Genomic DNA, 230,686 nt, shown 5'->3' on the forward strand with positions numbered 1-230,686 from the left:
ATGCTAGAATGGGCCGAAAAAGCCTTCAAAACACCATTTCAATTAACAGAAACCTCTCTCGCCGAATTTGCGGTACTAAAAATCGGTGAACAACAATCCGGTTATTTCATCAAATGCCATCATACAGTAGCAGATGGATGGTCGATGAAAGTAATCATCGATAAAATTAGCCAGCTTTACACTGCTCTTACCCAAAGCTCCTCTATCGAACAAGAAGCAGACAATCATTCTGTATTTATTGATAAAGAATCAAAATATAGGAACTCCCCAAGAATTAAAAAAGATCAGCAATTTTGGAAAGAAGCATTATCTGATGTGTCTAATAGTTATTTGGTACAGGGAACGGACCAAATCAAAGGCCATCGGCAAAGCCATTACCTTGATCGCCAACTCTCAGAACGAATCTATGAATTTATAGATACCCATCATTGTTCAATCAACTCTTTATTTACTTTAGGACTTTTCATTTACTTGCATAAAAGATACCAGCAAAAAGATTTTATTATTGGGACGCCAGTTCTCAATCGTTCCGGACAAAAGGAAAAAGCCACGTCCGGTATGACCGTGAGTACAATGCCATACCGAATGAAGATGGATCCTCATCTATCTTTGTTAGAAAGTTTAACAGACGTTCAAAAAAGCTATAAGGCTTACTTCCTGCATCAGCGTTATCCCTATGATGCACTTGTCAAAGATTTAGAGCTTGCAAAAGCAGGGTATGATCAGCTTTTTCAAATCTATATCAACTCCTACAGCACAAATATGGTGCAGGAGATGGAAGGATACAAAGTTGAATACATAGAGCTTTACAATGGCTTCCAGCCCTATGGCTTACAAGTTGCTGTGAAAGAATGGGATGAAAAAGGGCAAATCGAGCTTCAATATGACTACAAGATCTCAGATTACAGCAATGAAGACATCGACTTTCTACACGAAAGAATGCTTCTCTTTGTCGAAAACATACTCGCTCAGCCAAAGCAGCTGTTAAAAGACGTACTTCTCATGACAGAAGACGAGGAACATCGGGAGCTATATCAATGGAACGATACAGGCGTGCAATTTCCACAGAAACAAAAAATCCATGAATTGATCACAAACATGTCAACGTCTTCTCCTGATCGGATTGCACTTCAGGACGGATCTCATAGCATGACATACGGTGAACTTGAGAGAAAAACCAATCAAATGGCGCATTTTCTTCAAACACATGGCTTACAAAGACATGACTTTGTTGCCGTATGTATGAATCATTCACCAGAACTGATTGTGCTGCTGCTGGGGATTTTAAAGGCTGGAGGCGCGTATGTACCGATTGATCCTGAGTATCCAGAGGAACGCATTCAGTTTATTTTGGATGACAGCCAGGCAAAGCTGTTTTTCACAAATGACGCATCTGCATACCAATTTAATGGCGATACGTACAATATCAACAGCGTGTGGAATCAGCTGGATCAGTATAATCCGGAACATCCATTCACTGGGAATGATGAAGACGTCGCATATATGATTTATACGTCTGGCTCTACAGGACAGCCAAAGGGAGTCATGATTGAGCACGGAAGCTTAGTGAACTATATCATGTCTGCTAAAACACACTATACTGATTCACCAGATGATCATTTTGCCTTGTATTCATCCATTGCATTTGATTTAACTGTGACATCCATTTATACGCCATTGGTCATTGGCAGTACAGTGGTGATCTATCGTCAAGAGGATCAGCCAGGCTTTTTATTAGAACATATTTTGTTTGATCAAAAAGCAAAAGTCATCAAGCTGACACCAGCTCATATGGCACTGTTAACTGATGCTGCACTTTCTCAATCAGTTGTGAAACGGATGATTGTGGGCGGAGAACAATTATCGACCGCTTTGGCAAAAAGAATCACAGAGGCAAGTGATGGAAGGATATCCATCTTTAATGAATATGGACCAACTGAAGCAACCGTTGGCTGTATGATTCATCAATTCCATCAAGATGATGGAGGGACATCAGTGTCAATTGGGGTGCCAATGCCCAATACAGAGATCTACCTTTTAGATGAGAATCAGCAAGCTGTGCTGCCTGGGACAGTGGGAGAAATCTATATTTCAGGCGCAGGGGTTGGCAGAGGGTATTGGCAAAGACCTGATTTGCAGGAATCACGCTTTCTGCCCAATCCATTTGTAAACGGCCGCCGCATGTATCGAACAGGTGATATCGCCAAACGAGCAAATGATGGAAAGATTGATTACATTGGCCGGATTGATCATCAAATCAAGCTGCGAGGCTACCGGATTGAGCTCGGTGAAATTGAACTTGCATTGATGGCACTTGAAGAAGTTGATAAAGCAGCTGTTATTGATCTAACCGATGAATCAGGAGAAAAACAGCTTGCTGCCTATATTGAATTAAAAGAAAAAAAGACGACGTCCTTTTTACTGAGAAAGAAATTATCAGATCAGCTTCCAGCTTATATGGTACCTGCCTATTTTGTTGTACTAGACGAGCTCCCGCTCACTCAAAACGGAAAAATCAATCGGACGGCACTGCCTGATCCATTGCTGTCTCAAGAAACAGCTGTTGAGTGGTCCAAGGAAACAGCGGACATTGAAGAGATCATCGTAAATACAGCAAAAGACATCTTAGGGAATGAAACAATCGAACCGGCTGATCATTTTTATCAGCTTGGCGGAGATTCCATTAAGGCGATTCAATTTATTGCGAAGTTAAAAGACAAAGGACTTTATTTAAAAACCAAGGATCTTTTTACTTATCCCATTTTTAGAGAAATGGCACAAGTGGTTCAGCAGGAACCTGTCATACATATCTCACAAGAGCAAGCTATGGGTGATGTGAAATCGATCCCAATTATCGAATGGTTCTGGTCCCAGCGGTTAAAAGATGAACATTTCTGGCATCAATCTATCATTGTCCATTCAAAGAAAAAGATGGATGAAACTATTGTGCAGAAAGCTCTCAAAGAGCTCGTCATTCACCACGACGGACTAAGGTTAAAAGTACATGAGGCAACAAACACACTCTATTATGATGAACACATTCAAGAGATTCCGCTGATGATACACGATTTCACAGCACTGTCAGAAGAGAATGTGGAAGAAGCGTTACAAGAAGTAGGATATCAGGTCAAGCAACGGACTCATCTTTATCAAGGACCATTGATTCAGGCAGCGCTATGTCAAACTGATTCTCAATCACATCTCATCTTTGCCGCCCATCATCTATTAGCTGACGGTATGTCTTGGCAAATTCTTGTGGAGGACTTGATTCAATTATTGCATGCAGAGAAGGTTACAGCAGAAGTACTTCCGTCTAAAACCCATTCCTATCAAACATTTGCCGAGCGGGTGAATCAGTATGCAGGATCAGAGGGTGTAAAAGAGTCGGTCAGCTATTGGCAAAAAGCGGTGCAAAATATTCAGCCTCTGTATCCAGTTTCCTCAAATGAGGGATATGTCAGAGACGAAATCAAATTAACCAACGCATTATCAGTGGAACTCACGAATCAATTGCTCAATCAAGCGAATCAAGCGTATCAAACGCAGCCGCATGAACTGTTAATTTCAGCCTTGACGCAAGCCTGTTATCAGCAAACGAATCAAGAGCGGATTTCTTTGGAATTAGAAGGTCATGGCAGGGATGCTGTAGAGGATGAGATCGATGTATCTAGAACGTTCGGCTGGTTCACCACCATGTATCCTGTGAATGTTCATGTGTCTGAATCTCTTTCAGATCACATACGTGTTGTCAAAGAAACGATACGAGAAGTGCCAAATAAGGGTGCAGACTATGGGCTGTTGTCACTCATCAATCAGCAGCTTCCTCCTCATTCAGCACCACAATTACGTTTTAACTATCTAGGCGAAATTGATCAAGTGCTTAAACAATCATCTGATTATGAGATGTCTTACTTTACATCTGGGATTGACTCGTCATTGGATAATCCATTAACAACCGTCATTGATATGGTCGCTACCATCAAGGGTGGTCAGCTGATTTTCCATCTTTCTTTCAGCGAAAAACAGCTGTGTGAAACAGACATGACGCAGCTATTGCAAGCGGTAGAACAGCAAATTGAGCGTCTTGTACAGCATTGCTTAGAGAAAGAAGGAATCGAATTTACACCGTCTGATTTTGAAACAGTGGATATGTCCCTTGAAGAAATGGATTCATTATTTACATGAGGAAAAATCAGTATGTTATGTATCTGTCATTTTTATTAGCGATCTTATGGGTAAGCAGCTTTGCCGGAGGGATACATGCAAAAGCAGTGATTTCATCTAAAGCCATTGATCAAGTGATAGAGCAACAAATGGAGCTTGGACGCATTCCAGGCATGTCCGTTGTGGTTGTAAAAAAGGACGAAGTGGTGTACCAAAAAGGCTTTGGATATGCGGATCGAAAGAAAAAGAAGCAAGTGACAGCCAGCACTTTCTTTGAAATTGGATCTACATCAAAAGCGTTTACCGCTCTTGCGATTGTGGAGTTAGAGAAGCAAGGAAAACTTCATTTAAAAGACCCGGTGAGCAGCTATATTCCAGGTTTTTTTCCAACATACAATGGAAAGCCTCAGCGTTTAACGGTGGAGCAATTAATTCATCACACAAGCGGCATTCCCTTTCAATCTATTGCGCTGATCCAGCCTGATACTACGAAGGATGCATTGAAAAAAACAGTTGATCAGCTAAAATCAATCGAGCTTAATCGTAAGCCAGGCAGTTCCTTTGAATATGCGACCATCAACTATGATGTCCTTGGTCTCATCATTGAAAATGTAACAGGAACATCGTATGAGGCTTATATGAAAGAGCTGTTTAAAAGGCATCATCTTGACCAAACGGAGGCTGGGCTAAAACGGATGAAATCCGGTGCTGTCTCAGAAGGATTTAAACTTCAATTCCTTGCTCCGCATGCTTTTAAAGCACCAGAATATCGAGGTAACACCCCTGCAGGCTATATTGTGATGAATAGTCAGGATGTGGGGACTTGGCTGCAATATCAATTGACCGATTCAACTTGGTCTCGCTTTGTAAAAAATCCTGATCACTTAACTGTGAATGTCCCAGAAGAAGGGAAGCATGTCTATTACAATGCCGGCTGGTATATAGAAAAGGCGCATGAGCAGGTGGACTCGCTTTTTCATGCAGGCTCTAACCCAAACTATTCATCATTTTTTCTGATCCAGCCAAAAGAAGGGATTGCGATCGGAGTGTTAGCAAATATGAATAGCAGCTACACAGAGCAAACGGCACGTCTAATTGCCAAAACGATCACAGGTACAAATGAAGAAGCAGAGTCATCAATGGATCCTTTTCAGCTCATTGATCAATTGAGCCTTGGTGCCACATGTCTGTTCATTTTGCTGCAAATAGTGTCTATCGTTCGTTTTATCAAGTGGAAAAAGCGTGTAAGAAACGGCGCTTTAGTTCGCAGGGACATGTCACTGCGCGTCTGGCTGAAAAGTAGCGGCTGGGTGCTGCTATTAATTGGGATATTGCTCCTGCCAATGATTGTTGCGCAGCTAGCCTTTAATGGGCTGCCTTGGAAAATGACTTTTGTATGGGGACCTTCCTCTCTCATTGAATTAGCGATTTCTTATTATTTGTTTTTCATTTGGTTTTGTACGATTGGTTTCATCAAAGGATTTATGGTGACATCTCCTGCTGGAAAGAGAGGAAAAAAAGATGACCGTCAAACAGATTTCGGGCATTCATCCATATAATGATTTGTTTTATCGCAGCTGTTTCTTCAATTGCTTTTTTCCAATTGTGAAGCTGCATAATCAAGAAGTTGCTCCATACTTACTAAATGATCAATTTGCCTACGTGCTTACAGAGAATGGCTTGCTACAGATTGACTGGATGTCGGCACACGATCCAGAAAAAATTATGAATGCACAAGGCATTCAAGTCGAAAAAATGGCGTATTGTCCCAACCTCATTGAAAAGGTCAAGCAAGATGTGACATGTGACCGCCCGGTAATCGTTTGGGTAGACCCTTACGTTCAGCGAGGCAGAAAAGAGTATTTGACAACCCATAGCCGTCATTCCATTTTAATCACTGGATTCGATGAAAATCAGCAAATCTTTCACGTATTAGAGAATCGGCATTTAGATAATTTGTCTTACGAGCATCAAGTGCTGTCATTTAAAGATGTACAGAAAGGGTATGACACCTTTCATGATCATTTTCAGCCGAATGATCAATTTCATTCCTATGCGGCTTTCTACTTTGATCCAGACAAGCTCTCGACTGAGTTATTTAATCAAAAAACGACTTATTTCCTGAGAAATATGCATGGTCAGATAGACGCAATAGAAAAAGGAATCACAGCTCTTGAAACATTTTATGAGCAGTTTTCGCAATGGGATGATATTGAGAGGCTCGTGGCGTCTTTCAATCAGATCATCAATACGAAGAAAGTGGAGCTGTATCGACTGAATCTCATCAAAGACGATCTACCTGAGCTGGTGGGATGGATGGAACGTATTTTAGCAGAATGGGAGAAAGCGAGGCATCAGGCAGCGAAACTCCTTTTTTCAGGTGAGATGTCTAGTAGGTACCAAGCCAATATCAAAGCTTCTTTAGAACAAATCATTCATGATGAAAAACACTGGCTGGAGGAATTGGAAATGAAATGCAAAAGGGAGTGTGGCGTATCGTGAAATTATTTTGCTTACCGTACGCAGGTGGAGCAAGTACCGTATTCAGTACGTGGAAATCTTATATAGACCGGTCGATAGAAATTCATGCCCTTGAACTCCCTGGGCACGGGACAAGAATGACAGAGTCTGTTCTAACCGATTTACAGCAGGTCGCAGATGATCTCTATGACCAGGCATCATCTTCCTTAAAAGAAGGAGAGCCCTATGCCATTTTCGGTCATAGCATGGGAGCCGTCCTTGCATATGAATTACAAAAAAGAATGAAAACAAGGTTAAACAGAGAGCCTGTCCATGTCTTTTATTCTGGGCGCTTCCCGCCACATATTCCAGAAAAGAAAGTCTATCATCAGCTGTCAGATTCCAAATTAAAAGAGGCGATCATTGCGATGGGAGGCGTTCCTGAGGAACTTGCTGATAACCATGCAGTGCTTGATTTCTTTCTGCCGATTTTAAGAGCAGACTTTCAGCTTTTGGAGACCTATTTGTGTGATGAAGTCGTTCCAGCTGCTTGTCCAATTTCTATTTTTTATGGTACGCGTGATTTGCCTTCTGTGCTGTTTGATTTAGAGGATTGGGATCAATATACAAGCGAAGATTGTGCGTTTTTCGAATTCGATGGAGATCACTTTTTTATTCATTCATTAACAAATGAAGTCGTAGAAAAAATCAATGTCATTTTAAAGCGAATTGGAGTGTTGGAGAAATGAACACGAAGCACGTAGGCGTGATTGGAGCAGGTGTCATGGGGGCTGATATGGCATTAGACCTTTCAGCAAATGGCTATCAAGTCACATTAGTTGATGTCACAGAAGAAAAGTTAAACGAAGCGCTGGAAAAAATCAAGAAGACCTATCAACTGGTTCAATTTGTGCGAAAGAAGAAAATCTCATTGTCTTTAGAGGATGTTCTGTCTCAAATCCAGCTGTCAACTTCACTTGAAGGCTTACATGATGCGCATATCGTCATTGAAAATGTGACGGAAGATTGGGAGATAAAAAAACCTATTTATGAAGAGCTGCGAGATATTTGTGCGAAAGAAACCATCTATTTTGTAAACACAAGCTGTATCTCGATCACAAAGGTAGGGTCCCTTATGCATCATCCTGAGAATGTCATTGGGGCGCACTTTATGAACCCTGTTCCTCTTAAAGTGTTAGTTGAAGTGATTAGAGGAAAAGCCACTTCTGATGACACAGTGGAAACGGCAAAAGGTTTCTTGAAATCGTTTGATAAAACACCAGTTGTGGTGCATGATTTTCCTGGATTTGTTTCCAACCGTGTGCTGATGCTGACAATCAATGAAGCGATTTGGGCGGTGCAAGATCAAGTCGCCACGCCAGCGGATGTCGATAAAATTTTCCGCGGAGGTTTCGGTCATAAAATGGGACCACTTGCGACAGGAGACTTAATTGGGCTTGATACGATTTTGAATTCATTGCTTGTTTTATACGAGAGCTACAAAGATCCGAAGTTCCGCCCATGTCCTCTGCTTGTCAAAATGGTTGATGCAGGCGAGTACGGCAAAAAATCAGGCAAGGGCTTTTTCCAATATGACATGTGAGAGGAGAATAACCAATGGCTAAGCAAATCAAGTGTGTTGTCTGGGATTTAGATCATACATTATGGGATGGAATTTTACTTGAGTCAGATGAAGTGACGTTAAAACCATCGATGAAGGAAGTACTAACAGAGTTAGATAAGCGTGGCATCCTTCTTTCTATAGCAAGCCGGAATGATGAAGCAGCCGTGAAGGAAAAGCTTTCTGCCTTCGGAATTGAACATTTCTTTCTCTATCCAGAGATTCATTGGAATGCCAAATCTAGTTCATTAGAGAGAATTAGTGAGCGCCTAAATATTCATAAAGATACCATTCTCTTTATTGATGATCAGCCATTTGAGCGGGAAGAAGTGAAGGCTGTTCATCCAGAGATTACGTGCTGGGATGCAGTGGATTATCTGTCATTACTCACTGATGATCGCCTGCGTCCAGTCTTTATCACAGAAGATGCTAGACGACGCAGAAGAATGTACTTAGAAGCGGACAAAAGGCAGCAGGAAGAAGAGAAATATGAAGGGCCGCCTGAGAAATTCTTGGCGTCTTTACAAATGAAATTCGTGATATCAGAAGCAGGAGAACAAGACCTCCAACGCGCTGAAGAATTGACCGTCCGTACCAATCAATTAAATGCGAGCGGGAAAACCTACGATTATGAAGAGCTTGATTTCTTCCGTCAATCAGATTCCCACTTGCTGCTTGTCTGTGAACTTGAAGATAAATTCGGTTCCTATGGAAAAATCGGACTCTCATTAATAGAAGAAACAGGTGACACATGGCATGTCAAACTGCTGCTTATGTCTTGCCGCGTCATGTCTCGTGGTGTCGGGACCATCTTACTCACAACGATTTTGCAAGAAGCGAAAAAGCGAGGAAAGAGGCTTGTCGCTGATTTTAAACAAACCGATCGAAACCGTATGATGTACATCACATATAAGTTTGCCAATTTCAAAGAAATTGAGAAGGGGGAGGATGGCTATATCTTGTTTGAAAATGATTTAAGCATGATTCAGCCTTTCCCAGAATACGTAGATGTCAATATTGAATTAAATCAGAAAGACCCAGCCAAACAATAAAAAAGCGAAAAGCGAGGAGATTAAATCATGAACCTACACGAACAAGTAAGAGCCTATATCGAGCAAAACCTAGTGGTATTTGATGAGGAAATTGAGCTTGGAAATGATGATCATATTTTTGAACAAGGCTTTGTGAATTCTCTATTTGCGATGAAACTAGTGAACTATATCGAACATGACTTTCAATTCCAATTAGATAACGAAGACCTCGACATTGCTCATTTTAGTACGGTCAATCGCATTGTCGCCTTAATTGAGAGAAAACAACAGGGGGCAGCTCTTCATGAAAACAGCTGAACAAACGATCAATGCCGTTGAAGACATTCGCCAGTATTGCGATGAACATATCCGTCCGTTTGCCAATGAATTTGATGAGACGGAACATTTGCCAGAGTCACTGATTCGAGATATGGCGAAACGAGGCTACTTGGCAGCAGGTATCCCTTCTTCCTATCAAGGGCTGGGGCTTGATCCGATCGCATATGGACAGTTCACAGAACAAGTGGGAAAAGCTTGCTGTAATGTACGCACATTATTGACAGTAAATTCACTTGTAGGAGAAGCCATTCTTCGTTATGGAACAGAAGATCAAAAACAAGGCTGGCTTGTTGAATTAGCTAAAGGAGAAAAAATCGGAGCCTTTGCTTTGTCAGAGCCGAATATTGGTTCAGATGCCAATCATGTTGAAACAAGCTATCAAAAGGAAGGACAATCCTATGTATTAAATGGGACGAAAAAATGGATTTCCTTTGGAGCGATTGCCGATTTCTTTATTGTGATTGCAAGAGACGGTGAACAAGTCACGGCATTCCTTGTCGATCGAGATCAGCCGGGTGTAGAGATTGAGAGAATTACAGGAATGATGGCCAACCGAGCGTCATATTTAGCGGAAATGACCTTTGATCATGTCCGGGTGCATGAAGACTGTGTCTTAGGACCAGTTGGGGGCGGATTTAACCATGTGGTGTCACTTGCATTAGACCATGGAAGATACAGTGTCGCTTGGGCAGGGCTTGCCATCGCACAAGAAGCTGTTGATTCTCTTGTCACGTATTCGCGTAAAAGAACACAGTTTAATGAAAAATTGTACAAGCATCAAATGATCAAAGGCATGATCGGGGATGCAGTGACCCAGCTCCATGCAGCGAGAGCTTTATGCCTAAAGGCTGGGGAAATGAGAGAAGCGAATCATCCTGATGCGATCACAGAAACATCCATTGCAAAATATTTCACTTCTAAAATCGCTGTTGACATTACAAATACAAATGTCCAAATTCATGGCGGAAGTGGATTTAGCCGGGAAAACTCAGCTTCAAGACTATATCGTGAAGCGAAGGTGCTTGAAATTATTGAAGGAACTTCGCAAATTCAGCAACAGGTTATTGCTAACTATGGTTTACGCCATTATTTCGTGAAACATTCTTAGAGAGAAAGGAGATGAGCCCATGGCCTTACAGCCGCAGAAGCTGGATAAACAGAACATTGAAAATATGTTAGGTATCACTACGATCCAAGAAGGACTGCTGTTTCATCATTTAATGGAACCGAACGGAACAGCTTATTTTGAACAACTGCTGATCGAAATAGACGGACCAATAGATCGAGACATTTTTGAACAATCATGGACGAATGTCACCAAACAGCATGAAATGCTTAGAACATTGTTCAGATGGCAGGAACTCGCAAGACCAGTACAAATTGTACTGAAGCAGCATCAGCCAGACATTCGTTATCGTGATTTGACACAAGCGAAGGAGCCTCTTCATGTGCTGAAAGAAGAGGTAACGGCACAGAACCGAGAAGAACGCTTTGATCTGCAGGAAGTCCCATTTCGCCTGACGTTATGTGAAGTGAATGATGAAGTCAGCTGGGTTCTCATTAGCTTCCATCACATTTTATTGGACGGCTGGAGCCTTGGGATTGTATTAAGCGATTGGATGAGTGCATATGAGCGCTTATCGAATGGGGACAAACCTCTTCTGGAACAAAGACCATCCTACCAATCCTTTGTCAAATGGCAGCAGAAAAACCTTCAACAGACTGAAGAACAAGCCGCCTATTGGAAAAATGTTTTCAACGGCTGGAGTTATGCAGAACTGCTTCCGAAATCAAGCGGCGCATATGAACATTCAGAAGTGTTTCATCAATATGAACATCAAGTGGATACGTCCATTGCCGAGAGTCTGAGCAAATTCACGAATCAATATGACGTGACGCTGGCATCTGTGATGTATACGCTGTGGGGAGTTTTGCTATCTAAGTATGCCAACCAAGATGATATTGTGTTTGGGACAACAGTATCGGGGAGAAATGCAGATGTCCCTCATATTGAAAAGATGACTGGGCTGTTCATTAACACATTACCGCTGCGGGTCTCATTCGAACAGGAACGGCCAATTCTTGAACAGATGCAGGAAGTGAGCCGTGAGATCGCTGTAAGAAATGAATATGAACATACCCCGCTATCTGCCTTAAAGAATTATGCAGGAATGACTGCAGAGCAATCATTATTTGATTCAATCGTCGTCATTGAAAACTATCCATTAGATCAAATGCTCACGAAAAACGATCAGCCAATTCGTATTCGTGGATTTGAGATGACTGAGCAGACAGAATTCGATCTCACGCTTAGTGTCCAGGCATTTGATGATCAGCTGCACTTTTCATTGGTGTATAACCCCGTCAGCTTTTCAGCTGAGCAAATCGAAAAGTGGTGTCAGCATTTTCTTCATCTCCTGTCTGATGCCTGTGCTCATCCGCACAAAACTGCTGCTCAACTACAGCTGCTATCAGAAGAAGAGAAAGAAAAGCAGTTGGCGGTCTTCCGGCAATATGGCGGAGCAACATCTAGCAATGAGCCAACGGTGATTGACCTATTTGAAGCACAAGTAGAGCGAACGCCAGCGGCAGCTGCAGTTGAGTTTGGCGATACGACGGTTACATATGAACAACTCAATAAGAGAGTGAACCAGCTCGCACGTTATTTACAAAACAAAGGGGTCAAACAGGAGCAGCGTGTCGGCATTTTAGCAGAGCATTCCATTGAAATGGTAATAGCATGCTTAGCGATCTTAAAAGCTGGCGGTGCATATGTGCCGATTGATCCTGAATATCCGCAGGAACGAATAGAATATCTATTAGAAGACAGCGGAGTGGAATGGCTCTTAACTCACCCAATAAAAGGGCTCACCTACGCCTATCATGGAGAAAAAATCGATATCACGCAGCCGGATCTATACACCGGACCATCAGACAACTTGGCAGAAGCCATCACCTCAGACCAAACAGCCTACTGCATTTATACATCAGGAACGACCGGAAGACCAAAAGGTGTACTCATTCATCATCTTGGCTTAGCCAACTATATTGAATGGGCGAAGCAAGTATATGTTCGAGGAGAAACAAGGCATTTTGCTTTGTACACTTCACTGTCCTTTGACCTGACGGTTACTTCTATTTTCACGCCGCTCATTTCAGGAAATACCATCATGATTTATCACCATGAAAACCGGCAGCTGCTTGTCGAAGACATCATAAAAGACAATCGCGTGCATGTGATGAAACTGACACCATCTCATTTACAGTTTATTAAGCATTTGTCTTTCCCAGACAGCCAAATGAAATGTTTCATTTTAGGCGGAGAGCAGCTGGAAACATCTTTAGCGAAAACCATTCAGCAGTCCTTCCCGCAGCCAATTGAAATTGTGAATGAATATGGACCAACTGAAACGGTCGTTGGCTGCATGATTCATCAATATGATCAGGATCTTGATCAAGACGTGTATGTACCGATCGGAAAGCCTGCACAGCATACAGATATTCTTCTGTTTGACAGACATATGAATCTCATGCCGGAAGGAGCCGTCGGTGAATTATATATTGGCGGAAAAGGTGTCGCAAAAGGCTATTTGAATCGCCCAGAACTAACCGAAGAAAGATTTGTCGACCACCCTTTCCAGCCAGGTGAAAAAATTTATAAAACAGGTGATGCAGCGCGTATTCTCCCTAATGGGCTCATTCAATTTTTAGGTCGAAATGATGATCAAGTGAAGCTGAGAGGCTACCGGATTGAAACTGGTGAAATAGAATTTTGGCTGAATGAACAGCCAGGAATAAAAGCAGCAGCAGTTGTTGTAAAGCCAGATGCTTCTGGTACACCATGTTTGGCCGCATATGTTGTCACGACAGCCATACTTGATCAAGCGGCAATAAAACAAGCGTTGGCTGATCAACTGCCGGATTATATGATTCCAACTCATTTTGTTCAATTGGACGATATGCCACTGACTGCAAATGGCAAACTAGATAAACGAGCTTTACCTGCTTTGAAACAGGCGCAGCAAACAAAAAAACAGGCGGGATCTACCAATCTTTCTGATACGGAGAAAGTTATTCAAGACATTTGGAAAAAAGTCCTCGGATTAGATGAGGTAAGTGTCCATGACAAATTCTTTGACATTGGCGGGCATTCACTCAATTTGATCCACGTCAATCAACAGCTCGCTAAGCAATTGAATCAAAGCATTCCAATGGTCGAAATGTTCCGCCGCCCAACGATTAGAGAGCTTGCCGCATATTTAAGCGGCGATTCAGAGCAAGTAGCGGCAGACCCGCAGCCTGTAAAACAAAAGACAAGAAAAGCCAATGAGCCGATTGCCATTATTGGAATGGCTGGTAAATTCCCAGGTGCGAAAAATGTTGAGGCATTTTGGCGAAATTTGAAGAACGGAGAAGAATCAATTTCCTTCTTTTCCGATGAAGAACTGCTCGAAGCCGGTATTGACCGTCAAACTTTCGAACGTTCCGATTATGTGAGGGCAAAAGGTGTCATTGATGGACCTGATTTATTTGATGCATCCTTCTTCGGCTATTCGCCAGGTCAGGCAGAAATGATGGATCCTCAAATACGTCTTCTGCATGAGTACGCCTATAAGGCGTTGGAAGATGCGGGGTATGTGCAAGAAGATTATACGGGTAAGGTCGGGTTGTTTACTGGGTCCACATCGAATTTCCAATGGATTCAGCGTTTTGCCGCTTCCCTTGATAGCGGTATGTCAGAGCTGTTTGAAGTGGGTTCACTCAATGATACGTACACCGTAAGTACAAGAATTGCCCATAAATTGAATTTGAAAGGACCGGCGCTTACGCTGCAAACCGCTTGTTCAACTTCTTTGGTCGCCTTGCATTTGGCCTGTCAATCCATTGCGAATGGTGATTCAGATGTAGCTCTTGCGGGAGGTGTGTCGATCCTGCACCCAGTGAAATCAGGCTACGTTTATCAACAGAACATGGTGAAATCAAGTGATGGCCACTGCCGCGCCTTTGACGATCAAGCGGATGGAACTGTTGGCGGAGATGGTGTTGGTCTTGTTGCTTTAAAAGCACTCAGTGAAGCCATAGAAGATGGCGACCATATTTATGCAGTCATTAAGGGCTCTGCCATCAACAATGATGGTGATCAAAAGGTTGGTTTCAATGCTCCGAGCGTCGAAGGACAGACACGTGTCATTCAGGATGCCCTGCATCAAGCAGATGTTTCACCAGATACGATTGAATATGTGGAAACACATGGAACTGGCACATCACTTGGTGATCCGATTGAAATAGAGGCGCTCACAAAGGCTTTCGACACAGAGAAAAAACAATTTTGCCGCATTGGGTCTGTGAAAACCAATATTGGACATTTGGATGCAGCGGCAGGAGCAGCTGGCTTGATCAAAGCTGTGCTTTCGCTTCAGCATCACACATTTGTACCTAGTCTTCACTTCAAAAAAGCCAATGAAAACATTGCATTTGATCATAGTCCTTTCTTTGTCAATACTGAGCTGACCGACTGGAAGCAGCCAGCTTCCCATTTGCGGCGGGCTGGGGTGAGCTCATTTGGAATGGGTGGAACGAATGCACATGTCATATTAGAAGAAGCGCCACAAAGAGACCGTCAGCAAATGCTTCGTTCTGCTGAGCTGCTTGTTCTTTCAGCAAAGAGCAAAACGAGCTTGGAACGAATGAAAGCCAAACTCGCAAGCCAAATAGACAACACGCCTTCTATCAATTTGGCAGACGCAGCTTATACGCTGCAAACAGGAAGACAATCCTTTGGTTTCCGTCAGACATTTGTTGCGGCAAGCAGAGAAGATGCTTTGCGCGTATTAACAGAAAAGCAAGGCAAGGGCATTGGAAAGCTCATGCATTCGCATGTGGAGAAACAAAAGATTATTTTTATGTTTTCTGGACAAGGCAATCAATATCTCAATATGGGATTAGATCTGTACCGGGAAGAGCCTTACTTTAAGAAGCAAATGGATGCTTGTTTTCAAGCATATGAAGAAGCAACGGGGCGAAGTCTTGCACGTATTCTGTACCCATTAGCGGCTGAAACAGAAAAGGCGCGTGAACAATTGGCAAGTACTCAATATGCACAGCCAGCCATTTTTGCCATTGAATATGCCTTATCCATGCTTTTCATTGAATGGGGCGTTCGTCCTGATGCAATGATCGGCTATAGCTTTGGCGAATTAACGGCAGCCGCCATATCAGGGGTATTCAGCTTAAAGGACGCAATGTCCATGGTCGCCTATCGTGCGAATGCGATGCAGTCGTCACCAGCTGGCGTCATGATGAGTGTTCCATTACCTGAGGCAGAGCTCAAACCGATGCTTCCAAAAGATATTTCTCTCGCGGTTGTCAATGATTCATCATGTATTGTGTCAGGTCTAGAAGAGGCGATCAGTGAATTTGAACAAGAGCTGAAAAGCAACAGATTGATGTGTATGCGATTAGGTGGAACCATTGCCGCCCACTCACATGTCATGAAGGAGGCAGCTGAGCAATTCGGAGAAAAATTAACACATATGAAAGCCGAGTCTCTTCGCATTCCATTCATTTCGAATTTGTCAGGAGATTGGATGACAGATACGAGAGCGAAGGATATGTCTTATTGGAAAAGGCATATGACCGATACAGTTCGTTTTGCTGAAGGGATCACAAATATTTTACAAGAGGACAATATTCAATTAATTGAGATTGGACCAGGACAAGATTTAAGCGTGATGGTCAATCGGTCGCTGAACGGCCTGAACCAGCATGTATGTCATGTGTTAAGGCATGCAAAACAAGATGTGACGGATACTGAATTTTTACTTGGTCAAATTGGACGTCTATGGACAAACGGATTATCTATTGATTGGGATAGGTTCCATTTAAACCGTCAGCCGCGGAAAATGCCGCTGCCAACGTATGCATTTGATCAAACCTCCTATTGGTATGATGCAGCAGATCGTGTGAAACAAGACAAACCAAAGCAGTCTGGACGAAAGCAGCAAATGGATGAATGGTTCTATACCCCTCATTGGGAAGCGGATCTTTTACCTTGCGTGCCATTAGAAGATACGTCTGACGGAGCCTTGCTTTTGTTTGCAGATCCATCTGCTTTTGGAGAGAAGGTTACGGCTGAGCTCCTGACGAAACGGAACGAGTCCGTCATGGTTCGTAAAGGAAATGAATTTACGAAGCATGACGAAAAAAGCTATACCATTCGGTCACAAGAGCCATCTGATTATGAAAGGCTCATATCAAATCTGGCAGATGACGAAATCAACGTGTCAAAAGTTTGCCATCTATGGGGGCTTTCAGAAAGACAGCCATCTCAAACGGAAGAAGAATGGGTGAAGCAAACGCAGCAAGAAGCTTATTACTCCTTGCTTTACATCGGCCAGGCACTGAAAAAATATGTGTTGGACCAAAAGGTATCGATTACAGTTCTTTCCTCATTGACGTATGCCGTTGGCGGTGAGCCTGTACTTTATCCTGAAAAAGCGATCCATCTAGGGCCTGCCATGGTGATTTCACAAGAAACACCGAACTTACGTTACCGCATTCTTGATATTGATCGTCCAGTGGAAAATGGGGTTCAAGAAAAGAGATTGCTAAAGCAAATAAGCGATGAGCTAGATCGAGCGTCTGGACCGCTTCTCACGGTCTATCGACGAAATAAACGATATGTGAAAAAGTATGCGAAAGGTTCAGTTCCCGAAACGGGACATGCTCATTTGGCTAAAAAAGATGGTGTGTACATTTTAATTGGCGGACTTGGGTTTATTGGATTGAATATCGCCCAGACTTTGGCCGAGCAAACGCAGGGAACATTGATCTTAACGAGCAGATCTGGGCTCCCTGATAGGAGCAAGTGGCAAGAATGGCTGTCTACGCATGATGATCAGGATCCAACAAAGAAAAAAATACAAAGGGTCATGGCACTGGAAGAGGCAGGCGCAGACGTTCTTATTCAGAAAGTAGACGTTCGTCACAAGGAAGATATCCAGCAATTGATCAACACAGTGGATGCGTCATATGGACAGATCAATGGCGTGATCTATGCAGCTGGAGTGACAGGCGACCAATCTTTCCAGGTGATGGAGCAAACAGATGTCACTTTTTCGGAGCCGCATTTTGAAGCGAAGATGAATGGTGTACTTCATCTTGATGATGCCTTAGGTGATCGATCCCTTGATTTCTGTTTTGTCCTGTCATCTTTGTCACCGATCTTGGGCGGACTCGGCTTTACAGCTTATACAGCTGTGAATCATTTCATCGATGCGTACGTGTATGAACGCAATCTACGTTCAGAAACACAATGGTCTGTCATTAGCTTTGACGGCTGGGAATTTGAGCAAGGGAAGCAGCTTGATCTTCCAATCGGAGATGATGTTACCGAAACGTTAATTACAGAAAAAGAAGGAAGAATGATCTTTGAACGATTGCTTTCACTGGATCAAGTGGAACAAATGGTTATTTCAACAACATCTTTACATGATCGTATTCACCGATATGTAGACCGTTTATCCCTTGAGGAAGAGAGCGGCGGTGAGCATGAACAAGATGGCAATTTGTATTCTCGTCCAGCGCTTTCCACGAATTATGCGGCACCAGAAACGGAGCTGGAGAAAGCATTAAGTCAACATTGGCAAGCTTTCTTTAAGATTGATGAAATTGGCATAGATGATCATTTCTTTGAAATGGGTGGAGATTCTCTAAAGGCGATTACTTTCATTGGTATCATTCATCGTGCATTTAGTGTAGAGCTGACGCTGCCACAATTTTTCCAAATACCTACGATACGATTAATGGCAGCATATATCGATCAAGCAGATACTGCTGCTTATCATGCGATTGAAAAAGCCGAAGTGAAGGAGCATTATCCTTTGTCGTCTGCGCAAAAACGGTTGTATCTCATGCAGCAAATGGATGTAAACAGCACAGGATACAACGAGTTTAAAGCGGGACGAATCAAAGGGAAACTCGATATTAGCAGGTTGGAATGGGCATTTCAGCAGCTTATTAAGAGACACGAAAGTTTGCGGACTGCGTTTGTACTAGAGAATGGTGTCCCTTATCAAAAGATTGAAGAAGAGGTACCATTTGCAGTCACATTATTTGACCTCACTAAGGGATCGACACAAGGATCTGAGGAAGAGCAAAAACAAGTGATTGAACAATTTTTGACTGCCTTTACGTTAAGTGAGGCTCCATTGATGAGAGTCGGTGTGATGAAGCTGGCAGAAGAGGAATTCGTGCTCATGCTGGACATGCACCACATTATTTCAGACGGTCTTTCTCAAGATATTTTGGTCAATGACTTTATGCAGTTATATGACGGCAGGACGCTTGAGCCTCTCGCTCTGCAATATAAAGATTTTTCAGAATGGCAAAATGACCTGCTAGCATCAGAAGCACTGAAAGAATCGAGTGATTACTGGAAAGATCGGTTAGAGGGTGCCCCCCTCCTTGATCTGCCAACAGATTTCGATCGGCCAGAGGTGAGACAATTCCGCGGCGGGCATTATACGTTCCGTATAGAAGAAGCGGAGCTAAACGCATTTAAACAGGTGATTTTAAAGGAAGACGCCACACTGTTTATGGGCTTGTTAAGTGTATATCAGATTTTGCTTCACAAATTAAGCGGACAATCAGATATCACGGTCGGGGTTCCTGTAGCAGGGAGAAAACAAGAGGAGCTGCAGCAAGTGATCGGTATTTTTGTCAATATGCTGCCACTTCGTTTGTATCCTAAAGCAGAGCTGACGTACCAGCAATTCCTAGAGGATGTGAAAGCACACGTCATCGATGATTTCGGACATCAAGACTATCAATATGAACAAATGGTTCAAGACCTCCAGTTAAGCCGGAGTGTCAGCCGGAATCTATTGTTTGATGCTGTGTTCGCCTTGCAAAACATGAATCAGCCAGAACTGAAGGTAGGCGGTTTAACCTTTAGTGATTATCCGTATGAGACAGGAACGTCACGCTTTGATTTACTCTGGATTGCGTATGAGCAGGAAGACGGTCTTTCTTCAACGATCGAATATAATACTGAGCTTTTCACAGAGGAAACCATAGAGCGGATTGCGGGCTTGCTGAAAGACATCATGCGGGCTGTTTCAGTAGATGCTGTAAGAATAGAGGAGATCGAACTGACTTCTTCGTTCCAGCAATTAGATGACGTATCTCTTTTCGAATTAGATGACTTGAAAATATAAGTAAAGAGGTGAATGGAAGAGTGATTGAACATGATGATTTTCAACTGAAAGCAGCGGCGAAGGAAAGGGTGAGGGAAAGAGCCTACTGGACATCGATCTTATCAGGTGTCCAGCTTGATGGCCGCATTCCTCATACGGTTTCAAAGGCCGAGCCTGCTGCAATGAACCGATCGCTTCATTCGTCCTTCCCTGTGGCTATGAATCATTCGTTAAAACAATTATGCGGAGATTCTGATTTGCGGCTGTTTATCGTGCTAACCACAGCAGCTTTTGGCTTGCTTCAACGTTATAGCGGAAAAACTGAGTTGATGGTGACTGTTCCTACAATGGAACAGTCTGCCAATCAATCCGCCATCAATCATATGCTGCCGCTTAAGGCAGAGATTGAGCCTCATATGAGCTTTAGCGCAGGGCTAGAGGCAGTGAAACAATCGTTTCAGGAGGCAGTGCGTCATCAAAACTATCCTGTTCAAATATTAATGGATGAGCTTTGGCGTTCAGTAGGAGAAGACAAGAAGCGTGTCAATCTGGCATGTGCATTTGAACCATTGCATGGGCATGCTGACCGAGAGCAGCTGCATGCGGATGTGCTTATTGTTTGGAAGAAAGAACAAGATCACCTTCATGCTGAAGTTCACTGGGATGCTTCCATTTATGATGACCACATGATGGAGCAGTTCTCCAATCATTTCATGGGATTCACAGAGCAATGTCTCGAAACGCCTGAGCAAATGATGAGCACACACTCATTTTTATCTGATGTAGAGAAAAGTCAGCTGTTTGATTCGTTTCAAGGGGAGTCGCTCGCTTATCCAGTGGACCGTGATATTGTGTCGTTATTTCAACAACAAGTTCGATTGCATCCAGCACGAACGGCTGTTGTGTTTGGCACTACCTCCTATACATATGAAGAGGTTGATCATTTATCTGATCGCATTGCGCTTAGACTGTCTCAAAGTCAGATAACACGTGAGACTCCTGTTGGACTCAAAATGTATCGATCTGCTGAACTAGTCATTGCCATTCTTGGCATCTTAAAGGCGGGCTATGCTTATTTACCGATTGATGTCCATCTGCCGATCGAAAGAATTCGGTATATGCTCAAAAACAGCGGCGCTGCAGCTATTGTCTCGGATGCAGAAGGACACGAAGGATTGGATGTCGAGGTTCATGTGATTCAAGACATGCTTCAAGAATCATCAATAAAAGAGAATCTGACTTGGTCTATCTCGCCTTCCGATATGGCGTATGTCCTGTATACATCAGGTACAACAGGGCATCCGAAAGGTGTCGTTATCGAACATCGTCATGTCATTAATTTGGTATATGGAATGAAAACGCGCTTTTTTGATCTGCTCCCTGATCCTTTGCAAGTAGGGATGCTAGCTTCACACATTTTTGATGCGTCTGTTCAAACATTGTTCCCAGCATTGCTCCTCGGACATACGCTGCATATTGCCAAAGATGAAGTCCGTATGGATGGGCATGCGTTATGGTCGTTTTACCAAGAACATCACATTCAGCTGTCTGATGTGACCCCCTCCCACTTGAAGCTGATGAACAAAGCAGCAGCGCAATCAAGACAAGACCTGCCTGCGTTGAACATGTTGCTGGTTGGCGGAGAGGTGTTCACAAAAGAGCTGATGGATCAATTTTTACAGCATATATCAGGTGAAAAACCGATCATGATTAATGCGTATGGGCCGACTGAATGTACGGTTCAGTCATCATCCTTTTTGATTCCCCAAGACTGGGATGAGCAAGTCATTCCTATTGGGCAGCCGATGCCGAATGAACATATTTTCATATGTGACGCGCAAGGAGAGCCAGTTCCGATTGGGGTCTTTGGAGAGTTATATATAACAGGCGATGGTGTAGGTCGTGGGTACATCAATCACCCTGATCTGAGCAAGGAGAAATTTATTAAAAAACCAGAGCTCAGCAGCGGGATGTTATACCGTACGGGAGACCTTGCAAGATGGCGGTTTGATGGTTTATTAGAATTTGCAAAGAGAAACGACGGTCAAGTGAAAATTAGGGGATATCGAATTGAGCTAGAGGAAATCCGCAGAGCGATTCTTGATGACCCGCATATGCAAGGATTGATTCAAGATGTCATTGTCATTCCTAAGGAAACGCAGGATCAGGACCAATACATTTGCGCATACATGATGGCAAAACAAGTGATAGATCAGCGCGCGCTTCGTCAGTCTTTAAGTGATAGATTACCAGGTTATATGGTGCCGAGACATGTCATCCAAATAGAGCAATTTCCTTTAAATCTATCAGGGAAATTGGATATCCAAGCACTGCCGAATCCAGAAGATCAGCTGGTAGACAATCAAGAGCCTGTGACCATTCAAGCACATAATGAAACAGAGCAGAAGCTTGTTCGCATTTTCGCCGCTATTTTACAAGTCCCTGCTTCGCAGATTCGTATAGATGAACCGTTTTTTGACTTAGGCGGGAACTCTTTTAATATCGTTGAGTTGTCCAATAAAGTGAAAGAGGAATTTCAGCAGGAGCTGACAGTGATGGAGCTGTTCCAATTTACAACTGTTTCACAAATAGCTGCTCAATTAAAAAACAAAGCATCAGGGCAAGAGAAACAAATCGAAGATGATGGAGAAAATGAAGCGGATGACTTAGAAAGTGCCGCTCAACTGTTAGGCGGGATGATAGATGAGTAAGTTTACAGGATTAGAGGTTGCAGTGGTTGGGATGGCCTGCCGTTTTCCAGGAGCAAAGAATATTCATCATTTTTGGGACAACCTTGCAAATGGAAGAGAGTCTATTACGTTCTTTTCGAAGGAAGAGCTTCTTGAGGCAGGGGTTGAGAAAGAAGCATTGGATCATGAGCAATATGTATGTGCCAAAGGAGCAGTTGATCAGCATGATCATTTTGATGCAGATTTCTTTGGTTATTCACAGCGTGAAGCAGAAGTAATGGACCCGCAGATCCGCATGTTTCATGAGGTGGCGTGGGAATCTCTTGAAGATGCAGGCTATAACCCTGAAACCTATCAGGAACCAATTGGTTTATTTGGAGCCGCCTCTGCTAATTTATATTGGCAAGCTGCTTCCATGCTGATGAGAACGAATCACTCTTCCGAACAATTTGCGGCTGTTCAGTTAACAGATAAAGACTTCATGAACACAAAGGTATCTTATAAATTGAATTTGAAGGGGCCGAGCGTAGCTGTTGATACAGCTTGTTCTTCCTCTTTGACTGCCATTCATATGGCGGCGCGCGCCTTAATTACCGGAGAATGTAAAATGGCTCTCGCAGGCGGCGTCACCATTACGACCCCTCACAAAAAAGGATACATGTATCAAGAGGGGATGATCATGTCGCCAGATGGGCACTGCCGGGCTTTTGATGAACAGGCAGAAGGTACCGTAGGCGGTGAGGGCTGCGGCGTTGTTGTGCTCAAATCATTAAAGCAGGCACTAAAAGATAAGGACCATATCTATGGCGTGATTAAAGGTTCAGCCTATAACAATGACGGCGGGCGGAAGGTTGGCTACACAGCACCAAGTATAGAAGGACAAAGCGAAGTGATTAAAAAGGCACTCAACATCAGTCGTGTAGAAGCTGAGAGTATTTCTTATATTGAAGCACATGGCACAGGTACAACTCTTGGAGATCCGGTTGAAATTGAGTCACTAAAGAAAGCCTTTCAAACGGATAAAAAACAGTTTTGTGCGATTGGGTCTGTGAAAACCAATATTGGTCATCTTGATTCAGCCGCAGGGGTTGCAGGTTTTATCAAGACAACGCTTAGTCTGTACCATCAGATGCTGCCGCCTAGCCTTCATTATAAAAAGCCGAATCCGAAAATTGATTTTGAATCAAGTCCATTTTATGTCAATACAACACCCGTACCATGGACGAAAACAGAGCAGCCGCTGCGTGCCGGAGTTAGTTCATTTGGAGTCGGTGGAACGAATGTACATCTGATCATGGAAGAGGCACCCGCTGCAGACAAACCGTCAGTAGAAAGAGATCATGAACTAATGGTGATTTCTGCAAGATCGAAGCAGGCGGTTCAAAAATCTGCTGAACAAATGACATCTTATTTAAAAGATCAAAAGCGTGTCACACTATCCGACGCTGCCTTTACACTGCAAGAGGGCAGAAAGCATTTTCCTTATCGACAAGCTTTTCTTGCAGGTCCTGACCGCACATTCCAGTCAGCGGGACAGCCGCAAAAGGCCTTTCAACAGCCTGCAGTCGTCTGGATGTTTTCTGGACAAGGTGCTCAGTATGTGAATATGGGCAAAGATTTATATGAGAAAGATCCTGAATTTAAACAAATGCTTCAGAAATGTTTTGCCATCATTTTATCTTTATCAGGTGTTGAGATCGAGAACGTGTTATACCCAACAACCGAAGAAGAGTTCATAAAAGCAGAACAGCTCATGCAGCAAACATCATATACACAAATCATCTTGTTTAGTTTTGAGTATGCGCTCGCATCGAAGCTGATGGGACTAGGCATACGTCCGCATTATTTCATTGGTCATAGCATTGGAGAAATAACAGCTGCCTGCGTGGCCGGTATTATTCACCTTGAAGATGCAATCCGTATCGTTTTAAAAAGAGGCAGTTTGATGCAAAAAATGCCTCGGGGTGAAATGGCCGGAGTGTCACTCTCTGCCGAAGAGATTGAACATGATCTTCCTGAAGGTGTCGAGCTTTCTGCGGTGAATAGCTCGCAATTATCTGTTGTTTCCGGTCCTTCAGAACGATTACAGATCTATCTCGAACAAGCTGAAAAAAGAGGAGCTTCTGTCCAAACATTGAAAACCTCTCACGCCTTTCATACGAGTATGATGGCTGAAGCGTCCGAACAGTTTAAGCATGTTCTCTTGGAAATCACCTATCAACAGGGCGAGATTCCGATTCTTTCGAATGTGACAGGGAACTGGTTAACAAATGAGCAAGCATCATCGCCTGATTACTGGGCATCTCATATCAGGCAGCCTGTTTTATTTAGTCAAGGATTAGAGACGTTACTTGGACTTGGAGAAGTGGTTTTCATTGAAGTGGGGCCAGGTCATACGTTGACTCAATTTGTGAAACGACATGAGGACTATGATGTGAACAAAGCAGCAGCTGTTTCATTGGTGAGACACCCAAAAGAACAAGCTGCTGATGATGAATATATGAAAAAAGCTATAGGGAAGCTGTGGAGTTTTGGAGTGGAACCGAACTGGAGCGCTGTCAGAAAAGAAAAGGCCCCATATCGAGTGTCACTGCCAACATATCCATTCGAGCATCAAATATTCCCCTCTCCGCAGTTTAAAGCAGATCAGCTGATGACCGCTATAGCGCCATCAGAAAAGGGTGAGAAATTCTCCGCTGATTTTGAAGACTGGTTTTATATACCGGTGTGGGAGCGCTCTGCACCTGTACTAAAAGAGCAGCATCATCAAGGGAAGCGTATCTTGGTTTTTGAGAAAAGTGGTCATATTGGCGACTATTTGAAAGAACGGCATGCAGAAGTTGTCAGCGTCTGTCAAAGTGATCATACGATCAAAGAAAATGACCAGTTGATGAAGGCTGACGTTCATATGCTGTCACACTTAGAGTGGGTTATAGCTGAACTGCACCAATCTGGGTTTATACCGGAAGAGATCATCTGGATGCATGATGAACTGACAGAAGATACAGGTGATCAGCCAAACTACTTATCTGTACTCGATCTCGTCAGGCTCATCAGTCAGCATCATAACACAACCATCCGTCTTCATCTTGTGACAAATCAAGCGCATGATGTCATCGGGATGGAGAAGGTCAATCCTCTTCAAGCAACATGCACTGGACTAGCTCTGACCATTCCTCAAGAATATCAGCATATTGCGTGTCAGCACGTTGATTTATGTCAGGAAACAAAGGCGGACTGGCCGCTATTTCTTTCATATGAGGTGGCAATGCACGATCAAGAGGCGCTTGTGGCGTATCGGGGGAACAGCAGGTGGGTTCGAAAAGCTTCAAGTACACCTTTAAGTAAAGAGGAATCGTCCACGCAGCCTTTCAGGACTCATGGTGTTTACCTCCTGACCGGCGGTATGGGAGGCATTGGCTTCACACTAGCTCAACATTTAGCAGAAACGTATCAAGCAAAACTTGTGTTCCTCAGCCGATCACAAATACGTGAACGCTCTGCATGGCATGAGCTGAGTGATGCAGATGGGAAAGAAGCTGAAACCGTGAAAAAGCTGATGACTCTTGAAGAGTTAGGAGCTGATGTACTAACTGTACACGGTGATGTGTCGGATAAAGACGCTGTGCAGAAAGCGGTCCAGCTGGCTCATACAACGTTTGGCGATTTACATGGTGTCATCCATGCGGCAGGAGAGGCAGATGGGAAGATCATCCAAGCAAGAACAGCAGACGATGAAATTCGCATGTGTCAGGCAAAAATCAACGGGACCTATGTGCTGGATGAAGCACTCAAGAATGAAACGCTCGACTTCGTTTTACTTTGTTCATCCCTAGTGTCTTTTCTTGGAGCGGCTGGACAAGTGGCTTATGCGGCTTCCAATGCTTTTATGGACAGCTTTGCTCATGCGAAGAGGCAGGAAGGAAAGCCAGTGATTTCTTTAAACTGGGATCGATGGGAAAAAGTCGGTATGGCACACGACTCAGCATTAGCGGCCAAAGTCAATGACATGATGGCGCTCGAGGAGGAGGCGGGAATTTCACCAGAAGAAGGAATCAAGGCCTTTCAGGAAGTGCTTCGTCTAGACTATCCACAAATTCTTGTTTCTGTTCGAGACATGGGTGAGAGAATAAAGCACCGCTTAACACCTATGCAGGAGGAAAAAGAGTCGTCGCAACAAATATCGCAGGTCATAGATGATCGCCTAGAAGTCTCATTGAGTGATGCACTCAGCTCCTTTTTTCCTCATGAACCGGATGTGAATGAGAACTTCTTTGAAATGGGTGCGACATCCCTTGATTTGCTGCAGATGAGCGGTCATATTAAATCAATTTATGGGATAGAGGTTCCAGTGGTCATGATGTATAGTCATCCAACGATCGCGTCATTGGCTGCAGAACTGAAGAAGATACATGGCGTGAAGGAAGAAAAGCAAGCTGTCACTGAATCATCTAATCTCCGCAAACAGGCGATGGCAGATGGGAAAAACCGCCGTAAACAGAGATTAAAACGAAAATAGATGGGAGAAATGCAGCGTATGTCTGATCAAGAGCAATGGAGCGAATCTGGACTTGAAATTGCAGTTGTAGGATTAGCAGGTACATTTCCTGGGGCACCGAATGTGCAAGCGTTTTGGGAAAATGTGTCGCAAGGGAAAGAATCCGTTACGTTTTTCACTGATGAAGAATTAAAGGCAGCGGGTGTAGATGAGACGCTGCTAAAACGTTCTGATTATGTCAAGGCAAAGCCATATTTAAAACATGCATCATCATTTGATGCAGACTTTTTTGGCTACTCTCCACGAGAGGCATCAATTATGGACCCGCAAATTCGATTGATGCATGAATGCACATGGCATGCGCTTGAGGATGCAGGCTATGAACCTGAGCAATACGAAGGTTTAATTGGTCTTTATGCTGGGGCATCTAGCAATCTATCGTGGATGGGGCAGCATATGTCGTCACTTGCAAAGAACGAAGATGTGTTTCAAATCATGCATCTCAATGACCCATCCTTTGCTTCTCGAATTGCCTATAAATTAAATCTAAAAGGTCCAAGCGTATCGGTGCAAACGGCTTGCTCCACATCACTTGTTGCGATCCATATGGCCTGCCAAGGATTAATCGGCGGTGAATGTGACCTTGCGTTAGCTGGAGGTGTCACACTTCATCAGCCGCAAATCACAGGCTATCAATACCAAGAAGGAATGATTTATTCTCCTGATGGTCATTGCCGTCCGTTTGATGAAAAAGCAAAAGGAACCGTTTTTGGTGAAGGTGCAGGCGTTGTTGCACTAAAACGATTAAAAGATGCGATAGAAGATGGAGATTTTATTTATGCTGTCGTAAAAGGATCTGCAACGAACAATGATGGAAGTAATAAAGTCGGCTATACAGCCCCAAGTGTGAGTGGACAGGCAAGTGTTATTGAATCTGCGTTAGAAATGGCTGAGACAGAACCAGAGACGATTTCTTATATCGAAGCACATGGAACGGGTACGCCTGTTGGAGATCCGATTGAGATTGAGGCGCTTACTCGTGCTTTTCAAACAGATCAACAAGGCTATTGCCGAATTGGATCAGTCAAAGCCAATATTGGTCATTTAGATGCCGCAAGCGGCGTAGCTGGTTTTATCAAAACAGTCATGATGCTGCATCATCGTCAATTTGCCCCGATGCCGCACTTTGAGAAGCCGAATCACCGTATTTCTTTTGATCAAACCCCATTTTATGTTGGGACAGACAAAGAGGAGTGGAAGACATCTCAATTGCCAAGGAGAGCTGGAGTCAGTGCCTTTGGTATAGGGGGAGCAAATGCTCATGTCATCTTAGAAGAGGCACAGCCGAGAAAAACAAACAGCAAGGCCTCGTCCAAAGAATTAATTGTGCTCTCAGCTAGATCAATGCATGATCTGAAGAACATGACAAAAAACTTAAAGGAATATGTCTCCTCACATCCTGATCTCTCACTTGGTGAAGCAGCTTATACCTTACAAAGTGGAAGAAAGGCTTTCAAATATCGAAAAGCGTTTGTCTGTTCCACGCGGGAAGAGTTATTAGCGGAGCTGCAATTGCTGAATGAAGAGACAGCAGGCAGAGAAAGTCATCTTTATAAACGGATCAACATGAAGCTGAAGGGGTACCATGAGTCAGGTTTACGTGATTACATCGAGCTGTATGAGAAAGATCCTTCTTTCAAAACAGAAGTGGATCGAATCGTAAGCCTTGTCCAACCCGCTTTACCTATCAAAAAAGATGAGCTGTTCCATCCTAAACAAAGCCGTCAATCAGAAGTGGCGATGCTGATCATGACATCGGCTTTTGCTAACATGCTAAGATCACTCGGAATTGAACCAGATGGCTGGATTGGAGAAGGCAGCGGAGTCTGGACAGCTTTATATGCAGCAGGCGGCCTTGAGCTAAATGATGCGGTATCTATTGTGTACCATCTTCATGACACCGAGATGGTTAATCAAAGGCTGGCTTCCCTGCCTCAGAGGACACTAAAGCAGCCTGTTTACTTGCAGCAAACCGGGGAGGAACTAATCACTTTCGACCCATCGTCTGCAAAAGGTCTTCTTAATATGGATCAGCCTGTAAAATCACCAATGATTGAGCAAGAATCACCAGCTTTGATCATTGACCTTTCAATGAAACAAGGGATTGTATTTGAAAAGGGAGCAGAAAAAACAACCGAACCACTTGATGGAGACATGCTTCAAATCGCAGGTGTTCTTTGGGAAATAGGAGTCGGCTTAGCCTTTCCTTTAACAGATGAGAAGAACAGGCAGCGTATTCCGCTGCCTGGGTACCCATTTCATAAAACCGATTTCTCTGCACAAACAAATACGATGGCAGCCATTGAACCGCAAAAGCCGCAGAATGAACAGCGTGTCTTTGCTTCACTCGCTTCTTTACAAAAAGAGATTCACGACATTGTGCAAACTCATTTTGGGTTTGATCAAATGGATGATGAATCGCCATTTTTTGAATTTGGTGCGACATCCCTTGATATTTCTCAGCTTGCAGCGAAAATATCTGAGCACATGGACAAGCAAATTGACACTGTGCAATTGTATCGGTTTGCGACAGTGGCAAGTCTTGCTGAATATTTATTTGAAGAACAGTCAGAACAGGTTCAAACGCCTGCTTCTCGCCCAGTAAAAAACACGTCCCAAGAGCATACGGATATTGCGATTGTCGGAATGGCTGGAAGATTCCCAGGAGCTTCATCGCTAGAAGACTTTTGGCAGCGTCTTGTGAATGGCGAGGAAATGATTCACTTTTTCACAGAAGAAGAGCTCAAGAAAGCAGGGCTGGATGCGTCTGTCTACCAGCATCCGAATTTCATTGGAGCAAAAGGTCGTTTACAAGAGATCGAAGGCTTTGATGCAGACTTCTTTAACTATTCTGCTAGAGAGGCAGAGCTAATGGATCCGCAGTTCAGGCTCTTGCATGAATGTGCTTGGGAAGCGCTGGAGGATGCTGGCTGTGACCCTGATCGAATGGCAGGGAAAATTGGCGTTTATACAGGAACGAGTCCAAACCATGAGTGGCTGACGCGCTTTGCCCATCAAATGGAAGCAACTGAGCAGTTCAGCGCCATGCTGTTAAATGATCGTGAGTTTTTTAGTACGCAGCTTTCTTATAAATTGAATTTGCACGGGCCTAGTGTGACCATGCAGACAGCTTGTTCGACCTCACTTGTCAACATAGGCATGGCCTGTCAAGCATTATTGAATCAAGAATGTGATGCCGCACTGGCTGGCGGTGTGACGGTCAGTTCTCCAGAAAATATCGGCTACATCTATCAAGATGGGATGATTCAATCAAAAGATGGACATTGCCGTCCGTTTGACCAAGAGGCGAGCGGAACCATTTTCGGAGATGGAGCGGGGATTGTTTTACTAAAACGTTATGAAGATGCGATGAGAGACGGCAACCCGATTCATGCGGTCATCAAAGGGGTTGGTGTGAACAATGATGGCAGCCGAAAAGCTGGTTTTACCGCTCCGAGTGTGGAAGGACAAGCAGAGGTTTTAAAAGAAACGTATGAAAAATCAGGTATCGATCCCGCGTCTATCGGTTATATAGAAGCTCACGGTACGGGGACAAAAATGGGAGATCCAATTGAGGTATCCGCTCTTAGCCAAGTGTTCAAAGGGACAGATCCGCTGACGATTCCGATCGGTTCTGTGAAAAGTAATGTCGGACACTTAAATAGTGCGGCAGGGATTGCAGGTCTGTTTAAAGCCATTTTGGCTCTCCAGCATAAAACGATCCCGCCAACCATTCATTATGAATCACCCAATCAGGAAATTCCTTTCAAAGATACACCGTTTTATGTGAATCAAAAGGCGTTGTATTGGAAGGAAGCAGATGGTCCGAGAAGAGCGGGAGTTAGCTCTTTTGGTATCGGCGGAACGAACGCTCATATGATCATAGAAGAGGGCATACAGGCGAAGCAAAAACCAGCTTCTACCCAAAAGCAGCTGCTCGTCTTATCTGCTAAAACAGATACTGCTTTAGCGAAAATGACAGAGCAATTAAAGCAGTATGTGATCCAGCATCCTCAAGTCCCGCTTGAAGATATTGCTTATACATTGCGGTATGGCAGAAAGCAGTTTCCATACCGAAAAGCGATCGTACTCGCGTCTGCTGATGAATGGATGCAGCAGAAACAGCTTGAAACGAGTGTGTTCCGAAGCCAAAAATGGCGCAAAGCAACCTTTATGTTTTCAGGTCAAGGCGCTCAGTATGCTGGTATGATGCGCGGGTTATATGATGCAGAGCCAGTGTTCAAATGGGAAGTAGATAGATGCTTTAAATATGTAATGGAAACGGAGCAAGTGGATTTAAAGGGCATTGTTTTTTCCGAGGATGAAACGAACGAAGACATCACAAAAACGTCAAATGCCCAGCCGCTCCTCTTTATATTTGAGTATGCATTAGCCAAATTGCTTCAACATAGCGGTGTTGAGCCAGAATCAATGATTGGACACAGTATCGGCGAATACGTTGCCGCTTGTTTGTCAGGGGTCTTTTCTCTCGAGTCTGCATTAACACTCGTGATGGCAAGAGGAAGATTAATGCAAGACATGGAAAAAGGCGCGATGCTTAGTGTGCAATTACCAGAGGCGGAACTCGTCTCGATGATCGATGAATCGCTTTCTGTTGCTGCTGTCAATGCAAAAGACCTTTGTGTCGTTTCTGGAAGAGAAGAGTATATCGCTGCATTTGAAAAGAAACTGCAAGACAAAGGAATTATCACAAGACAGCTCCATACTTCTCATGCCTTTCATTCCTACATGATGGAGCCGATGCTTGAGGCGTTTCAACAAATCGTAGAAAAAGTAGAATTGCAAGAGCCGGTGATTCCGTTTATATCGAATGTCACAGGCACATGGGCGACAAGTGAAGATGTGATGACAGCATCTTATTGGACGAACCACCTGCGTGGAACCGTTCGTTTTCATGAAGGTCTATCTCAGCTGTTAACCGATGAAGTACGAGCACTCATTGAAGTTGGACCTGGAAACAGCTTGACGGCATTAGCGAAACGTCATGAAAACAAAGAGTCACATCATGATGTCCTGAATATGGTGAGGCATACGAGAGAACAAGCGGATGACCATGCATATTTCTTAAAGAGAATAGGAGAGCTATGGGCAGGGGGCTACGAGGTCAAAGCGCAGCAACATCCAACTCAAGAGGAACGTCAGCTCGTATCGCTGCCGACCTATCCATTTGAGCGGAAACGATATTGGATTGAAGCAGGAAAGTCCGCGTCTCCGCAGCTATCCGCCCCTAAGGAAACGAAGAAGAAAGAGATGGAAGAATGGTTCTACCTGCCTTCATGGGAACAGCAGCCGCTAAAACCAGTTTTCGAAAAAGAAACAGAAGAACAAACGTGGCTCATTTTCAGGGAACATGATGCTTTTCATGAACTGTTTACCCATTCATTTAAGCAAAAAGGGATCAAGGTCATTTCTGTCACAAAGGGTGAAGCTTATCAAGAGCAAGATGATTCGTTTACGATCAATCCGGCAGAAGGCCAGCACTACCGAAATATGCTAGATTCATTGTCTAATAGAGGCATCAATATCCAGCGGATTCTGCATTTATGGGAAGCTGCGAAAGAAGATGACAACTCGAATCGTCAAGCTGCTTTTCAGGCGCACATTGAAAAAGGCTATTACAGTTTAATTTTCTTATCTCAAGCGATTGCTGCCCAAAAAAATATTCGAGAATGCCGTCTGTTTACGATCACTAGCGGAATTCAGCCAGTCACAGGCAATGAGACGATATGTGCAGAGAAAAGTGCAATGCTTGGACCATGTAAAGTCATTTCACAGGAATACCATCATATTAAGTGCTGGAATATCGATGTGGAAGACGTGCCAGAAGTCATGTCTTGGAAGGAGCAAGTCCTTGTCGATCTTATTTTGCAGGAAATCATGCAGCCTGGAAAGGACCAGCTTGTGGCGTATCGTCATCGAAAGCGCTGGGTAGAGAGCTACAAGCATTTGCCGCTACAAAAAGAAGATGGACTTCCGAAGATGATCAGGCCAAATGGTGTGTATCTGATCACAGGAGGTTTAGGTGGTATCGGATTTGTTCTGTCAAAGATGCTGGCGAAGGAAGGAAATGTACATCTTTATTTAACTGGAAGAACGGCATTGCCGCCAAGAAATGAATGGGCGTCATATGTTCAACAAGCAAATGCCGATGAAGCGCAGCGCACGAGAATTGAAAAGGTGCTTGAGCTCGAACGATTAGGGGCAACAGTAGAAGCGGTGCAGGCGAATGCAGGAGATCTTGATCAGATGAAACGTGTATTTGATGCCATTCGCAAAAAGCATGGCGGCGTTCATGGTGTATTCCATGCAGCAGGATTACCAGGAAGTACATCCTTCCGTGCCATCAAAGATATCCCTTCTACACTGGCGCAGGGAGAGGATCAATTCCAATCAAAGGTGAAAGGACTTGATGTGCTAGAGCAGCTGCTGGAACAAGAACAAGCAGACTTTTGTCTTCTCTTTTCTTCCATTAGTGCATTGCTTGGGGGCTTAGGATTCTCTGCTTACTCAGCGGCTAACTTATATATGGATGCATTTGCAGCTAGACTTAATCAACATAGTCAAACCCCGTGGATGTGTGTGAACTGGGATGCATGGAATTTCTGGGGTGAGCTAGAATCCACAATTGGTGAATCGATCAATGAGCTTGCGATTTTACCAGAAGAGGGTGCTGAGCTGTTCCAGTATGTTCTGTCTAACCGGCAGAATCGACACATGCTCGTGTCCACAGGAAATCTTGTTGAACGGATAGATCAATGGCTGTCACTAGAGTCTAAGACCGCACCAGATGAGGATTCATATGAAGTGTCTAAGCACGAAAGACCAGAGCTGGGCAATCCATATGTGGCGCCGCGAAATGAAACTGAAAAAGCGATCTGTCAAGTATGGCAGGATTTTATGGGCATGGAACAAGTGGGCATTCACGACAATTTCTTTGATCTTGGCGCAAGCTCGCTGGATATTGTTCAAGTCACCAATCGGTTAAATCAAGCACTTCAAACAAATGAAGCGGTTGTGACCTTGTTTACGTACCCTTCTGTTGCAGAGCTTGCGAAATATATCCAGCCTTCTGAGGACTCGAAGGAAGAAGCGATGGAAGAAGAACTAGCCGTCGTCACTTCCGGTGATCGAAGAGCTCGTTTTAAACAGCAACGGAATAAAAGATTGAGAGGCGGAATCGAGAATGAATGATACAACGAATCACTATCATGGCGCAGAAATTGCTGTTATCGGTCTTGCAGGTCGTTTTCCAGGGGCCAAAAATGTAGATGAGTACTGGGAGAATCTGAAAAAAGGAAAAGAAACAATATCCTTTTTTACAGAAGATGAATTACGGCGTGAAGGTACAGATGAAGCTTTATTAAAAAACCCCCGTTTTGTTAAAGCAAAAGGAATGCTAGATGATGTGGATTTATTTGATGCAGATTTCTTTGACTATACACCAAAGGAAGCGGCTATGATGGACCCGCAGTTCAGACTGTTTCATGAATGTGTTTGGACGGCGCTTGAAGACGCAGGGTACGATCCGTTTGAATATAAAGGGCAAATCGGTCTTTATACAGGTGCAGGGATCAATACAGAATGGGTCATGAGAGCACTTCAAGGGGCGGCTCAAGGTGAGGATTCGAAAACACTGGAAGCTGCCGTTCTGAATATGCGTGATTATTTAGCGACGATGATTTCATATAAATTAAATCTGAAGGGACCGAGTATGGTGGTACAAACCGCCTGCTCGACCTCGATGGTATCGATTCATTTAGCCGTTCAGGCTTTATTAAGCGGCGACTGTCATATGGCAGTTGCAGGCGGCGTGTCCATTCGCCTGCCGCAAAAATCGGGCTATCTGTATCAAGAAGGCATGATCCATTCATCTGACGGACATTGCCGCGTCTTTGATAACAAAGCCGATGGAACCGTTTTTGGTGATGGTGCAGGTGCTGTTATTTTAAAAAATTTAGAGGATGCCATTGAAGACGGCGATCACATTTATGCTGTCATTAAAGGATCATCTATTAATAATGACGGAAATAGAAAAGTAGGATATACAGCACCAAGTACGAAAGGTCAAGTTTCAGCGATTAAGACAGCACTTCGAATGGCTGAGGTGGAACCTGAAACCATTTCGTACATTGAAGCACATGGAACCGGGACAACCCTCGGAGATCCGATCGAAATTGAAGCGCTCAAGCAAGCATTTGATACAGATAAAAAAGGCTTTTGCCGCATTGGGTCTGTCAAATCGAATGTTGGTCATTTGAATGATGCATCAGGTGTCGCGGGCTTTATTAAAACCGTTTTAAGCTTAAAGCATCAAGTGATTCCGCCGACCATTCATTTTGAAACACCAAATGAAAAAATTGAGTTTGCCGATTCGCCTTTTGTTGTAAACACAGATTTGACGCCATGGAGCACGCAGGAATCTCCTCGCCGGGCAGGTGTAAGCTCATTTGGGATAGGTGGAACAAATGCTCATGTCATTTTAGAAGAAGCACCTGCTGCACGTGTAGCAGCAGATAGCCCTGAGGATAGTGAACTTCTTTTATTATCTGCCAAAACACCAGCAGCTCTTGAAAAAATGACGGATCGTCTTGCGGACTACTTACTCCAGCATCAGCAGCAAGTCCGTCTAAGTGACGTTGCCTATACGCTGCAAACGGGTCGCCATCATTTTCCGCATAAACGTGTCATTCTTGGAAGTAACACGGCTGACATGCTACAGGCGCTCAGTCAAAGGTCAAAAGAGGTGGTCAAGACGGCCAGCTCCCAAACATCAAGCCGTCCAGTCGTCTTTCTTTTCCCAGGCCAAGGATCTCAGTATGTAGACATGGGGCGTCAGCTTTATGACAAATATCCAGTCTTTAAGGAAGCGCTGGATCAATGCTTGAATCAATTCAAACAGCATGTCTCAGTTGACCCATTTCGTCTTTTATTTTCAACAGAAGAAAGTGGTGATCGTCAGCTGATCAACCAAACAGAATACACGCAGCCGCTTCTGTTTAGTGTGGAATATGCTTTGGCTAAATTGCTGATTCATTTTGGCGTCAAACCGCAGGCACTGATCGGCCACAGTATTGGAGAATACACGGCTGCTGCGGTATCTGGTTTACTATCTGTTGAAGATGCCGTAGATCTTGTGGCTTATCGCGGACAGCTCATTAGCCAGCTTCCAAAAGGCTCTATGCTGAGCGTTCCTTTGAGTGAACAGAACGTGCTGTCATATTTAACAGATGATCTTTCACTTGCAGCAGTAAATGGTCCTGAATTGTGCGTAATGTCAGGTGAGACCGCAGCCATTGATGCACTTGCTGAGAAGCTGGAGGCTGCTGGACATGGGTGTAGAAAGCTCCACACCTCTCATGCCTTCCATTCTAAAATGATGGATGACATCTTGCCATCATTTAAAGAAAAGGTCGCCGAGTATCAATTGAATGCGCCGTCTATCCCGTATATTTCTAACGTCACAGGTTCGTGGATTGACCATGAAGCAGTGCAAGACCCGGCATATTGGGCTGATCACTTGCGGCAAGCAGTTCGTTTCCGTGATGGAGCGGAGACATTATTAACGGAGCTTAATCCTATTTTCGTTGAAGTCGGGCCGGGGAATACGTTAAGTGCCTTTATTCGCCAAGCTTCAAAGGAACATCATCAGCAGTCGATTCCATTAATGCGTCATCCAAAAGAAGAGGCAGCCGACGACCGCTACCTGCTGGGAAGATTGGGTGACATCTGGCTTCAAGGGGTGCCGGTTGACTGGACAAGATTACGAAATCAGACATCAAATCAAAAAGTATCCTTGCCAACCTATCCGTTTGAACGACAACGATATTGGATTGAAAAGGTAGATACAGCCGCATTATCTTCATCTTCAGGTGTGCAAATGGTGGTGCCAAAGGAAAACAAGACACAGGAAATAGAAGAAAACAATCAAGTCCATGCCGCCGCATCGAATGACATTGAGGCAACGTTACAGCGGATGTGGAAAGACATTTTAGGAATTGAAAAGGTGGAAAGAGACGACCATTTCTTTGAGCTTGGGGGACATTCGTTAAATGCCACCGGTCTCATTTCTCAAATTCACAAAGAGTTTGGTGTAGAGCTAACGCTCACAGATATGTTTAACAATCCGACGATTGAAAAGCTCCAAGCATTCATCGAGAAGGCTGAGAAGCATCAATATTTCAAGATTGAACCAGTCGAAAAGAAAGACACGTATCCATTATCTGCTGCTCAAAGACGGACATTCCTCATTCATCAGCGTATTGGTCAAGTGACCTCTTACAACATGCCGATGGCACTAAGATGTAAAGGGGAAATTGACGTCGAGCGCTTTGAGCAGACCTTCAAGCAATTAATTGATCGTCATGAAACCTTGCGAACGACCTTTGAATTAAAAGATGGTGAACCGGTTCAGCGGGTCCATGATGACTTCCAGTTTGCTGTTGAATTGACAGAGGCTGATGAAGAAGGATTAGAAGCACAAATCGATGAATTCATTCGTCCATTTGACTTAAAGGCTGCACCATTGATCCGTGTGCGTTTTGTGAAAATCGCAGCTCATGATCACCTCTTATTAGTCGATATGCATAATATTGTGGCGGATGGAGCGAGCATGAACATCTTTATTAAAGAATTTACTGAGCTCTATCGAGGGGAAACCTTGCCGGAACTCACTGTTCAATATAAAGATTATGCAGAATGGCAAGACAAATATTTCCGCAGCGAGATGTTCCAAAAGCAGCAGGATTATTGGAAGCAGCAAATTGGCTCAAATGTGCCAACTTTGACAATGCCATATGATTTTGAACGGAAGGAACAATCCTTCTTAGGAAGAGCGATCAAATTCAATATTGAACCGCACATCGTGGAGAAAATTGAACAGCTTGCTGAACAGTATCAGCTGACAAATAACGTCATCTTGTTCCAGCTCTATGGACTGCTGCTCTCACGTTATGCAGATCAAGAGAAGCTGATTGTTGGGTCACTTGTGGCTGGAAGACGTCATGCAGATATCGAGCATACAATTGGCATGTTCACAAACTTCCTGCCTATTAAACTAGACATGGTACAAGACGCAACCTTTACAGATCAACTGGCGCAGACAAAGCAAGTGCTGCTGGATGCGTATGACCATCAAGAGTACCCATTTGACCAAATGGTCGAGCATCTGAATCCAAAAACAAGACCGCATCGCAATCCATTTTTTGATACAATGCTCATTTACCATAATGAGTACGATCCGAATATTAAAATCGAAGCCGATGGACTAACATTTGAAACACATGAGTTTGCAAAGGGAATTTCCAAACTCGATATGAAAATGGATGTTGTTAGAGAAGTAACAGGTGAGTTAAAGTGCGTCCTTCAATACAATCTTGCACTGTTTACACATGAGACAATGCAAGCGTTCGTCAAGCACTTCGAGCACTTGGTCGAACAGGCTGTTCAAACACCTGATCAATTGCTCAAGGATTTCGCTGTTCTTTCACAGGAAGAAGAACAGGCAGCAAAGGAGAAAAGGGAGCGTGCAGAGGAAAAAGCACCGCTCGTACTAACGGTCAGCTCGACATTTACAGCAGATCCGATCGCACCTTACATTCAGTACTGGACCAAACAGTTTGACGTGCAGCTGGATGTTCAATTTGCACCGTATGGGCAGGTATATCAGGAATTATTAAATGAGCGCAGCCTTATCTCACAGAAGAAAAACGGTGCGAACCTTCTGCTCATTCGTTTAGAGGATATTACAGGCCCAGCTCATCTTTCACTGGAAGAAAAGAAAAAACAGGCTGCAGAGCATGCTGAAGAACTTGCAAGCGTTCTGAAATCAAAAACGAAACATAACCTATATTTTGTTGGGATTCTGCCGATAAGTGCTGCTCTTAAAGACACGCTGCAAGATGTGGAACAAGAGTGGATTACTCAATTATCTGAGATAGACGGTGTTCAATTGATCGATTGCCGTCAGCTTGCGCAGCAATATCAGATGGATGACATCTTTGATGCAAAAGGAGAGCAAGCCGCACATCTCCCATTCACAGAAGTCTTTTGTGGAGCCATCGGAACAAAAGTCGCACGCGAGTTCATTGCATGGCAAGGTGCACCATTTAAGGTAGCAGCCATTGATTGTGATCACACGCTTTGGAGAGGTGTCGTTTCAGAAGACGGTATAGAAGGCATCGATATTACGCCAGAACATCAAATGCTTCAGCGCTTTTTAAAACAAAAGCAAAAAGAAGGTCTCTTGCTTGTCTTAAGCAGCAGGAATAATGAAGAAGATGTGTGGCGCGTGTTTGAAAACCACCCAGATATGATCTTGCAAAAAGACGATATTGTCGACTGGCGGATCAATTGGGAAAGTAAACCGGCACATCTCAAAGAGATGGCAGATTCACTGAATCTTTCATTATCTCAGTTTATTTTCTTAGACGATGATCCTGCTCAGTGCTTGCGTATGAATGAAGAGCTGCCTGAAGTGATGACACTGCTGTTACCTGCCAATGAAAAAGCGATTCCATTATTCGCCCAGCATGCTTGGGCATTCGACCACTATGATATTACAGATGAAGATAGAGGGCGAACAACGAGCTACAAGGCTGAAAAAGCTCGTCAAAAAGAGCAAGCAGAATCGCCGTCTATGGAGCAATTTTTACAAGATTTGAATTTGAACATGAGTGTAACAGAGTGGGAAGAAAAGCACCTTGCCCGCGTGGCGCAAATGAGCAGCCGCATTAACCAATTCCGTTTAAATGATCAACGCTTTGATGAACAGCAGCTAAGAGAGCGATTGGAAAATGAGCGTGTTCAGGGCTGGATTATTGAGTCAGCGGATCGCTTCAGTCATGAAGGAATTGTAGGGGCGATCTTGGCTCATCATGCAGGCGACACCTTGACCATCGATGCATGGATGCTAAGCTGCCGTGCGCTAGGGAAAGGGATTGAGCAAAAATGTCTGACATGGCTCGCTGAGTATAGCCGTCAGCACCAGATTTCTGCTATTGAATTCACATTTGCATCGACTGGACGTAATGAGCTGTTCAAGTCATTTATGAAAGAAAACAAGATGCAGGAGATTGAAGAGCAGCAAACATACCGTATACAAGTGGAAGAAATCGGTTCACTAAGTGATCACATTCAGATTGTTGACCACCTGTCACCTCGTCAGCACCCGGCTGAAGAAATAGAGGGTCAAAGGGTGGAGACAGTAAGTCATTCAGCTTCTGAAGGTTACACATGGGAAACGGTTCAAACAGATCAAACGCTGCACAGCGGTTATGTAAAAGCCCTTAAGGTACATGATCAAGAAGGTCTTCGATCATTATTAAAGACAGAACTAACGCAGGATCAAGGACTTTACGCACAGCCCACTAATGAACGCGAGGCATTGCTTCTTGAGATTTGGTGTGACATTCTTCATGTGGAAAAAGTAGGAATTGACAACGACTTTTTCGATTTGGGAGGAAATTCTTTACTTGCTGTCAAAATGGAAGTAGAGATTGAAAAGAAGGGTTGGTATGTTGATGATTTGAATTTTGCTGAAAAACACACCATTCGAGAATTAGCAAAATATATGAAGAGGGAGAATCAGCATGCATAAAGATGTAAAAGCCATATATGAAGAATCAAAAATTTTAGATGAGGCCACTCATTTATACGGAGTCCAGCGAAGTGACATCCACTTTATCGCAGATGCAGAAAACTATGTGTATGAACTTAAAAAAGACGGAGAGTCTTTCATTTTAAAAATTACCCATACCATCCGCAGATCACCTGATTATATTTTAGGTGAAATGGAATGGCTCCATCACTTAGCGAAGGGCGGACTTTCGGTTGCAAAACCAATTGCGTCATTAAATGGTCGTGATATCGAGCAAGTAGACGATGGGCAAGGTGGTTCATTTTTGCTACGAGTCTATGAAAAAGCACCAGGTCATAAAGTTGAAGAGGCAGACTGGAATGATGAATTATTTTATGCGCTTGGACAGTACACAGGCCGCATGCATAAACTGACAAAAAGCTATCAGCTGTCAGACCCGCGATATAAAAGACAAGAGTGGGATGAAGAGGAGCAGCTTAAATTACGTAAGTATGTACCAGCCGATCAGACGCTTGTGTTCGAACAAGCGGATCGGTTGATGGAAAAGCTGTCAAAGCTTCCGAAAAATCAGGATACGTACGGATTGGTTCATGCGGATCTTCATCACGGAAACTTCCACTGGGATCAAGGCAAAATTACGACCTTTGATTTCGATGATATCGGGTACAATTGGTTTATGAATGATATTAGCATTTTGCTATACAATGTGTTGTGGTACCCAGTCATTCCATACGAAGACAAAGCAGCTTTTGCAGGAAACTTTATGAAGCAGTTCCTTAAAGGCTATCGTGAAGAGAATGAGCTTGGGGATGAGTGGCTTGCCTACATTCCTGACTTCCTTCGCTTACGTCACGTGCTGATCTATGGCTTGCTGCATCAAGCATTTGATTTGGCTACCATCGGAGAAGAAGAGAAGGCCATGCTCGCTAGCTTCCGCTCCGACATTGAGCAAGCAGCGCCGATTACAACGTTTGACTTTACAAAGCTAAGTCAATCTTAACAACAAAATCCCCGCCTCTGTGATAAGGCGGGGATTGTTTTTTTATGGGCGATAGGTGGACGGTGATTCAATGATGTGAAACAGATTCTTTCCTTGCTTTGTATTATCGATCCAGCCTTGAAATGCTGCTTTCCCAGGTCCATATGCATAGACAGGGACATCCTCACCTGTATGAGCAAAGGTTGTCCAGCCTGAGAAAGAACGCTGATCAAAGATGTGTTGAATGCTGAGTTGAATCGTACTGGCTTTCCCTGATTGTGCCGCATTCTCCACCTGTGAGATTTCCTCTTTTGTGAGTGAGAAATCTATATTGGTGTGAAGAACATCACGTACTGATTGTCCGTCTGCGATTTTCTTTGCCATATACACTGGTGTTTTCTTAGCAGCTAGAATGGGGGCTGGGTCCCATTTATAGCCGGTTTCACTTGTCATGCCGTCTGCACCAAACGAAAAGCCGCCAGTCGCATGATCTGCTGTGATGACGACGAGGGTTTCTTGATCCTTTTTAGCGAATTGAAGAGCCGTTTGAACTGCTTTCTCAAAATCCTCCATCTCACTCATGGCACCGACCACATCATTTTCATGTCCAGCAGAATCAATGGTACTGCCTTCAAGCAGCATGAAAAACCCATGCGAATTGTCTTGATTTAATTGGGTCAATGCTGCCAGTGTCATGTCTTTTAAAGTAGGCACATGCTTTGGACGATCGATGGCTCGATCCAGCTCGTCCTCTTGGAATAAGCCGAGCATTTTCGAAGATGATTGGGAAGTTAAATCATCTTTTGACCTTAGAATGGAATACCCGCTCTTTTTAAATTCTTTCACAAGATCACGGTCTTTTCGGTCAAAATATTGCATTCCGCCACCTAGAAGGATATCAACTTTGTGCTCTCCGTTTATTTTCTCATCAAAAAAGTGGTCTGCAATTTGTTCTTTGTTTTTTCGGGAGACGTTATGTGTGCCAAAAGCGGCAGGTGTCGCATCGGTGATGTCAGATGAGACAACAAAGGCTGTTTTCATTTGTGCTTCCTTTGCTGCTTCAACGACACTTCTAAGAGGTTCTTTATCTTGGTTGACGGCGATGGCATCATTGTATGTCTTTTTTCCAGTCGCCATGGCCGTGGCTGCGGCAGCTGAGTCGGTAATATTATCTCGAGGATCATCTGGGTGTGTGGTCTGCATCCCGACTAAATGCGGGTCCCAGACGGTTTGTGCTTTTGGAGAACCAAGCTTTTCTTGCTTGAATGTGCGGTAGGCTTTGATCACGGGCATCCCCATTCCATCGCCAACGATAAAAATAATATTTTTTGGTGTCTTCGTTTGTTTCTTGTCTGCTGCATTTGTTGATACGGGAGTGACATAATGTGAGGTCAATAAAGCAGCGAATACGAGTACTGCTAGAATTCCACTCATAAGATAAATACGTTTTTTACGATCCATAGAGCCCATGAAAAATCCCCTTTTATCATTTATTTCATAATTTGTATTTTATTTGAATGAAGGCGATGGTTCAACCCCTTTTCCCATAAAAAAAGGTGATGAGACTTTTGCCTCATCACCTTTTATACCGTATCACACTTGACGCCAACGACGCCTTCTAGATCTTTAATATCAAAATACACATCAGTTGTATAGCGATCTTTATGCACGCGTACACGTACTTCCATAATCGGATAGTTCTTTTCTGTTAAATCATCAATACGAACAGAATGAATGCGAATATTGAGGGCTTTCATTTCTTTTAAAATATCCGTCATACGGTTTCGATCAGAAAGAGACATTCTGATGCGTATTTCTTTTTCCTGTAAGCGAATCGGTCCGATCCGCTGGAAGAGCCACGGTAGAAATTCGACACTAACCAGAATAAAGAAAAGACTGAGGAAGGCTTCTTTATAAAATCCTGCACCTGTTGCAACCCCAAGTCCTGCTGCTCCCCAGATCATCGCAGAAGTCGTAAGACCTGAGATGACATCATTGCTTTTTCGCAGAATCACACCTGCTCCAATAAAACCAACACCAGAAATAATTTGCGCCGGTAACCTGAGTGGGTCCATTTGAAGCCTAGAGACTCGAGGGAAATTGTAGGCTGCATCAATGCTGATGATGGTTAACACGCAGGAGCTGACAGCAATGACAATACACGTTTTTAAGCCGAGCGGCTTTTTCTTCAGCTCTCGTTCGAGCCCAATAATCAAACCGATTAAGGTGGCCACGGCTAACTTTAAGACTGTATCCCATTCAATCGTCCAAAACATGCGTATCGCTCCTTCACTTCATGTACGTTTCACATCATGTATATGATCTTCTCACAGCCCATATGGCTGCACAACTTCTATTTTATTCAGAAATGGGAGAAAGAAAAGCATTTTATTTAAAAAAGAGAGTCATCCGCTTAAGGCAGATGACCCCTCATGTTCTTTATTTTGATTCTTCTTCAAGATGATTTTCCATTTTGGTAAACAGCTTTTTAGAAGCTTTAGATGGTTTATTGGTCAAGAGGCTGACAATGATGGCAGTCAAACCACTTAAAATAAATCCTGGAACCATTTCGTACAAGCCAGTTGTATTATTCAAGCCGGTTGAAATCCATGTTAAGACTACAACTGCCCCAACAACCATTCCTGCTAGTGCACCGTGATGGTTCATTCGCTTCCAATATAGGCATAGAAGGATGACTGGACCAAATGAAGATCCAAAACCTGCCCAAGCATAACCAACAAGGTCAAGAATGGTATCACTTGGATTAAGTGAAAGACAAAGCGCGACAATGGCAACGACCAATACAGACATACGTCCAATCATCACTAGTTCTTTGTCTGACGCTTTTCTTCTAAAGAAAGTCCGGTATAAATCCTCTGTCATTGCACTTGCAGTCACAAGCAGCTGTGAAGAAATCGAACTCATAATCGCAGCTAAAATAGCAGAGAGTAAAAATCCAGTAATATACGGATGGAATAACACCTTAGAAAACACAATAAAAATGGTTTCTGGGTCTGCTAAAGTGGTACTAGTCTCATGTACATAAGCGACACCGACTAATCCAACAGACAGTGAACCAATAACAGACACAATCATCCAGCTCATACCGATACGACGTGCTGGTTTTAAATCTTTTACAGTCGTAATGGCCATGAATCGAACAATAATGTGCGGCTGTCCAAAGTAACCAAGCCCCCATGCTAAGAAGGAAATAATGCCAATGACGCTCGTTCCTCTGAATATATCAAGCAATTTTGGATCAATTTGTTGGATATCTTGATACGTGGCAATTGGGCCACCTAATTGAGTAAAGGCAACGATCGGCACGAGCACTAATGCTAAAAACATAATGGCTCCTTGAACAAAATCAGTTAAGCTAACTGCCAAAAAGCCGCCGAATAAAGTGTATAAGATCACGATACTAGAGGTTAAAATTAAACCAAACATATAATTGGCACCAAACGCAGATTCGAATAAACGACCGCCAGATACCATACCTGATGAGGTGTACAGTGTAAAGAAAATCATAATAATGACAGCCGAGACAGCTTTTAATAAAGTAGAAGAATCTCTAAATCGTTTGTCAAAAAAGTCTGGAATGGTGATCGCATCATCAGCAACCTCAGTATACGATCGTAAGCGAGGAGCTAAAAATAGATAATTCAAGTAAGCCCCGCTAATCAAACCAACAGCAAGCCATCCTGACGAAAGCCCTGTTGTATACATCGCGCCTGGAAGTCCCATGAGCATCCAGCCGCTCATATCTGAAGCACCAGCAGATAGAGCTGTCACGTAAGGACCCAGCCCGCGTCCGCCCAACATATAATCATTCAAGTCATTTGTTTTTCTAAATGCATACCAGCCAATGGCCAGCATTCCAATAAAATAAATAGATAGAGAAATTCCAATTTCAATACTCATGTTTCCATATCACCTTTTTCGTATTAATTTGACATCACCTCATTCAAAATATACAAGAACATCCAATTCGTTTGTCTGCTCACTGCTATGGTTACTTAACCTAACAGAGTATTCCCTGCTGATCAACCTTCTTAAACCTCTTTCTTACATAAAAAAAAGCGTAAATGATTGATGAGAATCTATATGTAAGCGTTACCAAAAACATTTAAAAGAAAAAATTTTCTGATAAATATTCAACCTCTGATACAAATTATTTTCATACTTTCTAGTTTGGGGTGAATGGCTACCATCTCAAGCCTGCGTAAAGTTGCTTTAGAACAGTAAAATTTGATATGATAAAGTGTATATGACTTATGATCATGACCACGAACACGTATCATTTTTGGAGGTGAACCTGCATGTCTAGAATTTCAATAGAAGAAGTAAAGCACGTGGCGCATTTGGCACGGCTTGCAATTACAGAAGAAGAAGCTGAGATGTTTACTGAACAGCTTGATAGCATCATTTCATTTGCAGAGCAGTTAAACGAGGTAGATACGGAAAACGTTGAACCAACAACACACGTATTAAAAATGAAAAACGTCATGAGAGAAGATGTTCCGAATAAAGGTCTTTCCATTGAGGCAGTTATCAAAAACGCGCCTGATCATAAAGACGGCTATATTCGTGTGCCATCAATTTTGGACTAAAGGAGGCCTGAGGCATGTCACTGTTTGATCACAAAATTTCTGAATTAAAAGAGCTTTTACATAAAAAGGAACTGTCTGTTTCTGATTTAGTGGACGAGTCTTATAAACGAATCAATGAAGTAGACGGGAAAGTACAAGCATTCCTTGCACTGGACGAAGAGAAAGCTCGTGCGTATGCAAAGGAATTGGACGAGGCAGTTGGTGAAAAGGACGAGCTTGGTCTATTGTTCGGTATGCCAATCGGTGTGAAAGATAACATCGTCACAAAGGATTTACGTACAACAGCATCTAGTAAAATCCTGCAAAACTTTGATCCTATTTATGATGCAACGGTTGTCAATCGTCTAAGAGATGCGGAAGCAGTTACAATCGGTAAATTAAATATGGACGAATTTGCAATGGGATCTTCTACAGAGAACTCAGGCTACAAAGCAACGAAAAACCCTTGGAATTTAAACACTGTTCCAGGTGGATCAAGTGGTGGCTCAGCAGCTTCTGTTGCAGCAGGTGAAGTACCATTTTCACTTGGATCAGATACGGGCGGTTCGATTCGCCAGCCGGCATCATTCTGCGGCGTTGTGGGTCTGAAGCCGACGTATGGCCGTGTATCTAGATACGGCTTAATCGCATTTGCTTCTTCATTAGATCAAATCGGACCGATAACGCGTAACGTAGAGGACAACGCATATGTTCTTCAAGCGATTGCTGGGGTCGATCAAATGGACGCAACGAGTGCAAATGTCGACGTCCCAGATTTTCTTTCTTCATTAACTGGAGACATCAAAGGCATGAAAATTGCTGTGCCAAAAGAATACCTTGGAGAAGGTGTTGGCGAGGAAGCAAAAGAGTCTGTTCTTCAAGCATTAAAAGTATTAGAAGGACTTGGTGCAACATGGGAAGAAGTGTCTCTTCCGCATTCTAAATATGCGCTTGCGACTTACTACTTACTGTCTTCTTCAGAAGCATCTGCAAACCTTGCGCGTTTTGACGGCATCCGTTATGGCTACCGTACAGATAATGCCGACAACCTGATTGACTTATATAAAAATACTCGTTCTGAAGGCTTTGGAAACGAAGTGAAACGCCGCATCATGCTTGGCACATTCGCTCTTAGCTCAGGATATTATGATGCATACTATAAAAAGGCGCAAAAAGTCCGTACATTGATCAAAAAAGACTTCGAAGATGTTTTTGAAAAGTATGATGTCATTGTAGGACCAACAACACCAACTCCTGCATTTAAGATTGGTGAAAAGACAAGCGATCCACTGACGATGTATGCGAACGATATTTTAACGATCCCTGTGAACCTTGCAGGCGTTCCAGGAATCAGTGTGCCTTGTGGATTTGCAAACGGTCTTCCGTTAGGACTGCAAATCATTGGCAAGCACTTTGATGAAGGAACGGTTTACCGCGTGGCTCACGCTTTCGAGCAAGCAACAGATCATCATAAAGCAAAACCTGAACTGTAAGGGGTGAATCAGAATGAACTTTGAAACGGTAATTGGACTTGAAGTCCACGTTGAGCTAAAAACACAATCAAAAATTTTCTCCAGTTCGCCGACACCTTTTGGTGCAGCTGCCAACACGCAAACAAGTGTCATCGACCTTGGATATCCTGGTGTACTGCCTGTATTGAACAAAGAAGCGGTGAACTTTGCAATGAAAGCAGCAATGGCGCTAAACTGCGAGATCGCAACAGATACAAAATTTGACCGTAAAAACTACTTCTATCCTGATAACCCAAAGGCGTATCAAATTTCTCAATTTGATAAACCGATCGGTGAAAACGGCTGGATTGAAATTGAAGTAGAAGGCAAAACGAAACGAATCGGTATTACGCGTCTCCATTTGGAAGAGGATGCAGGTAAACTGACGCATACAGGCGACGGATATTCACTTGTCGATTTCAACCGTCAAGGCACACCGCTTGTTGAAATCGTATCTGAGCCAGACATTCGCACACCAGAAGAAGCGTATGCTTACTTAGAAAAACTAAAATCCATTATTCAATATACAGGCGTATCTGACTGTAAGATGGAAGAAGGCTCACTTCGCTGTGATGCCAACATTTCACTTCGTCCAATCGGCCGTGAAGAGTTTGGAACGAAAACAGAGCTCAAGAACTTGAACTCATTTGCTTTCGTCCAAAAAGGTCTTGAATTCGAAGAGAAACGCCAAGAGCAAGTATTGCTTTCTGGCGGCTTGATCGAACAAGAAACTCGCCGCTATGATGAAGCGTCTAAAAAGACGATCCTCATGCGTGTCAAAGAGGGTTCTGACGATTACCGCTACTTCCCAGAACCAGATTTAGTGGAGTTGTACATTGATGACGAGTGGAAAGAACGCGTAAGAGCATCGATCCCAGAGCTTCCAGATGAGCGCCGCAAACGCTACATCGATGATCTAGGGCTTCCTGCATATGATGCGATGGTGCTGACGCTGACAAAAGAAATGTCTGATTTCTTTGAAGCAACCATTTCAGAAGGTGCAGAAGCGAAGCAAGCTTCAAACTGGCTGATGGGTGAAGTATCTGCCTACTTAAACTCAGCTCAAAAAGAGCTGGAAGATACAAAGCTAACGCCGCAAGGCCTGGCTGGCATGATTAAGCTCATCGAAAAAGGAACGATTTCTTCTAAGATTGCCAAAAAGGTATTCAAAGAGCTGATTGAAAATGGGGGAGACGCAGAAACAATCGTCAAAGAAAAAGGACTTGTCCAAATTTCTGACGAAGGTGCCCTGCTCAAACTTGTCACAGAAGCACTTGATAACAACCCGCAATCCATCGAAGACTTTAAAAATGGAAAAGACCGCGCGATTGGTTTCTTAGTCGGACAAATCATGAAAGCATCGAAGGGACAAGCAAACCCGCCGATGGTCAACAAGATTCTCCTAGAAGAAATCAAAAAACGCTAAATAGCAAAAAACCGCCTCATGAGAAGAGGCGGTTTTTTTATTTGAACTGACAGGGTCTTATCATAGATTCAGACCACCGCCGTATATCAATTCGGGGATTCTTTTCTTATAATGAAGCGTAAGCGAAAGTGCACATTCGAAGGGGGATAAAGGTGAACGAATCGGAAAAACAGCGCGTAAAGTTATGAAAGAAACAGCTTCAATTGTTCGACTACTCTTATGACAGCAGGGTCCTCACACTTTTCTAAATTCGTCAGCATCCCTTGAATGACTGGCTTACGAGGCTCAGCTTTCGCCAGTTCTTCCTCAATGACTTCAATGGATACAAGGGTATCATCAGAAAGTAAATGCTCAAGCTTTAACAAACGAAGCTCCTCTTGAAGGGAAGCAGCACTCGGCGCTTCATCGTCCCAAATGGTTGGCTTTAAGATCGGCTTCGTCTGAGAACGAAGCATGCCTTGAACCAAATCATCAAACCGTTCGAGTATAAAGGAAGAGAGCTCATCAAATGATAATTGCAGCTGATCTTGTAAAAGCAGCACCTGCACATACGATTGGATGATTCCTTGAATCATGACTGACAGGTCAGTTATATATGGTTCGATCTCCTGTCCATAAGTGGTCAAGATGGAAATTTGGATTTCCTCATTCATTTGCTTTTTCACAGTTTTTGAATACTTTTTAATTTGCTGGTTTTCTGGAATAATGTTCTCGCTGAGGATCAAAATGATAAAATCCTTGTTCTCAGCAAAATGCTGAAACTGTTCAGCGATTTGCTTCTGGAAGATCTCTCTCGGCGCGAGATGCTGATTCTCTTTTCGAATCGTTTCAATACTTTGCATGGACGTGTCGATATAATATTCAAAGGCGCGATTGAAAAGCTGTTCTTTTGATTTGAAATGTAAATAAAATGCGCCTTTTGATATTCCGCACTCATCTGCAATTTCCTGAATGGTCGTAGAAGAAAAACCCTTTTTCGCAAACAACTGGATGCTGGCTTTAATGATTTTTTCTTTTTTTTCGTTCATGAAATAAGGCCCCTTCAGCTTTAGAATGTTACGTCAAACGCAAGTGAAATGGTTGACGGCATTGTATATCACCGTTTATTATGATATAGAATGACCAGTCAGTCAATACATAAAGGAAAATGGAGGACATAATGAATTCGATCATCAATTTTGTATTAAAGAATAAGTTCGCTGTATGGCTCATGACGATTATCGTAACAGTTGCTGGTCTATATGCCGGATTGAATATGAAACAAGAATCAATCCCGAATATCAACACTCCAGTCATTACGGTTTCTACAACGTATCCTGGCGCAACGCCGGACGAAGTATCAGATAAGGTGACCGACCCGATTGAGAAGTCTATTCAAAACCTCAACGGAGTCAATGTTGTCACATCCAATTCATTTGAAAATGCCTCATCTATTCAAATCGAGTACGACTACAAGAAAGACATGGATGAAGCAAAGAAGGAAATTGAAGATGCGATTAGCAATATCAATTTTCCGGAAAATGCAGAAAAACCAAAAATCGCACGCTTTAGCATTAACGCAATTCCAATCTTAGCGATCAGTGTCTCTGGTGATAAAGAATCATTAGAAGACCTTACACAGAAAGTAGAAGACGACCTTGTTCCTTCCATTGAAGGATTAGACGGTGTCTCTTCTGTCGAAGCTTCAGGACAGCAAATCAAAGAAGTAGAATTTTCTTTTAAACAAAAGAAATTGAAAGAATACGGTTTAGATGAAGAAACCGTTCAAAACATGATCAAAGGCTCTGATGTCAATGTACCATTAGGTCTATACACGTTTGGTAACAAGCAAAAATCAGTTGTCGTGGACGGCAATATTTTAAGCGTCAAAGATTTGAAAAACATGCGAATCCCTGTCACACCAAGTGCAAGCGGCGGTGCGGGAAGCGCTGGAGCTGGAGCACCATCTAGCGGCGCTGAAAACCCAGGTGCGCAAGGTGCGGAGCAGCAGGCTGGAAATGCAAGTCAGCAACAGGCAGCAGCTCAGCAGCAAACTGGTGGAGGTGCAGCAAGCAGTCAATCTGTAGAACTGCCAACGATCAAGCTTTCTGAAATTGCGGATATTAAAGTAGTAAAAGATGCAGAATCGATTTCTAGAACGAATGGAAAAGACAGCATCGGTCTGCAAATTGTCAAAGGTTCTGATGCCAACACTGTGAGTGTGGCAGAAGAAGTGACGAAAGAGCTTGAGAAATTCAAAAAAGACAATAAAGGAATCAAAGTCAGTACGACATATGATCAAGCAGAGCCGATTAAAGAATCTGTCAGCACAATGCTGAACAAGGCGATCATCGGAGCAATCTTTGCGATCATTATCATTATGTTGTTCCTTCGAGATATCAAATCAACATTAATTTCGGTCATCTCCATTCCGTTATCCCTGTTGATTGCTGTTTTATTATTAAATCAGCTGGATATCACATTAAATATCATGACACTTGGTGCCATGACCGTCGCCATTGGGCGTGTGGTCGATGACTCGATTGTGGTCATAGAAAATATCTATCGACGAATGGCGTTAAAGGATGAACCGTTAAAAGGCAAGACACTCGTCAGAGAAGCCACAAAAGAAATGTTTATCCCGATTATGTCTTCGACGATTGTGACTATTGCAGTATTCTTACCGTTAGCACTAGTGGGCGGAATGATTGGTGAACTATTCATCCCATTTGCATTAACCATTGTCTTTGCTTTAATGGCGTCACTGCTTGTCGCTATTACGATTGTTCCAATGATGGCACACAGTCTATTTAAAAAGAACCTGTATGGCACAGCGAAAAAAGTAAAAGAGCATAAACCAAGTAAGCTTGCCGGCGGTTATAGACGTGTACTCAATTGGACACTGAACCATAAATGGATTACATCAGGAATTGCGATTCTTATGCTTGTCGGAAGCTTATTCTTAGCACCACTTGTCGGTGTCAGCTTCTTACCACAGGAAGTAGAAAAGACGGCGATGGTGACATATACACCTGAGCCGGGACAAACGAGAGAACAAGCAATTGATGAAACGAAAAAAGCAGAAGAATATTTGATCAAGCGTGATCATGTCAATACTGTTCAATATTCACTAGGTTCTTCAAATCCTATGACAGCAAGTGTAGGGGGCAACTCTAACGGTGCGTTATTCTTCGTACAATATGACGATGACACGCCAAACTTTGATAAAGAAAAAGATAAAGTGACGAAAGCCCTGCAAGACAAAACGTCTAAAGGGGAATGGAAATCACAAGACTTCTCGTCTGCTGGCGCAAGCAATACCGTAACGTACTATGTCTACGGCGACAAAGTAAGCGATATTGAAGGCACAGTAAAAGATGTCGAGAACATCTTAAAAGATGAGAAAAACTTAAAAAATGTCAGCACAAGCTTATCTGAGAAATACGACGAATATACGTTTAATGCAGATCAAGAAAAACTGGCGAAGCTAGGTCTAACTGCTTCACAAATCGCTCAAGCGATTGCCCCTCAAAATAGTGAAACAACACTAACGAAAGTCACAGAAGACGGCAAAGAACTTGATGTGAAGCTTCAAACCGAAAAAGACGAATATAAGAGCATAAAAGATGTAGAAAATAAAAAAATCACAACACCTACAGGACAAGAAGTTCGAATTGGTGATGTCGTAAAAGTAAAAGACGGTACGACAGCAAATACAGTGACAAAACGTGATGGGAAAATCTACGCAGAAGTGTCTGGTGACATGACAACAGACAACGTCTCAAGTGTAACGCAGGATGTTCAGAAGAAAGTCGACAAGCTTGATGTGAAATCTGGCGTAACGATTGACACAGGCGGCGTAAGTGCGGATATTGAGGAATCCTTTACACAGCTTGGTCTCGCAATGCTTGCAGCGATTGCCATTGTGTACCTCGTTCTCGTCATCACATTTGGCGGAGGTCTTGCACCATTTGCGATTCTATTCTCACTTCCATTTACAATTATTGGCGCGCTCGTTGGATTGTTTTTAGCAAAAGAAACCATTAGCTTAAACGCCATGATTGGACTGCTCATGCTGATCGGAATTGTTGTGACAAATGCGATCGTCTTAATTGACCGAGTGATTCATAAAGAAAAAGAAGGTCTTTCAACAAGAGATGCTTTACTTGAAGCAGGAACAATAAGATTACGTCCAATTTTAATGACGGCACTTGCAACGATTGGTGCACTGCTGCCACTCGCATTAGGATTTGAAGGCGGAAGCCAGATCGTATCAAAAGGACTTGGCGTCACCGTCATTGGCGGTTTAACAAGTTCTACACTTCTCACATTGGTCATCGTACCAATCGTGTATGAAATTTTAAGCAAATTCAGACGTAAGAAAAAGTACGCTGAAGAAGAATAAGAGGAAGCCCCGCTAATAAGCGGGGCTTTTTTTATGTTGAAATCTGACAAACAGCTTTTCTCATGAGCTCTTCAAATGCGTGGAAAAAGGCATCACGATCGACATGGTCAATGACTTGTATTGACTTTCCATCTGAATGTTCTTCGGTACGTCCTTGCTTTGGCGTGTCGGTATAAACGATTGCGTTCACTTCTTTTGAATGGGTAAATGATGAAGAAGCAAGCGTCATCGTGGTGAGTACGTCCCATAAGTAATACGTCGAATTCGTTTCATGATGAATGAGTGGTGGACAAAAGGCATAGCACTGCCCAATAAAATCAATTCCAATGTGAGAACGAAGGGAAGCCCAGCGCTGACGCACATCAAGTGTAAGCGGCACTTGATTCGTGCTTTCAAGTGCGACCATCTCAATAGGAAAGCGTTCCTTGAAGACGGTGCTGACAGCATAAGGGTCCCAAAATGCATTCCATTCTGCTGTCCCATCATGCTCGGGTTCCTCCACATTTCCCTTTTCAAGAAACGTACCGCCCATCCATACCAATTTTTCAATTTTATTAGAGATGGAAGGATCCTCTTCTAAAGCGCGAGCAAGGTCTGTGAGCGGGCCTGTAAAGAGCAGCGTGACAGGTTCTGCTGCCTTTTTAACGGTTTCGATTAAATGAAGGTGTGCTGGAAGCTTGGACACGTTTGTATCAACAGTGCCTTTCTCGTTTAAAAGAGGTAAGGCGTCTACATAAAAAGCATGCATGCGCCACTCTTTCGGAAAAGGATTGACGCCTCTAGAATTTGAAGCAGCGACTTCAATTTCATAAGGGCTAAATCGATCAATGATTTTTTGAGATGCACTGAGAGCTGGCTCTAAATAACAATCAGCAGGTATGACAGACGTCCCGATCACTTTCAGGTGTTCCATTTGAAGGAGAAGAAATAATGAGACGAGATCATCAACACCGCCATCATGATTAAAATAGACAGGCTTTTTCATCGCAAACCATCCTTTACAGCGTTTTCTTTTATCTTATCAGAATGCTTTCTTGCTGAGGGAAATGTGGTAGGAGATTTCTAATATTAGGTGGTTGTTCTGTTGCCATTTTCAAATCTCATAGTATAATTAAAGGTTGTTAGTGGTGAAAATAGATTGCATAATGAATATAGGATGATGATGAATGAAACGTGCTCGAATTATATACAATCCGACATCTGGGCGTGAACTCTTCAAGAAGAATTTGCCGCAGGTTTTGCAAAAATTTGAACAAGCTGGCTATGAAACATCTTGTCATGCAACGACATGTGCAGGAGATGCGACACAAGCAGCTGAGAATGCCGCACAGCGAGACTTTGATTTAATTGTAGCAGCAGGTGGAGACGGCACGATCAATGAAGTTGTCAACGGACTAGCCCCGCTTGAAAAAAGACCAAAACTAGGAATTATTCCCGTTGGAACAACAAATGACTTCGCAAGAGCACTTGGAATTCCACGAGAAGGTGTTTTAAAAGCAACAGATGCTATTATAGAAGGTGTAGCGAAGCCGCTTGATATCGGTAAAGTCAATGGCCATTATTTTATTAATATTGCAGGAGGCGGCCGGTTAACAGAGCTCACTTATGAAGTGCCTAGTAAGCTGAAGACAATGCTTGGACAGCTTGCGTATTATTTAAAAGGCATGGAGATGCTTCCTTCGATCCGCCCGACAGAAGTCGAAATTGAATATGACGGTAAGTTGTTTCATGGAGAAATCATGTTGTTTCTTGTTTCACTCACAAATTCAGTAGGCGGCTTTGAAAAGCTAGCGCCAGATTCCATTTTAGATGATGGAATGTTTGACCTGATTATTTTAAAGAAGGTCAATTTAGCAGAAGCCATTCGAGTAGTCAGCCTTGCACTTCGAGGCGAGCATATTCATGATAACAATGTCATCTACGCAAAAGCGAATCGCGTGAAGGTAGATGTAAAAGATAAAATGCAATTAAATTTAGATGGCGAATTCGGCGGCATGCTGCCAGGTGAATTTGAAAACCTGTATCGTCATATAGAATTTATTGTGCCAAAAGCAACAGCTGAAAAAATAGGGTAGAGATTGAACTTGGTTCCTTATGGCGCCAAGTTTTTCTTTGCAAATGAGGTGATAAAATTGGTGAAAATGAAACCGCCTGTTGAAAAGAATGAATACTACAATGTAACCTTCGAAGACTTAACGCACGAAGGTGCAGGTGTAGCGAAAATTGAAGGATTCCCTGTCTTTGTACCGAATGCCCTTCCAGACGAACAAGGGAAAATCAAGGTCACACGTGTGAAAAAAGGATTTGCTTTTGGGCGACTCATGGAGCTGACAAAGGAAAGTCAGCACAGGCAAGATGCGCCATGTCCCATTTATAAGCAGTGCGGCGGCTGTCAAATTCAGCATATGAGCTATGAAGGCCAGCTGCTATTTAAACAGAAACAAGTAAAGGACGTTTTAGAGCGGATCGGTAAGCTTGATATGAGCCGTGTAAAAGTTCATCCTGTACTCGGCATGGAAAACCCTTGGAATTACCGAAACAAAGCACAAGTTCCAGTTGGCGAACGCGAAGGAGGACTTGTTGCAGGATTTTATCAGCAGCGTACCCATGAAATCATCGATATGGAAAAATGTTTGATCCAGCAGTCAGAAAATGACGAAGTGGTACAGGCAGTAAAAGACATATGCAATGCGTTTGGCATCAAAGCATATAACGAAGAGCGGCACAAAGGCTGGCTGCGTCATGTGATGGTTCGCTACGGTATTGCAACAGGTGAAATGATGGTTGTGTTTGTCACTAGAACGGCTGACTTTCCGCAAAAGCAGCAAGTGATTGACCAGATTATAGCACGCTTCCCACACATTCGGTCAATTGTGCAAAACGTGAATTCGAAGAAAACAAATGTCATTTTCGGAGACGAAACGACTGTTTTATGGGGAGAAGAATACATTTATGACACAATTGGCGACATCAAATTTGCTATTTCAGCCCGCTCGTTTTATCAAGTGAATCCAGCTCAAACAAAGGTGCTTTACGACAAAGCGCTTGAATATGCCGAGTTGCAAGGCGAAGAAACCGTGATCGATGCGTATTGCGGAATCGGTACGATTTCCTTATTTCTCGCACAAAAAGCAGGCAGAGTATATGGCGTAGAAATTGTCCCAGAAGCGATTGAAGATGCAAAACGCAACGCTGACTTAAACGGAATCAACAACGTCGAATTCGCAGTCGGCGAAGCAGAAACCGTCATCCCAAACTGGTACAAAGAAGGCATCAAAGCAGATACGCTAGTTGTCGATCCGCCAAGAAAAGGCTGCGACGAAGCACTGCTTGACACCATTTTAAAGATGAAACCAAACCGTGTTGTGTATGTGTCCTGTAATCCCGGGACGCTAGCTCGTGATTTGCGTATTCTTGAAGATGGTGGGTATGTGACGGAGGAAGTGCAGCCGGTGGATATGTTTCCGCATACAGCACATGTGGAGTGCGTGGCAAATCTTGTGATTAATCAGTAATGGAGACATCCCGATTTCGTGATAAACATCGATATCGGGATTTTTTTATTTTGTGTATGTTCAATCTGCATCAAAAAACGATATTTGGAAGTGGAATCAATATTTTCATTCGTGCATCATTACCAAATGTCCTTTTTTGCAATTTTGCCTAGTTCATATTAAAGTATATAATGATAAAAATTGCTGAACGAATTTACAGAAGGACATGCCCTTAAAAGGCGCTATGTCATGAGAGGAATTGGATGAAAGATGAGTAAAAATTTCTGGCGTGATTTACCGCGGCCATTTTTTATATTAGCACCAATGGAAGAAGTGACAGATGTTGTGTTTCGTCATGTTGTGAGTGAGGCGGCGAGACCGGATGTGTTTTTCACAGAGTTTACGAATAGTGAGAGCTATTGCCATCCTGATGGGATTCAAAGTGTGAAAGGGCGTTTAACGTTTACAGAGGATGAGCAGCCGATTGTTGCTCATATTTGGGGAGACAAGCCTGAGAACTTTAGACAGATGAGCATTGGAATGGCGGAGTTAGGATTTCAGGGGCTTGATATTAATATGGGCTGTCCTGTCCCAAATGTCACGCAAAACGGGAAGGGCAGTGGCTTGATTCTTCGTCCAGACGTTGCGGCAGAACTGATTCAAGCGGCAAAAGCTGGGGGGTTACCTGTCAGCGTCAAAACAAGACTTGGTTTTACTGAGGTCGATGAATGGCGTGGATGGCTTAGACACATTTTAGAGCAAGACATTGTAAACTTATCAATCCACCTTCGTACTAGAAAGGAAATGAGCCAGGTGGATGCGCATTGGGAGCTCATTCCTGAGATCAAAAAACTTCGTGATGAAGTAGCACCTGATACGCTTTTGACGATCAATGGTGATATTCCTGATCGTCAAACAGGCTTAAAGCTCGCTGAGCAGTATGGAGTGGACGGAGTGATGATTGGGCGCGGAATTTTCCATAACCCATTTGCCTTTGAAAAAGAGCCGAAGGAGCATACGAGTGATGAGCTGCTAGGTCTTTTAAGATTGCATCTTGATCTTCACGATCAATACTCATCACTAGGCTTGCGTCCATTCAAGGCACTGCACCGTTTCTTTAAGATTTATGTAAAAGGGTTCAGAGGAGCGAGTCTCCTAAGAAATCAATTAATGAATACATCATCAACAGATGAAGTGCGTGCAATGCTAGATGAATTTGAAGCGAGAAATCAAGAGCAATAACCATTGAAAAGAGGAGGGGAAGCCCTTCTCTTTTTTCTGTGAATAGGACTATTAAACTAGTTGCTCCAAATGGTAAAATGAGATAGAAATAACAATTGGAGGTATTTTATTTGAAATCATTTTGGGATAAAGACATAGAAAGTGAAGAGACATTTAAGAAAATCAATGAGAAAGGCATTGCAAAAGCGGAAAAGAAGCTAGGCGTCACGCTGCCGGATACATATAAGAAGCTTATCCTCGAACAAAATGGCGGTTATACCCTGCACAATGCTTTTCCAACGGACCAGCTGAATGGATGGGCAGAGGATCATGTGTCATTTGATCATTTAAGAGGAATTGCCAAAGGCGAAGGGATCATGGATAGTGATTATTTAATAGAAGAATGGGAATTGCCTGAGGGACTTGTGCTCATTTGTGGGGATGGTCATACGTGGATCGCATTAGATTATAGAGAAACAAAGGAACATCCGCCGATTCACTACTTTGATCTAGAAGATGAGACAGATTTCAAATTAGCGGATTCGTTTGATGAACTGATTGCTGGGCATTATACTGCTGAATAACATTAAGCAGTCAGAAAAATGTTTTGTTGTTTTTTGAGAGAGACAAAAGAGTCTCTCTTTTTTTGTGAAGCAATATGGATTCTCTCACTATTTCTCTCCAAAACTGTACCTATTATGTTTAAGTCCTATTATTCAATTGATTCCATTTCCACTCACTAAATTTTCTGACGATCATATCTACCACAATGTAAAATGGTAGAAAGCTTGAGTTGTCCACTTTGTTATACAAAGGAAACGGGGTGCTGCTTACATAGATGTTAAACATGGCATTTTGTGCAAGGAGGTTATTTCTCAATGTGGTCATACTGATAAATTTGATATGTCTCGTTTTCACTAATTGAATGATTTCATCTAGATTCTTCGATTCACCCGATAAAGAAATGATAAATAAAAGGTCATCCTCACCAAATTCAATGATTCCATCTGTTAAGTCTCGCTTGCTTCGTAATACTTGAGATTTCTTATGCAGTGACCATAGCTGCCGTTGTACATCATTGGCCAAATCGAGCTGTGCAGTTCCTGTACCATAAATATAAATATATGGTGCGCGGTCAATCAGTTGATTTAATTGATGAAAGTCCAGCTGCTCCATAAATTTCCTTGTCTGGCTGATATCTTGATCGAGTAGTTTCATTAAATCCTGTGTTGATTCTTCAGTAAGATGATTTAATTTCACATAAGACTTTAAGTCACTGTAGCCGTCGAAACCTATTTTTTTGGCAAGTCGATGAATGGAGGAGATGGAAGTATGAGCATAACGAGCAAGATCCTGAATTTTCATTGTCTTCATTTCTTCAAGATGATCGTGAATCGTTTTAATAATGTGCAGGTCATTCTTATTTAAATTCTCGAAGTATTCATTTACCAGCTTGTCCAATATCATGGGATGTGCCCTCCAACATGAAAATATTTTCTTCCTGTGAAAATATAATCTAATGTTACAACTTGATTTCTAAATACGTCAATCCTATTGGTTTTTGTAAGCGCTCCCTTTACAGTGGTGTTATGGATCAAACAAAGGGGTGATGCTTATGAATGCAATCAAGCGATTTGGCAGTGCTATGGTAGTTCCAGTCCTTTTATTCGCGTTTTTTGGTATTGTTGTCGGCCTTGCGACTTTATGTAAGAATCCAGCGATTATGGGGGATATGGCTGCAGAAGGTACGATGTGGTATAAGGCTTGGACACTGATTGAAAGTGGAGGGTGGACGATTTTCAATCATATGGAGCTGGCATTTGTGATTGGCTTGCCGATCTCTCTTGCAAAAAAAGCGCAAGCACGTGCGACGCTCGCAGCTTTGATGATTTATCTTGTGTTTAATAATTATATTCATGCGATTTTGACACTTTGGCCGTCCACTTTTGGTGTTGATTTATCGCAAGGAGTCGAGAACGTAGCGGGTGTAAAAGAAATTGCGGGTATACCTACGCTCGATACAAGTATCATTGGTGCGGTGATGATATCTGGAATTGTGATTTGGATTCATAATCGTTTTTATGATCAAAAACTGCCTGAAATGCTCGGGATTTTCCAGGGGCTTGTCTTTGTTGTCATCATCGGATTCTTTGTGATGATTCCTATTGCTTTTGTCGTTGCTTTTGTATGGCCTTATGTTCAGCAGGGAATTCAATCTCTCCAAGGGTTCATGGCACAGTCTGGTTATATTGGTGTCTGGCTGTTTCATTTTTTGGAAAGGGTGTTAATTCCAACAGGACTTCACCATTTTATTTATACACCTTTTGAGTTTGGTCCAGCGGCTGTAAATGGAGGGTTAAAACCATTTTGGATTGCTCATTTAAATGAATTTGCGACCTCAACTTCCGATTTGAAGGATCTTTATCCGTATGGATTTTTACTGCATGGAAATATTAAGATGTTCGGCTGTTTCGGGATAGCTCTAGCGATGTATTTTTCTACCCCGAAAGAAAACAGAAAAAAGGTTTTGGCATTGGTATTACCCGCCACATTAACAGCGGTATTTGCCGGAATTACAGAACCACTTGAATTTACATTCCTATTTCTTGCGCCTTATTTATTTGTCATACATGCACTTCTTGGAGCAACCATGGTGACAATCATGAATATGTTTGGTGTTGTCGGAATGATGGGTTCCGGGCTTATTGAAATAGCTGCTTTGAACTGGATTCCGCTCTCTTCAAATCATGGAGGGATTTATCTGATCCAAGCCACAATTGGATGTCTATTTACAGCATTGTATTTTGTCATATTTAGATGGGTGATTGTGAAATTTGATATTCCATTACCAGGACGAAAACATGAGGAGGAGACGAGGCTATATACAAAACAAGATTATGAGAATGCTAATAAAAAGGATCATAACAAAAAGGAAGTGCCCGTTTATGCGTCTGAGTACGAAGAGAAAGCCGTTTATTTCTTAGAAGGCCTTGGCGGTAAAGAAAACATTAAAGATGTAACAAACTGTGCCACGCGTCTGCGTATTACAGTGATTGACCCTAGCTTGGTGAAAGATAGAGAATACTTTACAAAAAATAAACTGGCACATGGAATGGCTAAGAGTGGTCAAAGCATTCAAATCATCGTTGGCTTAAGTGTACCGCAAGAGTCCTTTGAAACAAAACTTTCATTAGATTGAAAAAGGAGCTGGATATCATGAAAACATTTAATATTACGATCGCTGGAGGCGGAAGTACATTTACACCGGGAATCATTTTGATGCTGTTAGACTATTTAGATGAGTTCCCAATTCATACAATTAAACTTTATGATAATGATGAAACTAGACAAAATACAATTGCAGATGCTTGTGAGATTATGTTAAAAGAACGAGCGCCAGAAGTTCGACTGCTGGCAAGTACTGACCCAGAAGAAGCCTTTACTCAAGTCGATTTTGTGATGGCACATATCCGTGTCGGCAAATATGCAATGCGTGAATTAGATGAGAAAATTCCATTGAAGCATGGAGTCGTTGGGCAGGAAACATGCGGTCCAGGGGGAATCGCTTACGGTATGCGGTCCATTCCAGGTGTCTTAGAACTTGTCGATTATATGGAAAAATACTCTCCTGAAGCTTGGATGTTGAACTATTCTAACCCTGCAGCAATAGTAGCAGAGGCAACACGTAAGCTAAGGCCGAATGCCAAAATTTTAAACATATGCGATATGCCGATTGGAATTGAAGAATTGATTGCAAAGAATTTAGGCTTATCTTCACGTAAAGAACTGGAAGTAGATTATTATGGTTTGAATCATTTTGGCTGGTGGACAGATATTCGAGATAAAAAAGGAAATAGCTTAATGCCTGAGGTCATTCAGCATGTAAGCCAGCATGGTTATGCAGCAGATGGAACATCTGAACTAGAACAGCAGAAGAGCTGGAACAGCACATTAAAAAAGGCTAAAGATATTCAAGCACTTGATCCAAAAACGGTACCAAATACGTATTTGAAATACTATCTATTTCCAGATGAAGAAGTGGCACATTCAAATATAGAGTTCACACGTGCCAATGAAGTGATGGAGGGACGGGAAGCCTTTGTTTTTAGTGAATGTCAGGCCATCATTGATAAAGGTACTGCAAAGGAAACAAAGCTAGCCATTGATGAGCACGCTTCCTATATCGTTGATTTAGCAAGAGCCATTGCTTTTAATAAAAAGGAACGGATGCTGATGATTGTGGAGAACAATGGCGCAATCAGGAACTTTGACCCAACAGCTATGGTCGAAATTCCTTGTATCGTTGGCAGCAACGGTCCAGAAAAGTTAGTGGTTGGAGAAATTCCTAGATTTCAAAAAAGTCTCATGGAGCAGCAAGTTGGCGTAGAAAAATTAGTAGTAGAAGCATTTGAAGAAGGGTCCTATCAAAAACTATGGCAGGCTATTACATTATCGAAAACGGTGCCGAGTGCTAAAGTAGCAAAAGATATTCTAGATGACTTAATTGTGGCAAATCAAGCCTTTTGGCCAGAGTTAACATAACACGAGAATAAGCAATATGGGCGTGACAATGCTCATATTGCTTATTTGTTTTTTCAATCGATGGCTTGTGAAGGAGACGAAAAGCCCCCTTTTTCAAAAAGGGGGTCACATTTCCTTACTCCGCACTCTCCTCAACCTCACGGCTATCCTCTGTTTCGCCAATATAAATAGGACCGTTTGCGTGGTCGATTCGGATGGGCCATTCGTATGGGACTTGCAGGCGTCGTGCGATGGCTCTCCAAAACTTTGCAGAATCAAATTCTAGTTCTTGAAAGTCTTTGAGCAATTCTTTATAAGAAGATCCGTCAAATTGAATGTACGAGTCTTGAAGACGCATAAAGGCGTAATGTCTCACTTCTAATGCTGCCGCAGCTTCCATTTCTTCTTCTGTTGCTTCACCAATGATTGTTCCTGCGGGCGGAAGCATGTCATATACGTTAAATTCCTCTTCTTCTTCGTGTGCTGCATTGTGCTGTTGATCTGACATTTTGTTCACTCCTTCTAGTTTTCATCAAATTTGATTCGTGCTTACCTCTATTATCGGAAGGATATGCGAAAAGTGGAATGAAAAAAAGAAGTAGATCCACAAGACTTGCTTTTTCTTCTTGAATCTTTTATGATTAATTACAGATATAAAAGGTCTATAATAGATAGAAAGGAAATCGTCTGATGAAATATTCTAAAGCAACCAACTATGCGCTTCATACGATGGTATTTTTAACGCTTGCACCAAAGGGGAAAGCAATTGGCGTTGAGCCTCTCGCCAAGATGCAAGACCTTTCATCCACTTATTTATCCAAAATTTTAACAAAGCTTGTGAAGGCAGGATTGATTGAATCAACACCTGGCGCAAAAGGTGGTTACACCATTCTGAAAAAGAAAGAGGACATTTCATTTTTAGACGTCATTCAAGCGGTAGAAGGTCAAACCAATTTATTTCGTTGTTCTTTAGAACATGATTCTTTCATGCCTCATGATGGTTGTTTGATTGAACAAGCCATGCAGGATGTTGAAATGAAAATGCAGGAAACGCTTAGTCAAAAGCGGTTAGTTGATATCGCTAGCCAAATTGAGCAGACAGAAAAAAATCCATTTTTCAAGATGTGATTTTTTTTGAATGAATTATAGATATTAAGAGTCTTTAAAGTCTTTAATAAAAAGGAGAGATTTATATGTTATTAGATTGTGCCATTATTGGAGGCGGACCAGCTGGATTAAGTGCAGCACTTGTTGTGGGGCGGGGCAGAAAACAGGTCATTGTATTCGATGACAAAATGCCAAGAAATCGAGTCACTCAGGAATCACATGGGTTTATTACAAACGATGGGATGACACCGTTTGAGATCAGACAAGCGGGCGAAGCAGATCTTCAAAAGTACCCCAATATCCAAATCAAACGAACTAGAATTGTTGAGATACAAAACAATGAGGACAACTTTGCGTTACTGACACAAGAGGGAGAAAGATTTGAAGCGAAGAAAATCATATTGGCAACAGGACTAAAGGATATACTGCCAGAGATGAAGGGGATTCATGAAGTGTATGGAAAGACGTTGTTTAGCTGTCCTTTCTGTGATGGCTGGGAGCTAAAGGACAAGCCGCTTGCTCTCATTGCTGAGAATCCACGCGCCTTGCATATGGCTAAACTTCTTTCCAATTGGACAAAGGATTTGATCGTGTTTACGAATGGACAGCAAGTGTTTGCTGAAGAGGAGAAGGCATTGCTATCAGCACATTTTATCCAAGTCATTGATGTACCGATTATGTCCATTCATCATGAGAATGGGCAAATGCACTCTATTCACCTTGCGAATGGGGAAACGGTGAATAGAGAAGGCGGATTTGTCGCAAGTGAATTCAAACAGTCAGCTCCATTTGCTGAAAAACTAAGCTGTCAAATGACGAAAAATGGCGGTATCGAAACAGATATTCTTGGACGTACAACCGTCAGCGGTGTCTTTGCATGCGGTGACAATTTAGGCGGGCCAGCTCAGCTTGTCCTTGCCGCAGCAGCTGGAAGCCAGGCAGGAATGGGCGTCATTCATGAACTTGTGCAGGAAGAATTTCAACAAAAAACATCTCTATGAAAAGAGATGTTCAGCGATGAGCAGTTTTCCTTTTTGCTAAGACGTGAGCTGTCCATTCAAAAAGTGCGTAGATAACAAAGAAGATCAGGATCCAGCTGCTGGCATCGACCCATACATTGGTGATATGAATGATGTTCGCCTGATCAAGTCCAGCCTGTATCCACATAGTGATCAATGCGGTGAGGAACACCTGTAACAACCATTTTTTCAATTGGTCACACCTCCATCTCTTTCTATCATATAAGAAATGACAGTTTATTTCCAATTGTATTTCCATCAGTTTCAACGGTAAAATAAGAAATAAAACCAATGGAAGGACATGACATGAGCGATCAAACGAATAGTTTTTTAAAAAGTCATTTTCCTAATCTTGTCCTCACGCCGCCTCTTTTTTATGGGTGGTCTTTTGGACTTCGCTTTGAAGTGGCAGATTGGTCATTAGGAGAAAAATCAGTTGTATTAGAAAAAGCAGGGGATCGTGCTTTGAAAATTGTCAGATATGCTTTTGACCCAGAAGACGATATTCTGTTTGTCACGGATGTCTATACGCAGCATGAACATGAATTAACGAAGCAAAAGCTCCTAGTTTATCAGAAATATGTTCGCCGGCAAGTACGCAATCGATTGCGTCACGAGCTTTTGACCTATGTCAGATCAGATCTAGATGAGCCCCTGACATTGGAGAGATTTACACTGACTTGCAAGCTGCAAGATATCCGATTACGCCCACTTCTACAAGCCATATGCCAAGAGGACTTTTATGCACCGAATCAAATTTTGAACGGGAAGCTTGGTTATGAAATTTATCTTATCAATCTCTCAAAACAGATGATTTTCCACTTATATGATGATCGAGGCTGTGATCTTATTGCGGCAGATGCTGAGCGTCTTCGGCCAGTCTATGAGGGCTTGCAGCACTGGCTATTAGACTATGATCGCCCTCAGATGGACCAGCTGTTTACAGAGAAATAAGAAAACCGCACTTTGACAAGTGCGGTTCTGTTTTATGCTTCTACTTTATTGAAGAATTGTGGTAAATAATCTTTGTGTGCTTCTAGCATCTCATCTAGGATGCTTTTTGCAATGGCATCTGATGGGACGAGCGGGTTGATCGTCATTGCGACAAGTGCTGTGTTGTAATCGCCTGTCACGGCTGCTTCAGCGGCAACACGTTCAAAGGATTTAATTTGAGAAATCAGTCCTTTGACTGCGACTGGCATTTCGCCAACAGCGATTGGTTTAGGACCGTCTTTTGTGATGACGCAGTTCAGTTCTACAGCAGAATCATTTGGAATGTCACTGATGGCACCATTGTTGATCGTGTTTACAGGCTGAATGTCATGCTTGTCGTTATAAATCGATGCGATCAAGTTACACGCTGCATCACTGTAGTAAGCACCGCCTCTTTTTTCAAGCTGTGGCGGCTTAATATCAAGATCAGGATCTTTGTAAAGCTCGAACAAGTCATTTTCTAGTGCACGAACGACTTCTGCACGAGTTCCTTCATTCTCTGCTGCTTTCTTCTCTTCAGCCAGCATATCACTTGTTTTGTAGTAGTAGCGGTGATATGGACATGGAATCACGCCAAGCCCTTTTAAGAAATCAGCATTCCACGGAATGGCGTGAATGTTGTTCATCGACATCGTAGAGTTTGGATCTGCCATGTCTTCAATCACTTGATCCATAATGCTTTTACCATCTAAGAATACGTTGAGTCCGAAGACCATATGGTTTAATCCAGCAAAGCTGACCTCGACTCTGCTTGCGTCGACATCAAGTCCTTTGGCGATTCCCATGCGAATGCCGATTGGCACGTTGCATAAGCCAACGACTTTGCGATGGTTTGAATAGCGAAGAACGGCTTCTGTGACCATACCAGCTGGGTTGGTGAAGTTCACAAGCCATGCATCTGGGCATAGTTCTTCAATATCTTTGACAATATCTAGAATCACTGGAATGGTACGAAGTCCTTTGAATAGACCTCCTGGACCATTCGTTTCCTGACCAATGACATCATATTTTAAAGGAATGCGTTCATCCTTCATACGTGCTTCAAGAAGTCCGACACGGAATTGTGTTGTGACGAAATCAGCGCCCGCAAGCGCTTTTCGGCGATCTAATGTTAAATGAACCTCGATTGGAAGTCCTGCTTTTTTCACCATTCGTTTGGCAAGATCTCCGACGATTTCAAGCTTTTCTTTTCCTGCTTCAATATCGACAAGCCAAAGCTCGCTAATCGGAAATTCATCGTACCGTTTAATAAATCCTTCTACAAGCTCTGGCGTATAGCTTGATCCTCCGCCAATTGTGACAACCTTTAATCCTTTTGCCATGTGCTGCACCTCCGAATAATGTAACGCGCAATGTTATAATAGAGAAAAGCCAATTCTTTTGTTTGTACATCTATAGCTTATCGTGAGAGCATCTCGTGCGTAAATGACTTCAGCGTCTTTAGGCAAGGGTGCCCTATTTAGAGATTTGTTACATAAAAGAAACACATTGTGACATGCTGTTGGAGAAAGGGGAAGTCAGATGTTTTCAAGTGAGGTCATTTCCAGCTTTAATGAATTAGAAAGCGCTTTATACCGATATATCATGGAAAACAGTGAAAAGGTCGTGTATATGAGAATTCGGGACTTAGCAGATGCTGCCCATATTTCCACCTCGTCTGTCCTTCGCTTTTGCCGAAAAGTGAATTGTGAGGGTTTTTCAGAGTTTAAAGTGAAACTTAAAATGTATTTAGAATCAGAGCGGACACCTACTTTAAAAAGCACCCAGCACTTTCTATATGAATTTATTGAACGCACACTAAAAGGGGACTTTGAAGGGAAGATTAAAGAGGCAGCAGGGCTCATTGCCGATGCGAAAAATGTGCTGTTTATTGGCACGGGCAGCTCTGGTATTTTGGCGCAGTATGGGGCAAGGTACTTTTCAAGTCTTGAGAAATTTTCATTTTACATCAATGATCCGTTTTTCCCGATGAATATGCAGTATTTAGACAATAGTGTCACCATTGTGCTGTCGGTATCAGGGGAGAACAGTATTACGATTGATCATATTTCGAAGTTAAAAAGAGAAGGCAGCACAATCATTAGTATTACAAACAATCAGCATTGTACAATTTCTCGTATTTCTGATTTAAACATTGCTTATTACGTGACAGACGAACGGGTTCACAGAGCCAATATTACGACACAGACGCCCGTTGTGTATATTTTAGAAGCGATGGCGCGTGATATGTTCGCAATGTTAAAGGAAAAGTAAAAGAGCCGCTGCATGAATCAGCCGCTCTTTTTTTTCTGCCTCATAAAAGAGAGGAAGGCAATACCGGAACAGATGAGCACAAACAAACCGCCCAGCAAATACACAGTCCTCGCTCCGAATGCATCTGCAATCAATCCAACAAAGAAAATAGATAAACCGACAGATACAGAGGAAAGGACGTAATGAGCCGAGTACACCTTTGATAAATCTCGGACTGGCGTTTCCGTTTGAAGAATAGTCTGCTGTGAAACATCCCGAATTTGATAGGCAGGCCCCATTAAAATACAAAGCAGCAAAGCAAGCCACGGTAGGCTGTTCAGTGAGTAGACAATGGTCAGCACTGCATAAATGAATGAACCAGCTGCCATAAAGAGAAGAAGCTGCTTTTGAATGAACCGGCTTATCCACGCAGCCAAGAGCCCGCCTAGAATGGCGCCGGTATAATAAGCGGCATTGATAAACCCCCACCAATCTTCACTTTTGTTTAAATCTTGTGTGACAAAGGCAAGCGTAATCGCCCCGATCCACACAGCGCCTGCTATATTTTCACACACATCCATAAAGGTCAGGGTACGAATTGTTTTGTTTGTCCAAATGATCGTCCAGCCATCCTTGAAACTGTTCATTTTATTTACTTTTCGAACGGGTTCTTCTTGCTGAAGAAGAGGAAATATAGGGAAGAAAAACAAATAAGATAACACTATCATCAAACAAGTGATCCACATTAAATAAAAGGGACCAATGAACAGAACGAGCATTCCAGTAAACGAATAGCCGGCAATTTGAACCGTTTGTTGAAAAATGGAGGCTGTACTGTTCGCTTTCACAAGCTGATTTTCTAGCACAAGCATCGGCATGATGGCCTGTAATAAAGGACTAATGAATCCGCCTGTGATGGAAATGAGAATGAGTGCAACAAATAGCCAAACCATATGCTGCTGAAAGAAATGAAATTGGGCTGTAAAGACAATGAGCATCCCAAGACGTAAAAGCGGGACCCATTTCAACAGCCGGCCTGCTTGAAAGTGATCTGCCAACATAGGAGAGAGGAGCCCAGCTAATAGCTGGCATAGCGTTCTTATTAGCGGAAATAAAGCCGCATACGCAACAGATTGTGTATCTTGATAGATCACAAATGTGATCGTCATGACAAATAGAATATCACTTAGCATGAGAAGGCTTTTACTGCCTGTATAGTACCAAAACTGATTTCCCATATCCAACCGGCTCCTTTCCAAAAACAAGTTCAGTATAGCATGGTGAAGAACGACTCAGAGGCTTTTCATTGAAAAATACATCTTAAGGATGAGAGGATTGTGATAAGCTAAATGAAAGACATCGTAAGGAAAGGGGTTCAAATCAATGAAAGTTCTGCCAGCACATGAATACTTGAATCAGAACAGCATCCCATATGAGATCAAAACATTTTCTTCAGAAACAGAGAAGGGAGCCGCAAATGTAGCAGCAGCCCTTGGTTTTCGTGAAAGACAAATGATTAAGACATTGATTTTTGAAACAGGGGAAGAGGAGCAGCTGCTTGTGATGGTTGGCGCAGACCAGCATATTAAGTCAGGGAAACTAAAGAAAGCGGCTGGCTCCCGCAATATTAAAATGGCATCACCAGAGAAGGTTCTAGAAGTGACAGGCTACCGAATTGGTTCAATACCGCCGTTTTGCTGGCAGCCAGAAGGTTTCCGCACCATCATCGAAGCTTCGCTATTAGAGGAAGAAATATTAGGCGTTGGAGCAGGTGAATGGGGAAATGAAATCCTGATCACACCAGAACAATTAGTGAAAGCCTCAAAGGCTGTACCGTATGACATCGTGCAGCCAGCAGAATAGAAAAAAGTGCCTGTTTCTCATACAGGCACTTTTTTAATTTGCAGCCGGCATCTTAAATGGACCGATACCCTTCATTTGCAGGAAGGCATCCACGGTTCTATTTTCTTCAAGGTCATTCGCCCGTTTGCAGATCACAACAGGTCTGACGATTTCTATGCCTTCGATATATACTCGCCCAATCTCTTTCCGCTTGAGACTGCCTTGAACCGCATCACGGGGAACAAGCGTGATTCCATAGCCAGCTTTGATCATTTGAATCGCTTCATGAACACCGCTGAATTGTAAATCAACAGTTGGTTTTTTTATTCCTTTCGAGGTGAACAGGGAAAAGAGCTTATCTCTTGTGGAGCTGCCTTCTTCACGCATCAAAAAAGGCTCTAGACTCAGGCGCTCTAGCGGAACGGTTTTTCCGTTCAACGGATGGTCTGCTGGCACAATGAAATCATAGTTTAAATTCGTCAAATGAGAGGTAACGATCTCCTCATGATGCAAATCTTCAATTACAGCGATGGCGACATCTGATTTGTATTGAAGCAGGCTCTCTATCACTTGAGCGGAGTTTCCGCTTTTTAATTCAATTTCTGTCTGTGGAGCTGACGTTTTAAATGCAGCCAGCCAATCAGGCAGTAAAAAGTTGAGTGGTACGTAGGTAGAAGCGATGCGGAGGCGCCCCTTCTTCCCGTTTTGTAATAGCGTGATCTGATATTCTACTTCCTTTTCAGCCTCAAACACTTGCCGGGCATAAGGTTGCAGCATCTTTCCCATTTCTGTGAGTGCAATGCCTCGGCCGTTTCGTTTAAAAAGACGAAATCCGATCTCTCGTTCAATGCTTCTAAGCTGAGCCGTCACAGCTGGCTGTGTTAAAGATAGTGCATCTGCAGTTTGTGTGACGCTTTTTGTCTCTGCGACCTTTGCAAAAATCCGAAGGGCATGTAAATTCAATTTTGCACCACCTATCAATTATTTTGATAAAACAATCAAAAACATTCATTAGATTTATTATAAGGCATCCCTTATCGTAAAGGTAGCGAAGGGGGAAGAAAAAATGGATCGTCGTCAAAAGCAAGTTGTGTCAATATCGCTAATCACAGCATTTGCACTTATTGGGGATTCAATGCTCTATATTGTTCTCCCGGTCTATTGGAAAGAGATTGGTTTATCATCCATTTGGGAGGTCGGGTTACTGCTGTCCATTAACCGATTCATTCGTATCCCGCTAGCACCTGTCGTATGGTGGCTCTATCGATATATCCCAATGAAGACAGGCGTATTGATCGCGATTTTGATCGCGTCAGTGACCACGATATTATATGGGATGAGCGGCTTTTGGCTGCTATTGATCTGCCGCTGCGCATGGGGGCTTGCTTGGACATTACTCCGTATGAGCGGGATGAGGATTTTGGCTGAAATGGACGAAGGCACACAAGGGCATTTGACGGGGCTTTATAATGGGCTTTACCGGCTCGGCAGTTTATTTGGCATGTTATGTGGCGGAATCTTTGCCAGCTTGATCGGCTTCCAGTCCATGACGCTAGTCTTTGGTTTACTCACATTGATGGGGTGCATTTTTTATGTATCGTTGGATGAAATTGAAAAGAGAGAAGGCATGCAGGTGTATCAGGGCATCAAACAGAAGTGGTTTACACGAGATGTGGTTAAAGTACTGATAACAGGCATGCTGATCGCACTGATCATCCAAGGTTTATTCGCATCCACGCTGAGTCATGTCATTGAAGCAAAGATCGACCAAAATCAATTGACTCTGTTTGGCTTTGTCATCGGAGCTTCGGCATTAAGCGGTGTGATTCAAGCAATCAGGTGGGGATGGGAACCCTTTGTCGCACCGAGAACGGGTAAATGGTTTGATCGGCTTGTGATGAAGGAACGAATGCTATGCTTGATGTTTCTTTCATTTGGAGGGCTCAGTTTTCTTGGGGTCATGCTGAAGGTAAGCGGCTGGTTCCTATTGATGCTGCTTTTGCTTCAGCTGCTGGCAACGATTGTCACAACGTTCACCGATACACTTGCCTTTCAAAAAGCCTCTGCTCAAACAGATAAGAACCGCTTTCTCGCCAGCTATTCTTTTGTTCAAGATATGGGGGCTGCTTTAGGACCTTTGTGCGGGTATACATTGATTCAGTTTTTCGGAACAAACAGCGTCTTTTGGCTGATGCTCGTCATAAGCCTCATGCTTGTCAGCATGTGGGTAAGAGGGGGCCAGCATGTTTCTTCTAGTGCAGCGTAAAAAAAATAAAGTGCTATATAAAAAACTGCCTCATGCAGCTGATCGCAGGAGGCAGTCATATTCTCTTATTCTAAGTCTGAATCGTAGGCTTTTTGCGTGAGCTGGCTGACAACCTCTTTTAACCCATTTGGTTTATGGAATTCAACAGGTGTGCTTCCTTTTTCAAAGACGATTTGGTCTGCTTCAACGAGCACGACATATCGATTGTTGACCTTTGCAATATGGATCGAGTGGCCAAAGTCGGCTAAAAGTCCTTTGATTTCTGTTTCACCTAGACGCATTTTCATTGTGATGTCAGGGGTTTGTTCCACAATGTGAGAAGCTGCTAGTGTGACCTGTTCTGTATCGAGTGTTTCTCTAATTTCTCGCTTTTCACTCGCTTCCCATATTTCAAGATCCTCTTCGAACTGCTTTAATTCTTCACTTTCATCCTGTAATGTTTCAAATACTTGTTCCTGCACCATGTTCATGACCTGGGATTTCATGATTTCAGGCATAGATTCTCCGTATTCGACGAATTTCAGAAAGTCCTCAAAATAACGAGCGTGTGAGGATTGGTGAATTTTCACTTCAGCTTCCTCTGTCATGCCCTCTTCTGGCATAAACGGGTATTGAATCGATTTCATATTTTTTGTCGTAATCGCCATTTCTACTTTTTTGATCAAGGTAGATGTATCAGCGATAGAAGCGACTTTCTGTTCAAAATCGCATTTCATAATAAAGACAAAGGAGTCATCGAAGTACTTTTTAGGAACGGCAGACGCAACTAAAAAAACGCCGCCTCTGACAGCACTTGTATCTAAATATGTGCGAACAAACTGTTCACTGCATTCATTAAATACTTCTTTTGTATCGGCAAATCTCGTCTGATGAAATAAATTGTAGTTTGGATTTGAATCGAGCTCATGACCGGGTTCGACAATGAATCGGCCAATTTTGGTTGGTACTTGTTCAGATTTAGGGTGTCTGTCCACTTTTCGTTTGACGATTTTTTTTAGCTCACCATCTAAAAAGTCCTTCAGCTCACTTTGTTCAAATTCCTCTTGATCTAATGTTTGATAATGCTTAAACCGTTTATTTGCTTGTTCATCTTTGCCTTCGATTTCTACGACAAAGAATGATAGAAAACGTATCGTAAAATCCATTGATTGGTCACCACTTTTTCTTCTTCGGATATGTTGAGTATAGAAAAAGGAGTGAAAATCGTCAACGAATGGAGAAATATCGTGTCATTATTTCCCGAGAAATGTTTAGTGAAAAACACTTGATAATAATTATCATTCTTGATAGAATGATAAAAGAAAAGAAGGAACCTGCCAGTTCCTTCATCTCAGAAAAACTACTTATTTTGTTTCAAATGTTTCGCAATCAGTTTCAGCATTGCGAGTCACATCAGTCATTGTGTTTTTACCAATTTTAATGGTAGAAGCCGTACAGCTGTTATCAGCCCAAAAACGGCAAGAGTTCACTTCACAAAGTACGTTTTGTGCCATGGGAATTCACCTCCGTGATTCATATTGAGAATGAAGCAAGCTGCCACTTGAATTCATTTCATCTAGTAGTCTCTTAATAAAAAGAGGCTGTTTGTGCTGTTGATGCACATGTTTATCATACCATCTACCCTGATAATATACAATTTAAACTTTGAAAGAGCGAGAATACAAATCTCGCTCTTTTTTATTTGTAAAAATAGTTAAATGCTAGGTGGCACCCTCTCTCATTTCGACATATGAATAGAGTAGATTCAAAACCTGATGTCGGACAAAGTATGAGGGTACATGTACTGATTTTCCGCATAAAGATAAGGTTTTCAATCAAAAATTTTCATAGAGAGATGAGGGGAGAAGATGAAAGCAGTCATTCTCTGCGGAGGAAAGGGAACGAGAATGAGTGAGGTCACACAAGCGCTTCCTAAACCACTTGCTATGATCGGAGATCGGCCTATTCTATGGCATATTATGAAAATCTATCAGTATTACGGAGTAGATGAGTTTATCTTATTGCTTGGATATAAAGGAGAGAAGATCAAAGAGTATTTCCTGAACTATGACTGGCGGCATCACAGCATGAAGCTGGATATGGCGACAGGGGACATGAAGCTCTTAGGAAAGTCAGAGAACTGGAAAATCACCTTTTTAGATACGGGTGAGAATACGATGACAGGCGGACGGTTAAAGCAGGCACAGGACTACATTGGGGATGAGACATTCATGATGACGTATGGTGATGGACTTGCCAATATTAATATGTTTCATCTGCTGAAGCGTCATCAGGAGCTTGGGGCAGCTGCGACTGTCACAGGAATTGAAAAGAAGTCACAGTATGGAACGTTGAAGGTAAATAACGGGATGGCACAATCCTTCTCTGAGAAGACAGACAGTATCGGGATGATCAATGGAGGATTTTTTGTGTTGTCTCCAAAGGTATTTGACTATTTGACTGACGATGACCAATGTGTGTTTGAAGCGGAGCCTCTTCAAAATTTGGCGAATGATGGAGAGCTTGCGGTTTATGAGCATCACGGATTTTGGACAGCGATCGATACGTACAAGAACCTGAAGGAAATCAATGGCATGTGGACAAATGGAAAACAACCATGGAAGGTTTGGTGACGGCATGAGCGGATTTTGGAATGGGAAAAATGTATTTGTGACTGGATGTACAGGACTATTGGGAAGCTATCTCGTCAAGGAATTGATTGATCAAGGGGCAAACGTAACTGGACTTGTGCGTGATCAGGTGCCAAGGTCGAATTTATATCAAGGCAGTCAATTTGAAAAGATGAATGTGGTGCAAGGTGCACTAGAGGATATGCAAACGATTGAACGTGCGTTAGGAGAATATGAAATTGATACTGTCTTCCATTTGGCGGCGCAGGCCATTGTTGGGGTTGCAAATAGACACCCTGTTTCTACATTTGAAGCGAATATTTTAGGGACATGGAATGTGCTGGAGGCTTGCAGAAGACAGCCGCTGATCAAACGAGTTATCGTGGCATCAAGTGATAAAGCATACGGCGATCAGGAGCAGCTTCCATACGATGAAGACATGCCGCTAAATGGGAAACATCCGTACGACGTATCAAAGAGCTGTGCAGATTTAATTTCTCACACGTATTACAACACATATGGTCTTCCAGTTTGTATTACACGCTGCGGCAATTTATATGGAGGCGGGGATTTAAATTTCAACAGAATCATTCCGCAAACCATCCAGCTTGTGCTGGAAGGAGAAGCGCCTGAAATTAGAAGTGATGGGACTTTTATTCGTGATTATTTCTACATTGAAGATGCGGTTAAGGCTTATTTGCTGCTAGCTGAGAAGATGGAGGAAAAAGGGCTCGCTGGAGAAGCATTTAACTTTAGTAATGAAATTCAGCTGACGGTGCTTGAACTCGTGGATAAGATTTTAAAGGCAATGGGCAGTGAACTGAAGCCGCGTATTTTAAACCAAGGAACGCATGAGATAAAGCATCAATATTTGTCGGCAGAAAAGGCGAGAAAGCTGCTTGATTGGAAGCCCGACTACTCCATTGATGAAGGGTTAGAGAAGACGATTGAATGGTACCGCGAATTCTTTCAAAAATAGAGGTGTAAGTAGATGAACAGCATATATTGTACGGTTCTATCAAGTGGAAGGCTTTATCAAGCCGTTGCGTTTTTCTTATCATTGAAGCAAGTAGAAGATGATGCTGTCATCAAGACGTTATGTATGGATGATGCTGCATTTGATCTGCTTCAACAAATGAATTTTCCTCATGTCGATCTCGTTCATGTACGGGAGCTCGAAACCCCGGAGCTGCTGGAGAAAAAAGAGGAACGGGATGCCTCTGAATATTGCTGGACGTTAAAGCCGATGTGGATTGAGTGGTTATTTGAACAGGAGCAGGCAGAGGGCGTAACCTATCTTGATGCGGATTTGTTCTTTTATGAGAGCCCGCAAGTGATTTTTCAACATCAGCCGGATGCCTCTGTTTTACTTTCGAGAGGGGATATTGTGATTCCGAGCTTCGATCCTGAGGAAGTGAAGATGCTTCAGAAGCTTTTAGGCCGCTATAACTCAGGCTTCCTGCATTTTAAAGGAGATGAAGCTGGCCGGAAATGCCTCAGTTGGTGGAAGGAAGAATGCTTGAAGGAATGCAAAAATGCGCCCGGCGAAGGAAAGTTTGGCGATCAAGGATATCTCGATCATATGCCGAAGCTGTTTGAAAAAGTGGAAGATATTCAAACAAAAGGCGTGAATATTGGTCATTGGAACTATGGGCAGCATTCTTATCGGGAAGAAAATGGACGGATTTTGCTGGAGGATGGGCATCCGCTCATTTGCTATCATTTCAGCGGCTTTCGCATCGTGAGCAAGGATGAGATGCAGCAAATTCATGAGAAGGGGAGAGATGATCTGCCGTTTTTCCAAGAAGCCTATCGAAACGTGCTGCGCCATGTGATTGAATCTGTTGAGCAGGTTGATCCGATGTTTAACGGCTATGCCAAATTGGAGGAGGATGGCGCATGAATGAAAAGCCAAAGGTAAGCGTCATTATTCCGAGCTATAACGCTAAGGAGCGTTTAGAAGGAAGTCTTTTTTCCTTAACGCTTCAGGATACGAATATTCCGTTTGAGGTCATTGTCGCCGATAATGGGTCAACGGACGGCACGATGGAAATGCTGGAGAACATTGAGGTGAATTTCCCATTTAAAAAGGTACGTATTCCTGTGAATCAAGGGATTGCCAAGGGTCGCAATCATGCCATTCGCGAGGCGGAGGGAGACCTGCTGATATTCCATGACAGCGATATGCTGGCAGAGCCGCAATTTATTCAAAAGCATGCGAAGGCACATGCTGATCAAGAAGACCTTGTCATTTGTGGTGTATGCTGGAAGCGGATTTATCGTTATTTTTACGAAGCCTTTGATAAGGATCATATCAAGCGATTGAAAAAACAAGGCTTGTATAAGCGGGAAATGAAAGATAAAACGCCACTTTTATCCATGCAAGAAGTGGAGAATGGTGCATTTCTAGAGAAAAGCTTTGATTTGCAGTCTGAGTTTATTGATATTCTCAAAGACATTTTGCGCACGTACAATTATGATTTAGGCTCTTATGAGCTGCCGTGGCGATTTTTTATTACGAATAACTCCTCTGTCAAACGCAAGCATGTCATCGCGCTCGGGATGTTTGATGAACATATCGTTCGGTACGGGTTCGAAGATTATGATTTAGGCATTCGTCTGCATCAGCTTGGTCTCTCCTTTGAATTGCGAGAGGATATCATGAGCGTGCATCAGGAACATCCAAGTAATTTAACTTCATTTGATGACATCAAATATAACATTTTGTATATGTGCGAGAAGTACAACAATATTGATGCCATTGATGTCCATCTGGCTTTCTCTGGTCCGTTTTCACACACCGTCACAAATGACATTGTAAAAGAGGTTCGGCAGCTGCGTGAAAATCCAGTATTCGATGGTCTGCTCTCTTATTTTTTAGAGCTGCTTCATTTGATCACAGAGCGGAATGTGGGCGTCAAACGCGATAATAAAGATCAGCTAACCGCTAGACATGTCCCTTTGAAAAAGCTGTCAGAGGCAGCGCAGCTTGCACGGCACGAATATGGCTGCACAGTGCTTGTAGAAGCCATTCAAGGGCTGACGAAAGAGCTATTACGCGTTGATTTGTTTCAAGTGGATGTGTTGTAGATGGGGTCTTATCATTTTACAACCATTGTGTCGAATACTCATGTTTTTAAGCTTTTGGCGCTCATTCATTCGCTTGAACAAACCGCTCATTCATTCAAGCTGTCGGTTTTATGTGCAGACCCTTTGGCTTACAAGGTGTTAAGTGAATTTCCTCATCCGCACGTTCAATATGAACAACTTGAAGATATTGAAGATGCCAAGCTGCGAAAGGCAAAGGATGAACGGACGTTCCATGAGTATTGCTGGACGTTAAAGCCAGCTTTTCTGCTCAAAATCCTTGAATCTTCAGAAGCAGATTATCTCGCCCATTTGGATACGGATTTGTATTTTTATCATGATCCAGAGGCGATTTTTGCTGAGAATCCCCTTGCTCATTTATTTTTGACGGATCATATGAATTCTGAGCGGTTCTATCACTTTTATGAGTTGTCCGGCCGCTTTAATACTGGATTTGTCGGCTGCCGCAACACAGACGTTGCCAAACAGGCGGTCACACAATGGAAGGAAAACTGTCTTGCACACTGTACAGTCGAAATGGATACAAAAAATAAGACGTATGGAGATCAGCGGTATGTTGAAAGATGGGTCGATGATTTTGAAGGGGTCCATGTCGTGACCTCTAAAGGAGCCAATGCCGCGATTTGGAATATTGAAAACTACAAGCTTTCCGTTGTAAAAGGGGATATGTATCTCGACGAATGTCCACTCTTGTTCTATCATTTTTCTGCCTTTACGATCATTGATGAGAATACCTTTAATCTGAATTGGTATTACTATATGACAGAACAAAATTTAGTGGATCATCTCTATATTCCGTATGCTGATTTAATTCATCAAAAAATTAAACAGGTGCAAAAGGTCTTTCCAGAATTTCAGCAAGGGTTTATTGCAAAGAAGCACGTTCCTGATACGCATTTTTATGAGATATGAAAAAACCGCTCAATCACTGAGCGGTTTTTTCCTTTTTATGATTCATTCCATTTGGAGATGGTTTGATCACTAGGTAGTAAGAAGGCCAGGATGCCTAATATCGGTAAAAAAGCGACCCCGATCATGGTAGGCGTTAAACCGAAGGCATCAATGAATGAGCCTAGAGCGACCGATCCGATTGCACCCATACCAAACGCAAGCCCAACCGTTAAACCAGACATTGTGCCAATTTTCCCGGGAAATAGTTCTTGAGCATAAACGACTGTGACAGAGAAGCTTGATGTCAGAATGACCCCAATTAATCCAAGTAGAACATAAGCAAAAACAGGTCCGGCAAATGGCAGCAGCAAGGCAAGTGGAAAGGATGCCAATAAGGAAATTAAAATGACGGTTTTCTTGCCGAAGCGGTCTGCAAGCGGCCCGCCTAAAAATGTCCCAATTGCACCTAGAATGAGAAATAAGAAAATATAAGTCTGTGATTCTTTAATCGTCAGTCCATATTGTTCAATCGCATAAAACGCATAGAAATTCGATATCGCATTTCCATACCAAGAGCGGGCAAAGATGAGAAAGACGATAATGCCAAGTGCTGTGAGTGCTGACTTGCGGTGAATATCGGATCTTGCAGCTTTTGCTGGAGCTTTTTTCGCTTGAGCTCGAATGGTTTGAAGTCTTCCTGCGTACCATCTTGAAATATAAAGAAGGAAACCGACAGCCATCATTCCAACAATCGTAAACCAAGCCACGCCTGACTGACCGAGAGGGACGAGCATTAATGCAGCGATCAGCGGAGCAAAGGCTTGACCTGTATTTCCGCCTACTTGATAGATGGACTGTGCAAGTCCTCGTCTTGGACCAGCTGCCATATTGGCAACACGAGAGCCTTCTGGATGGAAAATGGCAGAGCCGAGTCCGATAAAGACAACGCAAAGCAATATGGTGGCAAAGGAAGGCGCAAATGCAAGCCCGAATATACCGACAGCACTAGAAAATAAAGCAATCGGGAGTGCATAAGGCATCGGCCTTTTATCTGTGTACCACCCAATAGCGGGCTGCATCACAGAGGAGACCATATTTAATGTAAAGGCAATCAGCCCTAATTGTGTAAAGGTCAGCCCCATTGAGCGTTCTAAAATAGGGAACATCGCAGGAATAACGGCTTGCAAAGTGTCATTGAGCATATGACAAATGCCAATAATCAATAAAATGGGATAAACCGTTGATCCAGTGACAGAATGTTGAGGTTTATCCTTTGTACGAGCAGCAATAGCCAATGAGACTTCCTCCTTTCATTCAACTGTTTTCAATTTTGCATTCTTCTCATTTTATTCATAAGGTGAACTATAAAACAATAGCAAATTGTCATGATTTAGAAAAAAGAGACACAAGTGCTTGTGTCTCTAAACGGTTACTTATAAAAAGATGCGATGACAGGCTTCATTTTTTGAATGACGAGTCCACTACCGCCGCGGTTTTTTACATCTTCAATCATACCGACGAGGACGTAATCTTCTTTTTTAGGATTAAATGCAAGTAAAAATCCATTTTCAGAACCGTCTGTTGCTCCTTGCTTGCTCTTCAGTTCTGCCGTTCCTGTTTTAGCGGCGATATCAGCTCCTTCAATTTGTAAGGAGTGAGCTGTACCGTTTGGACTCGTCACGACCTGAGTGAGCGCGTCTTTCACTGTATTTGCCGAGTCTTCTTTGATGATTTGTTTTGATGATGCTGTTTTCTCATCTTGAACGACTCGAGGATAGACAAGCTTGCCTCCAGTTGCAAATGGAGAATAGGCATGTACTTGTTCAATCGGTGACATGAGTAATTCGCCTTGACCGTATGCTGAGTCAGCAAGTAAGATGTCCGATTGAATGCCGTCGTTCGATACTTGTGCTGGTTTCATTGTAAATGGCATATGCAAATCTTCGCCAAATCCAAATGTCTTCACTTTTTTCTCATAGGTATCTTTGCCAATTTCCAGTGCTTCTTGTCCGAAGTAAATATTATCTGAGTACACGAGGGCATCAACCATATTTACGTTTTCTTTATCGTGAACCCGTGTAATTCGATAATTGCCCCAAGATTGATCCTTTTGCCATTTCAGTCCATGGATGGTGCGTACTTTATTAGGCTTTGTGACACCTGTTTCCAGCCCAATGGCTGCTGTAATGGTTTTGAATGTAGACCCTGGTGCATACCGGCTCGCATACCGGGCTTGGAATGGGAGATCTGGGTTTTCACTGTATGCCTGATATTGCTTAGGTGTGATCCCGTTTGTCATGAGATTGACATCATAGGAAGGAGAGCTGACAAGCGCTAATAGATCCCCTGATGATGGATTCATGATGGTAACGGCCCCTTTTTCACCTTTCATCTGTTTATAGGCTTTTTTCTGTAAAGAGGCATCAATGGTCAGCTTCACTGTTTTTCCATCTTGTCGATCTGACTTTTGCAATGTTTCTTCAATGCCTGTTTCATCATGGACGATCAAAATGCTTCCGCCATCTTGTCCGCGTAAATTTTTGTCAAATGCGAATTCAAGGCCGGTTTTGCCGATGATTTGATCTGCTTTTAATGCCGGATTTCTTTTGATATCATCTGCATTTGCTTTCCCGACATAGCCGGTGAGATGGGCGGCGGCTTCGTTATAAGGATAGTAACGCATTTCCTTTGATTGATAGGTGACGCCTTTTATATCCTTTGGAATCGGCTTCTGTTCTAACATTGATTTGAGCGGGACAAACGTGTCGTCTGTGACCCATGCTTGTTTTAGCTGATTGTCGATTAGTTCTTCATCTATATCAAATGCCTTGCTGATTTTTTTGATATTGCGTTCTTTTTCTTCCCCTGTGCCAAGCTTTCCTGGGATGATGCCAAGTGCGCTTCCACCAGTTGTTTCTGCTAGGGTACGTCCTTTTCGGTCGACGATATTTCCGCGGACAGCAGGGTCTGATTTGACTTTGATGGTATCTCCCTTCTCCATTTGCGGGAAGATGAGATTTGGCTTCCAGTCGACTTTCCATTTGTCATCTTCTTCTGAGAGAACGCCCTTGTAAGAAAGCTTGTGCAGCTTGCCAAATGACGTTTTCATTGTTACATCATAGGAAAATTGATACCCATTTCCTTTGTCCTGTTTTTCGACGTTAAGCTTTGATATGTTCAGATCATGAGCACCAATTCCGTTGAAGATATTGTCGTATTTTTCGGCTAGTTGTTTTTTTGAAAAGTGATTGGCTTCCAAAGACGCACTTGTCACCTCATCAGCCAGCTTTGTAAAGTCTTTCTTCTCCAATTGTTTTGTAAAGGATTGAGCCGCTTTTAAAGCCTCTTTTTCTTTTGAGAAAAGAGAATCTTTTAAGAAAAAGAAAGCAGCAGCAACTACGATGATACTAAGAATGGGAATGATGACTTTTTTCTGTTTCCAAATTGATTTTCGTTGATCTGTATACAATGAAAACACCTCAATTTTTGATTAGATCTTCTATATTTTACAGTGATTGCACATGATTTGTATAGTTTATCCTATGAAAATAGACCAAGGCACGATGTCAAGGTTTTGGGAAAGGGATGAAAATGATAGCTTGTTTCTATGAAAGATATCTTCATTTTTTCTTATGATTTAAAGGATTTCTTAAGAGATCATCGAATGTGGAAAATAGAAAAATATACAAGCGCTTTCAATAGGGGGGAATTGTTATCGTTTATAAAAAGGTGAATGTGATTGGACTTGTTCTTGGACCGGCACTCTTCTTGCTCATTCTTTTTCTCATACCTGAAAATGAATTGACCTATGCTGCGAGGGTAGTCTTGGGCATTACCGCTTGGACGGCTACATGGTGGGTGACAGAAGCACTGCCCATCCCTGCAACATCTTTATTGCCCATCATCTTACTGCCGACACTTGGCGGGCTTTCGATGGAACAAACATCAAGAGCTTATGGAGATCCGATCGTTTTTATGTACATGGGAGGATTTATGATCGCAATTGCCATTGAAAAATGGAATCTGCATAGAAGAATGGCCTTACACATTTTAAGGGTGATTGGCACACGAAGTGACCGCATTGTATTAGGAGTCATGATCGCGACTGCTTTTTTATCTATGTGGATTTCAAATGCAGCGACAGCCCTGATGATGCTCCCGGTGGCACTGGCTGTGATTAAAGAGGTCAAGGCTAATGATATCTTAGCTGGTCCATCTCTTGAGCGATTCAGTAAAAGCATTTTATTGTCGGTTGCGTATTCAGCGTCAATTGGTGGTCTGGCAACACTTGTCGGATCTGTGCCAAATGCTGTGTTTGCTGCGATGTCAAAAAAGCTATTAGATCGGGAAATTATGTTTTTTGAATGGTTTTTGTTTGGCTTTCCTGTTGCGATGATTCTGCTCATTCTCTTATTTCTGTATTTGACCAAGGTACAGTTCAAGGTAGAGCACACAGGTGAAATGAGTGTAACGTTCATACGAGAGGGATTAGAGAATTTAGGGAAAATGAAACAAGAGGAGAAATGGGTGTTTGCTGTTTTTCTCATGACGGCGTTTTTGTGGATTTTTAAACTCTTTTTGTTTGGAGGAGCCGCCGTATCCGATACATCCATCGCCATTTTTGGTGCCATGCTATTATTTCTCATTCCAGCAACAAACGGTGAGAGAATATTAGAATGGCAGGATATGAAACAGCTGCCGTGGGGGCTGTTGCTTTTGTTTGGAGGTGGGCTTTCGCTCGCTACGGGCTTTGCAGAAACCAATTTAACAGGGTGGATCGGGGAAAATCTACAGCATTTAAATGGCCTTTCTTATCTCATGCTATTGATCATTTTAACGGGAGCGATTTTGTTTATGACGGAGATTATGTCAAATACAGCTGTTGCCAATATGATCATTCCGATTACAGTAGGGCTTGGGCTTGCGATTGGTATCGAGCCCTATGGGTTAATGGCTGCGGCTGCTTTGGCTTCTTCTTGTGCGTTTATGCTGCCGATTTCCACACCGCCAAATGCCGCTGTTTTTAGTGCAGACGTGCTGAAAATATCAGATATGGTCAGGACAGGCTTTTGGTTAAATATCATGAGTATTGTGGTGATTGTCCTTGCGGTGTATTTCTGGCTCCCGGCTGTGCTTAAAAGCTGAGCGGGTTACGAAGGTGGCTTTGATCGAATCGAGACCGTCGGTGTTTTTGTTTCTTTTGGCTTTGGTTGTGGTGTTGATTTTTTGATGTGAGTGTCCTTTGGCGTGTAATAGGTTGCCCCAATATTGAGTCTGCCTTGAAGCTGGTCAATGGAAAGCTCACCAAACTCCAAATGGTAATCAATTTTGTCCACATGCAGGGATTCAATATGAATGTGTGTATCCTCTGAGACAGGGGAAGCTGGTGCAGACATTTTTTGCTCGAGAGCGGTGAGCCTTTTTTCCAGCTCACTGACAGAGGGGGATGGACTGGATTCAGTTTTTTTAAAGAGTGATAGAATGAAATGTTTCAAGTAGACCACAACCTTTTCTTCTGCCTTGATCTAGTCTATGGAAAAGCTGTGAGATATATACTTATAGAGATGACAAGAAAGGGGAGAAGCACATGCTGCCTACTCATATAAACATTGCCCATATGAAAACGAACTCGATGGGCACAGGATCGTCCATGACGTTTGGTTCGACGTTTGTTTGTAATCATTGCAGTACGATTAAAAGAAACAATGGCTTTGGGGAACAGAATGCTGATGGCGTGATCACGATCCTGCCGATTGAATCGATTGATGATCGTGATCAAATCGACGCCGTGAGTATCAATATTCGTCATCTATGATAATAGCAGTCGCTTTTCCTTCATCTTTTTGCAGCCTGATATAAAGCACACCGTCTTTAAAGGCTGCATTCATTTGGCCAAGAATCATTTCTGGGAGCCGAATTTTCTTTTCAAACGGACCATACTTCCCCTGCTTTTGGCGAAAATCCTGCTCATTAAAAAAGGAAAAACGCTGTCCTTTCACAACCAAATATTCGCCATATGATAACACTTGTACATCTTCCTTTCGGTAGCCAGGCAAATAAATTAAGTACTGAATTTCTGTCGCGGTTTCCACCATGTCGATTGGTGGGAACGACGTATCTGGGCCGCGCTGATCCTGCTGCGTGAACGTAAATGGAGATGGACCATTTGCCATAAAAGGAGATCTTTGCTCATCATCGAAGATCATTTTCCAAAAATCGTCCCCATGCATTTGCTGGGCAATATCCATCCACTGCTTCATTTTTTCGAAGTCCATGTGAAGACCTCCTGTTAACATACTTGATGGGTGCTTGCATATACCTATAAAAAGGAGGTTTATCTGTGGTTCAACCAACTCCGTATATCAATATTAATATTTTCATGTTAAAAATTAATTCCTTTGAAAATGCGTCGGCGGTGAATGTCGGACAAAATTTGTTAGCAGAGTGGCAAAACTCAGATAAAAAAAATCAGGGGTACGGACAAAATTTTGGAGATGCCAGCGGTTTTGTCGGGACAAAAAGCCATGTAGATGATCGAGATCAAGTGGACTCACCTGCCTCTTTTTCACCAACAGCTAAACCCATTCAAAGGAAGTGACGTGTGATGTTATTCTCACCCTCAGTCGTCAATGTCGGTGCTTTTAAAATCAATGCAATGGATCGGGGTGCATCACTGACGCTAGGTCCTTATCAGCAGATCGATTATTTTCTCTCGATGAAAATGAACCAAGGATTTGGAGAGGACAATGGAGATTGTTCACCGCTTGTCATTCCGATTTCAAGCGTGTTAGATCCAGATATGGTGGACTCAAATTCAGCCAAAAACAGCGTGATTTAAGCAAAAAAAAGAGACCGGGAAACCCCGTGTCTCTTTTCTAATGTGTTTCATTCAGATGACTTTTTCGTCTTGCATATGTGAAATAAACAACGACACCAATGGCCACCCAGATCAGGAAGGCTCTCCATGTCTCCCATTTCAGTGTAGCAGCCAATATCATACAAATGACCGCACTAATAATGGGAAGGTAAGGTACAAAGGGTACTTTAAAAGCTGTGTTCATATTCGGATGTTTTTTCCGTAGGACGATCACAGCGATAGAGATCACTGTAAAGGCTGCAAGTGTACCGATGCTGACTAAATTCGCTAGCGTAGATAAGTTGACGAATCCAACGATACATGCCGCAACAGCACCTGTGAGCCAAGTGTTAGCAACCGGTGTTTTCGATTTTGGATGAACGTTTGAAAAGATTTTCGGCATGAGTCCATCTCGGCTCATGGCAAAGGTTAAGCGAACTTGAGCATAAACAAGTGCAATTAACACTGTCGTAATCCCAATAATAGCACCTGCGGATATAATGCCCGCCACACTATTCAGGCCAACGACTTGAAGAGCAAATGCGACAGGGTCACTGACATTCAGCTTCGTATAGTGAACCATGCCTGTTAAGACGAATGAAACACCGATGTATAAAATCGTACAAACACCGAGCGCACCGATGATTCCGATTGGCATCGCCTTTTGAGGATTTTTGACTTCTTCAGACGCATTAGCGATTGCATCAAATCCAAGGTAAGCAAAAAAGACAGTCGCCGCTCCAGCAATCACGCCGTGGAAGCCCATTGGCATAAAAGGTGTCCAGTTTTCAGGTTTGACGTAAGCAAAGCCTGAAATGATAAAGAGAAGGACGATGGCAATTTTAATCAGCACAATGATGTTATTCAGCTTCGTGCTTTCCTTGACGCCTCTTGAGACGATAAAGGTGATAAGCAAAATAATGAGTGCGCCTGGAAGGTTAAAGACGGCCCCATCAGCGGCTCCAGGTGCAGCTGATAAAGCCTTCGGTATGTGCAGACCGAATCCACTGAGCAGTGATTGGAAATAGGACGACCATCCGCTTGCTACAGCAGAGAGCGCAATGACATATTCAAGCATGAGATCCCAGCCCATTAAGAAGGCGAGAAATTCCCCAAGTGTAGCATAGGAATACGTATAGACGCTTCCTGATACAGGAATGGATGAGGAGAATTCAGCGTAGCAAAAAGCAGCAAGGGCGCATGCGATCGCAGCTAAAATAAAAGATATAATAATCGCGGGTCCCGCATCCTTTGCCGCAGCAACCCCCGTAATCACAAAGATACCAGTCCCGACCACGCAGCCAATGCCAAGCAAGATTAAATCAAACGTATTTAACGATCGGCTGAGCCGCTTCGTTTGACTTTCAAGCATGAGCTGGTCGAGAGACTTTTTTCGAAATAAAGAACTCATGTTGACCTCCTAATGGATAAATCTTTTCGTAAGACGAGTGTTAGTATATGCTGAAATGACAATTTAGTCAATTGGTTGAAGAACGCTTTAAACCACTAAAGTGTTAAACGCCACAATCGAATTTTTGCTAAAAAAGAGACATCCGCCAAGAGATGGAAGGCGGATGTGGTGATAGATAGTTTAGTTTATGTCTGTTCAGCAAATATTTTTTCATTATACAGCACACTTGGATGAGTTGGGTGATGGGCGGCGGAGGCAAGATGATGTGTTTTGGCTTTCTCCAAATCGCCGAGCTGATAATAACAATAGCAAAGCTGAAGGTGAGGATACCACGTTTTATAATGTGTGAGTGTGAAGGCTGCTTCGTTTTCAGGAGCCTTCAGCGCCTGCTCATACCAAAAGATTGCTGCCTGATGTTTATTTTGAATTTTTAGATGATCCCCAATTCGGCAGCAAAATTCTGGCCGAGGCTGATCATATAAGAAAGAACGTAATAATGAGGATAAAGCCGCTTCCTCGAAACCTACCGCATAATAGCAGTCGGCTAAATATTGGCATGTGCGAATTTCATCCTCAATCCAGCACTGTTTTGTCGCTAAAAACTCATGATAAAAACGAATTGCTCTGACATGCTGCCTGTTATCTCTTAATTCATTGGCAAAATAAAAGAGATCACGGGGCGTCATGTCCTCTCCCCTTGCCAGCATGTCTTCATAAATTCGCAGGTTGCGCCCTGGTTCACCAGCGGTTGTTTTCTTACGCTTTTGATGTGTGACGGCTATATCGGCTGGTAAGATGTTTCCATACACCTGAAGAAACTCATGAACGGCCCCGTACCACTGAAAGTTCAAGGCACGCTTCACAAGGCGATTTCTTCTATATTTAAAATTCACCTGACCGTCTTCATCGAATCCTACATGATAAAACATCGAGACAGCATCCACAGAAGGATCAAGTGTCTCTTTGAGCTGAAGAAATTTTTGACGGTCTTCTTCAAGCAGAACATCATCTGCATCAAGCCATAAAATATACTCTTTCGTTGCACGTGAGAAAGCGAAATTGCGGGCTTTGGCAAAATGCTGAACCCATTCAAAATCAAGTACCTTGGCTGAAAAAGAGTGAGCAATCTCTTTCGTACGATCTGTTGAGCCTGTATCAACGATGATCATCTCATCGACAATGTCTTGGACAGAGGAAAGGCAGTCCGCTAACACCTCCTCTTCATTTTTCACGATCATACATAAGCTAATGGTTACCATCTTTAGATCACCTCTTCATAGTGTATCGAGCAGCAAAAGGAAACATTCTTTTCAGCTGCGGGTTTTTTAAAACTAGTTTTCTGCAACTGGCTGATTTAAAATAAAGGAAGAATCTATGTAAGGGCTGATAAAAATGAGTTTATTGAATGTTGAAGGATTATATAAAACCTATGGCGAGAAAACGCTGTTTGATCATATTTCTTTTCATATAGAACCAAAGGAACGCATCGGATTGATTGGACCAAACGGAACAGGAAAGTCAACGCTCCTAAAGGTCATTGCAGGACTTGAATCGTTTGAGGAAGGTGACATCACGAAGGCAGGGACACTTGATATCGAATTTCTTGAGCAGGACCCCGAAATGGACGGGGATGAAACGATTCTCGATTACATTTTTTCTGGAACAGCACCCATAATTCAAACGATGAAGGCATATGAACAGGCACTCGCCGATTTAGAGCATGATCCGCAAAATGAGGCAAAACAAGAGGCGCTCATGCGCATGCAAAATCGAATGGATCAGGAAGACGCATGGGATGCGAACCTATCAGCAAAAACGATTTTGACAAAGCTTGGCGTCAAAGATGTGAGCCGCTTTGTTCATGCTTTATCTGGCGGACAGAAAAAGCGTGTCGCGATTGCTAAAAATTTAATTCAGCCCGCAGGATTGCTGATTTTAGATGAGCCAACCAACCACCTCGATAATGCAACGATTGAATGGCTCGAAGGATATTTGAGTCAATACACTGGTGCTGTCATTCTGGTGACACATGATCGTTATTTCCTCAACCGGGTGGCCAATCGGATTTACGAATTGAATCAAGGACAGCTTTATACGTATAAAGGAAATTATGAAGTCTTTTTAGAAAAAAGAGCGGAACGAGAAGCAGAAGCTCAGGTAAAAGAAACGAAGCGTCAAAACTTACTCAGACGCGAGCTTGCATGGCTGAGAAGAGGGGCAAAAGCAAGAACGACGAAGCAGAAAGCACGCATCGGCAGAGCCGAAGTGCTGATGGATCAAAAAGGGCCTGATGCGAAGGGAGAGCTGGATTTCGCCATCGGTTCCCATCGCCTAGGAAAACAAGTCATAGAGGCAGAAGACTTGTCGATTTCATTTGCTGGCCAGAACCTTGTGGAGCGGTTTACAGACTTAGTCGTGCCGGGCGACCGGATTGGATTTATCGGACCGAATGGAGTCGGAAAAACGACGCTTCTCAACTGTCTTGCGGGTAAAATTGAACCGACTTCAGGACAATTGACAATTGGACAAACCGTTCGTATTGGCTATTACACGCAGGATCACAAGGAAATGGATGAAGAGCTGACGATCATTGAATACATCAAGGAAACAGCTGAGATCGTTAAGACATCTGATGGCGCCATAGTGACAGCAGAGCAAATGCTGGAACGGTTCCTATTCCCAAGATCCATGCAGCGGACGTTTATTCGCAAACTATCAGGGGGAGAACGCCGCAGACTGTATTTACTGAAAGTCTTAATGGAAGAACCGAATGTTCTCTTTCTAGATGAGCCGACGAACGATCTTGATACGGAGACACTTAGCATTTTAGAGGATTATTTAGAACAGTTTCCTGGCGTTGTCATGACCGTATCGCATGATCGTTATTTCTTAGACCGAGTGGTTCACCGTCTGCTTGTCTTTGAAGGAAATGGCCGCGTTTCACACTACCAAGGTGCTTACAGCGATTACATGGAGCAAGAAAAAGAAGCGAAGCGGACAGAGACAAAGACTGCTGAGAAACAAGTAGAAGCGGCGACTAAAAAGAGAAAAAAACTTTCTTACAAAGATCAGCTTGAATGGGACGGAATTGAAGACCGGATTCAGGCATTAGAGGAAAAACATCAGCAGCTTGAAGCAAGCATTGCAGAAGCAGGCAGTGATTTTGGGAAAATTCAAGAACTGATGGACGAACAAAAAGCCGTTGCTGAAGAACTAGAACAAGCAATGGACCGCTGGACAGAACTGTCGATCATGATTGAGGAATTAGAGGGTTAATAAAATTGAAATAAAAAACCTGTAGAAAATTTCTACAGGTTTTTTGTCCTTTCAGTGTGTTAGAAAACGAGGACTTGTCTACAGCTTTTTTTGATAAGAGCATTTCGCATAGGCATCATGCTGATGAATGGATTCCTCGTTACGACACTCGACTTGAAAGCCTTTGATCCAAGGCTGCTCATATAATTCCATGGCCATTAACCTTGCGAGATCTTCTACAAAGCGAGGATTTTCATAAGCTTCTTCTGTCACTTTCTTTTCATCAGGTCTTTTGAGCACAGGATACAGCTGGGCGCTCGCATTGGACTCAATGATATGTAAAAGTGCTTCTTTCATGTCGCTTGGAAGTGCTGCTTGTTCAAACAACTCTACCTGAATGGAAACAGAGCCGCGCTGATTATGTGCACCATATTCACTTATTTCTTTAGAACAAGGACATAATGTCGTGACCTGTGCATCGCAGCCAACATGACAGGTCCATCCATCTTTTTCATGAAAATGAATATCATATGTGATCGTCGCATGCATCAAACCTGCTTTTCCTGAGACTGGGCTTTGCTTTTCCTTGTACCACGGGAAGGAAACTTGAACCGAGGCAGATGGCTGCTTCATTTGCCGGGCGAGTGCAGCTGTCAATTCTTTTAAGCAGTTCACATCAAGCGGCTTGCCGCTTTCATAAAATGAGTGCAGCTGTTCAGTTAGACGGCTCATATGAATGCCTTTTTCATGAGCTGGCAAGAAGGTACTCAGTGCAAAGTCAGCAGAAGTTGTTTGCTCGTGAGGCACTGTCTTAGACAAGATTCGTACAGGATAAGAGACACGGCAGATGCCGACTTGTTCAAGAGGAAAGTAAAAATTCTGCTCTGTCTTTTGAATGTCAGTCATGTTCTCTTTTTGACAAGGCTTTGTGCCAAGGCTTGGCTGTACTGATCCGAATTGTTTGTGCCGTTCTTTTTTTGATGGAAAAGAAAACATGAGATCGCCCCTTTAAATCGTAATAATTCTTATTTATTTTGCATTATAGAACAAAAGAAATCAAGAGTGAAAACTTTAACGTTTACGTTAAGGTTATAAAAGTGTATAATAAATCATGAATTGATGAGCAGGAGGCACTGGCAATGGAATGGATGAAAATTGATCAAGTGGCGAAAAGAAGCGGGCTGACCAAACGGACGATTCGTTTCTATGAAGAGATTGGTTTATTATCAGCACCAAAGCGGACAGAGGGCGGTGTCAGGCTGTACTCAGAGGATGACATGGAAGAACTAGAAAAAGTAATGCAGGCAAAAGAGGTACTCGGCTTTTCTTTACAAGAGCTTCAATCGTTTATGGAAATAGGAAAGCAGTTAGAGCTGAATAAAGAAGGCTACTTGCTATCGCTTGATCCGAAGGAACGATTAGAAAAGCTGTTAGATATTGAGGCGCAGCTAACTGTGCAGCATCAATTGATTACAAAAAAGCTTGAAACGATTCAATCCTTTAAAAAGGATCTTGAAACGATGAAAGATAGAGCGGCTCATGCGATTGAGCAATTACAAAAATAAACACCTCAGTGTGTTTATTTTATTTTGTGAACATATGAAGGAAAGGTTCTGATGGAATGAAGGAAGAAGAAGTGTTAAAACAGCGTACAAGTCTGCTTAGGCAGCCGAAGGCCGTCTGGGCTGTTGCCTTTGCATGTGTGATTTCATTTATGGGGATAGGACTTGTGGACCCGATTTTGCCTGCCATTGCATCACAATTAGATGCATCTCCAAGTCAGGTCTCTCTTTTGTTTACGAGCTACTTACTTGTGACTGGCTTTGTGATGTTTTTTACCGGCTTTATCTCTAGTCGGATTGGTGCGAAATGGACGTTATTAATCGGACTTATTTTTATTATTGTCTTTTCTGCTTTAGGGGGTACCTCTTCAACGATTAATGAATTAATCGGCTTTAGAGGGGGATGGGGCATTGGGAATGCCTTATTCATTTCAACGGCTCTCTCTGTCATTGTCGGTGTGTCTGTTGGAGGAAGTGCGAAGGCCATTATTTTATACGAGGCTGCACTAGGTCTTGGGATTTCGGTTGGACCGCTGCTTGGCGGAGAGCTTGGGACGATCTCTTGGCGCGGTCCATTCTTTGGCGTTGCGGTGTTAATGCTTGTTGCTCTTTTAGCCATTACGTTTATGCTTCCGCCGATGCAAAAGCCTCAGAAAAAGGTGAAATTATTCGAGGCTGTCGGGGCGTTAAAATATAAAGGTCTTTTAACGATGGCTTCTGCCGCTTTCTTATACAATTTCGGTTTCTTTGTGCTTTTAGCGTATTCGCCATTTGTGCTTAATCTGGATGAGCATGGTCTTGGTTATGTCTTTTTTGGATGGGGACTATTTTTAGCTGTGACATCTGTCTTCTCAGCGCCGGTCATTCATCGCAAGCTTGGAACATTGACTTCTCTTGTGGTTCTGTTTGCTTCGTTTGCTGTGATTTTATTCGGTATTGGAATCTGGACTTCACATGTTGTAGTCGTCATCTGCGGAATTGTCATTGCTGGGGGTATCCTTGGTATGATCAATACTGTGCTCACGACCGCAGTGATGGGATCAGCACCGGTTGAGCGTTCCATTGCTTCATCCTCTTACAGTGCCGTGCGGTTTATTGGGGGCGCGATTGCTCCTTGGATTGCCGGCGTACTTGCTGAATCTTTTACTGCAAGCACCCCTTACTATGTTGGGGCGGCTGTCGTTCTGTTAGGCATGATCATCCTGCTAATTGGACGGAAACATCTCATCAATATTCAAGCAGGTCATTAAATAGAAAAAGCCTTATATCTGCATGAGATATAAGGCTCAGCGTGTAGACAAACCCTCGCATTCTTTGTCAGGACTGCGTTCCGGTGCTCACGAATGTTCAATTCGCTCCACTCCGGTACTCGTCCTTCCTAGACTTCAAAGGTTTTCTATCACGCTGAAAAGAAGACACAGGGCTAAAATAAAGATCATTTTAGCCCTGTGTCAACAATCTGAAGCCTATAATACTTTGGTCGTCCAAGATTCGCAATTCCAAGTTTCAGTGGCTACATCTTGATAAAATTCAGGTTCGTGAGAGATCAATAAGACACTCCCTTTGTATTCTTTTAATGCACGTTTTAGTTCTTCTTTCGCATCGACATCCAAGTGATTGGTCGGCTCATCGAGAACAAGGAGGTTGGTTTCTTCATTGATCAGCTTACAAAGACGGACCTTTGCTTTTTCTCCACCGCTTAAAACAGACACGCGGCTTTCAATATGTTTCGTCGTTAATCCGCATTTAGCAAGAGCAGCTCTCACTTCATATTGCGTGTAAGAAGGGAAGGTGCCCCATACTTCTTCAATACAGGTGTTGCTATTTTGTTCTTTTACTTCTTGCTCAAAGTAGCCAATATGAAGGAATTCTCCGCGTTCCACCTCACCCGAAATCGGGGAGATTTCTCCAAGGAGACTTCGCAGCAATGTCGTTTTTCCGATGCCGTTAGCGCCGTATAACGCAATTTTTTGCCCGCGTTCCATTTTCAGATTCAAAGGACGAGAGAGCGGTTCATCATAACCAATGACCAAATCTTTTGTTTCAAAAATCAATTTCCCAGAAGTCCGTGCCGCCTTAAAATTGAATTCAGGCTTTGGCTTTTCTGCTGCGAGTTCAATCATATCCATCTTATCTAGTTTCTTTTGACGGGACATCGCCATATTTCTTGTGCTGACACGTGCTTTGTTTCTTGCCACAAAATCCTTTAATTCAGCCACTTCCTGCTGCTGCCTTTTATAAGCTGCTTCAAGCTGCTGCTTTTTGACTTCGTACACTTGTTTAAATTGATCATAATCACCAACATAGCGTGTGAGCTCTTGATTTTCAACATGATAAATCAAGTTAATGACGCTGTTTAAAAACGGAATATCATGTGAAATGAGGATAAACGCATTTTCATATTCCTGTAAATAGCGCTTCAGCCACTCAATATGCTGCTCATCTAAATAGTTGGTCGGCTCATCGAGAAGGAGAATTTCTGGCTTCTCTAACAGCAATTTCGCAAGCAATACTTTTGTACGCTGTCCGCCGCTCAGCTCCGTCACATCACGGTCCAGCCCAAGATCTGTTAACCCAAGACCTCTCGCAATTTCTTCGACCTTGGAATCAATGATATAGAAATCATTGTTTGTGAGCGCATCTTGAATAACGCCCACTTCCTCTAACAGCTTTTCCAGCTCATCAGGATCGGCTTCACCCATTTTGCCGTAAATGTCATTCATCGCTGCTTCCATTGAAAATAAATAGTGGAAAGCATCCTGAAGCACTTCGCGGATCGTTCTGCCCTTTTCTAGCACAGTGTGCTGATCCAGGTAGCCGACACGGACATTTTTTGCCCATTCAACTTTTCCTGCATCTGGCTCCAGCTTGCCAGTAATAATATTCATAAACGTTGACTTTCCTTCACCGTTGGCGCCAATTAAGCCGACATGCTCGCCTTTTAATAAACGGAAGGAGACTTCGTGGAAAATGGCTCTGTCGCCAAAGCCATGGCTTAAATCTTTAACAGATAATATCATTTTTTACACCTCAAATAGATTCAAAACGGCTAGTGCCTCTCATGATTATATCGAACTGTCCGCCTCGATAAAAGCATCAAAAGAAAAATTGCGTTTCAAAGCTGATTTTGAGATACTAAAGGATAGATTGAATGAGGATAAAGGAGATCGACATGATAGAAAATTGGGCATTTTTGAAAGAAGCAAAGCCATTTATTCAAGAGAACTTCCAAGCGGCTGGCTTCGAAAAACCAACAGCTATACAAGAAAAAACAGCAGAATGGATTACGGAGAAGCGTGATGTGATCGCAGAATCGCCTACGGGAACGGGGAAGACACTGGCGTATGTGTTGCCGCTTTTAAATAAAATCGATGTGAATATCAAGCACCCGCAAGTCTTAATCTTGGCACCATCAAGAGAGCTTGTGATGCAAATTTTTGATGTTGTGCAAGAGTTCAAACAAGGATCAGACATCAAAGCGGTCTCCTTGATTGGTGGAGCGAACATCAAAAAGCAGCAGGAAAAACTAAAAAAACACCCGAACATCGTCGTAGCGACACCAGGCCGCGTCCAAGAATTAATCAAAATCAAGAAACTGAAAATGCACGAAGTCAAAACGATCGTGCTAGATGAAGCAGATCAGCTTCTTGTGCCAGAGCATATGAAAACGATCCAAGCGATCATTAAATCCACACTAAAAGAAAGACAAATCCTTTGTTTTTCTGCGACCTTAAAAGACGAAACGGTTCAACTGATTAAAGAAATGACGTCTGAACCAGAAGTATTGAAAATTGCTAGAAGTGAGGAAGAAGCGCAGAAAGTAGGACACTATTATCTGTTATGTGACCAGCGTGACAAAGTAAAACTTCTGCAAAAGCTATCACGGCTTGAGGACATGCATGCGCTCGTCTTTGTGCGTGATATTACGAATCTAAGCATTTATGCAGAGAAATTAGCGTATCACCATGTCGACCTCGGTGTCCTTCATAGTGAAGCGAAAAAGGCAGAGCGAGCTATCATCTTAAAGGAATTTGAACAGCGTGAATTCCCGCTACTTCTTGCAACAGATATCGCAGCAAGAGGGATCGATATTGACGATCTGCCTTACGTGATCCATGCCGACCTGCCAAACGAAGAAGGCTATATCCACCGTTCAGGCAGAACCGGCCGCGCAGGAAAAGAAGGAGCAGTTATCAGCCTAGTCACACCTCAAGAGCATTCAATGCTTAAAAAAATGGCGAAAAAGCTAAATCTTTCGCTTCAGGAAATTGTTTATAAGCAAGGTCATCTACACCTTGCGCCCAAGCAAGCATAAAAAAGGACCCTCCCACATGGAGGGTCCTTTCTTTTTATGAAATTTTGACAAGCTGTTTTCCGACATTTTCCCCTTTGAATAGTCCGAGGAATGCATCAGGAATGTTGTCAAAACCTTCAATGATTGTTTCTTTATAAGTCAGTTTATCTTCTTTTACCCATTGTGCGAGATCTCTTGCTGCTTCTTCAAAACGATCTGAATAGTTGGCAACAATGAAGCCTTGCATCAATGCGCTTGTTTTAATGAGTTTTGTTTGCACACGCGGTCCAATGTCCTCGCTTGCGCTAATGTTATAAGACGAAATCGCGCCGCACACTGGAATACGTGCGAAGCGGTTCAAATGATTCATCACGGCATCAGATATTTCGCCGCCTACATTGTCAAAATACACATCGACGCCGTTAGGGCACGCCTTTGCAATAGCATCATCTAAGTCTTTTGTTGTTTTATAATTAATTGTTTCATCAAAGCCCAGCTCTTTTAAATAAGCCAGCTTATCATCAGATCCCGCAATCCCAACGACGTGAGCGCCTTTGATCTTAGCAATTTGTCCCACAACGGAACCAACCGCACCTGCGGCTCCAGAAATGACGACGGTCTCGCCTTCTTTTGGCTGGCCAATTGCAAGAAGACCGAAATAAGCGGTTTGCCCTGGCATGCCTAAAATGCCTAAATAATAGGACAATGGCGCGATAGATGGATCAATTTTAGTGAGAGATTCAGCTTTGGCGGTGGAATATTCTTGCCAGCCAAGGAATCCGAGAACAAAATCACCTTTTTCAAATTGAGGCGATTTAGACTCGACAACTTCTCCGACAACACCGCCCTGAATCACTTCATTTAGCTTGAATGGAGGTGTATAGGATTTTGTATCCTGCATTCGTCCTCTCATATAAGGATCTACAGAAACATATTTCGTTTGAATCAAGACTTCACCATCTTGCGGCACAGGTATATCGATTGTTTCAAAATGAAAAACATCTTTTGTAGGTAATCCTTGTGGACGTTTGGCTAATTGAATTTGCTTTTGCTGACTCATGTCAAATCCTCCCTTTCACTTGCAACCTAGATTTACATTAACATGATGCTTCTTTTCATTCAAAACATACGGTCTATTTCAAACACATACAAAAAAGCAGCCGCCATCTCATAGATGAGGACTACTTTTTTGAAAGTCAACAGAGAGGAGCGGCGGCAGACAGCCAAACAGCTGATACACGTCCGCATCACGTTCTTTTAACAAATATTCGTTCGCATTTTGCATGGAGGCTTTCATCATATCGCGCGTCACAAAAGGAAAAAGGATATTCAAGTATGAGGACAACAGGTCTTGTGGATCTTGTTCAATCGACTCGATATCTCCAATGTTAATAATGATGGAAAAGAGATAATCAATGGAGATGCGAAAGTGCTGTTCAGCAAACAATGTAAGCGGCTCTGCTTTTGCTTCTTCAGGATTCCACTTTTGAAAAAGCTGTTTCACCAAATCACTGACAACCCAAGCATTAAACTGCTGCTCCGCTGAAAAGTAATACATCAGCTCTACCTCATTTCTAGCCTCCAGTACAAGAATTGTACAACAAAACAGCAGGGATGGACACAATATTTCAGAAAATTTAGTCATTTTTACAGGATTTTTGTCAAAAATAAGTCAATAGGCATGGTTAGTACTCAATGTAAAATGGATGTGCTCAAGGAAGGTTTAATGATAAAAGTGACGGGTAAAAGATTCGTAAGACGCTAAAGGAGGAATATAAAATGAAACCTGTTGTAAGAGAGTATTCAAATGATGAAACACTTCAAAGAGATGTAGAGCAATTAAAATCACTCGGTGTTGCAAGAGAGGACATTTATGTTCTGTCCCATGACGATGATCGTACAGAGCGTATTGCTGGGAATGCAGATGCCAATACGATAGGTCCAAGAGAAGTTGGACTGAAACATGCTGTTGGGAACATCTTTAGTAAAAAGGGTGATGAGCTCCGAAATAAAATCCATGAAATTGGATTCTCTAAAGAAGAAGCTGAGAAATTTGAAGAACATTTAGATGAAGGAAAAGTCCTTCTCTTTGTGACAGACCATGAAAAAGTGAAAACTTGGGCATAAACGCCAACTGAGAAAAAGCCTCTTACTTTTGTAAGGGGCTTTTTTTCATGTCATCATCTTTGAAGGAGAGGTCGCATCTTTTTTACTATATTTAGAAAAAACAGCAGATTGGAATAAACAGTAAAACATCTAATTGAAAATGCAGACATACCAAAGAAAAAGATAGGAAATGAGAAAAGAATAGTAAAAATTTCACAAAAAACCATTCGGGAAATAATCATTGTATCTTTCGATTTTGTTTCAAAATGTAATAAAAATCTTGTGTAATTTAGTAGATAAATTTCTTAGTTCTATTGGTTTATGTTGTATTTTTGTGTAGAAATAAGTGTTTTGAGGTCAAAAAACCACGAAAAATACCTGTATTTTCAATTAGAAAATTCATTTTAATGTTTAGGAAATAATTTGTTGACAAAATAATCTAAAAACAATATATTTGGCTTATTCCAGTCATTATGGAAGTAGTTGTTAAAATTCTGAAGGGTTTATTCAAGGCTTATTCTAGTGAAAGGTGGTGTTATAAAACCAAGGTATAAGTGCTTTTAAGAGAAAAAGCTTACTCGGAATATGTCTACTAACACATAAGAAAACGGTCTTTTACTTGAAGAAAATATGGCAGCCGATCTAAACAGTAGATTGACCTTTCTACTATGATCACTTTGCAAGAGATATAGAAAAGACGTTATGTTTTTGTACAGAGGAGAAAGCGGTTTCAAAAAAGGTTGTGAGTTGATCGAACGGTGAAGGAGGTGAACTCATATGAAAAAAAGAGAAAACAAGCTGATGCGCTTCAGCTTTCAAATGGCTGCATATGAGGATGCATGCTGAAAAAGAAGAGTGAACATGTGGGATGCTTCTCTTCTTTTTCAGAAAACAGATTTCCTAAAAAATCCATCTTTTATTTTAACATAAGGTTTTTGGCTTGGAAATGACCTTTGCCCGAAAAGTCGATTTTAAATAGAAGGAGGTCCTGTGATGAAAAAGGCTTTATACCATGAAGACAGTGGGTTGTATCTAGAAAAAATGCGTATGGCATTTCAAGAACATTATGAGAAAAGAACAGATATGTGGTCTACTGATCCATCCTTAACAGATGCAGCCGTGATGTCATTAAAAGCTTGGCGTTCAAGGGAAAAAAATGCACTTGCTTCTGTGCTCGATATCGGATGCGGGAACGGCCGGGCACTTGAACATTTAAGCGGACTTTCCGAATATGTCGGCATCGACCTGTATGAGCATGAGGAGTGGGGAGGGTTACAGAAAAGAGAAACGGTCCCTGTCTATTTTTTTCATCAAGATTTTATGTCCTGGTCGATGGATCAGGTACGAGAAAAGCAGTTTGATTTAATTTTAGATCACGGCTGCTTTCATCACCAGCACCCTGATGATCATGAGCGTTATTTAAAACAGGTGTCCTCTTTGCTTCAAGAAGGCGGAGTCTTCTCACTTGTTGTATGGGGAGAAGAGTGGAGAACAGGGCTAATCGGAGAAGATGGCCGTTTCCACTTTTCATTTTCAGACTCTCAGCTTGGAGAAAGAATTTGTTCATCAGGTCTGGAGCTTGTATCGATTACGCCATTAAAAGCAAAAGCCGGCATAAGCCAGCACCATGTCATTGCCGTCAAAATCTAGTACAAAGGTGAACACTCAGACGTAGCAGAGGTGTTCATTCTAAGAAAGAGCCTGCGCGCATCATGTAAGAGAAAGGCGTGATGAACCCAAAATTCTGCTCCTTTGTACTGGAAAAGACCAAGATTGAAATATCGCTAGAATAGGTGGAATCAAGGTCTGAACGATGAGAGGAAACGCATATCCATGTTCTTTTAAGCCATGAGTGCGGACACATATTCACCACCATCACTGCGCTTCCTGAGTCGATTTGGGTGCAGCGATGAATAGGGGGGAGACAAATGAATAAGTTTGTAGATGAATTACAATCAATGATTCATCATTTTACCTTTCAAGAAAAAAACTATTTGCTCGTGGGGCCAGTGAACCTGCCGATCTCCATTCAACATGAAGAAGTGTCATTTAAGTGGTATGCCTTCGCACCTGTTGAAGGGGAGACAAAACCAACGATCGAATCTATTGTCCAAATGAGTACCACGCAGCAAACCTTTTCCTCTTGTCTCTTATTTGGCGACTTTGAAAATAAAATGCCGCCGCTTGTGCGAATTCATAGTGTCTGCCAAACAGGGGATGTGTTTGGGTCACTGAAATGTGACTGCGGTCCACAGCTTGCGTTATCGTTGAAAAAAATCACCGATTACGGAAAAGGCATGCTTGTCTATATGGCCAATCAAGAAGGGCGGTCAATTGGGCTGATGGCGAAAGCATTGACGTATAAATTACAGGAAATGCAGCTGGATACGTTTGAAGCCAACCGCCTGATTGGATGCGGCGATGATGACCGGCATTACGAAGAGGCAGCGGCTGTTCTGCACTATTTAAACAAAGGGAAACCAATGCATCTCCTAACGAACAATCCAGATAAAGTCGATTCCATTGCTGCCTACGGTCTTCCTGTTTTGCGGTTTGATCATACGGTCGAAGCCTCTCTCTATAATGAAGCCTATTTAAAAGCAAAAGCAGCCTCAGGGCATATGGTCGATGAGAAAAAATTAATTAATCAGTAGATGAGTTTACTTTAAAGAAGGCGGGAGAAAAGCGTGAAACCTGAAATCAATTGGATTCAAATCCCAAGCGGCTATGCAACAATCGGAAGTAATGAAGAAGATATGAAAAAGGCATCAGAATTCTGGAAGGACAAGCTTCTCAATCCAACTTATGGTCGTGAGAAAAAATTTCAAAAATGGCTGTACAAAGAATTTCCATCCTATCAGCCGTATATCAATGAATTTTTCATTTCAGATACGGTCGTCACCAATGAATGGTATCAAAGTTATTGTGATGAAACAGGCCAGTCGTACCCTGAGAGCTTAACGAATCAAGAACTTGGCGGCGGGAAAGATCATCCGGCTTGGGGCATGGAGATCGAGGAAGCCTTCTCATTCTGCCAGTGGCTAAGCGGGAAACTCGGGATAGACGTGTCGATTCCTACGGAAGAAGAATGGGAATATGCTGCCCGGGGTAATACAAGAAATCAATATCCTTGGGGAGATGAGTTCGACCCGTCTTACTGTAATACGTACGAATCAAATATTGAAAAAACGACGCCTGTCCGCCATTACGAAAAGGGAAGATCCTTATTCGGACTTTATGATATGGGGGGCAACGTCGAGGAATGGGTCAACAGCAAATATCATGTGTACGAAGGCGGCATTGAGGTTGTAGATGATTTAACGGAAACGCTTGGCAGTGATTACTACATTTTAAAAGGCGGCTCCTTTGCAAGAGGCGGAGATTTATGCAGAGTTGCCAGAAGACACGGGAAGCATCCAGACCCTGTTTTTCGATTTACTGGCTTTCGTGTAATGACTCGTCAAAAACAACATATAAAGGTGGGAGTGTAAAATTATGCATAGAGGACCAATTACATCTGTTTTATCAACTCAGCAGGACCAAATTGTTTACACTGGCGGCTATGACCGCTGTATTTATCAGTGGAACCGGGCGACAGGAGAAGGAACGTTTATTGGAAGTCATGAGCATATCATTAACTCTTTATCTCTTTCTGAAAACGGAAAGTACTTAGCCAGTGCTTCGTCAGACTACACCATTCAATTGTATGATACAGGCACACATACTCGAATTCGCACCTTGTTTGGTCATGCGGATGATGTAGAAGCCGTTGCTTTTGCGAAGCAGGATACCTTGCTTGTCTCGGTGTCCAGAGATAGAAGATGCTTAGTCTGGGATATCGAAACAGGAGCCATTCTAAGAGAATTTCATGGACATAGCAAAGATGTATTAGCTGTATGGATACATGGCGATAAAGCTTATACAACAGGTGATGACGGCTACGTTCTTGTATGGCTGTATGATACAGGAGAAATTGTAGGGGAAATCGGTCCGTTTGATTATGAGCTGGACACAATCAGCGGCAGCAATCAAAAAGAAGTGTTCGCACTTGGCAGAGACGACGGCACCGTCATTATTTATGATGCGGTGACGTTACAGGAGAAAAAAATCATTAAAGCTCATTTACAGGGCGTCAAGCGGGTGAACTTTTCTCCAAGCGGCAATTACTTGCTGACAGCAGGCTATGACCATTTAATTAAGCTGTGGAATTACGAAACAGGGGATTTAGTCGATACGCTGCTGCCTCATAAATATCAGTGGGAGCGCTCGCTTGTCTGGACGGAAGATGAGAAATCTATCCTAGGAGCCAGCTTTGGAAAAACGTATTGTGAATGGTCTATTGAAAAGGGGAAAGTTGTATCAGATGAGGTCGAAATGGCGACACCATCTATTAATGATATTGCACTGACTGAGGCAGGAGATATTATTACAGCATCAGATGACGGAAAATTCAGAAAGAATGGAATTGAAATCACTAAATCGACAGGTGTTTTAACAAATGGAGTGGCTGTCGCTAGAGATGGAAGCTATTATGCGTGGGGAGATCATGCAAGTCAGGTGCATATTGTTCATGAATCATTACAGCAAATGGTTTCGTATGATCTCAATACAGGACCGGTCAACAGTGTGTATTTCCACGAGGAGGACAGGCAATTTTATATTGGAACTTACGGCGGTTATGTCCATGTCATTTCGACAGAGCATTTAAAGGAAGTTGGCCGTTCCAAAGCACATGATTGTGCTGTGAAAGCATTAAAAGTAGAAGGGGATCATATTATCACGGCTGCGGTAGAAGGCACCATCTGTCTTTTAGATAAGAAGAGCTTGTCTTTAAAAGCCAAATATATCGGGGCGACAGAGCTGTTAAATGACGTATTCATTGATAGCAAAAGAGACCGTATTGCCATTGTCAGCCGTGACAAGAATGTGAGATTGTTTGATTTGCATACAGGAAGAATTTTAGACCAGCATAATGAACACCAGTATTCGATTAAATCGGTCTCTGTCACAGACTCTGGCTATATTGTGAGCGGAGATTATTGGGGCTATATCGTCGTGTGGAATCCAGAGCTAGGGGTCAATACCGGCCCAATTAGAATTGCTAAGAATGGGATAAGTGCCATTAGACAATTAGGCAATGATGTATACGCAAGCTCGTATGATGGTGGGATTTATCATATTCGAGAAGATGGCACGTATACCGAAGTACTGCGCTTATTTGAACAATTTCCAAAAGAAGTAATCTCTCATTAAGAAAAAGAATGTAAGCGGGGGATTCTCATGATAAGTGTTTGCAAGGAACATATGAAAAAAGGCCTAACTGTACTCAATTGTCCGCATGTGCTCCTCATTAATAAATATGAATGTCGCAAATGCTGTTTTTGTAAACAACGAGCATCATATAAACTTTTTTATTCCTTGCCTTACTATGATCGTTCTGAAAAGAAACGGATGGAAAAAATATGAGAATAGAACTCCTTCATTTCCTGAAGGAGTTCTTTCCCTTGAAAGAGAAGAAAGGAGACTCACATGAAAGACGATGTGTTTTATATGAAACTGGCGATTGCCAACGCAAAAGCAATGAAAGGGCAAACCTCCCCAAACCCGCTTGTCGGTGCCGTCATTGTACAGCAAGGTGAAATTGTTGGAATGGGTGCTCACATGAAGGCGGGTGAACCTCATGCTGAAATTCATGCGCTGCGAATGGCAGGAGCAAAGGCAGAAGGAGCTCATCTGTATGTAACGCTTGAACCTTGTTCGCATCATGGGAAAACGGGTCCTTGCACTGAAGCGATTATCAAAAGTGGTGTGAAACGAGTAGTCATTGCGATGCAAGATCCGAATCCGCTTGTAGCAGGCAAGGGAATGACCATGTTGAAACAAGCTGGAATCGAAGTAGAAGAAGGAATATGTAAACAGGAGGCAGAGCGCTTAAACGTGCCTTTTTTTCATTTCATTCAATCAGACCTTCCTTATGTCATATTAAAATCAGCGATTTCAATAGATGGGAAAATTGCAACGGCTGATCAAGAAAGCAAATGGATCACTGGAACAGAAGCGAGAACAGAAGTGCAGCAATTGCGCCAAGAAGCAGATGCGGTACTGACAGGAGTGGAAACGATTATTCAAGATGATGCAGGCTTAATTGTAAAGGATCCATTCAACAATCAGCCCATTCGTGTCATTTTAGATTCAACATTAAGGATTCCGTTTCATGCGAAATGCTTAACAGATCATATGGCAGAAACTATTATTTGTACATCACAAAACTACGATCAAAAAAAGCATCATCAGCTGATGCAAAGAGGACATCAAGTATTTGTTACAAGCGGAGAACACCGGACAGATATTCATGATGTGTTACACATGTTGAAGAAGCGCTCTGTGATGTCAGTGCTTGTAGAGGCAGGGGGCAGTGTGAGTGCATCATTTTTAGAAGCATCACTTGTGAACGAAGCCGTTATCTATATGGCACCTTTATTGATCGGAGGGAAAGGTGCACCTACTTTCTTTGAAGGAGAAGGTGTGAAAAAACTAAAAGAGGCGATCCGTCCAGCGGATATTGAATATAGTATGGTAGGAAAAGATTTAAAAATGACGATGAGATTTCAATGAAAAGAAGACCTTGTGCATGAAGCGCAAGGTCTTCTCAACTTTTCCAAATAAAAATAAAAATAAAAATGTACATACACCTTTCACCATGAGGTTGAATACGATGGATGGGGGTGATTCTATGAAAAGATGTAGACAATGCGGAAAAACCTATCCCTCTCATTCAAAAGGCCATTACCAAAAAGGAAGCTGGTATGATGCGTATAAGGATGATGGATGGGAATGTGATAGCTGTAAGAACGGGAAGTCAGGAAAACCAGTGAAAAATCCTTGCTGCGGAAAAGATCCTTGTGTTTGTGTGATTCAAGGGCCGCCAGGCGGGAGAGGAAGAAGAGGTCCAGCAGGCCCAGCAGGTCCGGCGGGTGCAGTGGGTCCAGCGGGTCCAGCGGGTCCACCAGGAGCGACTGGAGCCACGGGTGTAGGCTTAACGGGCATCGTAGCATTTGATCCAGCGGTAGCCCCAACCTATCCAGTAGGTCAAGTCGTGACATTCGATGGGAGTACGTATGTGGTGAATTCAGCGCCGCCATTAGGGACGCCAGGTTCGTCACCAGATTATACCTTGTTAGCAGCAGCTGGTGAAACCGGAGCAACCGGCGCTACCGGTGCAACAGGAACCGGAGCAACTGGTGCCACGGGAGATACCGGAGCGACCGGAGTAACCGGCGCCACGGGAGATACCGGAGCGACCGGTGCAACAGGAACCGGAGCAACCGGTGCCACGGGAGATACCGGAGCGACCGGAGTAACAGGAGCCACGGGAGATACCGGCGCTACCGGTGCAACAGGAACCGGAGCAACCGGTGCCACGGGAGATACCGGAGCGACCGGAGTAACAGGAGCCACGGGAGATACCGGCGCTACCGGTGCAACAGGAACCGGAGCAACCGGCGCCACGGGAGATACCGGCGCGACCGGAGTAACCGGCGCCACGGGAGATACCGGAGCGACCGGTGCAACAGGAACCGGAGCAACCGGCGCCACGGGAGATACCGGAGCGACCGGAGTAACCGGCGCCACGGGAGATACCGGCGCGACCGGTGCAACAGGAACCGGAGCAACCGGTGCCACGGGAGATACCGGAGCGACCGGAGTAACCGGCGCCACGGGAGATACCGGCGCTACCGGTGCAACAGGAACCGGAGCAACCGGTGCCACGGGAGATACCGGAGCGACCGGAGTAACAGGCGCCACGGGAGATACCGGCGCGACCGGTGCAACAGGAACCGGAGCAACCGGTGCCACAGGAGATACCGGAGCAACCGGTGCCACAGGAGATACCGGAGCAACCGGTGCCACAGGAGATACCGGAGCGACCGGAGTAACCGGAGCCACGGGAGATACCGGAGCAACTGGCGTCACAGGAGATACCGGTGCCACAGGAGATACCGGAGCGACTGGTGCCACAGGAGATACCGGAGCGACTGGTGCCACAGGAGATACCGGAGCGACTGGTGTTACAGGAGATACCGGAGCGACCGGAGTAACTGGTGCTACAGGAGTAACCGGAGCCACGGGAGATACCGGAGCAACTGGCGTCACAGGAGATACCGGTGCCACAGGAGATACCGGAGCGACCGGAGTAACTGGTGCTACAGGAGTAACCGGCGCCACGGGAGATATCGGAGCAACCGGCGCCACGGGAGATACCGGAGCGACCGGAGCGACCGGAGTAACAGGAGCTACAGGAGATACCGGAGCGACCGGAGTAACTGGTGCTACAGGAGTAACCGGCGCCACAGGAGATACCGGAGCAACTGGTGTCACAGGAGCTACAGGAGATACCGGAGCGACCGGAGTAACAGGTGCCACGGGAGATACCGGAGCGACCGGAGTAACAGGTGCCACGGGAGATACCGGAGCGACCGGAGTAACAGGAGCTACAGGAGATACCGGAGCGACCGGAGTAACAGGAGCTACAGGAGATACCGGAGCGACCGGTGCCACAGGAGATACCGGAGTGACCGGTGCCACAGGAGATACCGGAGCGACCGGAGTAACAGGTGCCACGGGAGATACCGGAGCGACCGGAGTAACAGGTGCCACGGGAGATACCGGAGCGACCGGAGCGACCGGAGTAACAGGAGCTACAGGAGATACCGGAGCGACCGGAGTAACTGGTGCTACAGGAGTAACCGGCGCCACAGGAGATACCGGTGCGACCGGAGTAACAGGTGCCACGGGAGATACCGGAGCGACCGGAGTAACTGGTGCTACAGGAGCAACCGGTGCCACGGGAGATACGGGAGCCACCGGGGTAGGGTTAACTGGTGTTGTGGCATTTGACCCAGCAACAGCTCCAACCTATCTAGTAGGTCAAGTGGTCACATATGAAGGTGGAACCTATGTTGTGAATACAGCACCACCAACAGGTACACCAGATACGTCGCCAGACTATACGTTATTGGCAGCCGCAGGTGTGACCGGAGCCACGGGAGTGACCGGAGCCACAGGAGATACCGGAGCGACCGGAACAACTGGCGCGACCGGTGCCACAGGTGTGACAGGATCGAGTGCGATTATTCCATTTGCATCAGGTACTCCAGCTGTTTTAACAACAATCGCAGGCGGCCTCGTTGGAACATCTAGCTTGGTCGGATTTGGTAACTCAGCGACAGGTGTCAGTATTGTAGGCGGCATCATTGATTTAACCGGGGCAGCAGGAACATTACTAAACATGGCGTTTTCAGTGCCGAGAGATGGAACCATTACGTCATTTGCTGGCTATTTTAGTACGACAGCCGCGCTTTCTTTAGTTGGCACGAGTATTACTGTAACAGCTAGTCTGTTTGCTTCACCGACACCAGATAACAGTTTCACGCAAGTAGCGAGCGTCACATTGGCTCCAGTGTTAACCGGTATTTTAACGATAGGTGCTATTTCAAACGGCATTGCTACTGGTTTGAACGTACCAGTCACACCAGAAACAAGATTGCTCGTTGTCTTCTCTGCAACAGCTACTGGTCTTTCCTTAGTGAATACCGTTGCAGGCTATGCGAGTGCTGGTTTATCAATCACGTAATGAACACATTGGGATGACTCAATCATGAGTCGTCCTTTTTTGTATGGAATGAATTTTCTCTTAACTTCGTGAGAAAAAGTGATATGATTTTCTTAGAGTCTATTCGGGTGAATCTACATAAATTAGGGGTTGTGGCGGTGAGGATGGGCAAAAGGAAAGTCACTTTACAAACAAAAATTTTGGGGTTAATTATTGGGCTTTTACTTGTTGTTATTGCCTTATTGACCATTTGTTTTGGTTTTTTGCAGACATCAGAAAGGCAGAGCCAAGCTGAACAGCTGGCGGTGCAAACTGCTAGAACGATTTCATATATGCCGCCTATTAAAACATCAGTGGCTACAGGAGATTCCCAAAACGAAGAGCAGGCTGTACTTGAGCAAATGAAGGAGCAAGTAAAAGCGCATGCTATTTTTATCACCAATCAAAAAGGAAAGGTTCTTTTTCATACGAATCATGAGGATGTAGGGAAAACCATCAGTGTGTCGGAAGGAAGAAGTACACTGCTATTTGGAGGAACCTCCATATCAACGGGTGATTCTGATGGTGAAACCGTTGTCAGAGGCAGTGCCCCAATTATGAAAGAAACAGGCAGTCATGAAGAGATTATTGGGACAGTCAGTGTCGAATTTTTAAAAAGAGATATCGACCAAGCGACAGCCCATCAACTATTCAAATTAAGTTATATTGCCCTTCTTGTTTTGCTGCCTGGGGTTTTTGGAGCCATTTTTTTAACAAGGAGTATTCGAAAAGATATATTAGGGCTTGAACCGCATGAAATTGCCTCATTATATCGAGAAAGAGAAGCGATGCTGCACGCGATTAAAGAGGGAATCATTGCATTTGACCGTAAAGGTGCAATTACGATGATGAATACGTCAGCTGAACAGATGCTGCGCGTCTCTTCAACGCTGCCTCTTCATATTGATCAAGTGTTGCCAAATGCCAATCTTCTATCCTATCTAAAGGTAGAGACGATTGAACCTAACATAGAATCAGTCGTCAATGATAAAACTTTTGTGTTAAATGTCAAAAAAGTGGTGCAGGACAATCGAGTATTTGGAGGAATTGTGAGCTTCAGGGAGAAGACCGAGCTGACGAAGCTCCTGGATACATTGACAGAGGTAAGCCAATATTCAGAAGACCTTAGAGCGCAAACACACGAATTTTCGAATAAGCTGTACGCTATTTTGGGCTTGCTTGAGTTACAGCAAGTGGATGAAGCCATTGACTTAATTAAAGAAGAATATACTCTTCAAAATCGCCAGCATGATTTACTCATGAAGCAAATTCGCTCTCCGAAGATACAAGCCATTTTACTTGGGAAGTTAGGAAAGGCATCTGAGAAAAAAGTTCATTTTCACATTGATGAGAATAGTTCATTGGAGCCGCTCCCAGTCCATATGAGTTTATCTCACTTTATCACCATCATTGGCAATCTCGTAGACAATGCGTTTGAGGCCGTATTGAATCAGGAGAAAAGAGACGTAAGCCTGTTCATCACAGATATTGGATTTGATATTATCATAGAGGTGTCTGATTCAGGAGATGGTGTCAATGAAGGAGCCATTTCACAACTTTTCACAAGAGGACATTCATCAAAGGGAGAAGGGCGAGGCTATGGACTTGCCAATGTCAAAGAAGTGCTGGAGGAACTTGGGGGCTGGATTGAAGTTGCGAACCAAAAAGAAGGCGGTGCCATCTTCACTGTTTACATACCGAAAGGCACAAAGGGGGAATAGGTTGTGATGAAGGTACTCATTGCGGAGGATGATTTTCGAATTGCTGCAATTCATGAATCTTATATACAAAAGGTACAAGGCTTTCAAGTTGCCGGAAAGGCAAAAAGTGCAAAGGATATGTGGGAGGCACTTCAAAAAGAACAGGTGGATCTTATTTTACTTGATGTGTATATGCCTGATGAGCTAGGCACGAACCTTTTGCCGCTGTTAAGAGAGCGCCATCCTGATGTGGATGTGATCATTATCACAGCTGCAACGGAAACGATGCTGCTAAGAGACGCGCTTCATTATGGAGTGGTTCATTATTTAATCAAACCGGTGACGGTCCAAAAATTCACTCAGGTTTTAACCGAATATAAAGAGAAGAAAGAGTTAATCAATTCAAAAGATGAAGTCAATCAAACGATGATTGATCTGTTTTTTGGTCAGATGCAGGAAGAATCGCAACAAAAGGATGACCGAGACTTGCCAACAGGTATTAATTCACTGACTTTGGACAAAGTGAAAACATTAATGGAGGAAGAGATTAGCGGAATTACAGCGGAAGAACTCGGAGAAAAAATGGGCGCATCACGTACAACAGCAAGACGATACGTAGAGTATCTTGTGACAACGGGAGAATGCCGGGCAGAGCTGGCGTATGGAATCATTGGCAGACCAGAACGAAAATATTATCCTGCTAAACAACAAGCGGAGTCATAAAAATGAAAAAAGGAATACTCCTTATCATCTTGGTCTGCCTTTGTACGACGCTCACCTTTAATGAAAAAACAGCAAGAGTTTCTTTCCTGGAGCACAGCCCATTATACATTGTGGTATCAGGTGTACCCGACGGCGGATTTGACCAAACGGCCCAAGTGATGAAAACCGTGCTAGAACAAGAAAAGCTGGTGAAGCAGCCTGTGAATATTCTTTATCAAAGAGGCGGAACGGTTGATAAAGGATGGACATATATGATGGAGCGAGATGCCAATTATATTAGTTTAAATTCAAGCCTATTATTAAGCCGTAATTTACTGGGCAGCAGTAACGTGACCATGAATGATGTCACCCCGCTCGCCATTCTTGCTGAAGAGTGGCAGGTCGTTGCAGTTCCTGTTGACTCTCCTTTCTCAAATGGGAAGGAGTTATTACATGCACTAAAGAAGAAACCGGATTCCTTAAAAATCGGGTTTGCCCCAGACTTCGGTAATGATGATCAAATCTCATTCGCACGGGCTGCCGAAATGGCAGGAATTGATCCATACCGTATTCAGTTTTTGAAATTTGACAGTGCAGATGATTTATTTCAAGCACTCATTGACCATGAAGTAGATGCGGCAACCACGACGATTACGGAGGTTCGTCATGATTATGAAAAGAAAAGACTGAAGCTTGTCGCGACCACAACGAATCAGCGCTTAGATGGATTCAAAGACGTTCCCACTTGGAAAGAGCAAGGGATTCCGCTTATCTTCTCTCATTGGCGTGGTGTGATGGGGCCAAAGCAAATGAATCAGCACGACATTCGAGAATGGGATCAGCTTCTTTATCATATGACACAAACGAAGTCCTGGAAAAAGCAAATGAAGCAAAAAGGCTGGACAAGTCGTTATATGAACAGCAAAGAGGCAAAAATTTTTATGGAAGATCAATTAAGGCGATATGAGCAGTTTATCCAAGGGGAACAAGCGGTCGAGTAAGACCGCTTTTTTTCATGGAATTCATCAAAACCAAGGTTTGAACAAAATGAACAAAAAGCATTTATCGCTCGAAAAAGAATTAAAATTCATAATATTTACTTCAATTCAGGCGTCAGATATCATGACAGAAAGGGTTGGAAATGGGATACCAACATTTAATGAAAGCGTATACAACATAAGGGGTGAACAAAGTGTTAGCAATCTTAGGATTTCTTATGATGGTTGTATTTATGGTTTTGATTATGACGAAACGTATGTCTGTTTTAACGGCATTGGTATTAACACCAATTGCATTTGCTCTTATTGCAGGTTTTCATTTTACTGAAATTTCTGACATGATTGTCAAAGGTGTGCAGCAAGTTGCACCGACAGCGGTCATGATCATGTTTGCGATTTTGTACTTTGGCATTATGATTGATGCTGGTTTATTTGATCCGATGGTGGCGAAAATTTTAAACATTGTCAAAGGCGATCCTTTAAAAATTGTCGTTGGAACAGCTGTCCTGACCATGCTTGTTGCACTTGATGGTGATGGGACAACAACGTACATGATTACAACCACAGCGATGCTTCCATTATTTACGCTGCTTGGTATCCGTCCAATTATTTTAGCGGGGATTGCTGGAGTCGGCATGGGGATTATGAATACGATTCCATGGGGAGGAGCCACACCTAGAGCGGCAAGTGCACTTGGCGTTGATCCATCACTTTTATTTGGTCCGATGATTCCAGTCATTGGTGCAGGGGTTTTGAGCATGATTGTGGTGGCATACTTTCTTGGGAAGTCTGAAAGAAAGCGTCTTGGTGTCATTGAGCTCGAACAGCCGATTCATGCAAATGAAATGGCAGCGGCACTACAGGATGACATCAAGCGACCGAAACTTTGGTGGTTTAACCTAACGCTTACGTTGTTATTGGTACTCCTTCTCGTCTCAGGAAAGGTCAGCTTAACGGTCCTATTTGTTCTTGCTTTTTGTGTAGCAATTATCGTGAACTATCCGAACCTTGAACAGCAGCGTGAGCGGATTGCGGCTCATTCAACTAACGTCTTAGCGATTGCTTCCATGATCTTTGCAGCAGGCGTTTTTACAGGCATCTTAACTGGCACGAAAATGGTTGATGAAATGGCGATATCGATTGTTTCTGCCATTCCTGAGCAGCTTGGCGGCTTTATTCCAGTCATAGTGGCGTTAACGAGCGGGATATTTACGTTCTTTATGCCGAATGATGCATACTTTTACGGGGTCCTGCCGATCCTATCAGAAACAGCGGCAGCATATGGTGTTGATAAAATTGAAATCGCGAGAGCCTCTATTATTGGCCAGCCGATTCATATGTTAAGCCCACTTGTTCCATCCACTCATTTACTTGTTGGACTTGTTGGTGTATCACTGGATCAGCATCAGAAGTTTGGGATGAAATGGGCTGTGCTTGCAGTTGTTGCCATGACGGTCATGTCGGTACTCATTGGGGCCATCTCCATTTGGTAAATAAAAGAGTGTCTGCTACGTGAGCAGGCACTTTTTTAGTTCATATTGCCGAGTAGGCTCGATTCATTTGCCCTATACAATAAGCATGCCTGTTCCTCCAAAAGATATATTTTTGAAAAATACTGACACTTTTACTGTTTTTTTCTTTATAATGCAAATCAACGAAGGGAGAGGATAGCATGTCCAAACGAAAAGGCACGATTCTTTTTGCTGCTATATGTCTCATAGCAGGAAGTTTGTCGATGGTGAGCCCAGCTTCAGCTCATGCAGATACCCCTTATTATGGAAAAAATTATGAACAGCCAGCCCCAGTGAAGAAGCTATACCCTGAGCCTGACGAGACGTTCGATACCCCCGCATTTCAGAAAAAAGGAGAAGCCTTCACCACACAAGAAGAGCTTCAACAATTCTTACGTGACATTGTCCGCAAAAGTCCTTATGCTTCCCAGAAACAGATTGGAACATCTATTGAAGGACGGTCCATTCCAGCCCTCTACTTTACAAAGGATCGTCATATTTCTCCACTTTCAAAAAAGCCAACGATCTGGCTTCAAGCACAAATACACGGAAATGAACCGGCGTCCGGTGAATCGGCTCTCGTCATCGCAAAACGATTAGCAGGTGATGAAGGAGAGCGTATACTCAGCCATGTCAACGTCATTATTGTCCCAAGAATCAACCCTGATGGTTCTTATGCGTTTGACCGCAGGCTTGCAAACGGAATGGATGGGAACCGTGATCATATGACATTAGAATCTCCAGAGCTGACAGCCTTGCATCAAGAATTTAATCGATATGCACCAGAAGTGGTCATTGATGCCCACGAATACGATGTAGGACAAAAGCAGTTTGAGGATATCGGCTCAGCGGGTGCACTCAAATATCACGATTTATTGATCTTATCAGGGAAGAACTTGAATATTCCAGAAAGCATCCGGCTCACGTCAAATGAATTATACGTGAGCGGCGTCCGTGAAACGCTGACAAATCAAGGATTTTCAAATGATTTATATTATACAAGCACAAGAGGAAAGGATGGAAAGATCGATCTCTATGAAGGCGGAACGGATGCACGAATTGGCCGAAATGCCTTGGCGCTCTCGCCAGCACTATCCTTTCTTGTAGAAAGCAGAGGGATTGGAATTGGAAGAGAAGACTTTACCCGCCGCGTCGCAGCACAAGTCACCACTCATGAAAAAATCATTGAAACAACGGTGAAACATGCAAAGCAGGTGAAGCAGCAAATGGTGACGGAGCGTTTGAAGCTGGTGAAAAAAGGTCTCCAATCGAATGATGACGATCAAGTGGTCATTCAAGATGATTTCAAAGCGCCGGTGGAAGATTCGCTTGAAATGGTAGATATTGAAAAAGGACAGACCATCAATGTCCCTGTACGCTTTCACAGTGCGAGCGACGCTGTTCCTGTCATGTCGAGAGAGCGACCGACAGCTTATCTCGTTTTACCTGGGCATGAAGGGGTAGAACGGAAGCTGAAAACTTTAGGGTTAAAAAGTGTCACATTGCCTGCCAGTGTAAAAGTACCTGTACAAGCCTATCAAGTAACAAAACGAGACGAAAAGAGTCAAACAGATATTCAGCTTGAAATAGAACTCATCCAAAAGAAACGTCAGCTGCCAAAAGGGACAAAGGTATATGTCACGGCGCAGCCGCAAACGAATTTGTTGTCACTTGCCCTTGAGCCAGAATCAAAAGACAGCTATATGTCATCTGGGTTTATTGCTTCAAAAGTAGGCGATGAACTCCCAGTGTACCGGTTCTTGCTATCTAAAAAGACGTTAGGTATTAAATAAAAAAGGGCTAAAATAAACATCATTTTAGCCCTTTGTCTACAATCTAGAAGCGGCACAGTGCGTGCCGCTTTTTTATTTTCGTCCAGCTCTTATTTCATCAGTCAAGCCTTCATATGGTGCTTCGGCGATAATGGTTTCGTCATTTACACCTGCATGATGGATATACGTAATGTCCGCAAATTCTGGAACAACATATTTTGGATAGGTTTCGTATTTTTCACGAGATTCTTTCATGAGATCGATATAGTCATTTTGATAGCAAACTGTGATATCTGGACGTTCATGCACCCATTTTGGGAAGAAGATGACGCCATGCATGCGTTTTTCTTCAGGCATAAAGTTCAGAGAGACGTCTGTCCCAGTTGGTTCTGTCCAAGAAACTTTGTAAACGCCTTTTGTCAGCTTCACAATATTCACTTCTTGATCACGGACCCAGCGGCCTCCAACCATTCCGCTATGAATGCGGTAATCAATGGTGTGATCGTTTTTAATGTAAATCTCATATTCCCAGCCATTTTCATACGTATAAATCATATGAAGTCCAACGAATTGATCCATGTTTATTCCTTCTTTCATTAGAATGATGTTATTTCAAACATGTCATGATTTACATGTTTATTTTAAAGTCTATGGTATACTATTGTCAAAGAATAAGCGTTGGAGGCACATCATGAGAGTTTTGAAATATGCCATTCTTGGCTTACTAGATCAGTGTGAGCTGACGGGATACGATATAACCAAACATTTTAAGGATTCCCTTGGACAGTTTTGGAGTGCGAAGCACAGCCAAATTTACCCTGAGCTGAAGCGTCTCACAGAAGAAGGGTTTATTGAATTTGATATTCGTATACAAGGAAAGAAGCTGGAGAAGAAGGTTTATCAAATCACAGAGGCAGGGAAAGCAGAATTGCATCAGTGGTTAAGGACAAAAGACCCGATACCAGAAACAACAAAGGATGAATTCATGCTCAAAACATTTTTCATCTCTTCCATGGACAACAAAGAAGCGGCTGACTTGTTTACACATCAACTGCTAGAGCGCACCAAAAAAATAGACATGCTAGAACAGAAGCTGCACGCTTTAACGGAGGAAGACCCTGCCGCTGAATCGCTTCATTCAGCGCAATTTGGGCATTACTTAGTGCTGACAAGGGCAATTGAAAGAGAAAAAGGCTATGTCCGCTGGCTCGAGCAAACCCTTAAACGGATTGATTCATCCGCGCTCTAAGGACAATGGTCGGATGATATGATAAAAAATGGTTTGAAACCAGTGAATTTATTAATAGAAACAGCTACAATGGATATATTCGTATTAAAGTGAGGCGAGTATGTTTGAGTAATCAAGAAGCGTTGTGGAATGAAGCAGAAGCTTTTATTTCTTTATGCTATGAAGAATTAAGCAAGTCAAATGAAGAGAAAGCAGCACGTCTGCATGAAATAAAACAAGAAATTGACTCTAAAGGGATGTATACTCACACACAAGAGGAATTGGCGCACGGGGCGAAAATGGCGTGGCGCAACAGCAACCGCTGCATTGGCCGTTTGTTTTGGTCAACCCTGCAAGTTCACGACTGCCGGCATGTGAAGACAGAAGAAGAGGTGAAAGAGGCACTCTTTCATCATATTGAGTATGCGACAAATGGTGGGAAAATCAAACCATCCATTACGATCTTTCCTCCAGAAAATAATTCGCAAAAGGAAGTCGTCATTTATAATCATCAGCTCGTTCGTTATGCAGGCTATGAGACGGAGTATGGCATCATTGGCGACGAGGCATCTCTTGAATTGACAAAGTTGTGTGAAGCCCATGGCTGGAAAGGGGAGGGCACGCATTTTGATATTCTGCCTCTCATGTTTCAGCTAAAGGATCAGCCGCCAGTTCTGTATGAGCTTCCGAAAGAAATCGTCCAAGAAGTCGAGATTACCCATCCTGAATATGAAGGATTTCGTGATTTAGGATTGAAATGGTACGCCGTTCCGATTATTGCTGATATGAAATTAGAGATTGGCGGTATCCATTACAATGCGGCACCGTTTAACGGATGGTATATGGGTACAGAAATTGGCGCACGTAACCTAGCCGATGAAAATCGCTACAATATGTTGAAAAAAGTTGCTTCTATTTTAGGGCTGGACACGACAAAGAATGCGTCGCTTTGGAAGGACAAAGCCATTGTTGAGTTGAATTTGGCGGTTCTCCATTCTTACCGAGAAGCAGGGGTGACCATTGTTGATCACCATACAGCAGCACATCAATTCAAACAGTTTGAAAAGCAGGAAGAAAAGGCTGACCGCAAGCTGACTGGGGACTGGACATGGCTGATTCCGCCAGTATCACCAGCTGCTACCCACATCTTCCACAAGCATTACGACAATACCATTGTGAAGCCGAATTATTTTTATCAGGAAAAGCCCTACCATGGGACAGAAAAAGCCTAGCGAGAGCTAGGTTTTTTGATTACCTTATTCGAAAATGCTTATAATGAGCTAACTCAGTGAGCGGCTCCATCTGCATATCTGTGACCTTAGAAAAAGGGCTTCCTTTCCGGACAGTCTTTAAGAAATCAAGCACTTCCTGCTGCTCACCCTCTACCTTTAACTCGACATGCCCTTCATCTGTGTTGCGTACCCAGCCTTTTATCTCACGATTGACGGCTTCTCCTTGTACAAAATAGCGAAAGCCGACTCCCTGCACCCGTCCTGTAACAATGGCATGATAATGAATCAATGTCATCTCTCCTTTTTTCTCATCGTACCATAGCATGTAATTGATCTTCACGCATCGACTATGATTTCATTGTCTAACGATGTAAAATAATAGCGATGAGACAATCAAAGGAGATGGTGATCGTGGGACAGAAGAAATACGACATAGCTGGAATCCAAGTGGGACAGCCCATCACGACCTATGCAAACGGAAAAGAAATCAAAACAGCCATCAACAAAAAGCGAATACATGAGCCTGTCTATTTGAATAAGGTCAATTTTGAGGGAGATGGTCAAGGTGATTTGGTTCATCATGGAGGATATGATAAAGCCGTCTGCGTCTTTCCATACGATCATTATGCTTATTTTGAGCAGTTCTTAGGGGTTCCGTTACAGGAAGCTGCCTTCGGTGAGAATGTGACCGTGCATCAACTAGTTGAAACAGAAGTGCGGATTGGCGATGTATTTCAGTTTGGAGAAGCACTTGTTGAAGTGAGTCAGCCTAGACAGCCGTGTGTGAAACTATCTTTTAAGCATGGCAACATGAAGCTTGTAAAGGAAGTGCAGCAAACAGGGTATACCGGTTTTTATTTACGGGTGCTGAAGGAAGGCTTAGTGCCTGCTGATGCTTCTCTTGTATTAGTAGAAAAAGCGTCTCATCACATTACAGTCCATGAAGTGAACGAGGTCAAATATCGTCAAACAAGTCCAGAGAGGCTGAAAGCCGTTCTTGAAGTAGATGCTTTAGCAGATGTGGTGAGGAAGTCTTTAGAAAAACGAATTCAGTCCATTTAAAAAAAGCCGAACATCTGCTTAAGATGTACGGCTTTTAAGCGCTTATGAGCTAGGTTTCTTTTGCTCAAGAAGATTTGCAAGGAAATATGTTTTTAAGCTTTGAAGCTTTCTTCCTTCATGCTTGGTCACACCAAGCTTCTTTAATTCTTCGACATACCAGCCTTTGCTACCATAATGCATGATAGAAAACTCCTTTCAATTGAAACTGCCTGCATTGTAACATCTCAAAAAAGGACGTGAAAAGTGTGCAGGTATGAATAAATGAAAACTGATTCTATCTTCCTATGATCCATGTATATGCTGGAAATAAACATTTATGAATTTGGCGGGTTGAGGGTAACGATGATCATGCCGACCGTCATAATCATGATGACAATACCAAGGTAAGTCATCATGGATTGTTTTTTCTTAATACCTACAACCGTTAAGATAATACTTTCAATCAAAAAGATAACGCCGATGATGATGAACCACATATCAAATAAGACCCCTTTCGCATATCTTTGCCTATTTTACCACAGGCATTTTTGTTTAGTCGTGACAGATTCGTGAAAGGGAAACGAAAAAACCCCCTCCAATGAAGAAGGGGGCAGCTTGCTTACAGCTTCGTTAATATAATCGGTTCGTCTTTTGTGATCACAATGGTATGTTCAATTTGTGCGACTAGGCTTTTATCTGGTGTTTTAAATGTCCAGCCATCATCAGCCTGATAAATCGATTCAGCATTTGTTGAAATAAAAGGTTCAAAGGCGATCACGGTGCCATTCTTAAACAAAGCATTATCGAATGGATCATAATAATTCAATATATGGTTAGGTGCCTCGTGTAGACTTTTCCCAATGCCATGTCCTGTCAGATTTTTAATGACAGTAAATCCTTGTTCTTTTGCTGTATTGTAGACTGCACGGCCAATTTGGTTTTGTCTCTTACCAGCTTTTGCATGCTTTAATCCTTCGAGGAATGCATCCTCTGCACACTGGCATAATGCCTCAAGGCGAGCATCACCTGTACCTAATACGAATGAAATACCGGTATCGGAATAATAGCCGTCCAGCTCTGCTGAGATATCAATATTAATGAGGTCACCCTCTTGTAAAATGGTTTTTTCACTTGGAATACCGTGAGCAACTTCATCGTTCACGCTGATACAAGTCGTCCCAGGGAAGTCATATTCCTTTTCAGGTGCTGAATTGGCTCCATGTTCCTCTAATATTTTTTTCCCAATCAAATCTAGTTCCTTTGTAGACATGCCTGGTTTCGCTTGGCTTTTCATTTCTTCTCTTGCCAAAGCGACAATTCGGCCGACTTTTTTTAAGGCTTCTAACTCATGATCATGTTTGACAATCACTGTTCATTCCCGCTTTCTATAACTTCATTCTATTCAATAGCTTACCACATTTTACGCAAAAAGAGTAAAGAGCGGAATTCAAACGAATGTGGACAAATTGGTATAGATAACTAGATGTGTATATGATATATTTTTTATGAGCATCATGGACGAAACGATTAGGTCATGATGATGACAAAGGGGGAGAAGGCAGATGGTGTTTCAGTTTTTTCAAAAGCTAGGCAAATCTTTTATGCTTCCAATCGCTGTACTTCCAGCAGCAGGGATTATTTTGGCTATTGGGCGGGAGGATGTATTCGATATCCCGTTTATTCATGCGGCTGGAAATGCCATTTTTGCAAACTTGGCTTTAATTTTTGCAATGGGGATAGCGATCGGCATCGCAAAGGATGGTAACGGGGCAGCGGCATTATCAGGTGCGATCTCTTATTTTATTTTATCAGCTGGTACAACGTCGATTAATTCAACGAACAATATGGGGGTATTGGGCGGTATTTTATGCGGGCTATTGGCAGGTTATGTGTACAATCGCTTCAAGGATACGAAGCTGCCAGAATACTTAGGTTTCTTTAGCGGAAGACGGCTTGTGCCGATTATGACCGCACTTTTCACCATTTTATTAGCAGCCGTTTTCGGATTTGTATGGCCTCCGATTCAAAGCGGGATCAATGGTTTAGGAGAATGGATTTTAAGTCTTGGTGCAACGGGTGCAGGGCTGTTTGGTTTCTTTAACCGTTTGCTCATTCCATTAGGGCTTCATCATGTGCTGAATAACTTATTTTGGTTTCAATTCGGGGAATTCAGCGGGGCAACAGGAGATCTAGCGAGATTCTTTAAAGGAGATCCAAGCGCGGGTGTCTTTATGACTGGTTTCTTCCCAGTGATGATGTTCGGTCTGCCAGCAGCATGTCTAGCCATGATTGTGACCGCAAAGCCAGAAAAGCGAAAAGCAACGGCTGGTTTGATGATTGGGATGGCGCTGACGTCATTTATTACAGGAATCACTGAACCTATTGAATTCTCATTTATGTTTTTATCTCCACTCTTATATGGTGTCCATGCTGTACTAACGGGTCTCTCGCTCTTTATTGTGAACATTCTCGGGATTCATAGCGGCTTCGCTTTTTCAGCAGGAGCGATTGATTATGTTTTAAGCTTTGGCATTGCACAAAAACCACTCATGCTGCTTGGCGTTGGGGTGCTTTATGGCATTTTGTACTTTGTTGTTTTCTATTTCCTCATTAAACTGTTAAAGCTTAAAACACCGGGCAGGGAAGATGATGAGATTGAAGATATTGCAGCCGATGATACGAAGACAGAAGGGGCAAGTATTCTTCTAGAGGGACTTGGCGGCAAAGACAATATCACTACGATTGATCATTGTGCGACCCGCCTGCGTTTAACAGTAGAAGATACACAATTATTAAATGAAAGTACTTTGAAAAAAGCAGGTGCCAAAGGGGTACTGACTTCAGGAAAAAACTCCGTACAAATCATCATCGGAACGAATGTAGAATTTGTCGCAGATGATCTTCGCAAGGAAGTCGATCGGGATTAAAAAAAGCGTTCAGCCAGGTCAAATGGGCTGAACGTTTTTTTGTTTGCGCTGTTCGATGACGAGCACAATACTGATGACAACAAGTAAAAACCAAGAACTGATTTTTCCAAGATGGACGAGAGACCAAGCGTGCTGTTGATTTGGATATTGCCATGCCCCTAAAAAGGTGGTGACATTTTCGGCAATCCAAATAAAGAAACCAATCAGCAAGAATGAGACGACAAGCGGCATTCGAAAGGTAGAAGAACCAACCTGAAATGAGACGGACGTTTTTCGAAATACGACAACAAGCAGTAATGTCAGCCACCATCTCAGGTCATAGAACCAATGATGCGTAAAAAAATTGAGATAAATACACAAACTGATCCCGATCGAAAGAAACGGATGAGGCCATGAGCTAACCTGCACGCGAAGCCGGGACAGTGCCTGATAAATATAGCTTGCTACACTTGCATACATAAATCCGCTATAGAGCGGAACCCCAAAGACCTTCGTATAAGCCTCTTCAGGATAGGACCAAGAACCCATATGAACTTTATACATTTCTAAGCCAATACCTATCAGGTGAAATAGACAGATCACCGTCAATTCATTCAATGTCTCCAGCCGAAGCGTCAGCATGAGAATTTGGGCAAGAAGGCAAAGCAATAGAATGAAATCATACCGGTGTAGATAAGGAATCGTCACCATCTTTGATAGAGCAAGCGCCGCAAAGATCATGACGGGGAATAGACACGACACCGCCTGTAAGTAAGCAAAATGGAATAATGTTTTCATACAAAATGAAACCTCTTTTCTTTGTCTGAAATGACTAAGACGGATTTAGCAAGGGAAAAGTTACCTCAACTAGATATTCATGAACAATTTGTGAATACATATGTGAAAAAGATCACAAATTAGTTTTAACGTAGTATAATAAGATCATAAAGAAAATGTGAAGAAATTCACATAAATTAAAGGGAGGCATCATCATGTTTACAAAATTCTTACAAACGAATGTATGGGCAGCGATTATCCTTTTGGCAGCAAGACTTTATATCGGTTGGACTTGGCTCACATCTGGTATAGGAAAACTAACAGGCGGATTCGATGCATCAGGATATTTACAATTTGCGATAGCTGAACCTGTTGTCAAAGATGGACATCTCGTGTATCCGTTCTATGTATGGTTTTTAGAAAATGTCGCTTTGCCGAATGCTGGACTATTCAGTGCCATGGTCATGTGGGGAGAAATTTTAGTAGGTCTAGGATTAATTGTTGGATTATTCACAACAACGGCAGCCTTTTTCGGAAGCATGATGAATGTCTCTTTCTTACTAGCTGGTACCGTCTCTGTCAACCCGCTTCTTCTAGTCATTGCTATCGTCATCATGGCTGCGAAAGGAAATGCTGGCAAATTTGGACTTGATTATGTCGCAGGTCCAGTCTTGAAACGAAAAATGAAAAGAAAGCCGCATTTAGAAGTGGCTTCATAATAAAGAAAAAGCATCCTCAGCTTCTGCTCAGGATGCTTTTTTTATTTAGGCATCAGCTTTCACCAGGTTAATATGCAGGACGGTGAGCTTCTGCTGATTTATATCTGGGTCATGGCCGACGATAAATTCCAGCTCATAATCTCCAGTACGATACACGTATTTTTTCTCTTTTGTCTGTGGAATGGTGCTGACCGAATCCGCTTGTCCAAGTTGTTTCTTTAATAGGGAAGGGGTCATTCCGCCGATATTCGTTTCTTTTTCTACATTTGTTCCGAAATAACGGATTTCGTCAATTTTGCCTTTTGCATCATAATGAAAAGCAAATCCCGGATTCCCCATTTCAGCATGATACAAATCAAAGCTGCTTTGACCTGTTTCTGGATATGGATTTCCTAGTTTATGATGGACAGCCTTCTTTGTTTGAACACCAATTTTAAGACCTTTTGCATAATACGGCATTTGTCCTTTATGTGCCAGTTCATAAATGTTGTTTAAAGCGGTATTCGGACCTTGAGGAACGGATTGTTCGACTGCTGTTTTGGTCATAGCGTGTGCTGAGACTGCAGGACTGAATCCAATGAGGGCGGACGTAGCGAGTGAAGCAGTCATAACAAAAGCGGTTGTTTTCTTCATGATAAAATCCCTCCTTCTTCTTTCTATACCCGGTGCAATAGCAGTCAAACGTGAAAAGAACCAGCTGATCAGGGATCGGCTGGTTCTTAAAATGAGAAAGTTATTTTGATGAAGAGCTGGATTCATCTTTGGCGGAAGAGGAATCTTCTTCATCCTGTACTTTCTTTGTATAGTCATATTGATTGCGGTCAATCGGTGTAAAGCCTTTAGGCTTGTAGAAACGGAGTAAATCTTCGGTGACAATCTTATCAGATGTCTCAAGCATCTTTTTCACCGTTTCATTTTCTTGTGATGCCTTATCAGTCGGCTCGATTTTCTCGCCTGTTTTGTTGCTGTAATAGTTATTGCCTACTTTTGTGTAATCCTTAGAGACGAAGTCACCATTTCTAAATGGCACTAGCTCCTTGAAATTTTTCGATAAGATATCAGAACCAGACATTAAATAGTTCTTCGTATCATCGCCAAGCAGGTGCAGAAGGGTTGGTGCGACATCGACTTCACCAGAGTATTTATGAATCTGTCCGCCTTTTACTCCTGGTACATGAATAAAGAGCGGTACACGCATGAGCTGCGCATTTTCATAATCTCCGATTTTTTGTCCTGTCACTTTTTCCATCGCTTCATTGTGGTTTTCAGAAATGCCGTAATGGTCTCCGTACATAATGACGACTGTATTGTCATAGAGACCAGATTTTTTCAGGTCGTTGAAGAACTGTTCGATGGCTTCATCTAAATAATGAGCCGATTGGAAATAGTTGTCGACGACAGAGTCTCCGAAGTCGCCAGGTTCGAAATCGGTATCCCCTTCATCCATTCCAAATGGGAAATGGTTCGATAACGTAATGAATTTCGAATAAAACGGCTGCTTTAAGTTTTCAAGCATTGGCATAGATTCTTTGAAGAATGGTTTGTCTTTCAGCCCATAGTTCTTCGTATCTTGCTCATTCATATCGTAGTACTCAGAATCGTAAAATCTGTCATATCCAAATGACTTAAACATTTCATTACGGTTCCAGAAGGTTTTCGTATTGCCGTGGAATTCTGCTGACGTGTACTGATCCTTCTTCAGGATGCCAGGAATGGCTTGATACGTGTTTTGCGCTTTGTTAATAAAAACAGAGCCTTGTGATAATGGGAATAGCCCAGTATCCATCATAAATTCAGCATCAGACGTCTTTCCTTGTCCTGTTTGATGGAAGAAGTTATCAAAGTAAAACGTTTTGTTGTCGTGTGCCAATGAATTAAGGAAAGGCGTCACTTCTTTTCCGTTTACTTTGTAATCAATGACAAAGTTTTGCAGAGATTCAAGAGAAATCGTAATCACGTTCATGCCCTTCGCTTTCCCGTAATAAGCCGGGTTAGGATCAGCGCTGTTCGCTTTTAAATAGTTCTCTACATCTGTGACGTCATTTGAATTTGCCAGAGCACGCTGGCTGTTTGATTTCACATTTTGAATGGCATCAAACACAGTAAAGTTATAAGCACCTAAATATTTCACTAAATAATTGCGGTCAAACGATCTTGATAAAAGCTCTGGACGATCAATCTCTGCAGCGACTAAGTTCATTACAAAGATGACAACAGAGGACACAAGGACGAGTCTAAACGATTTTGACTTTTGAACAGGTACAGTAGCTGTACTTGTTTGCTGCTTTTTCATGCGGACTGCGAGTACGATCAAAATGATGGTATCCATAAAGTAAAACATATCAGTCCAACGCATGAGTGAAAATGCACTATCACCTAATTGTCCGCCATTCGTTCCTGCCTGCATCACGGTAGGCAGCGTGATAAAGTCATTGAAGAATCGATAGTACACGATGTTTGCGTATAGTAAAAAAGACATGAAAAAATGAATCACAATGATAGCGGCAGGCTGCCATTTTTTCTTGAACAATAAAGCAAAGCCAAGAAAGAACAAGCTGGAGCTAATAGGATTCACGAAAAGCAAAATATGCTGAAGCACATTTGATATACCAAGTTTAAATTCAATTAAATAGGCTGAATACGTTTTGAGCCAAAGTAAGATGGCTGCAATAACAAAGAAGCCGAGGCCTCGTTTTTGAATAAATGTTTTCATAAAAACACTCCTTTTCTCCGATACACGGAAGAGGCGGAACGAAAGAAAACGAACCATTAGAATATACCATGAAATGATCAAATAGAAAAGTGATAACCGGCGAAGAGTGTCTAGCAGCTCGTCCCCGCCATAAAAGGGGAGAAAACGAAAATTTTCGCTCTTCGAAAAACTTTTTGTGAAATTCATCCTATTATTAACAGAAAATTCAGCAATTTTCCAGTTGCTATATCAATAAAGCAGGTAAAAAGGCACGAGTCTAAAGAATTAATTTAGTTTCTACAATGATCATTTAGAGAGTATTTCCAGTGTTTCTTAATGTTTATGCAGGTTAAGTAAAAAAAATGAGAAGAAGAACGGAGGAAAGGTATGGATGAAATTTCCTGCTCTTAGATATATCAATATATTTTTTTGTTTCATCGACATCATGGTTTTGATGTGTTTTGTAAGGGTTTTATTTATTTTGATGAATGAACAAATTATCTAAATATACTTAAGTGAACATTTCGAGACTATAAACTTTTGAAATGGGGTCGATATAGACTTTGACAGGAAATCTTCCATTGAAAGGATTGATAGTATATGACTGTACGAGCAAACAACCTCGTTCAGAACTGGTTTCCGAGTGAGGACGGAAATGCAGCAGAGCGTAAAGAACTCATCAAATTGATGGAGCAGATTGTTTCAGGGGTCGATCACCTGAAAGATCCGAACCGTGCTCACCTAAAGGGTGAAAAGAATCGTGAGGAGGATTTTTATCAAAAGCTCACTGAAACAAGTCAAATTCCGGTGAACGGCCAACAAGCGGAACTTGTGAATGAAGAATTACTGAAGCTTTTACATAACCATCCTTACCACACAAAGTATTTCTTCACGAACATTTTGCCGATGGCAAGTACACCAGGAATTCTAGGCATGCTAACGGCGATGCTGGTAAATGGAAACAACCTATGGGATGTGTATGGACCAGCAGGAGCGGAAGCTGAGGTCAGAGTGGTCTCAATGATGTCTAAGCTCATCGGATATGATCCAAGTGTGAGCGGGGGATATACAACATGGGGAGGTCAAGGAGCCATTTTCTCAGGACTGCGTTTAGCGATTGCAAAAGTTGCGCCCGAGTCACTGCGAAAAGGAGTTCCGCAAAACCTTTATGCGTTTTGTTCTGATGCGGCACATTACAGCTTATTTAAGTCAATGGAAGCAACAGGACTAGGCACAGACAACTTGATCAGAATTAAGACGAATAAAGATCATTCGATGGATATGGAAGATTTGCGTTGTCAAATGGAACGTGTTGCACAAAATGGCGGAATTCCCGTTTATATTGTCGCAACAACCGGAACAACAGATGCCATTGCAATTGATGATGTAAAAGGGGTACGTGAAACAGCAGAAGCCATTGCTGAGGAGTATGGTCTAAAGGTGCCGCATATTCATGCGGATTCAGCGCTCGGCGGATTCTTTGCTTTCTTTAATGAGTATGATCTAGCTGAAAACCCGCTGCAATTCACAGACGGTGTTCTTCGTATGCTAAAAGAAATCAAAGCGAAATTCCAGCATCTTTCTCTTGCTGACACGATGTGCTTTGACTTTCAAAAGCTCGGCCAAACACCTTACACATCTAGTTTATTCTTAGTGAAAAACGCAGCAGACCTAAAGCGTTTAGATCTGGAAGAACAAGAGACACCATACGTTGGTCATAGAGGCTACGGCGAATACCATACGGGTTATACACTGGAATGCTCAAGAATGGGAAGCTCAATTAGTATGCTGAGTGTGCTGTTAACGTTTGGGATTGAAGGCTACCAGCGCTTGCTCGGTCAATTCTTAGAGGTGAACCTTGCCTTCAGAGAAGCACTCAGTCAAGAAATTCCGCAAGCAGAAGTCGTGAATGATGACAACGTCGGAATGGCTACATTATTTAGAATTTACCTAGATGGCTCACCGCGCTTTCAAGAAGAAATTTCAGGCGAAGCGACGGCAATGGAAATTGAGCGGAACAATGAATTGAACAAAATGCTGTTTGAAAAGCTTGGAGAGAAACGAGACGAAATGTTCTTTGGGGATACAACGAAGTTTTTACTTGTAAATGCAAAAGAAGGACAAGAATTCTATCTAAGTGTTAGTAAGTTTTTTGTCATCTCACCTTATACGTTACCAGAGCATATCCCACATATCGTATCTTATTTAAAAGATGTGATCGCATCTGTTTGTGGACAATTTGAACATGTACATGCTTAAATCAAATCTGAGAGTGGAGATGTAGGAAAAAATGGCGAAACAAAGGAAATTTGGAGGATACACGATATCCTCTAAAATCATGTCAGTCGTTGTCGTAACATTACTAGCAACCGTTGCACTATTCGTTCTAACATTTTATCTAGTAAGTCAGGATTTATCATCCCAGTTATTAAAGCAATTTGATTATCGATTAACAACAGATATTGATACAGCGAAGAAAGAGATTGATAATGTGGATGGAAACGTCCTTGGTGTTAGCGGGAAAGATGATCCCCTTTATGTGGAGGTCAAAAAGAAATTCACAGAGCTTCAAGAAGATCATACGCTTGAGAACTTATATGTGCTTTCTAATAAAGGCGGCAAAGAAAGAATAATTATCTTAACCGGAGAAGAAAATGATTTTGATCAAGATTATGTCTTTTCAGATGAGATGAAACAAGCGCTCTCTGAAGATAAAATGGTCAAAAGTGATATTTACAAAGACTCATTTGGAACACATAAATCAGTCTTCTTGCCAATAAAGGATTCAGGCGGTGAGCTGACAGGGATTTTAGGGATTGATTTAGATGCATCTGTCGTGCCTGAAACAACGAAGAAGCTGACGATCTATATTACAGTGGCATCTGCCATTGTGCTCATCGGTGGTTTACTCTTCTCATTCTTTATGGGAAGAAGAATTGCGAAACCAGCACGTTCATTGATGGAATCAGCGAACCGAATTGCTGACGGTGATTTAACTGGTATGGTAGAGGTTGAAAGTAAAGACGAGATCGGCCAGCTTGCCGCATCCTTCCAAAAGATGCAGGGACGGATTAAAGAGCTCATTTCGAAAATCTCAAACTCATCTAGTGAAGTGTCGAAAATGTCTTCACAGCTTCGTACGGTGACGACCGAATCGAGTCAAAGTGCGCAGCAAGTATCAGAAGCTATGACGAATATGAGTGAAGGAATCAATGATTCTGTCGCAAATATTACGGATTGTACGACATCCGTTGCTGAGATCGATACTCAAATCGAAGGCGTCACCAAAGAAGTTGATGAAATGAAATCTGTTTCATCTGACGTACAAGAGCAATCAGAATCTGGTCAAAAATTAGTCAACCATGTGCTTGATCATCTGAATATGCTACATGATAAGATGACCAACTCAAAGCAGGCAGCAGAAGAATTACAATCTCATTCAACGGAGATTGAAAGTGTCATCTCGATTATTACGGACATTTCAGCCCAAACGAATCTGCTTGCACTGAATGCTTCAATTGAAGCGGCACGTGTTGGAGAAGAAGGAAAAGGGTTTGCTGTTGTGGCAGATGAGGTGCGCAAGTTAGCTGAGCAATCAGCGGATGCGGCTAAAACCGTTTCAGACCTCGTCATTGGTACACAGGAAAACAGTCAGCGCGTTCTTGAAAGCGTAGAGGAAAGCAGTAAAGCAGTGGAAGAAGGACGTGAGCAAATGGAAGGCACGTCACAAAACTTCGCATTGATTTACGACGGTGTGTCTCAGTTTTCAAGAAGAACGAACAATTTGCTTGCTTCTATTAAGCAAGTTGAGCAAGCATATCAAACGATTTCTACATCGATTGAGCAAATTTCTGTTGTATCGGAAGAACATGCAGCTAGCTCTCAAGAAGTAGCGGCAGCAACAGAACAGCAAAGTGCTGGAATGCAGCAAATTTCAAGTGCGATTGAACAGCTATCTGATATGTCAGAGGACTTAGCACAGATGGTTTCTACTTTCAAAATCGACAATAAATAACGAGAAAGGGCTAAAATGATTTTGATTTTAGCCCTTTGTCTTATGTTCAGTGTAGCTGAAGCTGACTCTTGTGAGAGAGTCAGCTTTTTTGCTATGCTTAATCAAATTGTTTCAGACGAAAGGAGAACGCCATGGATTTTGCACAGAGATTATCAGAAGAACGGATTAAAAAAGCGATGGATAACGGGGCTTTTGATGGTTTATCTGGCTTTGGCAAACCTCTGCCTAAAGATGACGCTGCTCATGTGCCTGAAGAACTAAGAATGGGCTACCGGATGATGAAAAATGCTGGCTTTGCTGGGGAAGAAACAGCATTGAAAAAAGAACTCATGACCGTCAAAGAGCTGCTTCACTCCAGTATAGACGGAGAGGAAAGAAAAAAGCTTTCTCTCATATGTGAAGAAAAACAAAAACGACTGGATGAACTCACATCTAAGCGCCAAACTTTTGCCCGTCCAGCCTCCTCCTTTTATAAAAACAGGGTCTACGAAAAATTAACGGAGCATAAAAAAAGATGATGACACGAAGCCTCTCCTGAGCACATTGAGAGGGCTTTTTTTATGAAAGCGCTACATTTTGTTGTTGACTACATGTATATACAAATATAAAATAAGGATCAAACATGTATATACAAGTTTTTTGGTTCTTTTTTCTTATAAAAAACGATCTCGGAGGGGATAGCATGGCTGATTACCAGGCAGCAGCAGATCAGATTGTGAAAGCTATCGGCGGCAAAGAAAATATTGATCAAGCGACACATTGTGTAACAAGGCTGCGCTTTGTACTGAAGGATGAAGGAAAGGTTGATGAGAAATCACTTGAACAAATAGAAGAAGTGAAGGGATCTTTCTCAGCGAACGGTCAATACCAAGTGGTGATCGGCCAAGGGGTCGTCAATCGGGTATATGCCGAAATGGTGAAACAGACAGGGATTGGAGAAGCCACAAAAGAGGACGTGAAGCGTGCCTCTGATCAAAAATTAAATCCGTTGCAGCGTGCTGTGAAAACGCTTGCGGATATTTTTATTCCGATTCTTCCTGCCATCGTCACCGCCGGTTTATTAATGGGGATTAATAATATTTTAACAGCTCCTGATATTTTCTTTGATCAAAAATCGATTGTCGATGTGTATCCGGCATGGGCAGATTTAGCGAATATGATCAACTTGATTGCAGGCACTGCCTTCACATTCCTGCCCGCATTAATCGGCTGGTCAGCCGTGAAGCGGTTTGGGGGAAATCCGCTTTTAGGGATGGTCCTTGGACTCATGCTCGTACACCCAGATTTATTAAATGCGTGGGGCTATGGAGCGGCTGAAAAGTCCGGTGAGATTCCTGTCTGGAATTTGTTTGGACTTGAAGTGCAAAAGGTAGGATATCAAGGACAGGTCCTTCCGATACTCGTTGCCTCGTATTTATTAGCGAAGCTCGAATTGTTTATCACAAAACGGACACCTGAAAGCATCCAGTTATTAGTGGTTGCACCGATTACGTTATTAGTCATTGGCTTTTTATCCTTTATCGTCATCGGACCTATTACATTTGCAATCGGTAACGTGTTAACATCTGGACTTGTCGCTGTATTCCAGCAGTTCGCAGCACTAGGCGGTCTATTATATGGCGGTTTGTATGCGGCGTTAGTCATTACAGGAATGCATCATACGTTCCTCGCTGTTGATATTCAATTAATTAATTCAAAACTGCATGGCACGTTTCTATGGCCAATGCTCGCACTGTCTAATATTGCACAAGGATCAGCCGCACTTGCGATGATGTTTGTATTGAAAGATGAAAAGCAAAAGGGTCTCTCGCTCACATCAAGTATTTCCGCTTACTTAGGAATTACCGAGCCAGCGATGTTTGGCGTCAACTTGCGCTACCGATTCCCATTTATTTTCGCACTCATTAGCTCTGGTTTAGCTGGTATGTTTATCGCCTCTCAAGGGGTGCTGGCAAGCTCAATTGGTGTTGGAGGCATTCCAGGAATCTTCTCTATTATCCCGAAATATTGGGGCGCATTTGCGATAGGGATGGTCATTGTTCTCATCGTCCCATTCATCGGAACCCTTTTGTATGCAAAGCTGAAAAAGAAGAAAGATGTTTCACAAGAACTTAACTAGTGGTGGTGGATGAAATTGAAACAACAAACAAACGAACCGTGGTGGAAAAAAGCGGTAGTTTACCAAATTTACCCTAAGAGCTTTTTAGATACAACGGGCTCAGGTACAGGCGATATCAATGGGGTGACAAAAAAGCTCGATTATATCAAACAGCTTGGGGCGGATTGTATTTGGCTCACGCCAATGTATGAGTCCCCGCAGCATGACAACGGCTATGATATTAGTGATTATACAAAAATCCATGACATGTATGGCACAATGGCAGATTTTGAACACATGCTGAAAGAAGCCCATGATCGAGGCATACGAGTCATCATGGATTTAGCCGTCAATCATACATCCATTTTCCATGAGTGGTTTCAAGCATCTCGCGAGTCAAAGGATAATCCTTATCGAGATTATTATATTTGGAAGGAGCCTAAAGCGGACGGATCTCCGCCAAATGATTGGCAGTCAAAATTTGGCGGTCCAGCATGGGAGCTAGATGAAGAAACAGGAGAGTATTATCTTCATTTATACGATGTCACCCAAGCGGATCTTAATTGGGAGAAGGATGAGGTTCGCAGGCAAGTATACGACATCATGCATTTTTGGTTTGAAAAAGGAATTGATGGATTCAGGCTGGATGTCATCAACAACATCTCAAAGGATCAACGCTTTTTAGATGACGCCGGACAATCTGTACAAGGAGACGGCCGAATGTATTATACGGATGGCCCAAGGATTCATGAGTTTCTGCACGAAATGAACCAAGAGGTTTTTTCGAAATATGACAGCATGACAGTTGGAGAAATGTCTTCAACGAATATCGCAGACTGTATTCGGTATACAAGACCGGATCGGCAAGAACTGGATATGACGTTTAATTTTCATCATTTAAAGGTCGATTATCCAAACGGAGAAAAATGGGCACTCGCACCATTTGATTTTCAGGAATTGAAGTCGATTCTATCTGAGTGGCAGACGAAAATGCATGAGGGCGGCGGCTGGAATGCGCTCTTCTGGTGCAATCATGATCAGCCGCGTATCGTCTCAAGATACGGTGATGATGAAACGTACCATCAGCAATCAGCGAAGATGCTGGCGACCACCATTCATCTCATGCAAGGGACGCCATATATTTATCAAGGGGAAGAGATTGGCATGAAGAATCCTCAGTTTGAGGACATCTCGTCTTACCGCGATATTGAATCACTCAATATGTATGAAGCCATGCTTGAAAAAGGAAAATCAAAGGAAGAAGCGCTCGCCATTTTACAGGTCAAATCAAGAGATAATGCGAGAACACCGATGCAGTGGACCTCAGAAAAGAACGCTGGTTTCTCAAAAGGAACACCATGGATTGAGCCAGCCAATAACGACATTTCGGTCGAAGCTTCATTAAAAGACAAGACGTCCATTTTCTACCACTATCAAGCCCTTTGCAAGATGCGTAAAGAACTTGACGTGATCACATATGGAAGCTTCACCTTACTCTTAGCAGATGATCCGAAGGTTTTTGCTTATGTGAGAGAAAGCGGTGAGGAGAAGCTTCTTGTGATCAATCACTTTTACGCAGGAGAGACGGATTTTACGCTTCCTGATGAGCTTGTGCAGGCTGTAGATGAGATGGAAGGGCAAGTGCTGTTATCCAATTATGAGGATGTGCCGGCAGATATGAAGGGATTTACGTTGCGTCCATATGAGTCAATCGTTTATCATTTAACCAAACGCTAGAAAATGGGGCGGAGGGAAAATGAAAGAGAATAAGTTTCGAGTGATTTATGATCAGCTCGCAAAACGAATTGAACAAGGTGAATGGCAGGATAAAGGCATTCTGCCATCAGAGCATGAGCTGTCCTTGATGTATAACACATCCCGTGAGACGGTAAGAAAGGCATTAAATATCCTTGTGCAAAATGGCTATATCCAAAAAATCCGCGGCAAAGGCTCTGTCTTACTGAATCGAGAGAAAATGCAATTCCCAGTCTCAGGTCTTGTCAGCTTTAAAGAACTTTCCCAAACGCTTGGCCGAAAGACCGTTACGACGGTTCACGAATTTGGTTTAATCAAACCGGATCAGTATATTCAGTCTCAGCTGAAAATAAGTGGACAGGAGGATGTCTGGGAAGTCATTCGATCTCGTAATATTAGCGGAGAAGAAGTGATTTTAGACAAGGATTACTTTTTGCAAAAGCATGTGTCGGTCTTGTCAAAAGACATATGCGAAGGATCCATCTACGAGTATATTGAAGGAGAGCTCGGTGTATCAATTAGCTATGCCCAAAAGGAATTTGTGGTAGAGCCATGTACAGAAGAGGACGCTAAGTATCTTGATTTGAACGGGTTTGACCATGTCGTTGTCGTGAAGAATTACGTGTTCTTAGAGGATACAAGTTTATTTCAATACACAGAAAGCCGTCACCGATTAGACCGCTTCAGATTCGTCGATTTTGCAAGAAGAGAAAAAGTGGACAGAGCATAGGCTCTGTCCTTTTTCAGGTTTTGGGAAAAGTAGACGACAAATAGATCACCATTTTCAGGAGGAAAGATGATGAGATTAAATAGACCATTAAAATTACGGGATTTAGAAATTTTCAGCGTGATGAAAGATCATCAGATTTTATGTTATGTCATCATTGAAGATACGCGAAAACCGTTTACGGAAGAAGAGAGAAAGCTAGAACCATTATGTGATATGGATGAGGAAGATATACAAGCGATATTGAATGTTTTTCATATTTCCATTATGAATGATGAAAAATTAAGTGAAGAGGATTTAACGATGGTAAAAGGTTTTTTTGCTGATTTTGTAAATCATACGAACTTAACGAATGTTATGATAAGAGATTATGTTATTGAGGATTTGTATGATGTCGATGATGAAAACGACATGATGTTCTTTAATAGGATGCTTCGGCATATAGGGTCAGATGAGGTGAAAGAATTCGACGACCGCAATTGGACCTATTTATCTCAAGATTAATAACTTATTCCAAGAAAAGAGGACAGAGCATAGGCTCTGTCCTTTTCATTTAAGATGATACATTTTTTCTTGTGCGCTTGCGCTGGTAGTAATAAAGGATACCGCCAGCAGCGAGCATGAGCACACCGATTAGTACAGCTGTATACATCATTGTGGCTGTATTCGGCAGTGTGCCGCCTGGGAGGCCGGTTCCATCTTGGTTTGGATCTGTGCCTCCGCCTGGTGCTGTTGTTCCGCCGTCTCCGCCAGTTTGATCTGGGGTTGTTCCAGCTGCCCCGCTTTGGTTGAGGACGGTATATTCGCTGAAGTGCTCAGTTTGACCTGATACGACTCCGTTTTCAAATGATCCATTACTTGTTTTGGTGTAACGATTTTTCTTGCGATCCACATAATACACACTAGGTTTTTTCGCTTTTTGCGGCTCGTCTAGTGTAAAGGATAGTGTGACCGGGTCTTTAAAGGTCGAAACCTTTTTCTTGTCTTGTTTGATTTGGAAATCATACGTATCCGTTAATGCGTTTTTCACTTTATCCGTTTTTGTCATCCAGATATCTGCGTTTTTCTCGGACAAATTTGAGAGAGGTAATGCGAGTCCCACTTTGTCATGATAGATGGTGACGTTTGGATCTTGCTCTCTTTTCTTCAGCTCGGCTACTTGTGCTTTTGATAGAGACAATTGAACGTTTTTCGCTTTGCTTGCTTTGTCTAAATAAAGCAATGCTTTGTTTGTATGCTGCACATACGTTTGGAATTTCTCATCATCTTGAATGTCATAAGCGCCTTTTCCTTTCACGCGAGGAAGGAACACTTCTTTCACCCTGTGATCGATGACAGGCGAAATCTTCCCATCTGCCTTTTCGATTTGCTCTTTGAAGATTTCATAGTCGACATACCCTAAGTCTTCGCCGTGAGAGGCTTCTGTAAAGACGCTGTAGCCGTCGCCGCCTGTGCCGACAAATGCGTTTGTAGCTACGCGGTATGTTTTCTCATCATCAATGTCTGTCAGTTGACCCTTTTGGTCTTTCAGTTTCACATCAATTAGTCTGCTGCCAGCTGGTTTACTGAGTGTAAACGTATATTCAATGCCAGCTACATGAGGGAATGCGCCTCCGCCTTCTTCAATGCCTGACAGCCCCTGTTCGAGTGCTTTTTTAATTTGACTGCCTTTTAAATCTGCGACATAAAGGGTATTTCCGAAAGGCATCACCGTTAAAATATCACCTAAAGTGATATCACCTTTTTCGATACTTCCACGAATACCTCCGCCGTTTGTGATGGCAAGGTCAGCTCCAGCAGATTCTTGCGCTTTCTGCAGCATGCCGTCAGCAATAAAGTTCCCAAGATTCGTTTCCTTCGCACGGACATGCTCACGCTGGCCATCTAAAAGGACATCTGTATGGCCGACTTTTTCTATTTTTAAATCTTGAATATCTGCTTTGTATCCATCAAGGATCGCTTTTGCCTCTGCATCTTCTTTGATAGAGTCATCGATCGGGATTAGGTCAAAAGAAGATTCTTTTGGCTGGACGACACCTTTTTTGTCAAAGGCCACGTCTACTTTTCCTAAAAATTGTCCGTAATCTTTGACTTGAGCGACGATCGTAGGTTCTTTTTTCTTGATAACCTTTAATTTTTCGACAAGTGTGTGTGTGTGACCGCCAATGATTAAATCAATTCCGTCTACTTTTTGAGCGAGCTCAAGATCACGGTTGTAGCCAATGTGTGTTAACGCAATGATTTTATTGATTTTTTCTTCTGTTTGAATGGTGTTGACTGTTTCTTTTGCTTTCTTGTACGCATCTTTAAATTGAATGTTAGGGCCGCTGCTGGATGTAATGGCTGTGTCTTCAGTCGTTAAACCGAATACGGCGACCTTTTCACCGTTTACATCGAGCAGGATGTAAGGGTAAATTCCGGCTTCTTTTTTCTCACCAGCTTTAAATGAGGCTGGTTTTTTCATTAAGTCACTCAATTGTTTTTCCTTCGAGACATCCACGTTTGATGACACGACCGGGAATCGAGGCTTTTCAAATTGATGACGGTTTTTCGGATCGACATCTGATGCATCACCTGTCAGGAATTGACGGAGTACAGAAGGACCTTTGTCAAATTCATGATTACCAAACGTCATGGCATCGTATTTCATTAAGTTCATCAATTTTAGATCGGCAAGTCCTTGCCACTTTGTGAAGTACAGGTCACCAGAGAAGACATCTCCAGCGTCTAATAAAATGTTGTTCTTGCTTTCAGCACGGACTTCTTTGATCTTTGTTGCGCGTCTTGCCGCATCATCAAGGTGTGCGTGTGTATCGTTCGTATGCATCACTGTTAAATTCCAGTTGTCTGATGAAGGCGGTTCTGTTGTGCCATCGTCTTTAAAGGCTAGCTTGTACACACCAAGACCATCTGTGCTTGCGTTACGAATAAAGTCTACGCTGCTTGATTTCTCAGCAAACGGTTTGGCTAAAAGAGAAGATTCAAAAGTGACGGTTGCGCCTTTGATCGGTGCAATCGACCAGTTTTGATCTGCACTTGGGTTGATCGTTTTTTGTTCGATAATATAATCCATCAGTACTTGGCGGTTTTCATCTGCTGAGGCAAGCACTACTTTATCTTGCGTCAGATGAGGGAAGCCTCCGCCGCCAGAAGCACGATAGTTATTTGTTACGACTAAAAATTCTTGATTATCAGAGACGGGTTTCCCGTTGTAAGACAGGTTTTTAATGCGGTTGGCATTGGCGTTGAGAAGTGTGCCTGTTGTGCTGTATTTAGCAGGCTGCGTCACATCGACTTGGTATGTCACGCCATCAATTACATCAAAGTTATACGAGCGGTATTCCTCGTTTAAAATCGGCTGTTCTTTTGCATCGTTTGGTTTGATCTGATTAAACTGGCCGGCAGACATTTCTAACCAGTCTTTCACTTCACTGCCTTTCAGTTTCACAATCTGCACAGTGTTATCATAAAGGTAGAGATCGCCGATATTCTTAATCGCTAAATCTCCTTTTGCGATATTCGTATAATAATTCACACCGTTTCGGCCGCCGGCTTTAAACGGAGCGCCTGCAGATAAAATCGGTAAGTTTTTGTATGACGTGTCCTTCATTTTTTCTTGTGCATACCATTTTTGGGCATCTGTCACAATTTGTATCGAAGGGTCATCCATCACTTGAGCGAAAAAGCTGTTAATGTCTGCTTCTGTTTTGCCAACAGGCTTTCTCACGTAATCAAGTGTGTTTTGATGCGTTGTTTGAATGGCATCTTTTACGGTGCTGTTTTGAGATGATACTCCGGCAACAGATTCGATCTTGCCTGTTCCGTCTGTGACCTTCCAGTTGCTGCCATCAGGCTCTAGTGTTAAATCAATGACTCCGAGGTAGCTGCCCCAGTTTTTTGACATGACGACTGGGATGCCGTTGATGGTTCCTTTTGAGACATTGAATTTGTCGATGCCGTTATATTCAGCGCTTGGGAATGTGCCATGCTGGTGGCCTGATACAATGGCATCGATGCCTTTTGTTTTCGTGGCAAGGTCAAAGATCATATTTTCTGATCCTTTAGGCGAAGCGGTTTTTTCAATTCCTGTATGAGCAAGAGCGACTATGACATCTGCGCCTTTCTCTTTCATTTCAGGAATGGTTTCATTGGCAGATTCGACGATGTCCTGCACTTGGACTTGTCCATCTAAATGCTTCTTATCCCACGTCATAATTTGTGGTGGAACGAATCCTATGTAACCAACCTTCACAGTTTGTGAGGCTCCGCTTGCATCTTTAAAGGTTTTATCTTGGATCACATAAGGTGTAAAACGGTGTTCTCCATTTAGCTTTTTGACGTTCGCATTAACAATCGGGAAATTGGCGCCCGCAATGGTACCGTCAAGGAAGGATAATCCGTAGTTAAATTCATGATTGCCAAGTGTTCCTGCATCGTATTTTAGTTTGTTGAGTGTATGAATAATAGGGTGAACCTTTGTTTGATTGATGATGCTGTCTTTCTCATTTTTGTAAACGTATTCTCCAAGAGGGGTTCCTTGAATCAGGTCTCCGTTATCAACAAGGAGTGTATTTGGGTTTTGTGAGCGGTGCTTGTCAATGAGCTCGGCTGTTTTTGCCAAACCAAATTCATTTGTTTCTTTGTCGCTGTAATAATCATAATTCATCATGTTCGCATGAACATCGGTTGTGGCTAAGATACTGACCTTTACGGCTTTGCCGTTTTCTGTTTCTGCATGAGTAGGTACTGCTGGGAGAATGAGACTAATCATCATAATGGAAGTGAGCAGAATAGACAGGTTTTTCCTTCGTTTAGACCTATGTGCTTGCTTCTTCACCTGATCTCCGCCTTTCTAATTTTTTTGACCACAATACCTATTGTAGAAATGTTTCGTTAACTTTTGTAGTTATTTTTTGAAGATTATTGTAAAGATAACATAAATCATACGAATTACCTTGTTAAGGGAATGTGAATGAGTCTAAATGCTCATTTTTATCATAAGGGGTTTTCTGATAGGGATAGGATGTTTGATTTCAACATGCCCGGGTATAGTGTGTAGTGTAAACGATAATCAAGCAGGAGGGTTTCTACATGGGTAAGAAAATTGCAGTTGTATTAACAGATTACTTTGAGGATGTTGAATTCACCGAGCCTGCAAAAGCCTTTAAAGATGCAGGTCATGAGTTGACAGTCATTGAAAATGAAAAAGGAAAAACAGTGAAAGGGAAGCAAGGAGAGGCAGAAGTAAGAGTGGATGCGTCTATTGACAACGTGAAGCCTGAAGACTTCGATGCACTTCTCATTCCAGGCGGTTTCTCACCAGATATTCTGCGTGCAGATGATCGTTACGTCCAATTCACTAAAGCATTTATGGATGAGAAAAAACCAGTATTTGCGATCTGTCACGGACCGCAATTGCTCATTACAGCGAAGACGCTTGAAGGAAGAGGCGCGACTGGCTATACATCCATCAAAGTCGATATGGAAAACGCAGGCGCTAAATTTAAAGACGAAGAAGTCGTCGTTTGTCAGGATCAGCTTGTGACAAGCCGTACACCTGATGACATTCCAGCCTTTAACCGTGAATCATTAAAACTGCTTGAGAAATAAAACCGCAGTTGTAAAGCCAGCACCTTGCGGGGTGCTGGCTTTTTGTGTGCATGATGTAAGAAAACTGCGTGTAGACCATAAAAACAGTTTCCTTTTTCACCATTATTTTCTTAAGTTTTTTAGCTCGCTTGCGATGGCTTGCATTTCACTTGGGCTGAATGAAGATTTTTTCATCACCATTTGGTGAAGAAATTCAATATCTTCGTACTTGTCTGGACTGAAGTCCTCTGCTTTGATGACTCCAATGTTCAGCATATTTAACTTTTGCGAAATGTCTTCAATCAGCTGATTGACTTCAGCCGCTTTTTGCTCTGACAAGGGCGGCACGTCCTTTCCTGCATATGTGTCGAATAATATGTCTATTTTAACAGAAATGCAAAAGAATAAAAGGGCTATTAAGATGACACCGAGATGTTTTTCTCCTTTTTCTCCTGCTTAATCTTATCAATGATTCGTTTGGATTCAAATACGACAACCCCTGATAAACCGATGAGCCCGATTAAGTTTGGAATCGCCATCAGTCCATTTAGCATATCTGCCACACCCCAGACGAAGTCATTTTTAAACACGGCACCAAAAAAGACAGCTATCACAAACACGATACGATAATACATGACGTACGAATCCTTCGCCAAATATGTAAAGCATTTTTCGCCATAATAGGACCAGCCAATGATGGTGGAATAGGCAAACAAGAGCAGCCCGATTGCCACAATGGTTGAGCCAGCTGGACCGAGGAAGTGAGCAAAGGATAACGAGGTCAGCGCATCACTTTTCACTGTTAAATACATATCTGCCATGACAATGGTAATGCCAGTGATAGAACAAACAATGATTGTATCAATAAACACTTGCGTCATAGAGACGAGAGCTTGACGGGCAGGCATATCCGTTTTCGCAGCCGCAGCAGCAATTGGTGCTGACCCAAGACCTGCTTCATTGGAAAATACTCCTCGTGCCACACCCCAGCGAATGACAGTCCCAATTGCACCACCTGCCACGGCTTGACCGGTAAAGGCATCTGAGAAAATAAGACCGACTGCGCCTGGAACAAGGTCAGCATTCATAACAAGAATGATCAGACCGCAAATGACGTAAAATAAAGCCATGACCGGTACAAAAATAGATGTGACCCGTCCAATGCTTTTAATTCCGCCTAAAATCACAAGTGCTGTAAAAGCTGTAATAATGATACCTGTTACCCATGTTGGAATTTGAAAAGTAGAATTCATCACGCCTGAGATGGAATTAGACTGTACCAGGTTGCCGATCCCAAAGGCAGCACTGGCACCGAAAACAGCAAATAGCACCCCTAGCCATTTCTGTTTTAACCCGTGTTCTAAATAATACATAGGTCCGCCAGACATTTCGCCTTTTTCGTTTTTGACCCTGTATTTCACAGCAAGAACAGCTTCGGCAAATTTGGTGGCCATCCCGAAAAATGCAGCAAACCACATCCAGAATACTGCACCAGGACCACCCGCTATAACAGCCGAGGCCACACCTACGATATTTCCTGTACCGACAGTTGCGGCGAGAGCCGTCATTAATGCTTGGAAATGGGAAATATCCCCTTCTGACATTTTGTCTTGTTTTGAAAAAGCGAGCTTTAAAGAATAAGGAAGTAATCTAATTTGAATGAAGAGAACGCGAAAGGTGAGGTATATTCCAGTACCAACAATTAAAATCAACAGGGGAGGCCCCCACAAAAAATTGTTCATCGTTGTGACAAACTGCTCAATTATTCCCATCTAATATCCCCCTTTGTTTGTGTAATTCTCCTAAAGTTTCTCCTGTTTTTGTGTATTTTGTCAATGGCGATGAGAGCTTTTCTTGCAAAGTTTCCAAAAGAAAAGGGACTTGCTATGATAGAGAAAAGGTTTTCGAAAAGAACTCTTAGGGAAAAGATAGGAGGAGAATGAAGGATGATTCATGTGTTGTTCGTGTGTCTTGGCAATATTTGCAGGTCACCAATGGCAGAGGCCATGTTTAGAAAAAAAGTAGAAGATGAGGGGCTTAGCGAGCACTTTGTGATTGATTCAGCAGGTATTGGCGGCTGGCATCAAGGCAGTCCCCCGCATGAAGGAACGCGAAAGCTGCTTGATGAAAAAGGCATCAGCTATGAAGGAATGTCCGCAAGACAAATCATGGATGAAGACATCACAACATACGACTATATCATTGCGATGGATGCTGAAAATGTAGGGGCACTTCGCAGTATAGCCGGCTATGGGAAACATCACTTTATTGGCCGTCTTCTTGATTTTGTAGAAGACGACGATCGAGATGATGTGCCAGATCCTTATTACACTGGGAACTTTGAGGAAGTCCATGAATTAATTGAAAAAGGAATTGACCGTTTTTTGACGTATGTAAAGAAAGAGAACCACCTTTAACTGAAAGGAGATCAGATGAGATGGAAGAAAAAAATCAAATTGTGCTCCGAGGAGCTCTCTTAGGTGCCGCTTGCGGCGCATTGCTGACTTTATTTCATCGACCAACAAGAATTGCACTCAAAGACAAATGGAATGACTGCCAGCAAAAGCTGGAAGAGGTCTGCCAAGAGCCAGGCAGAATATCAGCTTGCATGAAAGAAAAGATGGAAGAAACGAAGCAGCTGATGCGAACAGTCTCAGATGATTTGTCATTTTTAAATGAACAGGTCAATCAGTTAAAGGAAACAACCCCAAGGGTATTAGAAATTATTGAAGAAACAAAGGATCACTTTCAATCGAAACAGACAGATTGATCATTGGAGATGAGGCGTATGGGTTTTATTAAAGCGTTAATTGAACGCTTTTTGCTGCATGAAGGACCGGCAAAATCTGCTGAGCTTGCTTATTTCTTTTTGCTTTCATTATTTCCGTTTCTCATCTTCGTACTGACACTCGTTGGGTATTTGCCGCTGACGTCAAAGGATGTCCTGAGCGTCATTTCTGGCTATGCGCCAGAAGGAGCGCTATCGATGATTGAATCCATCGCCGAACAGACGCTGAACAATCGGAACGGCGGGTTATTGTCGTTCGGGATTATTGCCGCGCTTTGGTCAGCATCTAACGGCATTAATGCCGTTGTTAGAGCATTTAACCATGCTTACGAAGTTGAGGAGAATCGTTCCTTCATTCTCGTACGTTTAACATCGATCATTTTAACGATTGCGATGGTTTTGACCATTATTTTTGCCCTGATGCTGCCTGTCTTTGGCAAAGAACTTGGTTTATTCGTCGCTAAATTAGTTGGGCAGTCAGATGCCTTTCTCACTGTATGGACTGCGATGAGATGGATCATTAGCCCGCTCATTTTATTGATTGTTTTTACATCCTTATACTATTTTGCTCCAAACATCAGGCTTAAATTAAAATTTGTTCTGCCAGGTGCCATTTTTGCATCGATTGGATGGATTTTGGTGAGCATGCTATTTTCATTTTACGTAGGCGAGTTTGCCAACTACAGTGCGATGTACGGAAGTATTGGGGGAATCATTATTTTAATGATCTGGTTTTATTTAACCGGCATCATGATTATCCTTGGCGGCGAGCTCAATGCGCTTTTACATAAGCGTAAAATCGTACCAGGCAAACTATAATGAAATCCGGGCATCCTAAAGAAGAACGATCAAGTTCAAACTGAATGGATGGGGGAAATCACATATGTCCAAACAATCAAAAAAAGGCGGAAGCAATACGAAACAAAATAAAGGCCATCAACCTAAGAACAAAACAAGCGGCAGTGCGAACGGACAAAATGGATATCATTAAATGAAAAAAAACTCCTCTGCATGGGTACAGAGGAGTTTTTATTTAGAAATGGCATCATTGGAGTTTTCAAGAACTGCCGCCGTCCGTCCGAATCGAACGCAGAAAAACACGAATAATATCACGATGCTGACAAGGTAAAGTAAATTCATACCTTCAAACGTTTGCACAAAGATTCCACCGAGAACAGGACCGAGAATACTTCCCGCACTAAACGCCATCCCGCACATCAAATTTCCAGCAGGCAGCAGATGCTTTGGCAATAAGTCGGTCATATAGCTGATGCCAAGTGAGAAGGTAGAGCCTACTGCCATTCCGGCAATAAAGAAACAAATCGCAACAGCCAAAACGGATTGAATGAATATTCCTGCTAGTAGGAAAAAGAAAGATCCAACGAGTGTGACACATAAAATGATGCGGCGCCTGCCAAACCGGTCACTGAGCATCCCAAGAGGAAGCTGAAAGACAATGCTCCCAATGGCAAACGCAGGTAAAATAAACGCAACCGCATCTACTGTAACCCCGCTTCTTAGCGCATATACAGGGAAGTTACTATTAAGCGTCGTTTCTAAAAATCCATAGCAAAACGGCATCATAAAGGCGACCCAGCCAAATTGAAAGGCTTTCTTAAAGCGCTTCAAACTGTTTGTCTGCTCTGACGTCTGCACTTCGCCCGTATCTGGATATGTATTTTTCAAAACAAAAACAAGCAGCCAAATACATAAGCTAACAGCACCAGAAACAATGAAAGGTAAAGATGGATTGATTTCAATGAGTGGAGTTAAAAAAGGTCCAGCGGCAAAACCAAGTCCAAATGATAATCCATACAATGAGATATTTCGTCCTCGATTTCTTGATGATGAAGCATAGGTCACCCATGTCTGTGTAGAGAAATGCAGCATATGATCACCAATCCCGATCATGAGCCGCAGGAAGAACCAGACAACATAAGATTCAAAAAACACAAAGCTGAATAAGCTTAAAAAGACAGCGGCGCCTCCAATGACAATTAACGGCTTAAACCCAAACCGGCGAAGCGGCGCTTCCATGAAGGGAGATGCTAGCAGCACGCCAAGATATAAGCCTGTGGCATGCAGTCCGTTTAACGTAGGAGAAGTCCCGGCATGTTCAAAAATAATCGAAATGACAGGCAGTAACGCTCCCTGCGAAAAACCTGATACAGATACAAGTAAAATTAAAATCATAAAGTGAATTCTCGACATAAGAAGCTCCTTACAAGTTCATATTTTCATCGTACAATGGAACCATAGGGGTTTCAATAGAAAGGTGGAAAAGGAATGAAACTGAGATACGAAACGGATCGATGGATCGCGAGAATAGATGAAGGGCAGTTGCATATATCAGGCAATGAAAAAACGGGGTACAGGCCATCTCAATTATTCACCTCAGCTATTGCTGGCTGTTTTGGAGAAATGCTCATTCATGTTTGCCGGAAAAAGCGAATATCTTGTGAAGGGCTGACGATTACACCTGAAACGACAAGGGCAGGAGCTGTAAACAAGATTTCCAGCATTCATTTACATATCTTATTTGAAGACATTAATACATCTGATGAACAAATCGATAAAGTGATCACCCTTGCATTGAAGCATTGCTCTATGGTGCAGTCCGTGAAAGGAAGTATTGATATCACCTTCTCACACGCGCGAATCTAAAATGTATATGATGCCGGCACTCACGAAAGAATAACAGTCAGACATATGTAAAGGAGAATGGCTGTATGAATCGTTTGTTTCTTGTGATTGTCGCAATTGGTGTACCGCTATCGGTGATTGGCAGTTTTCTTCATTTTCCGCAGGTTATCATGTTTGCTGTGTATTGTATCGCAATTATTGGTCTTGCTAGTTTTATGGGAAGAGCCACAGAAAGTCTTGCCATCATAGCGGGCCCCAGAATTGGCGGGCTTTTAAACGCCACATTTGGAAATGCGGTGGAGTTAATTATTTCGTTTTTTGCATTAAAGCAAGGACTGACAGCCATCGTCCTTGCATCATTAACTGGATCAGTGATCGGAAACTTACTGCTTGTGGCGGGGCTGTCTTTTTTCGTTGGCGGTTTAAAATATAAGCGCCAAGTGTTCAATGTCCATGATGCAAGGCACAACTCAGGCTTGCTCATGTTTGCCATTATTGTGGCGTTTGTCATTCCAGAAGTGTTTTCGGTGGAGATGGCAGAGAATAAACAGTTTGTTTTAAGCATTGGGATCAGTATTGTCATGATTTTGCTTTATGTCGCGGCGCTCTATTTCAAACTGGTCAGCCACCGCGGGGTGTATGTTGCTAAGCAGGAGAGCATGGAAGGCGAAGCAGAGACGGAAGAAGAAACACCTGAATGGTCTGGAAAGTTTGCGACTTTGATTTTGCTGCTTGCAACGATGGCCGTTGCATACATTTCAGAGCGCCTCGTCCATACATTTGATACGGTAGGGAAGCAATTTGGCTGGAGTGAGCTGTTTATCGGAGTCATTATTGTGGCCATCGTCGGCAATGCCGCAGAACATGCCTCTGCTGTTATCATGGCGTATAAAAACAAAATGGATGTCGCAGTGGAAATCGCTTTTGGTTCCACGCTTCAGGTTGCGATGATGGTGGCACCAATCCTTGTCATCAGTTCGCTTTTTTTCAATACGCAAATGCCGCTCATTTTCTCCTTACCAGAGCTCATTGCCATGGCGTCCGCTGTATTACTTACAGTCATTTTATCTAATGACGGAGATACCAATTGGTTTGAAGGCGCCACATTACTTGCTGCCTATTTCATTATGGCGATTGGATTTTTCCTTTTATAATCTTTTGTGGATAAGGGACGACTTTGCGGAAAATACTATGGAAAAATGAATGAGAAAGAGTGATGATATGAAAAAGATGCCCCGCATCATGTTTGTTGTTCTCTTATCCTTAAGTTTTCTATACAGTTTTCCAGCGGAGGCGGCGAAACCATTTAAGGTGCCATCGTCTGTCGCTAGTATTTCTAAGGAGAATACGTATCCGAATGCGTCACAGGATCAGCCATTGCTCCAGCCGAGCGAGCTGACAGCCGAATTGTTTAAAACAACAGATGTGCCGATTGAGAATACTCATTTGATCAAAATGCTGAATGAATCCAGTATTTCAGGGACGCCATTAGCTATTGGTTACCGTGCGACCATTTTCCTTGGAAGATGGGCACTGAGCTACGATTCAAACGAAACGGTGGCCAATTGGGAATACAAAAAAGTGAATACAAATCACATTGATAACAGAGGCGGCAACAAAACAGCCATTGGCAAGTACGTTCAAAAGCAGCAAGTAAAAGTGAGCGGCGGGCTCACAGCAAAGGTGCCAAGCCCAGAAGATGTAAAAACATTGATGATGCAAAAAGCCATTCAAAAGACAAAGCTGCCCCTCGCTTTTGACACCGTGATTGGCGGAGGAACAAAGCGAGATCAGTCATACCACGTCTCTCCGAAAAAAGCAGCATCGCTTCATGCCTATGCACCAGCGATTAATGAAAAAGGAAAGGTCACATACGGAGAAGTGTACCTTGTGCTTAAAGGAAATAAACGCAAACTCGTCGTGAAAAACGTGACCTCGCAAGGAATCGGCGCTTGGATTCCTGTGCAGGATCACCTGACGTTTGGGTTTCAAGGGATGAATTAACATAGTAAAACCCCCTCTTTCACTATAGAAGAGGGGGTTTAATTTGTCGTAAAGTTATTAATGTCATGCGTGATATTTTAAAAGCTCCACCAATCATTAATCCATTGATAAACAATATGTATACACTAGATAAACCAAAAGTAACCATTCCAACTATCATCATGATACATATAGATAAATCTTGATAGTTAAAAAATTTCGTGGCTACTTCAAATATCAACGTCTACACCCCTTTCATGACTTTTTGTCCTTTTTGTTTCTTACCTCACTTCTATAAAAGTCAATAACATTAAATAATAACCAAGCAAGGAAAATGAAATAGAAAATTTTTGTAAAGTGAGAGAAGTTGTTAAAGATAAACCCCATAGTAATAAATGGTATGATCATAAATCCAAAATATTGTTTCCACCATATTTTAAAAATAATAACACCACCTAACTTTTATATATAAAATTATGTATTATTTCTCGTAATCACTATAATACAATTAGACAAAGGAGTAGTGAACCTTTTTTGTTAAATTTTACACAATAATATAAAATTTAACTTTATTCTATTAAGATACGCTTTTCCTAATTTGAATATAAAGTTTTGCTTTCAAAAGATATGATGAGTTTTAAATAAAAAAGCCATAACATAAGTTTATTTAAATAAACTTATGTTATGGCAAAATTTCCTTTTATTCCCCTAAATCCACATTATGATAAACCTGCTGCACGTCTTCAAGCTCTTCTAATACATCGATCAGCTTTTCAAATTGTGCTTTCGATTCATCATCTAATGTCACTTCATTTTGAGGAAGCATTGTGATTTCAGCGACAGTGAATTCTTCTACGCCGGCTTGTTTGAATGCTTCTTGTACTTGATGGAATTGATCTGGTTCAGCGTATACAATCACTGTTTCATCTTCTTCCATGATGTCACGTACATCAACGTCTGCTTCCATTAAAAGCTCAAGCGTTTCTTCTTCACTTTTTCCTTCGACACCGATGACAGCTGTTTGGTCAAACATGTAGGCAACGGAGCCGCTTACGCCCATGTTTCCACCATTTTTTCCGAAAGCCGCACGAACATCTGACGCTGTACGGTTCACGTTATTGGTGAGGGCATCAACGATCACCATTGATCCGTTTGGACCAAATCCTTCGTAGCGCAGCTCATCGAAATTCTCTTCCGCACCGCCTTTTGCTTTTTCAATGGCACGGTCCACGATGTGTTTTGGGACACTATATGTTTTTGCACGTTCTAGGACAAAACGAAGTGCTTGGTTTGATTCTGGGTTTGGCTCACCTTGTTTGGCAGCCACATAGATTTCACGCCCGAATTTTGCGTAAATACGACTTGTACTGGCATCCTTTGATGCTTTCTTTTCTTTAATGTTGTTCCACTTACGACCCATCTTATTCACTCTCTTTCACTTAGAAAATACACAGTATGAGGGTCCCCATGCTGCATGAAATCAATCTATTTTCTATTATACATGAATTAGTCAAGAGGATAGAAGTTAGGAGGCTGACTGAAGAGATATCTTAGCTGATGTGTCCAAGCTGTTCAAACGTTTCATGTTTTTCATGAGCCCGCGTCAGTTCATCGCATCGAATGATCTTTCCATCTAATAACGTGAAAAGAGCTATGACATCAATAAAACCCCTGTCTCCGCTTGCGAGTTCCACATGTACCGTGTAACGAAAACACCCTTGCTGCGCCTCTTCATCAAATAACAGATCATGAAAAGCGGGGATCTCAAGCTGTTTTGTCAATCCTTTTAATGTGGATAGATGCTTTTTAAACTCATCAAGTGTCGAAATCTTTCCATCTGTCACTTGCTGATATTCCGGTGAAAAATATGTCTCCACTTTTTCTATATTGAATTTGGTTAACACCTCTTCATACATCTCTTTAATAAATGATAGCGCCTCTTTTTTTGTCATGAATCAACATCCTTTCTTTTTGTTAATCGGTTAACTATATTTTATTATAGTTAACTGGTTAACAAAAAACAATCAAAAAAATAACCCCATCACAAATGAGGTTATTTTGCAGGCTGGGGATAGACGAGATCTTCAAGCAATTTGACATCATGCTGATGAAGTTGTTTGATCATTTCTTTTCGGACAGCGAGGGCAGCATCGAAGTATTTTTCGTCTTCGACCATTCCTTTCACTGTGATCTCAATCCCGCGGTTCAGCTTGTTCAGACCCATAATGCCATGAACTTGAAACGGTTCGATGGCATGCTGGAATTCATCTTTTTTGAGAAAATCATGGTGCATTTGATTTAAATTGTCGCAGGCCGTTTCGAGTGCTTGAAAGGCTGTGTCTGGGTTTTGATTTGCACTAATTAACACAGACTCCGTAATCCGCATGTAGTGCATGTTATAGTTTTGGATTTGCCGGATGTCTCCGTTAGAAATGGTTAACAGCTTGCCGCTCCATTCTCTAATTTGCAGAGATCGGAGACCAATTTCTTCAATCGTTCCATTAAAGAGGTTATTCACTGTCACATAATCCCCTTTATGAATTTGACGTTCATAGATGAGAAAAATGCCTGCTAAAATATCGCGAATCAGCGTCTGGGCGCCAAAACCGATGACGATCCCAGCCACACCAGCACCTGCAAGAATTTTTCCGAAATCATGAAAGAAGAGAGAAATGACATACAATACAAAGCAAATCGAAGCGGTGTATTTTGAAACAGATTTGACCAAGCTCTCGATCGTTTTTTTCTTCTTGTCTTCTATAAACTCTGTTCGTTTAAAGAACAATTGAAGCGCTTTGTTAATCAAAAAGACGGCAAGCCAAAGTACGAGTCCAACAAGGAGAATTTCAATGTATTTGTTCTTGACTACTGTCAGAAAAGTATCGTCCATCTATCGGTTACCCCCTGGCTGTACGAGAAGTAAAATCAACATCTTGATAATAGCTGTTTTTCACAAGAACATTCGGACCAAGGCATTGTACGCTTGGACAATGACAATTCAGCTCTTTTGCTAATTTCGTGTCCATCCAGCGAGTATACGCGGATTGCAATGTATCAGTAGCAATATTTCCTAGCGGCGGTGTATCACCAAAGTCTGTCACAATAATATTCCCATCAAAAATATTCACATTCAGCCGTGAGCGTCCATCAGGGTCATTTCGTACCGTGACATGTTTCTCCTGACGCAATCGTTTGAGGAGGCGCTGGTCTTCTTCATCTGTGCTGCAAGAATAAAATGGCAGGGTGCCAAACAGCATCCATGTGTCTTGATCACGAATATCAAGCAGTTGATGAATCGCATCACGCATTTGCGGAAGCGTCAATGATTCAAGTGCGCTGGCAAAATCACTTGGGTACATCGGGTGAACTTCGTGGCGCTGGCATTTCATCTCCTCCACAATTTGCCGGTGGATGTGTTCAATATATGGAAGCGTACGCTTATTAAGCATGGTTTCAGCAGATACGGTCACACCTGCTTTGACAAGTGCCCGGCTATTTTCAATCATGCGGTTAAATAATTTCTCACGCTGCTCAAAGGTTGGTTTTCTGTCCATCATCGCAAAACCGATCGTTGCAAACTCTTCGACAGTTCCCCAGTTATGTGAGATGTGAAGGACATCTAAGTATGGAATAATTTCTTCATATCGCGCCAAATCAAGCGTTAAGTTTGAGTTGATCTGTGTACGGACGCCGCGTTCATGGGCATACTTTAATAAAGGGACGACATATTCCCGCACAGATTTGAGAGAAAGCATCGGCTCTCCGCCTGTAATACTGATTGAGCGCAGAAGCGGAACTTCATCTAAACGGCGAAGCAGTAAATCAAGCGGCAGTGCATTCGGGTCTTTAGGCTGCAAAGTATAGCCGACCGCGCAGTGCTCACATCTCATGTTACACAACGTCGTGGTTGTAAATTCAATATTTGTCAGCTTCATCTCTCCGTAGTCCTGCACATCGAGATAGGCTTCCCAAGGGTCATATGCAGGTGTAATCGGACGAAGTGCTGTTTTTTGGTTCATGGTATCTATCTCCTTTTCATTCGGGCAAACGTGGACCCGCCAACAGTTAATTTTAAGCCCCATCACCGTTATACGCAAGTGGGGTTTCATTGATTTACAAGGGAAAAAAAGATAAGCTAGAAACAAATGCTAAAGGGAGTGTATCTATGGGCAAGGCAGCAGACAGCAAAGAGCAGCAGGTTGATTATTTAAAGAACCGATTAGATATGTTTATGAATGTGATTGATTCATTAGATCCTGAATCAACAGATGTTGAGGATATAGACAGACTGATCCAGATGATTGACGACCTAGAAGCGAAATATGAACGGTTTAAAAATGATTGGAAGGAAGAATAGCTCGCACAGTGCGGGCTTTTTTCTTTAAATTGGCAGGTGGATCAGTGTATGAGTCTCGGTCTTATTCTGCACAATAGAAGAAAAACCGGGAAGTGACGTAAATGAAAAAATACATGCTCATCTGTTTATGTGCGCTTTTTGTATCTATGCCTCTCTCAGAAGCGGAAGCCGTGTCTAATCAGCCTGTCCATTGGGGATTTGCGAAAAGCAAAGAACATAAGCCGGCAGATGCGGGTAAAGAACTGAATGCCCTTTTAAAAAAGTATGATGCCTTCTATTTAGGAAACACGAAAAAGAAAGAGATCTATTTTACATTTGACAATGGCTATGAAAATGGGTACACGCCGAAGATCTTAGATGTGCTGAAAAAACATCAAGTACCAGGCACTTTCTTTGTGACAGGACACTTTGTTAAGGACCAGCCGGAGCTCGTCAAACGTATGGCAGAGGAAGGTCATATCATCGGCAACCATTCCTATCATCATCCAGATCTAACAACAAAGAGTACGAAAGAAATCAAAGAAGAGCTTGGGCGTGTCAATGAAGCCGTGTACAAAATCACTGGAAAACAAGACAATCTCTATCTTCGTCCGCCGCGCGGTGTATTCAGTGAAAGAGTGCTGAAGGAAACAAAAGAGCTCGGCTATCAAACCGTTTTTTGGTCAGTGGCGTTTGTGGACTGGCATATCCATCATCAAAAAGGAAAACAGTATGCTTACGATCAGATGATGAAGCAGGCGCACCCAGGTGCCATTTACTTACTTCATACCGTCTCAAGGGACAATGCCGAGGCATTGGATGATGCCATCACGGCACTGAAAAAACAAGGTTATGCCTTTAAAAGCCTAGACGATCTCATGCTTGAAAAAGTATGGCATCTCCCTCAGCTATAGAAAAAAAGCTTGCAGAACACCTGCGAGCTTTTTCTTTATCCTTCTCTTATTTTACGCTGAAACAAAATCGGATGATGGCGCGAGAAAGAATCAATCAAGCCCTCACCAAAAATTGTGATACTTTGCTCCCAAGGATGTCCTAGCAAGCCCCAATGCATCTCTTTTGATAAAAAGAAATAATAATCCCCGTTCGGAAGCACAGGCACTGTCCATTCTCCAAATTCATCTTTTTCAAATGAGCCGTATGGTGTGATCCAGTAGCATTCGTGCTGCCAATCAAGTGCCAGCATATATTCGTCTGTTCTGATAAGCTCCTGAAAAACAAGTAATGCTTTCTCTTCAAGGTCTTCATCAGCATGTAGAAGGCAAGAGTCCTCAAAATAAGCAGAAATATCATATGTAACGAAAGGAGAAGGTACCCGAAATGAGGGGAAACGAGAGAGACTCGGATGAAATTTGAAATCTCGATAGAGCGTCTCCCATACGAGCTTTTGTTCTTGATGAGACAATGGAATCCAGTTTTTCATCTAACCGCCTCCTCAGCCATTCTCTCTACACATTATTTGAATATGCGGAACCATCCTTTATGCTTAAACCACAAAAGCATACCCGAGACGAGCAGACCCATGAAAATCAGTACGCCAAAATAGCCATACTTCCAGTGTAATTCAGGCATGTTATCAAAGTTCATTCCGTACACCCCAACAATAAAGGTTAGTGGAATAAAGATGGTCGACACAATGGTCAATGTCATCATGATCGCATTCATTCGATTAGAATTCAGCGTCTGATAGCTGTCTCGTAAATCGGCTGTCATATCACGGTTTGATTCGACAATCTCGGTTAGTTTCAAAAGGTGATCATAAATATCATTAAAGTATGCTTGCCGGTTCGTATCACTTCTCATCATATTCGTGTTGACAATACGATATAAAAGGTCCCTCATCGGGATAATCGTTCTTCGCAGTTTGAGCAAATCGGATCGAATCCCGAATACTTCGTTCATCAATGTTCCATATGTTTTATGACCTTCTTCATCCTCGATTTCATTCAGCCTGTCCTCTATTTGATAAATAATAGGGAAATAATCATCGACAAGCTGATCAATTAACATGTAGGCGATATGCTCAGGCCCGCTGTTTCGGGCTTTATCAGATTCTTTGAGTTTTCGAATGACACGGTCAATGTATGGCGCTTCCTTCAAATGAAAGGTCACGATATAATTGTCACCAACAAACAGATCGATTTCCTCAGATCGAAGCGTTTTTTGATTCAGAGCATGAAGCACGAAAAATAAATAGCCTTCATAAAAATCAAGCTTCGGCCGCTGTAAATAATGGAAGCAATCTTCAATCGCAAGCGGATGGAATTGAAAGTATTCCTTCAAAAGCGCGGCTTCCTTTTCCGTAGGCGCATGAAAATCAATCCAATACCAGGCGATATCGGGGCTTGAAAGCTGCTGCAATGTTGCATGTTCAATCAAGTCGCCGTTTTTTGTCACTGCAATTTTCTTCAGCATGTGCACCCCTCCAGACTTGCATTATATCATGAAGCAGCACCGGTGAACTTATACGTGTTCTGCATAAAAAAAGCCGATCTCATCACTGAGATCGGTCCAATGTGCGTGTATGATTGATGGATAAAACCGAGAATTAAGGACGATGGAACGTAACAAATTTATCTTGACGGTCAAACCAGCCTCTGAACGCCCAGTTATCCCAGCCGCCATCACCGTTGTTTTTAAAGGTGCCGCTTTCAAATACCCAAATACCATAAACGACATTGCCAAGATTAGCAGTAGCAAAAGTTTTCACACCATTAAAACGGTCTTCATAGTTCTGGCTGAGGTTAAAGACCATGACATTATATCTGCCGCCAGCAGCATAGAATGTGCTTTCCATCACGCTTTTAACGAATCCAGAACGGTTGGCATTTGCGTTTACTGCGTTCACAATGGCATTGGCAATTCCAAGAACATCGAAGTTGACGTTAACATTAGGACTAGCTGTCGTTCCAGCTTTTCCTTCAGCCGCTTTGTTTAATACAGTTTGCTGTAGTGTAGTAGAGACGGGTGCTGACGTTTTTTTCTCCGCAGCGTCAGCGAATACTGGTAGTGTCGAAGAAACAGCAGTGGCAAGGGCAATAGAAAGAATGGTTTTTTTCATTGGTCAGATCTCCTTTTTTTAAAAAAAGTTTGGGTCTTCTTTTTCGTAAAAAGTGAAACTAGGTGAAGCCGGTGATCAATGAGGTAAAGTATGTTCCTGCAAGATAAAACAAATGATTGCCTAATCAGCTAATTTCTTTGTTCACCTCCTTGATATGTCATAATTATACAAATATTTTCAAGATAGAAGCTATCACCCAGAGGGTCTATTTCTAATTTAAGGAAAATGAACCTAATATCATGAAGGGTGCTGTCGAATTTTAGCTGAATTCGACTAAAAATGTTCCTTCATCCAAAAGGAAAATGACCGGAAATAAGGAAGATATAACTGATAAATTCTTGTACTCTTTATGTTAGAAAGTATTCAATATAGAGAATCATTCATGCAAAGTGAAACAATCGCATCTCGTGTTTGCAGAAAGGAAGAGGAAAATATGTGGGAAAAAGAGCTGACCGTTGAACCGCCATATCACTTTGATCAAGTGCTGCGTCGCTTATCAAATGATCCATTAAAAGCAGTCGATTTAAATAAAAGAGAGATCAAAGTACCAATCAGATTAGAACTAACACCATACGTTGTCGTCGTTCGAGCCACCGGAACAAAAGAAGCGCCCACGTTTCGGGTGAAAGGAAATGGTCCTGAGAAACCTCTCATCTGTGAGGTGAAACGGATATTTGGCATGGAACATCAATTAGACGCTGTGAATGAGCATTTTTCTCAAACAAATCTAGCGCCCGTTTTTGAGCGTCATAAGGGGACACCTCTCATGCTGGATTTTCATTTATATCATTGCTTGATGAAATGCATCATTCATCAGCAGCTTAATCTGGCGTTTGCTTATGAACTCACAAAACGGTTTGTTCATACGTACGGCGAGCAAATAGAGGGGGTTTGGTTTGATCCTTTACCAGAAACCATCGCCTCACTTGAAACAGAGGAATTGAGAAAGCTCCAATTTAGTGAGCGGAAAGCGGAATATGTCATCGATGTCTCAAAGCGAATTGTGAGCGGCTCTCTTTGTTTAGAAGAATTACACGAATTAACTGATCTGGAGGTGGAAGAACGTCTGCTTCCAATTAGAGGGATTGGACCTTGGACAGTTCAAAATGTGCTCATGAATGGACTTGGAAGACCAAATCTCTTTCCGATGGCAGATATCGGGATTCAAAACGCCATCAAGCGTCATTTTGACCTGCCTGAAAAGCCGACAAAAGAAGAGATGGCAGTGTTAAGCAAGGATTGGACTCCCTATTTAAGCTACGCATCTTTATATTTATGGAGAAGCATTGAGACAGATAAATGAAAGGGATTTTCTCTCTTTGTCCAAGTCATGGTATACTAATGAGATGGAATAAAATGAAGACAACCTATCAAGGGTTCAGATAGAACGGAGAGAATGAAGTGAAGGAAAAACAGCAAGGTGCCCTTTTGCAAAAGGGACAGCAGTTTCCGCTTACCATTAAACGCCTTGGCATTAATGGGGAAGGGGTCGGGTATTTTAAAAAGCAAGTGGTCTTTGTCCCAGGTGCGCTTCCAGGCGAAGAAGTGGTTGTGGAAGCAACGAATGTCCAAGCAAAATATGCAGAAGGTACGGTTAGAAAAGTAAGAAAGCGCTCCGAGCATCGAGTGAAACCGCCATGCCCAGTATACGAAGAGTGCGGAGGCTGTCAGCTTCAGCATTTGGCGTATGAGCAGCAGCTAAGGGAAAAACGAGATATTGTCATTCAATCAATGGAACGACATACAAAACTACCAGTTGAACAGCTTGATATCAGGCCGACGATCGGTATGGAAGATCCATGGCACTACCGAAATAAAAGTCAGTTCCAAGTAGGGCGTTCTCATAGCGGTGACATCATTGCAGGGCTTTACGGACTGAACTCTCATAAGCTTGTACCGATTAAGGAATGCATCGTGCAGCATCCAAAAACGAACAAAACAACGGGCGTTGTCCGCAAAATTTTAGAGAAATTCGGTGTATCGGTCTACAATGAACGGACGAGAAAAGGCGATGTACGCTCAATTGTTGTGCGTGTCGGTTTTGAAACAGGTGAAGTACAGGTCGTTCTAGTCACATCAAAACCTGAATTTCCAAAGAAAAAAGAAATTGCCGAAGCCATTCAAAAACGTCTGCCAGAAGTGACGTCCATTATGCACAACATCAATGGTGAAAAAACGTCGGTCATCTTTGGCCATAAGACATCTCACCTAGCTGGCAACATGGTCATTCAAGAATTTTTAGGAGACGTCTCCTTCGAACTGAGTGCACGTGCTTTCTTCCAATTGAATCCGAAGCAAACGCTAAAGCTTTACGACGAAGCGAAAAAAGCGGCAAAGCTGACTGGCAAAGAAAAAGTTGTCGATGCGTATTGCGGCGTTGGGACGATTGGGATGTGGCTTGCAGATGGCGCCAAAGAAGTACGAGGAATGGATGTCATCAAAGAATCGATTGATGATGCCAAGAAAAATGCTAAAAAACACGGCATGAAAAACGCGACCTATGTGACAGGAACAGCTGAACATTGGCTGCCAAAATGGGTCAAAGAAGGCTTCCGTCCTGACGTCATCGTCGTGGACCCGCCAAGAACAGGCTGTGAGCGCACCTTCTTAGACACCGTCAAACAAGTCAAACCAAAACGTCTTGTCTACGTCTCTTGCAACCCATCAACACTAGCAAAAGACCTCGAATACATGTCAAAAGACTACAAAATCGAATACATGCAGCCAGTCGATATGTTCCCGCATACCGCGCATGTGGAGACTGTTGTATCTCTCGTGAAAAAATAGACTTTAAACAAGGCTCGAAAATCATATTAGATTTTCGAGCCTATTTTTTCAAAATTGTTTCCTTTCCTCTTTAAACTTTAGTTCTCCGCATTACTCTCAAGGAATCACGTATATTTTTTGTGTATTGTAACTCTTACCCTAAATGTTAATTTTTTAATTGTTATATATTATTTTTAAAAATACATAGAGTATTACAAGTAATTTAATTTAACGATAACCTATAACTTGATGACTGAATGGTCGATAACTAAGGTATATTTGAACCGAAACGTATTTAGGAAATAGGGAGAGGTGCTTATGCCGAATAGTAATATATTTGAATATATAAAAGAAATAACAACATCCTCACGGAATGGAAAACTAGTTTTTTTTGTTGGTGCGGGAGTTTCAACGCTTTCAGATTACCCTCAATGGTGGAGGTTGGTAGATAAGTATCATGAAGAACTTTATGGGAGTTCTAAGAATGGAACCTATTCTTCAGATGAACTTCTTCGAATACCTCAAATATTTTATAATGTCAAAGGCCCAGCTGCATTTGATAATATACTAGAAGGCTTTTTTCAGGTAGATAAGTCTACTAATCAAATACATGACAAGATATTAGCTATGAATCCAGTACATATAATTACAACAAATTATGATAATTTGATTGAAACTGCTTGTTGGAAGAGAGGAAAGTATTTTAGTGTAATAAGCGCTGAAGAAGACGTTGCTAATGCCAATTCACCGAGGTATATACTGAAGGTTCACGGGGATTTTAGACTGGGATACAAAGGAGAAAATGTAGTATTGAAAGAAGATGACTATCTGAATTATGACCAGAATTATCCTCTTATTAGTAATCTAATGAAGACAATAATTGCAACGCACACCATTGTTTTTTTAGGTTATGGTTTAGCAGATTACAATATTAATATGTTGTTGAATTGGGTTAGAAAATTACAAAGGGATAGTTATAATAAACCATTTTTTATTAGAACAGATCCTTCACCTATTGAAAAAGAGACTCTAATTTATTATGAAAAAAAAGGGTTGCGAATAATTGATGCAGCTAGTTTGAAAGGTAGTAGTGAAACCGACTATTTTAAACGTTACTCAACAGTAATGAATTATTTGATTGATTCAAAAGAAAATAAATTTATTACAAAAGAAGATGTAATTGAATATATATATGAAAAAATCAGCCCATTATTTTCCTTACAGCATATTCGTAAAATTGACCTCAAACATGTTTTTGAATACGATTACCATTTTGAAGTGAATGGTACTGTTGTTAGGCATAATAATAAAGGCTTTGGTTATATGGAGCATTACTTTAAATTAAGAGAGGATAACAATGAGAGAAGTAAACTTTCTAAAGAACAGTGTGAAATGTTTAATGCTATTTTTAATTTCTTTGAGACGAATGGGATTATCTGTATGGCGAAAGACGCAGGCACTATGAATGTATCAATAGAAATTAGTAATTTGGCTTATCACGGTAAGTATGATGAGATGAGGAAATTTATTGAAGAACAATCTATGAATATTGAGGATGATTTTAAAAAAGCATTTTTCCTTGCGTGTTTAGGTAGATGGCAAGAATCCTATAATCTTTATTCAGAAGTCATTTTAAATTCTATAGAAGAATCAAATTTATGTTTACATTATCTATCACAAATAAATAGATATAGAGTTTATCAATCGATAACACAATCTGAAACACAATTTAGAGGCCATGGATTGTTTACTGAAGATTTTCTTGCTAGGATAGACAGTGAAATGAAAAATTTTGATATAGGCAATTTATTTAGTGGTATGCCGTCGGGGTTTCAAAAAAAATATAAGATACTTGAGTTTTTAAGTGATAATCAGTTTTTATATGAAGATACTGTAAAACTTTTTGAATTGACTAATAAAGTTCGTTCTGAAATGAGCAAAGGGTCTTATTCTTTTGGATTGTCATCTGATATTATTATACTTCTTCGTCTTACTGATAACTTGCGTTTCTTATATGAAAATTTTATTTGGTCTACTTCTTTTCGTGAATTCCATCAATATGTAAGAAACTCAATGAGTCTACTAATAGAAAAGGCTGAATATGAGCGAACGAGGGATATTGATGAAATTGGGGTTGCTTTTGGTGGGACGAAAACAGATTTTTATATTGATTACTACGATTTCGTTAATATAACGAGAAACTTTAAAATTGATGATATAAAGAATATAGAGAAAAGTTGTTCAATTGATAAAATTAGGTTTGATAAACAGGAAAAAATTGAAGAATACTTAGTCCGTATAGCAGAAGAAATTACTAAGCAATTTTCTGCTAATGAAATGAACATCGCTTTTTATAATCAGTTTATAAATGAAGCAAAAGTAGCACTCTACTTTGCTAAATATATAAAACTGTCAGAAGAGGGACTTATGAAAATAGTAAAAACATTGTTATTTCATATTCCTGAAAGATATTTAAATATAGGAGAACGCCATGTATGGTTAGAGAGATTAACTATATATAATGATTTACCAAAGTCAATAATTTCAATTATTGATGATTTTTTAGTGTTACAGGCAGAAAAACAAAATGATCCGAATTTTTCTGAATTGTCATCTAATGGTCGATATTCCAGAGACTACGGTGCTTTAATTAATCACTTTGAGGAGAGTTTCATTTCAAAAAGGTTATCCGAAATTGCTTTATGTTTAACGAAAGAAAAGCAAAAACAAATGAATTTTCTTTTTGGTTTATTATCATTATTATCTATAGAGGCTAAAAGTCACCTTTTGAGTTTGAAAAAAATTGAAGATATAGATGATCTAATGATTGCATATAGAATGGGCTTAATTGATGAGGTTAGTGTAGAGCATGAAGAAATAGTTATTAATTATTTAGAGACAAAAAAGAAACATTCCATTGCTGAGAAAAAAACAGGAATACATTTTTCTAATACCGACTACATGGGTACTCTTGGTGTTCTGTATTTTCTTGGGGAATTAAATAATTTGGAAATAGAAGAATATGTTGGTATTGATGATAAATACGATTTTTTTGTAAAGCCAGAGAATTTTGATTACAAAAGGTTTATACCAGCGTGGTTAAAAAATTTCAATGGTAGATTACTTGATGAAATCGCAAGAAATAAGCATATGAAAGATCATGTAATTCAGATATTAAAAGAAAGAGTGAAAAACACGAACGATAAGAGATATTTGGAGATATTAATGAATTACTTTATTTAGAATTTGAACATACCTACTAATATGAACCTTGAGTACATGTCAAAAGACTACAAAATCGAATACATGCAGCCAGTCGATATGTTTCCGCATACCGCGCATGTGGAGACCGTTGTATCAATGGTAAGAGTGTAAAAAGTGAAGTGAATAAGACTGTCCGTGATTTGAATACTGGTGTATTGCTGGTAGGATGATCACGGATTTTTTTATCAACTGATCCATAGGTGTCGATCAGAGTAAATCATAATAGAGGAGGATAACGATGAGTCAATTTGAGATTCTGACAAAATACATACCTATGTTTCAGGAGGACCATATCGGAGAATGGGTCATCGATCAAGAAAATGATGGTACAGTTGAACATCCGATTCAGATGCCCTTTGTGAATTATTCCGAAACGGTCCGTCACTTGATTGCAGATATTTATACCTTTGCAGAACAACATGAAGAGACGGAGCTTATCCGCTACAGAGAAATCCTGAAAGAAAATGGGATTGAATCGGGACTGAACGATATGGAGAACGTGGACATCTCAAATTTAAATGCGCAGTGCGTGCTTGCTCTTATGATGGAGGTTGTGAGAGCCGAACGATTTAGCGAGGGTGTCATCCTCAATTTCTTTAAAAGCGGAGCTATTGTAAAGTGCCTGGAAAGATTGGATTGTTTGGATTCAACAAATGAAAAGTAAAACACATGCAGTCAACACTTTTCGTCCTATGAAAATAGAAGAAATTGATTCCATTTTATTAAATGATCTTGATGCAATAAAAATGGAAAAAGAAGATGAGCGTATAAAATTCATTTTACAAGATCCCTATTGTCCTGATAAAAGTGATATTCACAGTGTGTATGTCATCTATAAAAGGTCTATACTCAATTTACTTGAAGGTAGGATACGCTCTATTCATAGTTATGAATTTATCAATGCTAAGAAAAAGGATCGAACGATTTCTAAAGAAAATATTGAATATGTACTAGAGATGGCTACAGTTGTGGTTCTTGAAAGTGAACATAGTGGAGTACTGACAAATTATTATTTTAGCGGAGTCGGTGAAAGGTTAGATTGTATTTTTAATCTATGCTTAGGTTATTCTTCGGATTTACAGAAAAAAGAGAACAAAGTAAGTTTGCAACGATGTATGAATGATATGAAGATTGTGGAAGAGATGGGCTTGTTAGAAAAATTTTAGAATAATGAGCAAAACCTAGATGTTAGAGACATTTAGGTTTTTTCGCGCTTTTGAAAAATTTATTCAACTTCATGTTGACCTTCCCCTTAACTGAAAGGTTTATACTTTGATCAGATCAACAAAACGGAGGAGATGCAGGATGTTCAAGATCGGTGATTTTTCTATGTTAAGTAAAGTGCCTGTTAAAACCTTAAGATACTATGACCAAATTGATTTATTAAAGCCAAAGCAGATTGATCAAGATTCGGGATACCGTTATTACTCAGCTGAGCAGCTGCTTGAGGTCAATCGAATTTTTCTGTACAAGGAATTAGGCTTTACGTTAAAGCAAATGGCTCAGCTTCTTCGTGAAGATATCTCAGTAGAGCAAATTCAGGGCATGTTTCTCTTGAAAGAAAGTGAGATTCAGCAATTGATCGAGAGAGAACAACAGAAATTAGCGCGTATTAAGGAACGGATGCACCTCATTCAACGAGAGGGATGTGTTGAAAAAGAACAGGAGGTCATCATCAAATCTGTTGAAAGCAAACGCATCATGTCTTTTCAATCGAGCGGAACGGTTGATGAGATCCCCTCATTTTTTCAGACGTTTCATCATTTATTACTTAAACAACAACAAGAATCGATCTCGGGACCACAAGTAGTGCTATGGAGGGAATCATTCGAAAAGGAAAGTGAGTTCGAATTTGAGGTAGGGTATTCCGTCAAAGCGTTAAAAGGCATTCTTCCTCAAGGAATCACGATACGTACGTTACCTGCTGAAGAGACTATGGCGACACTATTATTTCATTCCCATTCTCCATCTGCACAAACAGCTTGTATTGACCTAGCGACATGGATCGAAAATAATGGATACCGCGTGAAAGAAGACCAGCCGGGCCGAGAGATTTATTACCCGCTGTCTGAAAATGAAGAAGGCAGACTCATTGAAATTCAAATTCCGATTATAGATGAAATCAAATCGTAAACATTGCCCAAAGGAGAAACATCACGATGAAGAATAAAACCGTTGTTTATTTACTTGCATTAGCAGCTTTTTTAATTGGAACAATCGAATATATCATTACAGGCATTATCCAAATGGTCGCAAATGATTTACATGTCACGACGTCTGCTGCTGGATTATTGGTCACGTCTTTAGCGCTCTCAGCAGCCATCGGCGCACCGATTGTCATTGCACTGACCATCAATATAGACCGCAAAAAAATACTGTCATGGATGCTGATGATTTTTATTTTAAGTAATGTCATCACAAGTGTCAGCCATTCGTTTGAAATGGTGATGATGACAAGGATTTTACAAGGAATCAGTGGGGGGACGGCTATTGTAGTGGCAATGGCTGTTGCGACTCGTCTTGTAGAACGTGAAAAAAGAGGAACAGCTATTGGCATCATTTTAATGGGATTAAGCAGCTCCTTGGTTTTAGGCGTTCCAATCGGGACATTTCTAAGCAGTATAATCGGATGGAAAGCATTATTCGCAGCCATTGGATTGATCACGCTTATTCCGCTGATTGTTGTGTACAAGCGAATCCCCTCTATGAAAGAACAAGAACCGGTGACGCTTCGTATGCAGGTATCGATTTTAAAAGATAAGCGGATATTACTTGCGGTGGCAGTGACGCTATTTTATGTAGGTGGATATTCCACGTTATTTACCTATTTAACGCCCTTCCTGCAAGCATCAGCAAACCTTAGCATCACAGAAATCAGTGGCATTTTGTTACTAGCGGGAATATGCAGCTTTTTGGGATCCAGCCTTGGAGGGATGGCAGCAGATAAAAAAGGCCCAATATTCACGATTTTCACAGGAATCATTTTGCAAATCATCATGCTCATGCTGCTAGCATTCGTCACAGGGAATCTCGTGGTTATGGTGGCTGTCATCATGATATGGATGATCGCTACATGGAGCACATCACCAGCTCAGCAGCTATATCTTGTCACACTTGTACCAAAATCTCCAGATATCGCATTAAGTGTCAATACATCATTTATTCAATTCGGATTTGCCTTAGGCTCTGGTGTAGGAGGGTTTGTGCTAAGCGAAACATCTATATTAAACCTAAGCTGGATCAGTGCTGGCACGGTTTTTCTCGCTTTACTTATGACCATTTTAATGGTAGCATTTGGCCGATTTTCTCAGCGTAAGAGTTTGAAGGTGATCGAGCAAGGAAGCTAACTGACATTCAATGTTGTATGGAAGGAACTACTTAATTCGGGTAGTTCCTTTTTGATTTGAAGAATGCACCAGTGAAGTTGTTTATTTGCTACAATAGGAGTCAATATCCAAGCTGCTAGACAAGGAGAGAGTACAGAATGCCAATAAGTGAGGAAATGATCAATCGAAAAGGCGCTCGAAAAGGGACTGATATCCCCCATGAAGTTTTGAACCTTTTGAATCAGGGAGAGATCGAAAGTGTGAATTTAACTGAGTGGCTGGCTGTCAATCATATGACGCTAATACAGCATGTTTTGCCGTCCGCTGGTTTAGACCATCGTTTAGGGGAAGTATCATCTGAGATCGCTAAACAAAAAGCTGAATCAGGAATGAAAGCCATTCGGCTCATTGGTCAATTGTTAGATGGCGTGCTGCGTGAAGAGAATGAAGAAAAACAAGCGAAAGTGCTGCAGGTATTTGCTCACCACGTATCTGATAGCGTTCGATGCTGGGCTGCTTATATGAACAAACAGAGTTTATCAACATTGGAAGAGAAACTGGCGTACATTCAGCCATTTGCAGCCGATTATCATTTTGGTGTTAGAGAAATTGCGTGGATGTCAGTGAGAGAAAGTCTAAGTCTTCAGCTTGATCAAAGTATAGAGCATTTAACAGAATGGGCAAAAAGCGAGGATGAAAACATTCGCCGGTTCTCTGTAGAGTCGATCCGTCCGAGAGGGGTATGGACAAAGCATATTGAGTTATTAAAACAAGAGCCAGAGAGGGCACTCCCTATTCTAAATTTACTCAAATCCGATCCATCCACATATGTTCAAGATTCTGTAGGAAACTGGCTCAATGACGCGAGTAAAACACAACCAAATTGGGTAACGAACCTGTGCGACCAGTGGTCAAAGGATTCTGACACAAAAGCAACTAGCAGAATTGTGAAGAAAGCCAAGAGAACGATTGTGAAGGGGAATTTGTGAATAAGAACATGAACTGAATGAAGAGGATTTCTATCAATCAATCATTCAGAGAGAAAGTCTCAAAGCGAGCTCAGCAAACATATAGCCCCATTTCGTGGGATATAGTCTCTTCAATTCTGCATTCTATATATCTTATCTTCTCATTGTCATACTTTTGAATGAAATTGACTCAATAGAATTGACGCAAGAACCATGAATAGGTGAAGATGAAATAAACTGTAAGATAAAGGGAGACGAATAATGATACATATCGTATTTGGGGCAGCGGCTGCTGGTAGTTTAAAACAAGCATTCTGCGAAATGAAGCAAGAGCAAGTAAATGATATGATCGTTTTTCATGACATTTATTCGATTGGCCCCCTTCTGAAATTACAAGAACATGAGGGACAGGAGAAGCGTATAGAGTGGCTTCGTCACGTGATGTCAAATGAATTTGGCCATTTTGATGACGTGGTCATCGATCAGCATAGAATGATTCAGCAAATAAAAGATATCAAAGATGGTACGCGTATCCTCATCTGGACAGGCAATAATGCCCATGAACAAATTGGCTTGCGATATGCCATCTATTTATTAAAAGAAAAAAACATTGAATTATCTTTCATCAATACAACGACTGCGTTTGACAAGTTGTTCAATACAAATACAAGACGAATGGATATTCGACATGCAGGGGAAATCACATCTGAAAAATTGAAGGTTTTGTACAGGAGTAAAGAGCATATTCACGCAGTGTCAAAAGAAGAAAGAGAGAACTTACAAAACGAATGGCTATTATTTGCTAAAGAAAACCATACCCTGAGGGTTTGGCAAAAAGGACAAACGATCAGCGTACCAGAGGATGAATTTGATGCTTATTTAGTGAAAATGGCAAAGCGGCTTCATCAGTCCCATCCAGAAGAGAAGTACATCGTAACGCCACGCTTAATAGGAGAAGTCATCGGTCATTTAGAACAGTATATCGGTGATGATTTTATTGAGTATCGACTTAAGACATTAATTGATCAAGGGATCTTTGACATGATAGGAAGGCGCACCTCCATGCGTTATTACTCAATTAAACTGACAGAGTTCGGTCAACATTTCAAAAAATGGGTGTGCTGTCGAGAATTCGAGGATCATCCTTTTGTGAAAATTGAAGGAGATTATGGTGGTGAACCTTTTCATTGTGGGCATTGTCAATGTCATTTAGAAAGAGACGATGTACCAGTAAGCGATACACTTTTCTCGAAGATCTGGAATTGGAACATACAGTATGGCCGCTGGTTTGACGAAGAGACAGATGATTTGGTGCTAAATGGTGCAGACTTGGAAAAGAAATTCAATCAAGAAGGAGAGCGCATCACAGAAGAAGTGAAACGATCCTTATTCCCTGCGTTTCAAATTGAATACAGTCCAAGTAAATACACCCAGCATATCATTTAAAGAATGAATTTCGGAAGCACTGCAAAAAATAATGCTTTACATGATCCATCACCTTCATGTAAGATATGGAGAAATTAAAAGCGAAGAAAAGGACATGAGCCATTTTTACTCGTTATCAGAGAGGGAAGTCACGCTGAAATCTTCCTAGCGCAGAAAAGTGTCTTACCACCTTTGAGCTGTATTGGGGAAATCATAGTATCCAATATCGTCTACGCCACGTTACGGCACCAGAGCCATAGAGCGAATACGCGATATGGGAATTTGGGTGGAACCACGGATCACACATTCGTCCCTTTATGAGGGAGGGGTGTGTTTTTTTTGTTCACTCAACTATGATCATTGCTTTGAAAAGGACATGAGCCACTTTTATCGGTTACCAGAGAGGGAAGTCACGCTGAAATCTTCCTAACGCAGAAAAGTTGTCTTACCACCTTTGAGCTGTATTGGGGAAAATTGAAGTATCCAATACCGACTATGCCACGTTACGGCACCAGAGCCATAAAGCGAATATGCGTTATGGGAATTTGGGTGGAACCACGGATTACACATTCGTCCCTTTATGAGGGATGAGTGTGTTTTTTTATATCAAAAAATGAAAGGTGTGTCAGTCATGAGAGAAAAAATGGTGAAGATTCAATTTCCAGACGGAAAGATAAAGGAGTTCTCTGCAGGTACGACTGTCGCAGATGTTGCCTCCTATATTAGCCCAAGCTTAAGGAAGAAAGCAGTGGCAGGAAAGATCAATGAACAAATGGTCGATGTCAGTCATCAGCTGGATTGTGATGCTCGGCTGTCTATTGTCACACTCGATTCAAAAGAAGGGCTTGAAGTGCTGCGCCATACATCTGCACACGTATTAGCCCAAGCTGTGAAAAGGTTATACGACAATGTCACACTTGGAATCGGACCTGTTATCGAAAATGGATTTTACTATGATATGAAGCTCAATCAAACATTAAGTGTAGAGGATTTGGCTGCAATTGAAAAAGAGATGAAAAAGATCATAAACGAGAATCTTCTCATCCAAAGAAAGGAGGTCTCTTACAAAGAAGCTGAATTGTTGTTTGCACATGATCCATATAAGCTAGATATCTTAAAACGACTCCCCTCAGAAGTGGCCATCACAGTGTATCAGCAGGGTGAATTTATCGACTTATGCCGCGGTCCTCATTTACCTTCTACTGGGTTCGTAAAGTCATTTAAGCTAACACGTGTTGCAGGGGCTTATTGGCGGGGGGATAGTCATCAAGATGTATTGCAGCGAGTGTATGGTGTAGCGTTTCAACATCCAAAACAACTAGCTGAGTATCTTCATTTCATGGAAGAAGCAAACAAACGTGATCACCGAAAATTAGGGAAACAATTATCTCTGTTCATGTTTTCAGAAGAAGCGCCAGGTATGCCGTTTTACTTACCAAAAGGGCAGCTTGTGAGAAATGAATTAATGGCCTTTTCAAGAGAAGTTCGAAGCAAAGCGCAATATGAAGAAGTGAGCACACCGTTTATGATGAACCAAGGGCTATGGGAAAAGTCAGGTCACTGGGATCATTATCATGAAAATATGTATTTTTCAGAAGTAGATCATACAAGCTTTGCTTTAAAACCGATGAATTGTCCAGGGCATATGCTTATGTTTAAAAACAGCTTATATTCATACAGAGATCTTCCAATCAGGATGGCTGAATTTGGTCAGGTGCATCGTCATGAATTTAGCGGCGCATTAAATGGATTGTTCAGGGTCAGAACTTTTTGCCAAGATGATGCCCATATTTTTTTGAGAGAAGATCAAATTGAAGCTGAAATCAAACGGATTTTCCAATTAGTTGATCATGTGTATCGGACATTTGGGTTTGAGTACTCTGTGGAACTATCCACTCGTCCAGAAAAGGCGTTAGGGGATGATGCCATTTGGGATATTTCAGAATCAGCGCTAAAGAATGTGCTTAATCGGCTAAAGGTCGATTATCAGCTAAATGAAGGAGATGGGGCATTTTATGGACCGAAGATCGATTTTCATATAAAAGACGCCTTGCAGCGGAGCCACCAATGCGCCACAATTCAGCTGGATTTTCAAATGCCTGAGAAATTTGATTTAACATATATCAATGAAAAGAATGAAAAGGTACGGCCAGTTGTGATTCACAGTGCTATTTTCGGTTCTCTTGATCGTTTCCTTGGTATTCTCATCGAGCATTATGCAGGCGTCTTCCCATTATGGCTGGCACCAGTGCAAGTACAAATCATCCCTGTCTCAAAGGTTCACCTTGACCACTGCCTTGAGGTGCAGCAGCAATTAAGAAAGATTGGAATCAGAGTCACAATCGATGAACGGGATGAAAAACTCGGCTATAAAATGAGAGAAGCACAAATGCAAAAAATCCCTTATATCGCTGTCATTGGCGATACAGAAATGCAAGAAAAAACACTGAATATCAGACAGCATGGAGAAAAGACATCTAAACAGCTGTCTATTGATGACTTTAAACACATGGCGGCTCAACAAATAAAAGATAGAACAGCTGCTCAAGAATTGATGTACTAATTTCAAAAGAAGGATAAGACGTTCATTGAATGATGGGCGTCTTTCATTTGCGAAAAAAGCCGAATTGACAGTTGAAAGGGAAAATATTGAAACATTTTTTCGGTGGAATCGTAATAAAGATAGAGCGTTCAACAGAAACATTTAAACGGGGAGGAGTTTATGACATGGAACAAGCTACACTGAAAAAGATGAGGACGAAACAAATAGCTGTCTCTAATTTAATAATCGGTCTTCTGATTATCGCTTTTTTTATGGCGATTGAAATCTTTAAAATCCAACTCACACATTTCCTTTTTTGTTTAGGAATTTTAATGCTTCTCCAAGGCATTTTAGGTTTTATCAAAAAAGGAAGAACAAAGTCTTTCATACCTATTTTAGAGCAGGTAGCTATTTATGAAAAAGAGAAATTAGGGAAAGAGTGGGAGAAAGAAAAATGGTTAGATAATGTTTGGAAAGTCGTATTGAGTGGCATTATGTTTATTCAATCATTTATTCTCCAAAATGCGGAGAGTTCATTCAGTGACGTCGAGCCTCCATTGATCATTTTCTTGTTTTTGGTGGTTTTAGCTATTTTGAATATAAGCTTGCTTTTTCGCTTTAGAAAAATTGATCGATCGACTGAAGGAGAATTAACAGGTTATATAAAAGAGTCAAATATGATGGGAATTGCTTTAGGATTTTTTATGGCAATCATCATCTTCATCTTTATCGTCATTTTTCTTCTTCCATAAAACATAACCATTTTGAGGTGAAACAAATGAATGCAAACATTCAACAACTAATCGATCAGACAAAGGCGAAATTTGGCTTAGATCTTTATGATCTAAAAAGACACAGCTTTTATCGTTACGTCAACATGTTCAATGAAACGATTTATACATTGAATATGGAATGGTTCCCCTCTCATGAACCTGAGGATGACGATGTCAACCCAGACGGCACTGCTGTTATTGAAGTGAATTTGAATACAGGACAGATCGAATCGGTAATTTTTGTCATGGACAAAACCTATGCGCAGCATGGTGTCACGTTTAAGAGACCTTATCCAGCCCATGTTATTCAATGGATCGAACAAGAAACAGGGTTGATCTATGGAGAGCATTTTTATATGCATCAGAAGGAAAAAGGGGAACTTTCTTTCGAAGAAGCAATAGATGGTGTGAAAGTAACACCTTCAGGCAGAATCGAAGTGAAATGGGATGAACATGGACAGCTCATGTACTTTACACACCACGGTCCATTTTTAGCCAAAACATTACTGAAAGCTGAGAAATATGCGCTTTCCCTTGATAAGCTGGAGAATTTAGCCGAGCAGCAAGTGCAGCTGTTTCAATGGCCTTCCTTTGAGCACAACCGAATCCGATCTATTTATGCGTTAGAAGAAATTTATGTGAAAAACGATGGAACAGGCACGATTCCGTTTGAAATTGGACGTGAAGAAACGCATTGTATACATGTGAATAAGGTCATTGAATGGAATGAACCGTTAAACAATACCTTTGAAAAAAAAGAGATAGACATTCATGAGAATATTTCAGTTGAACAAGCTTTCTCATTGGAACCGTCACCAGATTCCTTCCCGATATCAAAAGAAGAGCAAGCCGAGTGTATCAAAGCAGTCCGAACCTTCTTGGCGCAAAAATATCCAAAGGATTCAGGGAAGTGGGTTCTGAAAACACTCCATCGTGATCATGGATACATCCATGCGGTATTAAAAAACGGACAAGAAGGCAGTGGGTTTATGGACAAGATCAAGGTCTTCATTGATGCCAGCTCGTTTGAAGCCGTTCATTACATAGACAAAAAAGAAATGTTTCAAGTGTGCGGGATACTCAGCCCCTCTCAAGCGGCAAGTGAAATTTCTGTAACTCAGAAAGAAGCCTTTGAAAAATTGAGAGAACGTCTTGAACTTACACCTATCTACGTCTATGACGAAGCGCAAAAACAATATGTTCTGTGCGGAAAGCTTGATTGCCATGATGGTGTTGATGCAGAGAGCGGCGAAGTGTTTTCTTTGAAAGAACAGTGAGGAGCTGTTCTTTTTTGTCTCAATGCACCAATTTTTTGAAGAAATTTGGAATTTTGTAGCAGGAAGTTGTCGTTTCATCACGAAAGAAACAGATAAGAATATGATCATAGGTCCATCGGTTGGAATATAGTAGACGTCATACATATGAAAACCTCATGACAGTAAAGTTGATCTACATTGCTTTTTGAAGAAAAATGAAATCATGTCTCTAGTAGTATACAACATTTGATGGACTGGCATCATAGGATGACTTTAAACATGTTTGTTTTAGGTAAGCTTGAAGCCATGATAGAAGAAAGTGAGGATATCTACCTTGAGTACATTGGAAGTGTTTCGTCAGTTTTTGGTTGACCATTATCCTGCGTTACAAGATGAACTTTGGCTAAAAGATGTTGATACCCTTCGAATCTCTCCTATTCTTCATCCTTTTCTGAAAAGCAAGCTGCCAGAGGGGATCGAAAAATTCACTTGTGTCCTATTCACGCAGCAGACCGATCAAACCGCTGCACCGCTCAAAGTATACCTTCTATTAGATGAATATGAGCAATCACTTTATGCCATTGATTTGATGAATGAACAAATCGTGCTTCATTAATACAGAAGCAAAAAGCTGCTTGAGAGCTCCTCAGCAGCTTTTTTTGATATACATTAGTCGATCATATCAACCAATCTTCGGTGCAAGTTGTCCAATTCTTTCTTTGTTGGAAAAGAGCTGATCAGCAGCGTAGACCGCCCGAATTGAACCGGAAGCTCAGTATCAGTCACAATCATATCAATCCCAAGTTGATCCATCGTAGTATCATTTAATGTATTCTCTGGACTTGTGAAAATGTGAATGAGAGGAGGCACGCTTAATTTAATTAAATCAGCAATAAACAAGCTATGATAATAGCCTAATGTTGAAATAACAAAAATGTTCAGCGCGTTTCTCCGTTCCATCTCCAAATGAACAAGTCCTCTCCATGAAGACGTAATGATACGAATCAATTCCCGTTCATTTTTCACAAAAGAACCGAGGATATCGTCTGTTTTTAACTCTTGGATGATATGAGTAATCCTCGAATAGAAGTAAGGAAACTGTTTTTTTACCTCTGATAAATAGCTCGATTTCTTTTTGAAAAGGAACCCATCTCTCACGGTAATTTCATTGGAATACACATAATATTGGAGAAGAATGAGTGTCATCACCTTGCGATTCGCTATTTCTTGATGAAAAATCGACTCCAACTGGTTGATAAATGAATGAATGGCATCATAGAGTCGTGGTGTATGTGACTGAAAGAACGTCAATTTTTCTTCGACAGTTTCAATTGATTTAAAGTGACCAATAGCTGGTTCGATCAATAGCAAAAAGACAAATTCATGATGATCCAGCGTCACATCAAATACGTCTTTGGTCATTCGGCAAATATGCTCTTCCCATGTTTTGATTTGATTATAGATCCCTTTGGCTGCAGAATTTTGTTTTTCCTCTTTCATTGAGTACGTATATTTACGGCTTATTGTGAAATTTTTCCTCATTCGGTGAATGGAAACGGCAAACCACAGGCAGTATTTATCTATCGCCACATCTGGCACATTGACTTCAAGCACCTGAAATAGCTCCTGTAATAAATCAACTGCGTCTTGCTTTTGAATATCATCGAATGGCCAAAGCCGGCTTCCATACACTTCAAACAAAAATTCAACAAAGAATTGACGAATCTCCTTCTCATTTCCATGGAACTGCATACTATCTGGGCGTAACTCAATGTCATAAGTGATAAGAATGGAATTGATTTTATGAATAGTGTTATACAATGTGGATCTACTGATATTAAGCGTGTCCATCCATTCATAGAAAGACCTGTTTTGTTCGAAAAAAATGCCGTCAATCAATCGAATTTCAATCGTATCTTTTAAAATTTCTTTGATATAGTAGTCGACTCGTATCGTCTGTGTATAACAAATGGATATGCCTTGTCTTGGCTTTATGTGGATTAACGGCTCTCCGTTCTCTGTTTGGAACGATTTCATTTGTTCTAAATCGCTTTGAATGGCACGAACCGAACCGATATGTTCATTCGATATCTCTTGAAGGCTCCACCACTTATTTTTGGATACAAGCAGTTTTAAAATGTTTATCCATCTCTTTGATTTATTATCAATGAGCTCCATCAAACAACTAACTCCTTTCCTTGGATTGCCTCTATGTTATGAAGTTCACTTAAAGAACATTTGATTCTCAAAATAGGCATGAAATGATTGTAATGTTTAGGCTAAATCGTTTTGTCTTCACTTTTCATGATAAAAGAGAAAAAAATTAGACGAAAACAAATGTTATACGTTGATTCTCCATATTTTTCTTTTAAAAGGTGATAAATGAGCCATGAATCCTATAAAAATGGATCATTTTAGATATTTTGTTTATTTTTTTGCTGTTGAAACGGTAAATGTAAGAATAAAACGCAGCAGCTTTTTGATTACCATATGAAAGGGAGTAGAAAGGAATGCGATCTACATGATGCTGAACTGTCTCACCATACATACCATATGATACATGCTTGTTTCATATGAACGAACCATATGTGAATACATGCTTATATATGCATGTACACATTATTTATTGTTCATTCCAGTATAAATAGAAAAATTCACATTTATTCTTTTCACGATCCCTCTCACTATTCCCCATTTCTATAGACCCCTATCCAGATACTATATCCACTACTCTTGATTCCCTTTCAAGTTCATGATTGATCAACTCATTTTATTCATAGGGTCTTAAGGAGCTATTTTAAAAAAATATTTGATTAGAAGCGGAGTGATTTATCAGATAGTATCCAAATTGTTTTTTTATTGTTGTTGAAAATTAATTTTAGAAAAGGGTGTATGTATTGAAAAAAATATTGTCATTGGCTCTCATCACCGTGTTAGTCATACAGTCAAGTATATTGGGAATATTGCCTTTAGCAGGAGCACAGGCCAAAGAAATTCAAGAAAATATTTTTGGGGATATTGAGTTTGCTGACAGCGAAGGAAACAAGTTATCAAACAAGGAAGATCAGCAAGTCAGAAAGGCCATTGTTCATTGGTCGATAAAAGGAATTGATCTAAAAAAGCAATTTCCGTATGTTCTCTCACTTCCTGCAGGCATACAGGTAGAAAAGGAGCAGAAGGAACTAATTACTGTGGGTGACATATCTGTTGGCGAGTATACCGTTTCAAAACAAAATGAAGTGACGGTCATATTGAAAGAGGATGTTGAGCTTGATCCAAATTTAGAAGGATCAATAGACATCGATGTCACTAGTATAGCTGAGCAAAAAGAGAAAACAAAGCAAAATGAGGGTGAAGAAAGCCTTCCAAAAGAGGACTCAACCTCATCTGAAAAAGAAGATAAGAATCAAGAAGCCGCTCAAACGAAACAAAGCGATGAAGAGGAATTACTAAAAAACAAAGTGAACGTATCTAAGCGTGTAGGGCTGCAAAGTGTTTCAAAACAATTGCAAATACAAGAAAATCTTCTCACTGATGCAAAATTAATTTTTGAAGATCAGGAAGGAAATTCAGTTGATAAGCCTGACATCAACTCGCTTATTTCCATTAACTATGAGTGGGCGATCCCAAATGGTCATAGCTATAATGGCGGGGATGAATTCCATTTCAAGGTTCCAGAGGAATTAGTGATTTACGAAAAAATCGATCGTCTTGAGATGAAATTTAATCAGGCAACCATTGGTTATTTTTCTGTAGATGAGAGCGGAAATGCCTCCATCGAATTCACGGATTTTATTAAACAATATTCAAATATCCATGGAACACTTCAAGTGTGGACGCAATTAGATCAAAAAACAGTCATTACTGAAGAAAAAGAAGTGGTCATTACCCCGATTGAAGGCAAAGATACGATATCGATCCCGATTCAATACATTCCAAATGGTCCAAACGTCTCGAAAAAGGGAGAACCAAATCGATCTTACAATGCTGAAACCATTCAATGGACAGTCGATTTTAATATGGACTTAGACGATGTGAAACAAGCGAAATTGTTAGATCCGATTCAAGAAGGTCAAGCGTTAAAGAAAGATTCAATCAAGCTTTATCGTGTTGATACAAAGCTAAATGGTGAAACATCACTTGGTCAGCTGCTTGACGAAAATCACTACACAATCGGCCAAACAGCAGATGGTCAAGATTTCACGATTGAATTTAAAGATGACGTGCATCTAGCCTACCGTTTAATGTATGAAACGGACATTACGAATCAAGATCAGTCTGCGTTTCGTAATAAAGCGTCCCTTGTCTCTGCTGATAAAGTGATTAGTTCAGCAGAAGGAACAGTGAATGTGACAAGAGGCAGTCCTTTAAATAAAAAAGCCGCCCACTACGACCCAGTCACACAAACAATTACGTGGGAAATTCGTTATAACTATAACGAAAAAAAGATTGCTGAAAAGGATGCTTTGTTAGAAGACTTCTTTAATGGCACACAGGCGCTGATTTCTGATTCATTTCAAGTCAAGGAAGTCACAATTGATCAGGATGGTAAAGAATCAGGAACAAAAGCGTTTGGAAATTATGTGGTTCAACCTCAAAAAAAGGATGAACAAAACGGGTTTACCTTGCAATTCAATCAAGATATTCAATCGGCTTATCTCATCACATATCAAACAAAAGCAACCGAGCGGATTTTCGAAGCTGAAGAGATTATCAATACTGTAACAGCTGGTAAAGAGAGCAAACAAGGAAAGCAAAGAATTGATCAGCAAATCCTGACGAAAAATCATGGAACACCGAATTACAAGAACAAGACCATTCCATGGCGTATCGTCTTCAACAAAGATCAACAAACCATGAACAACCTGATATTAAAAGATACGTTTACAAACGAAGGATTGACGCTGCAAAAAGATAGTTTAAAAGTGACGACAGGTAATACAGTGCTTGAGGAAGGCACAGATTATCAAATCGTTGAACATGCAAATGGTTTTGATATTCAATTTATGAAAGAAATCAAGACAGAACATACCGTCACATATACAACGTCTTTTGATTATGAAAAAAGAGCAGATAAAGATCAAAAGAACCTGCAAAATCATGTAAAGCTTGAATGGATAAATGAAGATGGCAAGGATTTGACGAAGGAAAATCAATCTGTCTTCACGCCTGACACATACACGCAGTCAAATGGGTTCAAGAACGGAACATATGATGCAAAGAAAAAAGAGATCACATGGAATATCGGTGTGAACTATAACTTGAAACATTTAGAAGAGGCGAAAATCGAGGATTTCATTCAAGGAAATCAGCGTTTGCTTAAAGATTCAATCATCGTCTACTCGCTTGATTTACAAGGCGGGGAAAATGGGGCGGAAGAAAAAGAGGTATTAGCGAAAGAACATTATGACATCAAATTCCTTGAAAATGAAAAGGGAGAATCAGGATTCGAAGTCATTTTCAAACATGCCATTGATTCCCCATACAAAATCACGTATCAAACAAGTGTTGAAGGAATGGATTTAGTACAGAAAACCTATGAAAATAAAGCGACCCTTTATGATGGAAAGACGAAAGAATCAGATGTGAATGCTGTGGTGTCCATTCCAAATGGAGGGAAATACACGAGCAAATCAGGAAATCAGCAAGGAAAAGTCATTGATTGGAAACTGAATATCAACTTTGGCCAATCAACAGTCCAAGATGCGACGATTATAGACCATCCGAGCAGTAACCAAGCCATAATAGAAAACTCATTTCATCTGTATTCGACGACAATAGATGAAAAGGGGCAAGTGACCAAAAAGGAAGAGCTGGAAAAAGGGAAGGATTATGAGCTAGACCTTGAATTCGATCCAGATTCTTTTCAAATCAAATTTAAAGAAGAAATCACGAGACCATATATTTTAGAATACCAATCTCTCATTTTAGATAAGGTGGGAAGTACACTACAAAATGAAGTAACGTTTAGAGGTGAAAATGTAAAAGAAATTAAAAAGGAATCCGAAGCCTCAATTGTGGTCAAACGTACCGCTGGCATGGGAGATGGCACAGGAGCGATTGGCGCTTTAACCATTAAAAAGGTAGATGCGAGTAGTGGGAAAGCGCTAAAAGGAGCAAGCTTTTCTCTGACAGATGCGGCGAGCGGTATCGTCATTGGAACAAAGACAACAGATGAAGAAGGAGCTCTTCGATTTGATCGTCTTCTGTATGGTGACTATATTGTGACAGAAGAGAAAGCACCTGATGGTTATATTAAGACGAAAGAATCAATCAATGTCACGATTGATCAGCCTTACGAATCAGGAGATCAAGCGAAAACAGGAAATAGCATGACGGTGCAGAACCAAGAAATCCGCCAGCATGTCAAGCTCACGAAAAAAGACAAAGAGTCAGGTGCTGCATTAGTGAATGCAGAATTTGAACTAAAAAATGAATCTGGAGTTACCGTCCAAACCCATTTGAAAACGGACGAAAAAGGAGAAATTCTTTTCAAACATCTTGACCCAGGTTCCTATTATTTTGTGGAGACAAACGCACCGAAAGGCTATCAATTAAATCAGCAAAAATGGCCGTTCACCATTAAAGAAAATCAAACAGAAACAACGATTGTCACTGCAGTAAATGACATCATCAAAGGCTCTGCTGAATTGAGCAAAATAGGTGAAGGTGGAGAGAGACTAGAAGGTGCACAGTTCAAGCTCTTAGATCAAGATGGGCATGAGCTAAATGGTTCGCTCGTCACAGGAGAAAATGGCAAAATCACGATAAACGAACTAAGACCGGGTACGTATCAGCTCATTGAAACAAAAGCACCAGATGGTTATGTATTAGATGAAACACCAATCACATTTGAAGTACCACTCGATCCAACAGAACCAGTCATCATTTCACAAAAGAACCTATATGAAACAAGTGCATTAGAAGTGATAAAAGAAGGGGAAGATGGCAAGAAGCTTCAAGGTGTTCGATTTGAAATCACGGATCAAAATGACGAAGTTGTACGTAAAGATTTGACAACAGATGAAGATGGGAAGCTTTTGGTCAATAACCTCAAACCGGGCAAATATCAGCTTGTAGAGACAGAGAGTATTGATGGTTATCAAAAGAAAAATAAACCTTATCCGTTTACCATCGAAATCGCCCAAAAAACACCGGCAGAGATCAAAGTGATCAATGATCTCAAAACTGGAGCTGTCCAGCTCACGAAGCTTGGTGAAAAGAATGAAGCGCTCGAAGGAGCAGAATTCAAGCTTGTAGATGCAAATGGAAAAGAGATAAAAACAGGTCTTGTCACAGATCAGAACGGGAAGATCATCGTCAACGATCTTAAACCAGGAACCTATCAGTTTGTTGAAACGAAGGCTCCATTCGGTCATGAGCTTGATGAAACCCCTGTCACTTTTGCTATCCCATTTAACCCTGAGAAGCTAGTCAGTGTGACAAAAGAAAATAGCCGCACTACAGGCGGAGTGCTGTTACACAAAAAAGGAGAAGATGGAAAATCATTAGAAGGGGTTGTCTTTGATCTATCTGATGCCAAAGGAAAAATAGTGGCAGGAGGAGAAGGAATCACAACCAATCAGGATGGAAAGATTACCTTCACAGGTCTAAAACCAGGAACCTATCAATTTGTTGAAAGAAAGAGTCTTGAAGGTTATGAATTGAGTACGACACCACTTGTCTTTGAAGTTGAACTAGGTCAAAAAGAATTGATTCAAGTGGAGGCCATCAATCAGCTCAAGAAAGGTTCTGTAGAACTAACAAAAATAGGGGAAGAAAAAGAAAGATTGAAAGGCGCAGAATTTACACTTTTCAATGAAGATGGTAAAGAATTGATGTCAGGTTTAACAACCAACGAAAAAGGCATCATCACTGTCAACGATTTGAAACCAGGCGCTTACCAATTGGTTGAAACGAAGGCTCCTTTTGGACATCAACTTGATGCAGAACCAGTAGACTTTAAGATTGATTTCAATCCAAATCAACTGGTGAAAGTGACAAAAGAAAATATTCGGACGACAAGTGCTGTGAAGCTTGAGAAAAAAGGGGAGGATGGTCAGTTGCTCGCTGGCGTGACCTTTGACCTGATTGATGCACACGGTCAGCGTGTGAAGAAAGACTTAAAGACAGACAAAAACGGTCAACTGACAGTCGATCAACTGAAGCCAGGAACCTACCAATTTGTCGAAACAGCAAGCATTGCCGGCTATGAATTGGATCAGACACCTGTCTCATTTACGATTCGATTAGGTCAAGACAAACCAGCAAAAGTAGAAATGATCAACAAACTGACGCCGGGAGCAGTGGAACTGACCAAAGTGGATGATGAGGGACATACGCTCGAACATGCAGAGTTTGCTCTTCTGAGTAAAGAAGGGAAAACGTTGAAGAATTCACTTGCAACCGACCAAAAAGGAAAGCTTCATATCAACGATCTAAAACCGGGAGAATATCAATTCGTTGAAACGAAAGCACCTCATGGCTATCAATTGGATCATAAGCCGATCCTGTTTACAATTGAAAAAAATCAGCAGAAGCCACTTCAATTAACAGCAAAGAATCACTTGATCTTAGGAAGTCTGCGTATCATAAAGGTAGATTCGCAGACAGATAGAACCTTAAAAGGTGCAGCCTTTGACATTCGTACAAAAGCTGGAAAAACGATAAAATCTGTGACAACAGGAAAAGACGGAGAAGCCATTGTCAAAGGGCTTAAACCTGGTGAATATACACTCACAGAGACGAAAGCTCCAAATGGTTATGTAGCTTTAAAAAAACCACTCGCTTTTACAATTCAAATGGGCGAAGTGGAGATCAAGACAATGATTGTGAAAAATGCTCCAATGAAGAATGAAGAGGACCACACGAATCCTCCAGCCTCAGATAAAGGGGATCAACATCCGCCCCATGACTCAAACGGTGAGTTGCCAAAGACTGGAGAAGAATGGCTGCGTTATATGATGTATGCAGGGATTTTACTAGTAGTATCTGGAGCTGTTCTCCTTGTTCTTAGAAGAAGAACCATTCAGTAAAAGGAAGGAACGAGTGTATTAATGAAAAAAAGAACCTTATTAGGCAGCTTTTTGGTGGTCGCGGGACTAATGCTCATCTCCGTTCCTTTTATATATGAGTGGCGAACTTCTCAAGAGACAGCGGCAATGGAACAGGCATTAAAGATGATAGAAGAAAATGACAGTGATGCCCTTTCTTCTATTCCACATCTCACTGTGTCAGAAGAAGACCTTCGAGATGTAATGGAGCTAGAGATCCCGTCAATTGATTTAAACGAAAAAGTGCTTCCTGTTACATCAAAAGAAAATTTAGGTATTGCACTGACTCAGATCAAATCTCATCAAATGCCAGGTGAAGGGAATTTCACGATTGCAGGCCATAGAGGGTATAGAGGCGATCGGCTTTTCAGGCAGCTGCCTGAGGTGCCGAAAGGAGAAAAAGTCGTCTTACATCATCAAGCGAAAACATACGAATATAAAATTGTCAGCTCAGCTACAATTGAACCGACGGATGTTGATGTATTAAAGGATCGCGGGAAAAATGAACTGACATTGATCACTTGTACTCTTGATGGCCAGAAACGATTTGTCTTAAAAGGAATACGAATCAATGCTTCAAAAAGTGAGCAACCGTCGGATGTATAACACCAACATAATAGATGATGGGTACGATGGAAAAGCAACGCTCACGGCCGACATGTTACACCAATTGTTATCAGAGCATTATCCAACTTTAAAAAACGAACGTTGGGATGTTGATGTAGATACAATCCGGACTTCGCCTATTCTTCACCCTATATTAAAAAGAAAGCTTCCAATTGGTATCGAAAAATTCACCTGTGTTTTGTTCACGCAGCAAACAGCAGCTTTTGGCGAACCTTTGATTGTGTACTTTTTATTAGATGAAAAAGGCGAAATGATTTACGCAATGGGTATCTTGCTCGAGCAGCAAGATATCCATTAAACGAGAAATAAAAAAGGAAGGGACTTTGATCCCTTCCTTTTTTGTGATTCAATTACGCAAATAACTTCAGCCCAACGACGCCAATCACAATCAGCAGCAGGCTGAGGATACGAATCATGTTTTTCGGCTCTTTAAATAGAATCATATTAAACAAGACAGAGCCCGCCGTTCCAAGTCCAATCCAGACCGTATAGGCAACGGATACTTGAACGGAAGAGAACGAGGCGTATAAAAACAAAAAGGATAAGGCAAATCCGCCAACAAATAAAATGCCTGTCGTGATTTGCTTTTTCTTACTGAACATATTGAGACCAATGGTTCCGCCAATTTCAAAGGCAGAGGCTAACAGCACAAAAAACCAGCCCATTTATACCGCTTCTCCTTTCTGCTCATGTGCATCTCCATCAGACACTTTCAGTCCAATAATGCCGAGAATTAAAATACCCATAAATAAGAGCTTTTCTAATGAAAACGAACCGCCAAACAGCGCATAATCCATCAAAGACGTACCAATCGTTCCAACTCCGGCAAACACGGCGTACACGGTGCCTGTCGGCAGCTTCTCGCAGGCTTTCATTAAAAAATAAAAATCAACCGGGATCAGGCAGATAATGATCACCCACTCCCACACAGCATCAGCTTTATTTAAACCAAATACCCAAAGTAATTCGAATAAACAAGTGAGTGCGACATACATCCAGCTTTTTTTCATCGTATTTCCTCCTAAAACTAAAAAATGACGATTCGTCATTTCGAAACCAAAAAAGAGCGTACAGCAAGTGCTGTACTAAGTTAAGGTGTCTCTATGCCAAGTGCGTAAAGGAGAAATTGCTTTACCTCTCGCTTTTGAATCAGAACCTCTTCTGTATCTGTTTCTGTAAATAAGTACATTTGCTCAGCAGACGATTCTAGTAAACCGATAATGAATTTGGCTGCATATTGACAGTTCAAATTCGCACGGACCCTTTTGTCCTGCTTTGCTTTTTCTAAAAAAGCAGCGACCCATTTGTAAATCGGCTCATAAATATCTTCCCATTCCTTTAAATGCTCCGTGGCAGCTAAGCCTGAGTAGGTCAGAGCAAGGACATCACGGTATTGCCTTGTAAAAGCGAAAATGAATTCAACAAGCGCATCTGCTTGATCGAGGACATCTGCATGCTGAGTTAATTCCTTTTCGATCGCAGGCACCATCTGTGCGATCAGATGTTCTGCGATAGCAGGCATGACGGAAAGCTTTGAAGGAAAATATAAATAAAACGTTCCTTGCGCTACTCCTGCTGCTTTCACAATATCCGAAATGGTCGTCTTTTCGATTCCCTTTTCTTTAAACGCGTCAATGGCAGCAAGCATAATCTTTTCTCGTTTCGACACATCATCACCGACCTTAAATGACTGAATGTCAGTCAGTTTAGCGGAAAAATGACGATTTGTCAATATGGGTTTCTCGTCATTGAATAGGAGAATAAGTGATGAATAGATGCAGGCAAGCCTGAATAAGCTGTAAATATGGTCAAGCATCATGTGAGAAAGGGGCAGCTCTCCGTATGACATTCAGTGCTATGTTTTCCATTGCTTATTTTCTCTTGCTCGTCCCGCTCTATCTACATATGAGATACAGACAGGCGAAAAAGCACAAACGATTTATCTATTTACGAACAGAAATCGTTCTTGCCTGTCTGTTTATGTATACGAATGTTTTATTGTATTTGACGGTCTTTCCTAATCGTTTTTCCGCACCAAGGGATCAGGTGAGTGTCAACCTCATGCCTTTGCAGTCCATTTATCAAAATCTCCATGCCTATCATCACGGCTATCCCAATCTTGTTTTTTTAAATTTGGCAGGGAACATTTTGTTATTTGTGCCACTTGGTTTTTTTCTCTATCAAGCATTCCGAACCTTGCGCTGGCAAAAGGCGATTCTTGCTGGCTTTTTCTTGTCAACAATGATTGAAGTGCTTCAATGGATATTCTCGCAATCTGGTATGATTACAAGAAGCAGCGATATTGATGATATTCTCTTAAATACACTTGGCACAGCGCTAGGTTGTATGTTGTATCGGATGTATCAACGAAGGAAGGAGAAAATCAAGTGAAGCGAGTTTGTATCATTCCATGTGGGGCGAAGAAAATGTGGGACGTCCATCCAGAGGCAGGGAGCCAGCCGGCGAACCTCGTTTATTTAAGTCCGCTGCATCAACGTACGAAAAGCTATGCCCAAACATTCTTTTCAGACTACCTAATCATTTCAGCGAAGCATGGATTCTTAAAGGCAGATGATATTATTCATGAAAATTATGATGTGGCTTTTGGTACACCGCATACTGATCAGATAACAAGAGAAGCACTAAGTCAGCAATTTCATGAAAAATATCTCACTGCATATGATGAATTAGTGATACTAGGTGGAAAGAAATATCGAAAGGTGATCGATCCTTTATTACTTCCTCATCAGAAAGCGATTTATCCGCTAGCTCCATATAAGGGAATTGGCTATATGCTTCAGGCGTTAAAGCAAGCCGTTGAGACAAAAGTAGAACTTCCGCCGCATATTTAACGTATTCACATCTACCGGTAAGCAGGGTTTTGATCATTAAAAAGAGAATGAATGAAGTAGCGATGCTGATTGTTTCATATCTTTTCAGCAGCCACTTGGATGTCCGCATCGCTTATTAGAGTGGCTATATGAAAAAGGGAGCGTATGAACATGACAACCATCTATTTAGCTGGTGATTCAACCGTTTCATCTTACCCAGATCGTCCTGTTCAAGGAGGGTGGGGAGAGTTTTTACATCGCTACACAGCGCAGGGTGTGAGCGTCGACAACCGCGCAATCGGTGGAAGAAGCTCAAAAACATTCATTGAAGAAGGACGGCTTGATAAAATATTGGCTGACATTCAGCCTGGAGACTGGCTGTTTACACAAATGGGGCACAATGATGCTTCAACGGAGAAGCCCGAACGGCATACAGATCCTTTCACAACGTATAAAAGCTATTTGTCACAATATATTCACGGAGCAAGAGCGAAAGGAGCTACACCGCTTTTATTAACGCCAGTTGGCCGCTTTCATGAAAAAGACGGAGAATATATCAATGATTTCCCTGATTACTGTGCCGCTATGAAAGAACTAGCTGATGAAGAAGAAGTCCTTCTTGTAGATTTAAATACGGCAAGCCTTCAGTTTTATCAAATTTCCGGCATAGAGAAAACGACTTCTTACTTTATGCTGTCAACAGGCATAGAGGATCGCACGCACTTTACAAAAGAAGGAGCAGATGCGATTGCAAGACTTGTTTCGCTGGAATTAAAAGACCTTGGATTAACGATTGTGTGATGGAGGACAGGACGAGAAAGCGCTCGTCCTGTTCTTTTTTGCAGAAAGCTATTGATTCCCTTCACCAGAGTAGACTACAATAGGTACATATGATAATGAGAATCAATATCACTTATAAATAGATCAATCGATGAAAAACTGGAGGGACTCAAATGACAGAACAACTTGAATTGTTTGACGTCACCATTATTGGCGGCGGTCCAGCAGGAATGTACACCGCCTTTTATAGTGGGATGCGGGATTTAAAGACGAAGGTACTTGAGTATAACGAAAGCCTTGGCGGGAAAATCCTACTGTATCCTGAAAAGGTCATTTGGGATGTAGGCGGTTTGCCGCCAACAAGAGGTGAACAGTTGATTCAGCAGCTGGAAACACAGGCGAAAACATTTGAACCAGAGATTGCACTGAATCAAAAAATCACGTCATTCGAGCGCGATAAACATCAGAACATTTTGCTGACAGCTGAGAATGGTGATCGCCATTTGACGAAGACCCTCATTTTAGCAATGGGCCACGGTATTCCTGTTCAGCGGAAACTTGAAATCGAGCATGCAGACCGTTATGAAGTGACAAACCTTTATTACACAGTGCAGGAGCTTAAGACATTTGCAGGAAAGCGAGTGGTCATCTCTGGAGGCGGCGATTCTGCGGTTGACTGGGCAAATGCCCTTGTTCCAATTGCTGAAAGTGTCACCGTCGTGCATCGCCGTGACATGTTTGGCGGACATGAGAAAAACGTCGCCAACATGAAAGCATCTTGCACACGAATTTTAACCCCACATGAACTGACGGAACTTCATGGGCAAGGTGACAAAATTGATGCTGTCACTATTCAACATTTAGAGACAGGTGAAATCGAACGAATAGAAACGGACGCTGTCATCGTCAACCACGGTATGAAAGGCGATTTAAGCGTGCTATCAGAATGGGGACTCAAGCAAGGTGAATGGGGACTAATCGAGGTCAATGAAAAAATGGAAACCAATTTACCGGGCGTCTATGCGGTAGGCGATTTATGTACACATAAAAGCAAGGTCCGCTTAATTGCTGGGACATTTGTTGACGGAGTCAATGCGCTCAATAGCGCAAAGCTGTATATCGAGCCAGAAGCCGAAAAAGTGGCGTATGTTTCTTCTCATAACGAACGCTTTAAAGAGAAAAACAAAGAATTGCAAACGGCTGGCGCTCGTTAATGAACAGGAACATCCAGTCAACCATTGAAGTGCTAAAATTTTAGCACTTTTTTTATATGGAAGGAGAAAGAGAAAATGACAACCCGTACTCATACCATTCTGCGCATGAAAGAAAGTAGAGAGCGATCTCTTTCTGTCAAACAAACAGTCTCCTGGCAAACATCTTCCCCTATGTTCTTGACTTGCGATGGATCTGTGAGAATTGAAATGGAAGGATTACAATATCAGCTAAACGCAAAAGACAGTATATTGATTCGCTCAGGTATAAACGTCATGCTCCAATCTTTATCAAGCGAGGAGGTGTCAATTCACACAATCACCTTTAACCAATTTACCCTGGCAAATGATGCGCAAAATGAATTGGTCTATAAGATGAATTATGACGATCTCCCGGATAATGGATCGATGGTCAAAGGCTCTGCCATGCTTTTTTCCTGCATCAAACAAATGAAGACGAGTCAAAGCACCCAAGAACAGGTGAAAGGGCTGGAGGACATCATGCACATCTTTCACCGTCAATCCAAGCCATACACTGAGAAGGTCCATTATTCTATTGAAATGATTTTGCAGTATATGGCGCAGCATTATGAAAAAAAGCTAACGAGAAAAGACTTAGCCCATAAGATGGGTTTTCATGAGAGCTATTTTTCGACCTTTTTCAAACAAAGTATGGGACTAAGTGTGACGGACTATATTGCCCAAATTCGAATGGATGAAGCAAAAAAACGTCTTCTGCAAACAGATGATCAAATTCAAATGATTGCGCGGCAAGTGGGCTATACAGACAGTTTATATTTCAGCAGGATCTTCAGGCGGAAGACAGGAAGGACCCCTAGTCAGTTCCGAAACAATCGAAGACCAGAGCGGATTGCTGCTTTTCAATTTGTCGGAACATTGGTCGCGCTAGGCATTCGCCCTGTCTGCATTGACAAAGAAACCTTTCTTCATTCAGATATACTCAAAGATCAGCTGGCCGGTGCGCTGGTCATAGATGAAGACACGCCTGATGACGTTTTTAAATCACTTCAACTAGATTTAATCATCATTCCTAACTATTTTTATTCGAAGCCTGAGTTGATCAAGCGCTTGGAGCGGATTGCCCCTGTCCTTGTTTTGCCATATGGCGGTGGTCATGTGTTACAAGAAGTCTTATCTACAGGCCGCCTGTTAGGAAGAGAGAAAGAGGCAGATGATTGGGTGAAACGCTTCAAACATGTGAGTCAAAAGGCAAGAAATGATCTATCTTCCTTTAGGGAAAAAGGAGAGACAGTGGCGATTTATGAAATGAGAGGACATGACAAAGTGTATATGTGGTCCTATGATGCTAGAGGCGCCTTCTACCTTTATGAAACGCTTGACTTAAAGCCTCCGAAGACGATTCTAGAAGAAGTTCTTCTCCCTAATCAACATACAGTCATTCCTTTAGAGAGGCTAAGAGAATTCGAGGCGGATCACATGTTTTTTATTGTAAGTGTTGAACATGGGTGGTATGAACAAATGGATCAGCGGCTGGAGGAAAGCGATGTTCTTCGTCAATTATCTGCTGTGAAAAACGGAACCTTCTATCCACTAAAGCTAGAGGAGTTTCGATTTGATGAGGGGGAGCGGGTGATTCATTTAATGAACCGATTTGTCTCCCAATTAACTCAGGCAGCCGATCCAACAATTGTCCATATGTAAGTTGCGAGAATCCTCCATAGACCATTTCGTATGAGGTTGTTAGAATACATGAGACTAGTAATTGATAACTATTCTCATTTATATCAGGGAATGAAGGAGGAATACTCATATGAAAAAGACATATTGGATATGTGCTGTCATCCTCATGCTGATATTGTCAGCCTGTGGTCATAAAGAACAAGCCAAAACGGCAGAAACAAAGGAACAAACGAAAACCATTGAGACAGTAAAAGGAAAAATCGACATTCCAGCAAATCCAAAACGTATTCTCATAGATGGATATTTAGGCAGTGCCATTGCATTGGATGTTCATCCAGTAGGTGCAACAACACAAGATTTAAAGAATGTACACTTGAAGGACAAGATCAAAGGTATAGAGGACATTAGTGACGAACGTTCAGCTGAAAAAGTACTTAGCTTAAAGCCTGATCTGATTATCACAGCAGTACAGGACGAAAAAGTCTATGATGTGTATAAAAAAATAGCGCCAACACTCGTATATCCTTACAGTTCATTCAAAGATGCACATGAAGAAATCACGACTTTGGCTAAAGTGTTAAACAAAGAAGAGGAAGGAAAGGCATTTCTCGCCTCCTTTGATCAACGAATTGAAACAGCTCGAAAAAAAGTGAAGTCTGCATTAAAAGAGAATGAAACAGTGTCCATCATGGGCGCATTTAAAAATGATGTGTATGTGTATGGGAACGGAATTTACCGAGGTGGACAAGCGCTCTATCAACAACTGAAAATGAACCCACCGAAAGAGGTCGAAGATACAATTTTAAACAGTAAAACAGGCTACGAAGTACTCTCCTATGAAACCCTTCCGAAATATGCAGGAGATTATATATTCATTGATGAATCAAATGGCGGGACATTTGATAAAAATAATTCCATTTGGAAGAGTTTAAAAGCTGTCAAAAAGGAGCAAACCTATCAACTGGATGCAGAATTCTTTTGGCCTTATGATCCAATTGCAGTCATGAATCAAGCTGAAAAATTTGCTGATATATTGACAGATTTATCTCATCAGTAGGAGGTCTGTCAATTGTTCAAACGCTTTTTTTCATACTACAAACCCTATATGGGACTATTTATATTAGATTTTTCCTGTGCGGTACTGGCAGCCTTACTCGAACTATCCTTTCCACTAGCCATCAGTAAAGTGATGGACGATTTACTGCCAAATGGTAATTGGGAAGCCATTTGGTTCTGGGGCAGTTTGCTGCTCGTTTTATACGTTATCAGTTCCACCATGCATTACGTTGTGACCTATTTTGGCCATAAGCTGGGCATCAATATTGAGACTGATATGAGGAACCAGCTATTCTCTCATGTACAGAGAATGTCCTTCCGCTTCTTTGACCAAAAGAAAACAGGCAAGCTCGTTTCTCGTATGACCAATGACTTGATGGATATTGGAGAGATGGCACATCACGGCCCAGAGGATTTATTTATTGCCATTATGACATTAACGGGCGCATTTGGCCTCATGCTATCGATTAACTGGCAGCTTGCGGTTCTTACATTTATTGTCGTTCCATTCTTGATCGGATTATCCGTCTACTTTACGAAAAAAATGTCTGCTGCTTTTGATAAAATGTTTTCAAGCATTGGACAATTCCATTCACGAGTGGAAAACAATATTAGCGGCATTCGTGTGGTGAAAGCATTCGGAAATGAGTCACATGAAATGGATCGTTTTATCGAGCATAACGAGGAGTTTAGAAAAACAAAACTGACAACGTATCAAATGATGGCAGTTCATACAGCAGTGAGTCATTTCCTCATTAAAAGCGTCACAGTATTTGGCCTCGTGTGTGGTGCATGGTTTGTATTGCAAAAAAATATGACGTATGGCGAATTTGTTTCATTCGTCCTATTAACAGGTATTTTCTTAGGACCAATTCAACAAATTAATGCAGTTATTGAAATGTATCCAAAAGGTGCAGCCGGCTTTAAACGATTCGCATCACTCATCGATCAAACACCAGATGAAAAGGATGATGAGGATGCAATCGAAGTCCAGCAGTTAAAAGGAAATATCATTTTTGACCACGTTTCTTTTCAATATGAATCAAACAAACCGGTGCTGCATGACATCAATCTAGAGGTCAAACAGGGAGAGAAAATTGCCATTGTCGGCCCATCTGGTGCTGGGAAATCGACCCTTTGCAGTCTGATTCCCCGTTTTTATGAATGGCAGGAGGGGAGCATTACAATTGATGGCATAGAAACGAGAAAGATGACACTTGCATCGCTGCGTTCTCAAATTGGTGTCGTGCAGCAAGAGATTTATTTATTTCATGGAACGATACGTGAAAACATCCTATACGGAAAACTGGATGCATCGGAAGAGGAAGTTTGGCAGGCAGTAGAGAAGGCTCAGCTGATGGATTTAGTCAATAGTTTGCCAAAAGGGCTTGATACGGTCATCGGTGAGCGCGGGATGATGTTATCTGGCGGACAAAAGCAGCGTATCTCCATAGCACGTATTTTCTTAAAAAATCCGCCGATTTTCATTTTAGATGAGGCGACCTCTTCGCTTGATACCGAGACAGAGTCTTTTATCCAAGCATCACTAGAAGAGCTGGCTCAGGGACGAACGACCTTTATTATTGCGCATCGTTTAGCGACAATACAGCATGCTGACCGCATTATCGTTCTCACAAATGAAGGCGTAAAAGAGCAAGGAAAGCATGAAGAGTTACTCAAAATGAACGGTCTGTACCGCCGGTTATACGAAACACAATTTACAATGTAAACTTTGCGCTAAAAAAGAAGAAAAAGGGCTAAAATAACCTTATTTTAGCCCTTTTTGTTTTGTAGACATGAGACAATTAACTGCGGGGCGCAAATAACATCACACTGACCCCGGCTAAACAGATCAAAGCACCCATCCAGTCATAGAGATCAGGCGTTTTTCGATCGACCCACCAGCCCCAAAACACAGCAAGAACCACAAACACACCGCCATAAGCCGCATAAACCCGTCCGAAAGTCGGGAACTGCTGGAAGGTAGGGATGACCCCATAAGCGACGAGGATGAGGCTGCCGGCGATCCCGAAGCTGATAGGTTTTGCTTCACGCAGCCAAAGCCACACAAGATAGCCGCCGCCAATTTCTGCTATTCCTGCTAATAAAAAAAGAACGATCGTCAAGATCATGTAAGGACACTCCAATTCATTTCGTTACCTTCTATTATGACATGTTGAAAAAATGCGTTCTACTTCATTTCCATTGTGAGGGACATGAGAGTCTGCTAAAATCAACTGAACAGAGAATGGAAACACATGGATTCTTGACTTTTTAGATATAAGTGATCCAAATGGCCTTGCTTTTCGTACAGTAAGTACATTCTCATGAGGAGCACATTTCCTTTTTCGGCGCTCTTTTTTTCTCCTTGAAAAAAGAGTAAAGTACAAAGTAGGCTTATTTCAGCAAATCGAGTGATAAGCAATACGTGAAGGATTTCATGATGAATGCAGCATGCTCTTTCTCATGAAAAAGGAAGGAGATGACCATGGATACACTGAAAGATTCTGAGCTGTATCACAAGATCAAATTTGATCGTCACAAGCCTTCGCTTGAAGTGCTGTATGATCGTTATGAACGTGTGTTATATTCGTTTATTTATAAAATGACTGGAAGCCGTGAGCTTGCGGAGGAAGTGCTTCAAGAAGTCTTTATCAAGCTCTGGCGCGGCATAGGAGAATACCATACGGATAAAGGGAAATTCTCCTCGTGGTTATTCATGATGTCACGCAACACGGCCATTGATCTTCTAAGAAAGCACCGGAACGAAACGGCACTAGAAGATGAGCATATTGAATATTTAGCCGATCATCAAGAAGATGTATCAAAGGAAGTCGAATGGAACGAGGAAAAACAAATCATACGTGAAGCAGTATCTACATTGTCAAAAGAACAGCAAACCATCATAGAAGATGTCTATTTTAAAGGAATGACACAAAAAAGCATTGCTGAAAAGCTAGGCATCCCGATTGGAACGGTGAAGGGAAGAGTTCGATTGTCATTGAAACACTTACGGACGAGACTGTCTCGCGGAGGAAAGGAGGAAGAGGCATGACTCAGTGTAAACATCAAGTGATTGATTATTTCAACGGGCATATCCAAGGAGAGGAAAAAGCACAATTTGAAGAGCATCTCAAGCACTGCTCAGCTTGCAAAGAAGAGCTTGAAGAATTGACATCGCTCATGTCTGACATTCCATTTCTAGCAGGTGACCAAACACCTCCGGCAGGGATGAAAGACCGTATTTTATCCCAGGTGTTTGAAGAAGAGACAGTCGAAGAAAAGAATAGCCATAGAAAAGACCTCAAGGCAGCACGTGAACCAAACGAGATGAAACCACTTCAAAAGAAACGAAACCAGTGGCTATTGCCTCTCGTTGCTGCACTGCTTCTCATTTCAGCAGCTGGAAACGTGTATTTCTTATCGAATGGAAAAGAACAGGCGGAAGAACCTGTCAGAGTTGTTGCGACAAAATCACTGGCATCAGCCGCATCACCAAAAACAACGGGTGCTTTTTCAGTGATTGAGCATAACGGCAAAAAAGAGCTGGTTGTGAGTGCAGACGGATTAAAGGATCAGCTTGATTCATCTGCTGTTTATCAAGTGTGGCTCATTAAAGGAGATCAGCCGGTACCAGCTGGTGCCTTTAAAACAGATAACAAAGGAGAAGGAACCGTCACCTATGCGTTATCTGAAAAAGAAGCAAGCGAATCATGGGATACCGTGGCAGTCACCCTTGAACCAAAAAAGGATAACAAGCTGCCGCAAGGACCTGTCGTACTAAGCGCTGCATTTTAAATATGATTCAGGAAGGATGCCTTTTTGGCATCCTTTTTTGATAAGCAGAGGGAACTTTTTGGCAGAGCAGACGTAGTACATATGGAGGTGAAACAGATGAAACCATACATAGAAAAAGAACTATTTCTCTTATCAGTGAGACACGCATGTATTGCATGTTATTTTTTAGTGTTTCCATTCGTTGCACAAGTCCTTTATACCCCATCACCTTTATTGATCGCCCTCATCGCTCTTTTTATGACTCATAACTTAGTAGAATGTACCATTTGGTTTTATAAATCGAGAAAGATCAGGAAGCGCCAGTCTGGTGATCTATCGAAACGAGGACATGTCTTGACCCAGCTCATGCAAAGGCTGGAACAGTTGATCATGATCGGTTTTGTTGTTTTCTTTATCACGGAATGGATACATGGAGCAGCTGATCACCTAACTCTTTTACTAGCTATTTTTCTATTCATGCTCTTTTCTCTTCAGCACATCCAGTTTTATTACGTTCAGCTATTCTTTAAATCCACAAGCTGGTTTTCCTATGTTCCTTCATTGCAAAAGGCACGCCCTTCTTATATAGCAAGGGAGAGAAAGGCTTTGAAAAGTTCTTAATGTGCATTCACTCGTTTGATTACCCATAAACATCAGAAAATTATGATAAAATGTGGAAAAGAAGCATAGAGAAAGGGAGTGCAAGCGAGTGAAAGCTGTTGGACTATTGGAGTACTTACCGATCGAGCATGAGCAAAGCTTGATGGACCAGGAAGTAGAAAAGCCTAAAGCAACGGGCAGGGATATACTGGTGAAGATTGAAGCTGTGTCAGTGAATCCAGTTGATACGAAGGTGAGATCACCGAAGGATCAGAAGGAAGAAAAACTGAAAATTCTTGGCTATGATGCAAGCGGTACAGTTGTTGAAGTCGGCGAAGCGTGTACATTATTTCAGCCAGGTGATCACGTATACTATGCGGGGGATATCACGCGTCAAGGCTCAAATAGTGAGTATCAGCTTGTGGATGAACGGATTGTGGCAAAAAAGCCTGCCAATCTATCCTTTGCAGAAGCAGCCGCAATGCCCCTTACAACAATTACGGCTTATGAGGCTTTATTTGACCGGATGCATATGAAACGAAATGCAGAAGGGGCAACACTGCTCATCATCGGCGGTGCAGGCGGAGTAGGTTCTATTGCCATACAACTAGCCAAATTAGCAAATGCCACTGTGATCGCCACTGCATCGAGACCTGAAACAAGAGAGTGGTGTCTGTCATTAGGTGCTGATCATATCATTGATCATCATGAGCCGCTTCTTGCGCAGCTTCAGGAAAAAGAAATAGGCGAAGTGGATTTCATTTTATGCCTAAATGATACAGACGGACATTTCAAAGGGATGGCAGAAGCCATAAAACCGCAAGGAACGATCTGTACCATTGTCGAAAACCAGCACAACCTAGACATTCAATTACTCAAAAATAAAAGTGCGGCATTTGTATGGGAATTCATGTTCACACGCCCTATGTATGAAACAGCGGACATGATCAAACAGCATGAGCTTTTGACAGAGGCGGGTGAGTTATTTGAGCAGGGAAAAATAACGCATACCTTAACAAAGGTTCTCAGTCCGATCAATGCTGCTAACTTGAAGCAGGCACATCAAACCCTTGAACAAGGAAAGATGATTGGTAAATTTGTACTAGAAGGATTTGAGAAAGGGGAGAGGGTATGACGTCATTACAATATCCGATTGGCTTATATGAACCGGTTGAAAATAAAACAAAGGAACAGCTAGAGTCATGGATTGATCGGTTGGCTGAGATTCCCCAAGAATATGAAACGGTCACCAATCAATTGACAGATGCTCAGCTGGATACACCTTATCGGCCTGGAGGATGGACCGTCCGTCAGCTTATTCATCATGTAGCAGACAGTCATCTGAATGCATACTTACGATTCAAGCTTGCGCTCACAGAAGAAACACCGCACATACGTCCATATGATCAGGCGGGATTCGCCGAGCTTCCAGACAGCAAAGCGCCCATCAGCCTATCACTGCCCTTAATCAGCAGTCTGCATCGCAGGTGGGTCACTTTACTGCGGGGAATGTCAGAGGAAGACTTCAACGCTTCTTATTATCACCCAGCCGATCAACAAACGGTGTCCTTATATGATGCAACAGGTATGTACGTCTGGCACTCAAAGCATCATCTTGCCCATATCACGGAATTAATCAAAAGAAATCAGTGGAATTAAAGGAGTAAACGCATGTCTGGTAGAAGAATTGTCGGCGCCATGTTTATTTGTATGGCGGCATTGTTTTATTTAGCGAAATATGTGCTTTTTGAGATACGCTATAGTAACAGCTTAGGCTCAGAAAGAACGATTGAGGAACTTGAACAGCTGCTCCCTGGCGGTACGTGGATCAGCATTCTATTTCTCATCATCGGTTTAGCCTATCTTTTATGGGATGACAGAGTCGTTCTTCAAAAAACCTTCATCCTCTCAGATAAACAAGTAGAAGAAGAACTAAAAAAGACGGATCTCAAGTGACCGTCTTTTTTCCTTTTCATGTTTAGCCGCGTTCAGGACGCAGTGCTTTTTCTAAAATAGCCAGCCCTTCGTTGACTTTTTCTTTTTCCTCGTCATTAAGCCGTTGCAGGGAGTTTTTGATTTTTTCGTGTCCTTTTTGATAAATGCTTCTGAAAATATTTTTCGCTTCCTCAGTTAGTTCGACGACAATGATTCTCCGGTCACGCTCAGAGTGCTTTCGTTCAACAAAATGAGACTGTTCTAACCGATCAAGCAGACCTGTCATATTGGACAAAGAAGCGCCCATTTTTTCAGCGATTTCGGATACCTTGAGAGAGCCATGGTTATTGAGCAGCATGAGTACCTTCATTTGAGGCATACTCATATCGAGCTTCATCCATTCTGACACATCTCCAAGACCTGCAGCTGTGAGTACTTTCATATAAAGCACCCATGTCTTTTTTTCCTCTGGAGATAGAATCTCTTCTTTTAATACTGTGGTGTCATGAATATTGTATTCCACGCTTGTTCACTTCCTTTAAGCGGCTCTTTTCTCTATATTACTGATTTTTACTTCTAATTGAAAGGTTCGTCAAGCTTTTGAATGTTAAACTGCATGAATCAAGTGGTATTTGTTGTATAATAATGTTCAGTCGAAATAAATGAAGCAACTTAGAAAGTTGGGAAAAACATGTGGAACAAAAAAACGGGTATGACGATCTTAAAAATGCTTTTTCCGATCGTGATTATCCTTGTCTTAATATTTGTCGCCAAGAAGGAACTGAGCGGCCTTTCCATTAAAAAAACGTTCTATATCATTGACAGCTTGAATCGAATGGACTTGTTTATTCTTGTCTTTCTTGGACTGGTTGCAGTGTTATCGATGTCCTTATATGATTTTATTTTACGAAAAAGCCTGAATATGCCCATCAGCGGCTGGAAAACGATTCGCATTTCTTGGATTGCGAACTCCTTTAACAGTGTCCTTGGGTTCGGCGGTCTATCAGGAGCAGGGCTTAGAACACTTCTATATAAGGAGTACATAACCGATACGAAAAAACTGCTCAAAGGCATTGCCCTTTTGACTTCCTCGGTCCTTTTGGGGTTATCTATTTTCAGCGATCTGATCTTGGTGAGGGTGCTTCCTGTTGAAAGTATTATCAGCCAAGAGCCGTGGCTGTGGGCTTTTGTGATCATCTTTGCTTGTATTGTGCCTATTTACATCATTATGGCGTCCATACGGAAAAGCTCAATTGAGAGCGGTGAAAGCGGACTGAAGCATCCGATTTACGCTTATATTGGTGCATCGTTTTTAGAATGGCTCGCAGCTGGTCTTGTCATGTACATGGCTGTCGTCTCTATGGGGATGAATGTCGATGTCCGGATTGTATTAGGTGTATTTGCGATTGCGTCAATTGGCGGTTTAATCAGTATGGTTCCGGGCGGTTTTGGTTCGTTTGACCTCATCTTTTTATTGAGTATGCAGTACATTGGGTTTGATAAAGAGATGGTGCTGACGGCGCTCGTTTTGTACCGCTTCGTGTACTCGATCTTCCCGTTTATCCTTGGGCTTTGTCTAGCTGCTTATGATTTAACGGGAACGACGCTTAGACGTCTTGAAGGCAATCCCAGAATGGCACCAGCCGTAGAAACAACGAACGTCTTAATTGTGCTGCACCGTGCTTTATTAATCCGTTTACTGTACGGATCATTATCAATTTTAACCTTCGGAAGCGGCTTGCTCATTATGGCGTCTGTTGTCCTTCCTGTCGATCGATTAGGCGTAATTACGAACATCCCACGCTTTTTGTTATCAGGATTTAATGGTCTTTCTTTAATGTTCGGCATTATCCTGATGGTTTTGTCCATTGAAGTGTACAAACGAACGAAAAGATCATACGTGCTGACGATGATCGCACTAGCAGGCGGCTTTGTGTTTACTTTGTTAAAAGGCTTTAACCTGAGTCTCATCTTTATACTGCCAGTCATCATGGCTGTCTTTTTCTCTCTTCGAAATCAATTTGTGAAGCAGCAGGCTCCTTATTCGTTGTATCAGTTTGTAGCGGCTGCCGCTGGTTATTTACTCGTGCTGTTTAACTATAACGTCATCGGCAACTTTATTTGGACCAAAATCGGGCATTTCTTGAGTAAGGATTACCTCGTGCATAATGAACGGCACATCACGATGACAAGCATGATTGCACTTATCGGTGTACCGCTTTTCTTCTTCATTAGTAAATTGATTTTTAATAAGAAAGCATTTCCGATTGGAGAAAAAGCAGATGAGGAAAAACTAAAAACATTTTTAGAAGAAAAGGGCGGCAATGCCCTTAGTCATCTTGGCTTTTTAGGCGATAAAAAATTATTTTTCTCAAGTGATGGAGAGGCGATGCTTCAATTTGGACGTATTGGCCGCTGCGTCATTGTGCTCGGAGATCCCTCAGGACGTAAAGCATCCTATCCACTTGTGCTTGAAGAGTTTTTACAGCAGACAGAAAAAGCAGGCTATCGGGTCGCTTTTTATCAAGTAGAACGGGAAGGGATGGCGCTCTACCATGACTTAGGCTTTCATTTCTTTAAGCTTGGAGAAGAAGCCATGGTCGATTTAGAAACGTTCTCTCTCTCCGGTAAGAAAAAATCAAATTTACGGGCTGTGGCCAATAAGTTTGAACGAGAAGGCTATACGTTTGACATGCTGGAACCTCCTTTTTCAGATGAGCTGATCTCAACCTTAAAACAGATTTCTGATAGCTGGCTTGGAAAGAAAAAAGAAAAAGGGTTTTCGCTCGGCTATTTTCAAGAAGATTATCTTCAAAAAGCACCAATTGCGATACTGAAGGATGAACATGGGGAGATCATTTCTTTTGTGTCATTAATGCCGATGTATCAAGAAGGGGAGATATCGATCGACCTTATGCGTCATATGCATGATGCACCGAACGGGATGATGGATGCGCTGTTTATCCACCTTTTTCAATGGGCGAAAGAAAAAGGCTACAAATCCTTTAACATGGGAATGGCGCCTTTATCAAATGTAGGAACATTTCATCAGTCCTTTCTTACGGAGCGTTTGGCGAGTGTTATTTTCAACAACGTCAGATTTATGTACAGCTTCAGTGGATTACGCTCGTTTAAACAGAAATATAAACCTGAATGGCGCGGAAAATATTTAGCGTATAAAAAGAATACATCTTTACCTGTCACAATGGTGCTTGTCACCAAGCTGATAGGGATGGACCCAAATCGCAACCGGCGTCCATAGATCAAAAACCTTTACCTTTCACTAGGTGAAGGTTTTTTTAGACAAAAGAATAGCAAAAGTGGTAAAGTTGAAGAGTAAGGGGGATGTAAATATGACATTAAATGAATGGTTTGCAAAGGGATTAACTGAACGTACATATGTACACAACATGGAGAAAAACCGAGAAAATCTACTCACGGTGTACAACCAGTACGCAATTCATCAAAAAGAAAAAGAGCTGCTTCAAAAGCTGCAAAAGAAAAAGCTCAGAGCGCTTGTCATCACAGCGGATTGGTGCGGAGATGCGATGGTCAATGTACCAATTTTCATGCGTATTGCAAGTGAAGCACTCATTGAAGCGCGCTATTTCATTCGGGACGAGCATCTAGACCTGATGGATCAGTATTTAACGAACGGAACCGCAAGATCGATTCCGATTATCGTGATCATTGATCAAGACGGGAATGAAGTAGGAAAATGGGGACCACGCTCAACAGAAGCACAGCGCTTTGTTGATGAGAAAAAACCAGACAAGGATGCTCCTGATTTTGAGGAAGCTTTTCAAGTATTTGCGAAAGAAGCCGCACATCACTATACGACAGATCGTTACTTATGGAAAGATATTGAGAAAGAAATAGTAGAAGTTTTGGAAAAAATATAAACCAAAAGACTACTTCGCCGCAACGGGAAGTAGTCTTTTTTTATCTTGTTTTTGCGTTTCACCTACAAAACACCGCATAAAGATGTAGAAAAACCGCAGAATTCTACAAAAAACCGCAGAAAACCGCAACGCATCACGATTTTCCCAACCATTTTTAGTTGAAAAACCTCATATGTGCCATGAAAACCTCAATTTTGCCCTTATCTAAAGGCTCATATAACGCACGTTGGTTTGCTTTTTCCCAATACAAGAGGCCCAGCAACTATAGTAATCTAGTTGTAATCTCCTTTGAACGAACTAAAAAACAAATGACGGAAAAGGGCTGGCGATCAATCTATGAAAAAAATCATTTATCTCGATCAAGAAAAAAAGAAGCTCGCTGAATCGAAAAAAAGAGAACAGCGTTCCATCAAATCACTTAGGCTGCTTGTGTTTTATGACGGGCAAAGTCCTTCATGTGCAAAAGCGATAGACTTGTTGAAAGCTCTCGATTGGAAGAACCGTATTCATTTTGAATCCTTTCGACACTCGCAGCTGCTCAAACTGAACAAAATAAGTGAAGAAAAGGCAGAAAAGCGAATCGTGTCAATTTCCTTAGCCAAAAACCAAAAAAATTCGGGGATCTATACATTGCTGAAAATTGCTTGCAATATCCCTGCATTATGGGGAACGATCCCATTCATCGTGCTCAGCATTTGGTTAGGCTTTGGGCAGCATGCGTACGATTACTTTGCGAGAAAACGGTATGTTCATTCAGTCAAACAAGTCACCCGTCCTGATACAGATCAACAGAAGACCATTTAATGAATAGGAAAAGCATGACCTTCGATCGGCAGAAGGTCATGCTTTTTTGTAATAGGGGACATATGATGCAAGATGATGAAGCAGCGTTTTCGTGTAGGACATATAGGTACGTTCGTCAAGCTCAGAAGCCGCATAGGAAAGCAAGGTTCTTAGAGCAAACAAGTACTCACTGTGCAGCTCATTATGTTTAAAGTAAGGAAGGGCTGCTTCGATCAAATAGGTTTTCAAATCAAGAGGGTTTTCCTCAATCATCAATTTATAGATTTTGATCATATATAAACAGTTTGGCTGAATACGAGGCTGTTTTAACAGCTCATGTATGTAAGGAAGTGCCTTTTTGCGGTCGTATTCAGCATATAATGTCGCGATTTCATACAGAGTTTCACAGTAACGGTCTTCTATCTGTTCTTGATTAAAGTAATTGAGTGAATCTAGTAAATAAGGCACAGCTGAAGAGAAATCACCTTCCCGTTTTAAGAGTACACCATAATAAAAATATGCGGTCATTTTAATATAGGCATCAGGATAAAGGGATGTGTGCAAAATCACTTCTTTTAAATATTTCTTTGCCGTTTGAAAGGCTTTTAGTTCCAGTGAGATCACGCCATGAATGAGTGTGCAGTGAATGATCCGTTTGAAATTGTTCTTTTGTCTATATAAATCCATCGCTTGATGGGTTGCTTCAAGCGCATCACCAAGATGTCCCATGTTTCCAAGTGCTTTTGCATAGTGATAATACAGGTCACTTTGTTCAACAGACGCATAAGAAAAGCAGCTCTCCAGTTTCTTTATGCCTTCTTCAAGCTGACCATTTTTAATGAGATGAATGCCATCTAGATATTCAAATATTTCTTTTTCCGTTTCAATAAAGGTTTTTTCAAATTTTTTCAGCACGCGGTGTGTTTTTAAGGCAAGCGGCTGCTTGTCCGATAATAAATAAAATTGAAATAAGGACAAATGATACTGAATGCCTAAATCCAGCGAAAAGAACTGTTCCTCGTGCTGAATGATCATTTCTGCATTTTGTTCCGCTTGATCGAGTGCATAGAAATACATATTCATTTGAAACTCATCCAAGAGTGACAGCAGGTGACGCGCCTTTTGTGACAGCGTTTCTTGACTGATGCCGAGTCGTTCAAGCAATAAATTGATCGTATCTTGATTGGCCTCTTTTGAGCCATTTTCGATTTTACTTAAATGAGAGACAGAACAAATTCCTTCTGCCAATTCAGATTGGGTCATATTTTGTTTATACCGGTAGAGCTTAATGATTTGCCCGATATTGATTTTCATTCCATCCAGAAGCCTCCCTTCCAATCATGGGTTGAAAGCCTTTTGACAAAAGAACCGAATCAGACAAAATGGGAATACCTGAAATCATTTCATCATCTTGGCTTTTTTATCAAAATTTGTTTAAAACGTAATATGATTGTAACATTACTTGAAAAACTCAAACAACTTTTTAGCAGACGGGATGGGAAACATCATTTGCAACTGTTCGAAATGATGTTTATAATGTGAATGAGAATCAATTTCAATTAAGATTGATTGAAAGGATGACACATATGCCAGAAATCAAACAACAAACAGAAGCGTTAACGGTACGAGACGCTGTCAGATATAGACGATCCATTCGGAAGTTCAAAGAAACGCCTGTGACCATTGAGCAGCTTCAGCCGTTATTAGAGGATGCGGTCTATGCACCGAATCATAAAATTACGGAGCCGTGGCGCTTTCTATATGCGGTGACGGATGAAGCGAAAGCGACATTTGTTGATCGCTTCGTTGCGTTCTTCAAACGCAACAATCCAGATGCAAAGGAAGAAAAGATCAATCAATATAGAGATTACTTTTCAAAAGTTCCAGCCCTTTTACTTGTAGTGTTAAAGGAAGACGAAAACCCAGTAGTGAGAAATGATGATTTTGCCGCTGTGAGCGCACTCATTCAAAACTTCCAGCTGCTTGCTTGGGATCAAGGAATCGGTATGGTCTGGAAGAGCGGCCGCATCTTATACGACAAAGGCTTTCAACAGGACATGGGTCTAAAGGAAAACGAGCGGTTTGCTGCCATCCTTCATATTGGTTATCCAGAAGAGGTGCCTGAGGAAAAATCACGTCAGAAAGCATCAAGTCTTCTTACTGAAATCAAATAAAAGAAAAGCAGACCGCTGTAGGGTCTGCTTTTTACTTATTGTTTTTTGGCGCGCTGGTCGGCTGCTTTCATACGTGCCATTGCTTTTACGTCATTCGGATCTGCAAGTTCTTTGGAAAATTCAACATATTCGCCATCCGACTCTTGTGCTGCAAGTTCGTGATTGGTTTTTTGGTGTTGGTCTTTTTTCAAAGCCTTTCCCTCCTTTACAAGATCACTTTAGTTATGTGCTTGTTGGAGTGGAATATCCATCTTATTTGTTTCTTTTTTCTGCTGCTCTTTCCGCTTTTTTGAATTCCTGCTGATACAGGACTTCCTGGGTTTTCTTCAGCTTTGAAGTTGGCTGGTGTTCTTTTTTCTTCATCAAAATCGCCCCCTCATCTCATTTCTAATAGGATGGGTGTTTTTGACAAAAATTATTCCTTTGAATGCAAAATCGCTTCTTTTAATTCAGGATGCAAAAAGTCATAAGAAGAAAGCAATGCCTTCTTTGGCAGCGCACGCTGACCTTCTAAAACAAGTAATGACATTTCGCCAAGTGCCGTTCGAATGACAAAGGATGGGACCTTCAGCCAGTGAGGGCGGTGAAGGGTAGACGCTATCGTTTGTCCAAGCTGTTTCATTTGAACAGGTTTCGGTGATGTGACATTGAGTGGACCTGAGATGTCGTCATTGTGTATGGCATAAGCAATGAGATGTGCTACATCTTCAACATGAACCCATGAAACCCATTGCGAGCCAGAGCCAATCGTTCCGCCGGCAAATAGTTTATATGGCAGTGTCATCAGTGGCAAGGTACCTTTTTCTCCTAACACGACGCCGAAGCGTGTGTAGACGGTACGAATGCCGAGTGCTTCAATCTTTTGCCCCTCAGCTTCCCAACGCTTGGATGTATGACTTAAGAAATCAGTATCCGCAGGAGGTGATTCCTCTGTAAAATCTCCTGTTTGAGACGTGCCATAAATTCCGACAGCACTTGCTTGAATGAGCACAGATGGTTTCGATTCCTGCGCTTCTATAATGCGCCTTACTTCTTGTGTGGATTGAATACGGCTAGAGAGGATGCCTTCTTTTGCCTTGTCTGTCCAGCGGGTGAAAATGGATTTTCCAGCAAGGTTAATCCAGACATCAATCGCAGGCAATTCATGCTCAGGCGCAGCACCTTCTGTCAGCCACTGCACATAGTATAAATGATTTTGTTCGGATTCCTTTGGATTTCTTGTTAAAATATATAGATGATGTCCTTCAGCAGCGAGCACTTTCGTGACGTGCTGGCCGATAAAACCGGTTCCTCCGGTGATGGCGATATTCAATTGACATCTCTCCTCTCATATACATACCTATATCTTTCACGAATTTGAATCAGAAGAAACATCCTGACTGTTTGAAAAAAGGAGTGATCACAGGATGCCCTATATTACAAAAATCTCCGCTCAGAAAAACAATACAGAGCGGGTAAACATCTTTCTTGATGAAAAGTACGCGTTTAGCGTGGATCTAGATGTGCTCGTCCAGCACGATTTGAAAAAGGGAAAAGAGCTGGACGAAGCCGATATCATCGACATTCAATTCGGTGATGCTGTGAAAAAAGGATTTCAGCAGGCCGTCGATTATTTATCCTACCGAATGAGATCGGTGAAAGAAGTCACCGATTACTTGACGAAAAAAGAAATCCCGGCACCTGCCATTAGTGAAATTATACACAAATTAAAGCATTACAAGTATGTAAATGATCTTGAATTTGCGGAAGCCTATGTCAGCACCCACCGTAAAACGAACAGCAAAGGGCCGTCCGTCCTGAAAAAAGAGCTAAAGCTCAAAGGGATAGATGATGACAACATTGAACAAGCACTATCGCAATATCCTGATGACTTACAGCTGGAGGAAGCTGTGAAGCAGGTTCAGAAGCTTGTGAGAAAAGAAAAAAATCGTTCCGCAAAAGAGATCGAGCAGCGCATCAAGCTGCAGCTGCAGCGAAAAGGATTTTCGTTTGAGATCATTGATAAAGCCCTTCAAGAAGCCTATGATGGACAAGAAGAGGAAAAGGAAGAAGAAGCGCTCCTTTATATGATGGAGAAGGCAAAACGAAAGGTAGGATACGACGGATCATTTGAAAAGAGGATGAAGGTGAAGCAATTTTTATTCAGAAAAGGCTTTGATCTCGACACAATTGATCACGTTTTAGACAAAGGGGAATGACAGATGGACAAACGTTATAGTGAGATTACGGAATACGAATTGAAGCAGGAGATAGCCTCTCTTTCTGAAAAAGCACGAAAGGCTGAGCAGCTTGGCATTGTGAATGAATATGCCGTCTTAGAACGGAAAATCGATATGGCCAAAGCCTACTTAGTAGATCCAGCCTTGATTCAAACGAAAACGACTTATCAAATCAAAGATACAGATGAAGAGTTTTACGTGGAATATTTAAATGGTGTATTTGCGTGGGGACACAGAGTATCAGCCCCAAATAAGGAAGATGCACTGCCAATTTCAATGCTTACGAAAAAGGACTGATCCGAGAGATCAGTCCTTTTCTTTACTTCGAACGTTGTTTACGGACGTTGTTCTGAAGTACGATGTCGTGCTGCGTTTGCTGCGTTTCTCCGTTGACCTGAGAGGCAGAATGCTTTGCATTCGCCCATGGTTGAGGGTAAGCGGTTGTCCTTAATTGAACAAAGTCTTCCATATACGATTTCCCATTTGAACTCATATCTCAAGCACTCCCTTTGGAAAAATTAGCGTTTCCCTGATGCCCTCATTCGTTCCTGTGGACGTGTATTCGTCTCACCATTCGGCCTTTTAGACGCATAAGCATCTGTGGCGCCTGGCTCGCCTTCAAATTTGTGATTCACTTGATTTGGAAAGCCTTTTGCTTTATTACGCATATCGATTCCCTCCAAACAATACAAATCATTTGCGTCTTTTGAAGACGTAAGGGTAGTATATGAAAAAAGAGGTTTTTTTAAAAAGGCACTTTCTGCTAGATGAAGGAGGAACCGACATGGAACAATACTTTGAGCGATTAACAGAACAACTGATGGAAAAAAACAATATGCTGACATATGACGAAGCACGTACATGGGTAGAGCTGCTTTGGAGTGATTTTGAAACGACCTATGCAAAGGCTGGCCACAAGTATAAAGGACAGGAAACAACTGAACGGATTGTCCAAGAGTGGATTGAGAGCTACGGTGCGCAGCTGCATTTATTCCAAAATAAACAATCGAAGGCAAACGAGCATCTACAAGAGCAGAATAAAGGGCTGCTTCATTAAAAGAAGTGCCCCTCATCTTTTTCAATAAATAGGAAAATATATAAATGAGTAAACAATTTTATGAAACAATACCCAGTCTGTGATCGAAATTACAGGCTTTTTACAATGGTTAAACTTAAAATTACATTAAATTCATCTTACTGAAAATCACTGGAAATAAAACTTTGATATAATGGAACGATTAAAGAGACATGTAATTTATGGATAATAAAAAAGGGTTTCGTTTCCTGATAAAAAAGGAATAATGAACATATCAGACTATGTGAAAAAAGTGAAGAGAAGGTGCGATATGGAACGAGAATTGCTCTCTGTTATAATTCCTTCTTACAATGAAGGTGAAAACATCAGACGAATCTTTGAGGCACTCGAGGAAGAGTTTCGCGATTTTCATTATGACTTTGAAATCATTTTTGTGAATGATGGAAGCAAAGACAATACACTTCAATATATGAGAGAGCTCTCTCGCAAAAGTGCAAAGGTCAAATATATTTCCTTCTCACGTAACTTTGGGAAGGAAGCCGCTATTCTGGCAGGACTTGAATATGCGAAGGGAGTAGCTGCGATCATCATGGACGCCGACCTGCAGCACCCAACGTATTTGATTCAGGACTTCGTCAGAGGATATGAAGAAGGCTACCATCAAGTCATTGCCAAACGGAACCGTAAAGGAGACAGCAAGCTTCGCTCTTACTTATCATCCATGTACTATAAAGTGATGAACAAGGTAGTCGAAGTGGACTTGCGTGATGGCGTGGGAGATTTCCGCTTAATTTCGCGCCAAGCAATCGATGCATTGCTTCAGCTGAAAGAAGGAAATCGTTTTTCTAAAGGGCTTTTTTGCTGGATTGGGTTTGAAGAAAAGGTCATCTATTATGAAAATGTAGAAAGACAGCATGGTGATACAAAATGGTCATTAAAGAAGTTGTTTAACTACGGCATAGATGGTGTCATTTCTTTTAACAACCGCCCGCTGCGTATTTGTTTTTATACTGGCATACTGATCTTATTCCTCTCTTTGATTTACATCGTGGCCACCTTTATTCAAATCGTCAAAACGGGCGTGATAGTACCTGGTTATTTCACTTTAATATCGGCTGTGCTTTTCCTCGGAGGTGTCCAGCTTTTGAGTCTAGGTGTGATTGGTGAATATATTGGCCGCATTTATTATGAAACGAAAAAGAGGCCGCATTATTTGATCCAAGAATCAAATGTCATGCAGCAAGAGACAAGCTCAAAGGAACAAGACCGAGTGTTAACACAGTTATTTAAATAACGTGGAGTCAAATAACCGGCAAGCACGAATCGCTTGCTGGGTTGTTTTGTTTCAAAGAACAATGGATCTTTTGTGGAAAGGATTTAGATGATGAAACGTAGATGGATAATCATTGGAATGTGCCTCATTCTCGCATTATTAGGCCACTCCTTTTTCTTATATGAATATACGCAAGGCCGGTACATGACAGGAGATGGGGATGGCATTTCGCAAATGCTCCCATTTAAAAAGCTGCTGTATGACGAATATGTCAAAGGGAATTTCTTTTATTCCTATCAATTCGGTCTAGGCGGCGGTACATACACGCAATTAGGGTATTATTTCACAACGTCGACGGTCTTTATGGTGACAGTCGCTGTCGTCTGGCTGATGAATGCGCTCCATCTCATACAGTCAACAGACATCCATTTTTGGGCAAATGCCGTCATTTGGCTGAGCGTGATCAAGCTGACGCTTATTCTTTTCATCGCTTACCGTGTGCTTCTTTCAATGGTTCAAAATAGATTGGGTGCACTGACAGGTGCCGCAATCTATGGATTATCTATTGTATATTTCCGGCATCAAACGTTTTGGGAATTTTTCACCGACAGCATGATGTGGCTCCCGCTGCTTGTGCTTGGGGTGGAGCGGATATTCAAAACGGGTAAGCCCGCTTGGTTTATTGCGAGTTGCAGTCTGATGCTGATCAACAATTTTTACTTTGCTTATATTCACTTTATCTTTTTAGTGATCTATCTTGTCTTCAGATATATGATCAAGCTGCGAAGTGAGGAGCACGGGTGGAAAGTATTTTGGACACTTGCGATCTCTACGCTGTTATCTTTTGGGATCAGTGCCGCCTTTTTTATCCCGTCTGTTTATGGCTTTCTTAACAATATAAGACCGCCGTATGAACAGACCATTCCTTGGTTCGAGCTGCATGATCATCTGCTGTTTACGAGCAGGGTGTATTTATTACCTGTGATTTTTCTCATTTGTATGTTCCTCGTTCCGCTTTACCGGAACAGGTGGTTTTTCATGTTTACATCGATCAGCGTTCTGCTCATTGTTTTTCACTACAGTCCAAAGATGGCGAGCGTGTTTAATGGTTTTTCAGCACCGCAATACAGATTTGAATACATTCTTGCCTTTACAGTTGGAGCGGTCGTTGCCATCACGATCAAGCATTTCTCACAAATCGAGTGGAAGTGGAAAAAGCGTGCGGTCTTAGGCGCTTGGATCGTGTTCCTTCTCGCTGTCGTCCTTTCAGAACGAGCAAAGGGAAACATGGATGTCATTGTGTTTACAGGTATAGGACTGCTTGTGATCAGCTTGTTCTTCCTATGGATGCATGCGGAAAAACGTCAGCACCTTCGTCTCTTTTCAGCTGTGCTTATTGCCATCAGCTTACTGACAGCAGGCGTGTATCAGCAGGGATACTTATCTGAAAGAAGCAATATTAAGAGCGTATCAGATACGTATCTGAATAGTGAGGCATATGCTGGACATGAACAAATGAAGCTCATTCAGCAAATTCAAAGCCGTTCAAAAGATCCGCTCGCCCGGATTGATTGGATGAATGGCGTGCGAAACAATACCCCATTATTTGAAGGCTTCCAAGGCATGAGTGTGTATTCAAGTATATTGAATCAGTATTTGCTCAATTTCTACTGGAATGACCTGCAAATCGATATGGGAAGGGAAAGTGTCAGCCGTTATGCAACAATGGGGGACAGGGCGAATTTATACAGTCTAACCTACGGGAAGTATTATATGAGAAACAGCATGATGCCTTACTCACCACCAGCTTATTTTAAGCCAATCTTGAAAAGTGAGCATTATGAGGTATATGAAAATACTCGGTCACTGCCATTTGCAAGAACAACGAGCACCGTTTATTCAGAACAATCCTTAAAGGATGCCTCAGCACTTGATAAAGAGCATGCGATGCTGCAAGGCGTGATTTTAGACAAAAAAGGTAACACTGAAATCGAGCGCGCAGCAGATCGAATCAAAGATACGAGTATTCATACAGAACAAGCTGTATACGAACATGGCGTGCTTGATGTATACGGGGATATGGGCGGTATGAATATCACACTGCCAGATGACATCGCTCGCGCTGGGGATGTGTATGTGAGTTTTTATGTGAAGCGGACAGACCGTAACGAAGGGTTTCAGTTATCCGTTGACGACTATGTTACATCTCGAAAAAGCAATACATCCATCTACAAAACAGGTGTCAATGAAGTGACGATTCGGGTCCCTGCGGAAAAGCTTCTCTCCATTCGAGTGCCAAAAGGGACATATGAGCTCAATCAACTGAAGCTGTATCATGAACCGTACCGCGTTCTAGAGAAAGCATATGAAAAAGAAAAACAGGATGATGGTAGCCAGCAAGTAAAGCTTAAAAATAACCGTTTTACGATTTCATATGATAACAAGCGCGGTGATAATTATATGGTTCTGCCAGTACCATATGAAAAAGGCTGGGAGCTCACGGTAAACGGTCAGCAGACTGATATTGAACAAGCCAATTACGCCTTTATCGGTTTTCCAATAGAAAAAGGCAAAAACGAGATTGTGCTAACCTACTATCCGCCTTATATCAGAATTCTCGCATTGATTTCACTCGTCAGTTTGATTGGTGCGATCCTCTATGCACGGAGAAAACACAAGAAACACCACTTTTCATCATAAGTGGTGTTTTTTTATCTTTCATCTCATACGTAAGTTTCTTCATCCCATTCAATCGTGTATTCGTTCATTTTTTTATCAATATCGTTTTGAATACTCATGTGCTGAAATAGCGCATTCAATTCTTCTGTCCTCTTTCTTCGATCCTTTTCATAATAATAGAACGCATCTCGATAATCATGGTCCCTTAGCATCTTTGCTATGAGCATGGCATCTTCTAGACTATACGATGCTCCTTGACCAACAAAAGGGTTCGCCGTATGTACCGCATCACCTACAAGAACAACACGTCCTTTTGACCACACAGGAAAATCCTTAATTTCATAGATACTTCTTGGAAAGAACATATTTGTATGATCGATGATGTCAGAAAGGTGTTTAGGAATGTTCCAATGTTCCATTTGTTTATATAATAACTGACGGATGGTTTCTTTATTGGCTTTCTCAAAATGTTTTGTAGGTAACTTCTCAGGACACTGAGAGAAAGCTTGCCATAAAATATTCATTTTATTTGTTGGATGCGCTTTTCCAAAAATGAATTGAAAGTTTCCGTCATTGTAAAAATAACTTGTTGTCTCATCCAATACAAAATCCTTCACAAACGATACTCCTTGTAGTCCCCAAAAACCGCTATAATCTAATTTAGCATTAAACGCAATAGCCTCTCTTGTTTTCGAAAAAGTTCCATCTGCTCCTATTACAATATCACCTGTTATCTCAGTTTCATCTTCAAAAACAACCTGAACGGAATGAGGCTGCTGTTTGATTGAGATTAACTTTTTGTTGTATTTCACTTCTATTCCTTGACGGTGAACTTCTTTTAAAAGTGATTTGATGATTTGGTCTCTCATGACGTTCAGTAAAGGAGCATCATAATATTTTTCACTATAATTGTGAAAGATCGCTTCTACTTCATTTTCACTGTTTATTTGCTGGATCTTCTTTATCACTGTTGCATTTGCTATCACTTCATTTTTACACCCGATTCCATCCAAAATCTTTACCCCATTCGGAGAGAGTAAAAAACCTGCTCCTGTTTCTAATTCTTCATCTGACCTGCTTTCATAAATCGTACTTTCCATTCCAGCCTTTTTTAAAAATAAAGCAGTAGCCAATCCTGCTACACCACTGCCGATAATGATCACATTTTGAGATTTCATTATTTTTCCTCCCTTTTTATAAACAGACCGGTCGGTTTATTTTAGTGCAAAAAAATAAGCTTTTTCATTTAGGACAGCGTATCACAATTCCCCCCTTTTCATTTGGTAATTAAAGTATATGATAATATGTTATAAATGATTTCGCAAGAATGAAACTAACCAATTTCTTTTGAAAACATGAAGGGGATAACAAAATATGAACAAAGACACCGTGATAAAACACTACGAACACACCCTTGAATGGGTACTGTCACTAGCGGATGTAACAGACGAAGAATGGCGCCGCACTATTGCTGATGGGAAGTGGAGTATTGCTGAGATCATCGCACATTTTGTTCCGTGGGATGAATTTATTTTACACGATCGCCTAAAGGAATTTTGGAACAATAAAGCGTTACCTCAGGCACCTGATGTGCATGAAATGAATCAGCAGTCAGCCGAAAGAGCAAGAAAGGAAGAGAGAAGCGAGACGATCGGGCGATTTATTGCTGTTAGAACAGAATTGCTTCAAGAAATGAAGAAAATCGAAGCATCTCGCTGGACTACACCTTTTCTGATCGGTCAAACCGAGCTGACGTTATCAAGTTATTTTCCAGGTTTGATTAAACATGATCTTCATCATATGGAGCAGGTCAAACAAGCGCTCTCCACAAAAAGACGATAGCGCCTCACGAAGCTTCCTTATCAAACGAAAACGTCGCATAATCAAACAAAAAATGAAATAGCCAAAGACTAAGCGCAAAGAGAATTTCTTCAGAAGTAGTCAGCAAAATGCCGTCAACCAATTCGTCTGATACATAGACAGCACCCCAAATAAACAAAAGGTGAAGTAAAACGGCATAGAAAACGATAGATCGTTTTTTGGACCGACACTTACGAACAAACCGCATGAGCACGTGTTCCAGATGTTCAAAAGAGATCCCAAGTACAACATAGATGCCCATAAACAGTAGCAGCGATAAAATCGAATGATAAAAAGCGCCCGTCAAATGAAAGAACAGCACACAGAACAACAAAAATATGTAACAGACAGCCGACGCCGCCATGAGCCATTTCAGCCCTTGCCATAAAGCGTAAACAGATTGCTGCATGGGTAAACAACACTCCTTTACATGAAGATACCTGCAAAAAGGACAGCCTTTTTGCAGGAAGGTGGAATTAATCCTCTTTTTTAGTCGCAGCGATGACAGGGTGTTTTTCAGTATCAAGCAATTTCAAGAATTCTTCACCTTGATCTAAATGATCAAGAACAAGCTGTTTCGGTGTGACTGCAAGCCACTGATTCAGTGAGATATCTGCATAATGGTCGCTCTTGAAGATTTCTAAGAAATAAAGTGGTTCGTCACCTGTATTTTCTACATAATGCCCCATCGCAAATGGCACATAGCCAACGTCTCCCGCCTGATAGTTAAAGGTTCTCGCATGTCCATCAGAAGCAAAGACCGTCATTCGTGCCTTTCCAGAAATGAAATATTGCCATTCATCCGTATTTGGGTGCCAGTGTAGCTCACGAATGGCACCTGGATCAACTTTCACTAGAGCAGAGGCAATCGTTTTAGAGGCTTTGAAATTGGTAGAATCCGCAATCCACACTTGTCCGCCGCTTGACGTAATCGGCTCTTGCTTTAACAGCTCATATTTAAAGGAGTTCGGGACTTCTCCTTGCTCTGTTTTCACCTTGTCACACTCAAGGGAACCAGGAATTCCTTTTTGGAAAATATACTTCTCTTTCTCTGGCAGTTTCTCAAATTGCTCCTTTGTCATTCCAAAGTTTTGGAGCACAACTTCTTCTGGCGTATGGGCAAGCCAATCAGTCACTTGGAACGTACTATTTTCAGAGAAGGAACCATCATCAAACACAAGCAAGAATTCAGCTCCCGGTTCAAGTGCTTGAATAGAATGCGGCAAGCCTGAAGGGAAGTACCACAAATCACCCTCTGTCACATCCTCTGTAAAATTGCGCCCCTCTGCATCAACCGATGTAATTCGGGCTTCCCCATAAATCATGTACGCCCATTCCGCTTCCTTATGCCAGTGCAGCTCGCGAATCGCACCAGGCTTTAGCCGCATGTTAACAGAGGCAAGACTTTTAGAAATTGGCAGTTCACGCACCGTTACCTCGCGGGCATAGCCGCCTTTTTCTAAACGGTTGTGCGTATCAGAAAAAGAATATTTCATGTTGGGAACCGTTCCATGATCGGTTTCTGGTGGCGTGAGCATATCTGGGTTTTGTCTGTCTCGCTCGAGATTACGTGGAATTTTGACCGTTGCTCCTTTTTCTCCTCGAATCGGCTGTGGTACACCATTTTGCTTTTCACTCATGATAAAATCCCCTTTCAACATCGTATTGTGTGAGGTGACAAAAGGCCTTTCATTTCGCCCTCGTTTTCATAAGGTGAAACGAATCAAGAAGATGTCAATCTGATTCATCATTTTTTTGAACAGCGACCAATCGTTGGATGAGCTTGCTTAATTCATCAAACTTTCGTTCAAAACGTGTCAGCAAATAAACCGTCAAAATGGCAGGAAAGCCAGCCTGACCGAGCTGTTTCAGCCATTCCTCCGAAAAAAAGGTCTCCATTTGTCTCACCTCCCAGCGGATGCTCGTCTTCTTTATAAGTGGTATGAAAGAAGAAATAGGAAATCAAAGGGGGAGAAAATGAACCATTAGACCCGTTTCACAAAGTTTACTTTTTTTAACTTTTGTCCACTTAATGCAAGTAGAGAGAACAAAGGGGAGGATGCACATGGATTATCGGCTGTTATTGAAAGCAAAATGGAATGAAATCGTTGATCACCCGCTCATTCAGCAATTTTTAAGCAATCCTAAAAACCAGCAGCTGCTTAGGCAAGTCATGGAAGAGCCAAACGAAGAAAATGCGAAAAAACTAGATTCTGAGTTCAAGCAGTTTTATCAAAAAATCCGCATCATCAAGTATATTTCCACAATGATCCGCATCTTTTCAGTCGACTTTGACAAACGAGTAAAAAAGAAACAGCAGCGTTTTCCGCTCATACTCGATCACCCTGATACGCAAGAAGTGAAAGACCCAGTTCAAACAGATACGTATGAAGCCGTGCTCTTCAACCAGCAAGACCTAGGAGAGCATCTGCAAGATCAAACGTTGTACAAGGCCTATCAGCAGCTCACAGACAAACAAAAAATGGTCTTAACCCAAATCTATGTCGAAGGCCAAACGATGAAAGAAATAGCCGATCAGTTAGGCGAAACAAGACAAAACATCTCAAACATACACAAAAAAGCGCTCAACAAACTAAAAGAAGAAACAGGGGGAGATGTCCGTGCAAGAAGACAAAATGACCAATGGAGAAATGGAAGAACTCATTGAAACCTTCACACCCATGATCAAAAAGAAACTACAAAACACGGCATATCAAGAAAGAGAAGACCTCGAACAAGAACTCTATATCAAACTCATCGAAAAAGTGGACTGGCTGATTTATCAGGAGGGACCTGGCTTCTGGGAGTTTATTGTGGAATATATGACGAAGTTGTAAGAGGAACTGATGGTGCGAATGTGAGGTGAACATAAAATCCCCGGGGTATTCGCACCTTTTTATTCGACAAAATTGAGAAAAAATGTATATTTTATGAAGGGAAAAACAAAATTCTTTATTGAAAGTTGTGGATTTTGCCTATCATTTCCTAAAAAATGTTACAATTAGGGCAGAAATCGCAGTCGCACTCTACATGAGTGCGTGGATTGAAATATTGACGCTTTACTTTCATATAGGCTGTCATAGTCGTCGCACTCTACAAGAGTGGATGGATTGAAAATTTGAATTGGCAGCATCATAGACCAAGCACCCCCGGACTGGCCCAGTAGTCCATGTTTTTAAATGAATTCAAAGCTGTTGATGAAACAGCGAAATAAGTATGATTATCATCAGTAATAGTTTTTAATTAAATAGGATTAAGAGAGATTCGGTGCGAATGTGAGGTGAACATAAAATTCCTGAGGCATTCGAACCTTTTTATTCGACAAAAATGAGAAAAAATGTATATTATTTAGAGGTGAAAACAAAATTCCATATAGAAATTGAGGGTTTTGGCTATCATTCCCTAAAAAATGTTATAATTAGGGCGGAAATCGCAGTCGCACTCTACATGAGTGCGTGGATTGAAATAGCTTTGTTGGAAAGATCGGTCAGTACAAAGGAAGTCGCACTCTACATGAGTGCGTGGATTGAAATCTTTCACTTGAACGTTATCAACAATCCATCCACCTGTCGCACTCTACATGAGTGCGTGGATTGAAATGATTTCTTCGTCTGTTAAATCTTCATAGTATTTGTCGCACCCATATATGAGGTGCGCATGGTTTTCAATGATTGTGTCTTAAACGGTTATGACTAACTTAAAGATCATCTTCTTACAACATCCTCTTTCAAATAGCCATCAAATATACTGTTCATTTGTATAGTGAAAACATGACTCATTGCAGTCATGTTTTTTTCTTCTTCTTTTTCCTAAATAAACCTTAAAAAATCTCAAAATAAGTCGAAATGAAAAGTAGTTATTTAGATTCAAATTTTATCCATTCGTAATGTGGTGAAGGAGGAATTGGTTTGGGTGAAACGGAGCGAACCGGTAAAGTGGAGCAGCTGATCTTAGAGAATTATCAAAGATTAAACAGCATGATATCAGAAGAAGTGGACTTTGCTTCTAATCATGGTGGGCTGACAGGGGATTCTAGAGAAGTAATGTGGATGGAGTTTTTTCGGAAAATCATTCCTAAAAAATATTCATTAGCACAAGGTGTCATCATTATTGACTCAGAAGGAAATCATTCTAACGAAGTCGATATTGCCGTATTTGATGAACAGTATACACCGTATGTCTTCCAACACAATTCGTTGAAGTTTATACCGATTGAGGCGGTTGCGGTTGCTATTGAATGTAAAAGTTCAAATTTCGATGTTGATAATTTAAAAGTTTGGTCTGACAATATAAAAAAATTAGTACCGAAAACAAAAGGAATAGCTAGGATGGCCGCCCAAGGGGTTGTCATGGTTGAAAATGATACACAGAAACGAACACGTCCTATTTTAATTTTAGCAAGTAATTTAAAAAGGCAAACAGCAAATTCATCTTCAAAGATGTTTGAAATATTAGACAAAGCATTTGACTTTATACTTATGAAACAAAAGAGTGTATTTCATTTAAGAGCTCCTAATGAAGGTGAACACCTAGGATGGTGGGCTAATGAATTAAATTGTTATGATCCAGAAAGATCTAGGGAACAAGAGGATGAAGAAAAGAAAGAAAATAGTGAGAAAAATAAAGGTGATAGTAAAGACAAAGTGATTTCGAACAAACTCAGTGAATTACGTATTGATCACAATGAGCTGTTAACGCTAAATTTCCAATTAAATCAATTGCTGATGCTCATTAACAATCCCATGTTTTTCCCTCACTATGCATATGCCGAGCTATTTCAGAAACAGATAACGAAGTGAAGAAAGGAGAGCGACATGACAAGGGAATCTAGTAAACCCAAAACGAATTGGCATGATGTGAAACATGCGATTGACACGAACATTCATGAAGACCAAAGACTTTTTAAAGAGCCGCTCACTATTCATTTAGTTACGCCAATGTTTGGGGGAGGGCCCCAATCAAACTCAATTGATCAAGACAGACCGATTCGAGAAAGTGCAATTCGTGGACATCTTCGTTTCTGGTGGCGTGCAACTCGAGGAGCTGCCTGCAAAAATGCGAATGAATTATCTAAAAGAGAAGCAGAGATATTTGGTCATACAGAACAAGCGAGTCAAATTCAAGTGGTAACGCATTATGAGAAAGACGAATTGAAAAGAAATTCAAAATCATTTTTAAATAAGAAAAATCATCCTTTTCCACGGTATGTTCTTTCAAATATGAAAGATCAAACACCATACCTCATGAAGGCGCAATTTTCTTTAAATATCCGGTTATCTAAAAAAACAACCCAATTTGAGTTAATCAAAAAAGAAGTTGAAGCAGCATTATGGGCTTGGATCAACTTCGGTGGACTTGGGTCAAGAACGAGACGTGGGTGTGGCAGTTTATATTGCAAGCAATTTTCACCATACAACAAGAGGACAAAAAGCCAATTGGAAAAATGGTTTGAGCAAAAACTTTTAGAATATGACATCCAATTGCCAGCATCAAGTCGAGAATGGCCGACGCTTAGTCGTGAATTCAAAGTACAGGCATTTCCATCATCAATTATCTCAAGCTGGCGATCCGTCATTCAGACATATGAAACATTTCGAAGAAGATCAAACCCGAATAAAAAAATGGGGAGAAGTTGTTGGCCGGAAGCAGATACTATTCGTCTGTTAACAGGTAAGGCTAAATCAGGTCATGAAACCCCATATCCAAAAGAGAAACCATTTGAATATCAAGCATTTCCTAGAGCTCAATTTGGTTTGCCTATTCAGTTTCGATTTGCTCCTAAAGATAAGGGGAAAGACCCAAATCCTACAACGCTCCTACCTAAAGGAAAGGATCGTTTGGCTTCACCACTCATCTTAAAACCGTTAGCTATTAATCAAAAGGAATCAGTGGGCATGGTGATGGTGTTGCAGCAACCAAAGATCGAAGCTTTATCGCTTTTAGGGGACAGAAAGCCTTTGCCCGATGTGACAGATGAACAAAGTATCTACCCAACAGCCACCTACTCAAACAACCCATTACAAGACGAGAGTGGCTGTACGCACTCATCGGCGATTCAAGCCTTTTTACATAGCAAGGAGGTGCAAACATTTTGTCAGAAGAATTACAAAAACAAACATTAATGCTATTTTCGATAGGGCCTGTTCAAGAATTTATTGCGCAAGCAAGGCGGACGCGTGATTTATGGTTTGGCTCTTTTCTTCTATCTGAATTAAGTAAAGCAGGAGCGAAGAAATTTCAAGAACTGGGTGGAACGCTTATTTTCCCTGTGTTCAACGAATCCTCTGCAAAAACAAACAACGCACCAAACAAAATATTGGGAGGAATTTCACACGAACAGCCTTCCTCCATTGCAAGACAAGTGAAAAAAGCAATCTATGACAAATGGAAGGAATACGCAGACTTTGTTAGAGAAATAGTTGATCCTTATATTCAAATAGGCACATGGAATCGACAAGTAGATGATTTAATAGAATTTTATGCTGTGTGGACTGAGATGCAAACTCAAGAGGAAGCGGCAAATGCGTCCGCAAGTCCATATCATATGGCTCTTCAAGAAGTCGAAGGTTTAATGGCTGCAAGGAAGACTTTAAGAGATTTTAAACAAAATGAGCCAGGGGCGTTATTCGGTGAACCAAAATCATCACTTGATGGTGGCCGGGAATCAGTTTTCCAAAAGCAAAAAACACCACAGCAAGTGGCGCAACTTGCTAAATGGGGAATTGGTGAACATGAATCATTAGATGCGATTTCAGTGATCAAACGATTATCTATACATAAGCACCCGAGTATGACATTTCCATCAGTCTGCGATAAAGCGTTTGCTCCCTATCAAAACATGTTGAAACAAAATGAACAGAAGAAAGTAGCCACACAATATGTGAAAGATGTAGAAACATATCTTGAGAATATGAATCTAACAGTAGCCCCTATTGATTTAAGTGAGGCATCGCTTTTTTATGAAAGAAGAATTGAAGATTTTCTTGAACAACGAGGACTTGTTGGAATAGCACGAACAGAAGCGAAAAATGACATCACACAGCTGCTCGAAAAATATTTCAAAGGTGAATACAGCAAGCATCACGGCCAGCCGATCAAACCACCAGTACCTTCACCTTACTATGCCTTTCTCATGGCGGATGGAGATAAGATGGGCAGCCAACTGCGAAATATACAGCATGTAGAAAGTCATATTGCATTTTCTAAAACGCTCTCAACTTTTGCTTTAAAGGCAAGTGAGATTATTTCTAAATGTGAAGGTACATTGATCTATGGTGGTGGAGATGATGTCATGGCTTATGTACCGGTGCACCAATGCTTAGAAGCAGCTGGGAAATTACAAAGTGAATTTGTTTCAACGATGAAGGCTCATCAACATAGTGAGACACCTCCTTCGATTTCAATTGGCATCGCCATCGTTCATATGCTTGAGCCTCTTGAAGAAGTAAGAAGCATGGCACGTCAGGCTGAACAATATGCAAAACAAGAGCGAAATTCATTAGCGATTCATTTCCAAAAGCGAGGCGGAGGAGACACAATGAATATCTCAGTCTCTTTTCAAATAGATCCAGTGGCCTCTATCCAAGAGATGACGACATGGTTAAAACAGTCTTATTTCACATCTGGCTTTGCATATGGCTTACGAGAGTTGTATCAAACATACGAACAGTCTTCATTTAAAAAACAGCCAGCAATTTTAGATGAACTCATTCCACTAGAGATAAGACGTCTTGCATTCAAAAAGAAAACGGAAGCAAAAACAGAGCAAGAAACGAAAGAGTGGATCGATCAATTGATTGCGAAGTATATACCGAAGAAGAATGCATTAGAAGAATTACATACAATCGCTGAATGTATGATCATTGCTCTTCAACTAGAGGAGGTAAGTGGACATGCCTGAAAGATGGTTTCACATTCAACCGCTTGATCCGTTGCTTATTCGTGATGCACGCCCATTTCAAAGTGTACCAGGTATACGGGCGCGTTCACTAAACGATGTTCCGCCAAGTGTGGTCGCAGGAACACTTCGTACAGCTCTAGCGAAGAAACGACAATCAATCAAACACACGACGTCACTTTCTTATTATGCAAAATCTCTTGTGCGAGGTCCTTTATATCGTTGGCATGATCATTTATATGTGCCAATGCCTCATGACCTTGAGTTATTTGATGATGAGTATGGCATATATCAAGTGAGACCAAAGCCAATGATGTCGGAAGGACAGGGCTTTTTTGGTACAGGAAAAACAGGCCGTTTTAGTGAGGCATTATGGCCGCCAATTGGAGCTGGTGCTCGTAAAAAAATGAAATCGCCGCCTGCTTTTGTATCACTAAAGTGGATGGTGAACTGGCTGACAGACGCAGTGGATGAGAGTCAGGTGAAGGAAGCCTTGACTGAATACCAACACATGCAGAAGGAAAATCATTCGTTCAAAAATGATGCACCACCTGCATTTATTCCAGCATTACAGCGTCAGGAGCGAACACAAATTGAGGTGGAAACTGGCAGTAAAAGAGCAAAAGATCAGCATCTATTTTCAACTGAATCGCTCTTATTCCCAGATGACTTTAAACTGGAGGCAGGAATAGATTTATCTACTGAAGAGTCAGAAGAATTAAAGCCTTTCTCAGGGATTCACCCAATCGGTGGTGAACGGCGGCTGGCTCATATAGAAGACCGGCCACATGTATACCAACAAGATTGGACATGTCCGGATGCTATTAAAGAATCGCTCAAAAACAAGCCGTATGTTCGCATGATATTGGTGACACCTGCTTATTTCAGTAAAGGATGGCAGCCCGGATGGCTGGATGAACAGCTCATGTCAAAACCACTATTTGATACAAATGTACGACTCAAATTGGTTTGGGCATCTGTTCCATATTGGCAGCCTATCTCTGGATGGAGTTTAGCAAATAAAGACAAAGGGCGTGAAAAAGCAATACGCCGCTTAGTCCCTGCGGGTAGCGTTTACTTCTTTACAGTAGAAGAAGGAGATCCAGCAGAACTGGCCGAAAAAATGTGGCTTCAATCAGTATCCGATCGTAACCGGCGCAAAGAAGCGTTTGATCGTGAAGATGGCTGCGGGTTAGCACTTTGGGGAACATGGAAGCCGAATGAATAAGAGGAGTGAGATGATGGAAGCAAGCCGTTGGTTTTGGATACATTGTTTATCCCCCCTTCATATTGGAGCGGGTGAAGGAGTTGGCGTGATTGATATGCCCATTCAACGAGAAAAAGTAACAGAATGGCCGATTATACCTGGAAGCAGTATCAAAGGCGTGCAGCGTGAACATTATCGCGCGAAAGGACAAGACACATTCGTACAAAAAGTATTTGGTACACAAGGAGATCAAGATGGAAGCGCAGGAGCAGTCGTCATGACAGATGGCCGGTTATTTTCATTCCCGGTGGCGAGTAGATACGGTACATTTGGATATGTGGCAAGTCCACTCATATTGAAAAGATTAGCCCGCGATGCAAAAGCATTAGGCGTATCGCTGGATATCCCTGATCTCATCGAAGAATCGAGCACGCTAGTCACCATGATTTCTAAATTAGTAGAGAATGACGAATTATATCTAGGTGAATTTCAAGGGGCTGCGAAAAAATCTCCACAACTAACCGATTTTGCTGAACAGATGGCCAAACTTTTATTCGACGATAAACAATCACAAACTCTTTGGATAGAACGATTTGTGATTGTAAGTGATGACGTTTTTCAATACATTGTCACCATGAATTCTGAAGTGACACCTCGTATTAGAATTGATCATGAAACCCAAACAGTTAGTAAAGGTGCTCTCTGGTATGAAGAGTATGTACCGGCAGAAGCCATATTTTATGGGCTCATGTGGTGTGATCGTGTCGATGGAAGCAATAATTTATCCGTTAGACATCAACTTTTAAATCAACTAGAAAAACAGATGTATCTTCAATTAGGTGGAAACACAAACGTAGGTAAAGGAAGAGTATCCTGGCGTATGACAGGAGGGGAGGGATCATGAAACTCATTCAACATCATTATGCTGAGAAAGCGTATCAACATGTGATGAATGCCAAAACGAATGAGAAGAATTTCTCAAATCAATATGGACAACTCTGTCACAGATTCGCCTCAATGATCTTAACAAATGGATTAAGGCTCACCATTACATTTTTTGAAGCAAAATCAAAAAAAGGAAATGCTTATCAACAATTCGTTCAGGATATAAAAGAAACACTGGATATACAAGGAGATTGGTCAGCTTCCAATCGAGATTACTTAATCAAATCAAGACAAGCTTTAAATGCATCTGTTTGGTTAAAAAGATATGCGGAATCTATTTTAAAGGTGGAACAAGGGGCGGAGAATGTGGAGGACATCCAATGAATCTGTCATTAACCTTAAACAAAAGCAAATGGGAGATTGATGGTTCTACATTGTCGGACATCATAAAGGACAGCTCGAAGAAGCAGTCATTTTATGAAAATGTGATTAGTTTGCATCAAGAACAGTGGGAAAAATACAATCACTTGCTGTATGAAAAATTTGTGGAGCGATATTATACCGATACGAACCTCACATGCTTAGTCAAGTCCATATCGCCGTTAGTCATTGGACATGGAGGAGAGGGTGTACTTGAAACGGGATTGTTATTACACCCGATATACGGCGTTCCTTATTTACCAGGAACAGCTTTAAAAGGTGTAGCCTCTCATTATGCCCACTCTGTATTAGGTGAAAACTTTCCTGAACTAAAACAAGGTGGTAGTGATTACAACACATTGTTTGGAACAAACGAACGTGCTGGCATCATCGAATTTCATGATGCGCTCATGATGCCTGAGACGGTAGGAGAAGCATTCAAAGTGGATGTGATGACACCACATCATTCAGACTACAACAGCGTCAAGCTAGATAAGATGAACAAAGGGGGAAGTGTTCCAGCCCCTCGAGACGATGACTCACCAACACCTATTCATTTCTTAACGGTGGTCAACGGCCGCTTTCAACTTCTATTGAAAACAAAAAAGAATCTACCAGAAGAATCGGAATGGCTCGAACTCGCCAAAACCATCTTACTAGGCGCTTTAGAACACGAAGGAATCGGTGCTAAAACAAATGCGGGTTATGGAAGACTTAAAATGGACGACGTCATTTCATGAAACTTGGTGCGAATGTGAGGTGAACATAAAATCCCTGGAACATTCGCACTGTTTTATTCAAAAAATGAGAAAAAATGTACATTTTTTAGGTGTGAAAACAAACTTCTATATAGAAACTTAAGGGTTTTGACGATTATTCCCTAAAAAATGTTATAATTAGGGCGAAAATCGCAGTCGCACTCTATATGAGTGCGTGGATTGAAATCTACCGCTATTTGCAATGTCCGTAAAGGCGTATGGGTCGCACTCTATACTAGTGCGTGGATTGAAATTAATAAGAGTTTAAGAGACTCAATTCTCTGCTCTCGTCGCACTCTATATGAGTGCGTGGTTTGAAATATGAATTTCAGTGCCTCTAAAAATCCTGCAATTTTGTCGCACTCTACACGAGTGCGTGGATTGAAATTAGCTGATGGTTCAGCTTGATGTTTTTTTCAAATCGCACTCTATATGAGTATGAGGAGTAAAATTCTTATCAGAAGGTAGCTTGAAAGATATATTGACAATTGCGCTTGATATAGGTGTGAAAAACAAAACTCTGTCTCAGCCTTTTTATTAATGAATTCAAAGCTGTTGATGAAACAGCGAAATAAGTATGATTATCATCAGTAATAGTTTTTTTAAAATAGGATTAAGAAAGATTCGGTGCGAATGTGAGGTGAACATAAAATTCCTGGGACATTCGCACCTTTTTATTCGACAAAATTGAGAAAAAATGTATATTATTTAGAGGTGAAAACAAAATTCCATATAGAAAATTGAGGGTTTTAGCTATCATTACCTAAAAAATGTTATAATTAGGGCAGAAATCGCAGTCGCACTCTACATGAGTGCGTGGATTGAAATGCTAATGGGAAAGTAAGTGTTTCATAATAAACCTTGTCGCACTCTACATGAGTGCGTGGATTGAAATTAACCCCCTATCGTGGACAATATGAATAAGTATGGTCGCACTCTACATGAGTGCGTGGATTGAAATACAAAGTGTTTAATTTTGGAGTAGTCCTCATTAAGTCGCACTCTACATGAGTGCGTGGATTGAAATAAGAACGGTTCCGCTGATACCATCATCCAACAAAGTCGCACTCTACATGAGTGCGTGGATTGAAATACTACGGCCATTTTAACGCCCTTTGGTGTCGTTTGTCGCACTCTACATGAGTGCGTGGATTGAAATACACTTCAGCGTGCCGTCAGATTGATACTGAAAGTACGTCGCACTCTACATGAGTGCGTGGATTGAAATATCAGATACTAGAACCAGGCTGTTCTCCACAGGCTGTCGCACTCTACATGAGTGCGTGGATTGAAATCTTCAGTGTATAGTTCGTTGTGTTGAAAAGGGTCGTCGCACTCTAAATGAGTGCGTGGATTGAAATTCTAACTTTTCGGGTTCTTTTACAGATGTCCCGGTCGCACTCTAAATGAGTGCGTGGATTGAAATCTTGCTTGGATATGTCGGTTTATTTGGTGTTTCAGGTCGCACTCTACATGAGTGGATGGATTAATAATTGTGAAAACATAACTCTGCCTCCTGCCTCAGTAGTCATGAATCTAATTGGATTCAATTGTTGCTGAAATATAAAGAAGTTTGATTAACAAGTTTCAATATATTTCATACTAAGAAAAAGTCGGTGCGAATGTGAGGTGAACATAAAATCCCTGGAACATTCGCACCGTTTCATTCGACAAAAATGAGAAAAAATGTATATTTTTTAAGGGTGAAAACAAAATTCTATATAGAAACTTGTGGGTTTTGACGATTATTACCTAAAAAATGTTATAATTAGGGCAGAAATCGCAGTCGCACTTTACATGAGTGCGTGGATTGAAATTTCTTTCGGCTTTTCAGGTTCGTCAGGTACAAGGTCGCACTTTACATGAGTGCGTGGATTGAAATTGTAACCGTGAAGTTATCATATAGAATTTTCTGCCGTCGCACTTTACATGAGTGCGTGGATTGAAATTATAACCATCTGTAATCCTACCCAATAGCCAATTGTCGCACTTTACATGAGTGCGTGGATTGAAATTGTAACCGTGAAGTTATCATATAGAATTTTCTGCCGTCGCACTTTACATGAGTGCGTGGATTGAAATTATAACCATCTGTAATCCTACCCAATAGCCAATTGTCGCACTTTACATGAGTGCGTGGATTGAAATCAGTTGTTGTTATTGTGGGTCTGGCAGTGCCTATTGTCGCACTCTATATGAGTACGTGGATTGAAATTTATGTATTTCCACTACTGTTCCTTCCCCATATAAGTCGCACTTAACATAAGTGCGTGGATTGAAATAATTCCCTCCATCCATGACAATTTTTTGGCTTAGTCGAACTCTACATGAATTAACATAACTCTGCCTCCTGCCTCAGTAGTCATGAATCTAATTGAATTCAATTATTGCTGAAATATAAATAAGTATGATTAACAAGTTTCAATAGATTTCATACTAAGAAAAAGTCGGTGCGAATGTGAGGTGAACATAAAACCCTTGGAACATTCGCACCTATTCATTCGACAAAAATGAGAAAAAACGTATATTTTTTAAGGGTGAAAACAAAATTCTATATAGAAACTTGTGGGTTTTGACGATCATTCCCTAAAAAATGTTATAATTAGGGCGAAAATCGCAGTCGCACTCTATATGAGTGCGTGGATTGAAATAACCTTTTTCAATCCATCAAGGATAGCCAGGATGGATTGAAAATGTCTTGGATATCGAGATAGCGCAGTAATTCGTCGTCACACTCAACATAAGTGCATAGTCCACAGTTTCTGCGAATTACATAAATTCAAATATCTATCCCCAAAAAATCCAAGCCCTACACAACAAAAAAAGACTCGCTCACACAGAGCCGAGTCTTAATTTTTTTTGCAGTTTTTCTTCACTGAAAATCCAGCCGGTATAGGAATTTTTGATTTGGTGGTCCATGTCGATATGGCAGATCGCGACGAAAGGATAGTGACCTTTGCTGCGGTAGCGCAAATCAATGAACCGTACCTCATAATGATCCTTGTATTTATCTACTTCCCACCGGTAGACAGGGGAGAAGGAGAGAAAGGCTGAAATGTTTTCATCCTGTTTGGCAATTTTCATAATCTCAGTATCAGGGACCGGCACACGGTTAAAGGTGTCTAAAATGATGATCTCACCATTCATACTGCGTCCAACATGGAAAGAGGATTTACATTTCACGGCAATGCGCCATTGTCTGAACTTCATTGTAGGCGAAATAATAATGTCTTCAATCTCATCGAATCGTGCACGCAGCTGACGTTTGATCTGAAGCTGCATGATGACCCTGACGATATAGTAACAAAAAATCACCGCATACAGCGTAATGAACGTATAGCCGGGATGCCCGCCAATCGCCCATACGACAATGGCGACAAGGTGTGTAAAAAAGATAAACGGATCAAACGTGTTAATGATCCCAAGTGCTACCCATTTCTTCGAAAATGGGCGAATGGCCTGCGTACCGTATGCATTGAAAATATCGACAAACACATGAAGCACAACGGCTAATAGGGTCCATAGCCAAAGGTGAAGTATATTCGCCCCTGGCACAAATGGGAAAATCACAGCCGGAATTAGCAATGACCAAAACAGTACAGCTGGAATGGAATGTGTAAATCCTCGGTGATTTCTTATATAAACCGCATTATTTTTTAGTTTTAGCACAGTATCAATGTCTGGTGCTTGGGAGCCGGCGATGGTCGCGATCATCACGGCGTGTGCCATGTGTGGATCTGCGCTGACGGCTGGATCTAAAAGTGCAAGTCCCCCAAGAGAAATGCCCATTACTACATGAGTACCAGTGTCCAATTGATTACCTCCTAGTTGTCATGCTTAGGAACAATCATACAAAGTATACGTCTTCTTTCAAGACTATGTGCAAAAGCACTTTTGCTTTGTCTTGATTTAATGTAACATGTTAACGTATCTACAAACAGTATACAACAAATAAGGTTCTTTTCAGAACGTTAGCCCTCGGTTCAAGTGAGAAGGAGTATAGATATGAAAGACATTCAAGAAAAGCTGGACCGCAAAGATATTGCGGGATTTCAGCATGATTTAATCGATTGGTACGAAAAAGAACAACGAACACTTCCGTGGCGTGAAAATCAAGATCCATACAGAGTCTGGGTATCAGAAGTGATGCTTCAGCAAACGAGAGTGGATACGGTCATTCCGTACTTCAACCGGTTTATGGAGCAATTCCCGACAGTGAAAGATCTTGCTTTAGCTGATGAAGAAAAAGTCATGAAAGCATGGGAAGGTCTTGGTTACTACTCAAGAGTGCGTAATTTACAGGCAGCTGTGAAAGAAGTATATGAATCCTACGAGGGCGTTGTCCCTGATACGAAAGAGCAATTTTCAAAGCTCAAAGGTGTAGGCCCATATACGAGCGGCGCAGTGCTGAGTATCGCCTATAACAAGCCATACCCTGCGGTAGACGGCAACGTTATGAGGGTCATTTCCCGTATTTTGTCCATATGGGATGATATTGCAAAACCAAAAACGAGAAATATTTTCGAGTTTGCGGTCGATCAGCTCATTTCCCGGGAAAAGCCATCAGAATTCAATCAAGGGCTGATGGAGCTTGGTGCTCTCATTTGCACCCCAACATCCCCTGCATGCCTCATTTGCCCTGTGAACATGCATTGCTCGGCACTCGAAGAAGGCGTTCAGCATGAGCTCCCAGTGAAAAGCAAAAAGAAAAAACCGACTGCAAAATCAATGGCAGCAGCGGTGTTATTTGATGACGCAGGCAACCTCTATATTCATAAGCGGCCAAGTACAGGCCTTCTTGCGAATTTATGGGAATTCCCTAACTTGGAAACCATAAAGGGAAGAAAAACGGAAAAAGAGCAGCTATTGGATTTCTTAAAAGAGGAGGTAGGTGTACAAGCAGAACTTGGTGATTTAGAAGGCACCATTCAGCATGTATTTACCCACCTCATCTGGAATATTTCTGTTTTCTTTGGACGTGTGACATCTGTATCTGATGACACGATGCTGAAAAAAGTGACGACAGAAGAATTTGAGGCATATGCTTTGCCAGTCTCACACCAAAAAATTTGGAAGATGGCACTTGAAGAACCTAGTCGTATTTAACCGTTGTACCGTGGGTATAATCGGCTTCATTTCGGTGCAGACCCCCGCGGTTTTCAATTTCAGAAATGATTTCTCGATACTTAGATTGCCCTTCTTCGTTTAAATAAGGTAAAATTTGTTGGAAAGCATGATGAAAGTAAGCAAGCTCAGTATCTTTCCATTGATCCTTGGACATCATGCCAAGCTGGCTTAAATCGCGTCCGACATACATGAATGTAACCTCCTAATAGGAACTTTCCTATTAGTGTGAAGCGAATGGACGAAAACTATTCAAATCAGGAGATGAACCATAATGAGTCAACGTAAATGTGCATTAATTACAGGCAGCAGCAGAGGTGTAGGGAAAGAAGTTGCCCTTCGCCTAGCTGAAAAAGGATATGACATTGTCATTAACTATGCGAGAAGCAAAAAAGCCGCACTTGAAACAGCGGAAGAAATTGAAGCGATGGGTGTTAAAACATTGGTTGTCAAAGCCAACGTAGGTCAGCCAGAGAAAATTAAAGATATGTTTCAGCAAATCGACGAAACCTTTGGCCGTTTAGATATATTTGTGAACAATGCGGCATCTGGTGTTCAGCGTCCAATCATGGACCTTGAAGAAAATCATTGGGACTGGACGATGAATATCAATGCAAAAGCGTTATTATTTTGCGGACAAGAAGCGGCGAAACTAATGGAGAAAAACGGTGGCGGACATATCGTCAGCATTAGCTCACTAGGCTCTATTCGCTATCTTGAAAATTACACAGTCGTTGGCGTCTCAAAAGCAGCATTAGAAGCATTGACGCGTTATCTATCTGTGGAGCTGTCACAAAAAAATATTGTCGTGAATGCCGTATCTGGCGGCGCGATTGATACAGATGCACTTAAGCACTTCCCGAACCGAGAAGAGCTTTTAGAAGACGCCAAGAAAAATACACCAGCTGGCCGAATGGTGGAAATTAAAGACATGGTCGACAGCGTGGAATTCCTTGTATCAGGCAAAGCAGATATGATTAGAGGACAGACGATTATTGTGGATGGCGGACGTTCTTTGCTTGTTTAAAAAAATCATGAATAGGATTTGCACCTTCTGCACAAATTAATGTGCGTGGAGGTGATAATGATGGACAAACAACAAAACAAAACAAACGCACAACAAGTGAAGAAACAAAACCAAGCTGCTGCACAAGGTGGTCAATATGGCACTGAATTTGCTAGCGAGACTGACGCACAGCACGTAAAAAAATATAACCAAAAAGCTGAGCAAAACAAACAACAAAACAGCTAATCACTGAAACAGAGAAAGCACTTCATCTACGAATGAAGTGCTTTTCTTTTTGCCTCTCCCCACCATCCGACAAAACCTGTAAAACCTCTACATAAACAGTCAAAGGATTTCGGCGATCTTTCAAGAAATGGTATACAGACAAAAAGTGGATGAAAATAAAAGGGAGGAGTTAGATGTCTGATTTCGATCAGCTTGTAAAAGAACAAATGCAGCTCATGGATCAACTGCTCAATGTACAGGGAGAACTCGATCTATGCTTAGAAACAGAAAAACAATTGCTGCAAGATGAAAAAAAAGAAGAGTGGACCAGGCTTCATGATCAAATCAAACAGAAACGTGTGGAACTGCAAAGAGTTCAAACCTTGTTTACAAAACAGACAGAAGAGGTCATCAATTCATATAAGCAGATGGAAAAGAGTTCAACCGTGATGTAAGACAGTGTGCCGTTCAATTGGGTTGAATGGCTTTTTCATTTCATTTTTTAATGATGTAACGGTATAATATAATAGAGACATGTTTAGTTGGGAAATTAGGTCTTTGGACTGTTAGGTTTGTTTGTTATAGAAAGTAGGGGAGAAAATATGGGCTATCCCAAGGAAGGAGAAACCATCCAAATTCAAAGCTATAAACACAATGGCTTGATCCACAGGATTTGGAATGAAACCACCATTCTGAAAGCAACGGAATTGTGTATCATCGGTGCAAACGACCGGACAATGGTGACTGAATCCGACGGCCGTACTTGGATGACGAGAGAACCGGCTATTTGCTATTTCCATGCAAAACAATGGTTTAATGTGATTGGGATGCTTAGAGATGATGGGGTATATTATTACTGCAACATCAGCTCTCCTTTTGCAACAGATGAAGAAGCAATTAAGTATATTGATTACGACTTAGATGTCAAAGTCTTTCCGGACATGACGTACAATATTTTGGATGAGGATGAATATGCAGATCATAAGAGGCAGATGAATTATCCAAAGGAAATCGATAGTATCTTAAGAGAGCATCTGAATACATTATTGCATTGGATTCACCAGCGGAAAGGTCCGTTTGCTCCTGAATTTGTGGATATGTGGTATGAACGTTTTTTACATTATACAAAATAGCAAGAGCAGCAAAAACCTGTTTAGCTTTTAGGCTAACAGGTTTTTGATTGCGCACGGATAAGAGGCACTGATAGATTGGGAAGGAGATTTACATGGGGGTCATTAAACGCTACATGGCTTTTGTAACACCGTATAAAAAACAGATTGCATTGACAATGGTCATCGGGATGATCAAGTTCTCGATTCCCTTAACATTGCCTCTGCTTTTAAAGTATGTCATTGATGATGTCATTCAAGGTTCGGGGTCGGCTGAAGAAAAGACATCATCTCTACTGATGATTATGGGAATCATGCTCGTCTTATTTTTAGTGATGAGACCGCCTGTTGAATACTATAGACAATACTATGCGCAGTGGACAGGCAGTAAAGTATTATTTGATATTCGGGAAAAGCTGTTTTCGCATATTCAAAAGCTCAGCCTTCGTTATTATGCCAACACGAGAACAGGAGAAATCATTTCTAGAGTCATCAACGATGTGGAGCAGACAAAAGAGTTTGTCATCACAGGTCTTATGAATATTTGGCTTGATTTGATGACCGTGCTCATCGTGATCGCCATTATGTGTACACTGGACATCAAGCTCACCATCGTGTCTGTCATTATTTTTCCATTATATGCGTTTGCAGTGAAGTTTTTTTACGGCAGGCTGCGTAAGCTGACAAAAGAGCGGTCACAGGCGCTGGCTGAAGTGCAAGGGCATTTGCATGAGCGGGTACAAGGAATGCCGGTTATTCGGAGCTTTGCCATTGAAGAATATGAACAAGAGAATTTTCATGATGAAAATAAAAATTTCTTAAACAAAGCGATCAATCATACGAATTGGAACGCCAAAACATTTGCCGTTGTCAATACCATTACTGATATTGCACCGCTATTGATCATTGCATTTGCTGGCTACACCGTCATTAATGGATCACTTTCGATCGGGACCATGATTGCCTTTGTCGGTTATATTGACCGGATGTACAACCCGATTCGCCGCCTCATAAACTCATCCACGACTTTAACTCAGTCGGTAGCGTCAATGGATCGTATCTTTGAATTTATTGATGAGCCATACGAGGTAACAGATCGGCCGAATGCAAAAGAAGCCGATCATTTAAAAGGAGAGGTCGAATTTAAAAATGTGTCATTTCGTTATGAACACACGCAGGAAGAGATTCTCCGCAACATCTCCTTGAAAGTAGAAAAAGGACAAACGGTTGCGCTTGTAGGAATGAGCGGTGGGGGGAAGTCCACTCTCGTCAGCTTAATTCCAAGATTTTATGATGTGACAAACGGATCACTTGAAATTGACGGCATTGATATAAAAGAGTACAAAGCAAGAAGCCTTCGAAATCAAGTCGGAATGGTGCTGCAGGATACTTTCTTATTCAGTGACACGATTAAAGAAAACATTGCCGTTGGAGATCCAGAAGCTTCTTTTGAAAAAATCGTTTCGGCTGCAAAAGCGGCAAATGCCCATGATTTTATCATGTCTCTTCCTGAAGGATATGACACGAAGGTAGGAGAACGGGGCGTGAAGCTGTCAGGTGGTCAAAAACAACGGATTTCCATTGCAAGGGTTTTTCTGAAAAATCCACCACTGTTGATTTTAGATGAAGCAACGTCTGCACTAGATTTAGAAAGTGAACATTACATTCAAGAAGCGATGCAAAAGCTAGCAAAGGACCGCACAACCTTTATTGTCGCGCACCGCTTATCAACAATTACACATGCTGACCTCATTGTCGTCATGGAACAAGGTGAGATTGTGGAAAAAGGAACACACGAAGAATTAATGAACAGAGACAGCCACTATCGCCATCTTTTTACCATTCAAACATTAAATTAGTAGAAGCCTATCCGATTCTAGCGGATAGGCTTTTTTATGCTTGTCAAAAACATGACATATTTCCCAGCTTGTCTCAATACAATTTTAAAAAGTATGACGGGGTGGTGAATATGTGAAAGAACAAG

Annotated in this window: 189 protein-coding genes, 5 pseudogenes, 2 CRISPR repeat arrays and 2 other annotated features (2 of these 198 cut by a window edge); of the genes and pseudogenes, 134 read left to right on the forward strand and 60 right to left on the reverse strand. The window is 41.8% G+C overall.

Annotation, left to right across the window (positions count from 1 at the left end; genetic code table 11):
- The 16 genes and pseudogenes from ACQYAC_RS16520 to ACQYAC_RS16595 form a co-directional block, all read left to right on the forward strand.
- Positions 1-1,008 (forward strand): annotated as a pseudogene (locus tag ACQYAC_RS16520) (condensation domain-containing protein) (its annotated part extends 282 nt beyond the left edge of the window); the annotation flags it as partial.
- Positions 1,009-1,149: 141 nt separating this feature from the next.
- Positions 1,150-2,280, forward strand: a pseudogene (locus ACQYAC_RS16525) (amino acid adenylation domain-containing protein); the annotation flags it as partial.
- Positions 2,281-2,292: 12 nt separating this feature from the next.
- Positions 2,293-4,185, forward strand: a complete 1,893-nt coding sequence (locus tag ACQYAC_RS16530; protein ID WP_429943965.1) for a condensation domain-containing protein — start codon at positions 2,293-2,295, stop codon at positions 4,183-4,185.
- Positions 4,182-5,723, forward strand: a complete 1,542-nt coding sequence (locus ACQYAC_RS16535) for a serine hydrolase domain-containing protein (protein ID WP_429943716.1) — start codon at positions 4,182-4,184, stop codon at positions 5,721-5,723. The genes ACQYAC_RS16530 and ACQYAC_RS16535 overlap by 4 nt, the downstream gene beginning before the upstream one ends.
- Complete coding sequence (locus tag ACQYAC_RS16540; RefSeq protein ID WP_058015508.1) at positions 5,686-6,666, forward strand: C39 family peptidase; 981 nt, start codon at positions 5,686-5,688, stop codon at positions 6,664-6,666. The genes ACQYAC_RS16535 and ACQYAC_RS16540 overlap by 38 nt, the downstream gene beginning before the upstream one ends.
- Entirely contained in the window at positions 6,663-7,373 is a 711-nt protein-coding gene (locus tag ACQYAC_RS16545; protein WP_058015574.1) for a thioesterase II family protein, read from the forward strand. Before ACQYAC_RS16540 ends, ACQYAC_RS16545 begins: the two co-directional genes overlap by 4 nt.
- Positions 7,370-8,227 (forward strand): 3-hydroxyacyl-CoA dehydrogenase family protein, encoded by an 858-nt coding sequence (locus tag ACQYAC_RS16550; protein WP_429943717.1) that lies wholly within the window; start codon positions 7,370-7,372, stop codon positions 8,225-8,227. Before ACQYAC_RS16545 ends, ACQYAC_RS16550 begins: the two co-directional genes overlap by 4 nt.
- A 14-nt stretch (positions 8,228-8,241) precedes the next feature.
- Positions 8,242-9,297 (forward strand): HAD-IIIC family phosphatase, encoded by a 1,056-nt coding sequence (locus ACQYAC_RS16555; RefSeq protein WP_061407020.1) that lies wholly within the window; start codon positions 8,242-8,244, stop codon positions 9,295-9,297.
- Between the two features lie 27 nt (positions 9,298-9,324).
- Positions 9,325-9,594 (forward strand): acyl carrier protein, encoded by a 270-nt coding sequence (locus tag ACQYAC_RS16560; protein ID WP_003214412.1) that lies wholly within the window; start codon positions 9,325-9,327, stop codon positions 9,592-9,594.
- The gene (locus ACQYAC_RS16565; protein ID WP_061407022.1) at positions 9,581-10,723 is read left to right on the forward strand and encodes an acyl-CoA dehydrogenase family protein; all 1,143 of its coding nucleotides are present in this window, start codon (positions 9,581-9,583) and stop codon (positions 10,721-10,723) included. The genes ACQYAC_RS16560 and ACQYAC_RS16565 overlap by 14 nt, the downstream gene beginning before the upstream one ends.
- Positions 10,724-10,742: 19 nt before the next feature.
- The gene (locus tag ACQYAC_RS16570; protein WP_429943718.1) at positions 10,743-19,832 is read left to right on the forward strand and encodes an amino acid adenylation domain-containing protein; all 9,090 of its coding nucleotides are present in this window, start codon (positions 10,743-10,745) and stop codon (positions 19,830-19,832) included.
- A 20-nt stretch (positions 19,833-19,852) separates the two neighbouring features.
- Complete coding sequence (locus tag ACQYAC_RS16575; RefSeq protein ID WP_429943719.1) at positions 19,853-22,522, forward strand: non-ribosomal peptide synthetase; 2,670 nt, start codon at positions 19,853-19,855, stop codon at positions 22,520-22,522.
- Entirely contained in the window at positions 22,515-27,020 is a 4,506-nt protein-coding gene (locus tag ACQYAC_RS16580; RefSeq protein ID WP_429943720.1) for an SDR family NAD(P)-dependent oxidoreductase, read from the forward strand. The genes ACQYAC_RS16575 and ACQYAC_RS16580 overlap by 8 nt, the downstream gene beginning before the upstream one ends.
- Before the next feature lie 18 nt (positions 27,021-27,038).
- Positions 27,039-34,271, forward strand: coding sequence for an SDR family NAD(P)-dependent oxidoreductase (locus ACQYAC_RS16585; protein WP_429943721.1), 7,233 nt, complete (start codon positions 27,039-27,041; stop codon positions 34,269-34,271).
- The gene (locus tag ACQYAC_RS16590; protein ID WP_429943722.1) at positions 34,264-40,674 is read left to right on the forward strand and encodes an HAD-IIIC family phosphatase; all 6,411 of its coding nucleotides are present in this window, start codon (positions 34,264-34,266) and stop codon (positions 40,672-40,674) included. Before ACQYAC_RS16585 ends, ACQYAC_RS16590 begins: the two co-directional genes overlap by 8 nt.
- Positions 40,667-41,674 (forward strand): phosphotransferase enzyme family protein, encoded by a 1,008-nt coding sequence (locus ACQYAC_RS16595; protein WP_061407032.1) that lies wholly within the window; start codon positions 40,667-40,669, stop codon positions 41,672-41,674. Before ACQYAC_RS16590 ends, ACQYAC_RS16595 begins: the two co-directional genes overlap by 8 nt.
- A 42-nt stretch (positions 41,675-41,716) precedes the next feature.
- Here ACQYAC_RS16595 and ACQYAC_RS16600 read toward each other — a convergent pair whose 3' ends face one another.
- The 3 genes from ACQYAC_RS16600 to putP all read right to left on the reverse strand — a co-directional run bounded on the left by ACQYAC_RS16600 (position 41,717) and on the right by putP (position 45,574).
- Positions 41,717-43,123 carry an alkaline phosphatase gene (locus ACQYAC_RS16600; RefSeq protein WP_429943723.1) on the reverse strand — a complete coding sequence of 469 codons (1,407 nt, stop codon included), beginning with the start codon at positions 43,121-43,123 and terminating at the stop codon, positions 41,717-41,719.
- 113 nt (positions 43,124-43,236) lie between these two features.
- Positions 43,237-43,929 carry an MgtC/SapB family protein gene (locus ACQYAC_RS16605; protein WP_050945740.1) on the reverse strand — a complete coding sequence of 231 codons (693 nt, stop codon included), beginning with the start codon at positions 43,927-43,929 and terminating at the stop codon, positions 43,237-43,239.
- A 163-nt stretch (positions 43,930-44,092) separates the two neighbouring features.
- Positions 44,093-45,574: a sodium/proline symporter PutP gene (putP, locus tag ACQYAC_RS16610; protein ID WP_169057283.1), complete on the reverse strand. Its 1,482-nt coding sequence runs from the start codon at positions 45,572-45,574 to the stop codon at positions 44,093-44,095.
- 398 nt (positions 45,575-45,972) lie between these two features.
- Between putP and gatC the strand changes: the two genes are divergently transcribed.
- The 3 genes from gatC to gatB are packed head-to-tail and all read left to right on the forward strand — an operon-like array spanning position 45,973 to position 49,179.
- Positions 45,973-46,263 (forward strand): Asp-tRNA(Asn)/Glu-tRNA(Gln) amidotransferase subunit GatC, encoded by a 291-nt coding sequence (gene gatC / locus ACQYAC_RS16615; RefSeq protein ID WP_003213898.1) that lies wholly within the window; start codon positions 45,973-45,975, stop codon positions 46,261-46,263.
- 14 nt (positions 46,264-46,277) lie between these two features.
- Entirely contained in the window at positions 46,278-47,735 is a 1,458-nt protein-coding gene (gene gatA / locus ACQYAC_RS16620; protein ID WP_050945742.1) for an Asp-tRNA(Asn)/Glu-tRNA(Gln) amidotransferase subunit GatA, read from the forward strand.
- A 13-nt stretch (positions 47,736-47,748) separates the two neighbouring features.
- Positions 47,749-49,179 carry an Asp-tRNA(Asn)/Glu-tRNA(Gln) amidotransferase subunit GatB gene (gene gatB, locus ACQYAC_RS16625; protein WP_061407034.1) on the forward strand — a complete coding sequence of 477 codons (1,431 nt, stop codon included), beginning with the start codon at positions 47,749-47,751 and terminating at the stop codon, positions 49,177-49,179.
- A 182-nt stretch (positions 49,180-49,361) separates the two neighbouring features.
- On the opposite strand, the gene ACQYAC_RS16630 is transcribed toward gatB, so the two are convergent.
- Positions 49,362-50,207 carry a TetR/AcrR family transcriptional regulator gene (locus ACQYAC_RS16630; protein ID WP_058015495.1) on the reverse strand — a complete coding sequence of 282 codons (846 nt, stop codon included), beginning with the start codon at positions 50,205-50,207 and terminating at the stop codon, positions 49,362-49,364.
- 131 nt (positions 50,208-50,338) lie between these two features.
- Between ACQYAC_RS16630 and ACQYAC_RS16635 the strand changes: the two genes are divergently transcribed.
- Positions 50,339-53,563 (forward strand): efflux RND transporter permease subunit, encoded by a 3,225-nt coding sequence (locus tag ACQYAC_RS16635; RefSeq protein ID WP_429943724.1) that lies wholly within the window; start codon positions 50,339-50,341, stop codon positions 53,561-53,563.
- A 31-nt stretch (positions 53,564-53,594) separates the two neighbouring features.
- On the opposite strand, the gene ACQYAC_RS16640 is transcribed toward ACQYAC_RS16635, so the two are convergent.
- Positions 53,595-54,548 carry a nucleoside hydrolase gene (locus ACQYAC_RS16640; RefSeq protein ID WP_061407040.1) on the reverse strand — a complete coding sequence of 318 codons (954 nt, stop codon included), beginning with the start codon at positions 54,546-54,548 and terminating at the stop codon, positions 53,595-53,597.
- 181 nt (positions 54,549-54,729) lie between these two features.
- Here ACQYAC_RS16640 and ACQYAC_RS16645 point away from each other — a divergent pair, with 181 nt between their 5' ends.
- The 4 genes and pseudogenes from ACQYAC_RS16645 to ACQYAC_RS16660 form a co-directional block, all read left to right on the forward strand.
- Positions 54,730-55,638, forward strand: a complete 909-nt coding sequence (locus ACQYAC_RS16645; protein ID WP_058015492.1) for a diacylglycerol kinase — start codon at positions 54,730-54,732, stop codon at positions 55,636-55,638.
- A 60-nt stretch (positions 55,639-55,698) separates the two neighbouring features.
- Complete coding sequence (rlmD, locus tag ACQYAC_RS16650) at positions 55,699-57,078, forward strand: 23S rRNA (uracil(1939)-C(5))-methyltransferase RlmD (protein WP_429943725.1); 1,380 nt, start codon at positions 55,699-55,701, stop codon at positions 57,076-57,078.
- 249 nt (positions 57,079-57,327) lie between these two features.
- The gene (locus ACQYAC_RS16655) at positions 57,328-58,299 is read left to right on the forward strand and encodes a tRNA dihydrouridine synthase (protein WP_429943726.1); all 972 of its coding nucleotides are present in this window, start codon (positions 57,328-57,330) and stop codon (positions 58,297-58,299) included.
- Between the two features lie 110 nt (positions 58,300-58,409).
- A pseudogene (locus ACQYAC_RS16660) lies at positions 58,410-58,859 on the forward strand (SMI1/KNR4 family protein); the annotation flags it as partial.
- 121 nt (positions 58,860-58,980) lie between these two features.
- Here the strand turns inward: ACQYAC_RS16660 and ACQYAC_RS16665 are convergent.
- Positions 58,981-59,745, reverse strand: a complete 765-nt coding sequence (locus tag ACQYAC_RS16665) for a MurR/RpiR family transcriptional regulator (protein WP_429943727.1) — start codon at positions 59,743-59,745, stop codon at positions 58,981-58,983.
- A gap of 148 nt (positions 59,746-59,893) precedes the next feature.
- Between ACQYAC_RS16665 and ACQYAC_RS16670 the strand changes: the two genes are divergently transcribed.
- Complete coding sequence (locus ACQYAC_RS16670) at positions 59,894-61,477, forward strand: alpha-glucoside-specific PTS transporter subunit IIBC (RefSeq protein ID WP_429943728.1); 1,584 nt, start codon at positions 59,894-59,896, stop codon at positions 61,475-61,477.
- 17 nt (positions 61,478-61,494) lie between these two features.
- Entirely contained in the window at positions 61,495-62,820 is a 1,326-nt protein-coding gene (locus ACQYAC_RS16675) for a 6-phospho-alpha-glucosidase (protein ID WP_058015485.1), read from the forward strand.
- Positions 62,821-62,935: 115 nt separating this feature from the next.
- On the opposite strand, the gene ACQYAC_RS16680 is transcribed toward ACQYAC_RS16675, so the two are convergent.
- Positions 62,936-63,307 (reverse strand): hypothetical protein, encoded by a 372-nt coding sequence (locus tag ACQYAC_RS16680; RefSeq protein WP_024718616.1) that lies wholly within the window; start codon positions 63,305-63,307, stop codon positions 62,936-62,938.
- 182 nt (positions 63,308-63,489) lie between these two features.
- Between ACQYAC_RS16680 and ACQYAC_RS16685 the strand changes: the two genes are divergently transcribed.
- Both ACQYAC_RS16685 and ACQYAC_RS16690 read left to right on the forward strand, forming a co-directional pair.
- Positions 63,490-63,927: an Rrf2 family transcriptional regulator gene (locus ACQYAC_RS16685; protein ID WP_106031366.1), complete on the forward strand. Its 438-nt coding sequence runs from the start codon at positions 63,490-63,492 to the stop codon at positions 63,925-63,927.
- A 65-nt stretch (positions 63,928-63,992) separates the two neighbouring features.
- Positions 63,993-64,907 (forward strand): NAD(P)/FAD-dependent oxidoreductase, encoded by a 915-nt coding sequence (locus ACQYAC_RS16690; RefSeq protein ID WP_429943729.1) that lies wholly within the window; start codon positions 63,993-63,995, stop codon positions 64,905-64,907.
- 10 nt (positions 64,908-64,917) lie between these two features.
- Here ACQYAC_RS16690 and ACQYAC_RS16695 read toward each other — a convergent pair whose 3' ends face one another.
- Positions 64,918-65,118: a hypothetical protein gene (locus ACQYAC_RS16695; protein WP_323641426.1), complete on the reverse strand. Its 201-nt coding sequence runs from the start codon at positions 65,116-65,118 to the stop codon at positions 64,918-64,920.
- Positions 65,119-65,231: 113 nt separating this feature from the next.
- On the opposite strand from ACQYAC_RS16695, the gene ACQYAC_RS16700 reads away from it, so the two are divergent.
- A complete protein-coding gene (locus ACQYAC_RS16700) occupies positions 65,232-65,879 on the forward strand; it encodes a DUF3885 domain-containing protein (protein ID WP_268497716.1) in 648 nt (215 codons plus the stop codon).
- A gap of 32 nt (positions 65,880-65,911) precedes the next feature.
- Here ACQYAC_RS16700 and ACQYAC_RS16705 read toward each other — a convergent pair whose 3' ends face one another.
- Positions 65,912-67,240, reverse strand: coding sequence for a 6-phospho-beta-glucosidase (locus tag ACQYAC_RS16705; protein WP_429943730.1), 1,329 nt, complete (start codon positions 67,238-67,240; stop codon positions 65,912-65,914).
- Positions 67,241-67,439: 199 nt separating this feature from the next.
- Between ACQYAC_RS16705 and ACQYAC_RS16710 the strand changes: the two genes are divergently transcribed.
- Positions 67,440-68,171, forward strand: coding sequence for a MurR/RpiR family transcriptional regulator (locus ACQYAC_RS16710; protein ID WP_268497714.1), 732 nt, complete (start codon positions 67,440-67,442; stop codon positions 68,169-68,171).
- Positions 68,172-68,188: 17 nt separating this feature from the next.
- Here ACQYAC_RS16710 and ACQYAC_RS16715 read toward each other — a convergent pair whose 3' ends face one another.
- Positions 68,189-69,388 carry an MFS transporter gene (locus ACQYAC_RS16715; RefSeq protein ID WP_429943731.1) on the reverse strand — a complete coding sequence of 400 codons (1,200 nt, stop codon included), beginning with the start codon at positions 69,386-69,388 and terminating at the stop codon, positions 68,189-68,191.
- Between the two features lie 145 nt (positions 69,389-69,533).
- Here ACQYAC_RS16715 and ACQYAC_RS16720 point away from each other — a divergent pair, with 145 nt between their 5' ends.
- Entirely contained in the window at positions 69,534-70,013 is a 480-nt protein-coding gene (locus tag ACQYAC_RS16720) for an aminoacyl-tRNA deacylase (RefSeq protein WP_429943732.1), read from the forward strand.
- Between the two features lie 33 nt (positions 70,014-70,046).
- On the opposite strand, the gene ACQYAC_RS16725 is transcribed toward ACQYAC_RS16720, so the two are convergent.
- Positions 70,047-70,955, reverse strand: coding sequence for a LysR family transcriptional regulator (locus ACQYAC_RS16725; RefSeq protein ID WP_429943733.1), 909 nt, complete (start codon positions 70,953-70,955; stop codon positions 70,047-70,049).
- A 103-nt stretch (positions 70,956-71,058) separates the two neighbouring features.
- Here ACQYAC_RS16725 and ACQYAC_RS16730 point away from each other — a divergent pair, with 103 nt between their 5' ends.
- Complete coding sequence (locus ACQYAC_RS16730) at positions 71,059-72,258, forward strand: MFS transporter (protein WP_429943734.1); 1,200 nt, start codon at positions 71,059-71,061, stop codon at positions 72,256-72,258.
- 65 nt (positions 72,259-72,323) lie between these two features.
- Here ACQYAC_RS16730 and ACQYAC_RS16735 read toward each other — a convergent pair whose 3' ends face one another.
- A complete protein-coding gene (locus tag ACQYAC_RS16735) occupies positions 72,324-73,403 on the reverse strand; it encodes a DUF3900 domain-containing protein (protein ID WP_012009211.1) in 1,080 nt (359 codons plus the stop codon).
- A 198-nt stretch (positions 73,404-73,601) separates the two neighbouring features.
- Positions 73,602-73,751 carry a DUF1540 domain-containing protein gene (locus ACQYAC_RS16740; protein WP_003213883.1) on the reverse strand — a complete coding sequence of 50 codons (150 nt, stop codon included), beginning with the start codon at positions 73,749-73,751 and terminating at the stop codon, positions 73,602-73,604.
- Between the two features lie 354 nt (positions 73,752-74,105).
- On the opposite strand from ACQYAC_RS16740, the gene rfbF reads away from it, so the two are divergent.
- The 5 genes from rfbF to ACQYAC_RS16765 are packed head-to-tail and all read left to right on the forward strand — an operon-like array spanning position 74,106 to position 78,887.
- The gene (rfbF, locus tag ACQYAC_RS16745) at positions 74,106-74,870 is read left to right on the forward strand and encodes a glucose-1-phosphate cytidylyltransferase (protein WP_061407058.1); all 765 of its coding nucleotides are present in this window, start codon (positions 74,106-74,108) and stop codon (positions 74,868-74,870) included.
- 4 nt (positions 74,871-74,874) lie between these two features.
- On the forward strand, positions 74,875-75,846 hold the full coding sequence (locus ACQYAC_RS16750) for a GDP-mannose 4,6-dehydratase (protein WP_041816148.1): 972 nt from the start codon (positions 74,875-74,877) through the stop codon (positions 75,844-75,846).
- A gap of 12 nt (positions 75,847-75,858) precedes the next feature.
- Positions 75,859-76,770, forward strand: a complete 912-nt coding sequence (locus ACQYAC_RS16755) for a putative nucleotide-diphospho-sugar transferase (RefSeq protein ID WP_429943735.1) — start codon at positions 75,859-75,861, stop codon at positions 76,768-76,770.
- The gene (locus ACQYAC_RS16760; RefSeq protein WP_429943736.1) at positions 76,767-77,957 is read left to right on the forward strand and encodes a glycosyltransferase family 2 protein; all 1,191 of its coding nucleotides are present in this window, start codon (positions 76,767-76,769) and stop codon (positions 77,955-77,957) included. The genes ACQYAC_RS16755 and ACQYAC_RS16760 overlap by 4 nt, the downstream gene beginning before the upstream one ends.
- Entirely contained in the window at positions 77,958-78,887 is a 930-nt protein-coding gene (locus tag ACQYAC_RS16765) for a putative nucleotide-diphospho-sugar transferase (RefSeq protein WP_429943737.1), read from the forward strand.
- Positions 78,888-78,922: 35 nt separating this feature from the next.
- Here ACQYAC_RS16765 and ACQYAC_RS16770 read toward each other — a convergent pair whose 3' ends face one another.
- Together ACQYAC_RS16770 and ACQYAC_RS16775 are read right to left on the reverse strand one after the other, a co-directional pair.
- Positions 78,923-80,161: an MFS transporter gene (locus ACQYAC_RS16770; protein WP_410582693.1), complete on the reverse strand. Its 1,239-nt coding sequence runs from the start codon at positions 80,159-80,161 to the stop codon at positions 78,923-78,925.
- A 134-nt stretch (positions 80,162-80,295) separates the two neighbouring features.
- Positions 80,296-82,335, reverse strand: a complete 2,040-nt coding sequence (locus ACQYAC_RS16775) for a penicillin-binding transpeptidase domain-containing protein (protein WP_268497704.1) — start codon at positions 82,333-82,335, stop codon at positions 80,296-80,298.
- 260 nt (positions 82,336-82,595) lie between these two features.
- Between ACQYAC_RS16775 and ACQYAC_RS16780 the strand changes: the two genes are divergently transcribed.
- Positions 82,596-84,011: an SLC13 family permease gene (locus ACQYAC_RS16780; RefSeq protein WP_268497702.1), complete on the forward strand. Its 1,416-nt coding sequence runs from the start codon at positions 82,596-82,598 to the stop codon at positions 84,009-84,011.
- Positions 84,012-84,016: 5 nt separating this feature from the next.
- On the opposite strand, the gene ACQYAC_RS16785 is transcribed toward ACQYAC_RS16780, so the two are convergent.
- Positions 84,017-84,361: a hypothetical protein gene (locus ACQYAC_RS16785; RefSeq protein ID WP_323641413.1), complete on the reverse strand. Its 345-nt coding sequence runs from the start codon at positions 84,359-84,361 to the stop codon at positions 84,017-84,019.
- Positions 84,362-84,453: 92 nt separating this feature from the next.
- Between ACQYAC_RS16785 and ACQYAC_RS16790 the strand changes: the two genes are divergently transcribed.
- Positions 84,454-84,681: a hypothetical protein gene (locus ACQYAC_RS16790; RefSeq protein ID WP_268497700.1), complete on the forward strand. Its 228-nt coding sequence runs from the start codon at positions 84,454-84,456 to the stop codon at positions 84,679-84,681.
- Here the strand turns inward: ACQYAC_RS16790 and ACQYAC_RS16795 are convergent.
- Positions 84,662-85,141: an Hsp20/alpha crystallin family protein gene (locus ACQYAC_RS16795; RefSeq protein WP_268497699.1), complete on the reverse strand. Its 480-nt coding sequence runs from the start codon at positions 85,139-85,141 to the stop codon at positions 84,662-84,664. The genes ACQYAC_RS16790 and ACQYAC_RS16795 overlap by 20 nt on opposite strands.
- Positions 85,142-85,206: 65 nt before the next feature.
- Here ACQYAC_RS16795 and ACQYAC_RS16800 point away from each other — a divergent pair, with 65 nt between their 5' ends.
- The gene (locus ACQYAC_RS16800; protein ID WP_012009223.1) at positions 85,207-85,464 is read left to right on the forward strand and encodes a hypothetical protein; all 258 of its coding nucleotides are present in this window, start codon (positions 85,207-85,209) and stop codon (positions 85,462-85,464) included.
- Between the two features lie 6 nt (positions 85,465-85,470).
- Positions 85,471-85,704, forward strand: coding sequence for a hypothetical protein (locus ACQYAC_RS16805; RefSeq protein ID WP_058015466.1), 234 nt, complete (start codon positions 85,471-85,473; stop codon positions 85,702-85,704).
- Between the two features lie 37 nt (positions 85,705-85,741).
- On the opposite strand, the gene ACQYAC_RS16810 is transcribed toward ACQYAC_RS16805, so the two are convergent.
- Entirely contained in the window at positions 85,742-87,133 is a 1,392-nt protein-coding gene (locus ACQYAC_RS16810; protein WP_058015465.1) for an amino acid permease, read from the reverse strand.
- Positions 87,134-87,318: 185 nt separating this feature from the next.
- Positions 87,319-88,392, reverse strand: coding sequence for a tetratricopeptide repeat-containing glycosyltransferase family 2 protein (locus ACQYAC_RS16815; protein ID WP_058015464.1), 1,074 nt, complete (start codon positions 88,390-88,392; stop codon positions 87,319-87,321).
- Positions 88,393-88,525: 133 nt separating this feature from the next.
- On the opposite strand from ACQYAC_RS16815, the gene ACQYAC_RS16820 reads away from it, so the two are divergent.
- The gene (locus ACQYAC_RS16820) at positions 88,526-90,409 is read left to right on the forward strand and encodes an ABC-F family ATP-binding cassette domain-containing protein (protein ID WP_429943738.1); all 1,884 of its coding nucleotides are present in this window, start codon (positions 88,526-88,528) and stop codon (positions 90,407-90,409) included.
- A 78-nt stretch (positions 90,410-90,487) separates the two neighbouring features.
- On the opposite strand, the gene folE2 is transcribed toward ACQYAC_RS16820, so the two are convergent.
- Positions 90,488-91,384 (reverse strand): GTP cyclohydrolase FolE2, encoded by an 897-nt coding sequence (gene folE2 / locus ACQYAC_RS16825; protein ID WP_268497696.1) that lies wholly within the window; start codon positions 91,382-91,384, stop codon positions 90,488-90,490.
- 143 nt (positions 91,385-91,527) lie between these two features.
- On the opposite strand from folE2, the gene ACQYAC_RS16830 reads away from it, so the two are divergent.
- The gene (locus ACQYAC_RS16830) at positions 91,528-91,953 is read left to right on the forward strand and encodes a MerR family transcriptional regulator (protein ID WP_061407069.1); all 426 of its coding nucleotides are present in this window, start codon (positions 91,528-91,530) and stop codon (positions 91,951-91,953) included.
- A gap of 56 nt (positions 91,954-92,009) precedes the next feature.
- Complete coding sequence (locus ACQYAC_RS16835) at positions 92,010-93,200, forward strand: MFS transporter (RefSeq protein WP_268497694.1); 1,191 nt, start codon at positions 92,010-92,012, stop codon at positions 93,198-93,200.
- A 216-nt stretch (positions 93,201-93,416) separates the two neighbouring features.
- Here the strand turns inward: ACQYAC_RS16835 and ACQYAC_RS16840 are convergent, their stop codons facing one another.
- Positions 93,417-94,970, reverse strand: a complete 1,554-nt coding sequence (locus ACQYAC_RS16840; RefSeq protein ID WP_061407071.1) for an ABC-F family ATP-binding cassette domain-containing protein — start codon at positions 94,968-94,970, stop codon at positions 93,417-93,419.
- Between the two features lie 152 nt (positions 94,971-95,122).
- Here ACQYAC_RS16840 and ACQYAC_RS16845 point away from each other — a divergent pair, with 152 nt between their 5' ends.
- Positions 95,123-96,265, forward strand: coding sequence for a DEAD/DEAH box helicase (locus tag ACQYAC_RS16845; protein ID WP_268497693.1), 1,143 nt, complete (start codon positions 95,123-95,125; stop codon positions 96,263-96,265).
- A gap of 34 nt (positions 96,266-96,299) precedes the next feature.
- Here the strand turns inward: ACQYAC_RS16845 and ACQYAC_RS16850 are convergent, their stop codons facing one another.
- The gene (locus ACQYAC_RS16850; protein ID WP_268497692.1) at positions 96,300-97,304 is read right to left on the reverse strand and encodes an NADP-dependent oxidoreductase; all 1,005 of its coding nucleotides are present in this window, start codon (positions 97,302-97,304) and stop codon (positions 96,300-96,302) included.
- 108 nt (positions 97,305-97,412) lie between these two features.
- Complete coding sequence (locus ACQYAC_RS16855) at positions 97,413-97,802, reverse strand: YfmB family protein (RefSeq protein ID WP_058015458.1); 390 nt, start codon at positions 97,800-97,802, stop codon at positions 97,413-97,415.
- Positions 97,803-98,023: 221 nt separating this feature from the next.
- Here ACQYAC_RS16855 and ACQYAC_RS16860 point away from each other — a divergent pair, with 221 nt between their 5' ends.
- The 12 genes from ACQYAC_RS16860 (at position 98,024) to ACQYAC_RS16915 (ending at position 114,706) form a co-directional block, all read left to right on the forward strand.
- A complete protein-coding gene (locus ACQYAC_RS16860) occupies positions 98,024-98,371 on the forward strand; it encodes a general stress protein (protein WP_058015457.1) in 348 nt (115 codons plus the stop codon).
- Between the two features lie 972 nt (positions 98,372-99,343).
- Positions 99,344-100,000, forward strand: a complete 657-nt coding sequence (locus ACQYAC_RS16865; protein WP_268497690.1) for a class I SAM-dependent methyltransferase — start codon at positions 99,344-99,346, stop codon at positions 99,998-100,000.
- A gap of 278 nt (positions 100,001-100,278) precedes the next feature.
- Positions 100,279-101,004, forward strand: coding sequence for a GTP cyclohydrolase II (locus tag ACQYAC_RS16870; RefSeq protein WP_268497688.1), 726 nt, complete (start codon positions 100,279-100,281; stop codon positions 101,002-101,004).
- Between the two features lie 33 nt (positions 101,005-101,037).
- Positions 101,038-101,841, forward strand: coding sequence for a formylglycine-generating enzyme family protein (locus tag ACQYAC_RS16875; protein WP_169057314.1), 804 nt, complete (start codon positions 101,038-101,040; stop codon positions 101,839-101,841).
- Positions 101,842-101,845: 4 nt separating this feature from the next.
- Complete coding sequence (locus tag ACQYAC_RS16880; RefSeq protein ID WP_268497687.1) at positions 101,846-103,603, forward strand: WD40 repeat domain-containing protein; 1,758 nt, start codon at positions 101,846-101,848, stop codon at positions 103,601-103,603.
- A gap of 276 nt (positions 103,604-103,879) precedes the next feature.
- Positions 103,880-104,965 (forward strand): bifunctional diaminohydroxyphosphoribosylaminopyrimidine deaminase/5-amino-6-(5-phosphoribosylamino)uracil reductase RibD, encoded by a 1,086-nt coding sequence (gene ribD, locus ACQYAC_RS16885; protein WP_427366629.1) that lies wholly within the window; start codon positions 103,880-103,882, stop codon positions 104,963-104,965.
- A gap of 118 nt (positions 104,966-105,083) precedes the next feature.
- Positions 105,084-107,984 carry an exosporium glycoprotein BclB-related protein gene (locus ACQYAC_RS16890; protein WP_429943739.1) on the forward strand — a complete coding sequence of 967 codons (2,901 nt, stop codon included), beginning with the start codon at positions 105,084-105,086 and terminating at the stop codon, positions 107,982-107,984.
- 143 nt (positions 107,985-108,127) lie between these two features.
- A complete protein-coding gene (locus ACQYAC_RS16895; RefSeq protein ID WP_268498280.1) occupies positions 108,128-109,723 on the forward strand; it encodes a sensor histidine kinase in 1,596 nt (531 codons plus the stop codon).
- A gap of 3 nt (positions 109,724-109,726) precedes the next feature.
- On the forward strand, positions 109,727-110,425 hold the full coding sequence (locus ACQYAC_RS16900) for a response regulator (RefSeq protein WP_061407083.1): 699 nt from the start codon (positions 109,727-109,729) through the stop codon (positions 110,423-110,425).
- Between the two features lie 2 nt (positions 110,426-110,427).
- Entirely contained in the window at positions 110,428-111,405 is a 978-nt protein-coding gene (locus ACQYAC_RS16905) for a tripartite tricarboxylate transporter substrate-binding protein (RefSeq protein WP_268498243.1), read from the forward strand.
- 191 nt (positions 111,406-111,596) lie between these two features.
- Positions 111,597-112,895, forward strand: coding sequence for a citrate:proton symporter (locus tag ACQYAC_RS16910; RefSeq protein WP_058015708.1), 1,299 nt, complete (start codon positions 111,597-111,599; stop codon positions 112,893-112,895).
- A 179-nt stretch (positions 112,896-113,074) separates the two neighbouring features.
- Entirely contained in the window at positions 113,075-114,706 is a 1,632-nt protein-coding gene (locus ACQYAC_RS16915; RefSeq protein WP_429943740.1) for a M14 family metallopeptidase, read from the forward strand.
- 72 nt (positions 114,707-114,778) lie between these two features.
- On the opposite strand, the gene ACQYAC_RS16920 is transcribed toward ACQYAC_RS16915, so the two are convergent.
- On the reverse strand, positions 114,779-115,264 hold the full coding sequence (locus tag ACQYAC_RS16920; protein WP_025206914.1) for a phenolic acid decarboxylase: 486 nt from the start codon (positions 115,262-115,264) through the stop codon (positions 114,779-114,781).
- 112 nt (positions 115,265-115,376) lie between these two features.
- Here ACQYAC_RS16920 and ACQYAC_RS16925 point away from each other — a divergent pair, with 112 nt between their 5' ends.
- The gene (locus ACQYAC_RS16925) at positions 115,377-115,934 is read left to right on the forward strand and encodes a PadR family transcriptional regulator (RefSeq protein ID WP_034665213.1); all 558 of its coding nucleotides are present in this window, start codon (positions 115,377-115,379) and stop codon (positions 115,932-115,934) included.
- A 104-nt stretch (positions 115,935-116,038) separates the two neighbouring features.
- A complete protein-coding gene (locus tag ACQYAC_RS16930; RefSeq protein WP_429943741.1) occupies positions 116,039-117,145 on the forward strand; it encodes a nitric oxide synthase oxygenase in 1,107 nt (368 codons plus the stop codon).
- Between the two features lie 19 nt (positions 117,146-117,164).
- Here the strand turns inward: ACQYAC_RS16930 and ACQYAC_RS16935 are convergent, their stop codons facing one another.
- Entirely contained in the window at positions 117,165-117,434 is a 270-nt protein-coding gene (locus ACQYAC_RS16935; RefSeq protein ID WP_429943742.1) for an acylphosphatase, read from the reverse strand.
- A 122-nt stretch (positions 117,435-117,556) separates the two neighbouring features.
- Here ACQYAC_RS16935 and ACQYAC_RS16940 point away from each other — a divergent pair, with 122 nt between their 5' ends.
- Positions 117,557-118,207 (forward strand): MOSC domain-containing protein, encoded by a 651-nt coding sequence (locus tag ACQYAC_RS16940; RefSeq protein ID WP_268498251.1) that lies wholly within the window; start codon positions 117,557-117,559, stop codon positions 118,205-118,207.
- Between the two features lie 42 nt (positions 118,208-118,249).
- Here the strand turns inward: ACQYAC_RS16940 and ACQYAC_RS16945 are convergent, their stop codons facing one another.
- The 3 genes from ACQYAC_RS16945 to map all read right to left on the reverse strand — a co-directional run bounded on the left by ACQYAC_RS16945 (position 118,250) and on the right by map (position 119,555).
- Entirely contained in the window at positions 118,250-118,387 is a 138-nt protein-coding gene (locus ACQYAC_RS16945; RefSeq protein ID WP_003214303.1) for a YflJ family protein, read from the reverse strand.
- A gap of 134 nt (positions 118,388-118,521) precedes the next feature.
- A complete protein-coding gene (locus ACQYAC_RS16950) occupies positions 118,522-118,683 on the reverse strand; it encodes a hypothetical protein (protein WP_003214360.1) in 162 nt (53 codons plus the stop codon).
- A gap of 122 nt (positions 118,684-118,805) precedes the next feature.
- Positions 118,806-119,555, reverse strand: a complete 750-nt coding sequence (map, locus tag ACQYAC_RS16955; RefSeq protein WP_008341769.1) for a type I methionyl aminopeptidase — start codon at positions 119,553-119,555, stop codon at positions 118,806-118,808.
- A 193-nt stretch (positions 119,556-119,748) separates the two neighbouring features.
- Here map and nagE point away from each other — a divergent pair, with 193 nt between their 5' ends.
- Positions 119,749-121,113, forward strand: a complete 1,365-nt coding sequence (gene nagE, locus ACQYAC_RS16960; protein WP_058015713.1) for an N-acetylglucosamine-specific PTS transporter subunit IIBC — start codon at positions 119,749-119,751, stop codon at positions 121,111-121,113.
- Between the two features lie 18 nt (positions 121,114-121,131).
- On the opposite strand, the gene ACQYAC_RS16965 is transcribed toward nagE, so the two are convergent.
- Entirely contained in the window at positions 121,132-121,890 is a 759-nt protein-coding gene (locus ACQYAC_RS16965; protein ID WP_268498253.1) for a DUF817 domain-containing protein, read from the reverse strand.
- Positions 121,891-122,084: 194 nt separating this feature from the next.
- Here ACQYAC_RS16965 and ACQYAC_RS16970 point away from each other — a divergent pair, with 194 nt between their 5' ends.
- Entirely contained in the window at positions 122,085-122,588 is a 504-nt protein-coding gene (locus tag ACQYAC_RS16970; RefSeq protein ID WP_268498255.1) for a DoxX family protein, read from the forward strand.
- Between the two features lie 45 nt (positions 122,589-122,633).
- Here the strand turns inward: ACQYAC_RS16970 and ACQYAC_RS16975 are convergent, their stop codons facing one another.
- Together ACQYAC_RS16975 and ACQYAC_RS16980 are read right to left on the reverse strand one after the other, a co-directional pair.
- The gene (locus ACQYAC_RS16975; RefSeq protein ID WP_058015716.1) at positions 122,634-123,221 is read right to left on the reverse strand and encodes a YjgB family protein; all 588 of its coding nucleotides are present in this window, start codon (positions 123,219-123,221) and stop codon (positions 122,634-122,636) included.
- A 100-nt stretch (positions 123,222-123,321) separates the two neighbouring features.
- A complete protein-coding gene (locus tag ACQYAC_RS16980; RefSeq protein WP_429943743.1) occupies positions 123,322-125,301 on the reverse strand; it encodes an LTA synthase family protein in 1,980 nt (659 codons plus the stop codon).
- Between the two features lie 579 nt (positions 125,302-125,880).
- Here ACQYAC_RS16980 and ACQYAC_RS16985 point away from each other — a divergent pair.
- From ACQYAC_RS16985 to ACQYAC_RS17015, 7 genes are all read left to right on the forward strand, one after another.
- Positions 125,881-127,539: a pyridoxal phosphate-dependent decarboxylase family protein gene (locus ACQYAC_RS16985; protein WP_180309400.1), complete on the forward strand. Its 1,659-nt coding sequence runs from the start codon at positions 125,881-125,883 to the stop codon at positions 127,537-127,539.
- Between the two features lie 31 nt (positions 127,540-127,570).
- Positions 127,571-129,295, forward strand: a complete 1,725-nt coding sequence (locus ACQYAC_RS16990) for a methyl-accepting chemotaxis protein (RefSeq protein WP_058015719.1) — start codon at positions 127,571-127,573, stop codon at positions 129,293-129,295.
- Between the two features lie 131 nt (positions 129,296-129,426).
- Positions 129,427-129,813, forward strand: a complete 387-nt coding sequence (locus ACQYAC_RS16995; RefSeq protein ID WP_058015720.1) for a DUF1992 domain-containing protein — start codon at positions 129,427-129,429, stop codon at positions 129,811-129,813.
- Between the two features lie 164 nt (positions 129,814-129,977).
- A complete protein-coding gene (treP, locus tag ACQYAC_RS17000; protein WP_429943744.1) occupies positions 129,978-131,414 on the forward strand; it encodes a PTS system trehalose-specific EIIBC component in 1,437 nt (478 codons plus the stop codon).
- Between the two features lie 15 nt (positions 131,415-131,429).
- Positions 131,430-133,130 carry an alpha,alpha-phosphotrehalase gene (gene treC, locus ACQYAC_RS17005; protein WP_429943745.1) on the forward strand — a complete coding sequence of 567 codons (1,701 nt, stop codon included), beginning with the start codon at positions 131,430-131,432 and terminating at the stop codon, positions 133,128-133,130.
- Positions 133,131-133,149: 19 nt separating this feature from the next.
- Positions 133,150-133,878 carry a trehalose operon repressor gene (gene treR / locus ACQYAC_RS17010; protein ID WP_169057332.1) on the forward strand — a complete coding sequence of 243 codons (729 nt, stop codon included), beginning with the start codon at positions 133,150-133,152 and terminating at the stop codon, positions 133,876-133,878.
- A 66-nt stretch (positions 133,879-133,944) separates the two neighbouring features.
- Entirely contained in the window at positions 133,945-134,379 is a 435-nt protein-coding gene (locus ACQYAC_RS17015; RefSeq protein WP_429943746.1) for a terpene synthase, read from the forward strand.
- A gap of 49 nt (positions 134,380-134,428) precedes the next feature.
- On the opposite strand, the gene ACQYAC_RS17020 is transcribed toward ACQYAC_RS17015, so the two are convergent.
- Positions 134,429-138,712: a multifunctional 2',3'-cyclic-nucleotide 2'-phosphodiesterase/3'-nucleotidase/5'-nucleotidase gene (locus ACQYAC_RS17020; protein WP_429943747.1), complete on the reverse strand. Its 4,284-nt coding sequence runs from the start codon at positions 138,710-138,712 to the stop codon at positions 134,429-134,431.
- 254 nt (positions 138,713-138,966) lie between these two features.
- Here ACQYAC_RS17020 and ACQYAC_RS17025 point away from each other — a divergent pair, with 254 nt between their 5' ends.
- The gene (locus ACQYAC_RS17025) at positions 138,967-139,485 is read left to right on the forward strand and encodes a type 1 glutamine amidotransferase domain-containing protein (RefSeq protein WP_050944793.1); all 519 of its coding nucleotides are present in this window, start codon (positions 138,967-138,969) and stop codon (positions 139,483-139,485) included.
- 102 nt (positions 139,486-139,587) lie between these two features.
- On the opposite strand, the gene ACQYAC_RS17030 is transcribed toward ACQYAC_RS17025, so the two are convergent.
- Entirely contained in the window at positions 139,588-139,803 is a 216-nt protein-coding gene (locus ACQYAC_RS17030) for a DUF1128 domain-containing protein (RefSeq protein ID WP_003214000.1), read from the reverse strand.
- Positions 139,804-139,880: 77 nt separating this feature from the next.
- A complete protein-coding gene (locus ACQYAC_RS17035; RefSeq protein WP_429943748.1) occupies positions 139,881-141,236 on the reverse strand; it encodes an alanine/glycine:cation symporter family protein in 1,356 nt (451 codons plus the stop codon).
- Between the two features lie 174 nt (positions 141,237-141,410).
- Here ACQYAC_RS17035 and ACQYAC_RS17040 point away from each other — a divergent pair, with 174 nt between their 5' ends.
- The 3 genes from ACQYAC_RS17040 to ACQYAC_RS17050 are packed head-to-tail and all read left to right on the forward strand — an operon-like array spanning position 141,411 to position 143,071.
- Complete coding sequence (locus ACQYAC_RS17040; protein WP_429943749.1) at positions 141,411-141,881, forward strand: low molecular weight protein-tyrosine-phosphatase; 471 nt, start codon at positions 141,411-141,413, stop codon at positions 141,879-141,881.
- A 20-nt stretch (positions 141,882-141,901) separates the two neighbouring features.
- Positions 141,902-142,234: a YtxH domain-containing protein gene (locus ACQYAC_RS17045; protein WP_144463016.1), complete on the forward strand. Its 333-nt coding sequence runs from the start codon at positions 141,902-141,904 to the stop codon at positions 142,232-142,234.
- 18 nt (positions 142,235-142,252) lie between these two features.
- Positions 142,253-143,071: a YihY/virulence factor BrkB family protein gene (locus ACQYAC_RS17050; RefSeq protein WP_044139737.1), complete on the forward strand. Its 819-nt coding sequence runs from the start codon at positions 142,253-142,255 to the stop codon at positions 143,069-143,071.
- 210 nt (positions 143,072-143,281) lie between these two features.
- Here ACQYAC_RS17050 and ACQYAC_RS17055 read toward each other — a convergent pair whose 3' ends face one another.
- Positions 143,282-144,463, reverse strand: a complete 1,182-nt coding sequence (locus tag ACQYAC_RS17055) for an MFS transporter (protein WP_429943750.1) — start codon at positions 144,461-144,463, stop codon at positions 143,282-143,284.
- A gap of 75 nt (positions 144,464-144,538) precedes the next feature.
- On the opposite strand from ACQYAC_RS17055, the gene ACQYAC_RS17060 reads away from it, so the two are divergent.
- From ACQYAC_RS17060 to ACQYAC_RS17070, 3 genes are all read left to right on the forward strand, one after another.
- The gene (locus tag ACQYAC_RS17060; protein WP_144463008.1) at positions 144,539-144,916 is read left to right on the forward strand and encodes an OsmC family protein; all 378 of its coding nucleotides are present in this window, start codon (positions 144,539-144,541) and stop codon (positions 144,914-144,916) included.
- Between the two features lie 65 nt (positions 144,917-144,981).
- The gene (gene cax, locus ACQYAC_RS17065; RefSeq protein ID WP_058015730.1) at positions 144,982-146,049 is read left to right on the forward strand and encodes a calcium/proton exchanger; all 1,068 of its coding nucleotides are present in this window, start codon (positions 144,982-144,984) and stop codon (positions 146,047-146,049) included.
- Between the two features lie 67 nt (positions 146,050-146,116).
- Positions 146,117-146,899 carry a YfkD family protein gene (locus tag ACQYAC_RS17070; RefSeq protein WP_429943751.1) on the forward strand — a complete coding sequence of 261 codons (783 nt, stop codon included), beginning with the start codon at positions 146,117-146,119 and terminating at the stop codon, positions 146,897-146,899.
- A gap of 679 nt (positions 146,900-147,578) precedes the next feature.
- Here ACQYAC_RS17070 and ACQYAC_RS17075 read toward each other — a convergent pair.
- The 4 genes from ACQYAC_RS17075 to yfkAB all read right to left on the reverse strand — a co-directional run bounded on the left by ACQYAC_RS17075 (position 147,579) and on the right by yfkAB (position 150,897).
- Entirely contained in the window at positions 147,579-148,298 is a 720-nt protein-coding gene (locus tag ACQYAC_RS17075) for a YebC/PmpR family DNA-binding transcriptional regulator (protein WP_003218036.1), read from the reverse strand.
- 130 nt (positions 148,299-148,428) lie between these two features.
- Positions 148,429-148,830, reverse strand: a complete 402-nt coding sequence (locus tag ACQYAC_RS17080) for a nuclear transport factor 2 family protein (RefSeq protein ID WP_429943752.1) — start codon at positions 148,828-148,830, stop codon at positions 148,429-148,431.
- A 101-nt stretch (positions 148,831-148,931) separates the two neighbouring features.
- The gene (locus tag ACQYAC_RS17085) at positions 148,932-149,768 is read right to left on the reverse strand and encodes a mechanosensitive ion channel family protein (RefSeq protein WP_058015734.1); all 837 of its coding nucleotides are present in this window, start codon (positions 149,766-149,768) and stop codon (positions 148,932-148,934) included.
- A gap of 7 nt (positions 149,769-149,775) precedes the next feature.
- Entirely contained in the window at positions 149,776-150,897 is a 1,122-nt protein-coding gene (gene yfkAB, locus ACQYAC_RS17090; RefSeq protein WP_429943753.1) for a radical SAM/CxCxxxxC motif protein YfkAB, read from the reverse strand.
- A 146-nt stretch (positions 150,898-151,043) separates the two neighbouring features.
- On the opposite strand from yfkAB, the gene ACQYAC_RS17095 reads away from it, so the two are divergent.
- The gene (locus tag ACQYAC_RS17095) at positions 151,044-151,235 is read left to right on the forward strand and encodes an SE1561 family protein (RefSeq protein WP_012009274.1); all 192 of its coding nucleotides are present in this window, start codon (positions 151,044-151,046) and stop codon (positions 151,233-151,235) included.
- 101 nt (positions 151,236-151,336) lie between these two features.
- Positions 151,337-152,128 carry a delta-lactam-biosynthetic de-N-acetylase gene (gene pdaA / locus ACQYAC_RS17100; RefSeq protein ID WP_058015735.1) on the forward strand — a complete coding sequence of 264 codons (792 nt, stop codon included), beginning with the start codon at positions 151,337-151,339 and terminating at the stop codon, positions 152,126-152,128.
- Positions 152,129-152,163: 35 nt separating this feature from the next.
- On the opposite strand, the gene ACQYAC_RS17105 is transcribed toward pdaA, so the two are convergent.
- The 3 genes from ACQYAC_RS17105 to ACQYAC_RS17115 form a co-directional block, all read right to left on the reverse strand.
- Positions 152,164-152,655, reverse strand: a complete 492-nt coding sequence (locus ACQYAC_RS17105; RefSeq protein WP_429943754.1) for a DUF2716 domain-containing protein — start codon at positions 152,653-152,655, stop codon at positions 152,164-152,166.
- Between the two features lie 32 nt (positions 152,656-152,687).
- Positions 152,688-153,647, reverse strand: coding sequence for a magnesium/cobalt transporter CorA (gene corA / locus ACQYAC_RS17110; RefSeq protein WP_169057345.1), 960 nt, complete (start codon positions 153,645-153,647; stop codon positions 152,688-152,690).
- A 133-nt stretch (positions 153,648-153,780) separates the two neighbouring features.
- A complete protein-coding gene (locus ACQYAC_RS17115) occupies positions 153,781-154,293 on the reverse strand; it encodes a hypothetical protein (RefSeq protein WP_044139727.1) in 513 nt (170 codons plus the stop codon).
- Between the two features lie 433 nt (positions 154,294-154,726).
- Here ACQYAC_RS17115 and ACQYAC_RS17120 point away from each other — a divergent pair, with 433 nt between their 5' ends.
- From ACQYAC_RS17120 to ACQYAC_RS17185, 14 genes and pseudogenes are all read left to right on the forward strand, one after another.
- Complete coding sequence (locus ACQYAC_RS17120) at positions 154,727-155,596, forward strand: DNA-3-methyladenine glycosylase family protein (RefSeq protein ID WP_429943966.1); 870 nt, start codon at positions 154,727-154,729, stop codon at positions 155,594-155,596.
- A 98-nt stretch (positions 155,597-155,694) separates the two neighbouring features.
- Complete coding sequence (rlmD, locus tag ACQYAC_RS17125) at positions 155,695-157,080, forward strand: 23S rRNA (uracil(1939)-C(5))-methyltransferase RlmD (RefSeq protein WP_429943755.1); 1,386 nt, start codon at positions 155,695-155,697, stop codon at positions 157,078-157,080.
- A gap of 297 nt (positions 157,081-157,377) precedes the next feature.
- Positions 157,378-160,302 (forward strand): SIR2 family protein, encoded by a 2,925-nt coding sequence (locus ACQYAC_RS17130; RefSeq protein WP_429943756.1) that lies wholly within the window; start codon positions 157,378-157,380, stop codon positions 160,300-160,302.
- 48 nt (positions 160,303-160,350) lie between these two features.
- Positions 160,351-160,434 (forward strand): annotated as a pseudogene (locus ACQYAC_RS17135) (hypothetical protein); the annotation flags it as partial.
- A gap of 127 nt (positions 160,435-160,561) precedes the next feature.
- On the forward strand, positions 160,562-160,987 hold the full coding sequence (locus ACQYAC_RS17140) for a DUF6508 domain-containing protein (protein ID WP_429943757.1): 426 nt from the start codon (positions 160,562-160,564) through the stop codon (positions 160,985-160,987).
- Positions 160,977-161,489 (forward strand): hypothetical protein, encoded by a 513-nt coding sequence (locus ACQYAC_RS17145; RefSeq protein WP_429943758.1) that lies wholly within the window; start codon positions 160,977-160,979, stop codon positions 161,487-161,489. Before ACQYAC_RS17140 ends, ACQYAC_RS17145 begins: the two co-directional genes overlap by 11 nt.
- 139 nt (positions 161,490-161,628) lie before the next feature.
- Complete coding sequence (locus ACQYAC_RS17150) at positions 161,629-162,456, forward strand: MerR family transcriptional regulator (RefSeq protein ID WP_429943759.1); 828 nt, start codon at positions 161,629-161,631, stop codon at positions 162,454-162,456.
- Positions 162,457-162,482: 26 nt separating this feature from the next.
- On the forward strand, positions 162,483-163,670 hold the full coding sequence (locus ACQYAC_RS17155; RefSeq protein WP_429943760.1) for an MFS transporter: 1,188 nt from the start codon (positions 162,483-162,485) through the stop codon (positions 163,668-163,670).
- Positions 163,671-163,807: 137 nt separating this feature from the next.
- Positions 163,808-164,638 carry a DNA alkylation repair protein gene (locus ACQYAC_RS17160; RefSeq protein WP_429943761.1) on the forward strand — a complete coding sequence of 277 codons (831 nt, stop codon included), beginning with the start codon at positions 163,808-163,810 and terminating at the stop codon, positions 164,636-164,638.
- Between the two features lie 240 nt (positions 164,639-164,878).
- Positions 164,879-166,063: a DUF1835 domain-containing protein gene (locus ACQYAC_RS17165; protein WP_429943762.1), complete on the forward strand. Its 1,185-nt coding sequence runs from the start codon at positions 164,879-164,881 to the stop codon at positions 166,061-166,063.
- 74 nt (positions 166,064-166,137) lie between these two features.
- Positions 166,138-166,360: a binding site (T-box leader), on the forward strand.
- A gap of 38 nt (positions 166,361-166,398) precedes the next feature.
- Positions 166,399-166,623: a binding site (T-box leader), on the forward strand.
- A gap of 50 nt (positions 166,624-166,673) precedes the next feature.
- The gene (gene thrS / locus ACQYAC_RS17170; protein ID WP_429943763.1) at positions 166,674-168,605 is read left to right on the forward strand and encodes a threonine--tRNA ligase; all 1,932 of its coding nucleotides are present in this window, start codon (positions 166,674-166,676) and stop codon (positions 168,603-168,605) included.
- 164 nt (positions 168,606-168,769) lie between these two features.
- Positions 168,770-169,336 carry a hypothetical protein gene (locus tag ACQYAC_RS17175; RefSeq protein ID WP_429943967.1) on the forward strand — a complete coding sequence of 189 codons (567 nt, stop codon included), beginning with the start codon at positions 168,770-168,772 and terminating at the stop codon, positions 169,334-169,336.
- Positions 169,337-169,362: 26 nt separating this feature from the next.
- Entirely contained in the window at positions 169,363-170,634 is a 1,272-nt protein-coding gene (locus tag ACQYAC_RS17180; protein ID WP_429943764.1) for a hypothetical protein, read from the forward strand.
- Between the two features lie 313 nt (positions 170,635-170,947).
- Positions 170,948-171,229, forward strand: a complete 282-nt coding sequence (locus tag ACQYAC_RS17185; RefSeq protein ID WP_003217864.1) for a hypothetical protein — start codon at positions 170,948-170,950, stop codon at positions 171,227-171,229.
- Between the two features lie 53 nt (positions 171,230-171,282).
- Here the strand turns inward: ACQYAC_RS17185 and ACQYAC_RS17190 are convergent, their stop codons facing one another.
- Positions 171,283-172,791, reverse strand: coding sequence for a helix-turn-helix domain-containing protein (locus tag ACQYAC_RS17190; protein ID WP_426973512.1), 1,509 nt, complete (start codon positions 172,789-172,791; stop codon positions 171,283-171,285).
- 710 nt (positions 172,792-173,501) lie between these two features.
- On the opposite strand from ACQYAC_RS17190, the gene ACQYAC_RS17195 reads away from it, so the two are divergent.
- The 3 genes from ACQYAC_RS17195 to ACQYAC_RS17205 are packed head-to-tail and all read left to right on the forward strand — an operon-like array spanning position 173,502 to position 180,591.
- Positions 173,502-179,648 (forward strand): SpaA isopeptide-forming pilin-related protein, encoded by a 6,147-nt coding sequence (locus ACQYAC_RS17195; protein WP_429943765.1) that lies wholly within the window; start codon positions 173,502-173,504, stop codon positions 179,646-179,648.
- 21 nt (positions 179,649-179,669) lie between these two features.
- Complete coding sequence (locus tag ACQYAC_RS17200) at positions 179,670-180,272, forward strand: class D sortase (RefSeq protein WP_058015751.1); 603 nt, start codon at positions 179,670-179,672, stop codon at positions 180,270-180,272.
- Positions 180,265-180,591, forward strand: a complete 327-nt coding sequence (locus ACQYAC_RS17205) for a hypothetical protein (RefSeq protein ID WP_144462971.1) — start codon at positions 180,265-180,267, stop codon at positions 180,589-180,591. Before ACQYAC_RS17200 ends, ACQYAC_RS17205 begins: the two co-directional genes overlap by 8 nt.
- Positions 180,592-180,643: 52 nt before the next feature.
- On the opposite strand, the gene ACQYAC_RS17210 is transcribed toward ACQYAC_RS17205, so the two are convergent.
- From ACQYAC_RS17210 to ACQYAC_RS17220, 3 genes are all read right to left on the reverse strand, one after another.
- Positions 180,644-180,958 carry a DMT family transporter gene (locus ACQYAC_RS17210; protein WP_034665057.1) on the reverse strand — a complete coding sequence of 105 codons (315 nt, stop codon included), beginning with the start codon at positions 180,956-180,958 and terminating at the stop codon, positions 180,644-180,646.
- On the reverse strand, positions 180,959-181,303 hold the full coding sequence (locus ACQYAC_RS17215) for a DMT family transporter (protein ID WP_429943766.1): 345 nt from the start codon (positions 181,301-181,303) through the stop codon (positions 180,959-180,961).
- Between the two features lie 80 nt (positions 181,304-181,383).
- A complete protein-coding gene (locus ACQYAC_RS17220) occupies positions 181,384-181,941 on the reverse strand; it encodes a TetR family transcriptional regulator (protein ID WP_203144391.1) in 558 nt (185 codons plus the stop codon).
- Positions 181,942-182,135: 194 nt separating this feature from the next.
- On the opposite strand from ACQYAC_RS17220, the gene ACQYAC_RS17225 reads away from it, so the two are divergent.
- The 7 genes from ACQYAC_RS17225 (at position 182,136) to ACQYAC_RS17255 (ending at position 189,562) form a co-directional block, all read left to right on the forward strand.
- Positions 182,136-182,684 carry a VanZ family protein gene (locus ACQYAC_RS17225; protein WP_058015754.1) on the forward strand — a complete coding sequence of 183 codons (549 nt, stop codon included), beginning with the start codon at positions 182,136-182,138 and terminating at the stop codon, positions 182,682-182,684.
- Positions 182,681-183,145 (forward strand): DUF6884 domain-containing protein, encoded by a 465-nt coding sequence (locus ACQYAC_RS17230; RefSeq protein WP_268465902.1) that lies wholly within the window; start codon positions 182,681-182,683, stop codon positions 183,143-183,145. Before ACQYAC_RS17225 ends, ACQYAC_RS17230 begins: the two co-directional genes overlap by 4 nt.
- Positions 183,146-183,295: 150 nt before the next feature.
- Positions 183,296-183,925 (forward strand): rhamnogalacturonan acetylesterase, encoded by a 630-nt coding sequence (locus ACQYAC_RS17235; protein WP_039167979.1) that lies wholly within the window; start codon positions 183,296-183,298, stop codon positions 183,923-183,925.
- A 152-nt stretch (positions 183,926-184,077) separates the two neighbouring features.
- On the forward strand, positions 184,078-185,118 hold the full coding sequence (locus ACQYAC_RS17240) for an NAD(P)/FAD-dependent oxidoreductase (protein ID WP_429943767.1): 1,041 nt from the start codon (positions 184,078-184,080) through the stop codon (positions 185,116-185,118).
- Positions 185,119-185,193: 75 nt separating this feature from the next.
- Positions 185,194-186,798: a helix-turn-helix domain-containing protein gene (locus ACQYAC_RS17245; protein WP_429943768.1), complete on the forward strand. Its 1,605-nt coding sequence runs from the start codon at positions 185,194-185,196 to the stop codon at positions 186,796-186,798.
- Between the two features lie 109 nt (positions 186,799-186,907).
- On the forward strand, positions 186,908-187,834 hold the full coding sequence (locus ACQYAC_RS17250) for an ABC transporter substrate-binding protein (protein WP_429943769.1): 927 nt from the start codon (positions 186,908-186,910) through the stop codon (positions 187,832-187,834).
- Between the two features lie 12 nt (positions 187,835-187,846).
- On the forward strand, positions 187,847-189,562 hold the full coding sequence (locus ACQYAC_RS17255) for an ABC transporter ATP-binding protein (protein WP_268497973.1): 1,716 nt from the start codon (positions 187,847-187,849) through the stop codon (positions 189,560-189,562).
- Between the two features lie 76 nt (positions 189,563-189,638).
- On the opposite strand, the gene ACQYAC_RS17260 is transcribed toward ACQYAC_RS17255, so the two are convergent.
- Positions 189,639-189,965, reverse strand: a complete 327-nt coding sequence (locus ACQYAC_RS17260) for a YnfA family protein (RefSeq protein WP_169057368.1) — start codon at positions 189,963-189,965, stop codon at positions 189,639-189,641.
- Positions 189,966-190,321: 356 nt separating this feature from the next.
- On the opposite strand from ACQYAC_RS17260, the gene ACQYAC_RS17265 reads away from it, so the two are divergent.
- The 6 genes from ACQYAC_RS17265 (at position 190,322) to ACQYAC_RS17290 (ending at position 194,166) form a co-directional block, all read left to right on the forward strand.
- The gene (locus tag ACQYAC_RS17265; protein ID WP_050944756.1) at positions 190,322-190,888 is read left to right on the forward strand and encodes an RNA polymerase sigma factor; all 567 of its coding nucleotides are present in this window, start codon (positions 190,322-190,324) and stop codon (positions 190,886-190,888) included.
- On the forward strand, positions 190,885-191,631 hold the full coding sequence (locus ACQYAC_RS17270) for an anti-sigma factor (protein ID WP_429943770.1): 747 nt from the start codon (positions 190,885-190,887) through the stop codon (positions 191,629-191,631). Before ACQYAC_RS17265 ends, ACQYAC_RS17270 begins: the two co-directional genes overlap by 4 nt.
- A gap of 96 nt (positions 191,632-191,727) precedes the next feature.
- On the forward strand, positions 191,728-192,231 hold the full coding sequence (locus tag ACQYAC_RS17275; protein ID WP_058015793.1) for a hypothetical protein: 504 nt from the start codon (positions 191,728-191,730) through the stop codon (positions 192,229-192,231).
- An 88-nt stretch (positions 192,232-192,319) separates the two neighbouring features.
- Complete coding sequence (locus ACQYAC_RS17280; RefSeq protein ID WP_429943771.1) at positions 192,320-193,345, forward strand: zinc-binding alcohol dehydrogenase family protein; 1,026 nt, start codon at positions 192,320-192,322, stop codon at positions 193,343-193,345.
- Positions 193,342-193,869, forward strand: coding sequence for a YfiT family bacillithiol transferase (locus ACQYAC_RS17285; RefSeq protein WP_429943772.1), 528 nt, complete (start codon positions 193,342-193,344; stop codon positions 193,867-193,869). Before ACQYAC_RS17280 ends, ACQYAC_RS17285 begins: the two co-directional genes overlap by 4 nt.
- Positions 193,870-193,881: 12 nt before the next feature.
- Positions 193,882-194,166 carry a hypothetical protein gene (locus ACQYAC_RS17290; RefSeq protein ID WP_058015764.1) on the forward strand — a complete coding sequence of 95 codons (285 nt, stop codon included), beginning with the start codon at positions 193,882-193,884 and terminating at the stop codon, positions 194,164-194,166.
- Between the two features lie 22 nt (positions 194,167-194,188).
- On the opposite strand, the gene ACQYAC_RS17295 is transcribed toward ACQYAC_RS17290, so the two are convergent.
- Positions 194,189-194,668, reverse strand: coding sequence for a MarR family transcriptional regulator (locus ACQYAC_RS17295; RefSeq protein WP_003217817.1), 480 nt, complete (start codon positions 194,666-194,668; stop codon positions 194,189-194,191).
- 168 nt (positions 194,669-194,836) lie between these two features.
- Between ACQYAC_RS17295 and mprF the strand changes: the two genes are divergently transcribed.
- The 3 genes from mprF to ACQYAC_RS17310 all read left to right on the forward strand — a co-directional run bounded on the left by mprF (position 194,837) and on the right by ACQYAC_RS17310 (position 198,851).
- On the forward strand, positions 194,837-197,407 hold the full coding sequence (gene mprF, locus ACQYAC_RS17300) for a bifunctional lysylphosphatidylglycerol flippase/synthetase MprF (RefSeq protein WP_429943773.1): 2,571 nt from the start codon (positions 194,837-194,839) through the stop codon (positions 197,405-197,407).
- A gap of 91 nt (positions 197,408-197,498) precedes the next feature.
- Positions 197,499-198,047: a thioredoxin family protein gene (locus ACQYAC_RS17305; RefSeq protein ID WP_058015766.1), complete on the forward strand. Its 549-nt coding sequence runs from the start codon at positions 197,499-197,501 to the stop codon at positions 198,045-198,047.
- 336 nt (positions 198,048-198,383) lie between these two features.
- Positions 198,384-198,851: a thiol-disulfide oxidoreductase DCC family protein gene (locus tag ACQYAC_RS17310; protein ID WP_058015767.1), complete on the forward strand. Its 468-nt coding sequence runs from the start codon at positions 198,384-198,386 to the stop codon at positions 198,849-198,851.
- 36 nt (positions 198,852-198,887) lie between these two features.
- Here the strand turns inward: ACQYAC_RS17310 and ACQYAC_RS17315 are convergent, their stop codons facing one another.
- On the reverse strand, positions 198,888-200,144 hold the full coding sequence (locus ACQYAC_RS17315) for a transcriptional regulator (RefSeq protein WP_061407125.1): 1,257 nt from the start codon (positions 200,142-200,144) through the stop codon (positions 198,888-198,890).
- Positions 200,145-200,416: 272 nt separating this feature from the next.
- Here ACQYAC_RS17315 and ACQYAC_RS17320 point away from each other — a divergent pair, with 272 nt between their 5' ends.
- A complete protein-coding gene (locus ACQYAC_RS17320; protein WP_061407129.1) occupies positions 200,417-201,004 on the forward strand; it encodes a nitroreductase family protein in 588 nt (195 codons plus the stop codon).
- A 35-nt stretch (positions 201,005-201,039) separates the two neighbouring features.
- Here the strand turns inward: ACQYAC_RS17320 and ACQYAC_RS17325 are convergent, their stop codons facing one another.
- The 3 genes from ACQYAC_RS17325 to ACQYAC_RS17335 form a co-directional block, all read right to left on the reverse strand.
- Positions 201,040-201,195 (reverse strand): YfhD family protein, encoded by a 156-nt coding sequence (locus ACQYAC_RS17325; RefSeq protein ID WP_012009317.1) that lies wholly within the window; start codon positions 201,193-201,195, stop codon positions 201,040-201,042.
- A gap of 61 nt (positions 201,196-201,256) precedes the next feature.
- On the reverse strand, positions 201,257-201,367 hold the full coding sequence (locus ACQYAC_RS17330; protein ID WP_017358836.1) for a YfhE family protein: 111 nt from the start codon (positions 201,365-201,367) through the stop codon (positions 201,257-201,259).
- Positions 201,368-201,419: 52 nt separating this feature from the next.
- Positions 201,420-202,316 carry a TIGR01777 family oxidoreductase gene (locus ACQYAC_RS17335; RefSeq protein WP_429943774.1) on the reverse strand — a complete coding sequence of 299 codons (897 nt, stop codon included), beginning with the start codon at positions 202,314-202,316 and terminating at the stop codon, positions 201,420-201,422.
- Positions 202,317-202,410: 94 nt separating this feature from the next.
- On the opposite strand from ACQYAC_RS17335, the gene recX reads away from it, so the two are divergent.
- Together recX and ACQYAC_RS17345 are read left to right on the forward strand one after the other, a co-directional pair.
- Entirely contained in the window at positions 202,411-203,202 is a 792-nt protein-coding gene (gene recX / locus ACQYAC_RS17340) for a recombination regulator RecX (protein WP_268497959.1), read from the forward strand.
- 3 nt (positions 203,203-203,205) lie between these two features.
- Entirely contained in the window at positions 203,206-203,520 is a 315-nt protein-coding gene (locus ACQYAC_RS17345; protein WP_429943775.1) for a YfhH family protein, read from the forward strand.
- Positions 203,521-203,542: 22 nt separating this feature from the next.
- Here ACQYAC_RS17345 and ACQYAC_RS17350 read toward each other — a convergent pair whose 3' ends face one another.
- Together ACQYAC_RS17350 and ACQYAC_RS17355 are read right to left on the reverse strand one after the other, a co-directional pair.
- Complete coding sequence (locus ACQYAC_RS17350; RefSeq protein WP_003217811.1) at positions 203,543-203,716, reverse strand: YpzG family protein; 174 nt, start codon at positions 203,714-203,716, stop codon at positions 203,543-203,545.
- A 25-nt stretch (positions 203,717-203,741) separates the two neighbouring features.
- Complete coding sequence (locus ACQYAC_RS17355; RefSeq protein ID WP_003217849.1) at positions 203,742-203,891, reverse strand: small, acid-soluble spore protein K; 150 nt, start codon at positions 203,889-203,891, stop codon at positions 203,742-203,744.
- 116 nt (positions 203,892-204,007) lie between these two features.
- Here ACQYAC_RS17355 and ACQYAC_RS17360 point away from each other — a divergent pair, with 116 nt between their 5' ends.
- From ACQYAC_RS17360 to ACQYAC_RS17370, 3 genes are all read left to right on the forward strand, one after another.
- Positions 204,008-204,280 (forward strand): YfhJ family protein, encoded by a 273-nt coding sequence (locus ACQYAC_RS17360; protein ID WP_003217809.1) that lies wholly within the window; start codon positions 204,008-204,010, stop codon positions 204,278-204,280.
- Positions 204,281-204,569: 289 nt separating this feature from the next.
- Positions 204,570-205,553 carry a glycosyltransferase family 2 protein gene (locus tag ACQYAC_RS17365; RefSeq protein ID WP_212046482.1) on the forward strand — a complete coding sequence of 328 codons (984 nt, stop codon included), beginning with the start codon at positions 204,570-204,572 and terminating at the stop codon, positions 205,551-205,553.
- 87 nt (positions 205,554-205,640) lie between these two features.
- Positions 205,641-208,232 carry a YfhO family protein gene (locus ACQYAC_RS17370; RefSeq protein WP_429943776.1) on the forward strand — a complete coding sequence of 864 codons (2,592 nt, stop codon included), beginning with the start codon at positions 205,641-205,643 and terminating at the stop codon, positions 208,230-208,232.
- A gap of 23 nt (positions 208,233-208,255) precedes the next feature.
- Here ACQYAC_RS17370 and ACQYAC_RS17375 read toward each other — a convergent pair whose 3' ends face one another.
- Positions 208,256-209,389: an FAD-dependent oxidoreductase gene (locus ACQYAC_RS17375; protein WP_429943777.1), complete on the reverse strand. Its 1,134-nt coding sequence runs from the start codon at positions 209,387-209,389 to the stop codon at positions 208,256-208,258.
- Between the two features lie 196 nt (positions 209,390-209,585).
- On the opposite strand from ACQYAC_RS17375, the gene ACQYAC_RS17380 reads away from it, so the two are divergent.
- Positions 209,586-210,053, forward strand: coding sequence for a DinB family protein (locus ACQYAC_RS17380; RefSeq protein ID WP_429943778.1), 468 nt, complete (start codon positions 209,586-209,588; stop codon positions 210,051-210,053).
- Between the two features lie 4 nt (positions 210,054-210,057).
- Here the strand turns inward: ACQYAC_RS17380 and ACQYAC_RS17385 are convergent, their stop codons facing one another.
- The 3 genes from ACQYAC_RS17385 to ACQYAC_RS17395 form a co-directional block, all read right to left on the reverse strand.
- The gene (locus ACQYAC_RS17385; RefSeq protein ID WP_429943779.1) at positions 210,058-210,480 is read right to left on the reverse strand and encodes a regulatory YrvL family protein; all 423 of its coding nucleotides are present in this window, start codon (positions 210,478-210,480) and stop codon (positions 210,058-210,060) included.
- A 67-nt stretch (positions 210,481-210,547) separates the two neighbouring features.
- Positions 210,548-211,711 (reverse strand): oxalate decarboxylase family bicupin, encoded by a 1,164-nt coding sequence (locus ACQYAC_RS17390; protein ID WP_061407145.1) that lies wholly within the window; start codon positions 211,709-211,711, stop codon positions 210,548-210,550.
- Between the two features lie 94 nt (positions 211,712-211,805).
- A complete protein-coding gene (locus tag ACQYAC_RS17395) occupies positions 211,806-211,970 on the reverse strand; it encodes a YvrJ family protein (RefSeq protein WP_003217819.1) in 165 nt (54 codons plus the stop codon).
- Between the two features lie 166 nt (positions 211,971-212,136).
- Between ACQYAC_RS17395 and ACQYAC_RS17400 the strand changes: the two genes are divergently transcribed.
- The 9 genes from ACQYAC_RS17400 to cmr6 all read left to right on the forward strand — a co-directional run bounded on the left by ACQYAC_RS17400 (position 212,137) and on the right by cmr6 (position 221,220).
- Positions 212,137-212,739 carry a sigma-70 family RNA polymerase sigma factor gene (locus ACQYAC_RS17400; protein WP_429943780.1) on the forward strand — a complete coding sequence of 201 codons (603 nt, stop codon included), beginning with the start codon at positions 212,137-212,139 and terminating at the stop codon, positions 212,737-212,739.
- Positions 212,687-212,908 (forward strand): sigma-O factor regulator RsoA, encoded by a 222-nt coding sequence (rsoA, locus tag ACQYAC_RS17405; protein WP_047947016.1) that lies wholly within the window; start codon positions 212,687-212,689, stop codon positions 212,906-212,908. Before ACQYAC_RS17400 ends, rsoA begins: the two co-directional genes overlap by 53 nt.
- Before the next feature lie 1,071 nt (positions 212,909-213,979).
- Positions 213,980-214,870, forward strand: coding sequence for a DUF6602 domain-containing protein (locus tag ACQYAC_RS17410; RefSeq protein ID WP_429943781.1), 891 nt, complete (start codon positions 213,980-213,982; stop codon positions 214,868-214,870).
- Positions 214,871-214,885: 15 nt separating this feature from the next.
- Positions 214,886-216,193, forward strand: coding sequence for a type III-B CRISPR module RAMP protein Cmr1 (cmr1, locus tag ACQYAC_RS17415; protein ID WP_429943782.1), 1,308 nt, complete (start codon positions 214,886-214,888; stop codon positions 216,191-216,193).
- On the forward strand, positions 216,163-217,971 hold the full coding sequence (gene cas10 / locus ACQYAC_RS17420) for a type III-B CRISPR-associated protein Cas10/Cmr2 (RefSeq protein WP_429943783.1): 1,809 nt from the start codon (positions 216,163-216,165) through the stop codon (positions 217,969-217,971). Before cmr1 ends, cas10 begins: the two co-directional genes overlap by 31 nt.
- Positions 217,964-219,196 carry a type III-B CRISPR module-associated protein Cmr3 gene (cmr3, locus tag ACQYAC_RS17425; protein ID WP_429943784.1) on the forward strand — a complete coding sequence of 411 codons (1,233 nt, stop codon included), beginning with the start codon at positions 217,964-217,966 and terminating at the stop codon, positions 219,194-219,196. Before cas10 ends, cmr3 begins: the two co-directional genes overlap by 8 nt.
- Positions 219,197-219,209: 13 nt before the next feature.
- Entirely contained in the window at positions 219,210-220,079 is an 870-nt protein-coding gene (gene cmr4, locus ACQYAC_RS17430) for a type III-B CRISPR module RAMP protein Cmr4 (protein WP_233421727.1), read from the forward strand.
- Positions 220,076-220,444 (forward strand): type III-B CRISPR module-associated protein Cmr5, encoded by a 369-nt coding sequence (gene cmr5, locus ACQYAC_RS17435; protein WP_429943785.1) that lies wholly within the window; start codon positions 220,076-220,078, stop codon positions 220,442-220,444. Before cmr4 ends, cmr5 begins: the two co-directional genes overlap by 4 nt.
- Positions 220,441-221,220 carry a type III-B CRISPR module RAMP protein Cmr6 gene (gene cmr6 / locus ACQYAC_RS17440; protein WP_429943786.1) on the forward strand — a complete coding sequence of 260 codons (780 nt, stop codon included), beginning with the start codon at positions 220,441-220,443 and terminating at the stop codon, positions 221,218-221,220. Before cmr5 ends, cmr6 begins: the two co-directional genes overlap by 4 nt.
- A gap of 814 nt (positions 221,221-222,034) precedes the next feature.
- Positions 222,035-222,732: a CRISPR direct-repeat array (repeat unit 32 nt; unit sequence GTCGCACTCTACATGAGTGCGTGGATTGAAAT).
- Between the two features lie 291 nt (positions 222,733-223,023).
- Positions 223,024-223,520: a CRISPR direct-repeat array (repeat unit 32 nt).
- 550 nt (positions 223,521-224,070) lie between these two features.
- Here cmr6 and ACQYAC_RS17445 read toward each other — a convergent pair.
- Positions 224,071-225,051: a metal-dependent hydrolase gene (locus ACQYAC_RS17445; RefSeq protein WP_429943787.1), complete on the reverse strand. Its 981-nt coding sequence runs from the start codon at positions 225,049-225,051 to the stop codon at positions 224,071-224,073.
- Positions 225,052-225,243: 192 nt separating this feature from the next.
- On the opposite strand from ACQYAC_RS17445, the gene mutY reads away from it, so the two are divergent.
- The gene (gene mutY / locus ACQYAC_RS17450) at positions 225,244-226,344 is read left to right on the forward strand and encodes an A/G-specific adenine glycosylase (protein ID WP_268497946.1); all 1,101 of its coding nucleotides are present in this window, start codon (positions 225,244-225,246) and stop codon (positions 226,342-226,344) included.
- Here the strand turns inward: mutY and ACQYAC_RS17455 are convergent.
- Complete coding sequence (locus tag ACQYAC_RS17455) at positions 226,331-226,555, reverse strand: hypothetical protein (RefSeq protein WP_044139672.1); 225 nt, start codon at positions 226,553-226,555, stop codon at positions 226,331-226,333. The two genes, mutY and ACQYAC_RS17455, sit on opposite strands and share 14 nt — an antisense overlap.
- Positions 226,556-226,636: 81 nt before the next feature.
- On the opposite strand from ACQYAC_RS17455, the gene fabL reads away from it, so the two are divergent.
- From fabL to ACQYAC_RS17485, 6 genes and pseudogenes are all read left to right on the forward strand, one after another.
- Complete coding sequence (fabL, locus tag ACQYAC_RS17460) at positions 226,637-227,389, forward strand: enoyl-[acyl-carrier-protein] reductase FabL (RefSeq protein ID WP_003217873.1); 753 nt, start codon at positions 226,637-226,639, stop codon at positions 227,387-227,389.
- A 75-nt stretch (positions 227,390-227,464) separates the two neighbouring features.
- A pseudogene (locus ACQYAC_RS17465) lies at positions 227,465-227,614 on the forward strand (gamma-type small acid-soluble spore protein); the annotation flags it as partial.
- 173 nt (positions 227,615-227,787) lie between these two features.
- A complete protein-coding gene (locus ACQYAC_RS17470; RefSeq protein ID WP_137055487.1) occupies positions 227,788-228,048 on the forward strand; it encodes a YgaB family protein in 261 nt (86 codons plus the stop codon).
- 147 nt (positions 228,049-228,195) lie between these two features.
- Entirely contained in the window at positions 228,196-228,726 is a 531-nt protein-coding gene (gene ntdP / locus ACQYAC_RS17475; RefSeq protein WP_012009337.1) for a nucleoside tri-diphosphate phosphatase, read from the forward strand.
- A 92-nt stretch (positions 228,727-228,818) separates the two neighbouring features.
- The gene (locus tag ACQYAC_RS17480; RefSeq protein WP_058015783.1) at positions 228,819-230,561 is read left to right on the forward strand and encodes an ABC transporter ATP-binding protein; all 1,743 of its coding nucleotides are present in this window, start codon (positions 228,819-228,821) and stop codon (positions 230,559-230,561) included.
- A gap of 112 nt (positions 230,562-230,673) precedes the next feature.
- A protein-coding gene (locus tag ACQYAC_RS17485) for an ABC transporter ATP-binding protein (RefSeq protein ID WP_061407158.1) crosses the window boundary here: on the forward strand, positions 230,674-230,686 show its beginning. The gene runs 1,010 nt beyond the window's last position; only the first 13 of its 1,023 coding nucleotides appear in the window; the start codon lies at positions 230,674-230,676; its stop codon lies off the right edge, out of view.

Origin of the sequence: Bacillus sp. MM09(2025) (genome assembly GCF_050496725.1) — a bacterium.
In the GTDB taxonomy this organism is placed as follows: Bacteria; Bacillota; Bacilli; order Bacillales; family Bacillaceae; genus Bacillus; species Bacillus pumilus.

Excerpts from the sequence above, each read along its gene's own strand:
- ACQYAC_RS16645 (WP_058015492.1), top strand. The coding sequence starts at position 54,730 with ATGAAACGTGCTCGAATTATATACAATCCGACATCTGGGCGTGAACTC.
- ACQYAC_RS16680 (WP_024718616.1), bottom strand. The coding sequence starts at position 63,307 with ATGTCAGATCAACAGCACAATGCAGCACACGAAGAAGAAGAGGAATTT.
- ACQYAC_RS16890 (WP_429943739.1), top strand. The coding sequence starts at position 105,084 with ATGAAAAGATGTAGACAATGCGGAAAAACCTATCCCTCTCATTCAAAA.
- rfbF (WP_061407058.1), top strand. The coding sequence starts at position 74,106 with ATGAAAGCAGTCATTCTCTGCGGAGGAAAGGGAACGAGAATGAGTGAG.
- ribD (WP_427366629.1), top strand. The coding sequence starts at position 103,880 with ATGAAAGACGATGTGTTTTATATGAAACTGGCGATTGCCAACGCAAAA.
- pdaA (WP_058015735.1), top strand. The coding sequence starts at position 151,337 with ATGAAAAAATACATGCTCATCTGTTTATGTGCGCTTTTTGTATCTATG.
- ACQYAC_RS16990 (WP_058015719.1), top strand. The coding sequence starts at position 127,571 with ATGGCGAAACAAAGGAAATTTGGAGGATACACGATATCCTCTAAAATC.
- fabL (WP_003217873.1), top strand. The coding sequence starts at position 226,637 with ATGAGTCAACGTAAATGTGCATTAATTACAGGCAGCAGCAGAGGTGTA.
- ACQYAC_RS16550 (WP_429943717.1), top strand. The coding sequence starts at position 7,370 with ATGAACACGAAGCACGTAGGCGTGATTGGAGCAGGTGTCATGGGGGCT.
- ACQYAC_RS16970 (WP_268498255.1), top strand. The coding sequence starts at position 122,085 with ATGTTTACAAAATTCTTACAAACGAATGTATGGGCAGCGATTATCCTT.
- ACQYAC_RS16605 (WP_050945740.1), bottom strand. The coding sequence starts at position 43,929 with ATGTTTTGGACGATTGAATGGGATACAGTCTTAAAGTTAGCCGTGGCC.
- ACQYAC_RS17105 (WP_429943754.1), bottom strand. The coding sequence starts at position 152,655 with ATGAAAAACTGGATTCCATTGTCTCATCAAGAACAAAAGCTCGTATGG.
- ACQYAC_RS17385 (WP_429943779.1), bottom strand. The coding sequence starts at position 210,480 with ATGCAGCAATCTGTTTACGCTTTATGGCAAGGGCTGAAATGGCTCATG.
- ACQYAC_RS16640 (WP_061407040.1), bottom strand. The coding sequence starts at position 54,548 with ATGAAAAAGCCTGTCTATTTTAATCATGATGGCGGTGTTGATGATCTC.
- ACQYAC_RS16895 (WP_268498280.1), top strand. The coding sequence starts at position 108,128 with ATGGGCAAAAGGAAAGTCACTTTACAAACAAAAATTTTGGGGTTAATT.
- ACQYAC_RS16555 (WP_061407020.1), top strand. The coding sequence starts at position 8,242 with ATGGCTAAGCAAATCAAGTGTGTTGTCTGGGATTTAGATCATACATTA.
- ACQYAC_RS17330 (WP_017358836.1), bottom strand. The coding sequence starts at position 201,367 with ATGAAGAAAAAAGAACACCAGCCAACTTCAAAGCTGAAGAAAACCCAG.
- ACQYAC_RS16685 (WP_106031366.1), top strand. The coding sequence starts at position 63,490 with ATGAAATATTCTAAAGCAACCAACTATGCGCTTCATACGATGGTATTT.
- ACQYAC_RS16865 (WP_268497690.1), top strand. The coding sequence starts at position 99,344 with ATGAAAAAGGCTTTATACCATGAAGACAGTGGGTTGTATCTAGAAAAA.
- ACQYAC_RS17375 (WP_429943777.1), bottom strand. The coding sequence starts at position 209,389 with ATGAAATCTCAAAATGTGATCATTATCGGCAGTGGTGTAGCAGGATTG.
- ACQYAC_RS16920 (WP_025206914.1), bottom strand. The coding sequence starts at position 115,264 with ATGGATCAATTCGTTGGACTTCATATGATTTATACGTATGAAAATGGC.
- ACQYAC_RS16980 (WP_429943743.1), bottom strand. The coding sequence starts at position 125,301 with ATGAAAACATTTATTCAAAAACGAGGCCTCGGCTTCTTTGTTATTGCA.
- ACQYAC_RS17115 (WP_044139727.1), bottom strand. The coding sequence starts at position 154,293 with ATGAAAAAAACCATTCTTTCTATTGCCCTTGCCACTGCTGTTTCTTCG.
- ACQYAC_RS17315 (WP_061407125.1), bottom strand. The coding sequence starts at position 200,144 with ATGAAAATCAATATCGGGCAAATCATTAAGCTCTACCGGTATAAACAA.
- ACQYAC_RS17140 (WP_429943757.1), top strand. The coding sequence starts at position 160,562 with ATGAGTCAATTTGAGATTCTGACAAAATACATACCTATGTTTCAGGAG.
- ACQYAC_RS17215 (WP_429943766.1), bottom strand. The coding sequence starts at position 181,303 with ATGAAAAAAAGCTGGATGTATGTCGCACTCACTTGTTTATTCGAATTA.
- ACQYAC_RS17080 (WP_429943752.1), bottom strand. The coding sequence starts at position 148,830 with ATGACAAAAAAAGAGGCGCTATCATTTATTAAAGAGATGTATGAAGAG.
- thrS (WP_429943763.1), top strand. The coding sequence starts at position 166,674 with ATGAGAGAAAAAATGGTGAAGATTCAATTTCCAGACGGAAAGATAAAG.
- ACQYAC_RS16570 (WP_429943718.1), top strand. The coding sequence starts at position 10,743 with ATGGCCTTACAGCCGCAGAAGCTGGATAAACAGAACATTGAAAATATG.
- cmr4 (WP_233421727.1), top strand. The coding sequence starts at position 219,210 with ATGGAAGCAAGCCGTTGGTTTTGGATACATTGTTTATCCCCCCTTCAT.
- cmr5 (WP_429943785.1), top strand. The coding sequence starts at position 220,076 with ATGAAACTCATTCAACATCATTATGCTGAGAAAGCGTATCAACATGTG.
- treP (WP_429943744.1), top strand. The coding sequence starts at position 129,978 with ATGGCTGATTACCAGGCAGCAGCAGATCAGATTGTGAAAGCTATCGGC.
- ACQYAC_RS17480 (WP_058015783.1), top strand. The coding sequence starts at position 228,819 with ATGGGGGTCATTAAACGCTACATGGCTTTTGTAACACCGTATAAAAAA.
- ACQYAC_RS16985 (WP_180309400.1), top strand. The coding sequence starts at position 125,881 with ATGACTGTACGAGCAAACAACCTCGTTCAGAACTGGTTTCCGAGTGAG.
- ACQYAC_RS17015 (WP_429943746.1), top strand. The coding sequence starts at position 133,945 with ATGATGAGATTAAATAGACCATTAAAATTACGGGATTTAGAAATTTTC.
- rsoA (WP_047947016.1), top strand. The coding sequence starts at position 212,687 with ATGTCCGTGCAAGAAGACAAAATGACCAATGGAGAAATGGAAGAACTC.
- ACQYAC_RS16845 (WP_268497693.1), top strand. The coding sequence starts at position 95,123 with ATGATAGAAAATTGGGCATTTTTGAAAGAAGCAAAGCCATTTATTCAA.
- ACQYAC_RS17175 (WP_429943967.1), top strand. The coding sequence starts at position 168,770 with ATGGAACAAGCTACACTGAAAAAGATGAGGACGAAACAAATAGCTGTC.
- ACQYAC_RS17210 (WP_034665057.1), bottom strand. The coding sequence starts at position 180,958 with ATGGGCTGGTTTTTTGTGCTGTTAGCCTCTGCCTTTGAAATTGGCGGA.
- putP (WP_169057283.1), bottom strand. The coding sequence starts at position 45,574 with ATGAGTATTGAAATTGGAATTTCTCTATCTATTTATTTTATTGGAATG.
- ACQYAC_RS16870 (WP_268497688.1), top strand. The coding sequence starts at position 100,279 with ATGAATAAGTTTGTAGATGAATTACAATCAATGATTCATCATTTTACC.
- ACQYAC_RS16840 (WP_061407071.1), bottom strand. The coding sequence starts at position 94,970 with ATGATATTATCTGTTAAAGATTTAAGCCATGGCTTTGGCGACAGAGCC.
- ACQYAC_RS16945 (WP_003214303.1), bottom strand. The coding sequence starts at position 118,387 with ATGCATTATGGTAGCAAAGGCTGGTATGTCGAAGAATTAAAGAAGCTT.
- ACQYAC_RS16810 (WP_058015465.1), bottom strand. The coding sequence starts at position 87,133 with ATGAGTTCTTTATTTCGAAAAAAGTCTCTCGACCAGCTCATGCTTGAA.
- nagE (WP_058015713.1), top strand. The coding sequence starts at position 119,749 with ATGGTGTTTCAGTTTTTTCAAAAGCTAGGCAAATCTTTTATGCTTCCA.
- ACQYAC_RS16675 (WP_058015485.1), top strand. The coding sequence starts at position 61,495 with ATGAAAACATTTAATATTACGATCGCTGGAGGCGGAAGTACATTTACA.
- ACQYAC_RS17205 (WP_144462971.1), top strand. The coding sequence starts at position 180,265 with ATGTATAACACCAACATAATAGATGATGGGTACGATGGAAAAGCAACG.
- ACQYAC_RS16665 (WP_429943727.1), bottom strand. The coding sequence starts at position 59,745 with ATGATATTGGACAAGCTGGTAAATGAATACTTCGAGAATTTAAATAAG.
- ACQYAC_RS16710 (WP_268497714.1), top strand. The coding sequence starts at position 67,440 with ATGTTTTCAAGTGAGGTCATTTCCAGCTTTAATGAATTAGAAAGCGCT.
- ACQYAC_RS16740 (WP_003213883.1), bottom strand. The coding sequence starts at position 73,751 with ATGGCACAAAACGTACTTTGTGAAGTGAACTCTTGCCGTTTTTGGGCT.
- ACQYAC_RS17035 (WP_429943748.1), bottom strand. The coding sequence starts at position 141,236 with ATGGGAATAATTGAGCAGTTTGTCACAACGATGAACAATTTTTTGTGG.
- ACQYAC_RS16995 (WP_058015720.1), top strand. The coding sequence starts at position 129,427 with ATGGATTTTGCACAGAGATTATCAGAAGAACGGATTAAAAAAGCGATG.
- ACQYAC_RS16760 (WP_429943736.1), top strand. The coding sequence starts at position 76,767 with ATGAATGAAAAGCCAAAGGTAAGCGTCATTATTCCGAGCTATAACGCT.
- ACQYAC_RS16765 (WP_429943737.1), top strand. The coding sequence starts at position 77,958 with ATGGGGTCTTATCATTTTACAACCATTGTGTCGAATACTCATGTTTTT.
- ACQYAC_RS17045 (WP_144463016.1), top strand. The coding sequence starts at position 141,902 with ATGGAAGAAAAAAATCAAATTGTGCTCCGAGGAGCTCTCTTAGGTGCC.
- cmr1 (WP_429943782.1), top strand. The coding sequence starts at position 214,886 with ATGACAAGGGAATCTAGTAAACCCAAAACGAATTGGCATGATGTGAAA.
- ACQYAC_RS16670 (WP_429943728.1), top strand. The coding sequence starts at position 59,894 with ATGAATGCAATCAAGCGATTTGGCAGTGCTATGGTAGTTCCAGTCCTT.
- ACQYAC_RS17145 (WP_429943758.1), top strand. The coding sequence starts at position 160,977 with ATGAAAAGTAAAACACATGCAGTCAACACTTTTCGTCCTATGAAAATA.
- ACQYAC_RS16600 (WP_429943723.1), bottom strand. The coding sequence starts at position 43,123 with ATGGGCTCTATGGATCGTAAAAAACGTATTTATCTTATGAGTGGAATT.
- ACQYAC_RS17095 (WP_012009274.1), top strand. The coding sequence starts at position 151,044 with ATGGGCAAGGCAGCAGACAGCAAAGAGCAGCAGGTTGATTATTTAAAG.
- ACQYAC_RS16925 (WP_034665213.1), top strand. The coding sequence starts at position 115,377 with ATGAGAGTTTTGAAATATGCCATTCTTGGCTTACTAGATCAGTGTGAG.
- ACQYAC_RS17400 (WP_429943780.1), top strand. The coding sequence starts at position 212,137 with ATGGATTATCGGCTGTTATTGAAAGCAAAATGGAATGAAATCGTTGAT.
- ACQYAC_RS17360 (WP_003217809.1), top strand. The coding sequence starts at position 204,008 with ATGGAACAATACTTTGAGCGATTAACAGAACAACTGATGGAAAAAAAC.
- ACQYAC_RS17395 (WP_003217819.1), bottom strand. The coding sequence starts at position 211,970 with ATGGAGACCTTTTTTTCGGAGGAATGGCTGAAACAGCTCGGTCAGGCT.
- folE2 (WP_268497696.1), bottom strand. The coding sequence starts at position 91,384 with ATGTTTTCTTTTCCATCAAAAAAAGAACGGCACAAACAATTCGGATCA.
- ACQYAC_RS17310 (WP_058015767.1), top strand. The coding sequence starts at position 198,384 with ATGAAAAAAATCATTTATCTCGATCAAGAAAAAAAGAAGCTCGCTGAA.
- ACQYAC_RS17075 (WP_003218036.1), bottom strand. The coding sequence starts at position 148,298 with ATGGGTCGTAAGTGGAACAACATTAAAGAAAAGAAAGCATCAAAGGAT.
- ACQYAC_RS17390 (WP_061407145.1), bottom strand. The coding sequence starts at position 211,711 with ATGAGTGAAAAGCAAAATGGTGTACCACAGCCGATTCGAGGAGAAAAA.
- ACQYAC_RS17250 (WP_429943769.1), top strand. The coding sequence starts at position 186,908 with ATGAAAAAGACATATTGGATATGTGCTGTCATCCTCATGCTGATATTG.
- ACQYAC_RS16905 (WP_268498243.1), top strand. The coding sequence starts at position 110,428 with ATGAAAAAAGGAATACTCCTTATCATCTTGGTCTGCCTTTGTACGACG.
- ACQYAC_RS17055 (WP_429943750.1), bottom strand. The coding sequence starts at position 144,463 with ATGTCGAGAATTCACTTTATGATTTTAATTTTACTTGTATCTGTATCA.
- ACQYAC_RS16830 (WP_061407069.1), top strand. The coding sequence starts at position 91,528 with ATGGAATGGATGAAAATTGATCAAGTGGCGAAAAGAAGCGGGCTGACC.
- ACQYAC_RS17225 (WP_058015754.1), top strand. The coding sequence starts at position 182,136 with ATGACATTCAGTGCTATGTTTTCCATTGCTTATTTTCTCTTGCTCGTC.
- mprF (WP_429943773.1), top strand. The coding sequence starts at position 194,837 with ATGTGGAACAAAAAAACGGGTATGACGATCTTAAAAATGCTTTTTCCG.
- corA (WP_169057345.1), bottom strand. The coding sequence starts at position 153,647 with ATGCTGAAGAAAATTGCAGTGACAAAAAACGGCGACTTGATTGAACAT.
- ACQYAC_RS17200 (WP_058015751.1), top strand. The coding sequence starts at position 179,670 with ATGAAAAAAAGAACCTTATTAGGCAGCTTTTTGGTGGTCGCGGGACTA.
- ACQYAC_RS16720 (WP_429943732.1), top strand. The coding sequence starts at position 69,534 with ATGAAAGTTCTGCCAGCACATGAATACTTGAATCAGAACAGCATCCCA.
- ACQYAC_RS17150 (WP_429943759.1), top strand. The coding sequence starts at position 161,629 with ATGTTCAAGATCGGTGATTTTTCTATGTTAAGTAAAGTGCCTGTTAAA.
- ACQYAC_RS16880 (WP_268497687.1), top strand. The coding sequence starts at position 101,846 with ATGCATAGAGGACCAATTACATCTGTTTTATCAACTCAGCAGGACCAA.
- ACQYAC_RS17220 (WP_203144391.1), bottom strand. The coding sequence starts at position 181,941 with ATGCTTGCTGCCATTGACGCGTTTAAAGAAAAGGGAATCGAAAAGACG.
- ACQYAC_RS16630 (WP_058015495.1), bottom strand. The coding sequence starts at position 50,207 with ATGAACGAAAAAAAAGAAAAAATCATTAAAGCCAGCATCCAGTTGTTT.
- ACQYAC_RS17305 (WP_058015766.1), top strand. The coding sequence starts at position 197,499 with ATGACATTAAATGAATGGTTTGCAAAGGGATTAACTGAACGTACATAT.
- ACQYAC_RS17380 (WP_429943778.1), top strand. The coding sequence starts at position 209,586 with ATGAACAAAGACACCGTGATAAAACACTACGAACACACCCTTGAATGG.
- ACQYAC_RS16730 (WP_429943734.1), top strand. The coding sequence starts at position 71,059 with ATGGATCGTCGTCAAAAGCAAGTTGTGTCAATATCGCTAATCACAGCA.
- ACQYAC_RS16820 (WP_429943738.1), top strand. The coding sequence starts at position 88,526 with ATGAGTTTATTGAATGTTGAAGGATTATATAAAACCTATGGCGAGAAA.
- ACQYAC_RS16590 (WP_429943722.1), top strand. The coding sequence starts at position 34,264 with ATGAATGATACAACGAATCACTATCATGGCGCAGAAATTGCTGTTATC.
- ACQYAC_RS17455 (WP_044139672.1), bottom strand. The coding sequence starts at position 226,555 with ATGTATGTCGGACGCGATTTAAGCCAGCTTGGCATGATGTCCAAGGAT.
- ACQYAC_RS17345 (WP_429943775.1), top strand. The coding sequence starts at position 203,206 with ATGGACAAACGTTATAGTGAGATTACGGAATACGAATTGAAGCAGGAG.
- ACQYAC_RS16705 (WP_429943730.1), bottom strand. The coding sequence starts at position 67,240 with ATGGCAAAAGGATTAAAGGTTGTCACAATTGGCGGAGGATCAAGCTAT.
- ACQYAC_RS17190 (WP_426973512.1), bottom strand. The coding sequence starts at position 172,791 with ATGGAGCTCATTGATAATAAATCAAAGAGATGGATAAACATTTTAAAA.
- ACQYAC_RS16655 (WP_429943726.1), top strand. The coding sequence starts at position 57,328 with ATGAGTAAAAATTTCTGGCGTGATTTACCGCGGCCATTTTTTATATTA.
- ACQYAC_RS16855 (WP_058015458.1), bottom strand. The coding sequence starts at position 97,802 with ATGTATTACTTTTCAGCGGAGCAGCAGTTTAATGCTTGGGTTGTCAGT.
- ACQYAC_RS17165 (WP_429943762.1), top strand. The coding sequence starts at position 164,879 with ATGATACATATCGTATTTGGGGCAGCGGCTGCTGGTAGTTTAAAACAA.
- ACQYAC_RS16965 (WP_268498253.1), bottom strand. The coding sequence starts at position 121,890 with ATGAAAACATTATTCCATTTTGCTTACTTACAGGCGGTGTCGTGTCTA.
- ACQYAC_RS16690 (WP_429943729.1), top strand. The coding sequence starts at position 63,993 with ATGTTATTAGATTGTGCCATTATTGGAGGCGGACCAGCTGGATTAAGT.
- ACQYAC_RS17275 (WP_058015793.1), top strand. The coding sequence starts at position 191,728 with ATGAAACCATACATAGAAAAAGAACTATTTCTCTTATCAGTGAGACAC.
- ACQYAC_RS17285 (WP_429943772.1), top strand. The coding sequence starts at position 193,342 with ATGACGTCATTACAATATCCGATTGGCTTATATGAACCGGTTGAAAAT.
- ACQYAC_RS16700 (WP_268497716.1), top strand. The coding sequence starts at position 65,232 with ATGAGCGATCAAACGAATAGTTTTTTAAAAAGTCATTTTCCTAATCTT.
- ACQYAC_RS17320 (WP_061407129.1), top strand. The coding sequence starts at position 200,417 with ATGCCAGAAATCAAACAACAAACAGAAGCGTTAACGGTACGAGACGCT.
- ACQYAC_RS17260 (WP_169057368.1), bottom strand. The coding sequence starts at position 189,965 with ATGATCTTGACGATCGTTCTTTTTTTATTAGCAGGAATAGCAGAAATT.
- ACQYAC_RS16560 (WP_003214412.1), top strand. The coding sequence starts at position 9,325 with ATGAACCTACACGAACAAGTAAGAGCCTATATCGAGCAAAACCTAGTG.
- ACQYAC_RS16795 (WP_268497699.1), bottom strand. The coding sequence starts at position 85,141 with ATGGACTTCGAAAAAATGAAGCAGTGGATGGATATTGCCCAGCAAATG.
- ACQYAC_RS16950 (WP_003214360.1), bottom strand. The coding sequence starts at position 118,683 with ATGTGGTTCATCATCATCGGCGTTATCTTTTTGATTGAAAGTATTATC.
- ACQYAC_RS17235 (WP_039167979.1), top strand. The coding sequence starts at position 183,296 with ATGACAACCATCTATTTAGCTGGTGATTCAACCGTTTCATCTTACCCA.
- ACQYAC_RS17120 (WP_429943966.1), top strand. The coding sequence starts at position 154,727 with ATGTGGGAAAAAGAGCTGACCGTTGAACCGCCATATCACTTTGATCAA.
- ACQYAC_RS17155 (WP_429943760.1), top strand. The coding sequence starts at position 162,483 with ATGAAGAATAAAACCGTTGTTTATTTACTTGCATTAGCAGCTTTTTTA.
- ACQYAC_RS17290 (WP_058015764.1), top strand. The coding sequence starts at position 193,882 with ATGTCTGGTAGAAGAATTGTCGGCGCCATGTTTATTTGTATGGCGGCA.
- ACQYAC_RS16860 (WP_058015457.1), top strand. The coding sequence starts at position 98,024 with ATGAAACCTGTTGTAAGAGAGTATTCAAATGATGAAACACTTCAAAGA.
- gatA (WP_050945742.1), top strand. The coding sequence starts at position 46,278 with ATGTCACTGTTTGATCACAAAATTTCTGAATTAAAAGAGCTTTTACAT.
- ACQYAC_RS17160 (WP_429943761.1), top strand. The coding sequence starts at position 163,808 with ATGCCAATAAGTGAGGAAATGATCAATCGAAAAGGCGCTCGAAAAGGG.
- ACQYAC_RS17240 (WP_429943767.1), top strand. The coding sequence starts at position 184,078 with ATGACAGAACAACTTGAATTGTTTGACGTCACCATTATTGGCGGCGGT.
- ACQYAC_RS17270 (WP_429943770.1), top strand. The coding sequence starts at position 190,885 with ATGACTCAGTGTAAACATCAAGTGATTGATTATTTCAACGGGCATATC.
- ACQYAC_RS17365 (WP_212046482.1), top strand. The coding sequence starts at position 204,570 with ATGGAACGAGAATTGCTCTCTGTTATAATTCCTTCTTACAATGAAGGT.
- ACQYAC_RS17265 (WP_050944756.1), top strand. The coding sequence starts at position 190,322 with ATGGATACACTGAAAGATTCTGAGCTGTATCACAAGATCAAATTTGAT.
- ACQYAC_RS17040 (WP_429943749.1), top strand. The coding sequence starts at position 141,411 with ATGATTCATGTGTTGTTCGTGTGTCTTGGCAATATTTGCAGGTCACCA.
- ACQYAC_RS16850 (WP_268497692.1), bottom strand. The coding sequence starts at position 97,304 with ATGAGTCAGCAAAAGCAAATTCAATTAGCCAAACGTCCACAAGGATTA.
- ACQYAC_RS17470 (WP_137055487.1), top strand. The coding sequence starts at position 227,788 with ATGTCTGATTTCGATCAGCTTGTAAAAGAACAAATGCAGCTCATGGAT.
- ACQYAC_RS16755 (WP_429943735.1), top strand. The coding sequence starts at position 75,859 with ATGAACAGCATATATTGTACGGTTCTATCAAGTGGAAGGCTTTATCAA.
- cax (WP_058015730.1), top strand. The coding sequence starts at position 144,982 with ATGAATCGTTTGTTTCTTGTGATTGTCGCAATTGGTGTACCGCTATCG.
- ACQYAC_RS17350 (WP_003217811.1), bottom strand. The coding sequence starts at position 203,716 with ATGAGTTCAAATGGGAAATCGTATATGGAAGACTTTGTTCAATTAAGG.
- ACQYAC_RS16915 (WP_429943740.1), top strand. The coding sequence starts at position 113,075 with ATGTCCAAACGAAAAGGCACGATTCTTTTTGCTGCTATATGTCTCATA.
- ACQYAC_RS16565 (WP_061407022.1), top strand. The coding sequence starts at position 9,581 with ATGAAAACAGCTGAACAAACGATCAATGCCGTTGAAGACATTCGCCAG.
- yfkAB (WP_429943753.1), bottom strand. The coding sequence starts at position 150,897 with ATGAACCAAAAAACAGCACTTCGTCCGATTACACCTGCATATGACCCT.
- ACQYAC_RS16750 (WP_041816148.1), top strand. The coding sequence starts at position 74,875 with ATGAGCGGATTTTGGAATGGGAAAAATGTATTTGTGACTGGATGTACA.
- cmr6 (WP_429943786.1), top strand. The coding sequence starts at position 220,441 with ATGAATCTGTCATTAACCTTAAACAAAAGCAAATGGGAGATTGATGGT.
- ACQYAC_RS17130 (WP_429943756.1), top strand. The coding sequence starts at position 157,378 with ATGCCGAATAGTAATATATTTGAATATATAAAAGAAATAACAACATCC.
- ACQYAC_RS17245 (WP_429943768.1), top strand. The coding sequence starts at position 185,194 with ATGACAACCCGTACTCATACCATTCTGCGCATGAAAGAAAGTAGAGAG.
- mutY (WP_268497946.1), top strand. The coding sequence starts at position 225,244 with ATGAAAGACATTCAAGAAAAGCTGGACCGCAAAGATATTGCGGGATTT.
- ACQYAC_RS16735 (WP_012009211.1), bottom strand. The coding sequence starts at position 73,403 with ATGGATTTTACGATACGTTTTCTATCATTCTTTGTCGTAGAAATCGAA.
- gatB (WP_061407034.1), top strand. The coding sequence starts at position 47,749 with ATGAACTTTGAAACGGTAATTGGACTTGAAGTCCACGTTGAGCTAAAA.
- ACQYAC_RS16715 (WP_429943731.1), bottom strand. The coding sequence starts at position 69,388 with ATGGGAAATCAGTTTTGGTACTATACAGGCAGTAAAAGCCTTCTCATG.
- ACQYAC_RS17025 (WP_050944793.1), top strand. The coding sequence starts at position 138,967 with ATGGGTAAGAAAATTGCAGTTGTATTAACAGATTACTTTGAGGATGTT.
- recX (WP_268497959.1), top strand. The coding sequence starts at position 202,411 with ATGCCCTATATTACAAAAATCTCCGCTCAGAAAAACAATACAGAGCGG.
- ACQYAC_RS16805 (WP_058015466.1), top strand. The coding sequence starts at position 85,471 with ATGTTATTCTCACCCTCAGTCGTCAATGTCGGTGCTTTTAAAATCAAT.
- ACQYAC_RS16975 (WP_058015716.1), bottom strand. The coding sequence starts at position 123,221 with ATGAAGAAAACAACCGCTTTTGTTATGACTGCTTCACTCGCTACGTCC.
- ACQYAC_RS17070 (WP_429943751.1), top strand. The coding sequence starts at position 146,117 with ATGAAAAAGATGCCCCGCATCATGTTTGTTGTTCTCTTATCCTTAAGT.
- ACQYAC_RS16835 (WP_268497694.1), top strand. The coding sequence starts at position 92,010 with ATGAAGGAAGAAGAAGTGTTAAAACAGCGTACAAGTCTGCTTAGGCAG.
- ntdP (WP_012009337.1), top strand. The coding sequence starts at position 228,196 with ATGGGCTATCCCAAGGAAGGAGAAACCATCCAAATTCAAAGCTATAAA.
- ACQYAC_RS17060 (WP_144463008.1), top strand. The coding sequence starts at position 144,539 with ATGAAACTGAGATACGAAACGGATCGATGGATCGCGAGAATAGATGAA.
- gatC (WP_003213898.1), top strand. The coding sequence starts at position 45,973 with ATGTCTAGAATTTCAATAGAAGAAGTAAAGCACGTGGCGCATTTGGCA.
- ACQYAC_RS17180 (WP_429943764.1), top strand. The coding sequence starts at position 169,363 with ATGAATGCAAACATTCAACAACTAATCGATCAGACAAAGGCGAAATTT.
- ACQYAC_RS16790 (WP_268497700.1), top strand. The coding sequence starts at position 84,454 with ATGCTGCCTACTCATATAAACATTGCCCATATGAAAACGAACTCGATG.
- ACQYAC_RS16540 (WP_058015508.1), top strand. The coding sequence starts at position 5,686 with ATGACCGTCAAACAGATTTCGGGCATTCATCCATATAATGATTTGTTT.
- ACQYAC_RS16815 (WP_058015464.1), bottom strand. The coding sequence starts at position 88,392 with ATGGTAACCATTAGCTTATGTATGATCGTGAAAAATGAAGAGGAGGTG.
- ACQYAC_RS16635 (WP_429943724.1), top strand. The coding sequence starts at position 50,339 with ATGAATTCGATCATCAATTTTGTATTAAAGAATAAGTTCGCTGTATGG.
- ACQYAC_RS17355 (WP_003217849.1), bottom strand. The coding sequence starts at position 203,891 with ATGCGTAATAAAGCAAAAGGCTTTCCAAATCAAGTGAATCACAAATTT.
- ACQYAC_RS17370 (WP_429943776.1), top strand. The coding sequence starts at position 205,641 with ATGATGAAACGTAGATGGATAATCATTGGAATGTGCCTCATTCTCGCA.
- cmr3 (WP_429943784.1), top strand. The coding sequence starts at position 217,964 with ATGCCTGAAAGATGGTTTCACATTCAACCGCTTGATCCGTTGCTTATT.
- ACQYAC_RS16580 (WP_429943720.1), top strand. The coding sequence starts at position 22,515 with ATGAGTAAGTTTACAGGATTAGAGGTTGCAGTGGTTGGGATGGCCTGC.
- ACQYAC_RS16535 (WP_429943716.1), top strand. The coding sequence starts at position 4,182 with ATGAGGAAAAATCAGTATGTTATGTATCTGTCATTTTTATTAGCGATC.
- ACQYAC_RS17050 (WP_044139737.1), top strand. The coding sequence starts at position 142,253 with ATGGGTTTTATTAAAGCGTTAATTGAACGCTTTTTGCTGCATGAAGGA.
- ACQYAC_RS16585 (WP_429943721.1), top strand. The coding sequence starts at position 27,039 with ATGTCTGATCAAGAGCAATGGAGCGAATCTGGACTTGAAATTGCAGTT.
- ACQYAC_RS16595 (WP_061407032.1), top strand. The coding sequence starts at position 40,667 with ATGCATAAAGATGTAAAAGCCATATATGAAGAATCAAAAATTTTAGAT.
- ACQYAC_RS17085 (WP_058015734.1), bottom strand. The coding sequence starts at position 149,768 with ATGGACGATACTTTTCTGACAGTAGTCAAGAACAAATACATTGAAATT.
- treR (WP_169057332.1), top strand. The coding sequence starts at position 133,150 with ATGAAAGAGAATAAGTTTCGAGTGATTTATGATCAGCTCGCAAAACGA.